Origin of the sequence: Microvirga brassicacearum, assembly GCF_008757455.1 — a bacterium.
In the GTDB taxonomy this organism is placed as follows: Bacteria; Pseudomonadota; Alphaproteobacteria; order Rhizobiales; family Beijerinckiaceae; genus Microvirga; species Microvirga brassicacearum.
On record NZ_VCMV01000014.1, the window covers coordinates 57,489 to 257,275 of the forward strand.

Genomic DNA, 199,787 nt, shown 5'->3' on the forward strand with positions numbered 1-199,787 from the left:
GGCAGCGCCCCATCGACGAGCGGCTGCTCGCCTATTTCGAGCGGTCCGACCTGTTCGGGCCCGCCAAGGTGGTCGAGCGCCTCGATGAGGGCCGGACCCTAGTGATCGATGTTCCGGTCAAGCGCACCTATTTTCTGTTCGGCACCGACGCCAACGGACGCGACCTGCTCACACGCACCATGAAGGCCGGCCAGATCTCGCTCGCCATCGGCTTGCTCGCCACCTTCGTGTCGATCCTCATCGGCGTCGTCTACGGCGCCACCTCCGGCTATCTCGGCGGTCGGGTGGATCTGATCATGATGCGCATCGTCGACGTGCTCTATTCGCTGCCGTTCATCTTCTTCGTCATCATGCTGGTGGTGTTCTTCGGACGCAATTTCATCCTGATGTTCATCGCCGTCGGCGCGGTCGAGTGGCTCGACATGGCCCGCATCGTGCGCGGCCAGACCCTGTCGATCAAACGACAGGAATACGTGCAGGCAGCAGAAGCCCTCGGCGTCGAGACGCGCGGCATCATCCGCCGCCACGTGATTCCCAACACGCTCGGCCCGGTCGTCGTCTACATGACGCTGCTGGTGCCGAAGGTGATCCTGCTGGAGAGCTTCCTGTCGTTCCTCGGCCTCGGCGTGCAGGAGCCCGCCACCAGTCTCGGCGTCCTGATCTCGGAGGGCGCCAAGAATATCCAGGGCGCGACCTGGATGCTGCTCTATCCCTCCCTGACACTCGTCACCATCCTGTTTTGCCTGAACTTCATCGGCGACGGGCTGCGGGACGCTCTCGATCCGAAGGATCGCTGACATGGCCGAGTCGGTTCTCACAATCCGCAACCTCAACGTCCGCTTCCGCACCGGCGATGGCATTCTTCATGCGGTGAAAGGCATCGATCTCGACGTCGCGGCCGGCGAAACCGTCGCCATCGTGGGTGAATCCGGTTCCGGCAAGAGCCAGACCATGATGTCGGTAATGGGCCTGCTCGCCACGAACGGTTGGGCCGATGGTTCGGTGAAATATCGCGGCGAGGAACTCATCGGACTTTCGCCCGACAAACTCAACGATTATCGCGGCTCCAAGCTCACGATGATCTTCCAGGAACCGATGACCTCGCTCGATCCGCTCTACCGGATCGGCGACCAGATCGCATTGCCGCTCACGACCCATGGCCGCATGAGCAAGGCGAAAGCCCGGGCGCGGGCCATCGAACTGCTCGAACTCGTGCGGATCCCCGAGCCGACGCGGCGGATCGATTCATACCCCCACGAGATGTCGGGCGGCCAGCGCCAGCGCGTGATGATCGCGATGGCGCTCGCCAACAATCCCGACGTGCTGATCGCCGACGAGCCGACGACGGCGCTCGATGTGACGGTCCAGGCGCAGATCCTCGAACTCCTCGCCGACCTGCAGAAACGTCTCGGGATGTCCATCGTCTTCATCACCCACGATCTCGGCATCGTCCGCAGGTTCGCGGACCGTACCTACGTGATGAAGCGCGGCGAAGTGGTGGAGAGCGGCGTCACCAACGAAATTTTTACCGCACCGAAACACGCCTATACGCGCATGCTCATCGACGCTGAACCCACCGGCCGCAAGGAGCCGGTCGCCGCCGGATCGCCGATGGTGATCGAAGCGAGGGACATGAAGGTCACGTTCGGCCTGAAGAAGGGCTTCTTCGGCAAAGCCGGCCATGTGCTCCACGCGGTCGATGGGGTCAGCCTGTCGGTGCGGGCTGGCGAAACGGTGGGCGTCGTCGGCGAATCCGGTTCAGGCAAATCGACGTTGGGCCGCGCGATCCTGCGGCTGTTGCCGGCGGGCGGGCTAGTTCGGTTCGAGGATCGCGACCTGATGCCGCTCGATCGCGCCGGCATGCGGCCCTTACGGCGGCACCTGCAACTCGTGTTCCAGGACCCGTTCGGGTCGCTCTCGCCGCGCATGACGGCGGGCGAAATCGTCACGGAGGGCCTGCTGGTTCACGAGCCTCGCATCACCCGCAAGGAGCGCGACAGGCGCGCGGCGCAGGCCTTCGAGGAAGTGAGCCTCGATCCCGCCTGGCGCAATCGGTTTCCGCATGAATTCTCCGGCGGTCAGCGCCAGCGCATCGCCATCGCGCGCGCGATGATCCTGCATCCGAAACTGGTCGTGCTCGACGAACCCACATCGGCGCTCGACCGTTCGGTGCAGAAGGAAATCGTCGAGCTGTTGCGCGAATTGCAGAACGCGCACGGCCTCGCCTACGTGTTCATCAGTCACGATCTCGCGGTGGTGCGTGCGCTCTCGGACGAGATCATGGTGATGAAGAGCGGCAAGGTGGTCGAGCGGGGCACCGCCGAGGCGATCTTCGAGAAGCCGAAGCAGACCTACACGCAGGATCTCATTGCGGCCGCGTTCCTGCGCGGCCTCGAGGACGTCAAGACCGCAGCGCCGCTCGCGTCATGAGAACTGAAAACGCGACCGCGGTGCCGGCGAGCATCGGCGGACATGGACCAGTCCTCGCATGAGCCCGATCATTCGCCTTGCGCAAATCCAGGATCGGCGCGCGGTCGAGGCGATCGTCGAGGCCGCCTATACGCCTTACATCCGGCGCATCGGGCAAAAGCCTGGGCCGATGTCCGACGATTATGACGCTCTCATCCGAGAGGGGCGGGCCCACGTTCTCGTCGATGAGGGCATGATCCAGGGCATCCTCGTGCTGATCCCCGAAGAGGGATCGATGCTCCTCGACAACATCGCCGTCAGCCCCGCCGCCCAGGGGCGGGGCCATGGGCGGACGCTGCTGCAATTCGCGGAGAAAACCGCGCGTGCTGCGCATCATGCGTCGATCAGGCTCTATACCAACGAGGCGATGACCGAGAACATCGCGCTATATTCCCGGATCGGCTTCATCGAGACGCACAGAGCCGAAGAAAAGGGCTTGCGCCGCGTTTACATGACCAAGCGACTCGATCCCTGACGGCGCCCCCCGCCGTTCCCTAGACGAACGGCGCTTCGATCCCTTCCACCCGCAAGGTTTCCTGCACGGCCGGACGCGCCAGAACCCGTTCGGCGAGCGCGCCGAGATTGGGGATCGTGCGCGGCGGGCGCGGCATTCCGCGGCCCCATCGAATCAGCATGAGCAGCATCAAATCGGCTGCGGAGAACTGGTCTCCAAGCAGCCATTGCTGCCCGCCCAATTGCTGCGAGATCACATCGAACATGTGGTTCAGCCGCTTCTCGGCAGCGTTCTTGACGCTTGAGACCGCCTCATCGTCCATGACATGCTCGCGCGGATAGAACCAGGAGCGGAACTCTGCCTGCGGCGTGTTGGTCAGGTGAACCATCCACTTGTAGAATTCGCCACGCTCCGGCGTGCCGTAGGCCGGCGCCAGTTTGGCCTCGGGAAATTTGTCGGCGAGATGCATCGCGATCGCCGCCGTCTCAAACAGCACGTGGTCGCCATCCAGCAAAACCGGGATGCGTCCGTTCGGATTAAGCTTGAGGTATTCGGTGCTCTTCTGCGCATTCTGCGTGCGATCGACGAGACGGAGTTCGAACGGCACGCCGATTTCCCGCAACATCATGTGCGGCAGGAGGCTGGCATTGCCAGGATAGTAGTAGAGAGCAATCATCCGGTGCGCCTTTTCCAATCCCGATTTACACATCCTTGCTAGAATGAACGTGGATCGCCGTAAAGGTGTCGCCTCTTGTTCCATTTGCCGCCGCCTGCCCTATCGTTGATAAGAACCAGACAGGGGGGCTGCCATGACCGACCAGACGAAGGAGCTCATCGACAAGCTGCAGGTAAAGCCGGGCGTCAAGGTCAAGTTGAAGGACGGCGATGCTCGCGGCGAACGTCTCTTCAGAGACGAACCGGAAACGAGGGCAGAAACGGCAGCTCTGGCGGAGGAGATCAACGCGTTGCAGGACCGCCTCTATGCCGAGCGGCAACGCGCACTTCTGGTCATTCTGCAGGGCATGGATACGTCGGGGAAGGATGGCACGGTCCGCGATGTCTTCAACGCCACCGGCTCCATCGGGGTCTTCGTCCACGCGTTCGGCCGCCCGTCCGAAATGGAGCTGGCGCATGACTACCTGTGGCGCGTTCATGCGGTCTGCCCGCGGCGCGGCACGATCGGCATCTTCAACCGCTCGCATTACGAAGACGTGCTTGTGCCGAAGGTCCACAAGCTGCTGTCGAAATCCGATATCGGGAAGCGCTACGACCAAATCAATGATTTCGAGCGGATGCTGACCGAGAACGGCACCGTCGTGCTCAAGTTCATGCTGCATATCTCGCGGGCCGAACAGGCCCAGCGCCTGCAGGAACGGCTCGATGATCCCAGGAAGCGCTGGAAGTTCAACCCGGGCGACCTTGAAGATCGAAAGCTCTGGGACGAGTTCGAGGATGCGTACGAGACGATGCTGGAGAAATGCTCCACCACGGTCGCGCCCTGGTACGTGATCCCGGCGGACCGGAAATGGGTTCGGAACGGGGCGATCGCCCGCATCGTCAAGGCGACCCTTGAAGAGATGGATCCGCAATATCCGAAGCCGGCCTGGAAACCGACGGATTTCAGCGTGGTCTAGCCCGCGGCCAGCCGGGTACGGTCCACCAAGGGACTTGCGAACAACACCCATGAGCGCGACAATACTCTTATGAAAAGCATCCTCGTTCCGATTGAAGATCACGGCGTCATCGAGTCCGTCCTTGAGACGGCCCTGCTCCTCGGCCAGAGCTTCGACGCCTACATCGAGGGGCTCGCCATCACGCCGGATTACCCGGTGGTACTCCCGGTCGACATCGCGATCGGCGTGCCCTCCCCGATCACCCCCGAGAACCGCCAGGAGATGGCAAAAGCCTGTCACGAGCGGTTCGAGGCCTTCATGTCGCGCAAAGGGGTTTCCCGCTCCACCGCCAGCCTGTCCGGCCTGAGTTACGGCTGGCGGCAGGACGGCCTGAGCGAAGACGCCTTCATGGGCGCCTATGGCCGGGTCTTCGACGTAACGGTGCTCGGTCGACCCGACGGGGGGAACGGCCATACGCGCCTGTCCACAGTTGAATCGGCGCTGTTTGAAACCGGACGTCCGGTGCTGATCGCGCCGCCGGTCGCGCCCAAGACGCTGGGCAACACAATCGTGATCGCCTGGAATCGCAGCACCGAGACGGCGCGCGCGGTCCAGGGGTCGATGCCCCTGCTCGCGAAGGCCCGGCGGGTTGTCGTTCTGGAACTGGAAAACTGGGGCGTTCCCGGCCCGTCGGCCTCCGAGCTGGTCCGATCGCTGGCCATGCACGGCGTGCCCGCCGAGGCGCTAATGAGCAGTGATCCGTCCAACAAGCCCGGCGAAGCCATTCTGGGCGAGGCCGCATCGCTCGGATGCGACCTGCTCGTCAAGGGCGCTTATACGCAGAGCCGCCTGAGGCAGATGTTCTTTGGCGGCGCGACCAGCCACATCCTCGGCAATACGACCGTTCCGGTACTGCTGGCTCACTGACGCAGCGGCAGCCGTTCGGCCGCAGGGGACAACGGGTTACCACCCCATGGACGGATGACGGCCGGGGCGATACGCGCAGAGACGTCACCGTTCTTTCGATCGAGTCGTTTCATGTTATCCGCCGCCAATCCCGGCCGAGGGGCCACTCGCCTGCTTGAGGTTGCGTGCCGCTCCGGCGGCGTGCGATGAGCGCGCCCCGGCCCTCACGCCACCAGAAAGTCCGATCCGGCGCCTTCTTCGGCATCGGCCTCATGCTGCTCGGCATCTTCCTGTTCGCGGTCAACGACGTCATGGGGAAGTGGCTCGTGGCGACCTACTCGGTCGGTCAGGTCCTGCTGTTGCGCAGCGCCGCAGCGCTCGCCGTGCTCATTCCCATCATGCGCCGCCAGAAGGTGGCTTTCGCGATCCCGCCGCAGCCGGGGCTCCACGCCATCCGGATCGGCCTCTCGACGCTCGAAGTGGCGTCGTTCTACTGGGCCGTCACCTATCTGCCGCTCGCGGACGTAATGACCTACTACCTCGCGGCTCCCATCTATGTGGCGGCCTTCGCGGTTTTTCTGCTGGGTGAAAAGCTCGACGGGCCGCGCATCCTCGCCATCGCCGTCGGGTTTGCTGGGGTCCTCGTCGCGCTCCGGCCCTCGCCCGCAACCCTCAGCCTGCCCGCGCTGATCGCGCTGGCCGGCAGCCTCTTCTACGCGCTCCTCATGATCACGACCCGCAAACTGCGCGACACGCCGGATGCGACGCTGGTTCTGGGGCAAATCGGCGGCGCGCTTGTCTTCGGCGCGATCGCCGCGCCGTTCTCCTGGGTGCACCCGTCGCCACTGGAACTGGCCGGCCTTTTCCTCCTCGGCATCGTGTCCATGGCGGGCCATGTCTGCGTCAACCGCTCGCTCAAACTCGCGCCGGCTTCGGTGGTCGCGCCGTATCAATATACGCTCATCGTCTGGGCCATCGTGCTCGGCTATCTGGCGTTCGGCGACATCGTCGAGTTCTGGACACTGGTCGGCGCCGGCATCATCTGTGGCGCCGGCCTGATCCTGCTAGTCCTGGAACGTGGCGCCGCCCGGCGCGGCCGGGTTGCGCGCGACATCGAAAAGCCGATCCTGCCCGAGGCCTGAACCGGCCTTTCTCAGTTGATGGTCGTGCTTGACACGGACCCCGGCGCACGCCCCAATAACCTCACAAAAAACGAGGGAACGCATGCGCCGCACATTGACATTTGCTGCCGCAACGGCAGCCATTCTCATGGCATCGACCGCCATGGCCCAGGACATCAAGATCGCGCTGATCGCCGGCAAGACCGGTCCGCTGGAGGCTTACGCCAAGCAGACCGAAGCCGGCTTCATGATGGGCCTCGAATATCTCACCAAGGGGTCGATGAGCTGGAAGGGGCGCAAGATCAGCGTCATCGTCAAGGACGATCAGCTGAAAGCCGATCTGGCAAAGACCCTGCTCGAACAGGCCTATAACGACGACAAGGTCGATCTCGCGATCGGCACCACGTCATCGGCCGCAGCACTCGCGATGCTTCCGGTCGCGGAAGAGAACGGCAAGGTGCTGATCGTCGAACCGGCCGTGGCCGACGCGATCACGGGCGAAAAGTGGAACCGCTTCATCTTCCGCACCTCGCGCAATTCCACGCAGGACGCCTACGCCGCCGCCGCCGCCATCCCGGCGACCGGCGAAGTCAGCGTCGCGACGCTGGCGCAGGATTACGCCTTCGGTCGCGACGGCGTCGCGGCGGTCAAGACCGCGTTGAAGGAAATCCGCCCCAACGCCAATGTGGTGTTCGAGGAATACACGCCGCAGAACGCCACGGATTTCACCGCCTCCGCCCAGCGCCTGTTCGACGCCTTGAAGGATAAGCCCGGCAAGAAGATCATCACGATCATCTGGGCCGGCCAGCATCCGCTGCCGAAGATCGCCGACCTCAAGCCGGAGCGCTACGGCATCGAGATCGCGCCCGGTGGAAACATCTTGCCGGCGATGCAGATCTACAAGAACTATCCGGGCATGGAAGGCGCGATCTATTATTATTACGCGTTCCCCAAAAACCCCATGAACGACTGGCTCGTGGCCGAGCATCAGAAGCGCTTCAACGCCCCGCCGGACTTCTTCACCGCCGGCGGTTTTGCTGCCGCCTCGGCAGCGCTCACCGCCATCGACAAGGCCGGCGGCACCGACACCGAAAAGCTCATTGCCGCCATGGAGGGCATGACCTTTGAGACGCCCAAAGGACCGATGACATTCCGCAAGGAGGATCATCAGGCGCTGCAGGTCATGTATCACTTCAAGGTCAAGGGTGACGGCAAGGACGCCAACGACCTGCTGGAACTGGTCAACACGATTCCGGCCGACAAGATGCCGATTCCGGTGCGCAACAAGCGCTGACCAGCGGTGACTCAATCCCAGACAATGGAGCCCGCGCTGGAGACACGCGGGCTCACCATTCGTTTCGGCGGCCATGTGGCGGTCAATGATGTCTCGTGCGGTTTTGCCCCGGGCACGCTTACCGCCATCGTGGGCCCGAACGGCGCTGGCAAGACCACCTATTTCAACCTGATCTCCGGGCAATTACGCGCCAGCGCTGGACAGGTTCTCGTCGGCGGACAGGACATCACGACACTGCCCGCATCGGCGCGGACGCGGCAAGGATTGGGGCGCGCTTTTCAGCTCACGAACCTGTTTCCGCAACTCTCCGCACTGGAGAATGTCCGCCTTGCCGTGCAAAGCCGCGCGGAGGCGGGCTGGTCGCTCTTCCGTGTCTGGAACGATCGCCGCGACCTGATCGAGAAAGCCGAAGCGGTTCTCGAGCGCGTGCGCCTTGCGGACAAACGGAACGTGGCACCGGCGGCTTTGTCGCACGGCGATCAGCGCAAGCTCGAGGTGGCGCTTCTCATCGCCATGGAGCCGAAGGTTTTCATGTTCGACGAACCGACAGCCGGCATGAGCGTCGATGAAGTGCCGACGGTCCTCGAATTGATAAACGACATCAAGCAACGGGGCGACGCCACCGTGCTGCTGGTCGAACACAAGATGGATGTGGTCCGCTCGCTCGCCGACCGCATCGTCGTGCTGCACAATGGCGTGCTGGTGGCAGACGGCGACCCGGCCGCGGTGATTGCATCACCCATCGTGCAGGAAGCATATCTGGGCATCGAGGCGACCCGATGAGCGAGGTACTGCTGCAACTGGAAGGCGTGCACACGCATATCGGGCCTTACCATATCCTGCACGGGGTCGATTGCGCGATTCCCGCCGGCGGTCTGACGGTTTTGCTCGGCCGCAATGGCGCCGGCAAGACGACGACGTTGCGCACGATTATGGGGCTCTGGCAGGCCTCGTCCGGCCGCATCCGTTTCGACGGGCTGGACATCTCCAAGGCCCCCACGCCTGACATCGCGCGCGCCGGGATCGCCTACGTGCCGGAATCGATGGCAATCTTCACCGATCTCACCGTGCGCGAGAACATCGTGCTGGCGGCGCGCAGCGGACCGGTGGATTCGGGCCGTCTCGATTGGATGCTCGGATTGTTTCCGGCGCTCAAGCGGTTCTGGAATTTGCCCGCGGGCAATCTGTCCGGCGGGCAGAAGCAGATGCTGGCCATCGCCCGCGCCATCGCCGAACCGCGGCGGCTCTTGCTGGTGGACGAGCCGACCAAGGGCCTCGCGCCCGTGATGGTGCGCAGCATGATCGAGGCTTTTCGCGCACTGAAGGCAGCCGGGGAGACGATCCTGCTCGTCGAGCAGAATTTTTATGCTGCATCGGCGCTCGGCGACCATGTGCTGGTGATGGATGACGGGCGCATCGCGCATTCCGGCGCCATGAGCGATCTCGTGGCCGATCCTGTCTTGCAACAGCGCCTGCTCGGCCTCAGCCTGGATGCTCATCAATGACCGACATCGCCACCAATGCCGCTGACACAGCTGAATTGCCGCGCGCCAGGACCGATTGGCTGCCGCTGCTTCTCGTGCCGGCGCTCGCGCTGCTGGCCCTTCCCTTCATCGGCAATCCATCATCCTGGGTCACCCTCACGGTGGCGGGTCTCGCCATGGGGATGATGATTTTTCTCATGGCGTCTGGTCTCACCCTCGTCTTCGGCCTGATGGACATCATCAATTTCGGCCATGGCGTCTTCATCTCGCTCGGCGCCTACGCCACGCTGATCGTGCTCGGTCCGCTTGCCGCCTGGGGCCAGGCGGATTCGCTCGGCCTGAATCTCGCGCTGATGGGGCTGTGCATCCTCGTCGCGATGGCGCTGACGGCAGCAGTCGGCGCGGTGTTCGAGCGGGTGATCGTGCGTCCGGTTTATGGCAGCCACCTGAAGCAGATTCTCGTGACGATGGGCGGCCTCATCGTCACCGAGCAGGCGATCCACGCCATATGGGGCGCCTCGCCGATCCCAATCGCGCTGCCGGCGAGCCTGCGCGGCGCCTATGTGCTCGGCGATATCGTGATGGAGCGCTACCGCGTCTTCGCGGTCGTGATCGGATTGGTCGTCTTCGCCGGGATGGAGCTTTTGCTGAACCGCACCCGCATCGGCCTCCTGATCCGCGCCGGCGTCGAAAATCCCGAAATGGTCGAGGCACTCGGCTATCGCATTCGCCGCCTTTTCGTCAGCGTGTTCGTGGCCGGCTCCGCGCTTGCCGGGCTTGGCGGCGTCATGTGGGCCTTCTACCGCCAGACGCTGACGGCCGGCATGGGCATGGAGGTGATGGTGCTGGTGTTCATTGTCATCATCATCGGCGGCCTCGGCTCTGTCGGGGGCTGCTTCGTCGGTTCGCTGCTCGTCGCGCTGGTGGCAAATTATGTCGGCTTTCTTGCCCCGAAGCTGGCGCTGATCTCCAATATCCTGGTGATGGCTTTGGTGCTGGTCTGGCGTCCGCAGGGCCTATTTCCGGTGGCGCGCCGATGACCGCCCGTTCAGCACTCTCCGCCGCGGCCACGCAACCGCGTCCGACAGGCATGATGTCGCGTCTCCTGTCGTCCGATATGCCGCGTTCGCGCGCGCTGTCGGCGATCCTGATCGTCATTGTCGCCGGCCTCGCCGCGACGCCGTTTTTGTTTTCCGGCAGTCAGCCGTTGAGCACCGCCGCGAAGATCTGCGTGTTCATCGCGCTGGTCGCAAGTTACGATCTGCTGCTCGGCTATACGGGCATCGTCTCCTTCGCCCATACGATGTTCTTCGGCATCGGCGGCTACGGGGTCGCAATCGCGCTCGAACGACTTGGCCCTACCTGGATATCCGTTGCAATCGGCCTGGCGGTGGCGCTGGTTCTGTCGGCCGTCCTTGCGGTCGCGATCGGCCTGTTGTCGTTGCGCGTGCGGGCGATTTTTTTCTCGATGATCACGCTGGCGGTCGCGTCCGCCGCCGCCGTGCTGGCGTCGCAGATGTCGACTGTCACGGGCGGCGAGGACGGCCTGTCGTTCCAGCTTCCACCGCAACTTCGCCCCGCATTCCGGCTGCTCTTGGAACCCATCTTTGGCGTCACCATCAACGGGCGGGTTCTGGCCTATTATCTGGTCTTCTTCGCCGCGCTCGCCATTTTTCTCGCCCTGCTGCGCATCGTGAACTCGCCCTTCGGGCGCGTATTGCAGGCGATCCGCGAGAACGAATTTCGCGCAGAGGCGCTGGGCTACCGCGTGGTTGCCTACCGAACCGCCGCGTCGGTGATCTCGGCGCTCGCCGCCACGGTCGCGGGTGCCATGCTGGCGCTCTGGTTGCGCTACAACGGCCCCGACACCACCCTCTCCTTCTCGATCATGATCGACATTCTGCTGATGGTCGTGATCGGCGGCATGGGCACCCTGTATGGCGCGGTGATCGGCGCTACCCTCTTTGTGCTGGCGCAGAGCTATCTGCAGGTGCTCATGGGCGCCGCCAGCAGCGGCTTGTCGGGGATTCCATTCCTGCCGGATCTCGTCCATCCGGATCGCTGGCTGCTGTGGCTTGGCGCCCTCTTCATCATCAGCGTCTACGCGTTCCCCGGCGGCATTGTGGGATATTTGCGAAAGCGCCAATCAGCCTGAAGACCGACGAACAAAAGCCGCGCTTCAATCGTTGTCTGTGTGGGGATGAAGGAGTGCGCCATGAGTAGGGCTTTCGTTCGTGAAGCCGAAGGTGGGGAAGGCTTTGAGGAGCTGCCGGATCGTCAGATCAGCCCCCATTCGAATCTGGTCACGCTGGCCGGCCTCGCACATATGGACGAGGAGATCGGCACATTGCGCGCGCGTCTTGCGGAAGCGCAGGAGCGCGATGATCGCAGCGACATTTCACGGGTGTCGAGGGATTTGCGCTACTGGACGCACCGGCGCGCGACCGCCGAAGTGGTTCCCGACCCCATCGACCACCGGCACGTGCGGTTTGGCTCCACCGTGACGTTCAAACGAGAGGACGGGCGCGAGCAATCCTATCGGATCGTCGGGGAGGATGAGGCCGATCCGGCAGTCGGCACGATCTCCTACGTGTCACCGCTTGCCCAGGCGCTGATGGGAAAGGAAGTTGGAGAGGTCGCGCTGCTCGGACACGGTGAAGCGGAAATTATTTCCATCCGGTGAACGCAGCAATTCTTAGGCTTTGGCCTTTTCGGGCGGCTCCTCTTCCAAGGGAGCGCCGTCGTTGCGCTCGGGTGAAGCGACCGAAGACGCGGGCGCTGGCGTTTCCGGCACAATGACGGCGTCGCGCAGCATGAGGTCGATCTCCTGCTGGATCCGGAGAAACTCCTCCCACTTCGAGGTCATGATCAGGGCGCGGATTTCGGCTTTCGGTTTTTCTTCCTGTCCCTCGCGCAGGCGAACCTCCAGCGTCCCGGGTTCGATCATCGGATGTCGACTCACAAGCGCCGTCAACGTCTCGACCTCCTGACGAATGCCGATGCTGTCGACGGAGCGCAGTCCGACTGTGCGATTGTAGGGCATCCGGTCGCGGTTCGTGAGGTTGATGATGTTCAGGTTCACGAATGTGGCGTTCGGAATGGTGATCAACGAGCGGTCGAGCCCTCGGATCCGGGTCGAGCGGATGCCGATTTCCTGCACCCGCCCCTCAAGCGTGCCGAAACGGCACAAATCCCCCACGCGCACGGGCCGGTCAGCGTAGAGAATGAGGCCGCCGATGAAGTTCTCGAGCGTCGGCTTTGCCGCCAGAGCGACCGCAAGCCCGCCGACGCCGAGACCGGCCAGCAGGCCCGCCAGCGGCAGACCGAGATAGGCCGCGCCATAGATCAACAGCGCGATGGCGAAACCGATCCCCGCAATGCGCACCGCGGCTCGCGCCAGATGCGCATCGATGCTCTCGCTTCGGGTGAATGTCAGGCGGCTCGCGAGCGCGCTCGAGAATCTTAAGATGCCCCACACCGCCCCGAGATATGCGATGCCCTCGGCAATTTGCTCGACGACGTCGTTAAGGCGGCCCGTCACATTGATCTGATGGTCGGACATGTAGGAGACGAACAACGACGCCACGATGACCGCGGCGGGAAGGACTGCGCTCCCCGCAACCGATTTCGACCATTCGGGCGACCGAGCGCGCACGCGTATCATCCGTCGGACACCCGCAACCCCGGCAACCGCGATCCCGATGGTCAGAAGAAGACCGATCCATTGCCAGACCGCCTGGCCTTGTATTTCGAACCGGAAGGATGCCGGCAGGGCCTCGATGAGAGAAAACCATTTTGGCGGGAGCAGATTGCCGGGCGATTGGCTGAAGAAATCGTAGAAATCCTCAGCCGTCGCGCTCGTATTCGGATCGTTGCGGACGAGTTGATAGAAGTCGCGAACGAGATTGACGGTCTCACTGGAGAAAAGGTATTCGCCGCCGCGCGGTCCGTCGGGCATGCGCACGATCCGGATTTCTGTTCCGGGTACATTCCAGCTCTGCGGTTTTTCGTTGTCGCCGGGAATTTCACTCTGGGGCGGCAGCGGCACCCGGTCGAGAATCTCCTTCAACAGCAATGTCGATTCGAGCCGGCGATGTTCGAGTTCGACCGGCGCGATCTGGCTGAGGTCCAGCGTGCGAGCGGCGCGTGCAAGCAAGGACTCCGCCTCCTTGACCTTCTCCTCGACCTCTCGACTCCAGGACAATCCGGGTTCGGCCTTGTTCTCGCGATAGGCATCGAGCAGCAGTTGGGATGCCTTGGCCGAATAGGCGCGGAACCCTTCGAGTGTTGCACGCGGACTGGAGGTCTCGGCCGGCGCCAGCGACCGGAGATTGCCGAGCGCCGTCGGTGCGCCAATGAACTGGAGAGCGGCAAACAGGCCGACCAGAAACAGGCAGAGCAGCGGGATCGCCGCTTCCTTCATGAGGTTGCGTGCAGAAGTTCTCATTGCTGCTTCCCGTGCCGCCAAGCGCGGCCCGCCTTCATGGTCCTAAACCTCATAGCCAGCCGCGTGGCGGGGCGCAAGGAATCGGCTCTCAGCGGCGCGGGAGACAACAATCCAGCGCATCGAAGTGTAGGAACGATTATCCAAAGCAACCGCCAGCTTCCACATCTTGGGAATACAGTCTTTGTAAAGAGAAGGATCGATGTCTCTTCCGATCACATTTCTGTCTGTTGCCTCGCAAACATCTGTTCAGGCTGCGATTGCGCGCGTTATCATGCGCTCCCCTTGTCCAACAGAGTAACTGATCCGCTTTTCTTCCGCCTCATTCCTATCCTCAGGAGAGATCCATGACTGAAAAGGAAGTCGATGTCGTTGCGGAGGAACTGGCCCGGCTTGGTGGGAGTTCATGGTACCCTGGACGGAGTGAAGACCCGGTCCTGCGCGTTGTGACGGAACGATTCAGGGAGCGGGCGCGGGCTGCCATTGCCGCTCTCGACCGTTATCGCGCGGGAGTTGCTGCCGGATCGGTTGCGATTTCGAGCGGCACGTGTCCGGGTGAACGACTGCGCGTGGGAGCAACGGTGGTCTATCGCCCGCCCGGAGATCGACGAGCCTATTCGTGCATCGTCGACCAGATCGGAGAGGGTCGCATTCACGTCATTCCGCAAATGCCGGGCGAGGACGGATGGATCGCGGAGACCGATATCGTGACCGACGACGTCGTCAAGAACCTTGAGGAACAGGGCCTAATTGCAGTCCCTTCCAGACGTTTCCCCGAAACGGACCAGCCGGGACAGCCTCGCTGACGCTGCAGGAAGCCGCGTATCCACGAACAGCAGAGCGACGGCGTTTCACGTCCTGGGCGACGCCGCGCCGTCAAGACTTGATGCGCGCAGGATTCTATGCGGCTCTGTTCGTGGCAACGCCGGAGGCAGGCTCACATGATCTGGAACATCGACCCTCTGATCGCGGCTGGCGTCATGGCGGCGACCGCCGCGACCGATGCGGCCTACGTCTTCTTCAACGCCGCGGTTGCGTCGCGCCAGCGTTGGCGCGCCGCACATTGGAGTTCGATCTGGTATCTGCTCTCTGCCTTCGCGGTCATCAGCTACACCGAGCAGGCCCTCTACGTGGTCTTCGCGGCACTCGGCTCATGGCTCGGCGCCTTCGCGTCCGTCAGCTGGCTGATCAGGCCATTGCGCCCCGGCGCTTAAGCGGCGCTAGACCTTCTTGAGAAAGCAGGTCTTGAGCACCAGGTTTTTGACCTTCTCGACCCGCCCCTCGATTTCCTCGTCGTTGGACGTCAGCTGAATATTCTTGACCACCGTCCCGCGCTTGAGGGTCACCGAGGTACCTTTGACCTTCAGATCCTTGATGAGTTGGACCGAGTCTCCGTCCTTCAGAAGCGCCCCGTTGCTGTCTTTTACGTCCATCACTCGACCTCCAATTTTGGTTATGCTGTTTCGCGAAACGGTCCTTAATAGTCAAGGTTGGAAGCGCGGCGCCACGGCGCGTCATAGGAGGTCGGAACGGATCTGAGGGGCGCCCTTCCCTTCTTCCACCTCTTCCGGTCCGGGTCTTACTCTCGTCACGGTGACGTGCGAGATTGAGGCAATCGACGATTCCCGCACGGCTCCTGCCGATGTTACACACGAGGAGCCGATGCCGTCGCAGCCGCCAGAAAGTCGCTACAGGAATTTCGACGCCGCAGAAGTTCGCGTGGATGCCATCGTGCATGTGGCCGGCGTCGGTTTCGCCCTCGCAGGCGCCGTCACTCTCCTCGTATCGGCGTTTCACCTGTCGTGGGGCGAATATGCCGCGGTCTGGATCTATGCGACCGGGCTCGTCGTCGTTCTTGGAGTGTCGGCGACCTACAATATGTGGCCGGTCTCACGCGTGAAATGGATCCTGCGCCGGTTCGATCACTCGGCCATCTATCTTCTGATCGCCGGCACATACACGCCGTTTCTCACGCGCATCAATGGTGGCGTCGTGTCGCCGGGGCTTCTTGCCGGGATTTGGACGACGGCGGGAATCGGCATGCTGCTGAAGCTCCTCATGCCGGGCCGGTTCGACCGCCTCTCGATCCTGCTTTATCTCGGACTCGGCTGGAGCGGCTTCGTGTTCTACGATGCGGTCTTCGCCGTGTTGCCCGCATCCACCATGTGGTGGCTTGCCGCCGGTGGCCTGCTCTACACGATCGGCGTGGTCTTCCACATCTGGGAGCGCCTTCGATTCCAGAACGCGATCTGGCACGCCTTCGTGCTGATCGCGGCGGCGTGCCATTATGGGGCCGTCTTGGACTACATGGTGCTGGTGCGCGTGTAGCGGCAATACGCTGCCGGCCTTCGGTCGCCGGTCGGCCCGTTCAAGGACGCCCCTACCAGAAGAACGTCACGCTATAGGCGACGAACAGGGCGACGACGACCAATGCGGCCGTTCGCCAGTGCTTCTCAATGTGCTCGTGCAGCGTCATTCCAGTGTTCTCTTTCTCGGTTTGGCGCCTGCCCTGTCGGCGGCACCGCGTGTGTGGTCACCCGTCATTCTCGGATGTGAGTTGCTCCGGCCGCAGACCTTCATCCGTATGAGAGGATTTTACCCGCACACCCGGGCCGCCCCGCTGGCTCGCCTCGTTCTCGAAGAAAAAGACGATCCCGGCGCGCTGAAGCGCATCCTGCAGCTTGTCGCCGGTGTCGGAACGCCCGCCGAGCGCGCCGTCCCCGGCCTCGAGCCGTTTGATGGTCGGCTCAGACACCCCGGATGAGCGAGCAAGATCCGCCTGCGACCATCCGAGCAGCGCGCGAGCCGCTTTGAGTTGTCTGACGGATACCTTCTGGTTCAACACGGCGCGGTCACCATCCCTGACACTTTTGGTATCAAAAAAACTGACCGGAGCCAACATGCGAGAGGCGGGTTGCTGCCTATTCGTCAACGGATCGGCGGGGCATATTGAATACCGCCCATGTTCCACATCTGGTTGACGCCGCGGGGGATATCGAGCTTGGAACTGGCGCCGACATTGCGGTCGTAGACTTCGCCGTAATTGCCGACGGCGCGGACGATTTTGGCGGCCCAATCTGCCGTCAGCCCGAGGTCGGTGCCGAAATCGCCATCGCTACCCACAAGCCGCTTCACGTCCGGCTTCTCCGACCGCAGAGCCTCGTCGATGGTCTTTGAGCTGACCCCGAGCTCCTCGGCGTTCAGCATCGCGAAATTCACCCACTTGACGATGCCAAACCACTGCATATCGTCCTGCCGGACAACCGGCCCCAGCGGCTCCTTGGAGATGATGTCGGGGAGCACGAGACTGTCGCCGGGCTTCGTCAGCTTCAGGCGTTCCGCGTGCAATTGCGATACATCGCTCGAAATGCCCGTGCAGCGCCCTTCCTGATAGGCATTCAGCGCTTCGGCGGGAGACGAGACGACCACCGCTTCAAGCTTCATGCCGTTCGCGGCGAAGAAGTCCGCCACGTTGGCCTCGCTCGTCGTGCCGGCCTGCACGCAGATCTTCGCGCCGTCGAGTTCCAGCGCCGAGGTCACGTTCTGTGCCTTGGGAACGAGGAAACCCTGCCCGTCGTAATAGGTCACGCCGGCGAAGACGACATCGAATTCAAGTTCGCGCCCCATGGCCCAAGTGGAATTGCGCGACAACACATCGATCTTTCCCGCTTTCAGCGCCGGGAAACGATCGGCTGCCGACAAGGGCACGAACTGGACCTTGCTTGGATCGTTGAAGATTGCCGCTGCGATGGCGCGGCAATAATCCACGTCGAAACCGATCCACGCGCCTTTGTCGTCAAGGGCTGAGAATCCCGTCAACCCTTGGCTGACGCCGCAGACAAGCGTGCCACGATCCTTGACGGTCTTCAGTGTCTGCGCGTCCGCGTCTCCGGCGCTGACCCCCAGCATGGCACTCACGCCGATCAACGCTGAGCACAGGCGATGGTTTGCTCGAAACAACATGGACGACCTCGACATCAGGTTGAAGCTCACAGCTTCGCTGCGTGTTTGACGATGACTTTCGTGCCCACCGGCACCCGTCCGTACAGATCGGCGACGTCATCGTTCACGAGACGAAAACACCCGGACGAGATCGCGTAACCGATCGTCTGTGGCTGATTGGTGCCGTGGATGCGATAGACGGTTTCGCCGAGATAGAGGGCGCGAGCACCCATCGGATTTCCCGGTCCGCCTGCCATGAAACGCGGAAGGTAGGGCTGGCGCTTGATCATTTCCGGCGGCGGCCGCCAGTCCGGCCATTCCTGCTTGCGCGTCACCTTGACAAGACCGGACCATTGAAAGCCGTCGCGGCCGACGCCGATGCCATAGCGGAGGGCGCGGTTATTGCCTTGGACGAGGTAAAGGAAGCGCTCCGACGTGTGGACGATGATCGAGCCCGGCGGCTCGGTGGTGCGGAAGAAAACATATTGGCGCTCGAAGCCATCGGGGAGTTGTTCGGCTTCCTTCGGCGGCACGTAGCCGGGTTGCTCGTCGATCTCCAGTTCGGGAGCCGAAGGTTGAAACGGAAGCGGCGCCGCCAGCGTCGGCAAGGCGGCAAAAGCGAGCGCACTCGCCATCACGATTGGACCAAGGAACCGCATTCTCATTCGAACCTCGTTGCACTTCATTGTCGGCGCACAGAGACAACCATCGTCAGCCGGTTGCGCCCGTGGCTTTTGGTTTGCTCGGCGTGCCGCTCGCTTGGTCGCACTTCACGTAGACCATGGTGCCGTAGCGCGCCGTGACATCGGGATCGAGATACTGGATCGTCATCACCTTCCCGTCATAGGCGGACAGTTCCATGTCGGTGATTTCGCCCGGAGGGCCGGCGCGGCCGATGAACGTCCGCCCATCCGCGCTGGACTTGATGTGAAGCTCGCTCGGCTCCGCCTCGTCGGCGAGGTTCATGACGACGCCGCCGTTCGTGCCGGCCTTGATGACATAGGGATTGTTGCATTGGGAGCGCGCCTCTTTCAGCGTCCGCTCCCGGTCCGTGTCGCGATGGTAGGAGGCAAGCCCCCAGCGGCCAACAACCGACTCGGCGGGAATGCTGGGAGCCGCCGCAATGGGCGCCGACACGAATGTTTCGGTTGTCGAACAGGCCCCGAGCAACATTGCGGCGACACCACAAACGGCGATCACTTCGCTGGCGCCCCGAAGAGCGGATAATGCGACCGGAGGGGACGCGAGGTCGTGGTTCCTGGCCGTCATGCGCATGTGCTTTCCCTAACGGCAGAGAGAATGGCCGCAAAGCTTGGCGGAAAGCAATAGGAGATTGGCGGCTAGGAGGCGGCTTGCAACGCCGCCATCTGGCAAGGGTCCCAGCGTGGCTCGCCGCCGAACCGTTCGACCAGGAGATCGATCAGCACCCGCACTTTGCCGGGCACGTGTGCCCCCGGCGGCCGCACCACGTAGATGCCATATTCGGGCATCGGATATTCGCTGAGAATGGGCACCAGCGTGCCGGCCTCGATCGCATCCGCCGCCAGAAAAGTCGGCAGGGCGGCGACGCCGAGGCCGTTGACGGCCGCTCGCAGGATGGCATCGCCGTTATCGGCGAGTAAGCGCCCCTCCGGACGGACGGATGTCCAGCGCTTGCCGACCTGGAAGCGCCAGTCGCGGTCGGCGCTGCCTGTGTAGATCAGGCATTCGTGATGCGCGAGATCGGCGGGTGTTTGCGGCCGTCCGTGACGGGCCAGATAGGCCGGACTGGCAACGATCGCAGCGCCGCCTTGGGCAATGCGCCGGGCCACGAGACTCGAATCCTTCAGATCGCCGATGCGGATGGCGGCGTCGAGCCTTTCGCCGACCAGGTCGACAAAGCGATCGCTGAAGGCTGCCTCGATTTCGAGCAACGGGTGGCGTGCCGTCAGCTCGGCGAGCAGCGGCGCGACGTGGCGCAACCCGAATGAGACCGGCAATGATATGCGCAACCGCCCGACAGCCTCGCCTGCCTGATGGGCCACGGCATCCCGCGCCTCATCGAGATCGACGAGGATCCGTTCGGCCCGCGTCTTGAATTCCAGCCCTGTCTCCGTGGGGCTGATCCCGCGGGTCGTCCGGCTCAGTAGCCGCGCCCCGAGGCCCGCCTCAAGCCGGGCGATACGTCGGCTGACGATCGACTTCGAGAGGCCGAGCCGCTTCGCCGCACGCCCGAAGCCGCCCGCTTCCACCACCTCCACAAATGCCCGGATATCGTCGAGCTCGGACATGTAGACGTTCCTCTCAGGTCAACAGTGTTGTGTCCATTATGGGCATTCTGTTGCGGTTTTGGAACCACTAGTTTCCGGTGACACAAAATCCGCACCATTGGAGCTTGACCATGTCCACCGTCCTTGTCCTGAACAGCAGCCTGTCCGGCGAAGCATCCGTCTCGAGGCAGCTCGTGCAGGAGGCTTTGTCGAACCTGCGCGCGCAGGATGCCTCGCTCGAGGTGATCACCCGGGATGTCGGCAGCGACCCGCTTCCGCATCTCACCGGCAACGCGTTGCAAGGGCTCGCCAACGACAAGCCCGATGCGACGCAATCGCAAATCCGCGCTCTGGCCGATGAGCTCATCGCCGAGATCCAGGCGGCACAGACGATCATCATCGGCGCGCCGATGTACAATTTCGGCATCCCCTCGACCCTGAAGGCCTGGTTCGACTATGTCCTCCGGGCCGGCACCACCTTTCGCTATACGGAAAATGGGCCCGAGGGGCTGTTGACCGGCAAGCGTGCCATTGTGGTGGAAAGCCGCGGCGGTTTTTACAGTGACGGGCCTGCGAAAGCGTTGGACGGCCAAGAGCCGCATCTTCGCGCGCTGCTCGGCTTCGTCGGCATTGCCGATGTGACCTTCGTTCGCGCGGAGCGTCTCGCCATGGGGCCGGAGATCCGTGAGCAGGCCATTCAGGACGCCAGCTCGGAGGTCCGTCGCGTGACAGACGACGCCCTGCTTCGCGCCGCCTGACGAGACTGCCCAAGCTCGAGCCGTTCTGCGTCATCAACCTGACGCAGTGCCCGGTCTATCCGAGAGCTGTACGGAGCACCGGAGGTCGGTTTGATGTTCGAGCGGCAATCCTCGAAATTCCTCTCTCGACACGCCTATAATGCGTTCCGCAACAGGGAATGGCCCGCTCTCATCTGTGCCGTTCCACAGGACCGGCCGGTCCCCGATTTCATCACGGCCGAAGGCTGGTTCGTCCAGCCTCCGGCGGCCGACGATCAGGCTGGGCTCAAGTTCCGGGAACATCTCGCGCAGGAGAGCGCGCAACTGAACGGATTTTATCTGTATTTCGAGCCGGGGCTGTCGCATTGCGGGCTGCCGGATCAAACCGCCATCCCCAATGGAGAATGTTCAACGAGGCGCTAGACACCGAATACACCGGTGCTAGATGGTCGGCGCCGGGGGAATTTTTATGAAGCGCTGCATCGTCGGTTTGTCATTGCTGCTGTTGGCATGGACTCCACTTCGTGCACAGGAGGCGCCAGTGGGGCCTCCCGTCAACACGCTCCAAGAAATGGGGAGCGCATTGTGGTCCTGCTGGTTTCCTCCGGCAGGCACGCAAAACTTCCAGGTCACCATAAGGTTCAGCTTCAAGCGCAACGGCGAGGTGCTCGGAAAGCCTCGCATCACTTTTTCGACTTTCAATGGCGACAGGGCAGAGCAGATGCGGATCATGGGTTTGATTCTCACATCTCTCGAAGCATGCACACCGGTGAACGTCACGCCGGCGCTCGGTGCGGCGATTGCCGGACGGGCCTTCACGATGACGTTTACGTCGCCCTCCACGGAGGGATAAGCCGGCGCGATACGGCTTGCATTCAGTCATCGACAAGCTTTGCGGAGGTCACCGCGCTGCGGCGTAACTGAACGGAACCCGGTCCTGCGATGTAGGGTTTATCCCGTCGAACTCCAACCCTGTGGAGGTTACGATGCGTATGACTTTGCTAACGACGGCCGCAGTGGCCGCACTCTCCTTGAGCTTTGCAGCTGTGGCTCAAACCAGCGGCACCCCGGGCACTTCGGGCGGTACGACCGTCAATCCGGGCGCAGGCGCCAGCCCATCGGGCCCCGCGGGTGGGCCTGCTTCCGGTCAGATGAACCGTCCACCCAGTGACGGGTCCGGAGCATCGGCTCCTCCGCGTGCAACCGGCAGCGGCGCGCCTGGCACGGCTTCGGGCGGCGCTCAAGGAGCACCGGGCGCTGCTCCGACCACGACCGGTAGCACCACGGGCAGCCCTTCCACCGCTGTCAGCGTTTCGTCCGAGCAACGGACCGAGATTACCCGAGCCTTCAGCGGCGTGAACGTGCAACCGCTCACCAATGTGGAATTCAACGTCAGCGTGGGCGCTTCCGTGCCAGCGTCGGTCACGACGTTGTATGATTGCCCAAACACGGTCGAGCGGATCCTGACCGGTCTTCCGGAATGCAAATATGTGGTGATCCGCGACCAGATCGTCATCGTGGAACCAAGCACTCGCCGGATCGTGACGGTCATCGAGCGGCGAGGCTAAAAGGGCCGCTATCGGATACGGCTAAGTTGATGGACGCGGGACGCCTATCGGACTTCGTGGGCGTCCTGCCACCGCGCGACGCGGCTCCCGACCGATAATTCGAGCTAGATGCGAAGACGATTGCTGCGTTCGTAGTGTTCCGGGAATGGAATTCCCAAACTCCACCTGAACCTTTGAAAAGGTTGGTGGGTGCACAAGGGCTCGAACCTTGGACCCGCTGATTAAGAGTCAGCTGCTCTACCAACTGAGCTATGCACCCTCGCCGAAGCGAATTCAGCCGGGCGAGGCCCGCTGAAGAGGCCGTGCAAGTAACAAACCATGGGGCGGCTGTCTACCCCAATTTCCAACGATTTATGGTTTTCGAGGGGAGATTTGCGCCCTGGTGCCGACGAGTTGTCGGCGCGAAGTTCCCGCCCGACGGGCGAGAACTTCGGCGACATAGTGTTACTCCGCTGCGTGTTGGGCGTGCAGCCGGGCGCCATAGCTCATGAGCTTGTTCAGGGCACCCAGGTAAGCCTGCGCCGAAGCCACAAGCGTGTCCGGATCGGCCGCTCGCGAGGTAACGCTGCGATCATTGGCGGAGAGGCGAACCGAGACCTCGGCCTGCGCATCAGTGCCTTCGGTGACCGCGTGGACCTGATACAGTTCCAGCACCGCCTCGTGAGGCACCAGCGCCTTGATGGCGTTGAAGGTGGCATCCACCGGGCCGTTGCCCTCCTGCTCCTCGGTCACGACCTTGTCGTCGATCTGGAGTTTCATGGTGGCGCGCTGTGGGCCCCGCGTGCCGGCGACGATGGAGAGCGACACGAGCTTGATGCGGTCATGGGCCATGGCGATGTTCTGGTCGACCAGGGCCTCGATATCCTCGTCGTAGACGTGCTTCTTGCGGTCGGCCAATTCCTTGAAGCGGACGAACGCGTCCTCAAGCTGGTTGTCGGACAGGTCGTAGCCCATTTCGCCCAGGCGCGTGCGGAAGGCGTTGCGGCCCGAATGCTTGCCCATGACCAGCGAGGTCTTCGAAACGCCGACGCTTTCCGGCGTCATGATCTCGTAGGTCTGCGCGTTCTTGATCATGCCATCCTGGTGAATGCCGCTCTCATGCGCGAAGGCATTCCGGCCGACGATGGCCTTGTTGTATTGCACCGGGAATGACGTCGCGGCGGCAGCCAGTTTCGACGCTCGGGTCAACATGGCGGCGTTGATGCCGGTCTCGTAGGGCAGCACGTCGCTGCGGGTGCGGATCGCCATCACGATTTCTTCCAGCGCCGCATTGCCGGCCCGTTCGCCGATGCCGTTGATCGTGCATTCCACCTGCCGCGCGCCGCCATCGATCGCAGCCAGCGAATTGGCGACCGCGAGGCCGAGATCGTCATGCGTATGAGCCGAGAAAATCGCCTTGTCGGAATTCGGCACGCGCTCACGCACGGAGCGGAACATGTGACGGTACTCGTCCGGCGTCGCATAGCCGACGGTGTCGGGCAGGTTGATGGTGGTCGCGCCGGTCTTGATCGCCGCTTCGACGCAACGGCACAGATAATCGATCGAGGTTCGCGTCGCGTCCATGGCGGACCACTCCACGTCCTCCACCAGATTGCGCGCCTGCGCCACGGTCGCGGTGATGATCTCGATCACCTCGTCCTCAGTCTTGCGCATCTGATGCGCGAGATGGATCGGCGACGTCGACACGAAGGTGTGAATGCGGGGGCGTACGGCGTGCCGGACGGCCTCGCCCGCGCGTGCGATATCACCGGAAATTGCGCGCGCGAGGCCAGCGACCGTCGCATTCTTCACGCGGCTGGCGATGAGGCTGACAGCCTCGAAATCGCCATTCGACGCAATGGGGAATCCAGCCTCGATGATGTCGACGCCCATGGCGTCCAGCAAATCGGCAATTTCGAGCTTTTCCTCGAGGGTCATCGTGGCGCCGGGGCATTGCTCGCCGTCGCGCAGGGTGGTGTCGAAGATCAAAACGCGGTCACGGGGAGAGCCGGCTTTAGTGGAAATGGTCATCGTCTGGTCCTTCTCGGAGGGCGCGATCAAAGGCGCTCAAGGTTGGTTCCTGCTTTCGAACCCCTGAGTGCCCAGGCGCCAGCGCCCAGTCGACCCTCAGGGGCGACTAAGGAGAAGGAGGCCGAGGAGGCGCGCGCGATCTGCCGCGGAAGCGGGGCAGATCGTCAAAGCGCTGTGGGAGACGACGGACATCGTGACCCAATCCTCCAAAAATCGCGGGACCACCGCGACCGACAGGTCGTTTCTAGCGGGGGTTGCCCGTAATGGCAAGGCGGGAGCTTCGGATCAAGATCGGCGAGGCGGATGCCGTGCGCGCCATCCGCGTCGGCAAGGACCTCTACGGCTGGGCGAATTCCCACTGGAAGAAGGATTGCAGGAAGCGCGGCATGGTCTTTGGATCGATATCGCCCGGACCGCGCACGATCCTGAGATCCTGAAGTTCCGGCTCCCTCTGCCGTGCGATCAGGGCTCTGATCCGCTCCGCGCCCTCCACGGCCGGAACCCTCATGGTGACCGTGCGCATCATGGCCACGGTCGGCCAATGCTGCACCACGATCCACGCGTCCGCGACGTCGTAATCGCTCTCATGCAGTCCGGTTTCCTCGACCAGTTCGCGCGTCAGGCTGCCTGCGAGATCGACGCTGCCATCGGCCCGCTTGTCGGACCGGTCGGGCGTTCCCGCGGCGAAATAGACCCGGCCGGCATTGACCGTGTGATCGGCCATCACGCCGCAGATGAACGCCCCATCCGACCCGCGCAAGGCGCCCATGGCGAAGCCGTTGGTGACGCTCGGATCCGGATTGCCCATGTCGATCCAGGTCACGAAATCCGAGTAGTCGGTTTCGAAATAGGTGCTTCGGCAGAGCTCCGGCGTGACCGAAATTTCGCCGAGGAGCAGCACGCGGCCGTTGAACATCTTTGGTTTCGCGGCGATTCTTCGCTGCCAGTTGGTGGCGATAACCTGACGATTTTCCTCGGCCCAAGGCCAGCGGCGCGCCTCGCACCGCGCATCGACATCGGCCACGCGCGTAATGACGACCTCGCGGCTCATCAAAGCAATTCGCCCCGGCTGATCATGACGGCGTTCCCGCCGATTGCGGCGGATATTAGCGCCCCGTCCTTGATCACCATCTGGAGGTTGATCACGCTCGGCCGCCCCATTTCGACGCCTTGATCGATCACGAGGTCATGCTCGCCGTCCCCAAGGGGTTCGCATTGCATGAGCGCGCCCGCAAAGGCGGCGGCAGCCGAGCCCGTTGCCGGGTCCTCGGAGATCCCCATCCCGAGCCCGAACATGCGGGCGCGGAATCGAAGGCCGTCCTCGTTGCCGGCCCGGGTGTAGGCGTAAGCCGCCGGATGATCGCTGTCGCCGAAGGTCTGGTTGAAAACCTCGCCGTTGGGTTTGGCGCGCGCCAGGGCGTCCAGCGACGACACCGGCACCAGATCATAGGCGACACCCGCGGAATGCCGGCTCGGCACATGCCGGTCGAAACCGATCTCGGTCGGATCGAGACCGAGAGCCCAGGCGCAGTCGCTGCTTTCTCGACCGGTCGACCAGGTCTCCGGAAGCTTGGGCAGGCGAAAGCGCGCGCTGCCGCAGGTCGCGTTCACGATTTCGACGGCGCACGAGACAATCCCGACCTTCTCCTTGAGGCCGAACGCGGCAGCGCCCGGCTTGCCATCCTGGTCGAGCAGCGCCAGGAGGACGGCCGTCCCGACTGTCGGATGGCCGGCGAACGGCAATTCGCGTTTCGGCGTAAAAATACGGATATCGGCGCGTTGCCTTGGATCCTCCGGCGGCAGCACGAAGACCGTCTCGGAAAGATTGAACTCCCCCGCGATTGCCTGCATGGCGGCGGAATCGAGCCCGCCCGCATCGAGTACGACGGCGAGCGGATTTCCTGTCAGCGGATCGGCGGTAAAAACGTCGAGCGTCACGAAACGACGGGGCATGGCGTCAAATCTCCTCGGCGGGGAAACGGTGGGTCGGCGACACGAACTCGTCCTGTGCCGCAACCGTCAGGATTTCGCGAGAGCCTGCTTCTGCGGTGCGTTTAAGCAGCCCAAAGATCGACGCGGATGCTTCGATCAGCGCGATCTCGGCGGATTGCGAGCGGGCATAATGAACGAAAAACAAAGCCGCGATCGCATCGCCCGCTCCGTTGACGCTCAGGGACAGCTTGGGTGTGCGCACCCGCCAGTAGCGACCGCCCTCCCCGGCGATCATATCGAGCGCGTCGGAGGGCATCTCGCGTGTTTCGATGGAGGTCACGAGCACCACCCGGGGACCGAGCCGATGGACGGCCGCGATAGCTTCCTTGACCCCCGCCACGGTGTCGGTCGCAATCCCCGACAGATATTCCAGCTCGAACTGGTTCGGCGTCACGATATCGGCGGCGGGCACCGCGTGATCGCGCATGAATTCGGGAACGCCCGGACGCACGAAGACACCGCGCCCGATGTCGCCGATCACGGGGTCGCAGCAATACAGCGCGGCCGGGTTGAGGGCGCGCACCCGCGCCAGCGTTGAGAGGATCGCGTTGCCGATATCGGCCGATCCCATATAGCCCGAGAGCAGGCCGTCACAGCTCTGCAGGACGCCCCGATCCGCAATCCCGTCCACCAGTTCCTCGATGGCAGGTCCGTCGACCACGCGGCCTTTCCAGGAGCCATAGCCGGTATGGTTCGAAAACTGGACCGTATGGATCGGCCAGACCTCCACGCCGAGGCGCTGCATCGGAAAGACCGCGGAGGAATTGCCCACATGACCGTAGGCCACGTGGGATTGGATCGACAGGACGTTCATTGGTCGTGCCCCAGATTTGCAAACCGGTTAGCGCATTGGGGGCCCCGCATCAAATCGCGCTCTTTGATCCGACTCATCAGCGATGCATAAGGAACGGGTGCGACGCGACATGACAGCCTCCGCTCGAGCGCGCGCATCCCGGAGCCCTTTTCATGAACCTAGAGACCATCACGAATTCGGTTGTTGATTTCGTGCGGGCCAATCACGAATTCGCGCCCATCGTCCTGGCACTGCTGACTTTCGGCGAATCGCTTGCATTCGTCTCGCTGGTCGTCCCCGCCGCCACGATCCTGATCGGCGTCGGTTTCGTGGTGGCTGCCGCCGAGATTCCCTTCTGGCAAGCGTGGCTGGGCGCTGTCTGCGGAGGCGTTCTGGGAGGCGCGATCTCGTTTGCGATCGGACGGCGCTACAAGGCCGCGGCATATGCGGTCTGGCCGTTGTCGCGGAATGCCCGGCTGATCGAGCGCGGCGAGCGCTTCTTTCAGCGCTTCGGCCCCTGGGCGGTGTTCTTCGGCCGCTTCTTCGGCCCGACGCGGGCCGTTCTCCCCCTCATCGCCGGCATTTTTCTCATGCCCGCTGTCCTGTTCCAGTCCGCCAATATGGCGTCGGCCTTCGTTTGGGCGTTTATCGTGCTCGCGCCCGGCGCGGGACTGGCCAAATTCCTGTTCTGAGCGGCAGCAGGATACCCAAAAACCTTGGCTCTGGGCCAGAATCAATGGAATCCCCCTCCATTGCAGGAGGTGGCGGGGTGCCGTTGCGGTGCTAGCGTTTGTCGTCGCAAGCATCGGAGGCAACGCAATGACCCGGAGCCGTCAGGAGACCTACGACTGGTATGAGAATGCCACCGCCGCGAAGGCACCGCGCGCAAGGGCGGAAGCACTCCCGGCCACGACAGATTCGCGGCTGCAATTCGGCTGGTGGATCGCGGGCGTCGCATTCTCCAGCCTCTGGATGCTCGAAAGCTGGACGCACTCGTTTCCGTCGCCCAATCGGGTCGGCGGGCTCGCCGGAAGCCTTTGGGCCCTGCTGCTCTCGCTGAGCATCTGCTACGGCATCTACAAGTTCAGCAAGGTCCAGTCCAAGGCCATCGCGACGCTGCTTTGCGTCATCAGCGCCATCGTGCTGCTGCTCCATCACGCGACCAGAGTTTGAGCGAACGGACACGTTCGCTCGCAAATCGGCTCGGCGATCGGCTACCGGGGCCGAGAAAGCTGCCCCCGATGCGCAGCCTCATTGCTGAGGAAGGCCGAAGGCCTGTCCCGAAGCACGGGGCGTCTCCAGAGACCGCTGGAGGATCCTTCGAGACGCCGCTTTCGCGGCTCCTCAGGATAAGGCGGAGAGACACCTTAAAGTCGCCCCGAGGGAAACTTTCCACCAGACTCTGAGGATCGTTGCGGCATCTTCAGGAAAATGGGCCGGAGTCCACTCGATGCAAAAAAGGAGCGGCCTGAGCCGCCCCTTCTGGAGATTGTCCAGTCCCTGTGAGGACCGGCAGCGTCGTTCGAAAGCCTAGTTCCGGCTCTTGTCCACGAGCGCCTTTTCCTTGATCCACGGCATCATGTCGCGCAGGCGGCCGCCGACGTCTTCGATCGGGTGAGCAGCGTTGCGGGCGCGGGTGGCCTTGAACGAAGTCTGGTGGACCTTGTTCTCCAGCATCCAGTCGCGGGTGAATTTGCCCGACTGAATGTCGGTGAGAACGCGCTTCATTTCCGCCTTGGTGTCGGAGGTGATGATGCGCGGGCCGGTGACGTATTCGCCGTATTCGGCGGTGTTCGAGATCGAGTAGTTCATGTTGGCGATGCCGCCCTCATAGATCAGGTCGACGATCAACTTGACCTCGTGGAGGCACTCGAAATAGGCCATCTCGGGAGCGTAGCCCGCCTCGACCAGGGTCTCGAAGCCCGCGCGGATCAACTCGACGAGGCCGCCGCAGAGGACGACCTGCTCGCCGAAGAGATCGGTCTCGCATTCTTCCTTGAAGGTGGTCTCGATGATGCCGGCGCGGCCGCCGCCATTGGCCGACGCATAGGAGAGGCCGAGATCATGGGCGTTGCCGGTCGCATCCTGATGGATCGCGATGAGGGTCGGAACGCCGCCACCGCGCTGGTATTCGGAGCGCACGGTGTGGCCGGGGCCCTTGGGCGCAACCATCAGCACGTCGAGATCTTTGCGCGGATCGATGAGGTTGAAATGCACGTTGAGGCCGTGCGCGAACAGCAACGCTGCGCCCTGCTTCATGTTGGGGGCAAGGTCGGCCTGATAGATATCGGCCTGCAACTCGTCCGGCGTCAGCATCATGACGACGTCAGCCCACTTGGCGGCCGCGGCCACTTCCATGACCTTGAGGCCTTCCTTCTCAGCCTTGGCGGCCGAGGGCGAGCCCTTGCGAAGCGCCACGACAATGTCCTTCACGCCGGAATCGCGCAGGTTCAGGGTGTGGGCATGGCCCTGGCTGCCGTAGCCGACAATGGCGACCTTCTTGCCCTTGATCAGATTGATGTCGGCATCCCGATCGTAATAGACACGCATGGTTCTTGAGTCCTCTTCAAGGGGATCTGCCCCCGATCTACGTTTGCGCCGCGCTCTCAACCTAGCAAGATGCGCAACATTCGAGTTTTCCAGCGCCGTTTTAGCGAACAAAGCTGCGCTGGCAAGCTATCGTTTGTCCGAAAATGGCCGGGGACCCGTGCTTGCCATGCAGGGCTCCGGCTGTCCCGGACGGGCGAACGGGGTGTCGAGCGTGCAATCTCGCCTTCGACACTCTAGATGAATGAGCAATCCCCCTCCGATCCGTCAGCCGAGGAATGTCGATGCACCACCTGGCCACTCCCGATGAAGTCGTCGCCTTCTGGCGCGATGCCGGTCCGTCGAAATGGTTTTCGAAAGACGATGCCTTCGACCAGACCTGCCGCGACCGATTTCTTCCCACCTACGAGGCTGCCGCGCGAGGCGACCTCAATGAGTGGGAACTCGCGCCTGAGAGCGCCCTCGCCGTGGTTCTCCTCCTCGACCAGTTTCCCCGCAACATGTTCCGGGGCGACCGCGCGACCTACAAGACCGACCCCGTAGCGCTCCTCGTCGCCGATCGCGCCATCGAGCGCGGCTACGACAAGAAAGTCGGGCCGCAATTGCGGGCCTTCTTCTACCTGCCCTTCATGCATTCCGAGAATCTCCGGGACCAGGAGCGTTCGGTCGCGCTCAACGAGGCGCTCGGCGCGCCGGAATCCGTTAAATTCGCCCATCATCACCACGATATCATCGCTCGCTTTGGTCGCTTCCCTCACCGCAATGCCATCCTGCGGAGAGAATCCACACCGGAGGAAATCGAGTTCCTCACGCAGGACGATTTCCGCGGTTAAACCTCACATTCCTTCCGCACCGCGCGCCATCGCGGCGACGCCCGTGCGTGAAACCTCGGCCAGGCCGACGGCCGTCATCAGTTTGATGAACCGCTCGATTTCCTCGGTCGTGCCGGTCAGTTCGTACACGAACGAGGTCAGCGTCGCGTCCATCGTGCGCGCGCCGAATGCCGCCGCGAGACGCATCGCCTCGACCCGGTGATCGCCTTTGCCGACAACTTTCACGAGGCAAAGCTCACGCTCCACCGCGTCGCCCGTGAGCGTGAGATCGACGACCCGGTGAACCGGCACCAGTTTCTCCAGGTGGCTCTTGATCTGCTCGATGATGCTGTCCGTCCCCGCCGTGATGATGGTGACCCGGGAGATATGGGCCTCATGCTCGGTTTCGGTGACCGTCAGGCTCTCGATGTTGTAGCCGCGCCCGGAGAACAGGCCGGCGATGCGCGCGAGCACGCCGGGTTCATTGTCGACGACCACCGCCAATGTGTGACGGCTGATGGGTTCGACGAGGGTGGCGGCGGGGTAATGTGTGCTCATCTGAGTCATTGCTCTTGAAGTTTCGGGCTCTTGAAAAGGTCTCAAGCGACGTTTCGAAAAGTTTCGATCGGTTCTTCGTCGACTTCGTCATGGTCCACGACCCATGCTTCCCGTAAGGCCGCCTCCCGCCACTCGCGAAATGCCGGCAAGGACAGCACGGCATCCACGTAGGCTCGCGTGTTCGCATCGAGCGCGATCGAGTAAGTGTCGAGGCGCGTGGCCAGAGGCGCGAACATGGCGTCGGCTGCCGAGAATGCGCCGAACAGAAACGGACCCGCGGCCCCGAACCGCTCACGTGCTTGGCGCACGATCTCGCTGAAGCGCGCCACATCCGCGGCCACACCCGTGCCGCGATCGCGCGTGGAGTATTTCTTGCCGAGATTCATCGGGCAAGCGGAGCGCAGATGCTGGAAACCGGAATGCATTTCGGCCGCGACCGAACGCGCCATCGCGCGCGCTTTGCGATCCTGCGGCCAGACAGCTGCGCCGAACGCATCGGCCACGTGTTCCATGATCGCGATGCTCTCCCATGCGGTCACGTCACCGTCGATCAGGACGGGCATCTTGCCGGCGGGAGAGTATTCGAGAATGCGCGCCTTCGTATCGGGCAGGTCGAGCGGAATCACGACCTCGTCGAAGGGCACGCCGAGCTGCTTCATCAGCAGCCACGGACGCAGCGACCACGACGAGTAGACCTTGTTGGCGATCACAAGCTTCGGCATCGAAATCACACCAGCATCTTGCCCTTCTCGTCGATCACGGAGCCGATATCGGTGCCCGCCTCGCCGAGATAGTCGTTGAGCAGCATCTCGTTATGCGCCTTGCCCGAGGGGATCATCGGGAAGCAGTTCTCGGTCTTGTCCACCACGCAATCGAAGATCACCGGCCGGTCGACATTGATCATCTCCAGGATCGCCGCATCGAGATCACCCGGCTTGTCGCAGCGGATTCCGACACCGCCATAAGCTTCGGCGAGCTTCACGAAATCGGGCAGCGATTGCGAATAGCTCTCGGAGTAGCGCCCGCCATGCAGCAATTCCTGCCACTGGCGCACCATTCCCATATACTCGTTGTTGAGAATGAAGACTTTGACCGGCAGCCGATATTGCACGGCGGTCGACATCTCCTGCATGTTCATCAGGATCGACGCTTCGCCCGCAATATCGACGACCAGCGCTTTTGGATGCGCCAGTTGCGTACCGATGGCGGCAGGCAGGCCATAGCCCATCGTGCCGAGGCCGCCGGATGTCATCCAGTGGTTCGGTTCCTCGAAGCGGAAATATTGGGCCGCCCACATCTGGTGCTGGCCGACTTCCGTCGTCACGAAAGTCTCACGATCTTTCGTCAATTCATACAGGCGCTGAACGGCGTATTGCGGCTTGATGGTCTGATCCGACGGACGGTAGGCGAGACAGTTGCGTCCTCGCCAGCCGTCGATCTTGCTCCACCATTCCTTCAGCGCGACCTTGTCGACCTGCGGAGCCGTCTGACGCCACAGGCGCACCATGTCTTCGAGCACATGGGCGCAATCGCCGATGATCGGGATATCGACCTTGACGTTCTTGTTGATCGACGAGGGGTCGATATCCACGTGGATGCGCTTGGAGAAAGGCGAGAACGCATCGAGCCGGCCGGTGATGCGATCGTCGAACCGCGCCCCGATATTGATCATCACGTCGCATTCGTGCATCGCGAGATTGGACTCGTAGGTCCCATGCATGCCGAGCATGCCGAGGAATTGCGGGTCAGCCGCCGGATACGCGCCCAGGCCCATCAGCGTCGAGGTCACGGGGAAACCGGTGAGACGCGCGAGTTCCCGCAGCAGCGCGGACGCATGGGGTCCTGAATTGATCACGCCGCCGCCCGTATAGAACACCGGCCGCTTGGCGTTCGCCATCAGTTCGATGGCGGCGCGGATCTTGTCCATGTCGCCTTTCACGGTCGGGCGATAGGTCTTGTGCTGATTATTGGTCGGGCGCGTATAGGGGCCCGTCTTGAACTGGATGTCCTTCGGCAGATCGACAACCACGGGCCCGGGCCGGCCTGTGGACGCCACATAGAACGCCTCATGCAGGATGCGCGGCAGGTCGTCGATCGATTTGACGAGATAATTGTGCTTGGTGCAGTGGCGCGTGATGCCGACCGTGTCGCATTCCTGGAACGCATCGGAACCGATCAGGTGGGTCGGCACCTGTCCGGTGATGCAGACGATCGGGATCGAGTCCATCAGGGCGTCCGTCAGGCCCGTCACCGCGTTGGTGGCGCCGGGGCCCGAGGTGACCAGCACGACGCCGACCTTGCCGGATGAGCGCGCATAGCCCTCGGCCGCGTGAACCGCGCCCTGCTCGTGCCGCACGAGGATATGCTTCACCTGATCCTGATGGAAAAGGGCGTCGTAGATCGGAAGGACAGCGCCGCCCGGATATCCGAAAAGATGCTCGACTCCCTGATCCTGCAGGGTGCGGATCACCATTTCGGCTCCCGTCATCGTCTCGCTCATGTCACTCGCTCCGTCGGTCTCTGTTTTTCATATGCTGGAGGAAATCAGGCAATAAAAAAGGCCCCTCGTGGGGGGCCTGTGCGCCATCGCCGGAACTGCAGGATCAATCCTGCTCCGTCGATGGCGTTCGTACTACGAGAATAACCTTGCGCACAGATGCGGCTCTCTATTCAAAAGTTGCGCAGACGCTAGCCGATGCTTTTCATCCGGTCAAGCGATCTCGCATTTGGCGAATAACAGCCGAGCTTTTATGATGCGGCCCCTCGATCTGGCAGGCTGACGATGTCCGAAATCTTCCCCTCTAATGGATCGCCCGCGCGTGGGCCGCGGGTGACCGCGCGCGCCTTGCTGCTGGGCGACCGCATCGACGTGGCAGGTCTCGAGCGCAGCGATCTTCTCTCGACGGCGCCGCTCGCATTCAAGGCCGGGCAGGATGGGTTCGTGGCCCTGTTCCGCTTCGGCGTCGCGGTCCTGGTCGGCCTGACGCCGCTGGAAGAGGACGAGGTGATCCGGGGGTTGCGCCAGCGCGTCGTCGGCGAGTTCGCGCGCCACGAGGAAGAGACGGCGATCATCGAGTTGCTGCCCGAGAAGGAGGATCAAATCCCTCCCGGCGGCCCGATCTTCGTCAAGGATCTCTCGCCCGCCCGGCTGGTGGTGGTCGCCGATGCCCTGTCCAAGAGTGTCGTCCTCGCCCGCGACGAGAAGGCCGCGGCCGCGGTTTTCGAACAGGTCGAGCCTTTCGCGCGCTTCCTCGCCGAAAGAGGTCGTCGCCCGGCCGGCCGGCGCGAAATCCTCAAGCACATCGGCAATGCGCTGCTCGTCCGGCAGCGGGTTTCCGGCAGCGTGGCGGTCGAGGAAAAGCCCGACGTTTTGTGGGATCGTCCCGACCTCGAACGTCTCTACGCCCGGCTCGAAGACGAATACGAGCTGAAGGAGCGGGCCACATCGCTGCACCGCAAGCTCGACGTGATCGGCGACACCGCTCAGGCCCTGACGGACCTGATCGACACCGAACGAGGCTTGCGGTTGGAGCTGATCATCGTGCTGCTGATCGTTTTCGAGATCATCATCACGTTCTACCAGATGTGGACCGGCCAGGGGGGACATTGAGCGCCCTCATCACGCTCGCATAAGCGGCTTCCGGCGCGACCCATTCCCAATCCGCAAGCTGGTGCCGGAACCACGTGAATTGCCGCTTGGAATACCGGCGCGTGTCGCCCTGCCCCTGGGCAATGGCCTCGTCGAGGCTGATTTCCCCGCGCAGGTGAGCAAGCAGCCCCGGCACGCCGTGGGCGCGCATGGCCGGGAGCATCGGGTCGAGACGGCGCGCGCCGAGCGCCCGGACTTCCTCGATGGCGCCCGTTTCCATCATGGTGACGAAACGTTCGTCGATGCGCTTTCGCAGCTCATCCCGTTCGGGCGACAGAAAAAGCTTGACCGCTCGCCGATCAGCAAGCGGACCCGGTCGGCGCGCACCATGGAACGACGCCAGCGAGCGGCCTGTCGCCGCGACCACCTCCAGGGCACGCTGGATGCGAAGCCGGTCGGAGGGCCGCAGGCGCGACGCCGTTTGCGGATCGCGCTCGGAGAGGAGCCGGTGCAAATCTGGCGTTTCCAACCCTTCGCTCTCGCGTCGGATATGCTCGCGAACCTCATCGGGAACCGTCGGCATATCCGACAGGCCTTCGGTGAGCGCCTTGAAATAGAGCCCTGTCCCCCCGACGAAAATGGGAATTCGCGCGGTTCCACATTCCTCGAGCATCGACACTGCATCGGTCACATACCGGCCGACCGAGAAGTTGACGCTCGCATCCACCTGCCCGAACAGCCTATGTGGGACCTCGGCTTCGTCCTCAGGCGTGGGGCGCGCCGTGATGATGCGCAGATCGCCATAGACCTGCATCGAATCCGCATTGATGACGACGCCACCAAGCGCTTTCGCAAGCCTGATTGCCAATGCGGACTTGCCTGAAGCGGTCGGCCCTGCAATGAGAATCGCCCCGATCTCAAGGTCACTCACGAAACGGTCCCCACGATGGCATCTCCTCAGGATCTCATGGTCGCGACGCTCATTGCCAACCCGACCCGGCGGGCCTTGACGGACGCGCTCATCGCAAGGGCCGCAAAGGCGCTCGGACAAGAAACGCAACATGCCACGCTGGCAAGTGGAATTGCCGCCGACCTTTTCCCGCACGCCGGTATCGAGCCCGCCATTATCGAGGCGAGCCTGCGGGACGTGATCGGGGATGAGCCCATCGACCTCGTGCTCCAGCCTTTGGCGCAGCGCCGCAAGAAGCTTTTCCTCGCCGATATGGATTCCACCATGATCGGGCAGGAATGCATCGACGAACTGGCCGATTTCGTCGGCCTGAAGACGGAGGTCTCGGCCATCACCGAGCGCGCCATGAACGGCGAGATCGCGTTCGAGCCGGCCCTGCGGGAACGGGTCGCCCTGCTGAAGAACCTGCCGGTGGGCGTCGCCGATGAGATCATGGCAAGCCGCATCACCCTGACCCCCGGCGGCCGCGAGCTCGTTCAGACCATGCGGGCGAAGGGCGGCTATACGTGCCTGGTTTCCGGCGGTTTCACGCTTTTCACCGGCCCGGTCGCGGCCAAAATCGGCTTCCACGAGCACCGTTCGAACCGCCTGCTCATTGCGGGCGAAAAACTTGACGGCAGCGTGGAGGAACCGATCCTCGGCCGCGAGGCCAAGCTCGCGACCTTGATCGAACTTCGCGATCGTCTCGGGCTTTCCCACCACGAAACCATGGCTGTCGGTGACGGCGCCAACGACCTCGCTATGCTCGGCGAAGCGGGTCTCGGAGTGGCCTTCCATGCCAAGCCGGCGGTTGCCGCAGCGGCACATGCCAGGCTCGACCACGGGGACCTGACGGCGCTGCTTTATGCGCAAGGGTATGTTGCGAGCGAGATCATCGCAGGGTGACGTGGACGCCAACAAAAAAGGCGGCCCAGAAGCCGCCTTTTTCATTCATTGACGACGGTTCCTATTCCACCGAAAGCGCCACGAACCTCACCTCGCCTTGCGGATTGGCGACCAGAAGCAGCGCCGATTTCCGGCCCTGGCTCTTGAGCGATTCGATCCGCTTGGTGACGTCGGCCGGGGTCGAAACCGGCTCCTGGCTTACTTCGACGATGACCTCGCCGGCCTGGATCCGCTTGTCGGCAGCGGCCGAATTCGGATCGACGCGGGTGATGACCACACCCTTCAGATCGTCTTTCAGGTTGTAGCGGCGGCGAAGCTCATCGTTGATGCCGGACAGGTTGAGGCCGAGTGCCTGACGGGTCACCGTTGGGGTCTCCGTCGACGGCGCCTGCAGCGTCGCCTGCTTCTCGCCATCCTCCAGACGTCCGAGGGTAACCTGCTTGGTCAATTGCTGGCTCTTGCGGACTATCACCACGTCGACCGCCTTGCCGACAGGGCTGGACGCCACGATGCGCGGCAGGTCGCGGGATTCCTTGACCTCCCGGCCATCGAACTTGACGATCACGTCACCCACTTCGAGGCCGGCCGGTTTCGCCGGTCCTTTTTCGTCGATGCCGGCGATCAGGGCGCCGCGGGCGGAGCCGAGATTGAGGGCTTCGGCGGTTGCGTCGTCAACGTTCTGGATCCGAACCCCGAGCCAGCCGCGGCGAGTTTCACCGAACTCGCGAAGCTGCTCGATGATCGGAACGGCGGTGGAGGCCGGAACCGCAAACCCTATGCCGACGGAGCCGCCAGTCGGGGACAGGATCGCGGTGTTGATGCCGATGACCTCCCCCTCCATGTTGAACAGCGGGCCGCCGGAATTGCCTTTGTTGATGGCCGTGTCGGTCTGGATGTAGTTGTCGTAGGGACCCGACTCGATATTGCGGCCGCGGGCCGAGATGATACCGGCCGTGACGGAGCCGCCGAGGCCGAACGGATTACCGATCGCCATCACCCAATCGCCGGGGCGCAACAGGTCGGAATTGCCGAATTTCACCGCTTTGAGCGGCTTGTCGCTCTTCACCTTGAGCACGGCCAGATCGACCTTCGAATCCTTGCCGATGATCTCGGCCTTGAGGCGCGTGCCGTCAGGGAAGATAACGCTGATGTCGTTGGCGTCGCCGATCACATGGTTGTTGGTGACGACGATGCCCGAGGAATCGATGACGAAGCCGGATCCGAGCGAATTCGAGCGCCGCTGGCGCTGCGGGGCGCTGTCGCTCCCCCCATTACCCTGACCGCCGCGACGGTTGAAGAACTCCTCGAACAGATCTTCGAAGGGCGTGCCGGGTGGAAGTTGCGGCAGGGTGCGGTTGCGCGCTTCCACGGTCGTCGACGCGGAGATATTGACCACCGCCCCGGTTACCTCCTCCGCCAGATCGGCGAAGGATTCGGGTGCCGAGCGCGCCTGCGCCACCATCGGCACCGACGTGGCCAGCAGGGTTACGACGGCCAAGCAGGAAGCTGCCGCCCGGAACCGTGAAGGGCGGCGAGATTGGGCCCGGGAAGACGCCGGCACATCCATCGTGTGGTCCATCGATGATCCTCTCCTGGAGAACATGAAATCTAGATTGTCGCTCTGCACCGTCATTCAAGCGCGGATTACGGCGGAAGCGGGGCTAAATCCTAGCCCAATTGGCGGATGCCCCACACGATCGCGACACCAACGACGGCCGAGATGATGCCGACGATCCGCATGCGGTCGCTCGGGCTGTGCGCCGCCTCATACATCGCCCGCCGCATCCCGTCCGGGAATGCCGCGAACAATATGCCCTCGACCGCGAGAGCGAGGCCGAGGGCTGATATGAGGTCCAGCATATGCTGCTATTGCGCCGGCGCAGGCCGAGCCGGAGGCGTGGCATTCGCTGCCCCGTTCCGGACACCGGATGCGTCCTTGAAGAACCGGAAGAAGTCGGAATCGGGGCTCAGGACGAGCCGCGTGGCATTCGACTTCAGGCCGTTCTCATAGGCCTGCATGGAGCGATAGAATGCGAAGAACTCCGGATCCTGGCCGAAAGCCTCCGCCAGGATGCGGTTCTTGTCCGCGTCGCCCTGACCGCGCAATTCTTCCGCCTGACGATTGGCCTCGGCGCGGATGACGATCGCCTCGCGCTCGGCGCGCGCACGGATCATCTGCGCTTGCTGCTGCCCGTTCGCCCGCAGATCCGCAGCCTCACGCTCACGCTCGGTGCGCATCCGCTGGTAGACGGCCTGGCTGTTGGCGGCAGGAAGATCGACGCGCGTCAGCCGGACATCCACCATTTCGATGCCAAGGCTTGCCGCTTGCTTGTTCACATCCTCCTGGATGCGGTTCATCAACGCGCCGCGTTCCGTTCTGACAATGGCATCGCGCGACGCGCTGGCCAGAATGTTACGCATGGCTGAGTTCGTGAAGCTCGTCAGGCGCTGGTTGGCGAGGGGGATGCCGCCGACGGCCTGATAGAACTTCAGCGGATCGACGATGCGGTAACGCGTGAACGCGTCGACCTCGAGGTTCTGCCGGTCGGCGGAAAGCAGGGTCTGGACCGGGAGGTCGAGATCGAGCACCCGCTTGTCGAAATACGTCACAGTGTCGATCAGCGGCATTTTGAAATGCAGCCCGGGATCGTCCTTGATTTCCGCCTGCACGGCGCCGAAGCGAAGAACAAGCGCGTTCTGGGTCTGCTGCACGAAGAAGACCGAACTGTAGAGAACGATCACGATGACCCCCAGGAGAACCAGGAGACCGGTGCGAAGAGCGGAGTTGTTCATCGCGTGGCTCCCGGCTGGGTCGCAGCGGCGCCGGGCTGGAGCGCCGGTCGTTGCAATTCGTTGAGGGGAAGGAACGGCACCACGTTCTGACCGTTCTGGCCGTTCTGATCGATGATGATCTTGTCGATACCGCCGTAAACGCGCTCCATCGTTTCAAGGAAGATCCGCTCGCGGCTGATCGCCGGTGCCTTACGGTACTCCGCATAAACCTGCTGGAACCGGCTGGCCTGACCTGACGCGTCGGCAACCGATTGCTCGCGATAGCCTTCCGCCTGCTGGACCGTCTGCGAGGCCTCGCCTCTTGCCTTCGGAACGACCTGGCTCGCGAAAGTCTCCGCCTCGTTCTGCACGCGGACAGCATCCTGCTGGGCGGCGTTGACGTCGAAGAAGGCCTGCTTCACGTCAGCCGGCGGCTGGACCGCCTGCATCTGCACGACATTGATCAGGACACCGGCGCCGTAGGCGTCGAGGGCCTCCTGCATGATCTGGCGAACCTCCTGGGCGACGCTCGCCTGTTCGGTCGTCAGCACCGCCTGGATATTCCGGCGCCCGATCACCTCGCGCATGGCGCTCTCGGCCACCGCCTTGATGGTGCCTTCGGGGTTCTGGAGGTTGAAGACGAAGTCCTGGGCCCGCGCGGCGTTGACCTGCCAAACTGCATCGAAATCGATATCGACGATGTTTTCATCGCCGGTCAGCATGAGGCTCTCCTCGATCACGTCGCGCGAACGCTGCTGCGCATTGGCCGAGGAGCGGTAGCCCACTTCAATCCGCTGCTGCTCGGTCACGTTCGGCTTGAGCACGCGCCCGATCGGATAGGGCAGGTTGTAGCGAAGCCCCTCCCCGGTCGTGCCGGTGTATTTGCCGAAGATCATGTTGATGCCGACCTCGCTCGGCCGGACGGTATAGAACCCGGTCAGGAGCCAAATGACGATGGCGCCGAGGAGAAGCGCGATCAGCCCCTTGCCGCCCATGGAGCCGCCGGGGATGAAATTCTTCAGGCGATCCTGGCTGCGGCGCAGGATATCTTCGAGATCGGGTGGGGCTCCGTTGCCCTGCGGGCCGCCAGAACCCCAAGGGCTCTTGCCGCCGCCCGATCCGCCGCGTTGCCCCCAGGGGCCGCCGCCGCCGCTTTGGTTACTCCAAGGCATAGGTCGCTTTTCCTCACTCTGAAAAGACCGGCCATCGTCAAGCCGATAGGATTAAGGCGGTTGTCGGTGTTTCGTCTCACGCCTGTCAAGGCTGCGAGTTGGGGATTGCGGCGGCTTTCTTCAACGGGGACAGCCGTCAACGCCGCCGTTCGAGGTCAATAAAGGTAAACGGGTGCTCATCATCCGGGCCTTTCGGGTGATCCTGACGTCCAAATTCCCTAAAAACGGATGGGTCGAGGGCCGGGAACACGGCGTCGCCCTCGGGCGCGGCGTGAACCTTTGTGAGGAAAATTTTCTGCACATGCGGCAAGGCAAGCGCATAAATTTCCGCCCCGCCCACGATGGCGACCTCGTTGGCGCCCATGGATTGCGCCAGGGCATTGGTCTGCGCCACCGCATCGTCCCATGTCCGCGCCGCGTGGGTGCCCGCTGCCTCGAACGCCGGATCGCGGGTAAGCACAACCGTTTCCCGCCCCGGCAGCGGCTTGCCGATGGATTGGAAGGTCTTGCGCCCCATGATCATGGGCTTGCCCCATGTCAGGGCGCGAAAACGCTTGAGATCGGTCTTCAGGCGCCACAGGAGGTGATTGTCCCGGCCGATGACGCCGTTATCCGCAGCGGCGACGACAAGAATGAGGGTGGGGGTCATGGCTGTATCGGCATGAGATGGTGTTCTATCCATTGGGCGAGTTCGTCTTCACCAACCTCACCGGCTGCGAGTTTCAAGAACGTGATGACAGATTCCTCATCGCTTGCCGTCGCCATTAGACCGTTTTTGGCGAGGAAAAGCTCCATCGCCACGTACGCGGTTCTTTTGTTGCCGTCCAGAAATGGATGATTCTTCGCGATTCCAAAGGCATAAGCGGCCGCGAGCAGCGGCAAATGCGTTGAGCCATATTGCGCCTTGAGTTCCGGTCTGGCGAGCGCCGAGTCGAGCAGTCCCTCGTCCCGAATCCCGTTGATGCCACCATGCTCCGCGAGTTGGGCGGCATGGATGCTGAGAATGAGGCGCTTGGAGATCCAGCGGATCGCCGTCATTTAGCGAGTTCGCGCAGGACAGCCCTTCGCTTTTGCATGATCTCGCGCGCAAGCTCCATGTCGGCTTCAAATTCGGGATCATATGGCGAAAGCTCAATCCCGTTTGGAGTCTCCGAAACAAATAGCTGATCTCCGGGCATAACTCGAAGTTTCAACGCTACATCTCTCGGTAGAACAACTCCCACCGAGTTGCCGATTTTTCGAACTTTGAGACCGGGCACAATATTTCTCCTGTGACAACAAAAGTTATCACAGCCGTCCCGGTCGAGCAATGTGAATCAGTTCAACTCCCCGCCAGCCGTTCCAGCGCCTCTCCGGTCACCCGCTGCACCGTCCATTCGTCCATCGGCAGCGCCCCGATCGATCGATAGAAGCGCAAAGCCGGCTCGTTCCAGTCCAAAACCCACCATTCGAGACGTGGAAGACCTTCGGTGACGCACCGGCGGGCAAGGGTTTGCAGGAGCGCCTTGCCGACGCCCTTGGATCGGAACTCGGGTCTGACGAAAAGGTCCTCGAGATAAATTCCGTGGCGGCCGCGAAAGGTCGAAAAATTGTAGAACCACAGGGCGAAGCCCGCTGGTTTACCGTCCCATTCGGCAATATCGGCAAATGCGCGAGGCTGCGGACCGAACAGCGCAGCCTCGATATCGGATCGCGTGGCGACGACCTCATGCGCCAGTTTCTCGAACGCTGCCAATTCCCGGATGAACTCGAGAATCAGGCCGGCGTCGCCTTGTTGCGCATTTCGAACGTGGAGGGTCATCCGGACAAACTCTCGGCGGCAGGACACCACCGCCTATCATCAAATCTCCGGCTCATCACCATCGACCCGGCGCGGTGAGCCCCAATCCGACAGCACGGCATTGATTTCGTCGAGAACGAAGAAACGCGCGCTTTCAGGATCGTAGCCGTCATCGAGAAGAACATCGTAATCGGTCAGGCGATGACGGATGAATGCGACCAGCGACAGCCAGGCGGCTGCCTCGGGCGAGGCTGTGCGCAGGCCCCGGCTGACCAGCGCATGATCCGTGACGGATTCGAATTCGTGCCGCGAGATGCGCGGCGCCAGAATGCGAATCGCGCTCTCAATAGCTTCCCGCCGATTCATGGTGAGACCCGCACACAACTCCAGACTGGCCATGTCGCATCCGTGATGTTCTGCCGGAACAGGTTGGACCAATCGGAAAACGGTGCCAAGCGCTTGCGCGTGGGCCTCCACGGCAATTTTCGCCGCGAGGTCGCTTCTCATTCAGATGCCGCGGTTAGCTACCATAGGTGATGGTGACGCAATCCGCGGCTTGCCGCGCGGCTTCGCGTGCCCCCTCGGTCGTATCCGACAATGCCACAGCGACGCCCATGCGACGGTAAGGCCGCGTGATGGGCTTGCCGAAGATGCGAACATCGATGTCCGTCTGCTCGGAGCCCAAACCCAACGCCTCGTCGAGGCCGCCGATGCTGAATGATTCGGCGTCGCGATCGGCGAGGATGACTGCGGACGCGGAAGGTCCATGCAGCTTGATGCCGGGGATCGGCAGACCAAGAATCGCACGGGCGTGAAGATCGAATTGCGACAGGTTCTGCGAGATCAGCGTGACCATGCCAGTATCGTGGGGGCGGGGCGACAGCTCGGAGAAAATCACCTCGTCGTCGGCCACGAAAAACTCGACACCGAAGATCCCGTAGCCGCCGAGGTTGTCGACGACCTTTTCGGCCATCCGTCTCGCCTCGCCCAGCGCCTTGTCCGACATCTGGACCGGCTGCCACGATTCCTGATAGTCACCGCGCTCCTGCCGGTGGCCGATGGGCTCGCAGAACTTCACGCCGTCGCGCGTTCGCACGGTCAGCAGGGTGATCTCGTAATCGAACGGGATGAATTCTTCGACGATCACCTTGCGGCGATCGCCGCGCATGTTCGCGACCGCGTAGTCCCAAGCCTCTTCGAGATCATTCGCCAAGCGCACCGTGCTCTGGCCTTTGCCCGAAGACGACATGACGGGTTTGATGACGCACGGGAGGCCCGTATGTTGCGCCCCGGCGATCACCTCGTCGAGGCTTTCGGCATATCGGTATTTCGATGTCCGCAAACCCAATTCGGCGGCCGCCACATCGCGAATGCGATCGCGGTTCATGGTCATGTAGGTGGCACGCGCTGAGGGTACGACCGCAAAACCCTTGGCCTCGAATTCCTGCAGAACCTCGGTTCTGATCGCTTCCACCTCGGGGACGATGTAATCCGGCCGATGCTTCTCGATCACCGCTCTCAGCGCCTCGGCGTCGAGCATGGAGAGCACCTCGGCCTCATCAGCCATCTGCATCGCCGGAGCGGCCGCATACGAATCGCAGGCGACCACATAGCAACCGTAGCGCTTGGCGGAAATCGTGAATTCCTTACCCAGTTCCCCCGAACCGAGAAGCAGGATTTTGGCAGTAAAGACCATGATGATATCCACCTGAGCGTCTGCGACGCCCGAGGCATATCAAGAAAGCGGCGCCGCGCGAAGACGCCCGCAATGGTATGGCCGCATCCTTGCGGCCGGCCGGCTAAACCGCAACCTGGCCCTTGATGTACTGATGCGACTGATAGTCCAGGATCTCGAAATCCTCGAACCGGTAGCCGTCGATCGATGACGGCCGACGCTTGAGATGCAGGCGCGGCAGTGGGTAGGGCTCGCGCGATAATTGGAGATGAACCTGATCGAGATGATTGGAATAGATGTGGGTGTCCCCGCCGGTCCAGACGAAGTCGCCGACATCGAGACCGCACTGATCCGCGACCATGTGAACCAGCAGCGCATAGCTCGCAATGTTGAACGGGACGCCAAGAAAGACGTCCGCGGAGCGCTGGTAGAGTTGGCACGACAGCTTCCCGTCGGCCACGTAGAACTGAAACAGGCAATGGCAGGGGGCGAGCGCCATCTTGTCGATCTCGCCGGGGTTCCAGGCCGAGACGATGAGGCGGCGCGAATCGGGATTGCGTTTGATTTCCTCGATGACCCATTGAATCTGATCGACGGTGGACCCGTCGGCCTTCGGCCAGGAACGCCATTGCCGGCCGTAGACGGGCCCAAGATCGCCGTTCTCGTCGGCCCATTCGTCCCAGATCGTGACGCCATTTTCCTGCAGATAGCGAACGTTGGTATCGCCTTTCAGGAACCACAGCAATTCATGGATGATCGAACGCAGGTGCAGCTTCTTGGTCGTCACCAGCGGAAAGCCGCGGCTCAGATCGAATCGCATCTGGTGGCCGAAGATGGACAGCGTTCCGGTCCCGGTCCGGTCGTCCTTATGGACGCCTTCGGCGAGAATACGGCGCAACAGGTCGTGATAGGCTTGCATTTCAGGCTCCTGAGCCGATTATAGCCCGGCTTCCGGCGCTGATCCGAGGGTACAATTCGTCCCGGCGGGCTTTTCCCCCGGTCTTTCAAATTGGCGATGCTCTTCCTATAATCAGACGTCCGAACCCTAGATCTATCGTGGCGGCGAGGCTATCGGTCAATTCCATCGGAACCGGTCGAGACCGGAACTGTTTCTGTTATCTTTCAAGGGCTGCCGCATGTCGAATAAAGACCTTATCCGGTACGATCTTCTGGTACAGGACGCACTCAAGGGCGTCGTGCGCCGCGTACTGATCGATGCGGGCAAGGACGGGTTGCCCGGCGAACACCATTTTTACATCTCCTTCCGAACCGATTTCCCAGGGGTCCGCATCTCCAATCGCCTGCGCGAGAAATATCCGCAGGAAATGACGATCGTGATGCAGCACCAGTTCTGGGACCTGATCATCACGGATCACACCTTCGAAGTCGGCCTGTCCTTTTCGGGCGTCCCCGAGCGGCTGCTGATCCCGTTCGACGCCCTGACGGGGTTTTTCGACCCGTCCGTGCAGTTCGGGCTGAAGTTTGATTCGCAGGAAGGCGACGAGGACGAAGAAGGCACCCAGGCGCCCGTCCCACCCGAAGCCCGTAACGGCTCGGATCCGGTGGCGTTGAAGACGCCGCGCAAGGCTGCGGGCGCCGACAAGAAAGCGGACCCGAAGAAACCGCCTCGCACCGCTCCCGAGCCTGCTGCCGCAAGCGATGACGATCAATCGGCCAAGGAACCACCCGCTGGTGAGGCCGACGCGGCTGGCAGCGCGCAGGTCGTCAGTCTGGACTCGTTCCGCAAGAAGAATTGAAAACCGGGTTTCCGGGGCTGCGACGCTACAGCTTCGCAAGCGATGCCCGGTGGCTGAGCGACATCCGCAAACCGTGACGCGGTCGCAGCGTAATGCGATGCAGGGGCTCGACCACGTGCCCTTCCGCCAAATCGAGCCGGACTGACCGCACGATGCTCGCCAACACGACCATCGCCTCCTGCAGCGCGAAGCTCGCGCCAATGCAGACGCGCGGTCCTGCGCCAAACGGCAGATAGGCGAACCGGTCGATGGTCGCGCGCGCCTCGGGCAGGAATCGCTCGGGCCGAAATACGTCCGGCTCTGTCCACAGCGTCTCATGGCGGTGCAACACATAGGGAGCGATCGTCACCAGCGTGCCGGCGGCAATGTCGACATCACCCGCCTTGTCGTTCGCGATCGCCGCGCGGCTCAGGAACGGCACGGGTGGATAAAGCCGCATCGCCTCCTCCAGCACGGCGCGCGTATAAACGAGCCTGTCCAGATGCACCGGCTCAATCGCGTCAGCGCCGAGCACGTCGTCGACCTCCGCTTCAATCCGCGCACGAGCGTGTCCGTCCTGAGAAATCAGGTAGATTGACCATGACAGGGCATTGGCGGTGGTCTCATGGCCTGCTCCGATGAAGGTCACGATATTGGCGTTCACGTCGAGGTCGCTCAGTCCTTTGCCGGTCTCGGGATCGGAGGCTTCGAGCAGAAGCGTGAGGAGATCGCGCGGTGCCGGCTGCCCGCTCCCCAGCAAGGTTTTGCGCGCGGCGATCAGGTTTTGAACCATCTCCTCGAAATAGCGGATTGCCGGCCGCGCCCGCAGATGCCCGATACGCGGCACCCAGGCCGGAAGGCCGAAGATGTCGACCGGATCGATGCGCCCGAGCCCTTCGAAGTAGCGCGTGATGGCACGCCCGAGAGCGTCCGGATTGTGCGATATGCCGGTCGTGAAGACGGTTCGTTCGAGGACATCGAGCGTCACCCGCGTCATTTCGAGCGAGACATCGACGATGCGCCCGTCAGGTCGCCGCTGCCAGCGCCGAACCAGCCGCTCCGCGGATTCCCGCATCGCGGGGAAGAACCCCTGGACGGTTCGGGGAGTGAACAGGGGTGCGATCGTCCGGCGCTGCAGCCGCCATTCCTCGCCGTCCGCGGTCAGGAGCCCCCGCCCAAGACCGGGAGCCAGAACCCTGAGTTGAAGATCGTCTTTTCGGTAATTTGCCGCGTTGTCGACAAGGACATGGCGGATAATGGCCGGGTCGTTCACCACCATGACCCGGCCAAGAATGCCCTCGCCCGAAGTGACCTTCTCGCGGAAATGACGCTCGGTCCATGTGGTGAGGGGATTTCGTCGGAGGGCGAGGAGAAAGGCCAGGAGCCCCGGCGCCTCCGCCCGCGGCCTGGGCGCTGGCGGACGAAAGGCGGGCCGTTCAGGCGTGGCAATCATCGGCTTTTGCTGCCCCCGCATGTCTCTTGGGTGTTGCGACGCGTCAAACTTGAGATAAGAACAGCCCAAACGTATCGAAAGAGGTCAGGATGTCGCCGTCAACCCGCACTGAAACAGATACCTTCGGCCCCATCGAAGTTCCCGCCGACAGGCTCTGGGGCGCGCAGACGCAGCGCTCGATCCAGAACTTCCGCATCGGCGGCGAACGGATGCCGATTCCGCTGGTGCATGCGCTGGCCATCGTCAAACAGGCCGCCGCCCTCGTGAATCAGGATCTTGGCAAGCTCGAGCCGCGTCTCGCCGAAGCGATCTCGACCGCCGCGGCCGATGTGGTGCAGGGCAAATTCGACGACGAGTTTCCGCTCGTGGTCTGGCAGACCGGCTCCGGCACCCAATCCAACATGAACATGAACGAGGTCCTGTCCAACCTCGCCAACGAGCGTCTCGGCGAGAAGCGCGGCAGCAAGAAACCCGTCCATCCGAACGACCACGTCAATCAAGGTCAATCCTCGAACGACGTCTTTCCCTCCGCCATGCACATCGCGGCGGCCCGCGAGATCGAAAACCGCCTTCTTCCCGCCCTCCGGCACCTGCACACAGCCCTGAAGGCGAAGGCCGAAGCGTTCAAGCACATCGTCAAGATCGGCCGCACCCATCTGCAGGACGCGACACCGGTGACGCTGGGTCAGGAATTCTCCGGCTATGCGATGCAGATCGAACTCGCGATCGGGCGCATCCAGGCAACCCTGCCCGGCCTTTACGCCCTGGCTCAAGGCGGCACCGCCGTTGGCACCGGTCTGAACGCGCATCCGGAATTTGCCGAGCGCTTTGCCCAAAAGGTCACCGAGTTGACCTCTCTGCCCTTCACCTCCGCCGAGAACAAGTTCGAGGCGCTGGCATCGAACGATGGCCTCGTCTTCACGCATGGCGCCCTGTCGAGCCTTGCTGCGGGCATGTTCAAGATCGCCAACGACATCCGCTTGATGGGTTCGGGTCCGCGCTCGGGCCTTGGCGAGATCTCCCTGCCGGAAAATGAGCCTGGTTCGTCGATCATGCCCGGCAAGGTCAACCCGACGCAGGCCGAAGCCATCACCATGCTGTGCGCCCAGGTCGCGGGCAACCAGACCACCGTCACCTTCGCCGGCAGCCAAGGGCATTTTGAACTCAACGTGTTCAAGCCCGTCATCATCACCGCCGTCCTGCAATCCATCCGGCTGCTCGCGGAAGGCGCGGTCAGCTTCACCGATCATTGCGTCGTCGGCATCAAGCCGAACCTTGAACGCATCGGCGATCTCATGCAGCGCTCGTTGATGCTGGTGACGGCGTTGGCGCCGAAGATCGGCTATGATCAGGCGGCAGCGATTGCAAAATCCGCGCACAAGAACGGCACGACGCTGAAAGAAGAAGCGCTCAAGTCCGGCAGCGTCACCGCTGAGGAATTCGACGCCATCGTGCGCCCGGAAACTATGCTGGCGCCGCAATGACAGGCGCCGCGATGATCAATGGCTGAGATCGTCAACCTGCGCCTTGTGCGCAAGAGAAAGGCGCGGGCCGACAAAGAGGCCCGCGCCGCGCAGAACCGCGTCGCCTTCGGCCGCACCAAGATCGAGCGCGACGTGAGCAAAGCCGAGAACAATCTGACTGAACGCCGTCTCGACCTGCACAGGCGAGATGAAGAGACCGAATGAATGGGCAGCGGCATCCTCAAGCGTTCCGTCGCGATCGCCGGCCATCGCACCAGCATCTCGCTGGAGGAGCCGTTCTGGGAATTGTTGCGCCAGATGGCCGAGCGCGAAGCGGTTTCCATGCAGGGGCTGATCGGGCGCATCGATGCGGAGCGCGGCGATCAGAATCTGTCTTCGGCGATCCGCGTTTTCATCGTCAATCGCTTGCGGATGGAAATCAGCCGCCTGGCCGCACCTGAATCTCCGGCGGAGGCATAAGCTCAATCGTCGGCGTCAGCGACGGCATTTCCAACGGCACCGAACTCTGCGGCTCCGGGGTTGGCTGCTTCTGCTGTTCCGATTGCAGGCGCTCGGCTTCCCGACGAGCCCGCTCGGCCTCTTCCTTCATGCGGGTCTGTCGCGCCGCCTCGTCGGCCGCCGCCTTGGCTTTCAGCCGGTCCGCTTCCTGTTTCGCCTGCAATTGCCGCTGGCGCTCGGCGGCCGCCTTTTCGAAAGCCTCGATCTTTTCGAGCTCGCGTTTCAGCACGATCGCCGCAAGGCCATTGCGGAAGGGGCCGACGTCGATCTCGCGCGACGGCACGCCGGCGACGCTCTTCCACGCGAGGCCGATCGCCGGCGGAGCGCCTGTCCATTCGGGCGGAACGGCGCGCGCCGTCATCGAACCTCTGGCATCCAACGAGAGAGACTTGAGATCGAAGGTCACCGTTCCGCGCCAAGTCGATGCGGCGGCCTCGACAATGAAGGGCGACAATCGCAAGCCGCCGCCGATCAGAGCCGCCGAGGTGCTGATGTTTGTCGCCGTGAGCGGCGCGCGGTTGAGTTCCGCGCTGATGACAGCTTCGGCCCGGCCGGCAACGAGAGGCTCGCTCTCGGCAAGAAGTTGCTTGCCCGCCCTGTCGAGCGCCGCGGGATCGGTTTCCGGGATGCGCAAATTCGCCACTGTCCACTCGCCCGAACCTCCGAGATTCGAGATCAGGGAAGCGATCGTCTCGCCGGCGCTTCCGAATTTCAGCGACCCCGTCAGCCGCGCCTCGAATGGTGCTGCCGTCAGCGCCGAGAGCGGCACATCCCGCAAGGCTCCCTCGCCGACGATGGACGCGAGGGAACCTTGGCGCGTGATGGTTGCGGAGCCCGTCAGCTTGCCTGTGCCGAGCACCGTGTCCAGATCGCGGATGCCGATGCCTTCGGTCGTCGCATCGAGAATGAAACTGGCGCGCGAAACCCGCAGGCCGCGACCGAGATCGAGAGCGGCAGCACGGATCGTCACCTGACCACCGCGAACAAGCCGCGCGCTTTGACCAAACCGGGCGGTGGACCACAAAGCGGTCGCGTCAGGCACGCCGGGGGCGCTCAGCGCAAGCGTCGTCACGAGCCACGGCAACGACAATTTGTCGAGGGAGATCTCGCCGCTGATATCCGCCCGCGACCGCGCGGCGAGCCGCGCCTGCACCTTGCTGTCGGCCACCTGGCCGCGAATTTCGAGGAGCGTGGCATCCCGCTCGCGTCCCAATGTGACTTGAGCCTTAACGGGAACCGGTGGAGCGACGCCCGCGCCGTCGCCCAACAAGAGAAGAAACGGCGTGATGTCGGCGGTGTCGATCTCCGCGGCACCGCTATCGACCACATCGTCGTCGGCGCTGAGCGTGAATGGTCGGCCTGTAGTGACCTTCACGCCGCCCACATCGCCTTCCAGCGTGACGTTGAATTGTCCCGATCCGAGCCGAATGCCACGGAGCACCACCTTCGACGGGCGGTTGAGCGATCGTACGTCAGGGCGTTGAACCCAGCGCCCGGTATTGTCGGTTGCGAGCGTGACGTCCAGTTTCTCGGTCCGCCCATCGAGAGAATCGACCTGACCCTCGAAGGCTCCGCCCGCCGCCGTGCCGCGCGCCGTCGTCCGCAGCCGCATTTCCGAAGTTCCAGGCGGTCTTGCGACCCGCTCCGTGATCACGTCGAGGTCGAGTTCGCCATCCCGCAGGAAGGGTGGGACGAGTTTCGACAATCCGCCGATCCAGACACTTCCCATCAGGTCCACGAGGGGAGCAGCGCGTTCCGCCGTGACCTTGCCTTCGATGCGTCCCGAGCCGTCCGGCGCGATGCGCCCGCTCACTTTCGCGTTCGCGCCCGCGAGGTTGACGATGTCGAGGGATTCGACCAGCAGCGTGGGACCATCCGACAGAATGCGCGCGCCGATGCGGCCATCGCCGGGACGGTTGCCGGTTGTCACCCCGCGGGCATCGAGAATGAAACCCACATCCATGTTCTGGGTCGCCTCGAACACGCTCGACACGCGCGGCAATTGATCAAGATTGAGATTCTGGATCGCGACCTGCGCTTCGAGCTTTGCCCGCGCTGAGCCCTCCGGCGCCGTGTAGCGAACGTTACCCGTCAGCACTGCGTCGCCCGTCTTCACACGCAGGTGATTGAACGAGACGACCGGCGACACGAACGCAACGTCGGAGGACGCCTCGAACGGCCTGCCGTCGAGCACTCGCAAGAAAGGCGAGCGCAGGTTGAGACGGTCGAGATAGCGGGCGAAGCGGTCCGAGGTCTTGGATTGCAGCGCAATCTTGCCGACGGTGCCTCCGCGCGCGCCGAGGCCCGCCTTGCCCTCCAGAGCGATCCGCGTTTCGCCGGGCGCGGTGAATTCGAACAGGTCGACCGTTGCTTGTCCGCGATCCAGCGAAAGCCGGGCGATGGCGTTGGACAGGTCCTCCTGACCCAATCCGATGCTGTCGATCTTCAGGTCCAGATCGACCGGCACGGCGAATTTCGGCACCGACCATTCCCGGAACCGGCTTTTGAAATCCTGCCCGCTTGCCGAAAGAATGAAGCTATCGGCGTCAAGACGGCGACCTTCGAGCCTCAGTGACACCCGAGGCTCGCCGATCTGAATGGTCCCCTGCCCGGACATCCGGAGACTTGCCCCCCCCTCCCCGGCTTCGAGCGAAACCGGATCGAGCAGGATCAAACCGTTGCTCGCCTTGAATTCGGCGTCGAGCGTAATGGGGATCGGAATGCCGGCGGCGGCGACCTGGGCGGGCGGACCGAAGAGGAGCTTTGCCTTGCCGGCCACGTTCAACGCGCCATCGTCGCCCGCCGTAAACGACACCTTCGCGTCGATATCGAAGCGTGGGTGATTGTCGCCTCCACCCGCGAGCTTGACCTGCACGCTCTTGTCAGGAGCCAGTTCGCCCGTAACGAGCCGGAACGGCACACCGCCGGTGCTTCCCTCGACACGCCACGGGCCAATCAGTCTCTGGCCCTCGATGAAAACGTTCTCGGCGTAAAGCTGGTCTGTCCGGCCAGTACTCGGCATCTGCGTGGTGACCAGGAACTGGCCGATTTTCAGGCTCTCGATCGCCCACTCGCGACCGCGCGCGCTGCCCGTCAGGAGATCGGGCGGCAGGCGCCAGCTTCCGTCCTGAGAGACCGATACGTTGATGTCGGCACGTCCGACCCGTGTCTCCAGAAAGCGCACCTCACCGCGCAGGAGCGGCGTCAGTGCCAGTTCAGCCCAGACGAGATCGGCGGTCAGCGTCGGCGAATCCGCCGTTTTTCCGCCCAGTCGCAGCCGATCGAGGCGGATGCGCGGGGTCGGCAGGAGCCTGATGCCGATATCGCCCTCGGTCCTGGCTTCCGTTCCCGAGGCGCGCGAAATCAACCGATCGACGGTCTCGCGATGATCCTGCCAGTCGATGAGCGGGGGAGCCGCCACGGCCACCGCCAGGATCACGATCACGATTGAGGCGATAATCGTCAGGATGTCGCGCAAGAGGCGGCCTTTTCTCCGGTTCGGTGCGGGTTCTTTATCCTATAAGCCAGTAGAGCGGGAGCGCCTGACGGCCTCGGTCCACCGTCAAAGCGCAACGATCTTACCCGGATTCATGATGTTGTGCGGATCTATCGCCCGTTTCAAGGTGCGCATCAGATCGAGAGCCGCCCGACCATGCTCGATCTCGAGATATTTCATCTTCTTCTGACCGACCCCGTGTTCGCCCGTGCAGGTGCCTTCCATGGCGAGCGCCCGGCGCACGAGCCGGTCGACAAACGCTTCACAGGCCTCGACCTCCGCCGGGTCGTCCATGTTCACGAGGGGTTGGACATGGAAATTGCCGTCGCCCACGTGGCCGACGATGGGCGCGATCAGGCCGCACGCCTCGATATCGCGCTTGGTCTCATCGACGCATTCGGCCAGCCGGGAAATCGGGACGCAAACGTCGGTCGCAACAGACTGCGCGCCGGGGCGCAGTCCCCGCGCTGCCCAATAAGCATCGTGCCGAGCCTGCCATAGCTTCGATCGGTCCTCCGGCTTGGTCGCCCAATCGAAGGGGCCGCCGGCGAATTCCGCCGCGATCTCCCCAAAGCGCTCAGCCTGTTCCTGAACGCCTGCGGTCGAGCCGTGGAATTCGAGCAGCAGCAGCGGACTTTCCGGAAGGGTCAGCTTGGAGTGGAGATTGACGGCCCGGACCTGCACTTCGTCGAGCAATTCGATGCGCGCGATGGGAATGCCAGTCTGGATCGTCATGATGACGGCGTCACAGGCAGCCTTAACGCTCGGGAAAGGGCAGATGCCCGCCGAGATGGCCTCCGGGATCCCGTGGAGCTTCACGGTGATTTCGGTGATGATGCCGAGGGTTCCCTCCGATCCGACGAACAGACGGGTGAGGTCGTAACCAGCTGAACTCTTCTTCGCGCGGCTCGCCGTCTTGACGACCTCGCCGTCGGCGGTGACGACGGTAAGGCCGAGCACCGCGTCCTTCATGGTGCCGTAGCGAACCGCATTGGTGCCGGAGGCCCGGGTCGCCGCCATGCCGCCGATCGAGGCATCCGCCCCCGGATCGATGGGAAAGAACAAGCCCTTGTCACGCAGATGCTCGTTCAGCTCCTTGCGCGTGACCCCGGCCTCCACGACGCAGTCGAGGTCCTCCTCGTGGACCGCCAAGATGTTCTTCATCAGGCTCACATCGACCGAAACGCCGCCGCAAGGCGCGTTGACATGGCCCTCGAGGGACGTCCCCGTGCCGAAGGGAATGATCGGCACATCACGCGCCGCGCACAGCTTGACGATTTCGGAGACCTCCGCCGTCGTGCGGGGATAGACCACCAGGTCCGGCGGCTGGTTCTTGACCCACGTGAGCGTATGCCCGTGCTGCTCGCGCACCGCCGCGGACGCGACGACACGGTCGCCCAGGTGTTCGGCAAGCTTGCTCGACAGGCCCGCAAGGGCAGCTTCGGATGGTTTCGGGCGGGTTTGCAGATGTGGCTCGTTCATTTGTGCTTCAGGTGCGAGTGCGGATCTTCGTTATCCATACCTACCAAAACCGTTGCAAAGGCAACACTCTGCGCAAAAATCGCGAACCATCGATGGATCTCAGTGCGTTTTGTGCTAGTATTTCGTTTCGAGCTTGGACAGAGAGGATCCCGTGATCGGATTTGGAAGAGAGCGCTGGTCATGAAAGAGCGGGGTCCCGTCTTCTTTTTCGCGCCGTTCGTGTCATCCACGATGGAGGTCTCTCCGGCCTGGATCGACTATAACGGCCATATGAACATGGCTTATTTCCACGTGTTCTTCGATCGTGCGCTCGAAGAGGCGTTCGGGTTGCTCGGCCTCGGCCAGGAATATCTCGAGGAACGCCAGGGCTCCTTCTTCGTCGCCGAGACCCATACTCTCTACCGACGCGAATTGCGCGCCTACGATCCGGTGCGGGTAACGCTCCAACTCCTCGATATGGATGAGAAGCGGCTCCACCTCTACATGGAACTCCGCCATGCCCGCGAAGGCTGGATCTCGGCCACCAATGAGAGCCTCGGCCTCCACATGGACATGAACCTGCGCAAGGTGGCTCCCTTCCCGGATGACATCCAGACCAACATCGCAGTGATGAAGACGTCTCATGCGCGCTTGGCGAAGCCACAGAGCCTCGGCAAGATCATCGGAATTCCCTCACCCCGGAATGCGGATCGCACCCTTCGCGAGCCTCTGGTGGCTGCGGGAACGCGTCACTAGGGCTGCGTTCAGCTTCTTCAAAAACCCATCCAGCCCGATCTTATGCTGGCGCATGGTCTTCACTGCGCGGATCAGGCTGTGACGAACTGGCGAGTACCGTGGGCTCATCGATGCCTAACGGTTGAGCGCCCCAATAAAGGCCAGCATCGCCGCGCAGCCGAGCGCCGTCCGCACAGCGTGCAGGCGCCCCCATTTCAGCATGAGGTCCCGAGTGTCAGGCCCAGCTAGGGCCGGTTCGGTGTCCATGAGTTTCTTGTTGGTCGGGAGAATGCGCATCAGGGTGTAGGGCCAATTGGCGATCATCAGGATCGCGCCGATCAGGAATGCCAATCCGCCCGTTTGAGCCCAAGCAGTGACGCCCAGCAGAAATCCAAGGACGGCCAGCGACGATTGCATGATCAACCCGCGCCGATACGCAGGCTTCCATTGTGCCAGCATGGGCCCGTCGTCGAGCTTCAGCCTTGCGGGCTGCTCCACCACATTGATGTAGAACGCCGCGCCGGCAAAAACCGCGGAAACCAAAAGAGCCAGAGAACCAGCGAGCATCCCACTTCTCCAGACGCAATACTGGAACAGTTTCGCTGGGAATTAGGCTCGTGTCCAGCGTCTCAGCAGCCGATCGAGCCGGCCGGGCAGGTACCGATCCGGGCCGGCGGCGACGGGTTCGACAGGTTCTGCCGCCTGTCCAGACGTTGCCGCAATTGGTTGTTGTCGATCTGGTATTGCTGCTCGCGCTGCAAGATCCGCTGCTCCTGCTGGATCGAGCGGTTGAGTTCCTTCACCTGCCGTTCGGCCGGGGTGGTGCGGGGCAAGCGCGTTTGTGCCGCAGCCGGCACGGCCAAGGTTGCGAGAATGGCAGCTGCCACCATCAAACGGCGCATCGGAGATCCCTTTCCGTTCATCCATCACCATATGGGTGGGGAAAGCTCTTCTGTCCAACGGGGTTTCGGCTGCGACAGGCCGTCTTTGCGGTGAGCGCTCGCGACTGCGCCCTCGACGCCGTTCGCGTTTTGATCCATGGTCGCGCCAAATGAATCAGCCTGATCCAAGACCAGATCTTTCCGAGGATCTCACCCACATACCGGGTTCTCAATCGCTCAGCGCCCGGGCGCGCGCTGCGGTTACGCCGCAGACCCCGTACCTGTCGGGTCTGAACCCGGAGCAGCGCGCCGCCGTGGAGGCGACCGAGGGGCCGGTGCTCGTTCTGGCTGGCGCCGGCACGGGCAAGACCCGGGTTCTCACCACCCGCATCGCCCACCTGATCGCCACCGGCAAGGCGCGACCCTTCGACATTCTGTCGGTGACCTTCACCAACAAGGCGGCCCGCGAAATGCGCGAACGGGTCGCGTCCCTCATCGGTCCGGTGGCCGAGGGCATGCAATGGCTCGGAACCTTCCACTCGATCGGCACCAAGATCCTGCGGCGGCACGCCGAACTGGTCGATCTGCGTTCCGACTTCACCATTCTCGGCACCGACGACCAGCTCAGATTGATGAAACAGGTTATCGCGGCTGAAAACATCGACGAGAAACGCTGGCCTGCGCGCCAACTCGCTTCCATGATCGATGGCTGGAAGAACCGCGGCCTCGGCCCGGCTCAGGTTCCGGCGGGCGAAGCCGGCGCATTTGCCAACGGCAAGGGCGGGCGGCTCTACACCGCCTATCAGGACCGCCTGAAAACGCTCAACGCCGCTGATTTCGGCGACCTGCTGCTCGAATGCCTGCGCCTTTGGCGCGAGCATCCCGACATCCTCGCGCAATATCAAAAGCGCTTTCGCTATATGCTGGTTGACGAGTACCAGGACACCAACGTTGCGCAATATCTCTGGCTTCGGCTATTGGCGCAGGCGCACAAGAACCTGTGCTGCGTCGGCGACGACGACCAGTCGATTTATGGCTGGCGCGGCGCCGAGGTCGACAACATCCTGCGCTTCGAGCACGATTTTCCAGGCGCCACCGTGATCCGGCTGGAGCGCAACTATCGTTCCACCGCGCATATCCTGTCGGCTGCCTCGGGGCTGATCGCCAAGAACCAGAGCCGCCTCGGCAAGACGTTGCGGACGGAGGACGAGCCCGGGGAGAAAGTCTCGATCACCGGCGCATGGGATTCGGAGGAAGAGGCGCGTCTGATCGGCGAAGAGATCGAGGCCCTGCACACGAAGCAGCATTCGCTGGCCGAGATGGCGATCCTCGTGCGCACCACGGCGCAGATGCGCGCGCTTGAAGATCGGCTTGTCGAGATTGGCGTACCCTATCGCATCATCGGTGGACAACGCTTCTACGAGCGTGCGGAGATCCGCGATGCCCTCGCCTATTTGCGCTGCGTCAACCAGCCGGCGGACGACCTCGCATTCGAGCGGATCATCAACGTGCCCAAACGCGGGCTTGGCGACGCGACGATCCAGCTCCTGCACGGCCACGCGCGGGCCGCCCGCGTGTCGATGATGGAAGCGGCGCGCTTCCTCGTCGAAACCGACGAGCTGAAACCGAAGCCGCGCGCGACCTTGCGCGATTTGCTGATCTCTTTCGGGCGCTGGTCGCAGCTCTCGCAGACCATGACCCAATCCGACGTCGCACAAACGGTGCTGGAGGAATCCGGCTACACCGATATGTGGCAGAAGGACAAATCGGCCGACGCTGCAGGACGTCTGGAGAACCTCAAGGAACTCGTGCGCTCGATGGAGGAGTTCCCGGATCTCCAGAGCTTCCTCGAACATGTCTCGCTCGTGATGGAAGCAAACGATTCCGACACGACCGAGCGCGTCAGCCTGATGACCATGCATGCCGCCAAGGGGCTCGAATTCGACACGGTCTTCCTGCCCGGTTGGGAGGAAGGCCTGCTGCCGAACCAGCGCGCGCTCGACGAGAGCGGCCGCGCCGGACTGGAAGAAGAGCGGCGGCTGGCCCATGTGGGGATCACCCGCGCAAAGCGGCGCGCGAAGATCTATTTCGCCTCCAACCGCCGCATCCACGGTCTGTGGAATTCGACGATTCCCAGCCGCTTCGTGGACGATCTTCCCGAAGCCAACGTGGAGATCGTCGAGGCGCCGGCGAATTTCTCCCACGGCAGCGGATATGGCGGCGGTTCGCGCTTCGATCGGATGCCGGCATTCAGCGGTTCGTCCTATCAGACGCCGGGCTGGCAGCGTGCACAGGCCCGCAACGCCGGCAAGGACGATGGTTACTCGGCGGGCCGCTCCGGCGACAGGCGCGGGCCTATGGTGATTGACGGCGAACTGGTCGCCAAATCCACCGGCACCGCCTCGGCCTTCAGCAAAGGGGGCCGGGTTTTCCACACCAAGTTCGGGCCCGGCACCGTTGAGGCGATCGACGGGAACAAGCTCACGGTGGAGTTCGACAAGGCGGGACGGAAGATGGTGCTCGACAGCTTCGTGGAGGCGTTGGGGTAGGTCCTTCACCCCCTAGCCACGCCCTATCAACTGTGGAACGATCCGGCCTCCCGAATGCGCTTCCTGAGAGGGCTCGATGTTCCCGCTTTCCCACCTGCTGAAATCCTTCGTGCGCACCGGGACACTGAAGGTGGTCGATGCAGACGGCAAGGTGCACGTGTTTTCGGGTGCGCCGGGACCGAAAGTGACCATGCGGCTGACCGACCGGTCGCTCTATCACAAGCTCTTCCTAAACCCTGAGCTCCACGCCGGCGAAGCCTATATGGATGGCCGCTTGAGTTTCGAGGAGGGCTCGACCCTGCGCGATTTCCTGACGTTGTTCTCCATGAACCGGATCGCACTCGGGACCTATCCGTTGCAGAAGATGCTGCGCAGCGTATCGCGCGGGCTGAAGCGGTTCCAGCAGGCTAACCCCGTCGGCAAGGCGCAGCAAAACGTCGCCCACCATTATGATCTAGGCAACGACTTCTACAAACTCTTCCTTGACGAAGGAATGCAGTATTCGTGCGCCTATTTCATCAATGACGATGACACGCTCGAGCAGGCGCAACGGAACAAGCTTCGCCTGATCGCGTCGAAATTGCAGCTCAAACCTGGACTGAAGGTGCTCGATATCGGCAGCGGCTGGGGCGATCTGGCGCTCTATCTCGCAGCCATGGAAGACGTGGATGTCACGGGCGTCACGCTGTCAAAAGAGCAACATGCGCTCTCCAACGAAAAAGCGCGGCGCGCAGGGTTGTCGCATCGCGTCCGTTTCGAGCTCCTCGATTATCGAAAACTGGATCAGCACTTCGACCGCATCGTCTCCGTGGGCATGTTCGAGCATGTGGGCGTGCATCATTACGGCGAGTTCTTCGCCAAGATCAACGCGCTGCTGAGCGATGACGGGCTGATGGTCCTGCATTCGATCGGACACATGAGTCCTCCCGGCACCGCAAGCCCATGGCTGCGGAAATACATCTTCCCCGGCGCCTATTCGCCCGCGCTCTCGGAGGTGTTTCCGATCGTCGAGAATGCCAGCCTGTGGGTCACCGACTTGGAGTTCCTGCGTGTTCATTACGCGAAAACCCTTGCCCATTGGCACCAGCGTTTTGAAGCCAACCGAGCCGCGATCGCGGCCCTGTATGACGAGCGCTTCTGCCGCATGTGGGAATTCTATCTTGTCAGTGCCGAGATGATGTTCAGAACCGGCAGCCAGCTGGTTTTCCACATGCAACTCGCCCGCAAGCGCGATGCGGCGCCCATCGTGCGTGACTACATCACCGATCTGCAGCGGCATTATCGCGCGCAGGAGGGAGAGCGCCTTGCGGTCCTGACCCAGCCGCCCGCGGCCACCGTCGTAGAGGGGTGACCGGGCGCGCTCGTGATGCTAAGCGGTCGCTCATGCTCGAAGGTTTGCACCCCAACCGCCCGACCCATGTCTTCCGGCTCACCACGGATGAGCGCTCGGCGCGAGTCATGACGGAATTGATCGGCGAGATTTTCGATCCTGCCGAAACCGCCGTGGCATCGTTCGAGACCGAGGATGGCGGGCCGTGGCTTCTGGAAGCGTATTTCGCGCGCGAGCCTGACGAGAAAGCGATCCGCGACCTCGTGCGCCCCCTCGTCGGGGCGGAGGCCGACAAGGGAGTGTTCCTGCCGCTAACGCAGCAGGATTGGATCAAGACTTCGCTGGAAGGCCTGAAGCCGGTTCGCGCCGGGCGCGTGCTGGTGCATGGCTCGCATGATCGCGAGCAGCGACGGCCCAACGACCTGACGATCGAGATCGAAGCCGCGCTCGCGTTCGGCACGGGCCATCATGGCACGACGAAGGGCTGCCTGCTCGCCTTCGTGGACGAACTCAAGCAGCGCAAGCCGCGGCATGTGCTCGACGTGGGCACGGGCACCGGCATCCTTGCCTTCGCGGCAGCCAAAATGCTGAAGACCCGCGTGGTGGCGGGGGATATCGACCCGGAAGCCGTGCGTGTCGCGCGCGAGAACGCTCGTCTCAACGGCATCGACAGATGGCTGACGCTTTATGTGGCTCCGGGGGTTCGCCACCACGAGGCGGATCGACCCGGCCATTTCGACCTGGTCTTCGCCAACATCCTGGCAAAGCCCCTGCGCGTCCTGGCGCCATCCTTGGCGCGGGTCGCGAGTGCGGACGGAACCTTGATCCTGTCAGGATTGCTGGCGCGGGATGTTCCCGGAGTGCTCTCCGCCTATGAGCCGCAGGGTTGGCATCTCCAGCGCCGCTATGACCTCGAAGGCTGGGCCGCTCTGGTGATGAAGCGGGGCGGCGCGCATCCGCGGCCCCGCCGCTAACCGGTTCTATTCCATCCGGATGTGCGGATAGCGCAAAGCAAGGACCCGGCGAAGCTCAACGGCGTCGGCAACGATCTCGCGGATGGTCCGGAGGATGGTGATGATCAACATGGTGGCTATCCTCAGTTAGAGTTTGAACGGCAGAAAATCGGCGGCGTCGAGCGCCATCGGCTTTTGTCCGAGGCGACGCAATTCTCGGTCAACGGTCGCCATGCGAACGGTCACGAGGTGGTTGACGAAGCGCTTCGCCAAAAGGATCGGGCTGAAGCCCGCGCGGCCGCCGGAAGCGGCGGATAGGGTTGTGGCGGTAATCATGGGTGCATCTCCAACTGGCTGCTGTGATGACCCTTCTGCGTTCCTCGGTCGTGTTATAGGGTAAAGGTAAGCAGCCATGACCTTTATGTGCAGGGGTCTGAGCAGCATGGAAGCCATGCTCATGTTGCAATGCACAATCCAATTTGCTGATCAGACTCGCATTGGGCGCATAGCAAACGAACAATCTGCCCGTCCTATAACCTGAGAGGGCGGTTGCGGCGTTCTGCACGGCAGCCTAGCGTGGCGCCGTTCAATTCCTGCCCACGGTTATTCAGCTCATGTCCCGCTTCCAAACCTTCGACGAATCAACCTCCCCTGCCCACGGCCCCGAGCGTATCGGGCGAATGCGGGCGGAACTCACACGCCGAGGATTCGATGGCTTCATCGTGCCTCGCGCCGACGAGCATCAGGGCGAATATGTGCCGAAGAGCGCCGAGCGCCTGGCCTGGCTGACCGGGTTTACCGGATCAGCCGGCACCGCTGTGATCCTGGCGGACAAGGCAGCCCTCATCGTCGACGGGCGCTACACCGTTCAGGCCGTCGAGCAGATCGACACGTCGGTCATCACGCCAGTGCAGATGGCCGAGACATCCGCGGAAGATTGGGTGGCGGCGAACCTGCCCCAGGGCGCCGTGCTGGCCTATGATCCCTGGCTTCACACCAGCGAGAATGTGCGGCGCTTCGAAAAGGCCGCTGCGCGCGCGGGCGGCAAACTTGTCGCCAGCGACATGAATCTCGTCGACGTGATCTGGATCGACCGACCGGACTCGCCGCAGGAGCCGGTGCGTCCGCATCCCATCGAATTTGCCGGCGAGACCGCAGCCTCGAAACTGGAGCGCATCCGGACGAAAATGGCCGCCGACAAGGTCGAGGCGCTGGTCGTGTCGGATCCGCACAACCTTGCTTGGGCGTTCAACCTGCGCGGCGGCGATGTGGCTTGCACCCCACTTCCCCTCGGCTACGCCGTCATCCCCCGTGAGGGCCGTGCTCAGTTGTTCTTCGACCCCGTGAAAGTGACGAATGAAGCCGGCGATGCGGTGGGTGACCTCGCCGAATTCACCGCGATCAGCGCCTTTCAAACGGCCCTCGACGAACTTGGACGCTCGGGAAAGAAAGTTCGTGTCGATGCTGCGACCGGTGCCATCGCGATCACGCGACGGATCGAGGCTTCAGGTGGGACGCCGGATGTAGGGGAAGATCCGATCGCGCTGATGAAAGCCGTCAAGAACGAGGCCGAAATCGCCGGCTCGCGTGCGGCACATCTTCGCGACGGCGCCGCTGTGGCACGCTATCTCGCATGGCTGGATCGGGAAGCGCCCGGCGGCCGGATATCGGAAATCGACGCGGTCGAAAAGTTGGAAGCGTTCAGGATCGACACAGGCGCGATCAAGAACATCTCGTTTCCGACGATCTCAGGTGCGGGACCGAACGCCGCCCTGCCGCATTATCGCGTGACGAGTGCGAGCAACCGCAAGCTCGAGAGGGATCAGATCTTCCTGGTCGATTCCGGCGCGCAATACGAGGACGGCACGACGGACGTTACGCGCACCATCATCGTCGGTGAGCCCACACCTGAGATGAAGGACCGTTTCACGCGCGTGTTGAAGGGCCATATCGCCATTGCCACCATCGTGTTTCCGAAAGGCACGAACGGCGCACAGATCGATTCGTTCGCGCGCAAATCGCTGTGGGACGCGGGTCTCGATTTCGACCATGGCACCGGACACGGCATTGGCAGCTATCTGTCGGTGCATGAAGGGCCGCAGCGCATCGCCAAGACGGGCATCACGCCTCTCAAGATCGGGATGATGCTGTCCAACGAGCCCGGCTTTTACAAACAGGGCGAATACGGCATCCGCATCGAGAACCTCATCCTCGTCGAACCTCGAAAAATCGCCGGCGGGGACCGGGAGATGATGGGCTTCGAGACTCTGACCTTCGCTCCCATCGACCTTCGGCTGGTGGATATTTCCATCATGACAGCGGCGGAAATTGCCTGGCTCGACGCCTATCACGCAGCCGTTCGGGAAAAGCTCTCGGCCCTCGTCGATGACGAGACCCGCGCATGGCTCGATCGGGCCACGCGGCCGCTCGGCTAGAGTCGGACGCTCCGACTCTACTTCCTGATTTGCCGCTAAAGCACGGCTCGCAACAGCACGACCGACACGACGCCGACAAGGATCGTTGCGAGCAGCGGCAAACGCGTCGCAACCAAAGCCGTGATGAGGGTGGCAATCGCTTCCGCCCACCCCGTCGTCAGCGCCGTGGGCGCGATGACCGCGACGAGGACTGCGGGCGGAATGGCGTTGAAGGCCGCCTGGGCGCGGCCGGATAGAACCAGCCGGTCGGCGACGAACAAGCCCGCGATGCGCGTCACGTAGGTGGCGACCGCCATCGCGAGGATCGCCAGAAGCGTTGTCGGATCGACATTCATGACTGAGATTTCTCGCGTGACTGAGATTTTTCGCCGGCAGCCAAATACGCCGCGGCGATGCCCGCAAGAGCGCCGGACGCCACATGCCAGGGCGCGCCGATATAGCGATAGACGAGCGCCGCGACCGCTGCACTCACGGCAACCGCGACGAGCATGACGCGACCGCGGCCGAAGCCCGCAATCAACCCGATGAAGAGCGCCGTGAAGGCGAAATCCGCCCCGAGGCGCGCCGGATCCCCAAGGAACGAGCCAAGCACCGCACCGAGGAACGTCGTGATCGTCCAATTGAAGAACAGTACGACGCCCATGACGCCCCAGTAAGCACCGGTGACCGGCCGATCGAGCGCCCGCCGCTCCGACAGCGCCCATGTCTCGTCGGTCAAGAAAAAGAGCGCGACGAACTCCTGTGATCGCGACAACGCGAGCTTGGGCGACAACGATGCGCCCATCAGAATGTGACGCGCGTTGATGAGGAAGGTCGCAAATGCCAGCGTCAGGATAGGAGCCGGGTGGATCCAGGTTTCAATGGCGGCGAATTGTGCGCCGCCCGCAAACACCAGCAGCGACATCAGGCCGACCTCGGCCGGCGACATTCCCTTTGCGACCGCGACAGCGCCGAACAACAGCCCGATGGGAATCGCCGCAATGGCCGCGGGCGCGATATCTCGCAGGCCCGCACGCGCTTCGCTCCAATATGTTCGCGGCGAATGTCTCATCTGATCCACGTTCAGTTTCTCCCGACCAGCACGAACCAGCCGTCCTCGTCCATCACCTGAACGTCGAATTCCTTGGCCTTGTTGAGCTTTGACCCGGCGCCCGGCCCCGCAACGACAATATCGGTTTTCTTCGACACCGAGCCTGCCACCTTCGCGCCGAGGCGTTCCGCCATGGCCTTGGCTTCTTCACGGGTCATCTGTTCGAGCGCGCCGGTAAAGACCACGGTCTTGCCTGCAACGGGCGAGTCAGAGACCGTCGCCTCGACAGGTTCCACGTGGACCTGCGCGAGGAGCGCGTCGAGCATCTCCTCGTTGTGCTGTTCCTTGAAGAACTCGACGATGGCATCCGCCACGACGGAGCCGATGCCGCCGATCGAGGTCAACTCGGCATGTGCATCCGATTCAGGATCGGCCGCAGCTTTCGCGGCTTCCTGGATTGCCTCGAACGTACCGAAATGGCGCGCCAGAAGCTTCGCCGACGTATCGCCGACATGCGGGATTCCGAGCGCGTAGACAAAGCGATTGAGCGCAATGTTGCGGCGCGCTTCGATGGCGGCGAACAGGTTCTTGACGCTGGTGGCGCCCCACCCTTCCCGGTTCTCCAACCGTTGCAGTTTGCCGGCGTTGCGTGCCTCCAAGGTGAAGATGTCCTGTGGGCGCCGGATCGTGCCGTCCGCATAGAGCTCTTCGATTCTCTGCTCGCCCAAACCTTCGATGTCGAAGGCATTGCGCGAGACGAAATGCTTCAGGCGCTCTCGCGCCTGCGCTGGACAGATGAGGCCGCCGGTGCAGCGACGCACCGAATCCTCCTTGCCGGTGCGCGGATTCTGCTCACGCACCGCATGGCTGCCGCAAGCCGGGCAGTTGCTCGGAAAGAGGTAGGGCTTTGCATCAGCGGGGCGCTTTTCGAGCACAACGTCGAGAACCTTGGGAATCACGTCGCCCGCGCGCTGAATGATCACCGTATCGCCGACGCGGATATCGACGCCGTTGCGGATCTTCTCGCCGTTGCCGCCAATGCCGCGGATATAATCCTCGTTGTGCAGCGTGGCGTTCGACACCACCACGCCACCCACCGTAATGGGCCTCAAGCGCGCGAGGGGATTGAGCGATCCGGTCCGGCCGACATTGATCTCGATCGCGTCGAGTATGGTCGTCGCCTGTTGGGCAGGAAACTTGTGCGCGAGCGCCCAGCGCGGCGAGCGCGAGACAAAGCCGAGGCGGGATTGCAGGTTCAGATCGTCGACCTTGTAGACGACGCCGTCGATGTCGTAGCCGAGATTGGCGCGGTTCGTCTCGATGGTCCGGTAATGCTCGAGCAATTCGGCGACCGTCGAACAGCGTCGCGTCAGGGGATTGATGATGAACCCGAAGCGCCGAAACGCGTCGATCATCCCCGATTGCGTATCCGCCGGCATCTCGCTGATCTCGCCCCATCCATAGGCGAAAAAGTGCAGCGGCCGCGACGCGGTGATCGCCGGATCGAGCTGGCGCAGGCTGCCTGCGGCGGCATTGCGCGGGTTGGCGAAAAGCTGTTTGCCGGCGGCAGCCTGCCGTTCGTTGATGGCCGCGAAATCCGCATGCGACAGATAAACCTCGCCGCGCACTTCAAGGATTTCGGGAAAATCTTTGCCGGTCAGCTTTTGCGGAATATCTCCGACGGTTCTGGCATTGGCCGTGACGTCCTCGCCGACCGAACCGTCGCCACGGGTCGCCGCGCTCACGAGCCGCCCATGCTCGTACCGCAAGCTCAAGGACAGGCCGTCGATCTTGGGCTCAGCCGTGAAAATCACCGGCGCGTCAGCCTTGATCTGCAGGAAGCGCCGGATTCGCTCGACGAATTCCTCGACCTCCTCATCGGCGAAGGCATTGGCCAGCGACAGCATCGGGGCCCGATGCCGGATCTTGCTGAATTTTTCAGACGGCTTCGAGCCGACCTTCCGGGTCAGGCTCTCAGTCGATTTCAGCTCCGGGAACTGAGCCTCCAGCGCCTCGTAGCGCAGGCGCAGGGCATCGTATTCCGCATCCGACACCGAGGGAGCATCGTCCTCGTAATAGCGTCGGTCATGCTGCGCGATCTCCCGCGCCAGCGCCTCGTGCTCCAGGCGCGCGGCGGCCGGCGTCAGTTGATCGACAGGCTTCGGCGGAGTCGGTTTGTTTTCGGGCATGTTCGAATCGGCAAATGGAACCGTGAGAACCATAGCGTCCTGAATGGGACAGGCCAGTGCGGATCGTCAGTTCGTCGCGGCTTCCAACAAGCGCGAGGCGGCCGCCCGCGCCTCCTCGGTAATGGTCGCGCCCGCCAGCATCCGGGCGATCTCCTCCCGCCGCGGCGAGGCCTCCAGCGGCACCACGCGGGTTGCAACCCGGTCGGAGCCGCGCACGCCCTCCTTGGCGATGAGGAAATGGCTCATGGCGCGGGCAGCCACCTGAGGTGCGTGGGTCACGGCCATGACCTGGACCCGTCCGGCCAGCCGGGCCAGCCGGTGGCCGATCGCATCCGCCACAGCGCCGCCGACACCGGTATCGATCTCGTCGAACACAAGGGTGGGAGCCGAGCCTTTGTCGGCCAGCACCACCTTGAGCGCCAGCATGAACCGGGACAACTCGCCACCCGACGCGACTTTCATCAACGGGCCGGCCTTGGTGCCCGGATTGGTCTGGGCCCAGAATTCGACGCGATCGAAGCCGCTGGCGTCGCGGCTTGCCTCGTCGGTCTGAATTTCGGTGATAAAGCGCGCCCGCTCCAGTTTCAGCGGTGGAAGCTCGGCCTGAACCGCCAGATCGAGGGCTTCGGCGGCCTTCCTTCGCCCTGCGGAGAGCTTTTTTGCCGCCGTCACATAGGCCCTGTCGGCCTCCGCCGCGTCCTTCTCGAGCGCGCCGAGTTTTTCCTCGCCGGCATCGATGGAAGCAAGGTCCTCGACGAACCGCTGACGCAAAGCCGCAAGCCCATCGGCCGGCACATCATATTTCCGGGCCGCCGCGCGCAAGGCGAAGAGGCGTTCTTCCGTTTGCTCCAGTTCGCGCGGGTCGAACTCAGCGGCGCGAAGGGCGTCCTGAAGGGCCGTGCGAGCCTCGTCAATGGCAAGCAGCGCGGCGTCCAGCGCCTTGACGCTCGGGTCGACGAGGGTGGGCGCCTGGGCGCTCCGGCGTTCGAGCTTGCGCACGGCCGCAGACAAGACCGGAACCGGTGACGCAGAGCCCGCGACCGCCTCGAACGCGTCGGTCAGGTCCTGCGCAACCTTTTCCGATTGCATCATCACGACGCGACGCTCCGCGAGGGCTTCCTCCTCGCCGCTCTTGGGCGCAAGCTTGCTCAGTTCCTCCACCGCATGGCGAAGAAAATCGGTCTCCTTGCGGGCCTTCTCGATGCGGCCCCGGTGATCCTGCAAGGCCTGCCGCGCATCACGCACTTGGCGCGCGGCCGCGTGCACCGCCTGCACCTCCGGCATCAATCCACCGAAGGCATCGAGAATCGCGCGATGCGAAACGGAATCGACGAGCGCGCGATCGTCGTGCTGCCCGTGGATTTCCACAAGTGTCGAGCCGATCGCCTTGAGCACCTGCACACTGACCGGCTGATCATTGACGAAGGCGCGTGTCCGACCATCGGAGACCTGGACGCGACGAAGGATCAGATCGCCGTCGATATCGATATCGGCCTCGGTCGCGATGAGACGCGCCGGATGATTGTGGGGACAATCGAACACGGCCGTGATCTGGCCCTGCGCTTCCCCATGCCGAACGAGACTTCCATCGCCCCGTCCGCCAAGAGCCAGCGCGAAGGCGTCGAGCAAGATCGACTTGCCCGCTCCGGTTTCGCCGGTGAGGACGGAGAGGCCCTCATGGAAATGCAGCTCGAGCTTGTCGATGAGGACGATGTCGCGAATCGCAAGCTGGATCAGCATGGAGGGTAAGGCTTAGCCTGTCTTCTGACCGACCTGGGGCACACCGCGGAACGCCTTGCTGATCCAGGAACCGGAATCCTCGCGCGGCTCGACGCCGCCCTTGGTCAGGAGAGCATGGGCGTCCTTGTACCAAGGACTGTCAGGGAAATTGTGACCGAGAACCGCAGCGGCGGTTTGCGCCTCGTTGACGATGCCCATGGCCATGTAGGCTTCAGTGAGACGTTCCAGTGCCTCTTCCACATGGCGGGTTGTCTGATAACGCGACACGACCGAGCGGAACCGGTTGATGGCGCCTGAATAATTGCGCTTCTGCAAGTAGAAGCGGCCGACCTCGAGCTCCTTGCCCGCAAGTTGGTCGCTCGCGACTTGGATCTTCTTCTTGGCATCGGCGACGTATTCGGAATTCGGATAGCGCTGGACGAGTTCCTGCAACGCCAGGATTGCCCGCTCAGACTTCTCCTGATCGCGGGTGATGTCCGGGATCTGATCGTAATAGGACGACGCCATCAGGTATTGGGCATAGGCGGCATCGGGCGTGCTCGGATGCTGCTGAAGATAGCGCTTCGCCGCCGTGATCGATTCCTCATAAAGCCCGCCCTCGTAATTGGCGTAAGCCTCCATGATCAGCGCCTTGCGCGACCATTCGGAATAAGGGTTTTGCTTCTCGAGCGTGCTGAACTTCTTGGCGGCGCCCTCGTAATCCTTCTTCTGGATCCGGGCCAGGCCATCGTTATAGAGCGTCTCGCCGGGAAGGTCCGAGACGATCTCCGGCTTATAGGTCTCGCTCTTGTCGAACGGATTGAGCGACGACAGGGTATCGCACCCGGCCAGGGTTACCCCGCAGGTCGCGATAACCAGCGCGCGAACTCCCGCGCTTCTCAAGCCCAAATAAGCCTTCGCGAACGACATGCCTCGCGGCCCTCCGAAAAACGCGCACAATTGTAACGGTGCTCTGAGGCTCTTTACCCTATGCTTACGGAAAGAGCCAACCCCATCGCGCTGCCTTTACCCATCCGTGTGACCGGAATAGGGCAAAAGTCGCCACCTCCGGATGTTCGGGGGCGTGAAAGCGGCCGGCGAATGGTGAGATGAAATACTAGAGAACTTCCGGCGCATAGGCAGGCACGGCGATGTTGTTGCCGATCTCTGCGTAACCGGTCTCGCGGCGCGCGCCGGCATCGACGATGGTGTAATTCGCGCGGTTGGAGAACAGCGCTTCGAGAACCGCGAAATTCATGCGATGGCCGCCGCAGAACGACCGATAAGTCCCGAGAAGCGGCAGTCCCGCGAGGGACAGGTCCCCGACGGCGTCGAGGATCTTGTGTCGGACGAATTCGTCCGCATAACGCAAACCCTCGGGGTTCATCACCCCGTCCTCGCCGATCGCCACCGTGTTGTCGAGCGAGGCGCCGAGCGCAAAGCCGGCATTCCAAAGCTTCTCGACGTCGCACATGAAGCCGAAGGTGCGGGCCCGTGAGATGTCACGACGGAAGGTCGTGGGTGAAAGATCGATCGCCTTGCTTTGACGGCCGATGACCGAGGTCGGGAAGTCGATCTCGACCTCGAGACGGAAGGCCCGATCGTTCGGGGTCAATTCGGCGAAAGCCTTGCCCTGGGCGACGCGGACCGGCTTGAGAACCTTGAGGTAGCGGCGCGACGATCCCTGAAGCGCCAAGCCGACCTCGTCGATAGCCTCGATAAACGGCGCCGAGCTGCCGTCGAGGATCGGTACTTCCGGGCCGTCGATTTCGACCAGGACGTTATCGACCCCGAGGCCGGTAAGGGCCGCCATCAGGTGTTCGATGGTCGCAACCGCACCCGTCTGGCGATCTCCGATGACGGTGCACAGCTCGGTCGCGGTAACGGTCAGGTGCCGCGCGTCGATGAGACGGTCACGACCGCCGGGAAGACCGGTGCGGAGAAAAACAACGCCATGATTCGCTTCAGCAGGGTGAAGGACAATCCTCACCTCGTCTCCGGAATGGACGCCGACACCGGTGAGGTTGACGGCTGCGCGGAGAGTTGTTTGCTGGCTTTGCTTCATCATTTGCGACCTCGAACACAAATGCCGCGATTCGGCTGCTTGCGTCCGCTGTTTCTCTTTGTTTACGGCGGTTTCCGGGGCGAATCCGCTCTCTTAGACTTGAGGGCAACATAGGGCCCGGTAAGAGCGAGGCCAAATCACGCTTGGTTACGATCTGTAACAAACTGAACGTTTCGTAAACTGTTGACATTCTTAACAATTACGAAAACGCCCCCAGCCGGGTCAGGGCTGAGGGCGAGGGTGTCGTTGCGTCGTCGGGCGATCAGTTCGCCTGGCGGCGCAGGAAGGCCGGGATCTCGAGCTGATCGTCTTCCATGTTGCGTGGAGCCGGAGCCATTCTTCCCTGCGGGTCGAGATGGCCTTGAGCAGGGCGGTATCCCTGCGGCGGGACCGGGCGCTTGGCGTATTCTGCATGAACCGGGGACATCTGCTGACGCGGAGCCTCCGGCTGGCGCTGCGGAGCAGGCTCCGGATGCACCTCGTCCTTGCGGCCGAACCCAACGGTGGCAAGCCTCTGCAGGAGCGACATCGGCTTGGGATCGTGCGCCGTCTCCCCGCGGCTGGCGCGGATCTGGTTCTGGGCAGGAACCGGCAACTCGTCGATCCGCGGCATGCGGGCCGGCCGCATGGCCCGTTCGGCCTGAGGCGGAATGAAGGCGCCCTGAGCCATCTGCTCGTCGTGGTACTGCGGCTCCGGCATCGCCGGGGTTTCATACACCATCGCCTGCTTCGGCTGCGCCGGCGTCAGAACCACGTCGTCCCGGATGACCGGCTGCGGCGCAGGTTCCATGACGTCCGGCATCGGCGCGTAGGCAGCAACCGGCATCGGCGCCGGGGCGGTTTCGATCGCTTTCACGGGCTCTGCCTGGGTGGCAGCGCGAAAGGTCGGAACGGCCTGGGTCTGGGCGACGCGGGCGCGGGCTTCGGCGCGAAGACGCTCGGCGACCTCGGAGATCCGCTGCTCCGTCGAGGACAGGTCCACGCCTTCAGCGATCAACGCCTGGTCGATTCCCGTCGCCACAACCGACACGCGGATGATGCCTTCGAGGCTCTCGTCGAACGTGGCGCCGAGAATGATGTTGGCGTCCTGATCGACTTCCTCGCGGATCCGTGTTGCGGCCTCGTCGAGCTCGTAGAGAGTGAGGTCGTTGCCGCCCGTGATGGAGATCAGCAGGCCGCGCGCGCCCTTCATCGAGACATCGTCGAGAAGCGGATTGGCGATGGCAGCTTCGGCCGCGCGGATGGCGCGGTTTTCGCCGGAGGCCTCGCCGGTTCCCATCATCGCCTTGCCCATGCCGCGCATGACGGAGCGGACGTCGGCGAAGTCGAGGTTGATGAGACCTTCCTTGACCATTAGATCGGTGATGCAGGCAACGCCCGAATAGAGCACCTGGTCGGCCATCGCGAAGGCGTCGGCGAAGGTGGTTTTCTCAGTCGCGACGCGGAACAGGTTCTGGTTCGGGATCACGATCAGCGTATCGACCGATTGCTGCAATTCGTTGATGCCGGATTCAGCAAGACGCATGCGGCGCACGCCTTCGAACTGGAAGGGCTTGGTGACCACGCCGACGGTGAGGATGCCAAGTTCCCGAGCCGCTCGGGCGATGACCGGAGCAGCACCGGTGCCGGTGCCGCCGCCCATGCCGGCGGTGATGAACACCATGTGCGAACCGGAGAGCTGATCGCGGATCTCGTCCATCACCTCCTCGGCGGCTGCGCGGCCGACCTCCGGCTGGGAGCCGGCGCCGAGACCTTCGGTCACCTGCAGGCCCATCTGGATGATGCGTTCCGCCTTTGACGACGTCAAAGCCTGCGCGTCGGTATTCGCGACCACGAACTCGACGCCCAACAGACCGGATTCGATCATGTTGTTGACGGCGTTACCGCCGGCGCCACCGACGCCGAACACGGTGATGTGGGGCTTGAGTTCCCGGATGTCTGGAGCTTGCAGATTGATTGCCATGACCTGTTGCCTCTTTTGGCCTTTGTACCGTTAGCGTTTGGCCGACGCTTACCCTTGGTGACTTCAACTCTGAGACGGTGGCCGCCGCACCACCGCCCTACTCTCTTAAAAACTCTCGCGAATCCAGCGGCCCACCCGAGAGATGTAGCCGTCGGTTCCGGTACCCTGAAACAAGCCGCTGGAACGCGGCTCGAAATACTCGATGTGCGCCACCTGCGGATAAACGAGGAGGCCGACTACCGCCGAGAAGGCGGGGCCCTTCGCCGCTTCGGGCAAACCCTTGATGCCGAGCGGACGCCCGACACGAACCTGCCCTTGCAAGATGCGCCGCGCCGTTTCCGGCAGCCCGACGAGCTGGCTTGCGCCGCCCGTCAAAACGACCCGTCGTCCGGCCTGCGCCGCAAACCCGGCATTCTTCAACCGGTCGCGAACAAGTTCGAGAACTTCCTCGACTCGCGGCCTGATGATCCGCACCAGATGCGACTTCGGCAGATGGTTCGGAACATCACGTTCATCCTCATCGACCTGCGGCACGGCGATCATGTCGCGATCGTCGGCGCTCGAGGCGATGGCGGACCCGTAGAGCGTCTTGAGCCGTTCGGCGGCCGAAACTCTGGTGGTGAGACCGCGGGCGATATCCATCGTCACGTGATGACCGCCGACGGCGATCGCGTCCGTGTGAACCAGATGACCATTGGCAAAGATGCCGACGCTCGTGGTGCCGCCGCCCATGTCGACAACCGCGCAACCCATGTCGGCTTCATCATCCACGAGGGCGGAAAGACCCGCCGCATATGGCGTCGCAATCACCGCCTCGATGCCAAGGTGGCAGCGCTCGACCGCCAGCATCAGATTGCGTGCGGCAGCGGCTTCCGACGACACCACGTGCAGATCCACGCCGAGCCGTTCGCCGATCATGCCGTCAGGATCGACGATGTGGTTTTGTGCATCGAGGGAAAAGCCGGTCGGAAGAGCATGCAACACGGCCCTGCCTTGCCGCAGATCCTGGCTGCTTGCCGTATCGAGCACGCGGTGGACGTCGCCCGGGCCAACCGCGCCGCGGACGTTCACATGCGCGTCGAAATGCTCGGAACTGAGACGGCCTCCCGTGAGGTTCACGATAACCGATTGAATCTCGACTTTCGCCATCCGCTCGGCCGCATGAACGGCTTGCCGGATTGCGCCTTCGGCCGCTTCGAGATCGACGATTACGCCGCCTTTCAAGCCCGCCGAACGCTGATGACCGATGCCGAGGATACGCGCCACATGGGTGCGACCGCGCAGCGACTCGATCTCGTCGACCGGCTTCAACTCTGCGACGACGCACACCACCTTGCTGGTTCCAATATCGAGAACCGACAGAATCGCGCTCTTGCGCGCGGAGAGCGGCTTCAGGCGCGGTGTCAAACCTTGACCTGAGAGACTCATGTATCGACCCCCTTGCCGCGCATTTTTTTCTGTTTGAGCGCATCGGCACGAGCCGAGGCAGCTTCTTCCGTAAGGCGAACGACAACCCGGTCCGGCATGCGCAGATCGACTGCCAGCACGTCCTTCTCCAGAATTTTCTGTTCACGTTCGAGTTTGACGAGGCGCGATACCGCATCAGCAGCGCCCCGCTCCGGCAGGCGCACGTCCATGCCGTTGTCCATTTTGAGGTTCCAGCGCCGCCCGGAGACGAGCGTGCCTGCGCGGATGCGGCTCTTGAGAGGGCCTGCGGCCTCAAGCAGGTTAAGGTAATCGTTGTTGCGCAGATTGGCTCTATCGCCGACAACCAATGGCAGGCCGATGAAACGCCCGTCCTGCATCAGATCGATGACGGTGCCGTCCGACGCGATGATGAAGAGTTCGCCGTTGAGCTGCCAGAGTGCATGCGGCGCGCGCTCCGTGAGGCCGATCACCAGTTCGTTCGGGTAAAGCTTGCGCACCGATGCACTGCTGACCAGCGGCACCCGCTCGAGACGTTCACGAACCTCGTTCACGTCGAGAAAGGGAAGCGACACGCGCCAATCGAGACCAGCGGCCGCCAAAACCTCGTTCTCGCGCATTTGCGCGATCCCCGAGATCGTGACTTGTTCCAAGCCGAGTCCGGCCAGCCGCGCCGCCGCATGATGCGGTTCCCCGTGCGAGCGAATGAAGTCATCGAGGTGACCGCCCTGCCAGAGCCCGACGGTCACGACAGCCGCAAGGAAGCCGAGAGTCAGCCCCGATCCGAGGTGGCGCGGGATGCGGCGGGCAAGCGGCAGGCTGTCCGAACGCCGGCGCACACTGCGGGATGAACTGAAGATCTTAACGAATGGCAGTCTGGTGGATTGACGTTTTGCTGGTTCGTAGGTGTTGACGCGCGCAACCGTGCCGCCGGCCCGGGAGGCCGTCATCGGTTGCAGGTAGCGTCCTCCACCATCCATCGTACAAGCTCACCAAACGAATAGCCCGCATGGGCTGCCAATTCTGGCACCAAGCTCGTCTCGGTCATGCCGGGTTGCGTGTTGACTTCGAGGACCACGAGTTCCCCGGTTCCCCCGGGGGTGTCGTCGTATCTCAGGTCAGCGCGACTGATTCCGCGGCAGCCGAGCGCTTGATGCGCCGTTAACGCTAACTCTTGGACCTTTTGGTAAATATTCGGTTTAATTTCTGCCGGGAGCACGTGAATGGAGCCGCCCTTGGCGTACTTTGCGTCATAATCGTAGAAGACACCCGTGGCGGGCCTGATATCGATCACGCCGAGGGCCCGGTCGCCCATCACCGCACAGGTCAGTTCGCGACCCGCAACATATGATTCGACAAGGACTTTTTCGCCGAAGGCCCAATCCTCGCGGAGCAATTCCTGCGGCGGATGCGAGCGGTCCTCGCGCACGATGATGACCCCCAGGGAGGAGCCCTCATCGACCGGTTTGACCACATAAGGAGCCGGCAGGACGTGGCTCTTCGCCGCGTCGAAACGGTTAACGACGATCCCTTTCGGCACCGGCACCCCGGCCGCCGCCATGACCAGCTTCGCCTTGTCCTTCTGCACCGCCAGCGCCGACGAGAGGACACCCGAATGCGTGTAGGGAATCCGCAAAATCTCGAGCAGACCCTGCATCGTGCCGTCCTCGCCGCCCCGCCCATGCAGCGCGTTGAACACGACATCCGGCGCTGTCGCCTGGACGACGGTTGCGATATCGGGCTGCACATCGATGGGGGTCACCCGATAGCCCTGTTCTTCCAAGGCCTTGCAGCAGGCGCGACCGGATGCGAGGCTGACCTCGCGCTCCGCCGACCAACCACCCAGAAGAACGGCGACGTGCTTGCTCATGATAGACTCCCAACGTCCCGTCGATCGGTCGCGATCGCGGGCTGATTCTGATTCGGATCAGGCAAGAGCCTGACCGACGCGTTTGATTTCCCAATCGAGTTCCACGCCCGACGTCTCGCGCACGCGGCGTCGAACGTCTTCACCGAGATTTTCGATGTCGGTCGCCGTCGCCGCACCGTGGTTGATGAGAAAATTGCAATGCATCTCCGAGACCTGTGCGTCCCCGATGCGCAAACCGCGACACCCCGCCTTGTCGACGAGTTCCCAGGCCTTGAGGCCGGGGGGATTTTTGAAGGTCGAGCCACCCGTGCGGGTATTCACGGGCTGCGTCGAAGACCGCGCCTCCGTGATCGCGTTCATTTCGCCGAGAATCGTCTCCGGATCCCCCGGCTTTCCCTGAAAGAGCGCTTCGGTAAAAATGACATCGTCCGGCACACCGGTGTGGCGGTAAGAGAAACCCATTTGCTGGTTGCTGAAGGACACCCTTTCGCCGCGGCGCGTTAAACCCACCGCCTCGACCAGAACATCCTTCGTTTCGCCCCCGTAGGCGCCACCGTTCATGCGCAGGGCGCCGCCAATCGTGCCAGGAATTCCCCGCAGGAACGACAAGCCGGAGATCCCCGCATCGGCGGCCACGCGCGCCACTTTCACATCGGGCGCACCGGCGCCCGCGCGGATGCGATAACCCGGCAGGCTTGTAATTTCCGAGAAGGCTTTGCCCAAACGGATCATGACACCTGCCCAGCCGCCGTCGCGAATCAGGAGGTTGGACCCCAGCCCGACCACAAGCACCGGCATCGCAGGATCAAGCCGCGACAAAAAATACCCCAGGTCCTCAGCGTCGGCCGGTGAGAAAAGCACCTGCGCCGGGCCGCCGGTGCGAAACCACGACAGTGGCGCCGTCGGCGCGTTCGCCTCCAGCTTGCCGCGCAAATTCGGCATCGACGATTTGAGGGCTCCGGTTATGTCCGGAAACATCAAGCAGCCTTCTCGGACAGGGCGTCGAGTTCTCCGGGCAGCGCGTAGGCCCATTGGGTGATGTTCCCCGCACCGAGGCAGACCACGTAGTCGCCCGGCTTGGCGAGACCCTTGACGAGGCCTGCGAGATCCTCCGATTTTTCGAGCGCCATCGCGTTGCGATGTCCCCGGGCCTTGAGACCGGCCACGAGATCATCGCGATCGGCGCCCGGAATCGGCTGCTCGCCGGCCGCATAGACCGGCGCCACGATCACCGCATCGGCATCGTTGAAACAGGTGCAGAACTGGTCGAAGAGCGACGACAAGCGCGTGTACCGATGCGGCTGAACCACCGCGATCACCTGCCCGCCCGTGGAGGCGCGTGCTGCCTTCAGGGTGGCGGCGATCTCGATCGGATGGTGACCGTAATCGTCGAAGATCGTGGCACCGTTCCAGGCGCCCGTACGGGTGAAGCGCCGCTTCACGCCGCCGAAACTGGCAAGCGCCTTGCGGATCGCATCCGGCGAGACGCCAAGTTCGTGTGCGACGGCAATTGCCGCTGTCGCATTGAGCGCATTGTGCGCGCCGGGCATCGGCATGACGAGATCTTCAAGTTCGATCCTCAGCCCGGGGCGCCGGTCGCGGATCATGACGCGGAACCGGCTTTGTCCGTCACGCGTGTCGATATCCATCAGGCGCACGTCAGCCTGAGGGTTCTCGCCGTAGGTGATGATGCGGCGGTCCTCGATATGCCCGACGAGATCCTGGACGGTCGGATGATCGATGCACATGACGGCGAAGCCATAGAACGGGATCGAATCGATAAACCGCCGGAAGGCTTCCTTGATGGCATCGAAAGTCCCGAAATGATCGAGATGCTCGGCGTCGATATTGGTCACGATGGCAACGTCGGCCGGAAGCTTGAGGAACGTGCCGTCGGATTCGTCCGCCTCGACCACCATCCACTGCCCTTCGCCCATGCGAGCGTTGGTGCCATAGGCGTTGATGATGCCGCCGTTGATGACCGTCGGATCGAGCCCGCCCGCATCCAGCAGGGTTGCGACAAGCGACGTGGTCGTGGTCTTGCCGTGCGTTCCGGCAACTGCGACGCAGGATTTGAAACGCATCAGTTCCGCGAGCATTTCCGCGCGCCGCACCACCGGAAGGCGCTTCTCGCGCGCCATCGCCAGCTCGGGATTGTCCCGCTTGATCGCGGTGGAGACCACGACGATCTCCGCGTCCTCCACGTTGTCGGCCTTGTGTCCGATGAACGTCTTGATACCCTTATCGGCCAGCCGCTTGACATTATAGTTGTCGGCCGCATCCGAGCCCTGCACCGTATAGCCAAGGTTGTGCATGACCTCAGCGATACCCGACATGCCGATGCCGCCGATACCGATGAAGTGAATGGGTCCAAGCTTCGGCGGCAATTTCATGTGTTTCTTCCGTTTTCGTGAGAGGAGGCCAGTTCGAGAACTGCCTGCGCGAGGCGCTCAGCCGCATCGGTGATGCTGGCGCTATGCGCGGCACGGGCGGCCTTGGTCAAGTCTTCCGGCCCTTCGAGCGCCTTACGGAGCTCGGCAGCCAGCCGGTCGGGCGTAAACGCCACTTGTGGAAGAACGATGGCCGCGCCGATACTGCCGAGAGCGTTTGCGTTGGCAGCCTGGTCCTGGTCGATCGCACCCGGCAGGGGCACGAGGATCGAGGGTCTGCCGATCGCCGCGAGTTCGGCCACGGTCGAGGCGCCGGAACGCGAGATCACGAGGTGTGCCTCGGCGATGCGCCGCGGCAGATCCTTGAAAAACGGCTCGACTTCCGAGGCAATCCCGAGGCGTTTGTAATGATCGCGCACCCGATCGAGGTCCTCGCTCCTTGCCTGCTGGACGATCACGATCCGGGCTCGCAAATCCGGCGCCAGGCCTTCGATGGCGGAGGGAATCACATCGCTCATCACGCGCGCGCCCTGACTGCCGCCGGTCACGAGCAGATTGAAGCGCTCACCCGGACCTGGCGCCCGATATGGCGTCTGGGCTGCCTCACGCACGGCGGGGCGGATCGGGTTTCCGGTTTGCAGCACGCGCCCGGGGATGTTGTTCGGGATGCCCCTCGTGTCTGGAAAGCCCGTCGCGATCAGCGACGCGCGGCGGGCCAGAAAGCGATTCGCGCGCCCCATCACGCCATTTGCCTCATGGATGACGCTTGGAATACGCAGGATTGACGCGGCGATCACCGGAGGCACGGTCGGATATCCACCGAAGCCGACCACCATTGCGGGCTTCAGTCGGCGAAGCGCCGGGATTGCCATGAGCGTCCCGCGGCCCAATTGAAAGGCCGCCCTCATCATCTGCGGAACCGAGCGACCCGACGGTGTGGCGGACGGAATTTCGATGATCTCATCGGCCGGAAAGGACGCCGAATAGGCGTTGGCGCGTTTATCCGTTGCGAGCACGATCCGCGCGCCGGCCTGTTTCAACGCGTTCGCCAGCGCCTCCGCTGGAAAAAGATGTCCGCCCGTCCCCCCGGCCGTAACAACGATCAGGGGTGCTGTCATCGACGCGACCAATCCTGATTGAAGCTGTCCATCATCTCGGCGCGCGGACGACGACGAGTGAGCGCGATCAGGAAGCCCATGGCGAGCGCTAGCGAAAGCAGCGACGAGCCACCGTAGGAAATAAACGGCAACGTCATGCCTTTCGCCGGCATGAGGTGAACGTTCACCATCATGTTGATGCAGGCCTGGAGCCCGAACATGAACACGATGCCCGTCGCAGCGAGCCGACAGAAGGTATCCTCGCTGCGCCGCGCAAGCGACAATCCGCGCAGGACGATGAAGGCGAAGAGCAGCAGCAGGATCATGCAGACGACGATGCCGAACTCCTCCGCGGTCACCGCAAAAATGAAGTCTGTATGCGCGTCGGGAAGGATGCGCTTGACCGTTCCCTCACCCGGACCGCGCCCGAGCCAGCCGCCTCGTGAAAACGACTCCATGGCAGTGTCGACCTGGAACGTGTCGCCGGAGGATTTGTCCATGAAACGCTCGAAGCGCGCACGGACGTGCGGCAGGAACTCATAGGCCGCCACGATGCCCACGAGGCCGGCGCCGCCAAGCCCCATCACCCAGAACCAATGCAGGCCGGCGATGAAGAAAAGACCGCACCACACCACGGTGACAAGCATGGTCTGGCCGAAATCCGGCTGAAGAATGAGCGGAATGATCGTGGCCGGCAGGATCAGGAACCCCAGCAGCGCTCCCGGCATATCCTTGCGGCGGCCGCCTTCGGAGAAAGCCCAGGCGGCGAGCACGACGAACGCCGGTTTGACGAATTCCGATGGCTGAATACCAAGCGGACCGATCACTATCCAGCGATGTGCGCCCTTGATTTCCGGACCGTACTGGAAGGCCAGAAGGATCAGCACCATGCCGATGAAATAGACCGCCAGCGCGAGGCGTCTCAAATGGCGAAGCGACAGAAAAGACACCGACAGCAGGATGGCGACCGCCGGCATGAGAAACAGGACCTGGCGGTTCACGAAATGGAACGTGGAGAGCCCCAGTCGCTCCGCAACAGGCGGGCCCCCCGCCATGAGGAACACCAGTCCCGCGAGAGCAAGGATCGCCAATGCGGCCAGAAGCGAACGGTCGACCGTCCACCACCAGTCGCCGAAGGCTGAGCGTTCCGCGCGTGACACCATGACGTCAGGCTCCCATCGCCGGCTCAACGCCGGGCAAGGTTTTGACGAGTTCCCGGAAGTGGTTTCCGCGAACTTCGAAGTTCGGATATTGATCGAAGGATGCACTCGCCGGCGACAGCAGAACCACCGCCCGGCTCATTTCAGCCGTATCCTGTGCCGCCTGTTGGACGGCGCGATCGAGCGTACTGCAGAAGACGTGCGGAACGGCGCTGCCGAGCGTCGCTGCGTATTCGTCGGACGCCGCACCGATCAGATAGGCCTTGCGGACCTTCGCGAAGTACGGCGCCAGCGCCGTGATGCCGCCTTCCTTCGCCTTGCCGCCCAAAATCCAATAGATGTCGTCAAAGGATTTCAGCGCCTTCTCGGTTGAATCGGCATTGGTTGCCTTCGAATCGTTGATGAAGAGCACGTGGCCACGACGCGCGATTTCTTCCATGCGGTGAGCAAGACCAGGAAAGCTGCGTAAAGCGCGCGCGATCGTGACGGTATCGATTCCGGAAAACAGCGCGATGGCAACGGCAGCCGCAGCATTCTGCGCGTTATGATCGCCGCGCAAGGAGGCGATCCCCGCAAGATCGGCTATCGGAACGGTGCAGCCGTCCCGGTTGGCAAAGATCCGATGCGATTCGGCATAGATGCTGCCACGCTCATGATCGGAAAGTCCGACCCGCAGAACCTCGCCCTGGATATGCCCGACGGCAGAGCGAGTCAGGGCATCGTCAACCCCTATCACCACCTTGTCGGCTTTTGCGATCAGCCTTTCCTTGATGGCGGCATAGTTCTGTAGGGTGCCATGCCGGTCGAGATGGTCGGGTGAGATGTTGAGCAGCACGCCGATGGTGGGTGCAAGGGACGGTGTGAGATCGATCTGGAATGACGAGCACTCGATGACGTGAACACGCTCGTCCGAGGGAGGGGCGAGCGACAGAATGGCGGTTCCGATATTGCCGCCCATCTGCACGTCCTGACCGGCCTCGCGCAGGATGTGAGCAACGAGGGCCGTCGTGGTCGATTTGCCGTTTGTGCCGGTGATCGCAATGAAAGGCGCTTTGGGTGCGATCTTCGCCCGCTCACGGCAGAACAATTCGATATCGCCGATGATCTCGACGCCGGCGGCACGCGCGAGCGGCACCGACCAATGGGGCTGCGGATGGGTGAGCGGGACTCCCGGGGAAAGGATGAAGCTCGAGAAACGCGACCAATCCGCTTTGCGCAGATCGGCGATTTCGATGCCGTTTGCTTCCGCCTCGGCATTCTTTGCCGGGTTGTCGTCGCACGCCACCACCTGGGCGCCGCCCGCCTGCAATGCAAGCGCGGTCGCGAGGCCGGACCCTCCGAGCCCGAAAAGAGCGACCGTCTTGCCGGCGAAGATGGTGATTGGCGTCATCGGCTCACCGCAGCTTGAGGGTTGCAAGGCCGATGAGGGCGAGCACGACGGAAACGATCCAGAACCGGATGACCACCTGCGGCTCGGTCCAACCGAGTTGCTCGAAATGGTGATGGATCGGCGCCATCTTGAAGACGCGCTTGCCGGTTAGCTTGAAGGACGTGACCTGGATGATGACCGAGAAGATCTCCAGTACGAACAGCCCGCCGACGATGGCAAGAACGATCTCGTGCTTCGCCGCAACCGCGATGGTACCGAGGAGTCCCCCAAGCGCGAGCGAACCCGTGTCGCCCATGAAAATCTGGGCGGGCGGCGCGTTGAACCAGAGAAAGCCTAGGCCTGCTCCCATCAATGCGCCGCAGATAACCGCAAGTTCGCCGGTGCCGGGCACGAAATGGATCTGCAGGTAATTCGCGAAGACTGCATTGCCCGCCAGGTATGCGATGAAGCCGAAGGTCCCAGCAGCGATCATCACCGGAACGATGGCCAATCCGTCGAGGCCGTCGGTGATGTTGACGGCATTGCCCGCGCCTACGACCACGAACGCACCGAAGACGACATAGAACCAGCCAAGATTGAAAATGAGGTCCTTCGAGAATGGCAGCGCGAGTTTGTTCGCCAGCCCCGGCGTCCCCATGTAGGAAATCGCCATGCAGGCCAAGGCTGCGATCAACGCTTCGAGCGCGAGCCGCGAGCGGCCGGAGAATCCTTTGTGGGATTGCTTCGTCACCTTGAGAAAGTCGTCGTAGAAACCGATGGCACCGAAGCCGACGGTGACGAAAAGCACGACCCAGACGTAATGATTGGCAAGATTGGCCCAGAGCAGGGTCGAGACCAGCACCCCGGCGAGGATCATCAGGCCGCCCATGGTTGGTGTGCCGCGCTTCGTCAGCAGATGCGATGCGGGGCCGTCCTCGCGGATCGGTTGCCCCTTGCCTTGCTTCAGGCGCAGCATCGAGATGGTCCAGGGTCCGAACAGAAACACGAACAAAAGCCCGGTCGCAGTGGCGCCGCCGGTCCGAAACGTGATGTACCGGAAGATGTTGAGAGGGCTGAAATAGGGGCTGAGCTCAGCCAACCAGGTTAACATTCTCTATCCTTTCAGCGCTGTGGCCGAGTGGCTTGCGCCGTATTTTTCTTTGAGAGCTTTGACGACAAGGGCCATCTTCATGCTGAGCGACCCCTTCACCATCACGGCGTCGCCGGGGCGAATGGCAGCGCAAACCGCATCGACCAACTCGGCGGAAGAATCGACATGAACGGCCACTTTCGCCTTCGGCAGGCGCGCGACAAGATTTTCCATGAGCGGGCCGGCAGCGAAAAGAACATCGATCTGGTTCGTTTCGATCTCCGCCGCGAGTGCCTCATGCAGCGCAGGCCCCTCTTTGCCGAGTTCCTTCATGTCGCCCAGCACAGCGATGCGACGTCCTTTGCGATCGAGCTCGACCGCGCCGAGATTTGACAACGCGGCGCGCACCGAAGCCGGGTTGGCGTTGTAGCTCTCGTCGATCAACAGCGCATCAGCGTCACCAATGGACAGGATCGTGCGTTCTCCACGCCCGACGGGCGGCTTGAGATCACCGAAAGCAAGCGCGGCCAACGCAATGTCGATCCCCAGCGCGTGCGCCGCCGCCAGCACACTGAGCGAATTCAACGCGATATGACGCCCGGCAGTCCCGATGCGATAGACGAGCGGCTGACCAAAGATCCGCGCCTCGACCACAGAGGTATCCGGCTTGACGATAATCCGCTCGGCCCGGATATCGGCCGTCTCGTGCTCGCCGAAGGCGATAACGCGTCCTGCATTCGATGCGAGTGCGTGGGCGCGCAAGCGCTCGAAGTAGGCGTTATCGCGATTAAGCACGGCGACGCCGCCCGGTTCTATACCGGAGAAAATCTCGCCCTTGGCGTCGGCGATGCCCCACAGGGATGGAAAAAACTCGATATGCACCGGTTCAATAGTGGTGATGACGGCCACATGCGGGCGCACCATCGCGGTCAGGGGCAGAATCTCGTGGGCATGGTTCATGCCGATTTCGAAAATCCCGAACTCGGCTTCGCGCGGCATGCGCGACAGCGTCAGCGGCACGCCCCAATGGTTATTGTAGGACGCAACGGACGCGTGCGTTTTGCCCTGGCGCGAGAGCGCGATGCGCATCGCTTCCTTGGTGCCGGTCTTGCCGACAGAGCCGGTGATTGCGACGATCTTCGCCTTGCTGCGCGCCCGTGCGGCGATGCCGAGACGACGCATCGCTTCCAGAACGTCGGGCACGACGATCAGCCGGTCGGAGCTATTGAACAATGCAGCTTTGTCCGACGACACAATGGCGCCGGCCGCTCCTTTGTCGAGCGCACCTGCCACGAAGTCGTGCCCGTCATGCACGTCGCCGTTGATGGCGAAGTAAAGATCACCCGGCGCCAGGGTGCGCGTGTCGATGGAGGCTCCCGACGCCGTCACGACGCCGTTGCCGACGCGCCCACCGGTCGCCGCCTCGATTTCGGATCGCGTCCACAAAGGCCCGCTCATCCCGTTATCTCCGCGATGGCAGCCCGGACCTCGTCGTGATCCGAGAACGGAAGGGTGCGGTCGCCGATGATCTGGCCGGTTTCATGTCCCTTGCCGGCCACGACGAGAATGTCGCCAGGTTTCAAGTCGCGCACGGCATTCCGAATGGCGCGCGCGCGATCACCGATCTCGATCGCGCCCGGTGCAGCCTTCATGATGTCCGCACGGATGGCGGCCGGGTCCTCCGAGCGGGGGTTGTCATCGGTCACGATCACCACATCGGCTTTCTCGACGGCGATACGGCCCATCAGCGAACGCTTGCCCCTGTCCCGGTCGCCGCCGCAACCGAAGACGCAGACGAGGCGTCCGCTGGTGAAGGGGCGCAGCGCGTCCAGCACGTGCGCAAGCGCGTCCGGCTTATGCGCGTAGTCGACGATGCAGATGGCGCCGTTGACCTCGCCGACATTCTCGAGGCGGCCGACAACGCCTTTGAGACGGGACAACCCCTCCAGCACCTTCTGCGCCTGCCCCTCACCTTCAACCGCCAGAACAAGGCCGGCGGCGAGCAGCGCGTTCTCGACCTGAAATGCGCCCAGGAGCGGAATGGTCGTCTCATAGACGCGTCCGAACGCCTCGACCTTCAGTTTCTGACCGAATCCTTCGGGCTGCGTCTCCAGAAGCCTCAGCATGTCGCCCGCGCTACCGGTTGTCAGCAGCGTCAATCCACGGCGGCGAATTCCGGCGCGAAAGACGTCCGCATAGGGTCCGTCGGCGTTGACGATAGCCGGGGCGTCGGCCGGCAGCAGCGTGTCGAAGAGGCGCATCTTGGCAGCCGCATAGGATTCGGTGTTGCCATGGTAATCGAGGTGATCGCGCCCAAGATTGGTCACGCCGGCGGTTTTAAGTCGTACCGCATCGAGACGGCGCTGATCGATCCCGTGGGAGGATGCCTCCATGGCCAGATGGGTGACGCCATCTCGTGCCAGGCGATCAAGCGTCGCGTGGAGCGAAACGGGATCGGGGGTCGTGAGCGAACCGTAAGCGGTGCCGTCCGACGTGATGACTCCAAGCGTGCCCAAGCTTGCCGATTTGTGGCCCAGAAGAGCAAAAAGCTGCCTTACAAAATCGGCGACCGAACTTTTTCCGCTCGTCCCGGTCACCGCCACGATGGTGGCGGGCTGCTGCGGATGGAACTGCGACGCCGCGAAGGCCAGGGCACGACGGACGTCGGGTACGCGGACGTAAGGCAGGTCCGATGGGGCCTCGGCCTCGCCGACGATTGCGACAGCGCCGGCAGCGACCGCTTGTGAGGCGAAGGCCATGCCGTCGGCTTTCGTGCCCGGCACGGCAAAGAACACCGAACCGGGCGAAACCCTTCGGCTGTCGGATGTTATTCCTGAAACCGCCGCCGCCGCATGCGAGGACTGGCATGCCTCGCGGACCAGATCGCAAAGCGTGATCGTCTCGCCGGCCATCAGCGGGTCCCCCATGCGCCGAGACGCGACATGAGCGGGAAAGGCTGCGCTGGTGGCTCGAAGCGCGGCGGCACGCCGAGCAGCGGAGCCACACGCTCGATCACGTCGCCTGTGACGGGACCCGCATTCCAGCCCGCTGTGGAGAACCCGTATGTTCCGGGGACGGCCTGCGGCTCGTCCATGATCGTCAGGAACACATATTTGGGCTTGTCGGCAGGCAGGATTGCCGTGAAGGTCGTGAGATTCTTGTTTTTCGAGTAGCGGCCATTGATGACTTTCTCGGCCGTTCCGGTTTTGCCGCCGACGTAAAACCCCGCAATCGCCGCCGTCGAGGCAGAGCCCGCCGGGTTGGAGGCGTTGAGGCGCATGACATAGCGCATCGCCTCGCTGGTCTCAGGTTTGATCACCTGCAACGCACCTTCGCGCGCCGCCGCAGCATCACGCTTGAGGAATGTCGGGGTGATCAGCATGCCGCCATTCGACAGCGCACCCACCGCCATAAGGGCCTGAAGGGGTGCGACCGCGAGGCCGTGGCCGAAGGCGATCGTCATGGTGTTGAGTTCGCCCCAGCGTCCCGGCACGATCGGCTCGGCATTTTCCGGCAACTCTGTCTTGAGGCGCGTCAACTGACCCATCTTGCGCAGGAACGCCTTGTGCCCCTCGACGCCGACACCGAGCGCCATGCGGGCCGTACCGATGTTGGACGAGTGGATGAAGACCTCCGGGACGGTCAGAACGCGACGGGTCGGATGGTAATCGCCGATCGTAAAGCGGCCATAACGCAGGCCCGATCGCGCATCGAGCGACGAGTTGATGTTGAACTTACCTGAGTCCAGCGCCATCGCGGTGGTGAGCGCCTTAAAGGTGGAGCCCATTTCGAACACGCCGACATTGATGCGGTTGATGCGATCATCCTCCAGCGCATCGACGGGATTGTTGGGATCGTAATCCGGCAGCGAGACGAGCGCGATCATCTCGCCCGTGTTCACATCCATGATGGCGCCCGCGACCGCCTTGGCCTTGAATTTCGCCATGCCTTTTTGCAGCTCATCGCGCAATGCATGCTGAACACGCAGATCGATCGAGAGCTGCACCGGCTTCAGGTCCGCCGACGTGATGTTGAATCCTGCGCCGTTGAGATCTTGCAAACCTTGGCTGTCGATATATTTCTCGATCCCGGCGATGCCGATGTTGTCGACATTGGCAAATCCGAGAACGTGTGAGGCCGCTTCGGCGTTTGGGTAAATGCGCTTGTTCTCGGGCAGGAAGCCAACGCCGGGGATTCCAAGGTGATGGACCTCAGATTGCTGGCGCGGCGTGATTTCGCGCTTGACCCAGACGAAGCCCTTCTTGGTGCCGAGCTTGTTGCGCAGATCCGTCGCATCGAGATCCGGAAGTACCGCGGTGAGAAGTTCGACCGCCTCATCCTTGTCGATGATGTTGCGGGGTTCTGCGAAAACAGACACCATCTTGACGTCTGTCGCCAGAAGATCGCCGTTCCGATCGACAATGTCCGGACGGGCGGCAGAAATCTCCGAGGAGGTCACGCGCCGCATCTCGCTCGACGCGTCGCTCGTCATCGCAAGATAGACCAACCGTCCGCCAATGACGCAAAACAGCCCCGTGAAACAAATCGCCGCGAGACCGACGCGCGCCGTGCTCTTGTCGACGCGCATGCGAAACAGCTCGCGCACGTGGCCCAGGATGCCGCGTCGCGGAGCGGCCTTATTCCCGGTCAGATCGATTTCGGGCTGTGGGGTCAAGGACATTACCGTTTCGGAGTTTGCGTCGTCGGGGTACGGGCGTCGCTGGTCTTGTCTTTCGGCGTTGCGGTCGGCTCCAGCAAACCGAGCGCTTCGAGCTTGCGGCCGATTTCGTCTTCGCGGCTCGGCCGATTGGGCAGGTCCGAAAGCCGCGCGAGTTGCTGGGTTTTCATCGGCTGCAGATCGAGATGCTGATCGGCGGCCTCCTGCAACCTGTCAGGTCGGTCGAGATACTGCCACTCGGCCTGCAGGACGGCGATCGCGTCACGCTCGCGCTGAACCTTCGATTTCAGTTTCGCCACCTGCTCGACATAGAAGAGCGTCTCGTACTTGATCGAGTAAGCGTAGCCGGCCGACGCGATGAGTGCCGTGATGGCGATGAAATGCAGCAACCGTTTCATCGGCGCCCTCCCCGTTTCTCTGCCGTTTGCGGAAGTTCCGCCAGCATCATGATCGCGCTCAGCGGCTCCTGGGCCTCGGCCTCCGTGCGAGCGCCGGCCCGAAGCTTCGCAGAACGCGCGCGCGGATTGCGGGAGATCTCGAGATCGCCCGCAACGATCGGCCCGCGGGTGATCGCCTCGAACGTGGCCTCGGGCACAAATGTGGTCGGCATGTGGCGAGACCCGCCGGCTGCCCGCCCGGTGCGGGCGGCGAAGAACTGCTTGACGATCCGGTCTTCGAGCGAATGGAACGTCACAACGACGAGCCGTCCACCGGGATTGAGCGCCCGCTCGGCGGCGTGCAGGGCGCGCGCCAACTCGCCCAGTTCGTCGTTGACGGCGATCCTAAGGCCCTGAAATACCCGGGTCGCCGGGTGGATGCCGCCTGGCTCCTGCCAAATCAGCGATGCGACGAGTTCCGCCAACTGCTTCGTCGTCTCGAACGGCTGCCGGCGGCGGGCTTCGATCACAGCCCGAGCGACGGCGCGGGCACGACGTTCCTCGCCGTAATGATAGAAGATGTCGGCAAGTTCCGCTTCCGTCGACTCGTTGATGAGGTCGGCAGCGCTCGGCCCCACCCGCTCCATGCGCATGTCGAGCGGGCCGTCGTTGCGAAACGAGAAGCCCCGTTCGGCCTCGTCAAGCTGCATCGACGACACACCGATGTCGAGCACGACACCATCGACGCGCTCGAATCCCTCAGACATCGCAATGGTGTCGAGATCGCCGAACCGACCGGCCACAAGGGTGAGACGACGCTTTGCCTTTGCCACCAAGGCTGCACCGCCCGCGATCGCGTCGGGATCGCGATCGATGGCGATTACCGCGTTGCGGGGATTGCTGTCCAGGATGGCGCGCGTGTAACCGCCGGCGCCAAATGTGCCATCGATGAAAGTGCCGCCACGCTTGGCATCAAGCGTTTCGCAGACCTCTTCCAGGAGGACGGGGACATGACGGTTCGGTCCGCCAGCGGCTCCGGCTCCTGGGCCGTCGCCGCGTCCCATCATCGCTCCCGACCTCCTGGTGAGATTTCCTGCAATGTTCGTGGTTCCAACATTCGGGCTCCTAAAACCTTTTTTAGATCTCGCACCTTCGTGCGCGCCTCCTCCAAGTGCGCACGGAAGCGCGCGGGCTCCCAAATTTGAAACTTGTGTCCGAGCCCGACGAATGTCACGGCATCGTCGATTTCGGCGTGAACTTTTACTGACTCCGTCAGGATGACCCGCCCCTCCGGATCGACCTTCAGGATCTCGCTCGTGCCGAATAGAGCGGTCGATAGCTGATCCCGTTCGTCCGAATAGGGTGAGAGCGTCGACAAGAACGCGTCGATCTCGTTCAGGAGCACATTGCCACCCGCGTCCAACGCCGAAGAATCGAGCGCCGGATGCACGTAGAGGCCCTCGAATCCATCGCGTGCCAACACGGCACGAAAAGATGCGGGGATTGAGACCCGGCCCTTCGAATCCAACTTGTTGGTGAAATTGGACACGAAGCGATTCATGGGCCGCGGCTCGCGCACTCCTGGTTGTCAGCCCCACGGCGAACGCAACAGGTTCGCCGTGCCCTGCGGCTGGCGTGGACGCATCTTCTTGAAGGAACTGAACGGCGACGCTTGAGCGGCTGCCGCACCCTTCAGAGAACACCGTCCGCAGGATGGTTTGGGATAACATGGGATATTATGGGCGTCAACGGAGCTGGGCGGTTCGGGGCGCTTCTCGACAAGCAACCCGCATCAGAATCCTTTAGGGTTAATGAACCGTAAGCAGGACAATGGTTTACCTCGCCTTTTCGACGAAATTCCGCCTGTGGACAACGTGTTGATGAAAGAGAATGTCAGCCGGCCTGTAAGCCGGGTTTTGTAGGGCCCAGGCTTTCGACACCTGGGCGTGGCGACCATTCCTCTGGGACGGCCATTGCTGACCGCCTCGAGCAACCAACCCGAACGACGAGCCTGGAAGCGGGGCTTGGCGCGAACGCCTGTCGTTCCTATTCGGTCTTGCTCCCGGTGGGGTTTACCCTGCCGTGCGCATTGCTGCGTCCGCGGTGCGCTCTTACCGCACCCTTTCACCCTTACCCCCGAATCCGAGGACCCTGGGGCGGTTTGCTTTCTGTGGCACTTTCCCTGAGGTTTCCCTCGCCGGACGTTATCCGGCACCGTGCTTCCAAGGAGCCCGGACTTTCCTCCCCGGGTAAACCCGGAGCGGCCGCCCGGCCGGCTGACGGAGAGGATGTGGTGCCAAAGGTATGCCTACGTCAACCCAGGGCTAGTCAGCCTCGGCGAGAATTGTCTTCACCTTCGAGCAATAGATCCGTGAGGCATTGGTCATGGTCTGGGCCCGGTGGCCGGCCTGGTAGCGGAGGATGGCGCCACAAAGGTTTCCACCCGCAAGCTTGTAGGCCTGAGCCAGGTATTTGAGGCCATAGCGCAGGTTGGTTTCCGCATCGAAGAGCCCTGCGGCGTTTCCCGTGTAGCCGAGCGATTGCGCCGTGCGAAAATTCACCTGTGTCAGCCCGAGATTGGGCCCATTGCGGGCAGCCGCATTATAGCGGCTCTCGATCCTGACGACGGCGTCGGCCAGCTCATACGGCACATCGTGCTGAAGCGCATAACGGGCGATGAGCGGCCTGAGAGCGCTTGCGCGCAACACGTCCGAAGTCCGCGATTTGAAGGAGAGATTTGCGACCGCCGCTTTCGCCGGTCCGGCCGCCGTGGATGCGGTTTCTTCCGGCTCTGCGACTGTGGCTTGCGTTACCGCCGCAACGGCCTCCGGCGGGATTACGCTCGCTCCCTCACCACCTTCAGCCTTCGCCACGCTAATAAGCCCAAGTGCAGCGACACCAAAACCGGCGACAACCATCGTTCTCACAAAATGTTGCAAAGTCATGCTGGTTCCCCACGAGCCATTTCAGCCATCTCATGCTGGGTGGTGGCGAAATCCGGCGAAGATGTGGCGAAATAAAACGCAACGATATTAGAGAACGACGCTAGCTTAACAATAAAACCCTTGGAAATGCGGCAAAAACAGGCGGCTATAGCCTTCCGGTACCTCGCCAAAATTGTGCACGGCCGAGCCATCCTACGCGGAACCGTTTTGACGCAGAAGAGTTGGCGTCAGCGTAAGGTCAAGCTAAGTAGGGTTGGGCGTCTTCAGCCCTCTTAAAGATACAGGGAAGCTTCCATGAAAAAGATCATCACAGCGATTGCCGCTGGCGCGCTGACCCTCTCGATGGCTGCCTGCAATACGCCTGGCGAGCGAGCAGTCGGCGGTGCCGCGATTGGCGGTCTTGCGGGTGCCGCGATCGGTGGTGCAGCGACAGGCCGCGCGGGCGGTGCTCTGGCGGGTGCGGCCATAGGCGCTGCCGGTGGCGCGATCGTGGGTGCTGGAACGGCGCCTTCACGTCCTGCATGCCCCTACGGCACGTATCAGGATGTCTACGGCAACATCTACTGCCGCTAAACGCAACAACCCACGGGTTTTTAGGGTCGGGATCGTTCCCGGCCCTTTTCTTTTGCCTGGGGGCTGGCATACGTCTGAATCACAATGATTCAATCAATCTGGGGTAAGTTGGGCGGGGCCGGTATCGGGCTCGCGCTCGGAGGGCCGATCGGCGGCCTCCTCGGCGGCTTTGCTGGCCATATGCTGGTCGATCGCGAAGGTGCGATCTTTGGCCGGGTGCCTCGAGACGTCATGTTCACCATGGGCCTTGTCGCGCTTGCGGCCAAGATGGCGAAGGCGGACGGCGTGGTTGTCGAAACCGAGATCGCCGCCTTCGAACAAATCGTGGACGTCCCTGACGAGGAAAAAGATCGCGTCCGGCGCTTGTTCGACCTCGCCATGAAAACGTCGGATGGTTTCGAAGCCTACGCCCAACAGATCGGCGAAGCGTTCGCGGACGAGCCGGCGCTTCTCGAGGACGTGCTGGACGGCCTGTTCCACATCGCGAAAGCGGACGAGGCCATCCACGAGGCCGAATACGTATATCTGCGGGATGTCGCCACCATCTTCGGGTTCGACCAGTCCGCCTTTGAGCGCATCGCCGCGCGGCACGTGCAAAAGGCAGACGATCCCTACCTGATCCTCGCCGCGGAACGTTCCATGAGCAACGAAGAACTGAAGCGCCGTTACCGGCAAATGGCAGCCGATAATCACCCGGACCGGGAACTCGCTCGCGGCCTGCCGCCGGAAGCGGTCAAGATCGCCACCGAGCGCCTCTCGGCAATCAACGCCGCGTGGGATCGCATCGCCGCCGAACGCAACATCCTGTGATCGGCGTGAGTAAGGTCCTGCAGCCAGAAAGCCCGGTCGCCACGAAGGTTTTTCCGTCGGCCAACCATGGGGAGCGGAAAGACGGCAAGCAGCCCACTCTTCTCATCCTGCATTACACCGGTATGGCGGATTCCGGCGAAGCACTGCAATGGCTGGCCAATCCGATCTCTCAGGTGTCGGCGCATTATTTCGTGTTCGAGGACGGGCGGGTTCTCCAGATGGTGCCGGAAGCGCGCCGCGCCTGGCATGCCGGCTTGTCGTTCTGGAACGGTGAAACCGACATCAATTCATTGTCCATCGGCATTGAAATCGCCAATCCGGGACATCCAGGCGGGCTGCCGGCTTTCCCGGACGATCAGATCCGAAGCGTAGCGGCGCTGGCGAAGGATATCGCCACGCGCTGGCGCATTGCGCCGGACCGGGTGCTCGGACATTCCGATGTCGCGCCCGGACGCAAGCTCGATCCGGGGGAAGCATTCCCATGGCAACGCCTGTACGAGGAAGGCGTGGGCCATTGGGTTGTGCCCTCCCCCGTCCGCGACGGCCGGTTTTTTGCGCGAGGCGACCGGGGAATGCCGGTCGAGGCGCTCCAGGCCATGTTGGCGATGTACGGCTATTCGGCCCGCATCACCGGGCTGTTCGATGAGGACACGGAGAAGACGGTCGCAGCGTTCCAGCGCCATTTCAGACCCGAGCGGGTCGATGGAGTCGCCGACGCCTCGACAATCACGACGCTGCGAGACCTGATCGCCCGCCGCCCGGAAACCCCATCATGACCAAGAGTTAACTCGAACTCGGCGGCGTTTTCAGCCACAATCCTGTTGCATGAACATCATGCATCGAGGGATCGATAGCTTGCGCAAAACGTGGCTGTGGCTGATTGGCGTTCTGGCAGTTTGCGGAACAGCGGCCTTCATTTTCTGGACTTCCGCCGGCGGCAGGGCATCGGACCCGGCCTTTCGGTTGGCTGCCATCGATCGCGGCGATCTGACTGCAAGCGTCCGCGCCACCGGGACGCTGAACCCCCTGACGACCGTCCTCGTCGGTTCGCAGCTCTCCGGCCAGGTGGTGGAAATTCTCGCGGACTACAACACACCAGTCAAACAGGGTCAGATCGTCGCCAGATTGTTCTCCGAGCAGATCAGGTCTCGCCGCGATGCCGCGCTTGCAGACCTTGCGCAGGCGAGAGCCGAACGCGACACCAAGAGCGCGCAGATCGACAAAGCGAGGTCTGCGCTGCAACGTGCCGAGGCGATTGCCGACGACCTGATGGCACAGAAGGATCGCGCCCAGGCGCAACTCGAAGAAGCGCAAAGAAATTTCGATCGTCAGACAGAGCTGCTGGCGCGAGCCGTCGGTGCTCAGAACACGCTCGACCAAACAAGAACTCAGCTCGACATCCATAAGGCAGTGCTGGTTTCTGCAAAGGCGCAGATCGCATCCAACCGGGCCGAAGCGTCGGGCTTGAGAGCTGATATCGCGCTTGCGGAGGCAGCGGTGAAATCAGCCGAGGCGCTCATTCTGCAGCGCGAGGCGAAATTGCGAGATGTGGAAATTGATCTTGCGCGCACGGACATTCGCTCGCCGGTCGATGGCGTGGTGGTCAAGCGCGACATCGATCTTGGTCAGACGGTGGCGGCTTCCTTGTCGGCCCCTACCCTCTTCACGATCGCGCAGGACCTGCGGGAGATCGATATCTACGCGAATATCGACGAAGCGGATGTGGGGCGGATCAAACCCGACCAGCCGGTCAGTTTCACCGTCAACGCTTATCCGAACCGCAATTTCAGCGGCACCGTACGGCTCGTCCGCCTCAGCGCGCAAACCGTGCAGAACGTCGTGACCTATACGGCCGTGATCGGCGTCAAGAACCAGGACCTTGCGCTGCTGCCGGGCATGACCGCCAACCTTCAGATCATCACCGACGAGCGCACGGACGTGCTTCGGATTCCCAACGCGGCCTTGCGCTTTCGACCGCTCGTTGCGCGGAGTTCAGGGCGCGCGGAGCCAACGAACAAGGAGAGCAGATCCCTGACGGACGAGGGCAGCGGTACGGAAGCGCGCGTCTACCGGATCGGCCCGGACGGAGAACCTACGCCGGTGCACATTCGCCTTGGTGTCACGGATGGAAGTTTCACTGAACTTCTGAGTGGGGATTTGCGCGAAGGCGCTGCGATCATCGCCGGCCGCGCACCGCAGGATGGATCGTCCCCCGATGCCGACAACCCGCGAGCGGGCTCCCGCCCGCGCGCTCCTCGCCTGTTTTGAGGCCGCGCACAATGGCACTGATCGAAACGCGCGGATTGAGACGGGTTTACAATCTGGACGCCGGTCGCGTCGTCGCCCTCGACCATGTCGATCTTGACGTCGAAAATGGCGATTTCCTCGCCGTCATGGGACCTTCCGGATCCGGAAAGTCCACCTTCATGAATCTCGTCGGTTGCCTCGATCGGCCCACCAGCGGCCACTACAGCCTTGGCGGCACGACGGTCGAGCGTCTCGATGCGAACGGACTTGCGCATCTGCGCAACCGCGAGATCGGCTTCGTCTTTCAGCAATTCAATCTCTTGCCGCGCCTTGACGCGCTCGCGAATGTTGAACTGCCAATGATCTATGCCGGCATCGACCGCAAGCATCGCCGTGAACGCGCGATCCACGCGCTTGAACGGGTCGGCCTCACAGACCGCGCGCGCCATCGGCCCATGCAATTGTCGGGCGGGCAACAACAACGGGTCGCGATTGCTCGGGCGCTCGTGAACAATCCCAGCCTCCTTCTCGCCGATGAACCTACGGGCGCGCTGGACAGCAAGACGGCCGAGGAAATTCTGGGATTGTTTCAGGAACTGAATCGCGAAGGCACGACGGTCGTTCTGGTGACGCACGACGCGGATGTCGGTCGCCATGCCGGTCGTCTCGTGCGCTTCAAGGACGGGCGCGTGACGGAGGATTCTCGCCAGACGCCTGTCCTCGTGCCACTTGCCGAGGCGGCGGAATGAGGTTCATCGAGGCGATCAGGTCCGCGCTTGGGGCCATCATGACGAATACACTGCGAAGCTTGCTCACCATGCTCGGCATCGTCATTGGAGTTGCGGCCGTGATCGCCATGGTGGCGATCGGTGCCGGCGCCCGCAATCTGGTTGACAGCCAAATCCGGTCGCTGGGGGCGAACCTCGCCATCGTCACTCCCGGCAATGTGACCCAAGGAGGGGCGCGGCTCGGTGCGGGCGCCGCCTCCTCGCTTACCGATGACGACGCACAGGCCATGCGGCGCGAGGTCGATGGTGTCGTCGCGGCGGCCCCTTTCGTCCAAGGCCTCACACAGGTCGTCTCGGGTGGCAGCAACTGGGCCACCCGCATCTATGGCATCGATCTCGACTGGTTCGATGCACGCGAGTGGGATGTCGCGAGCGGCCGGGGGTTCGATGCTGAAGAAATTCGGCGCGGTGACATCGTCGTGATCCTCGGAGAGACCGTCGCCCGCAACCTCTTCGGCGAGGAAGATCCGATCGACCGCACCGTGCGCGTCCGGAACGTGCCGTTCCGGGTCATCGGCGTGATGGCCCCAAAGGGGCAGTCCGCGTTCGGGCAAGATCAGGATGATGTGATCTTCGTTCCCCTCGACGCGGGCAGACGTCGCGTGATCGGGCGCAACTATGCGCGAGATGGGTCCGTTGGCTCCATCTTCGTCAAATTCGCCAACGAGGAGGATATCGAGCCCGGCATCGCCCTTATGACCGACCTGTTGCGGCAACGGCATCGCATCACCGGCGATCAGGAGAACGATTTTTCGATCCGCAACCTGACGGAAATCGCCAATACCGCCACGGCCTCCGCCAACACCTTGTCGTTGCTTCTCGCCGCGGTTGCCGCTGTTTCCCTGCTGGTCGGCGGCATCGGCATCATGAACATCATGCTTGTGTCGGTGACCGAGCGGACGCGCGAGATCGGGTTGCGCCTCGCCGTAGGTGCGCGCCCGCGCGACATCCTCAGCCAATTCCTCATCGAAGCCACGACCCTGTCGACGATCGGTGGCATGATCGGCGTGGGGTTGGGCGTAGGCGCGGCCTATTTCGTCGCCAGTCTTGCGGGATGGCCGTCGCTCGTTTCGATGAACGCGGTTCTCGTCGCAGTCGGATTTTCCGCGATGGTCGGCATTTTCTTCGGTTTCTACCCCGCCCAGCGCGCGGCGCGCCTCGATCCCATCGAGGCGCTGCGGCGCGATTAGATTATTCGGCAGCGATGATGTTGTACGAAGCCGGATCATAATTGAGGATAGGCGCGAGCCAACGCTCCGCTTCGGCGATGCTCATGCCCTTGCGCCGGGCATAATCCTCGGCCTGATCGCGTTCCACTTTCGCAACGCCGAAATAGTAGGAATCCGGGTGCGACAGGTAGAGGCCTGACACCGAGGAACCGGGCCACATGGCAAATGATTCCGTCAGCGTCACGCCGATGCTCTTCTCCGCGCCGAGAAGCTGGAACAAAGTTCCTTTTTCCGTATGGTCGGGTTGCGCCGGATAGCCGGGCGCCGGCCGGATGCCGTCATATTCCTCGCGGACGAGGTCCTCGTTGGTCAGCGTTTCATTGGGTGCGTAGCCCCAGAATTCCTGGCGCACGCGCTGGTGCATCCGCTCGGCAAATGCCTCCGCAATACGATCGGCCAGCGCCTTCACGAGAATCGAACGGTAATCATCATTGGCGCGTTCGAACTTCTCGGCGATACGAACCTCTTCGATGCCGGAGGTCACGACGAAGCCGCCGATATAGTCGGCTTTCCCACTCTCCAACGGTGCCACGAAATCCGACAGGCACAGGCTCGGCTTGCCATCGCGCTTCAGGAGTTGCTGCCGCAAGCCGTGGAAGGCCGCGAGCTGCTGCTGCCGGCTCTCGCCCGTATAGAGGTGAATGTCGTCGCCGACCGAGTTTGCGGGCCAGAAGCCGATCACGGCTTTCGGGTTGAACCAGCGTTCCTCGACGAGTTGCCTCAACATGCCTTGCGCGTCTTCGAAGAGTTGCCGCGCGACCTCACCCTGTTCAGGATCGTTGAGAATTGCCGGGTAGCGCCCTCGCAGTTCCCATGTCTGGAAGAACGGTGTCCAATCAATATATGGTACCAGTTCACCGACATCGTAGCTGCGGAAGACGCGCGCTCCCGTGAAGGTCGGTTTCGGTGGCTGATAAGACGCCCAGTCAATCTTGAACTTGTTGGCGCGCGCCTTTTCAAGCGGCATGCGCTGCTTGTCCAGTTCTGAACGAGCATGAGCATCCGCAACCTTGCGATATTCCGCCTGGATGGTGCTGACATACTCGTCCTTCATGTCATTCGACAGAAGGGACGAGACGACACCGACGGCCCGGCTCGCATCATTCACGTAGACGGCCTGGCCCTTGCGATAATTGGGATGGATCTTCACGGCTGTGTGCACGCGGCTCGTCGTGGCGCCACCGATCAGCAAGGGAATGTCGAACCCCTCGCGTTCCATCTCGCTGGCAACATTCGCCATCTCCTCCAGAGATGGCGTAATGAGACCGGAGAGGCCGATGATGTCGACGTTTTCGCGGCGCGCGGTTTCAAGAATTTTCTGCGCCGACACCATGACTCCGAGGTCGATGACCTCGTAGTTATTGCAGGCGAGAACCACGCCGACGATGTTCTTGCCGATATCGTGCACGTCTCCCTTGACGGTAGCCATCAGAATCTTGCCGGCAGTGGAGCGGCTGGTATCGCCGAGGCGCGCCTTCTCCTCTTCCATGTAGGGCATCAGATAGGCAACGGCCTGTTTCATCACGCGCGCGGATTTAACGACCTGTGGCAGGAACATCTTTCCCGCGCCGAAAAGGTCGCCGACCACGTTCATGCCCGCCATCAGCGGACCCTCGATCACGTGGAGGGGGCGCTCTGCCGCTGCGCGCGCCTCTTCGGTATCCCGTTCGATGAACTCGGTGATGCCATTGACGAGAGCATGCTCAAGCCGCTTTGCGACCGGCCAGCTCCGCCATTCCAGGTCAGCCATCTTGACGGGACCGCTCCCGTCGCCCTTGAAACGCGCAGCCGCCTCGAGCAGGCGCTCGGTCGCATCGTCGCGGCGGTTGAGGACGACATCCTCGCAGAGTTCGCGCAACTCCGGATCGATCTGCTCGTAAACCGCGAGTTGTCCCGCGTTGACGATGCCCATATCCATACCGGCCTTGATGGCGTGGTACAGGAAGACCGAATGCATCGCCTCGCGCACGGGTTCGTTGCCGCGAAACGAGAACGACAGGTTCGAGACGCCGCCCGAGATGTGAACATGCGGGAGTGTTTCGCAAATGATGCGGGCGCCCTCGATAAAGGCGACGCCGTAGCCGTTATGCTCCTCGATGCCGGTTGCCACCGCGAAGACATTCGGATCGAAGATGATGTCCTCGGGCGGAAAGCCAATTTCTTCGGTCAGGAGTTTGTAGGCCTTCGTGCAGATCTCGACCTTGCGTTCGAGAGTGTCGGCCTGACCGAGTTCATCGAACGCCATCACGACGATGGCAGCGCCATAGGCACGACAGATTCTCGCCTGTTCGAGAAACGCTTCCTCGCCCTCTTTCATCGAGATCGAGTTGACGACCGGCTTGCCTTGAATGCATTTCAGGCCCTCCTCGATGATGTGGAACTTGGATGAATCCACCATGATCGGGACGCGGGCGATATCCGGCTCCGTGGCAACCAGATTCAGGAACTCGACCATCGCTTTCTGCGAGTCGAGAAGTCCCTCGTCCATGTTGATGTCGATGATCTGCGCGCCGTTCGCCACCTGATCGCGCGCCACGTCGAGCGCTGCCTGGAAATCACCGTTGGTGATGAGCTTGCGGAATTTCGCGGAGCCCGTGACGTTGGTCCGTTCGCCCACGTTCACGAAGGTGATTTCGGGCGTGAGCGTGAAGGGCTCAAGTCCCGACAGGCGCATCAAGGGCTTGACGGTGGGCACGCGACGCGGCGCCTTGCCCGCAACCGCATCGGCGATGGCGCGGATGTGATCCGGTGTCGTACCGCAGCATCCCCCCACGACATTGACGAGCCCCGCATCGGCAAACTCTGCGAGCATGGTGGCGGTCGCCTCCGGGCGCTCGTCATAGAGGCCAAACTCGTTCGGGAGGCCGGCATTCGGATAGGCGCAGACGAGGGTATCCGCAGCCTTGGCGATTTCCTGAATATGCGCCCGCATCTCTCTTGCACCGAGGGCACAATTGAGCCCGACCGAGAACGGGTCGGCGTGGCGCACGGAATGCCAGAAAGCGGTTGGCGTTTGTCCCGACAAGGTGCGGCCGGACAAATCGGTGATCGTACCGGAGATCATGATCGGCAGCTTCACGCCCCGGTCGGCGAAGACCTGCTGAATCGCAACGATTGCCGCCTTGGCGTTCAGCGTGTCGAAGATCGTCTCGATGAGGATGATTTCCGACCCGCCGTCAACGAGGCCCCGCACCTGTTCGGCATAAGAATCGCGGACCTGGTCGAAGGTCACGGCGCGAAAGCCTGGATTGTTGACGTCGGGCGATATCGAAAGCGTTCGGTTGGTGGGTCCAATGGCGCCGGCGACGAAGCGACGGCGGCCGTCCTGCTTCTGCGCGATCAAGGCAGCCTCGCGCGCAAGACGTGCGCCGTCGCGGTTCAGTTCGTAGACGAGTTCTTCCATGCCATAATCGGCCTGCGCGATCGATGTGCCCGAGAACGTATTGGTCTCGACGATATCGGCACCGGCCAGGAAGTAGCTCAGATGAACGTCGCGTACGGCGTCCGGCTGCGTGAGAATGAGCAGATCATTGTTGCCCTTGACGTCCTGTCCCCAGTCCCTGAAGCGCTCACCGCGGAAATCCTCTTCGGAGAAGCGGGATCGCTGCAACTCGGTTCCCATCGCGCCATCCAGAACGAGGATGCGTTTTGCGGCGATCTCGCGGAGCGCCCGCACGACTTCGGGACCATTGGCCGGGGAAGGAATTGACGTCGTCATCTCTTTTTTCTTTCGTCGTGACCGGGACCGAGCCAGCCACTTCAGGTCTTCGTGCGCTTGCGAGCCGAGCGCTCTAGGCAGCAACCTTGTCGGCCTGTCCGCGTAGACCCAGCAGGCGGCAGATCGCATAGACGAGATCGGCGCGGTTCATGGTGTAGAAGTGGAATTCGTTCACCCCTCTGTCGACGAGGTCGATGACCTGCTCGGCAGCAACAGCCGCGGCGATCAGTTTTCGTGTTTCCACATCCCCATCCAGGCCGTCAAATCGTGCAGCCAGCCACGCGGGAATGCTCGCTCCGGTTTTGGCGGCAAAATTCGCCGTCTGCTTGAAATTCTGGACCGGCACGATGCCCGGAACGATCGGGATGTTGATGCCGCGCGCGCGGACGCGGTCAAGATAGCGGAAATAATGCTCGTTATCGAAGAAGAACTGGGTGATCGCGCGGTCAGCGCCGCAATCGACCTTCGCCTGCAACTCGTCGATATCGGCCTCCAATGAGGCCGCCTCCGGATGCTTTTCCGGATAGGCAGAAACCGAAACCTCGAAATCCCCCACCGCCTTGATGCCGCGGACGAGATCGCAGGTCCTGCGATAACCTTGTGGGTGCGGCGCATAAGCCGTCCCTAGCCCACCGACAGGATCGCCACGCAGCGCTACCACGTGCCGGACTCCGGCCTCCCAATAGGCACTGATTACCCCGTCGACTTCTTCCTTGGTCGCATCAACGCAGGTCAGATGCGCGGCGGGGTTCAGATGCGTCTCGCGAACAAGGCGTGAGACGGTTGCGTGGGTCCGCTCGCGCGTCGAACCGCCGGCCCCATAGGTGACCGACACGAATTGCGGCTGCAAAGGCGCCAGGCGCTCGATCGACGACCACAGAGTGGCTTCCATCTCAGGTGTCTTCGGCGGGAAGAACTCGAACGAAACCTTGATCGGGCAGGAAGCCTGGCGGCTCGGGCGGAGTGTCAGCGGCGACATCAGGCAACCTCTCTGTCGGCTTCGATCGCGGGCCAATCCGTGACGACACGGCGGTCCTGGCCGAGCCAGAGTGAAACAATCAATTGGCCTTCGCCTTTTTCGGGCGGGGCGATCTGGCGATTGGCGACGCAATCCAGCCCGGCATCCTCAAGCCAGCCTGCGATCTGTTCCGAGGCGAAACCGAGGCGGCGGTGCGCCTGTGCTTCCCTGAGGAATTCGAGGCCATGAGGCGCGAAATCCACCACAAGGATGCGTCCGCCGGGGGCAACAAGACGGGCCGCTTCGCGAATGGCACGGGCAGGATCATCAAGGTAGTGCAGGACCTGATGGATGATGACGAGATCGAATGTGTTGCGCGGGAAAGGGGGAGCGTAAATGTCGCCTTGGCGCAACTCGATCCGCGATAGGCCGGCGTTTTCGAGATTTGCTCGCGCCACCGACAACATCGCGTGGCTCGCATCCAGCCCTACGGTTCGGGACGCGCGTGGTGCCAGCAATTGCAGCATCCGGCCAGTGCCGGTGCCGAGGTCCAGCAGGTTCACGATCGGCTTGTCGCCCAACGCCTCCAACACCGAGTCTTCCACCACGTGCTCGGGAGCATGGAGGGACCGCAACCGATCCCATTCGGGCGCGAGGCGTGAGAAGAAAGCTTGCGCAGCGTGGGAACGTTGTGCACGCACGGCTTCGAGACGGGTGCGATCATCGAGAAGGAGGGGATCCGAGCGGTTGAGACCGTCCAGCATCGGGCGCAATGTACGGGCGGCCGCACCGCGATCGGTCAGCCGGAAGAAGGCCCACGCGCCCTCGCGATGACGCTCCACCAGGCCGGCTTCCGCCAAGAGTTTGAGGTGACGCGAAATGCGAGGTTGGGATTGCCCCAGGATATCGGTCAGATCGGAAACGGAGAGCTCTCCATCCGCCAGCAAGGCCAGAATGCGCAGGCGCGTCTCCTCCGCGGCAGCCCGCAGGATGCTCAACGTCAGATCCAGAGATGGTGCGGCGCTGCTGGGCACGGCGAAATTCACTCTCACATATAAAGATATATTTATATCTCCTTTTGCCGGATCCGCAAGCCTTTAACATTCGGCCGCGCCTACGGCTGCCCGCCTCCTAACCCCTACAGGGACAAGACCCGCTGCGGCGGCCAGCCAAGCTTCCCCAATCGCTCGCGCTCAAGCCCGGGATCGAACATGAGGTGGATGAGTTGCAGGAATTGGACCTGGCCCGCCCGGCGATGCCCTGCAATCCGGCATTCCAGGCAAAAAGCCCAGATATCGGCTCACCGGCTGGTTTAGCGGAAGGGAGGTTCGTCGAAGCTCCGGAGCTTGCGCGAATGAAGCGAGGAACGCTGTCCCCGCAGAATATCCACGGCCACCAGCCCGATCATCAGGTGCTCGCTGACCGCGCGCTCATAAAAGGCATTGGCGGCGCCGGGAAGCTTGATTTCCCCGTGCAATGGTTTGTCCGACACGCAGAGCAGCGTTCCATACGGCACCCGCAGACGATAGCCTTGGGCCGCGATGGTGCCGCTTTCCATATCCACGGCGATCGCCCGCGACAGGTTGATCTGGCGGCGCTCCTGCGTCCAGCGCAGCTCCCAATTTCGGTCGTCATAAGTCACGACCGTTCCGGTGCGCAACCGGCGTTTGAGCGCGTCGCCCCGCTGCCCGGTGACCTGAGCGGCCGCCTCCTGCAGCGCGACCTGCACTTCCGCAAGGGCCGGAATGGGAATCTCAGGCGGGACGGCGTCGTCGAGAATATGGTCGCGCCGCAGGTAGCCATGGGCGAGCACGTAATCGCCGATGGTCTGCGATTGCCGCAGACCGCCGCAATGACCCACCATGAGCCAGCAATGCGGACGGACGACCGCCAGGTGGTCAGTCACGTTCTTCGCGTTCGACGGCCCGACGCCGATATTGACCAGCGTCACCCCGTGCCCATCACGATGGATAAGGTGGTAGGCGGGCATCTGGAAACGGTGCCAGGGCGATGAGCCGACCAGTTCGGCAACCGCCTCCTCCTTCAACCCCCGTTCGATCATCACTCCGCTTGGCAGCACGAGCTTGATGAAAGGGCTGTTCTCGCTGGCCAGCTCCGAGATCGCCCAGCGCACGAACTGATCGACATAGCGGTGATAGTTGGTCAGCAGGATCCAGGGCTGGACCGATCGCCAGTCGGAGCCGGTGTAATGCACCAGCCGCCGCAGGGAATAATCCGTCCGGGCGGCATCGAACAGCGAGAGCGGGCGTGGCTCGCCTTCGCGAAACTCCCAGGTGCCATCGGCGATTTCGTCGCCGACCTTGGCCAGGAGCGGTGTCGGGAAGAACTGCGCCAGCTCTGCCGCCGAATGCGCGCCGCGGCCGAGTTCGTCTCCGCGCTCGAAGACATACGGATAGGGAATTTCCTGGTCGCTGACGCCGACCTGGATGGTCGCGCCGTAATCGCTGACAAGGTAGTTGAGCTGCTCGAGCAGATAGTTCCTGAAGAAGGCCGGCTGGGTGATCGTCGTCGCGTAGACGCCGGGCCCTTGGAACTTCGCATAGGCACGCTGCTTGATCGGCGGAACGGAGGTCGCCCGGTAGATAACCCGGAGTTCGGGATAGCGGAACTTTGCCCGTTCCTCCGCGGTCGGCGCGACTTGGGTCGCAAAAAAGCGTTCAAGCGCATGCCGTTGCGCGTCAATGGCGGCATCATAGAGGACGATCAGCCGGGCAACGGCTTCCTCGGGGGACGGGGCTGTCTCGAATGTGGAGATTTCATCGGCTGGCACGGGACAACTTTCTCAAGGCCTGGTGCCTCAAGGGTCATACACTGTTTCAGTCTCGAACCCAACAGGCATTGCTGAGGCAAGTAGCCTAGGCCAACAAAGAGCGGAGCGATGGGTTTCACCGCAATCCGCCCTCGGGTGCCGCGCAGCCTTGAATTTACCGCGTGAACTTCTTGTACTTGATGCGGTGAGGAATCGTTGAATCCTGGCCAAGTCGGCGCTTTTTGTCCTCTTCGTAATCCGCGAAGTTACCCTCGAACCATTCGACGTGGCTGTCGCCCTCGAAAGCCAGAATATGGGTCGCGATGCGGTCCAGGAACCAGCGGTCGTGGCTGATGATCACCGCGCAACCGGCATAATCCTCCAGCGCCTCCTCGAGCGCGCGGAGCGTGTCGACATCGAGATCGTTGGTCGGCTCGTCGAGGAGGAGAACATTGGCGCCCGACTTGAGAATTTTTGCCAGATGGACGCGGTTGCGTTCACCGCCCGAGAGGACGCCGACCTTCTTTTGCTGATCGGGGCCCTTGAAGTTGAACGCGCCGCAATAGGCACGCGCATTGATCTCGCGCTTCCCCAAATACAGGATCTCGTTGCCGCCGGAGATTTCCTCATACAACGTCTTGTTGGGGTCGAGGGAATCTCGGCTCTGGTCGACGTAACCCAGCTTGACACTCTCGCCGATGACGATCTTTCCTTCGTCCGGCTGGTCCTGTCCGGTGATCATGCGGAACAACGTGGTCTTGCCGGCGCCGTTCGGACCGATGATGCCCACGATGCCGCCAGGCGGCAGCTTGAACGAAAGCCCATCCACCAGCAGCTTGTCGCCGAAGGCCTTCTTCAGGTTATCGAATTCGATGACGTTATTGCCGAGACGCTCGGCAATCGGGATGACGATCTGCGCCGTCGTCGCGCTTCTCTCGTCCGCCCGGGCCACAAGATCCTCGTAGCGCTGGATACGCGCTTTCGACTTGGCCTGGCGTGCTTTCGGCGTCGCCGAGACCCATTCGCGCTCGCGTTCGATCGTCCGCTTATGCGCCTCGTCCTCGCGGCCCTCCTGCTCCAGCCGCTTCTGCTTCTGCTCGAGCCAGGAGGAATAATTGCCCTGATAGGGAATGCCCCGACCACGGTCAAGCTCAAGGATCCAGCCGGTGACGTTGTCGAGGAAGTAACGATCGTGCGTGACGATGAGAATCGCGCCGGGATAGGAGCGCAGATGCCCCTCAAGCCATCCGGTGGTTTCGGCGTCGAGATGGTTCGTCGGTTCGTCGAGGAGAAGGAGTTCCGGTTGCTCCAGCAAAAGCTTGCAGAGCGCCACGCGGCGGCGCTCGCCGCCCGACAGCTTGTCGACGGACCAATCGTCCGGCGGGCAGCCGAGCGCATCCATCGCCTGCTCGACCTTTGAATCGAGATTCCAGAGATCCTTGGCCTCGATCTCGTCCTGCAGACGGGTCATTTCGTCCGCCGTCTCCTCCGAGTAGTTCATCGCGAGTTCGTTGTAGCGCTCGAGGAGCGCCCGTTGGGGCGCCACGCCTTCCATCACGTTCTCGCGGACGTTCTTGGCCTCGTTGAGCTTGGGTTCCTGCGGCAGGTAGCCGACTCGCGCGCCCTCGGCGACCCAACCTTCGCCGTTCCAGTCGGTGTCGATACCCGCCATGATGCGGAGCAGGGTCGACTTACCGGCACCGTTGATGCCGAGCACGCCGATCTTGGCATCCGGGTAGAAGGACAGATGGACGTCGTCCAGGACCTTCTTGCCGCTGGAATAGGCCTTGGTGAGGCCCCGCATATGGTAGATGAACTGACGAGCCACGGAAAACCCTGCTGAAATCTGATCGCGGTGAATGGAGTTCCGTGTCAGTTAGCAGGGGGGAACGGCAGGAGCAAGGCGAACAGCCTCACGGCTGCCATGCGACGCGCAAAGCAGGTTAGAAAGACTTGCTCAGGTTAAACGACTGGGCCGCCCTAAAGTCCCCGAACGAGCCCACCGTCCACGAGAAGGTTCTGGCCCGTCACATAACCCGCGTCATCAGAGAGCAGAAACGCCACGGTTTTGGCCACTTCCGCCACAGTGCCATATCGACCCATGGGAATGCGGGTCTTGCGGTCGGCCTTTTCCGGCAGACTGTCGATGAAGCCCGGCAGCACGTTGTTCATGCGAATGCCCGCCTTGGCGTAGCGGTCGGCATAAAGCTTGGTGAACGCCGCCAAGGCGGTGCGCAGGCTCGCCGAGACCGGAAAATCAGGGTCAGGCTCGAAGGCCGCGAACGTCGAGATATTGACGATCGCGCCCTTCCCGCCCCTTTCCATGATCGGCGTCACCAATCGCGCCATGCGAACCACGTTCATGAGCACCACATCGAGCCCGAGGTGCCAGTCGGCATCCGAAATCGCCAGAAGATCACCCTTGGGCGGATGACCCGTGTGGTTCACGACCGCGTCGATCTTGCCGTAGCGATCCAAGGCGATCTGCACGAGCCGTTCAAGATCCGCCGGATCGGTGACCGAACCCTGAACTGCCACGGCGCCAAGTTCCTCAGCGAGTTCGGCGATCCGCTCGGATCGGGCCAAGAGAGCGAGATGGTAGCCGCGCGCGTGAAGTTCGCGAGCGATGGCCTCACCCATGCCCTTGCTGGAGGCTGTGACGAGAGCGACGGGCTTCATGCGACTTGCTCCGACATGATGGCGGCGAAGGCTGCTTCGGCCGCGAGAACTGTGGTCATCTGTATCGTATGGGCGAAGCGGAAGGCCTCGCCATAAATTGTTTCATCTGGAAACTCGGTGATCAACGTCAGCGGCGAAGGATGGCGCTCCTCGGCTGTCAGCAGGCAGGGCACGTCGTTGATGACTTCATACGGCGTACCGCCGGAATGGATCGAACAGACCTCGATCTGCCGTCGATTGAACGCGGCCAGCCCCGGAACCAGCGTCAGGCCTTTTGTGACGGCTTGGATGAGGATCCGCGCCTGATCGGTCCATGTCGGGTGGTGCCGCAGGATCAGAAAAAAGCCCTTTGGAATAGTCCATAGTTCGAATCCGCGTGGCAGATAGCCGGTGAACGGACGGGTCCATTCGTGTGCCGGGTAGCCATGCAGGTTCACGTGAAGTTGCGCACCGGAGAGCTCGAGTGCCTGGATGCGCGCGCCCTTCTCGTAAGTCGGGTTGCCTTTGTCATACTCCACATCGCTGCCAAGCGAGGTATAGCGCGCGGCATGATGCATGTGACGAGGGTTGTGCTCACACAGGCGGCCGTGCAGCGCGTAGCCGTCGGGGTTTTCAACCGGAATGAACGCCACGTTTGAATCGGGGTTTGCAAGAAGCCGCCGCATCGCGCGTAACGCGCCGACCGGAGCGGAGGTCTCGTTGGCATGCTGGCCGGCGCTGACGAGAACAGCCGGACGCGTTCCCGCCCGATAGAGACCACGAACCGGTCGCCCCTCGCGCGAGACACCCTCGAAAACCTGACCCGGCAGCGCGGCAAGCTCACGATGAATTTGCGCCAGATCCGGCGCCGCGTCGGCGTGCTCGAGATCCTGCTGGGGACGCGTCGGATCCTGCGGCGTCGCGAACCCACTGAGCGTGACCCGCACAAGCGCATCGCCATGCCCTTCGCGAATATCGGGCACGATCTGACCGGGCTGCAGGCTGCGATCATCAATCGGCCTGCCGGATTTCAGCTTGAAAAATTCGAGAAGCGAGAAATAGAAATCCTCGTGCAGAGCCTCGCGTGTGCTCAGTACCTCGTCGCCGTAAGGAAGCGCGCGCTCGATCCCCGGGATCGTGACATCGATGCCGATTTTTTCGGCATATGGTTCCTCGGCGGGCCATTCATGCGCCGCGATGGCGTCCATCACTTTCTGAAAAACGATCTCGTTCTCGGTCTCAATGGCTTGATCGATGTCTAAGATATCATTCGATTGTCGCGAAACCCGAAGCCAGCCAGTGGGAGTCAGATCGACCTCGTCGAGATGGTTGGATCGCAAGCGGTTCGGTGCGAAGACATCGACTTCGACCACTCGCCCGTCGCGATACTCCGCAATCACGCGGTAGGTCAGATCGGCTTCGCCGGGCTCGAAAACCGTCTCCACCAGATCCAGTAGCGCCGCGAGCGGATAGGCCTCGGACAGAAACCGCAGGGGCAATGCTTCAGAATGGACGGGATAGCGAACGGTGACGCGTTTCAGGTCCGCCAGGTCGACGTCTTCAAGAAATGCGTGCACGAGCGGTTTGTAGGCGGAGCGGATGCGGGCGATCACGCCGATTTCCGCGAGCCGAGTCTCCGCCTGCTTTCTCGCAGGCGCGTCCTCGAAGACCCATGCGTCCAATTGCACGCCACGATTGGCCTCGGTCGACCAATCGCGAACGATGATGTCGAGCGTGCGCGGAATCCGCTCGTCGAGAAGAACTGTCATTTCGAGGTCTGTCCTGTGGGATCGAGATAATCGCGGAGCCAATCCCCAAGCAGATTAAGACCGAGAACGGTAAACATGATGGCAAGACCAGGGAAGACGCTGACCCACCAGGCTGATTGCAAGTAGGTGCGCCCGTCCGCCAGCATGCCGCCCCAACTTGGGATGAGCGGATCGACGCCAAGGCCAAGGAACGTCAGGCTGCTTTCGAGCAAGATGTTGTTGGCGACGTTCAGCGTCATCAAGATGACGATGGGGCCCAGAACATTCGGCAGAATGTGCTGGAAGATGATGCGAAGATTGCCAACGCCGATCGCGCGGGCCGACAGAATGAATTCACGATCGCGCAAGGCCAGCACGGAACCGCGCACCAGACGCGCATACTGCACCCATTGCGCGACAATCATGAAGAAGATCACCTTGTCGATGCCGGTACCGAGGATTGCAAGGAACATGATGGCGATCAGGATGAACGGCAGGGCAAGCTGAATGTCCGCAAATCGCATCAGCAGGATCTCTGCCACTCCGCGGTAATACCCGGCGACCAGACCCACGAGCGTCCCGAGGATAACTGCGCCGATCACGGACAGGACCCCGACCATGAGCGAGATTTTTCCACCGACGATCACGCGAGCGAGCACGTCTCGCCCCAGCGGATCGGTGCCGAGAATATGCGCCGGGCTTTCGAATGGCGGGATGAGGCGCGCCATCAGGTCCATGCTCTCGCCGCCATCGGGGAAGAGGACTGATGAGAACAGGACCGCCAGCGTCATGCCGCCGGTGAGAAGGACGCCGACGATGAGTTCGAATGATCTGAAGCGCCACCGCGTCGAGCGTGCAGCCTGGACCGTCGCCATGACGTCACTCCGTCCGAATGCGAGGGTCGATCAGCCCGTAGGCAATGTCGACCAGAAGATTGATGAGCACGATGAAGAGCGCCAGCACCGTGATGGAACCCTGCAGCACGGGATAGTCGCGCGCCGAGATGGCATCGAAGGCGAGCGTTCCCATGCCGGGCCAGTTGAACACCCGCTCGACAATGACAATGCCGCCGATCAGGCCGCCGAATTGCAGGCCGATATAAGTGACGAGCGGAATCGCGGAATTGCGCAGCGCATGCTTGTAGAGAACGACGCGATCCTTGAGGCCCTTTGAGCGCGCAACCATGATATATTGCTGCGACAGAGTTTCCAGCATCGATGTGCGCACCAGCCTGACATTGGTCGCCGTCAGGATGATCGCCATGGTAAGCGCCGGCATGATGAAGCTCTCCGGCCCCTCCATTCCGCTCGGCGGCAGCAGGCCGAGGGTGATGGAGAAGAACAGCACCATCATGATGGCGAGCCAGAAATTCGGAAACGAAAGGCCCACAAGCGAGATGACGCGCACAAGCTGGTCGGGCCAGCGCCCACGGTTCACGGCGGCGTAGATGCCGAGCGGCACCGAAAGGACGATCGACGTCAGGAGAGACGTGAAGGCGAGCAGCAGCGTCGCCGGCAAAGCCTTTGAAATGAGCAGCGAAACAGGCGTTCCGCCCATGAAGCTGCGTCCGAAATCGCCGACGAAAATTCCTTTGAGAAAGCCGAGATACTGCACGGCGAATGGGCGATCGAGGCCGAGTGCCTTGCGGATATTCTGCAGATCCTGCTCGGTGACGCTGCCCGCCCCCGTGAGCATGATCGCCGGATCGCCCGACAGCCTGATGGCGAACGAGACGATCAGCGTGACCGCGAGAACCACGAAAATGGCTTGCAGCAACCGCTTGAGGATGAAGCCGGCCATTTTTCGTGATCCTTGTTCTTGTTGTTGGTCCGCGAACGATCAGTTCACGGTGACGTCGGTGAATCGGAAGCGGCGATCCGCCGGCGGATCAAAGTTCTGCAGCCGTTTGTTGACGCCGTAGATCGTGTTCTGGTTGTAGAGCGGGATTTCGAGAGCTTGGTCGGCGACATAGCGTCCAATCTCGTGAAGGATCTTCTCCCGCTCCTTCACATCATAGATGCTGCGTTGCTTCTCGAGCAGGGTGTTGAGCTTGGGATCGTTGTCGTAAGGATTCCACTTCTCGCCCGAGTGATACATCAGGTAGGCGGTGTTGTCGTAGTCGAACGTCCAACCGCCCCAAGCATTGTGCCAGGCTTCGCCCGTCTTGCCGTTCGGAATGATGTCGTTGAGCAGGACCGGCGTCTCGTAAGGCTGAAGCGAAGGCTTGAGGCCAAGGGCCTGCAGATAGCCCGCCGCAGCCTGCGCGACCTCACGGAACGTGGCATCGTTGCCGCGGAAGTCGATTTTCACGGGGGCACCAGCCGGCACGCCCGCATCTTTAAGTATCTGCTTGGCTTTGGCGAGGTCGAAAGGCACCGGCTTCAGGTTCGGATCGTAGCCGAAGGACAGATCGGCCTGGAAGCTCGCTATCGGCTTGGCGTGTCCCAGGAGCACCGCCTTGATGATCGCATCGCGATCGATGCCCATGATCATCGCCTTGCGGACGTTCACATCTTTGGTGATGCCGTTCTTGGTGTTGAGCCGCAGGGCAACGGTGGTGGGGCCGGTGATGCTGACCAGGTTGAGATTGGAGCTTTTCTCGACCGTCGGCGCAAGTCCGAAGGGGATCAGTGTCGCGATATCGATCCGACCCGCTTGCAGCTCCGCGATCTGCGTGTTCGCCTCGGCGATCATGCGGAAGACAAGCTTATCGATTTTGGGAGCCCCGCCCCAATGTTCGGGGAACGCTTCCAACGACAAGCTGATCTTCGGGTTGTATTCGACGAACTTGAACGGGCCGGTGCCCACCGGATGGGTATTGAAGTACTCGTCACCCTTTTCTTGAATATATTTCGGCGGGACGATCATGCCGCCATAGCCGGCGAGTTTCGTCAGCAGCACGGGATCCGGCTGTTTCATGATGAAGTCGACGGTGTTGTCGTCAACCACCTCAACGCGTTCGATGGCGTTGTAGTTGGATTGCTGCGGTCCCTTCTTGCCTTCTTCGCCAAGAAGCCGGTCAAAGGTGAACTTCACGGCCGCCGCGTTGAACGGTTCGCCGTTGTGGAACTTCACGTTTTCGCGCAGCTTGAACCGGATGCGGCTGTTGTTGTCGAGAAACTCCCAGCTGGTTGCCAAGCCGGGCTTCAGCTTCATGTCCGGACCCCGCGAGGTCAGTCCGTCGAAAATGTTGGTGGCAGCAGAAGCCCAATCGACAATGAAGGTGTCGATCGGATCCCAGCTGCCCGGATCGAGCGCGACGGCAACCGTTACGGTGCCGGCGGCTTGAGCGCCCGTTGCCGCGAGAGGCGCAAGTGCAGCGGCGGCGGCAAAGCCGAACGCTTTCAGGTTTCGTGAAAATCTCATGGATATCTCCCGTTAATGTTTATGCAGCCCCGCGGAGCAGGTCGGCTTCTATGGCGACCCAATGGCCCGGTTCGACTTCGCGCATGCGGTGAATGAGCGGTTCCTGACCGACTGGTCGAACTGCACTGGGGATTTCTCCCTCGATGAGCCTCTTGGCGCGCTCACGAGCAGGGTCTGCAATCGGCACTGCCGCCAACAGCTTGCGCGTGTAGGAATGCTGAGGGTTCTCGAACACCGCCTGTCGGGTGCCGATCTCGACAATCTGGCCGAGATACATCACCGCGACGCGATGGCTGATTTTTTCCACCACCGCCATGTCGTGCGTGATGAACAGATACGACAAGTCCTTCTGCTGCTGTAGCTCCATCAGCAAATTCACGATCTGCGCTTGGATCGACACGTCCAGTGCAGAGACGGATTCGTCGGCGATGATCAGCTTCGGGTTGCTGGCAAGCGCCCGTGCGATGCAGACGCGCTGGCGTTGCCCCCCGGAGAATTCATGCGGATAACGCTTGGCGTGCTGCGGCAGCAGGCCGACCTGATCGAGCAACTCCTGGACCCGACGATCGATCGCCTTCCGGTCCTGTAGCAGATTGTGGACGACGATGGGTTCGGCGACACTGAAGCCGATGGTGTGGCGCGGATCGAGCGAGGCGAAAGGATCCTGGAAGATATACTGGATTTCCTGCTTCAGGCGACGGCGCTCGGCTGAGCTCATCGAACCCATGTCGTGTCCGTCGAAGCGCACCGTTCCGCCAGTGGGTTCGATGAGCTGCTGCAACGTGCGTCCGATCGTCGACTTGCCGCTGCCGGATTCGCCCACGAGCGCGAGTGTCTCGCCCGGGTAGATGTCGAAGCTGACTTCTTCGACGGCGTGGACCCGATGCGTGACCCGGCCGAAGAATGTTTTGCCCACGTCAAAGCGCGTGGTCATCTTGTCGACCTGCAGGATCGGTTTGGCGTAATCCGCTGTGTCCTGCACATGCGTCTCGCCCACTTCCTTGGGCGCACCGTCCTCGATCACAATAACGGGCGTGCGCTTCGGCAAAGGCTGGCCCGTCATGCTGCCGAGCCGCGGCACCGCGGACAGCAGCGCGCGGGTATAGGGATGTTTCGGTGCCGCGAAAATCTCGCGCACAGGAGCTTCCTCGACCTTCTCGCCCTTCCACATCACCACCACGTCATCGGCCATTTCAGCCACAACGCCCATGTCATGGGTGATAAAGATGACGGCGGTTCCCATCTCCTGCTGCAGGTCACGGATGATATTCAGGATCTGAGCCTGGATCGTCACGTCGAGCGCGGTGGTCGGCTCGTCCGCGATCAGAAGTTTCGGGTTGCAGGCGAGCGCCATCGCGATCATGACGCGCTGGCGCATTCCCCCCGACAGTTGATGCGGGTAGCGATCGAGCAGCTTCTTCGCGTCCGGCAGGCGAACCTTTTCCAACAAAGCTTCGGCACGCGCCAATGCCTCGCGTGCGCTCAAGCCTTCGTGAAGCACCAATGTCTCGGCAATCTGGTTTCCCACCGTGAACACCGGATTGAGAGAGGTCATCGGCTCCTGAAAGATCATCGCAATCTCGTTGCCGCGGATCGACCTGAGGCTCGTGTCGGCAGCGTGGACGAGATCGAGCGCTTGGCCCTTCGAAGGCCGGAAGAGGACCTCGCCGCTGCTGATCCGGCCGCCGGTGTAATCCGTCAGGCGCATGATGGCGAGCGACGTCACCGACTTGCCGGACCCGGATTCGCCCACGACGGCGAGGGTTTTTCCCGGCTGCACGTCGAAGCTCACGTTCTTCACCGCTCGGAAAGCACCCTCGGCGCTTCCGAATTCGACCGACAACGAGCGAACCGACAGCAAAGGTTCGCCGACTGGTACGTGTTTCACTGTTTCTCCCGACATGACCCACCGCTCAAGTGACGAGGATGCCCAAACGATGCGTCGGGGCCGTACCTGTTCAATACCTGTGCGCATCCGGCATGACAACTTTCGAATGTCAGGCCGCCTGGGCGTCATTGCAACTTAGTTTCGACGACGTTATTGAGTTACCCACTCACCTCTGCGCATGAGGGGTTCCGCCTCGCCTTCCGCCGTCACGCCGTCTACGTCGACCTCGCTTGAGCCTATCATCCAGTCGATATGGATCAGGCTCGTATTGGCGCCTTTCGCGGCAAGCTCCTGCTCACTCATCGAACCGCCATTCCTGATGCATTTGCTATAGGCCTGGCCAAGAGCGATGTGGCTTGACGCGTTCTCATCGAAAAGCGTGTTGAGGAAAAGAAGTCCGCTTTGCGAAATCGGCGATGAATTCGGCACCAGCGCAACTTCGCCAAGGCGCCGGGATCCTTCATCGGTCTCCAGAACCTTGTTCAGCACGGCTTCGCCGGTGCGTGCCCTGCTCTCGACGATCCGGCCATTCTCGAACTTGACCTCGATGTCCTGGATCAGGGTGCCCTGATACGAGAGTGGTTTCGTGCTGCGCACGAAGCCGTCAACCCGATCCTTGTGCGGTGTCGTGAAAACCTCCTCGGTCGGGATATTCGCATTGCAAACGACGCCGTTCTTGGCCCGGCTCGATCCGCCGTTCCACTCGTGATCGTCCGCAAGCCCCACCCGCAGATCCGTGCCCGGACCGCGGAAGTGGAGTGTCGCGTAGCTTTTGGCGTTCAACAACTTCGTGCGAGCATGCAGGTTGGCATTGTGGGTGTTCCATGCCCCGATCGGGTCATCGAGGTCGGCTCGCGAGGCGGCAAAAATGGCGTCCCACAACTTCGCGACCGCCACTGCCTCCGAAACCTCCGGGAAGACCGCCTTGGCCCAGGCGGGCGTCGCGGCGGAGACAATGGTCCAGTTGATGTCGAAGCCGACGATGAGATCGAGCGCAGGCCGGTAAGCCTTCGAGCGGGCGCGATTGGCGCGGGACACCTTGTCGGTATCCTGTTTGGCGAGAAGCGAAGGGTCGTCGCCCACGATAGCAAGGCGTGCCGCGCCGCTCTTGTAGGCCGCCGCCATGCCGTCATAGAGCCAGCCCGTGGCGTTGTCGAAGGTATCGTCTTTCGCATGCTGGAAGCGCAAAAGCGTCGATTCCTCGTCGGAGAACAAAGTCGTGACGAGCGATGAGCCGGCTTTATAGGCATGCTCGGTGATGCGCCTGACCAGCGGGAGAGCCTCGATAGGGGCCGTGATGACGACCTCCTGACCAGCTTTAAGGCCAAGCCCCACCCGCACGGCGATCTCCGCCAGACGATCCAAGCGCGCCGCGTGTAGGGTATCGGCGGCCGGGCTCCGGAACTGATCGTTCATGATGGTCTCTCTTGGATAATGAATGATGATGACTGGAAGCTACACGCCCGGTCCCGCGGCGCAACCCTTATGACGGCGCGCAGGACCGACATCACGGCGACGAGGCGGGCGGGACAGCTGCGGCATCGCCTTCGAACGCGACCCCCTTGATGATGGCGTGGACGGCAAGACCGGGTCGAAGCCCCAGGTCGTGCACAGACTTGCGGGTGAGCCTCGCGACAACGAGATCGCCTGCGCAATCAATGGTCACATCGACGCTGGCCCCGGATGTCTCGAGTGCCACGATATGTCCCGGCAGCACATTCAGCGCACTCAAGGCTTGCGGCTTCTCAAGCGACACCATGACGTCGCGAGCCCGGAGCCGAAGACGCAGCGAGGCGCCGATCGTACGGGCGAGGCGCGGGACGGTGAGCGTGCCGGATTTTGCCTGGAGAACGGTCAGGCTGAATTCATCGTCTTGTGCCAGCACATGCGCGTCGATGACCGCCCCCGCCTCTGCCGGACCGAATTGTGAAAACAGGCTTGAGTTGCGCAGGATGTCGGCAGCCGGGCCCGACGCGGTCACCTGGCCGTCCGTCAGGACGACGATCGAGGTCGCGAGCCGCGCGATCTCCGCGACCGAATGCGTGACGAACACGATCGGCACATGACCGTCATCGCGGAGGCGCTCGATATAGGGATAGATCTCCGCCTTGCGCTCGTCGTCCAGTGAAGCGAGGGGTTCGTCCATCAAAAGCAATTCCGGGTCGGCCAGCAGCGCGCGACCGATAGCCACGCGCTGTTTCTCGCCACCCGATAAAGTGACCGGTCGCCTGCCGAGCAACTGCTCGATGCCCAACAACGAAACCACATCGTCGAGGCGAGTGACCCGTCGGGCGATTGGAGTGAACCAGCGACCGAAAAGGAGATTTTGGCGAACATTCAGATGAGGGAACAGGCGGCCTTCCTGAAAAACGCAACCGATGCGCCGCCGATGTCGTGGAATCGAGATCCTCTGCGTCGAATCGAAGAGTATCCTTCCGTTGACGACGATGCGACCGCGCACCGGATGGATGAGACCGCCGATCACGTTGATGAGCGTCGACTTGCCTGCTCCCGACCGCCCGAACAGGGCCGTGAGGCGTCCGTCCGACTGGAACTTTGCTTGAAGCGTAAAGCCGCCCTGCTGGTGGCGCACGTCCACATCGAGGCTCATCGCGTCGACAGCCTTCGCCGCACACGCCGCGCCATCCATTCGGACGCCGACAGCGCGCCGATCGAGATGAGGATCGAGACGATGGTCAGCCGCATCGCCCCACCCTCGCCGCCCGGAATCTGGATGAACGTGTAGATCGCCGTTGGCAGCGTTTGTGTTTCGCCCGGAATATTGGAGACGAATGTAATTGTCGCGCCGAACTCGCCCATTGCTTTGGCAAACGACAACACCATGCCGGCGAGGATGCCCGGCACGATCAGCGGCAAGGTAACGACGAGAAACACCCAGGCGGGATTTGCGCCAAGCGTTCCTGCGGCGTCTTCGAGTTTCCGATCCACTGACGCAAGCGAGAGTCGGATGGCGCGCACCAGCAACGGAAACCCCATAATGGCGCAGGCAAGCGCCGCGCCTGTCCAGCGAAACGAAAAGACGACGCCAAGGTTCTCGGCGAGGAACGATCCGATGGGACCTTTCTTGCCAAAGCCCAGCAACAAGAGATAGCCGACGACCACCGGCGGAAGAACCAGCGGCAGATGGACCAGCACGTCGAGCGCGGCCCGCCCCCAGAACCGCCCCCGCTCAAGTGCGACCGCGATCGCAATGCCTGGCAAGAGGCTCGCAGCCATGGCCGTGAACGCCACCTTGAGACTGATGCCGACAGCCGTCCATTCTTCGGGAGAAAGCCAGGTGTTCACGAACGGGCAGCCGGCTGGTTCAGGACAATGAATCCCCGCGCCTCAAACAACGGTTTCGCCCTTGGCGATCGCAAGAAAGCAAGAAACGCCGCCGCGTCCGGATGTTTTGAATCGGCCGTGAGCGCGACGGGATAGACAATGGGCGGGTGGCTATCGGGCGGGAATGCCGCAACGACCGTCACGCTGGGATCGGACGCCGCATCGCTCCGATAGACAATACCCAGCGGCGCCTCTCCGCGCGACACCAGCAGCAACGCCGCGCGCACGCTTTCGGCCTGCACGATGCGGCCCTTCACCGCGTCCCATTCGCCCAGATGTTCAAGCGCCGCCCTGCCGTATTTTCCGGCCGGAACAGCATCGACGTTGCCCATGGCGAGGTGACCGGATCCAAGCATCGTGGCGATAGAATGGGTTGTCGTCTCGACCCTGGTGTCTTTTGGCGCGATCAACACAAGGCTGTTTCCCAGCAGGTCGACACGGCTCTCCGCGCGAATGAGCTTTTTGGCGACGGCGTAGATCATCCAGTCCAGATCCGCGGACACGAAGAGATCGGCCGGCGCTCCCGCGTCGATCTGCTTCGCCAGCAGATTGCTGGCCGCATAAACGATAGTGGCGGGCTTTCCCGTGTCGCGCTCCCACGCACGATTCACGTCGTCCAGCGCGTCCTTCAGGCTGGCCGCGGCGAACACGACGACATTCTTGGGCTGGGCACCTGCCGCGGGTGCGAGGAACGTCAGGCCAGAAACGACGCCGACGACCCACGCGCGGAGAAGTGAGGAGAGGTTCGAGCCTAGAGACCGCGCCATGCGATCCTCCGATGCCGAGAGGAGGCGCATCGTACCCAATTCACCCGTGCCATCAAGCGGCGCGACGGCGCGGCTGGGGCTTTTTGATCAGCGACCGGATCAGGCGGTATCCGAGCAGCGTCGCTACGATCGCGGCGTAGACGAGCGGCTCGGGCGGCCAGGATTTCACCACGAGAATGAAATGCAGCGCAGCGCCGATAGCGGCAAGATACACTAATCGGTGCAGCCGCGCCCAGGCATGGCCGCCCAATTTCCGGACAGAAGCGTTGTTGGAGGTGACCGCAAGCGGGATCAGGATGATGAAGGTCGCCATTCCAACGGTGATGTAGGGCCGCTTGACGATGTCCGCGACGATCGCCGCCACGTCGAGGCCCTGATCGAGCACCAGATAGGTCAGGAGGTGCAGGCACGCATAGTAGAAGGCCAGGAGGCCGAGCCCACGCCGATAGCGCAGAAGATTGATCTTGAGGAGTTGCCGCAAGGGTGTGATGGCAAGCGTTGCGATCAAAAAGCGCAAAGCCCACAAGCCAAGCGATTGTTCGAGATAGCGCATCGGATCGGCGCCGAGCCGATCGTTGATACCCTCATAGAAGAGCCAGACCGCCGGAATGAAACCGACAATGTAGATGGCGATCTTCGGCACCTGCGGAAGCGTGAACTTCACCGCCTGCGGTTGGCCCTGCGCTCGCATCAGTAGAACTTTTTCAGGTCCATGCCTGCATAGAGCGAGGCTACCTGTTCGGCGTAGCCGTTGAAGAGCACAGTCGGCCGCCTTTTCACGAACAGGCCGCCCTCGCCGATCCGGCGTTCCGTCGCCTGACTCCAGCGTGGATGATCGACGGCAGGGTTCACGTTGGCATAAAACCCATATTCGTTCGCTGCCTGCCGGTTCCAGGACGTCGGCGGTTCTTTCTCGACAAAGCTGATCCGGCTGATGGATTTGATTCCCTTGAATCCATATTTCCAAGGAACGACCAGTCGAATAGGCGCTCCGTTCTGGTTCGGCAGCGTTTCCCCATAAAGGCCGACCGCCAGAATGGCGAGCGGGTTCATTGCCTCGTCCAGGCGCAACCCTTCAACGTAGGGCCAGTCGAGCACCGGGAAAGCGGATTGCAGGCCCGGCATTTCCTTCGGCCGGTAGGCGGTCTCGAACGCCACATATTTGGCGCTGCCTTGCGGCTCAACCCTTCGGATCAGGTCCGCGAGCGGAAATCCGACCCAGGGGATCACCATCGACCAGCCCTCGACGCACCGCATGCGGTAGATCCGCTCCTCGAGGGCGGAGGATTTGATCAGGTCCTCCAGCGCGTACTCCGCCGGTTTGCCGACGAGTCCATCGACCTTGATGGTCCAGGGTACAGTCTTGAGCGTGTGGGCATATTTTGCTGGTGCCGCCTTATCGACTCCGAACTCATAGTAGTTGTTGTAGGTGGTGACATCCTCGCGGCTCGTGACCTTCTCGTCGGTCGAGAAGCGTCCCTTTACGGCCGAGAGCTGTGCTGCGTCCGCTGCTGCGGGCAGCCCGGCGCCGAGGGCCACCCCGGCAGCCGCGCCCATCAGCTGGCGGCGGTTGAGATAGACCTCGCGCGGCGTGATTTCAGACGGCACGATATCGGCAGCGGGACGGATCAGCACGGCGTAACCTCGCGATTGACGGTCTTCCCATTGGGTTACACCCGAGACAGCCGGCCGTGCCTTCACGTTTACGTTATATTCCCTTTGGGAAATCAAAGGGTCGCGATGCGCGTCCCGTGCTCGTCGAAAAGGTGCGACTGCTCCGGCACGGGTCGCAGCGCGATCGCATCGCCCGGCCGCAAGGTCACGCGTTCCCGCAGCACAACGGTGAGGCTTCCGCCCTCCGCCTTGACGATCAAGGTCGTGTCGAGCCCTGTCGGCTCGATGACCGCGACCACCGCGGGGATCGTTCCCGGCGTCCCGGCGGGTGCGAGCTGCAGATGCTCCGGCCTGATGCCGTATGTCAGCTTGCTACCATTCGCGGCGGGCGGCTGATGGTGGAGGGCGAGAACGGCGCCGCTCGGTAACGCGAGTCCAGCATCCGACAGGGTTCCGTCGATGAAATTCATCGCGGGAGAACCGATGAAACCCGCGACGAAGCGGTTCCGCGGGCGGTCATAAAGCTCCAATGGCGCGCCGACCTGTTCGACGATGCCGTCATGCATCACGACGATCTTGTCGGCCATCGTCATTGCTTCGATCTGGTCGTGCGTCACATACACGGTCGTGGTCTTCAGGCGTTGGTGGAGCTCCTTGATCTCGGCCCGCATGGCAACGCGCAGCTTTGCGTCGAGGTTCGAAAGAGGCTCGTCGAAGAGGAAAACCTGCGGGTCGCGTACGATAGCCCGCCCCATTGCCACCCGCTGCCGTTGGCCGCCCGACAATTGGCGGGGATAGCGATCAAGCAGATCCGTAAGGCCAAGCGAGGCGGCCGCATCGCCCACTCGCTTCTGCTGCTCCGCCTTGGGGGCGCCCTTCAGCTTGAGCGAGAACGCCATGTTGTCGGCCACCGTCATGTGCGGATAGAGCGCGTAGCTCTGGAACACCATGGCGATATCGCGGTTCTTCGGCGGGACGTCGTTGATGAGGCGATCTCCGATGCGGATCTCTCCCGATGTGACATCCTCCAGCCCCGCGATCATGCGCAGAAGCGTCGACTTTCCGCAGCCGGACGGGCCGACGAGAATGACGAATTCGCCGTCCGCAATGTCGACATCGACACCTTTGATGATCGAAACCGGCCCGAAGGATTTCCGGATTTCGCGGATCGACACATTCGCCATTTCGTTCTCCGTCAGGGACAGTCCGCTTCCGGGTCAGGAAGCGTCGTCGTTAGGTGCGCTCGCCCAGGGTGCCGCGGCCTCGACAAACTTCCGGGTGATCTCGCGCGGGTTGGTGATCGCCGTACCGACCACCACCGCGTGTGCGCCTCGCTTGAACGCCTCCGCGACTAGCTGAGGCGTGTCGAAGCGACCTTCGGCCACCACCGGCCCTTCGCCGATGGCGACCAAGACAGACAGAAGCTCGAGGTCAGGCCCGGCATCTCTGCTTGCTGCCGTCTCTTCCGTGTAACCGGACAGGGTCGTGGCGATGTAGGTTGCGCCGGCAGCGCGGGCCGCCCTGCCCTCCTCGAGCGTGGCGACATCCGCAAAAACCTCCCGTCCGAGCTCCTGCCGGATGCGGGCGATCAACTGATCAACCGGTTCACCATCACGGGGCCGCCTAGTCGCGTCGACGCCGATGATATCGGCACCGGCCCGCGCAATGCGCGCCGCGGCGCTGAAATTGGGCGTGATGTAGACAGGGAAGCGATCGTCCCAGACTTTGTCGATGCCGATGATTGGATGCGTGCTGATCGCCCGGATGGCCGCCACGTCCTCGGCGCCGTTCGCCCGAAAGCCCGCGGCACCGCCCGCGGTCGCGGCGCGGGCCATGGCGGACATGAAGATGGGACCGTGGAGCGGATTATCCGCCCTGGCCTGACAGGAAACGATCAGTGCGCCCTTGGGGATCAACATGCGACGTCTCCTACTTCACGGCTCCGGCTGTCATGCCCTGAATAAACTGGCGTGACAACGCGATGTAGAGAAGCGTGATGGGGGCGGCCGCAATCGTGAGACCGGCAAACAGCATGCCCCAATCGGTGGTATACTCACCCATGAAGGTCGTCAAACCCTGCGGCAGCGTCTTGTAGGCGTCTGTCTGGATGAACACGAGCGGGAAAAAGAAGTCATTCCAGATCGGCACCGCGTTCTGGATCGCCGCAATGGCCATGGGCGGCAGTGCCAGGGGCAGCATCACCGACCACATAATCCGCGGCTCGGACGCCCCGTCGATCCGCGCCGCATCCTCCAATTCGGCCGGCAGCGAGCGCAGGAACCCCGCCATGATGAACACGGCCGATGGCAACCCGATGGCCGTGTAGGTGACGATCAGGCTCCAACGGCTGTCCAGCAGGCTCAGGTCCCGCAGCAGAATGAACAGCGGGATGACCGCAAGCTTCAGCGGCAGCATCAGCCCGGCAAGAAAGAACAGCAGAATGAAAGTGTTCGTGCGCGACTCGTATCGAGCAATCGCATACCCCGCCATCGTGCCGAGCACGATAATGAGGACGATGGACGTGCCGGTGACGACGATCGAATTCATGAAATAGGTTGGCATCGAGGTCTCGCCGAGCACGCGCGCGAAGTTCTGAACCTGCGTGAAATTCGGAATCGCAAACGGATGCTCGAAGATTTCAGCCGTGCTCTTGAAGGCCGAAAAGATCATCACGACTACGGGATAGAGCATGATGAACGAGTTCGCGATCAGCACGATCTGCACCAGAAACGCGAACGAGATGGGCCGGGACGAGGCGGGAGCGGTGCTCAAAACTGAATCTCCCGACGCCGCAGCCACAAAGTGAGCATCGAGGCGAAAACGACGATGAAGAGGAAGATCAGCGTCGCAAGAGCCGACCCTTCGCCGAAATTCTGGATGCTCGCGCTCTGATTGCCGAAAGCCGTGCGGTAGAACACAAGGCCGAGCACATCGGTGTTCCCGAACGGCGATCCATCAAGCCCGGCCATTACGTAAGGAATTTCGAACCAGTTGAACGCGCCGATGAACAACAGGGTGAACAGGATCGTCGTGCTGGGAGCAACGAGCGGCCAGATGATGGACTTGAGAAGTTGCCACTCGCTCGTGCCGTCGAGGCGCGCGGCCTCGATAATCTCAGAGGGGATGCGCTGCATGCCCGCGAGGTAGACCAGCGTCGGGAACCCGATGAAATGCCACGCATTGGCGAGGATCAACGCCCCGAGCGCGGTCGACGGATCGCCAAGCCAGGGCCTGGCGAAAGCGCCGAGCCCGACCGAAAGCAGCGCCTGGTTCACGAGGCCGAAATTCGGGTTGAGAAAGAGTTTCCAGAGGAAGCCCACGATGATCGTGGAAAGAACCACCGGCACGAACACGGCAACGCGATGAAACCGGAAGCCGAACGGCTCCTTGTAGAGCAGCCAGGCCAGCAGGAACCCGCCGCCATTCTGGATGATCATCAGGGCAATAAGCGCCTGAACGTTGTTCAGAAACGCGTTCCACACCACCGGCGCCATGGTGGCGCCAAACAGCACGTCGCGGAAATTTGCCAGACCGATAAACTCGCCGCGCGCCAGCCCGCGCCATTCATAGAACGCATAAGCGAAGGCCGACAGGATCGGATACACCACGAACAGCGACATGAAGACGATCGGCGGGAGGACGAGAAAAGCCACCCAACTGCGATGCTTCAGCGTGCGGGCCTGTTTCGGCGAGACGGGCATGGGCTGAGCCTTGAAAGCGTGATCCGGCGGAGGGCACCGGTTCGACGTAGAAACGGCAAAACAATCCTTCCGAGCGGGCTTGAGTTTCGATGAAACGAACCAGCACGAAGAAAGGCGGCGAGCCCATGCCCGCCGCCTCAAGGATGTTACTTCTGGAACGGCTTGTAGTAGGTCGCGATACCCTTGTTGATCTCGGCCGCGGCCTGCTCCGGCGTCTGCTGTCCGGCGAGCATTTTCTGCACATTCGACTGCAGCAGAACCGATCCGCTCGGCTCCTGATAACGGAAGCGCACGAGCATGAGATAGGACATCGAGTTGTCGGCCAGCTTCGCCACTTCCTGGGTCAGCGGATCCTCGATCTTGATGCCCTTGATCGGCGACAGATTCTTGAGCGCGTTCGTGAAGGCAGTGCCGTATTCGGGCGTTGCAAGGAAGCGCACGAATTTGAGCGCCGCGTCCGTCTTGTCCGACTTGGCGTTGACCGCGTATCCGCCATCGTAATAGCGCGCGATCAGCCGCTCATCGCCCGGCTTTGCCACCGGCGAAGCGAAGACGCCGAGATCGAGAGCGGGGTTTTGCGCCTTGAAGTTCGCGACCTCGAAGGACCCGCCCGCAAACATCGCCGCGCGACCTGCCGCAAAGAGTTGCTGCGAAGACGCATAATCGACGCCGATGAAATTCGGCGCGAAGTACTGGCTGATGTCCTTGAGCTTCGAGAGAGCGTTGACATAACGCGGATCGGTGAAATTCGCCTTGCCCGACGCGATGTCCTCCTCGAACTGTTTGCCGAGCATCGACGAGAGCAGGGCCGCCACAATCGTCTCGTTCTGCCACGCGGTCGCGGTGCCGTTGGCAAACGGCGTGACGTTCTTCGCCTTCAGCGCCGCACTCAGCGCGATCAATTCATCCCAGGTCTGTGGCGGCTTGACGCCCGCGTCAGCGAAGATCTTCTTGTTGTAGATGACCAACATGGTTTGCGTCGCAAACGGCACCGCATAGACCTTGCCGTCGGAGCGCAAAGTCTCTGCCGCGAGCGCCGGCTCCGGGAAATTTGCAAGCTCAGGCACAGTCTGCTTGTCGAGCGCCAGCAGGTAGCCCGGCGCCGCGATCGTCTCGAGATTTCCATAGGCACGAGCCTGGATGACGTCCGGGCCACGGCCGGCAGCGAGCGCGGTGGACAGGATGGTCTGGTAGTTTTCAGGTGCGTAGGTTTCGAACTTTACCGAAATCTCCGGCTCTTTCTCCTGAAACTTCTTGATGATTTCGTTGTAGAAAGCCTTGTCTTCCTGCCGCCAACTCCAGAAGGTCAGCTCGGTCTTGGCCATCGCGGCACCGGCCGAGAGAAGATAGCCGCCCATGGCGACGCCCATCATCATTCGTCTTGTCAATTTCATCGTCAGCTCCCTCATTGTTGCAGTCTCCTCCGTCACACCGCCAGCCGGTCTTTGCCTTGCTGTCCGGAATTCAATTTACGCTTCCACTTCGAGCACCAGAACCGTGGCGTCATCGTGCGTTTTAACACGCGGAAAGTTGGCCGCCATGCTGTCCCGGCGCTCGAGATCTCGCAACTCTGCCATCAGGCTGGCTCCCCTGCCCTCCGCGAGGGCGGCATACAGGTCGGCATCCGTATAGGCGCCGAACACATCGGTGAGCCGCATGAATCCGTCGGTGGCGAGAACAACGGGCTGGCCGGGTTTGATCCTCGCCTCAAAGGTCAGTTCGCGCCCCGCCCAGGGTCGTTGGGGCTGGACCACCCAATATCCGTCCGGGCGATTGAGCTGCCGGCGATTTTCAAGAATTTGCAGCCTGACCGCCTCCGGCAGGAGCCCCGGTTCCGACCGGCCTGAGAGGTCCAGAGAGGCCAATGTGCGTTTCTCGAATGGCTTTGCCCGCTCGTCGGTCCAGCGGACGATGCCGCCTGCCGTCGGCACGAGGGCCACCACGTCGCCAAGCAAAGCCCCATGAAGAAGGAGCCCTTCGCTATCGGCCAGGAGCGCGAGCAGCCCGAGGCAGGCCGCCGGGCCTGGATCGGCGTCCGGGATCGCCGGCGCGAGGCCTTGAAAAGCGGCCGCCACCGCCGATTCGAGTGTCGCCAGGACCGCGCCGATGGAGGTTCCTGCAACCGTCAGTCGGCTGAGGCTCGCGCCGATAGTGTTGGCAAGCCATGCGGCATCGCTAGGCCCCGGGGTTGCTTTCCCGCCGGAAACCCCCGTCGCGCCATCGACGATCCACCCATACCCTGCATGCAGACCACACAGATCCTCGTTGACACGGGATCCGGGGTCCGACTGCCGGTAAAGGGACCGGAAGTGCCTATGAGGACCAGTTTCGCTCACGCTTAACTGGTCTCATATTGGTCGCACGCTGTCCATAGTGGTCTTAGGTGCTTTTCAACACCATTCAGATGCCGCTCGCGCCAAATCAGCCCAGAAAGCGCCCCTTCGCCTAGTGCTCTTTGTCGACGACTGCGGACATCCGATCGACGAAAGCAATGCCCAGAGCGGAAAGGATGAAGACGGTATGGATGACGGTCTGCAGGATGACCCCCGTTTCCGTGTAATTGGTTTTGCCCGCCATTCCGATATTTCCCGCCTCGATGAAGGTCCGGAGCAGGTGGATCGACGAGATGCCGATGATGGCCATCGCCAGCTTGATCTTCAGTACGCTGGCGTTCACGTGGCCAAGCCATTCCGGCTGATCCGGATGTCCGTGGAGCTGCAGTCGCGACACGAACGTCTCGTAGCCGCCGATGATGACCATCATGAGCAGGTTCGAGATCATCACGACGTCGATCAGGCCCAGGACCAGCAGCATGATCTGCTGCTCGGAAAAATTCGCCGCGTGCGTCACGAGGTGCCAGAGTTCCTTCAGGAACAAGAACACATAGACGCCTTGCGCCACTATAAGGCCGAGATAAAGCGGCAACTGAAGCCAGCGCGAGCTGAAGATGAGCGCAGGCAGCGGCCTCAAGGGTGACGCCATAGGGGGTTTGCGGAGTTGCGACATGTGAGGTTTTCCAGCGAGAACGGCTGAGACAGCCGGACAATAAGGACTGCCCCTACACGCCTTTTGGCCGATGGTGAAGCAACGTCGATTCAACCACCCGCTGCAACTCGCTCCGCGCCGTTATCTTTATTATCCTCCCATACGGTGCCTGAGCGCATGATCGAGGCGGCAAGCAGCCCTTTTTCTGGCGAGCCAAACATGTCATGTGCTCCCAGATTCAAACCGTGAGAAAACGAATGCCGCTGAGCCAGACCTCCGAGGGCGTCTACGCCATTGCTCCGACGCCGTTTCATGAAGACGGCCGCATCGACGACGTGTCGCTTGACCGGATGACGGATTTCTACGCCGAGGCAGGCTGCACCGGCATCACGGTGCTCGGCATCATGGGCGAAGCGCCCAAGCTCGAGGCACAGGAAGGCTTGAGCATCGCGACGCGGATGATCAGGCGGGCGAAATCGCTCCCGATCGTGGTGGGCGTTTCGGCGCCCGGTTTCGCGGCGATGCGCGCCCTCACCCATCAGGTCATGAACGAGGGGGCGGCCGGGGTGATGATCGCTCCGCCCCCGCATCTGCGCACCGACGATCAGATCGTGGGATATTTCCGGCAGGCGATCGAGGCGATCGGCGCAGACGTGCCCTGGGTCCTGCAGGATTATCCGCTGACCTTGAGTGTGGTCATGACGCCCGGCGTCATCCGCCGCATCGTGGAGGAGATTCCGTCCTGCGTGATGCTCAAGCATGAGGACTGGCCCGGACTCGAGAAAATCTCGGCCCTGCGCAAATTTCAGCGTGAAGGAACGATGCGCCCTCTCTCGATCTTGACCGGCAACGGGGCTTTGTTCCTCGATTTCGAGATGGAACGTGGGGCTGACGGCGCCATGACTGGCTATGCCTTCCCCGATATGCTGGCCGATGTGGTCAGGCTCTCGAAAGCCGGTGACCGGGATGCCGCTCACGATCTCTTCGACGCCCACCTGCCGCTGATTCGCTATGAACAACAGCAGGGCGTCGGGCTCGCGATCCGCAAGTACGTCATGAAACGGCGCGGGATCCTGGCAAGCGACGCCCAGCGGGCTCCAAATATCGGCCTCACATCGAAAGCGATCGAGGAGGTCGAATACCTCCTGTCCCGCGTCGGACGCATCGACAGGCGCGCCCTCCTCGCAGCATGACGCCTAGGAATTAGACGGCGAGGCCACACCTATGACGCCTCGTCTAAGGGGATAAGAACCTGAGCCTTGCGCATCGCGTGGCCAACCCTTATATCGCCGATATGGTTAGGATGCTACATATATGTCAGCTATAGATATGCTCCCATCAGATCTACGGACCCTCTTCTCCGACGAATTGTCGATCGTGAGCCGAAAGATCAGGACGTTGTTCGACGCACGTGTGAAGCGCATCGGGCTCACGCTCGCCCGGGCCCGGCTTCTCCGGCACGTGTCGCAGGTCGACGGCATGACTCAGACCGAACTGGCCGAGATGCTGGAGGTCGAGAGCCCGACGCTCGTGAGACTGCTCGACGGACTGGAAAAGCAGGACCTGATCAAACGCTGCCCGGTCGAGGGCGACCGCCGGGCAAAACACATCCTCCTCACCGAGAACGGCCTTGCCCAGGCGGCCGCGGTCGCGCGCATCGCGGAGGAAGTGCGCGCGGAGATCCTTGACGATGTTTCCGAAGCCGACCTGACCTCCGCCATCCGGGTGTTTCGTCACATCGGCAAAAACATCGAAGCGACCCGATAGGACGCTCCGTGTCCAACCCAGAACAACGCGACCCGGCGAGCGCCACAGTTGGAAGCGCGGTTCCCGCTCCGCAAACATCCGCGCTGCCGCCTTCCATGTCGTTGCTGCGCGTCTCCAGCTACGTCCTCGCGGCAGTGCTTCTTGCCCTGACCCAGGGCCTTGGCATGAACCTCATCTCGGCGAACCTGCCGCAGATCCAGGGGGGTCTCGGCGCGACGTCGACGGAAGCCACATGGCTCATCGCGGTCTACATGGCGCCCAATGTCAGCCTCTCTCTTATGCTGATCAAGATCCGCACCCAATTCGGCCTTCGCAACTTCGCCGAACTCAGCATTCTGGCGTTCGTTGTGGTCTCGTTGATGCATCTGTTCGTCGACGATCTGCAATCGGCCATCATCGTGCGCTTCTTCAGCGGCGTCGCGGCGGCTCCGCTTTCGTCGCTCGCCTTCCTCTATATGCTGGAACCCTTTCCGCCTGCGAAGAAGCTCAATCTCGGGCTTTGCCTCGCGCTGACCAATATCTCGCTCGGCGCGCCGATCGCCCGGCTGATCTCGCCGGCTCTTCTCGATATCGGGCAATGGCACGGCCTTTATCTCATGGAACTCGCGATCGCCCTCATGGCGTTCGCAACCGTGTACCTGCTGCCCCTGTCGCCGCAGCCACGCGCAAAAGTGATCCACTGGCTCGACATCGTGAGCTACATTTTCATCGCGGTCGGGTTCGGCCTCATTGCCATGGTGCTGGTTCTGGGCCGCGTTTATTGGTGGATCGAAGCACCCTGGCTCGGTGTCATGCTGGCGGTCGCGATCGCGTCGGTCACATGCGCCGTCATCATCGAGCTCAACCGGCAAAGCCCGCTCGTCGACATTCGTTGGCTGACAAGCCGTGAGGTTCTTCACTTCACCGGTGCGCTTCTGGTCTTCCGGGTCGTCCTGTCGGAGCAGACGAGCGGCGCCTACGCGTTCTTCCAGGTCCTGGGGTTGCAGAATGCGCAGACGGCCACCCTCTCCTGGGTGATCCTGGGAGCGACGTTGGCCGGCGGATCGATCTGCGCGGCCGTACTGAAACCAGGGCGCGAGCCCGCAATCCACATGATGGCTCTGTCGCTTTTGATCGCCGGCGCCTATCTCGACAGCCATGCGACCAACCTGACACGACCGGTTCAGATGTATGGCAGCCAGGCCATGATCGCCTGCGCGGGCGCATTGTTCCTGCCGCCCGCGATGGCGTCGGGCTTGATGTCGGCCCTGAAGAAAGGTCCGAACTACATCCTCAGCTTCATCATCGTATTCCTGACGACGCAAAGCATCGGCGGCGTTCTCGGCTCCGCTGTCGTCGGCACGTTCGTAACGTGGCGTGAGAAGGTCCATTCGCACGCTCTCGTGGAGCATATTGCGCTCACCAATCCGATTGTCGCAAAACAGATCGGCCAACTTGCCGGCGTCTTTGCCCGCGTTCACACCGACCTCGCCATGCACAACGCCGAGGGTATCGCCCTTCTCGGCCAACAGGCCACACGCGAGGCCTACGTCCTGGCCTACAACGACGCCTTTCTCCTCATCGCCGTGCTGAGCGCCTTCGCCCTGGCTGCTCTCGTCATCCATGTGTCGGTGGTCGCAATCGGGCGGCGTATGTCGGCCGTTTCTCAACCCGCGTTCTCGTAAGTTCGAAGTCAAACATCATGATCGCCAAGTTCTTCAAATCAACCACCACCCTCCTTGCCTGCCTCGTCGGCCTCGCGGGCGTTTTTCTTGTTCTCTATGCATGGCGCCTGCCACCATTCAGCAGCGCCATCGAGACGACGGACAACGCTTATGTGCGCGGGCAGGTCGTTGTCATCAGTCCGCAACTCGCAGGCTACGTGGTCGAGGTGGCGGTCCAGGATTATCAGCCGGTCAAGGCGGGGCAAATGCTGGTTCGGATCGACGATCGGATTTTTGAACAACGACACCAGCAAGCCCGAGCAACTCTCGCGGCGCAACAGGCCGCCTTGGCAAATTCCGAACAGAAGCGCCGCTCGGACGAGGCCCGCATCAAATCCAGCCAGGCGCAGGTCGACAGCGCGCAAGCGGCTTTCACGGCGGCTGAAGCCAATTGGGGGCGCATCGAACCGCTTCTCCAGCGCGGCGTGACAACGCAAAGCCAGGCGGACCAAAGCCGATCCGCGCGCGATCAGGCGGCCGCGGCGTTGAGCCAGGCACAAGCGGCGCTGGAAGTGTCGCGGCAGGATCTGGCAGCGACGATCGTCAGCCGGCAATCGTTGGAAGCTGCCGTCGAAGGCGCCGAGGCGGCTGTTCACCTTGCCGAGATCGATCTGCAGAACACCCGCATCGTTGCGCCCGAGGACGGACGGCTCGGCGAAGTCGGCGCCCGGCTGGGGCAATACGTCTCGGCCGGCACGCAACTTCTTACAGTCGTGCCGAAGCGGTTCTGGGTCGTGGCAAATTTCAAGGAAACACAGCTCGCCGGCATGAAGGTGGGTCAGCCGGCGACATTTGCGGTCGACGCCTTGCCCGATGAGTCTTTGCGTGGGCATATCGAGCGCTTCTCGCCCGCAACCGGATCGGAATTCAGTGTGCTGAAGGCCGACAACGCCACCGGCAACTTCACAAAAGTTGCGCAACGGCTTCCGGTGCGCATTGCCATTGATCCCGGTCAGGAACTGGCAAACCGCCTCGCGCCGGGAATGTCGGTGGTGGTCAGCATCGACACCACAGCCTCGGCGGAGCGCCCGGTCATGCAGTGACGGGAGTCCGTCTCTAGATCAGCATGATGTCGGCCGAAAGCCGTTGCACACTTTTCGGCATCATGCGCTAGGGTTTGACCCGCTGGAAGATGTAGTAGCCCTGCGCCTGGATCGCCTCTGCGATCTCGCGCTCTCCGAACCCCGCAGAGGCGAGCGCCCCGCGGTCCATTCTGCCTGCGAATTCCCAAACCGGCGCTTCAAGAAAAGGCGGCACCGGCCGCTCCTCGGGCACAGCGCAGCGGATATCCGGTTCATCACGACGGCAGAAGATGTTGAAGCCTTGCGAACTCTCGTCACTCATAGGCGGAGGCTCCCTGCGCGAGCCTTGCTGACGCATCGTAAAGTGGCGGGTTCAGCGATCAGGGTTTTAAAACCCCTCGTCCGCATAGGGCGGGCGCGGGATTGCCTGATGGGCGGCCCTGAGGGCGGAAGACCAGCGATCGCGAAGGTCACGGAAATAGGGCTCGTCCTCTTCGATGCGGTAGCGGATGCCGGCTCGCAGCGCATCCCGTTTGGCGACCACGATGTCGATCGGCAGCCCCACCCCCAGATTGGATTTCAACGTCGAGTCCATGGAGATAAGCCCAAGCTTTAGCGCCTCCACGATCGCGGTGTCGTGCGCAATGGCACGGTCCAGGATCGGCTTGCCGTATTTTGGCTCGCCGATCTGCAGAAACGGCGTGTCGTCGGTCGCCTCGATGGCGTTGCCGGCAGCGTAGATCTGAAACAGCCTCATGTCGCCGCCGAGGATCTGACCACCCAACAGGAGAGTCACGTCGAACGACATATTCCGCATTTCCATGTCGGCACCGTCCGCCGCATAGACTTGGCGGATCGCTCGCCCGACGAGACGGGAGGCTTTCACCATGGTGGGAACGGTGAAAAGCGTCTCCAACTCACCGGTCTGGGGATCCTCGATCCCCTCGGAAAGCAGGGACAGAACCGATTGGCTGATCGAGAGATTTCCCGCGGTAGCGAGCGTGATCATCCTCTCGCCGGGGACCTCGAACAGATGCAATTTGCGGAAAATCGCAATGTTATCGACGCCCGCATTGGTCCGTGTGTCGGCGATCATGACGAGGCCTTCCCGGACGAGAATGCCGACGCAATAAGTCATGGGTGTGGCTCCGGGAGATCGTTGGACGGGTTGCCGTTGGGGCATCATCATCACTGTGCTTGCGACTGGCCAGCGCTTTCAATCCGCAAGGAGACATCGAGCGCTTCACGGGAGACCCCGTAATAGCTGCCTCGGACCGGAGCCGCATCAAGATAATCGAGCCCGGTAGCCAGACGGACGTAATGGCCTGTCGCACAAACGCCGTTCGTCGCGTCGAAGCTGACCCAGCCCAAATCGGCCACAAAGACCTCGGCCCAGGCATGGCCCGCGTCCTGCTCGCTCTCCTCCTCCTTGTGCAGGTAGCCCGATACGTAGCGCGCCGGCATGCCGAGGCAGCGCGCGGCTGTGATGAAAATATGCGTAAAATCCTGGCAGACGCCATGCCCTGCGGCAAAAGCCTCGCCGGCTGATGTGGTCGACGTGGTCGCTTCGGTGTCGAAACGCAGCCGCTCCCGCATCGCCCCCATCAGCATGTGCGCCCGGTCGAGTGGCGCCGCGATGTGGCCAGCCGACGCCTCGGTGAAGTCCCGAATCGCCGGGTCGATCTGCGTCAACGGCGTGCCGCGGAGGTAGAATGCCTCCGGAAAGCGCTCCGGAGCGCCGCGAATGATCCCGTCAACCTCAGTCGTTTCCACCTCGCCCCTGACCTTCAGCCCGATATGCTTGATCGGCCCCGCCACATAGAGGCTGTGCATGACGTTGCCGTACCAATCCTCTCGCCGGATGAGCCGTGCGTCGCAATCGGTATCGATGCTCCAGGAGATGACCCTCTGACCCTCATGGCCGCGTGGCGTCAGGCGCAGGAGTTGCATGGCCGCATGGACGGGCTCGCTGTAGCTGTAGGTCGTGTCATGGGCGATCCGGATACGCATCGGTCAACACAGATACTGGTTTGTGATGGATTGTCCGAGCCGGTTGTTCTCGGCAAGAAACTCCTGCAGGAACTCGTGCAATCCAACCTGAAAGATGTCGTCGATCGTGCGGTTGGTGAGGCGCGCGTGGGCCGCGCGAGCAAGCCTCTGCGCGGATCCCGTCGTGCCGTAGCGGTGGGCAATATCATCCAGGTGACTGGACAGGGCAGCATAGCAAGCGGCGAGCGACCGCGGCATTTCCTGTCGCAGAATGAGCAAGTCCGCGACGAGCCATGGCCGAAGATTCTGGTGATAGACCCACTGGTAGCTGACGAGTGCCGAGACGGAGCGCAAGATCGCCGCCCAATGATAATAGTCGATGCCGCCACCTACCTCCGCATCCTGCGGGAGAAGCACGTGGTACTTGACGTCGAGCACACGCGCCGTGTTGTCGGCCCGCTCCACGTAGACCCCGAGACGGGAGAACCAGTAGGCATCGTTGCGCAACATCGTCCGCATGGCCGAGCCGTCATAGCGCAGAGAAGCTTCCTTCACGAGGTTCAGAAACCGCGGCAGATCCTGAACGCTGATTTTGCGCACGCTGAGGTGGCGCAAATCGAGCCATGCCGAATTGATCGCCTCCCACATCTCCGACGTTAGCGCACTGCGAACCGATCTCGCATTCTGGCGCGCGGTGTCGAAGCAACATTGGATGCTGGATGGGTTTGCCTCCGAGAATGCCAGGAACTCGATGACGTTTGCGGGTGTGACCTCGTCGTATACCTGCCTGAATTCTTCCAGCGCACCGGCCGTGACGAGCGCCGACTCCCACTCGTTGCTGTCGACGCCATTATAGGAAAGCGGCATCGAGGCCATGCGGTAGGCGACATCGAGCACGCGCGCCAGGTTTTCGGCACGTTCCACGTACCGCGAAAGCCAGTAGAGACTGTCCGCATCCCGACTCAGCACGACAATGCTCCCGATTGGCCGCCGCTCATTCGCTCAACACCCACGTATCCTTGGTTCCGCCGCCCTGGCTCGAATTGACCACCAGCGATCCCGATTTCAACGCGACACGGGTCAGCCCACCCGGCACGATCCGGACGCCGTCGCGACCCGTCAGCACGAACGGCCGCAGGTCCACGTGGCGCGGCGCGAGACCGCTCTCCGTGAAGATCGGACTGGTGGACAGAGCGAGCGTTGGCTGCGCCACATAGTTGTCGGGATTGGCACGGATCAGATTGCGGAATTGATCGCACATCTCCGTCGTCGAATGCGGGCCCACGAGCATCCCATAGCCGCCCGATCCGTTGACCTGCTTGACGACGAGCTCATGCAGGTTGTCCATCACGTAGGACATCGCCTCGCGTTCGCGGCAGCGCCATGTCGGAACGTTTTTCAGGATCGCTTCTTCGCCCATATAGAAGCGCACGATATCGGGCACGTAGCTGTAGATCGCCTTGTCGTCGGCGACCCCTGTGCCGGGTGCGTTGGCGATGGTGACGTTGCCTGCTCGATACGCGGCGATCAGCCCCGGCACGCCGAGGGCAGAATCCGGGCGGAAGACAAGCGGGTCGAGAAAATCGTCATCGAGCCGACTATAGATCACATCGACTCGCTTCGGCCCCTCGGTCGTGCGCATGTAGACGATCTCGTCACGCACCACGAGATCGCGCCCCTCCACCAGCTCGACCCCCATGCGGTCGGCGAGAAAGCTGTGTTCGTAATAGGCGCTGTTATAGGAACCAGGGGTCAACAAAACGACGACCGGATCGGACGAGCCGCGTTCGGGCACGACCGACTTCAGGGTGCCGAGAAGTTCGTCCACATAGTTCTCGATCGGGCGGATGCGCTGCATCGCCATGAGATCGGGAAACAACCGCAGCATGACCTCGCGGTTCTCCAGCATATAGGAGACACCGGAGGGGGTGCGAAGATTGTCCTCCAGAACATAAAAATCCTTGTCGTCGACCCGCACCACATCGATCCCGGCGACCTGTACGTAAACCCCGCCGCTGACCGAAAGCCCGTTCATCTGAGGCCGATAATGCGGGTTCTGGAAGATCAACTCGGGCGGGATGATCCCGGCGCGCAGAATCTCGCGCGGACCGTATATGTCCTTGAGGAAGAGATTGAGCGCCCGCGCCCTCTGCTCCAGCCCGCGCGACAGGTGCGCCCATTCCTGTCCCGACATGATGCGGGGGATGATGTCGAAGGGGATCAGACGCTCTTCGGCCTCGGCGTTGCCATAGACCGCGAAGGTGATGCCGACCTTGCGAAACAGAAGCTCCGCCTCGTCGCGACGGTGTTCGAGGAGTTGAGAGGGGGCCGAATTCAGCCAGCCCTCGAGCACACGATAGGCCTCGCGGGTTGGCCCGCCGTTGCCGTTCATCTCATCGAATATGGATCGCGACGTCACCGTGTGGGCGTTCTCCCCGCGCAGCCCCGACGACTGGCTGCCTTGCAGGGTAGAGGCACAAATCGCACGAGCACAAGGGAAATTCAGCGTACCGCAACGGCAGCATCTGATCAGAAATTCGCCATCTGACGTTCAAACAGGCGGCCAGCGCGCCTTAGCGCAAGCCGCGGTCGCCGCGTCCTCATTTCCACAAGCCGTAATCTTCCCACTGAGCTTCAGGGATCTCATCGCCCACGACGAAGTCCACAGAGACAGCCGAGCGTTGATCCTCGGTGAGCGTGCATTCGAATTGCAGCTGGTACCAATGGCCTTTGTGGCGGAACGCTCCGCCGGTTCCGGCCACGACGTTATTGTCGATCTCGGGCGCCTCGATCGCGTCCACAACGACGCGGTTGACCGCCTTGTACGCGCGCTCGCGCCGCAATTCCTCGCCGGCTTTGATGCCGCAGATCTCCATCATCCGCGTGACCGGCTCCAGCCGGTCGAGGGATTTCTCCATGCGATGGCTGGCGGGTTGGGCAGGGACGATCGTGAGGGCAAGGAAAAACGGGACGGCCAGCAGCCGATACGCACGAGACAAGATTTCGCTCCGTCATGAATGGTGGAAACCGTCCGGTTTATCCGCAACCGTGGCCATATCATGGCCAATCGATTTGTTTGGGCGACAGCAACACCGCCGCGGGTCAATCACCCTCCGGGATCTCGGTCGCCTCGGGTGCGATGCCGGTTGCCAGCTTGACCATCTCGAGCAGTTTCTTGCCCAGGGGCCCAGGCGGCTGGTCGATATGCCACATGGCCCCGAACGTCCAGCGTGCATCGATCCGCAGATCGCTGCAATCGAGCCGCACGACCCGCCCGCAGGCGAGGTCTTCGGCAAAAAAGGCTTCGGTGCCGAAGCTCCACCCCACGCCCGAGAGGATGAGCTCGCGCAGAATGAGGAGATCGCTCACGGTCCAGACATCGGTGCCGAAGACGCGGCTCATGCGTTCCGTATCGACGCTGGGCGAGCCGACATAATAGAGCTGCCTGTGCCGGGACAATTCCGCGAGCTTGAACGGCTCCCGCAGTTTCGCCAGCGGGTGGTGCGGAACGGCCACGAGAATAAGCTCGATCGCAGCGAGTGCCTGCCTTTCCACGTCGGCGGGGACATCACGGATGGGCGCCAGACACAGATCGAGAGCGCCGGATTTCAGGTCGTCCCAGAGGCGATTCAGCGAACTTGCGAAAATCTGCACCTGCACATGAGGATGTTCCGCCCCGAAGGCATTGAGCGCCGTGAGCAGAGGCGCAAAGGGGAACAACACGTCCATGGCGAGCCGAATGCGATTTTCCTCGCCGCGCTCCAGGGCCTTGGAATGGGCGGAAAACCGGCGGGCGCCCTCGACCGCCGCCTGCGCTTCACGAAACAGCGCCCGGCCGTTCGGTGTCAGGCTCGGCCGGGAAACGCCCCGCGTGAGCAGTTGAAGCCCGCAGGATTCTTCAAGGCGCGTCACCGAATAGCTGACCGTCGAGACAGCTCGGCCCAAGCGGCGCGCCGCCTCCGAGAAGCTTGAAGTCTCCGCAACAGCGATAAATGCCGTCAGATGGTCGATCAGATTAGGGTGCATTCGAATGTCTCGAACGAAATCTTCGATCTTTTCGCACTTTACTGAAAGAAAGCAGGCCTGTTAAGTTTTTTTACAAGAGCCCTAAGGGCCAAGCGCTTTCTGACGAATAGTCGGTGCAGTGCGACCATGGAGGAAGCTGGATGGCGGTTACCGCCCGCGAAGACACTTTCCCGAAGCTCATTGCGCTGAACGCGCAAATTCGGCCCGCGCGCACTGCCTTTCGACATAAAGATTTCGGTATCTGGCAAAGCTGGAACTGGCACGACGTCCACGAGAACGTCCGTGCCTTCGCGGCCGGTCTTCAGACCCTGGGCCTCAAGCGCGGCGACAAACTGGCGATCCTGGGTTCCAATCGCCCCCGCCTCTACTGGTCGATGGCCGCAGCCCAATGGCTCGGGGCGATTCCCATTCCGGTTTATTCAGATTCGGTCGCGGAAGAGATCGCCTATGTGCTGGCCCACGCGGAGGTGACACATGCCGTCGTGCAGGATCAGGAACAGGTCGACAAGCTGCTGTCGGTCATCGATCAATTGCCCACCCTCGTCCACATCCTTTACGACAAGGAGCGCGGATTGCGGGACTACGACCACACGCGCCTGCATGCGATCGACAGCCTGATCGAGCAAGGCCGCGAGCTTTGCCGGCAGGATGCCACGAGTTCGGCGATCGAGCACGAACTTCAATCGGGCAGCGGCGCCGACCTTGCCATCATTCTCTATACGTCGGGCACGACGGGGCGTCCGAAGGGCGTGATGCTCACGCATGACAACGTCGTCAAGGCAGCCGAGATCGGCTGCAGCTTCGACAAGCTGACCGACAACGACGAGATCCTCGCATATCTTCCCATCGCCTGGGTGGGCGATCACATCTTCTCCTATGCGCAAGGCATTCTCGCGGGCTTCTGCGTCAATTGCCCGGAAAGCCCGGAGACCGTGGTCGAAGACCGGCGCGAGATTGGCAGCACTTACGTGTTCGCGCCGCCGCGGATTTTCGAGAATCTCCTGACCCTCACGATGGTGCGGATGGAGGATGCGAGTCCTCTCAAGCGAAAGATGTTCAGGTATTTCCTCGATCTTGCAAACCGGGTCGGCGAGAAGATCCTCAATGGCGACGCCGACGTCTCGGCTCTTGATCGAATCCTCTACGGGCTCGGCAATGCGCTGGTTTATGCGCCGCTTCGCAACCGCTTCGGGTTTACCAAGATCAAGGTCGGCTACACGGCGGGCGAGGCGATCGGGCCGGAGCTTTTCCGGTTCTACCGTTCGATCGGCGTCAACCTGAAACAACTCTACGGTCAGACCGAGGCCGCCGTGTACGTCACCATGCACCCCGATGGCGAGATCCGTGCGGATACGGTCGGCCGGCCAGCGCCGCAGATCGAAATCCGCATCGATGAAAACGGCGAAGTTCTCTATCGCTCACCCGGCGTCTTCGTGGGCTACTACAAGGATGACGAAAAAACCGCCGCGACCAAGACCAGCGACGGCTTCGTGCGGTCGGGCGACGCCGGATTCTTCGAACCTGGTGGTCACCTCAAGATCATCGACCGTGCCAAGGATGTCGGGCGATTGACGGACGGCTCGCTCTTCCCGCCGAAATACATCGAGAACAAGCTGAAATTCTACGCGAACATCAAGGAGGCGGTGGCCTTCGGCGATCACCGCAACGCCGTCACCTGCTTCATCAATATCGACCTTGTTGCCGTCGGCAATTGGGCGGAGCGGCACAACATCACCTATGCGTCCTACCAGGAACTCGCAGGTCACCCGCTCGTCTACGATATGATCGCGCGGCATGTGGATGAGGTGAACCGTTCGCTCAGCATGGAGCCGGGGATGGGCGGCGCGCAGATTCAGCGATTCCTCATTCTGCACAAGGAACTCGATGCGGATGACGGCGAACTGACCCGAACCCAGAAAGTGCGGCGGGGCTTTATCGCCGAGCGTTATGCCCCGCTCATCGTCGCGCTCTACGACGGCACGCGCGAGACGGACGTTTCGACGGAAGTCACGTTCGAAGACGGCCGCAAGGGCACCATCTCGGCTCACGTTCATATCCGCGACATGAAGATCTACCCGGTGACCCCGACCCCGCTGGAGAATGCAGCGTGAGGCCCTTTGAGAATCCCGTCATCCCCCAGCGCGAGACCTTGCTCGCCGTCGAGAACGTGTCGCTGGCATTCGGGGGCGTGAAGGCACTGACGGATGTATCGTTCGACATTCGCAAGGGTGAGATCAGGGCGATTATCGGCCCGAACGGCGCGGGCAAGACGTCGATGCTGAATTGCATCAACGGGTTCTATCATCCGACGCACGGAAGCATCACCTTCAAGGGTGAGAAACGCCGCCGCATGCGCCCTTCGGCGGCCGCCCGCGGCGGTATCGCGCGGACGTTCCAGAACGTCGCATTGTTCAAGGGCATGTCGACCCTCGACAACATCATGACCGGGCGCAGCCTGAAAATGCACAAGGGCTTTTTCTGGCAGATGCTTCGCTACGGGCCGGCCCTGAAGGAGGAAGCCGGGCATCGGCGCGTGGTTGAGGACATCATCGACTTTCTCGAAATCCAGCACATCAGGCGAACGCCGGTAGGCAAGCTTCCCTACGGTTTGCAAAAGCGCGTCGAACTCGGCCGCGCGCTGGCGATGGAACCCGAACTCCTCCTTCTCGATGAGCCCATGGCGGGGATGAACCTCGAGGAGAAGGAGGACATGAGTCGGTTCATCCTCGACGTCAACCAGCATTTCGGCACGACCATCGCGCTGATCGAACACGACATGGGCGTCGTGATGGACTTGTCGGATCGCGTGGTCGTCCTCGAATACGGTCGCAAGATTGCCGACGGAACGCCGCAAGAGGTGAAGCGCGACGAGAAGGTCGTCGCGGCCTATCTCGGCGTGGCGCATTAGGGGGCGATGATGGATATGCTCTACAACGTCCTCATCGATCCTTTCGTCATGATGGGTTCGGCACCCGACCTTCTCATCCAGACCCTGTGGGAGGGGCTTGTCGCCGGCGTGCTCTACGCCCTGATCGCGCTCGGTTTCGTGCTGATCTTCAAGGCGTCCGGCGTCTTCAATTTCGCACAAGGCATCATGGTGGTGTTCGCGGCGTTGACGCTCGTCGGGCTGCATGAGATGGGCGTCCCGGCCCTGCTCGCGCTGATCCTCACCATCGGCGTGATGTTCATTCTTGCCGTGACGGTCGAGCGGGTCGTGCTTCGCCCCCTCGTCAACCAACCCGACATCATCCTCTTCATGGCAACGTTCGGCCTCACCTATTTCCTGATCGGGTTCGGCGAACTGATCTTTGGCGGCAATCCGAAGCAGATGATCGCCCAGGAACTCTACCTGCCGCAGGGGTCGACAGATCTCGACCTGTTCGGCGGCCTGGTGCGCTTCCAGCATATCGACATCGCAGCCGCGGTGATCGCCTCGCTCATCATCGCGGTGCTGGCGGTGTTCTTTTCCAAGACCCGGATCGGCCGCGCCTTGCGGGCGGTCGCCGACAGCCACAAAGCCGCGCTGTCGGTGGGCATTTCGCTCGGCCAGATCTGGGTCATCGTGTGGTTTGCAGCCGGCATCGTCGCGCTGGTCGCCGGCATCATGTGGGGCGCGCGATCGGACGTGTCTTTCGCGCTGCAGATCGTCGCGCTGAAGGCGCTGCCGGTTCTGATCCTCGGCGGATTCACGTCGATTCCCGGCGCCATCGTCGGCGGTCTGATCATCGGCGTGAGCGAGAAGCTGGGCGAATTCTACTGGGGCGGGCTCGTCGGCGGCGGCATCGAGACGTGGCTTGCCTACATCATTGCCCTGCTCTTCCTGCTTTACAGGCCGCAAGGTCTGTTCGGCGAGCGCATCATCGAGCGGATCTGACGGAGAGACCATGTTTTACCGCGAGGCCGGCCAGTTCAAGACGACTTACGCGGCCGATATGGCGATCTTCCCGCTGCGGGAGGATCGCATCGGCCTCGCGGTCATCATCGTCTGTGCCTACGCACTCGTCTTCACCGGCAACAGCTTCCTGCTCCAGGCGGTGATGATCCCGTTCCTGGTGTTCTCGCTCGCCGCCATCGGCCTTAACCTGCTCACCGGATATACGGGACTCCTGTCTCTCGGCACCGGCGCCTTCATGGGTGTCGGCGCCTATGCGTGCTACAAGCTGACGACCGCCTTTCCGGGCCTGAACATTATCATCTGCATCCTCGCATCGGGCCTGTTCTCGGCGGCGATCGGTGTGCTGTTCGGGCTTCCGTCGCTGCGCATCAAGGGCTTCTATCTCGCCGTCGCGACGCTCGCCGCGCAGTTCTTTTTGCAATGGTGCTTCATTCGCGTGCCGTGGCTGGTCAACTACAACGTCTCGGGCGCGATCGAGGCGCCGCTGCGCACTTTGTTCGGCGTCCCGATCGTCGGCGCGACGGCGACGCCGGAGACGCGTTATCTGGTGGTCCTGACGCTTGTGATCGGGCTCACCTGGGTGGCCTCCAATATCGTCCATGGCCGCATCGGCCGGGCATGGATGGCGGTTCGCGACATGGATATCGCCGCAGAACTGATCGGCATCCGCCTGCTGCGCACCAAGCTGTTGGCTTTTGCCGTCTCGTCTTATTATTGTGGCGTCGCCGGCGCGCTTCTGGTCTTTCTCTGGTATGGCGGCGCCGAATACGATGTCTTCAACATCAACCAGTCGTTCTTCATCCTGTTCATGGTGATCATCGGAGGATTGGGCAGCCTCATCGGCTCGTTCATGGGGGCGGCGCTCATCTTCATCCTGCCGATCATTCTCGGCATGGTGATGCCCGCGATCCTCAGCCCCTTCGGAATAGGCATCACCGCTGCCACGGTCGAGCATTTGCGCTTCATGATCGTCGGCGCGCTCATCATTTTCTTCCTGATCGTCGAACCGCACGGCCTGGCGCGGCTCTGGCAGATCGGAAAGCAGAAGCTTCGTGTCTGGCCGTTCCCCTATTGAGCGCCGGACGATGAAGACAACAAACCGGCACGGAGAAGCCGGACACATCACGGAGGAGACTGCCATGTCGAAGATGAAGTCGTTTGCCGTCGGGGCGATCGTCTGCGCGCCGATGTTATCGGCGCCAGCATTCGCCCAGGATTCGATCTACGTTCCGCTCCTGACCTACCGCACCGGCGCCTTCGCCGGATCCGGCATTCACATTGCGGATGGAATGCGCGACTACCTGACCATGCTCAACGAGCGCGATGGCGGAATTGGCGGCGTGAAGCTGGTGCTCGAGGAATGCGAGACCGGCTACGACACCAAGAAGGGCATCGAGTGCTACGAGGCGGTGAAATCGAAGAATCCCGTGGTCATGAATCCGTGGTCGACGGGCATCACGCTGCCACTGATCCCGCGAGCCGCGGTCGACAAGATCCCGATCCTCTCCATGGCTTACGGATTGTCGGCCTCTGCGGATGGACAGACGTTTCCATGGGTGTTCAATCCGCCCGCGACCTATTGGGACGGCCTCTCGCAGATCATCAGCTATCTCGGCACGAAAGAAGGAGGCCTGGACAAGCTGAAAGGCAAAAAGATCGGCTATATCTTCCTTGACGCCGGTTACGGGCGCGAGCCGATCCCGCTTCTCGAGCAACTGGCCAAGGATTATGGCTTCGAGGTGAAGTTCTACCCGATTGCCGCTCAGGACATGCAGAACCAGTCGTCGCAATGGCTGAATGTCCGTCGCGACAAGCCTGATTACATGGTGCTGTGGGGCTGGGGCGCCATGAACGGCGCCGCCGTCAAGGAAGCGGCGCGGACCGGTTATCCGATGGACAAGTTCTACTCCGTCTGGTGGCCCGGCGACGACGATCTGCGCGCCACGGGCGAGCCGGCGAAGGGCTTCAAGAGCCTCAACTGGCACTCGGCCGACGGCAACTACAAGGCACTGGCCGACATCAAGAAGCACGTGGTCGACAAGAAACTTAGCCAGGCCAATCCCGACAAGGTCGGCGAGGTCCTCTACAACCGCGGCGTCTACAATTCGATGTTGATCGCCGAAGGCATCCGCAATGCCCAGAAGGTCTCCGGCAAGAAGGTCGTGACCGGTGAGGACGTCCGTCGCGGGCTCGAAACGATGGACATCAACGCCGATCGCCTGAAGGAGATGGGAATGGAGGGCTTCGCCCAACCCATCAAGCTCACTTGCGCGGACCATAACGGTCACCTCGCGACCTTCATGCAGGAATGGGACGGCAAGAAGTTCGTGAAAATTTCCGAACCGATTCCGCCGATGGTCGACAAGGTGAAACCCCTTCTCGACAGCGCCGCCAAGGATTATGCCGAGAAGAATGCCGGCTGGCCCAAGCGCAGCGAGGCTTGCGACAAGGCCTCCTGAACCGCCGTCCGTCGCGCGGCGGCCGATCGCCGCGCGACACCCAAAGTTCCTGAAGTCGAGACTCGAGGCCGAGATGTCGCAAGCCATCCCCACACCCGCAGGCGTTCCCGCGCCGGACGCCGTTCTCGTGGTCAACAATATCGAGGTGATCTACGACCACGTGATCCTCGTCTTGAAGGGCGTGTCTCTGAGCGTTCCACAAGGCGGCATCGTGGCACTCCTGGGAGCGAACGGTGCCGGCAAGACGACGACCCTGAAAGCCATATCGAACCTGCTCCACGCGGAGCGCGGCGAAGTGACGAAGGGCTCCGTGGTTTTCGAGGGCCAGCGGATCGACAAGCTGTCGCCCAACCAGGTAGTGCGGCGCGGCTGCATCCAGGTTCTCGAAGGCCGGCATTGCTTTGGTCACCTGACCATCGAGGAAAACCTTCTGACCGGCGCCTTCACGCGGCGCGACGGCAATGCCGCCATCAAGGCCGATCTCGAAGCGATCTACGATTACTTCCCGCGCCTCCGGCAGCGACGACATTCCATGTCGGGCTACACCTCGGGAGGCGAACAGCAGATGTGCGCCATCGGCCGGGCGATGATGAGCCGCCCAACGATGATCCTGCTCGACGAACCCTCCATGGGACTTGCTCCGCAGGTGGTCGAAGAGATTTTCGAGATCGTGCAGAAACTGAACGTCACGCAGGGCGTCAGCTTCTTGCTCGCCGAGCAGAACACCAACATGGCGCTGAAATACGCCACCTATGGCTACATCCTCGAAACCGGACGCGTGGTGATGGATGGTCCGGCCGTGGGACTGCGCGAAAACGAGGACGTGAAGGAGTTCTACCTCGGGGTCGCCGACGGATCGCAGAAGAGCTTCCGCAATGTGAAAAGCTACAAGCGCCGTAAGCGCTGGTTGGCCTGAAGTCTCTGCAAAACCCAGGAATGTTTGAGCGATGACGCAGTACTTCGACGCCCTCGACACACGCCCACCGGGCGAGCGCGAACGCGATCTCTTTCGTCGCCTGCCGGCAGTGGTCGCCGCCGCGATGAGATCCGAGACTTACGCGGAACGCTTCGGCGCCATCGATCCATCGGCGATCGCGACGCGCGACGCTTTGAGCACGCTTCCGGTGCTGCGCAAATCCGACCTGCCGGACCTCCAGCGGAAGCGGCCGCCGTTTGGTGGGCTGTCGTCGCAACATCCGGGACGCTTTGCGCGGCTCTTCACGTCGCCTGGTCCGATCTATGAGGCGCAAGGCCTGTCCGCCGACGTCTGGGGTGTCGCCCGGCCGATGCACGCCATGGGCTTTCGCGCCGGCGAGATCATGCTCAACACCTTCAGCTATCATCTCGTCCCCGCAGGCTTCATCATGGATGCCGGCGCGCGGGAGCTCGGATGCGCCGTTATTCCGGCGGGGCCGGGCAACACGCAACAACAGCTGGATCTGATCGCCGCCTTTCGTCCCACGATCTATTGCGGGACGCCTGATTTCCTCAAGATCATCCTGGACGCGCCGACTTCCGGACGGGACGTCTCATCGATCGAGCGGGCTTTGGTCTCGGGAGCCGCTTTCCCAAAAAACCTGCAGGACGACATTGCGCGGCGGGGAATCGAGGCGTTTCAGGCCTATGCGACGGCCGATATCGGCATCATCGCCTATGAGACGCCCGCGCGGGACGGGATGATCGTGAATGAGAACATCATCGTCGAGATCGTGCGCCCCGGAACCGGGGATCCTGTCGCGGAGGGCGAGGTCGGCGAGATCGTCGTCACGACACTCGACGAAACCTATCCGCTAATCCGCTTTGCGCTTGGCGACCTGACGGCGGCCATTCCGGGGATCAGCGCCTGCGGACGCACGAACATGCGGATCAAAGGTTGGATGGGCCGGGCCGATCAGACCACCAAAGTCAAAGGCATGTTCGTGCGCCCCGAGCAGATCGACAGCATCGGCAAGCGCCATCCGGAACTGCTAAAACTTCGCCTCGTGGTGACGCGGAGCCACGATGCCGACGCGATGACGCTTGCGTGCGAAGCCGATAGGCCCGAGGAGGACCTCGCGCCGAGGATCGCCGAAACCCTGCAGATGGTCACGAAGCTGCGGGGCGCGGTTGAGATCGTTCCGCCCGGGAGCCTTCCAAACGACGGCAAGGTCATTGCCGACGAGCGCACGCTGACCTGAAGCCATCAGGGAACGCCGCTCCACGCGGCCCCGTTTTGGGGCACCTGCCTGGCCCACGTGCCGGCCTAAGACTTCTGAATTCAGCGGTTGTACAGCGAGAATACCAGTTAAACGATATAACTTAGCTTAAAAAATTGGCTGGATAGGCGGAAATTTAGCTAAGGCGAGGTATTTTAACCATACTTGGCTGGATGCTCATATTCTCAATGGAAAAAAAGCCGAACTGACTTAACCTTTGGTTAACCTCGCCCCTTAACTTGCGAGGGGCCAAGATTTTCAGCTTTTCAACACGGAGAAACAACATGTCCGCCACCATGCGTTGGGATGCACAGCAGCGCCACGACTACACGGATGTCATGGTCGGCCAGGCGGCCAACCTTGGCCAACTTGCCCGGAGCCCTGAGGGGGGCGCTGTCGGCTATCCACAGACCCGGCGTGAGTTCGATCGGGCGCCGGTCCTTCCCTCAGAACTTCGCTTTCTTGCCCCCAACTACAACGAACTTGACGTCGTGCTGAGCCCGGCCGACCGGTCCTTGTGGTGCTATATGCAGCCGAAGGGGCCCCCCAGCTTCACCAAGGGCATGCTTGGCGACCTCATCGCGCTTCGCAAATCGGTGCAGGATTTCTTTGCCAGCAACCGCGCCAATGGCGAGGCGATCCAATATTTCGTCGGTGCCTCCCGCATCCCCGGCATCTATAACCTCGGCGGCGATCTGTCGTTCTTCCTGGATTGCATCCGCGACGGCAACCGCGAAGGGCTTCGCCGTTATGCCCATGATTGCGTCAACGTCGCCTATCACATGTGGACCGGGTTCGACCTGCCGATCCAGACGATCGCGCTGGTTCAAGGCGACGCACTCGGCGGCGGATTCGAAGGCGCACTGTCCTTCAACGTCATCATCGCGGAGCGGAGCGCCAAATTCGGCCTTCCTGAAATCCTCTTCAACCTGTTTCCCGGCATGGGCGCGTCGAGCTTCCTGTCGCGCAAGCTCAACCCGGTTCAAGCTGAGAAAATGATCCTCAGCGGCGAAATCTTTAGCGCCGAGCAACTCTTCGACATGGGGCTCGTCGACGTCCTGTGCGAGGATGGTGAAGGCGAAGCTGCCGTTCGCAAGTACATTGCGGAGAATGCACGCCGCCACGCCGTACATCATGCGCTGAGCCGCATCCGCCGGCGCGTCATGCCCCTGACCCTCGAAGAACTGAAGGACGTCACCGACATCTGGGTCGAGACGGCGCTTCAGCTGAGCCCGATGGAACAGCGGCGGATGCAACGCTTGATGATTGCGCAGCATCGTCGTCTTGGCGAAGGTTGATCTTCCACAGCCGCCGAGCGCGCCAAGATTCTTATTGACGACGTGTGTGGTGCCACTCGGCAGATTTCTCCAACCTTGAAGGAGAAACCGCCGGGGCGACGCCAAGGCTCTCGCACACGCGGTCAAACTCGTCCCGGACAAGGACCAGATATTCCTCGCCATTGACGGCGAGATCGCGCGGCGACGCGTCGCGCCACGCCAGACACATCTTGAAGATTTCCAGCGCCCCGATATTGGCCGCGCTGCTGCGAAGGGCGTGAACGGAATCCTGGAAGGCTCGCGCGTCGCCATTGGCAACCGCGGAACCGATATCCTCGATCGTCTTGCCGGCGTCATCGGCGAATAACTGTGCCAGCTCCTGCACGAACTGCTTGTCGCCAAGTTGCTCAAGCCGGTCGAGCGTGCGCTGATCGACGGGCGCAAAGCGAGCATTTCTGGCCGGCATCGCCAACAATGGCTCGGTTCTGACCGCCGCGGGGACGGCGCGCGACGGAGGCGCTGGTTCGCCGGATTGATCTCCTGCGACGATGGCGGATATTGCCGTCAACAATTCCTCGGCATCGACCGGTTTGGAAATGCAAGCAACCATCCCTGCCTCGGAACATCGCCGTTGCGTGTCGGGCGAAGCATCGGCCGTCAGGGCTACAATCGGCACGGTCTTCTGCCCCAGCGCAGCGAAGCGGTAGAGCTTGGTCGCATCGATGCCGTTGAGCACCGGCATGTTGACGTCCATCAGCACGATATCGAATGAACCCTCCTCAAGCGCATCAAGGGCCGCCTCGCCGTCATCAACCAGCGCGACGGTGTGGTTCGCCAGTCCAAGGATCTTGCTCAGCACCATCTGGTTGGTGCGATTGTCGTCGGCCACCAGAACGGAGAGTGGTTTGCCGCGATCCGGAACATGATCGGAAGCGGGGGAAGGCGACGCGAAGAAGCCGCTCTCGGCAATGGCGAGCGTTCGAACCACGGCCTGCGGCTCCAGAGGGCGGCTGAGCCGACTCACGCACAGGCTCCTCAGGCTCGGATGAGGCAGATCGTCTTCATCGGTCGCGCCGATGAGGACGATTGCCAGTTTGTCGCGCCCATCCTTCTGGGCGAACCTGTTGGCGAAATCTTCGACGGCGTCGGCAGTCACCATCGCCGCATCGAGGAGGAGCACGACCGGTCGAGACGCTGCCGCACGGGGCTGCGACAGCAGAGCCATGGTCTCCTGCGGGGTCTCGGCCACCGCGAGGCTGCGCCCGCTGGCGAGTTGCCGTTGCACGACCGGGTCACGCGAGAGCAGCACATAGCTCACGTTGACAGGATCAGCAGGCGCGGCCGCTTTCTCGGACGCGCTGAAGTCGATTTCAAACCAGAACGTGCTGCCGGCTCCGGGCGCGCTCTCCACCCCGATCGTGCCGCCGGCGCGTTCGACCAGCTGCTTTGATGTCGCAAGACCAAGCCCGGTTCCGCCAAACCGGTCGACGATGGTTTCGTCGGCTTGGGTGAAGCTCTCGAAAATCCGCGTCTGCGCCTCGGGCGAGATACCGATGCCCGTATCTGAGATCTCGACCCGCAGAGTGATTTCGCCGCCCTGTCGTTCGATCGCATCCGCCGCGATGGTGACATATCCCTCTTGGGTAAACTTTACCGCGTTACCAACGAGATTGACGAGAGGTCCTTCCAGCGCGTGCAGATCACCCTTGAGAAAACGAGGCGTGCGCGGCGTAATGTGCAGGCTCAAGCGCAACTTCTTTTCGCCCACTTGAACAGCGAGCATCCGCCTCACATTTTCGAGCGACGCGTAAACGTCGAATTCCGCCATCACCGCGCGCCGGACACCGGATTCGACGCGCGAAAAATCGAGAATCGAATTGATCAACCCGAGCAGCGATTGTCCGGCGGTGGTGATCGTGCGGGCCATATTGCCCTGATCGGAATCGAGCTTCGTTTTGCCCAGCAGGTTTCCCAACCCGATGATGGCGTTCAGGGGCGTTCTCAGCTCGTGGCTAACACTGGCAATGAAGAGGCTCTTGGCACGGCTCGCCGCTTCAGCCTGGCGTTGCGCTTCCGACAATTTTGCAATGAGACGCGACACGTAGAGCGGCAGCACGACGAGGCCGGCGAGAAGCCCGGCGCTGAGGGCCAGGTGGGTACGCCAGAACTCACTGACGACGATGACGGATCCAAAGCCGATAACCGCCACGAACGAAGCGGCGAAGAGATATTTGACGCCGAACCGAAACCCATTGCCGAGGATGACCCAGAGATAGATCGGATAGAGCGCGGCAGTCGATTCGCCGCCGACCGCGACGCCGTAGGAGAACAGCCCGAGATCGAGGACGATCGCGAGGAGCCGGCGCGTGACGGAGACGCCCGGCCGATAGAGAATATGGCAGAACAGAAGAAGCGAGAGCAGATCGTAGGCCGCGAAATAAATTGCCGTCTCGCGCAGCATGACGGCAGCGTCGGCGCTCCCAAGCGCACTCGCGATACTGAGATAAGCCAGCACCACCCCGCTCAGGACGAAGCGGTTGATGGTCATCTCATGTTCGCTGTCAGGCCGCCGCCTCAGTTCAGTCCTGACGCGCTTGAAGAACCGGAGGACCCGACTCCAGCTTGCCGAATAGAGGGACGATTTGACCACCATGACAAGCCTCCGTCATCGGGACCTAAGCAAGATAGACATGCTTGCGGTCGGCTTTGACGAACGCGATGAACTCTTCGACTGGCATCGGCTTTCCGAGATGGTAACCCTGCCCCTCGTCACAACCCTCGATCCGCAGATGCGCCAGTTGCTCGGCAGTCTCGACACCTTCTCCGACGATCGTCAGATCGAGGCTGTGCCCGAGATTGACGATCGCGCGGAGAATGGCGGCATCGTTGGGATCGGTGGTGATGTTCCGGATGAAGCAGCGGTCGACCTTGATGCGATCGACCGGCAGGTGCTTGACGTATTGCAGGGAGGAATAACCGACGCCAAAGTCGTCGATGGAGATGCTGACGCCCAACTCTCGCAGCCGATGCAGGTCGCGCACCACCGCATCCGTATCCTCCAGCATGACGCTTTCGGTGATTTCGAGTTCCAGCAAGGTCGCGTCGAGGCCGGTCTCGGCGAGGATTTCGGTGACGAGGAGCGAGACGTCCTGTTTGCGGAACTGCAGCGCGGACAGGTTCACGCTCACGCGAATCCCGGGCAGTCCCTGGTGCTGCCATTCGACAGCACGCCGGCAAGCTTCCTTCAGCACCCATTCGCCAATGGGGAGAATCAGGCCGTTCTCTTCGACCCGTGGCAGGAACATTGCGGGCGCAACGATCCCGATGCCGGGCCGATGCCAGCGCAGCAATGCTTCGGCGCCAATGATGAGGCCGGTCGCAAGGTCCATGCGCGGTTGGTAATAGAGCGTGAACTGCTCTTCGGCGATTGCTTGCCGCAATTCCGTATCGAGTTCGGCAGCCTCACGGGCACGCATCGTCATATCGGCAACGTAGAAGCGGTGGAGATTTCCGCCCTCGGATTTTGCCTGGTGCATGGCAAGATTGGCGCTGCGCAACAGGTCCTCCACATTGCCGGCATTGTGCGGGTGAAGGGACGTGCCGATGCTGGCTGTCGTGGTGATCGGCTTGCCGAACAACTCATACGGCTGCGACAGGGCCTCCGCGATGCGGGCCGCAAGATCGGACGCCGCTCCCTCGTCGGTCACGCCTGTCTGCAGCACGGCGAACTCGTCGCCGCCAAGCCGCGCCGCCGTGCCGCTCTTTCCTACCACGCGCGTCAACCGTTTGGCCGTCTCGATGAGGAAGCGGTCGCCCGCCGTGTGGCCGAGCACGTCGTTGATCGGCTTGAAGCCGTCGAGATCGATGAGGTGAAGTGCGACAATCCGGCTGCCTCGCCGCGAGCGCACGATCTCCGCGCTCAGCCGCTCCTGCAGCATGATCCGGTTTGGTAGACCCGTCAGCGCGTCATGGTGAGTGATATGATGCAGATGGGCCTCGGCCCGTTTGCGCTCGCTGATGTCGATCGAGGTGGTAAGCACCGCGGTGATCGCGTCGGCGGAGGTCCGCAAAGGCGATTTGGTGGTCAGGACGGTGCGCTTTTCGCTGCGACCGTCCGAGAACTCCTCCTCGAAAGAGGAGATCGGCCGTCCGGTATCCCAGACGACGCGATCGAGCGATTTACTTCTCGCGCCCTGGACCTTGCCGAAGAGAACGGTCGCGTCCTGGCCCACGACCTTGGCTGGGTCGAGACCGAGCAATCTCGTCTGATAAGCGTTGGTGAAAAGGATCTTTCCGTCTCGGTCTGCAGCCGAAATCATCGCCGGAACGGTATCGATGACCTGGGCAAGCCGCTCGCTGGAATCCCGCAGGGCCTCCTCGCGGGAGCGTTCGCTATGCTTCAGATCGCGCTCCAGCCCGTCGGCCCGGCTTGCCAGCAGCAGCTGCTGGTGACGCATTTTGAGGAGATTGCGAGCGCGGGTTGCAAATTCGTGGTGATCGACAGGGCTTTGCAGGAAATCGGTCGCGCCGGCTTCGAGCGCCTGAAGCCGAAACTCGCGATCCTCATAGACCGTGACGATGACGACCGGCAGGTCGATGAGTGCCGGCAGCTCGCGGATCCGCCGGATGAGCTCCGCCCCGTCCATCTGGGGCATCTTGTAGTCGCTGATGATAAGATCCGGCGTGTTTTCACTGAGCCACGACAAAGCCTCCAGCGGGTCCGCAAAAGCATTGACCGAGATGTCGCTGGAAATCGATTTGGCCAACCGGGAAAACAGGTTCCGGTTGGTGGCCTGATCGTCGACGATAATGATGTTGGACATCATACGGCGCCCATCATCGCAATCAGGCCGGCTGGCATTGCTGGTTGATCCTCGGCCATATGGTCTTTCATCACATTGGTTTTGCAAATCTGGGGCATTGAGCAGTCTGAAATGCGATTGTCGCATGTTCATTCTGGCGAAGTTCTTAATTTCTCTTGCTCTTACGTCTCAAACTAGCACCCGGCCCTTGGGGCAGGCAACGAAACAAGCCGGGCGAGTCTTACGCGCCCCGCAACAACATCACGCCACTCAGTTGCGTCTCCCCTGAAGATAATCCTTCAGGCCCTCCGCTCAAGAGGGGCGGTGATTCAGGAGCCGGGGTCATAGCTGCCCCTCACGAACCGCCCTCGCAGTCTCGGGCTGGGCGTGGTAGTTAGCGCCGCCTTCGCGGCTTTTCCCTCACCTTTACCGTTCGGCCAATCGCATGCTTCAGATCGACAACCTCGTCTTCAACGGATGGGGCCGCCGCTTTTTTGACAAAGCCACCGTTACGCTGCCCACCGGAACAAAGGTCGGACTCGTGGGCCGGAACGGCGTGGGCAAGTCGACCCTGTTCAAACTGATCCTCGGTGAGTTGCAGCCGGACGGTGGCGAAATTGCGTTCCCCAAGGGAGCGCGGATCGCCTCCGTCGATCAGGAGCACCCGGCAACGCCCGTCTCGCTTCTCGATACAATCCTGGCGGCGGACGTCGAACGGGAGGCGCTGTATCTCGAACTGGAGAGCGCCGAACCTGAGCGGATGGGCGAGATCTACGGCCGATTGATCGAGATCGACGCCGATCGTGCGCCGGCGCGCGCTGGTGAGATTCTAAGCGGCCTCGGCTTTTCGACCGCTGACCTGACACGCCCGATGGCGGAATTTTCCGGCGGCTGGCGGATGCGCGTGGCGTTGGCCGCGGCGCTTTTTGCGCAACCCGACCTGCTTCTCCTCGACGAACCGACCAACTATCTCGACCTCGAGGGCGCACTCTGGCTCGAGGCGCGGCTCAAAAAGTACCCGCATACGGCTCTGATCATCAGCCACGACCGGGAACTGCTCAACAATTCGGTCGATGCCATTCTGCATGTGAGCGAGGGCAAGCTCGACCTTTATACCGGCGGATACGACGATTTCGAGCGGCGGCGCGGCGAGAAGCTTCGACTGCAGACCGCCTCGCGCAACAAGCAGGAAGCCGAGCGCGCTCACCTCCAGAGCTTCGTCGATCGGTTCCGGGCCAAGGCCAGCAAGGCGGCGCAGGCCCAATCGCGCATGAAACGGCTGGCAAAGCTCGAGCCGATCGCCGCCGTGATCGAGGAGCGCGTGGCGCCGTTCACGCTGCCCTCGCCCGAGCGTCCCCTCGCCCCGCCTTTGATGCAGCTTGAGCACGCGGATGTGGGTTATGACGGTCATGCGGTCCTGCGCGACCTGAACCTGCGGCTCGATATCGACGACCGGATCGGCCTTCTCGGCGTCAATGGAGCCGGGAAATCGACTTTCGCCAAAATGGCCGCAGGCGCACTCTCGGTTCAGTCGGGCCTCATGCGCCGCGAGGGGCGCGTGAAGGTCGGCTGGTTCCATCAGCATCAGATCGAGGCGCTGGATCCCGCCGATACACCTCTGGAGATCATCCGCCGGGCGAGACCGAACGACAGCGAATCCTCGCGCCGGTCGCGGCTTGCCCAGTTCGGTCTTGGCTTCGACAAGCAGCAAACCACCGTCGCCGACCTCTCAGGTGGCGAGCGCGCCCGCTTGCTCCTGAATCTTGTGGCCATGGACGCCCCTCACCTCTTGATCCTCGACGAACCGACCAACCACCTCGATATCGACAGCCGGCGCGCGCTGCTCGACGCGCTGAACGATTACGCGGGCGCGGTCATCCTCATCACCCACGACCGCTCGCTGATGGAGTTGGTAGCCGACCGGCTGTGGCTTGCGGCCGATGGCCACGTGAAGCCCTTCGACGGCGATATGGACGATTATGCCCGTTTCGTCCTCGATCGCGCCAAGGCAGGTTCACGGCCGTCACAGAACCGGGAACGCTCCGCGAAGCGCCGGAAAAGAGAGGCCGCGGAGGCGGCTTGATCCTGGCGAGATCGCGCGGGAGGGGCGGGAGACCGTTGCAAACGAACAGTTTCAGGCCGCCTCCGGCCAGAAATATTCTCATCGTCAGGTGGGAGATTCGCCGTAAAACCGAATATTGTCGCGCGGCCGTGAAGCAGTCTTTTCGGCGTCTCTTGTAATTCTCGCTGAATGCGACTATATCAGCGTATCGAATTTGGCCTGACGACTGCTCTGTTTCGCCTTGCACTGCTTGCCGCGCGCTCCGAACAATCTCTCCAAAACTCGAAAAATTGTGCGTGTTCACAGAAATGAGAACAGGCGCGGACGTGCATATACAAGTCAGTGAAAGGACTTACAAATGGTTACCGGCACCGTAAAATTCTACAACGATCAAAAAGGCTTCGGCTTCATCCAGCCCGATAACGGCGACAAGGATGTGTTCGTGCATGCGACCGCTCTCGAGCGCGCTGGCATCCGCGGCCTCGTTGAAGGCCAGAAGGTCTCCTTCGACACCGAAGAAGATCGTCGTAGCGGCAAGATCGCAGTCAGCACCATCCAGACTGCATAAGCCAGACCTGTCTGGTGTGAGGTAAACTCACACCAAGCATTCGAGGCCGCACTCCAAAGGTGCGGCCTCTTCTTTTTGGTCGCAAGTTCTGCGACGACCGCGAAACTATTTACTTTCGCAAGTGAGGGTTTGATGTTTAAATTCAAGAGAACGATCCATCCGAAGTCCGTCATGTTTGCCGTTGAATACGAGGACGGTCGCATCGGTTACCTCGTCGTCGAAGGACATGGCGGTCCCGGTGAAGATTATCTCGCGACATCGATTGCGAAAGAACAGCAGGCGGCCGGCTTGTTGCCGGAGGGCACCATCACACGCATCAAGCGGGTGAGATAAGGAACCGAGTTTCCATGGCTAAAGGTCAGCAGCGCGGAAATCGCGAGACGAAAAAGCCGAAACAGGACAAGGTCAAAGCCAAGGACACGCCATCGCCCTTCACGGTCGCACCGTCGAAGACGGTCGGGTCCGTGAAGCCGAACACGGGCAAGCGCTGATGGTGCTGCGGGCGGGCCTGGTGCTCCTTTCGGTCACGAGCTTCTGTGCTCCTGCCCTTGCTCAGCAACCGACCCTTGCCCAAACGCCGGGCGTTCCGTCGGTGCAAAACGCCAGCCCGCTTCCGACCACCGACGGCCGCGCAAACGAGGCCGAAACGGCGCGCCAGCGCACGGAAGCCCGAGAGCGGGAATGGGACCGCAAGATGCGGGCCTCCACCAACAGCATCTGCAAAGGCTGCTAGAACATGACCGGCGGGGCAGGTACGCGGCCGCCGGATGATCGTGCGAAGAGGCCGCTTCAGGATTCTTCGTGCCAGGCAGGGCAGTCCGAAAGGGAAATCCTATGATGAAACCGAAGTTCAAAGTCGGCCAAACCGTGCAATTGTCGACCAATGGCCTGGGTCGAACGACGCGCGGCACCAGCTATGAGATCATCAGCATCCGTCCGGCCAACGACGATGAATTCCAGTACGTGATCAAGAGCCCGACCGAGGCTTATCAGCGCTGCGTCCGCGAAGGCTTGCTCGCGACCTGAAGCGTCCCCGCCTGCCAAACTTCTCTTAAGCGACGCTGAAATGCCAAGCCGCGTGAGGATTGGTGGGCCCGCCCGGACTCGAACCGGGAACCAGACCGTTATGAGCGGCCGGCTCTAACCATTGAGCTACAGGCCCTTTTTCCAAGGGATGTCGGCTTGTAGCGGCAAAAGGGGTTGCTCCGCAACGGTGTCGGAAGCGAAGCCCTTCACCGCCACGGGGAATTTCCTCAGGGACGGAAAATCTCGACCTTCTCGTCAAAACCGTCAATCTGATGCGCGCCCAGCGGGACCGGGTTGCCCCATAGGTGCTCCACGAAAGACTTCGACATGAGAAGCGGTTCGCCAAGGGTCTTGTTGAGGTCGGCAATGCGGCTTGCGATATTCACGTCCCGCCCGATCACCGTGAAGTCGAGCCGTCGCCCCGAGCCCACATTGCCGTAGGCGGCGTCGCCGTGATGCAGGGCAATGCCGATATTGATCGGCACGGGAAAGCGGCCCTCGTTATTGGCGGCGTGAATCCGCCGAATGGCCTTCGTGGCGGCAGACAAAGCGGCCTGCGGTGCGCCGCCGGTATCGTCACCACGGTCGCGCACGATGGCGAGCAGGCCATCGCCCAGATATTTCAGGACTTCGCCGCCTTCATCCTCGATCGGCGGAACAAGGCAATCGAAGTAATTGTTCAGAAGCTCGACCGCATGTTCGGGGCTGAGGGTCGATGAGATCCGGGTGTAGTCACGCATATCGGCGAACAGGATCGCGGAGCGGATCCGCGTGACCTGCCCTCTCAGGATCGCGCCGGACAGGATCGCCTTGTGAGGCTCCTCCCCCACATAGATGCGCAGCACGTCGTCGAGCCTGCTGCTCGTGGCGCGCAGTTCGAACACCAGTGTGAAGGATGGGATGACGAGGCGGAGCACCAGCAGCGCTCGCTCATCGAAGCCTTTCGGCGAGCGCGTAGCGAACGAGATGGCGTTCTTGGCGCCGTTGCTGAAAGGCATCGGGATGGTGAGGTAGTGCCGGTATCCCGTCTCTTTCAGTTCCGGGACGATCGGGAACATATCGTCCGGTGTAGTCCCAAGATCGAGCAGCAACCATTCGCCGGTCCGGTTCACATGTGCGAAGGGGCTCGACATGTAGATCTGTCCACGTTGGTCCCCATGCGGCAGGTAGCGCACGACGGTACCCTCTTCCCGCGTCCAGAACCGGCCCACGCCCGCATATTCGGAGTGCAGCGCCTCGATGGCCGAGGCCGCGCGGTCGATGGGAATGCCGATATCCTGCAAATGCGCGATAAAGCCGTTCAGGAGGTCGTTCGGGTCGTGCATCAGGACTGCGCTCGTGACGAGCCAATCCCGCAAGGCGATGGCCCGAGAAAGCGTCTCGGGGTCGAGGTTCCGGACAGGCTCGGCCGGATCAATCAGCAGGCTAGGGGGAGCGGGGGATAGCGTCATAAGGCCAAGGTGGGTTTCACGACGTGAACCTGCAAGCGCGAAAGCGGCTGCGATCAAACATAAGGGACTTTGCGGCACGCCGCAGCTTTCGTTTTGACAGTCCCGGTTCGGCGGTCTAGAGCGGCAGCGACATCGCGGTCGACTAGTCATTCCCGCCAGTCGCCAGCCCGGGCTTCTCCCGCCAGACATCAGGACGAACCATGTCGACCCTCGATACCTTTTTCGTCACCAAAATCTATCGCGCCGAACTGAACGACGCGAAGCATGCGGATCTCAACGCCGAGTTGGAGGCCGCGAGTCTTTCGATTGCCGAGGACGACGAGGCGGGCCAGCGCTGGTGCGAGAAGAACGGCTATCCCGGCTACACCTCATACGCGTCGCTCGACGATCTGCCGTGGCGGGTGCCCGCTTTCGGTCAACTCCTGAAACTGCTGAACACCCACGTGGCAGCGTTCGCCAAGGAGCTTGAATTCGACCTCAAGGGGCGCAAACTCGTTCTCGACAGCCTGTGGATCAACATCCTGCCGCCGGGCGGCGTCCACACCTCGCACATCCATCCCCATTCCGTGGTCAGCGGCACGTACTACGTGACCATTCCCGAAGGGGCGAGCGCGCTGAAATTCGAAGACCCGCGCCTCGGGTTCATGATGGCGGCGCCGCCACGAAAGCCGAAGGCAAAGCCTGAAAACCGGCAATTCGCCTATATGGCGCCAAAGCCCGGTACGGTCCTGCTCTGGGAAAGCTGGCTCCGCCACGAGGTCCCGGTGAACGAGGCCGAAAGCGAGCGGATCAGCATCAGCTTCAATTACGCCTGGCGCTAGAGCCTGATCCGGCGAAGTGGATACGGGTTCGCCGAAAGATCATGCGGCAAAACAAAGCGATAGAGCCGGATCAGATTCGAGAAGCTGAATCCGGCTCTAGTGCACCGCCGGCCGTTCATGCGGCAGGAAGAACGTCAAAAGCCCGATCGCCGGCAGGAACGAGCAGATCTTGTAGACGGTCTCGATGCTGGTCACGTCGGCCAGGTGGCCGAGAACCGCCGCGCCCAAGCCTCCCATGCCGAACGACAGGCCGAAAAACAGGCCCGCTATGACCCCGACCCGACCCGGCACCAGTTCGGTCGCATAGACGAGGATGGCCGAGAACGCCGAGGCCAGGATCAGCCCGATGAGGACGCTCAAGACGCCGGTCCAGAACAGGTTCGCGTAAGGAAGCATCAGCGTGAAAGGCAGCACGCCGAGAATCGAGAACCAGATCACATATTTGCGGCCGAACCGGTCTCCGACCGGGCCGCCCAGCAGCGTGCCGGCGGCCACCGCGAACAGGAAGACAAACAGGTGGAACTGCGCGTCCTGCACCGAGAGCTGGAAGCGATCGATGAGATAGAAGGTGAAATAGCTCGTGATGCTGGCGGTGTAGAAGTTCTTCGAGAAGGTGAGCAGCATCAGGATGGTGATCGACACCAGGATCTTGCGCCGGGTGTGGGGGGAGCGGGTCTCGGCTGGCCGCGGTTTTGAGCGGAGCAGCACGAGGCGCTCTCGATACCAAAGTCCGACCCTGTAGAGCACGACCATCGCCAGCAGCGCCACGACGGAGAACCACGCAATGCTCGGCTGACCGAACGGCACGACGATAAACGCCGCCAGCAGCGGCCCGATCGCCGTGCCGGCATTGCCGCCGACCTGGAAGAACGATTGCGCGAAGCCATGCCGCCCGCCCGAGGCCATGCGCGCGACGCGCGAGGATTCCGGGTGAAACACCGACGATCCCATGCCGACCAGGCCCGCCGCCAGCAGAAGCAGGCCATAGGAGGATGCCTGGGACAGCGTCAGTAGCCCAATGAGCGTAAAGCCCATCCCCACCACCAGCGAAAAAGGCCGCGGCCGCTTGTCGGTGTAATAACCCACGAGAGGCTGGAGCAGCGATGCGGTGCACTGGAAGGTCAGGGTAATGATGCCGATCTGGCCGAAATCGAGGCGATAGGCTTCCTTCAGGAGCGGATAGATCGCCGGCAGGAGGGACTGGATCAGGTCGTTGAGCAGATGCGAAAAACTGATCGCTGCCAGGATCGGAAACGTTGCCTTCTCGACAGGAGACAAGACCGGGGCGGCATGCGTGACGGGCGACTTGGTGTCCATTGGCGTTACATTTTCAGGGGATTGATCGCCCCTGCCTCCTTGCCGCAGCGTTCTTCGTCTCCCCTATAGACGAGAAGCGGCTCCGTTGGCTTCAACGGATTGCGCGATGCTGGGTTGCCGGAGCCGTATTCCGCCGTTGCAGGTCTGACGCAAGTTCGAATGCGTGGCGCGATCAGGCCTTCGCCGCCCGAGTTCGTCGTGGGGCGGCGAAGGCGTTTTTCGAATGGAGCCGTTACTCGGCCGCGTCGGCGAGCAGGTCGCCCGGCGAGAGACCCAGCGCTTCCGCCACACCCAGGCCGTAAGCCTTGTCGGCGCGATAGAAATGCGTGATCTGCCGCTTGACGATGTCGAGCGGCACGCCTTGCATCGCCTCAGCGATGTTGCCGAACAGCTGTTTTTGCTGCTCCGCGTTCATCAACCGGAACAACGCGCCGGGCTGGCTGTAATCGTCGTTGCCGACGCGATGATCGTAACGATCGGCGTCGCCAGAGATCTTGAGCGGCGGTTCCGCGAAGCGATCATTCTCGACGGGACCGTTGAACGAGTTCGGCTCGTAGTAAGCGTCGCCGCGATTGGGGATATCGTTCAGCATCGCGCCGTCCGCATGATAATGCGTCACCGGGCAACGCGGGCGGTTGACCGGAAGCGCCTCGTAATGCGTGCCGACGCGGTAACGATGCGCATCCGCATAGGCGAAGATCCGGCCCTGCAGCATCTTGTCCGGCGAAAAACCGATGCCCGGGACGATGTTCGACGGCGAGAACGACGATTGCTCGACCTCGGCAAAATAATGCTGCGCGTTGCGGTTCAGCTCGAGGATGCCGACCTCGTGCAAAGGATATTCGGCGTGCGGCCAGACCTTGGTGATGTCGAACGGATTGTATGAGGTCTTGTCGGCGTCGGCCTCCGGCATGATCTGCACGCAGACACGCCAGCGCGGGAAGTCGCCGCCTTCGATCGCTTCATAAAGATCGCGCTGCGCGCTCTCGCGATCGGTGGCGATCACGGCCTCGGCCTCGCGATTGGTCCAATTCCGGATGCCCTGAAGCGACTTGAAGTGGAACTTCACCCAGTGGCGCTCGCCAGCCTCGTTGATGAACGAGTAGGTGTGCGAGCCGAAGCCATGCATGGCACGGTAGCCTTGGGGCAGACCGCGATCCGAGAACAGGATCGTGACCTGGTGCAGGCTCTCGGGCGACAGGCTCCAGAAATCCCACATCGCCGTCGGGCTGCGCATGTTGGTGGAGGGATGGCGCTTCTGGGTGCGGATGAAGTCAGGGAACTTGACCGGATCGCGCACGAAGAAGACCGGCGTGTTGTTGCCGACTACGTCCCAGTTGCCTTCCTCGGTGTAGAACTTCACCGAGAAGCCGCGCACGTCACGCTCGGCATCGGCCGCGCCCCGCTCGCCAGCGACGGTCGAGAAGCGCAGGAAAACCTCGGTCGTCTTGCCCATCTCGGCGAATAGGCGGGCTTTTGAGAACTTGCTGATGTCCTGCGTCACCGTAAACGTGCCGTAGGCGCCCGAGCCCTTCGCGTGCACGACGCGCTCCGGAATGCGCTCGCGGTTCTGGTGCGCGAGCTTTTCGATCAGCTGATAATCCTGCAGCAGCAAGGGGCCGCGCGGACCAGCCGAGACCGAATTCTGATTGTCGGGAACCGGCGCGCCGCCGGTGGTGGTGATGGTGGGCTTGGACATCGGAAAAATCCTCCTGATCGGCCTGCACCATCGTCGGGCCCTAGAGATTAGTCCAATTCGATTGTCTGACCGTCACGATCAGTTTATCTTATCGACATGGTCACCCTGCGCCAACTCCGTTACCTTACGGCAATTTCCGAGACCCGCCATTTCGGCCGGGCGGCAAAGTTGTGCCACGTGACCCAGCCGGCCCTCTCCATGCAGATCCAGGATCTTGAGCACAGTCTCGATGTTCAACTCGTGGAGCGTCGGCGCGGCTCGGTCGCGCTGACGGCGGCAGGCGCTGAAATCGCCGACAGGGCATCGACGATTTTGACCGCCGTTGCCGATCTGGAAAACTATGCCAGTCGCGACCGCCCTGCCCTGGTCGGACCGCTCCGCCTGGGCATCATCCCGTCCATCGCACCCTACCTTCTGCCCCGTGCTCTGCCCGAGTTGCATCGCCTCCACCCGGACCTCGACCTGAGAATCCGGGAGACGCAGACCTCCGCGCTGGTCGACGAGCTCGCCCATGGCGATCTCGACCTGATCCTTGCCGCGCTGCCCCTCGGCAGGCCGGACTTCGAGACGCTCGACGCCTTTCAGGATCGTTTTCTGGTGGCGCGACAGGCCGGTTCCGGACGACCCGGCGACGAGCGCATCGATCCCGCCAGCATGGCGAGCGAACATTTATTGCTGCTCGAGGAAGGGCATTGCCTGCGCGATCAGGCGTTAAGCGTCTGCAGTTCGCTCAGTCCCGGGACAATCAACGCCTTCGGCGCCTCCAGTCTCTCAACCGTCATGCATCTCGTGGCCAACGGCTACGGCATCACGCTCCTGCCCGAGATGGCAGCGGATATCGAGGTGACAGACCGGGTGGAACTGGTGCGATTCACCGAACCGGAACCCGTGCGGACCATCGGCCTTGCGTGGCGGCGGTCCTCCACCCGGCGCGCCGATGCGCAGGCGCTGGCGCACCTGTTGCGGGAGGTCCGCGCATGAATAACGACGTCCTGTACCGTCTCGCCATCGCCCTTGCCATCGGCTTGCTGATCGGTCTTGAGCGCGGTTGGCGCCAGCGCGAGGAGGCCGAAGGCGAGCGCACGGCCGGGTTTCGCACCTACACTCTCTCGGGACTGCTTGGCGGCCTCTCGGCGGCGCTCGCGGCCCATACCAGCCCCGTCTTCCTCGGGTTTTCGTTTCTGGCCTTCGCCATCGGGTTCGGCGCGTTCGCCTGGCTGGAAGCCAAGACGGAGCGCAATTTCAGCGTCACCGGCGTCATTGCGGGAATGCTGGCTTTCGCACTCGGTGCCTATGCGGTCCTGGGCGATCTGCAGGTGGCAATCGCCGCGGGGGTCACGGTGACGCTCATTCTGGCGCTCAAACAACCGCTCCATAGCTGGCTGAGGACACTGACCTGGATCGAGATCCGCGCCGCCCTGATCCTGCTCGCCATGACGTTCCTAGCGCTGCCGCTGCTGCCGGACCGTCCCATCGATCCGTGGGGCGCCATCAATCCGGCGGAAATCTGGCTGCTCGCCATCATCATCGCGGGCATCTCCTTCGTCGGCTACATCGCCATGCGCGTCCTGGGGAGCCAATCCGGCATCGCGTTGGTGGCGCTGGCAGGCGGGCTTGCGTCCTCGACTGCCACCACCATGACGCTGGCGAGGCTCGCTCGCGAACATCCTGCCGCCAGCCCGCTTGTGGCGGCAGGTATCCTGCTCTCGGGGTCGGTGATGCTCGTTCGCGTCCTCGTCGTCGCCAGCGGCCTCAACGTCAATCTGTTCGTGCCGCTGCTCTGGCCCTTGGGCGCAGCCGCCTTCGTGCTCCTGGCGGTAACGGCTGTGCTTTTTTTCGTGAACCGCGGCGGCGGGGCGACGCGCCCGGACTTGAAGATCAGCACCCCGTTCGATCTCGGCACGGCCCTGAAGCTTGCCGGATTGATCGCCGTCATCAGCCTGTTGGCCAAGTGGTTGATCGCGACGGTGGGCGAAAGTGCGCTGACGATCCTTGCGGCGCTGTCGGGCATCGCCGATGTCGATGCCATCACCCTCTCGCTCGCCCGCCTGGCGCGCGACAGCATCACGATCGTCACCGCCACCGAGAGCATCGCCATTGCGGTCGCGGTGAACACCGCCGTCAAGGCCGGGATGGCGTTCGGATTGGGGACGTCGAAGGTTGGTTGGATCGTCTCGGGCGCAAGCGCCGCCGCGATCGGCGCTGGCACCGCAGCGTTTCTGATCTTTTCGTAAAAGCCGAACCGAACCCGTCATTCCGGGCCGCGAGAGCGAACCCGGAATGACGGCAGATCGATGCGTTAATTATCGAGGAAGCTTCTGAGCTTCCGGCTTCGCGACGGATGCTTGAGCTTGCGCAAGGCCTTGGCCTCGATCTGGCGGATACGTTCGCGCGTGACCGAGAACTGCTGACCGACCTCCTCGAGGGTGTGGTCGGTGTTCATGCCGATGCCGAAGCGCATGCGCAGCACGCGCTCCTCGCGAGGCGTAAGCGAGGCCAGCACCCGGGTGGTCGTTTCGCGCAGGTTCGACTGGATCGCGGCGTCGATGGGCAGGATCGCCATCTTGTCCTCGATGAAATCGCCCAGGTGCGAATCCTCCTCGTCGCCGATCGGCGTCTCGAGAGAGATCGGCTCCTTGGCGATCTTTAGGACCTTGCGCACCTTCTCGAGCGGCATGGCGAGCTTCTCGGAGAGTTCCTCCGGAGTCGGTTCGCGGCCGATCTCGTGGAGCATCTGGCGCGATGTGCGCACGATCTTGTTGATCGTCTCGATCATGTGCACCGGAATGCGGATGGTCCGCGCCTGGTCGGCGATCGAGCGGGTGATGGCCTGCCGGATCCACCAAGTGGCATAGGTCGAGAACTTATAGCCGCGGCGATATTCGAACTTATCGACCGCCTTCATGAGGCCGATATTGCCCTCCTGGATCAAGTCCAGGAATTGCAGACCGCGGTTGGTGTATTTTTTGGCGATCGAAATCACGAGGCGAAGATTGGCCTCGATCATTTCCTTCTTGGCCTGCCGGGCCTCGCGCTCGCCCTTCTGGACCATCAGGACGATGCGGCGGAACTCCTGGATCTCGAGACCGGTCTCGGAGGCCAGATTGTGGATCTGCTCGCGCAGGTCGTGGATCTGATCCTTGCCCTTGGCGACGAAATCCTTCCAGCCACGCCCGCCGAGCTTGGAGACGCGCAAGACCCATTTCGGATCCAGCTCCCAGCCCTGCCAATGCCTGAGGAATTCGTCACGCGCGACGCCGTGGCTCTCGGCAAAGCGCATCAGGCGGCCCTCATGCGAAATGAGGCGCTTGTTGATGTCGTAGAGCTGCTCGACCAGGGCTTCGATGCGGTTGTTGTTGAGCGAGAGCGATTTCACGCTCGTGACGATATCGCTCTTCAGCGTCTTGTACTTGCGCTCCTGGGCCGGGGTGAGCTGCTTGTTCTGCATGCGCTGTTCCACATGCTCGACCTGCAGGCGGCGCAGCTTCTTGTAGTTGTCGGCGATGGAATCGAAGGTCTCGAGAACGCGCGGCTTCAGCTCGCTTTCCATGGCCGAAAGCGAGACGTTGTTCTCCATATCGTCGTCGTCGAGGTCCTCCGGCGGGGTCTCGCCCTCGGCGATCTCTCCTTCGGCGGCGGGTTCCGCCCCCGGTTCGCCGTCGATGCGCGGCGCCCCCTTGCCCTCCGGGCCCGCATAGGTGGCCTCGAGGTCGATGATGTCGCGCAGGAGAACCCGGCCCTCGACCAGTTCGTCGCGCCAGATGATGATGGCCTGGAAGGTCAGCGGGCTCTCGCAGAGGCCTGCGATCATCGCTTCGCGCCCGGCCTCGATGCGCTTGGCGATGGCGATTTCGCCTTCGCGGGACAGAAGCTCCACCGAGCCCATCTCGCGCAAGTACATGCGCACCGGATCATCGGTGCGGTCGGTCGGCTCCTTGGTGGTCGTCTCGCGAACCACGACGGCGCGCGCCTGCGAGGTCTCGACAAGGTCGCCGCCTTCGGCTTCCTCTTCCTCGGCCTCGGGCTTCTCGCCCTCTTCCGCCTCTTCGGATTCGACCACGTTGATGCCCATTTCGGACAGCTGACCGAGCACGTCCTCGATCTGCTCCGAGGAGAACTCCTCCGAAGGCAGAACTTCGTTCAACTCGTCATAGGTCACATACCCGCGCTTCTTCGCGAGTTTGATCATCCGTTTAACGGCGGCATCGCTCAGGTCGAGAAGCGGCCCGTCGGTTTGTTGTTCCGGAGCCGCTGTCTCGCCTTCGTCCCGTTCGGTTGCCTTCGTCGCCATGCTTTGCCCAACTCCAGCGCGCCAGCGGCTTCCTGATCGAAACCGTGATACGCGAATGGGCGGCGAAGCGTGTAGGCCTCACCACCCGAATATCATTTCAAACCTAAACAGTGAGTCGCTTGACTAACCGTTAACTGTCCCGCTCGACCTGCCTCGCACCGACCTCCCGCGCCGCCGACCCCGGGCCGTCAGTGATCGCGGTGGACAACGCCGTTGTCCGAGTCGGCTTCGGCACCTTCAACCGAGGACAGTTGGTTTTGGACCTCTCGCAGCCAGGCGAGATTGGCCTCGTTGTCCTCTTCGGCAAGTGCGCGTTCAGCAGCCCGAAGCTCGCTATGTAACGTGCGTGCGCGCCGATGCAAGGTGATGGCTTGCCTCAATGCGTCCTCAAGCCGCAAGGAATCCGCATGAATATCAAGCATCCAGCGGTCGCCCGGGCGAACCTGGCCGGTCAGTTTCTCGGCCGCCTGGGTCAAGCCGGCACGTTCCAGTCGGGTTTGCATCACGCTCGCGTCGACCGGTTCGCCGCTCGCCGCGCCGTCCAGCAGAAATCGCCGAAACGCCTGTGCGGCTTTTCCCTCAAGTTCAATCTCTGCAAGGACTTCAGCGTGGTTTTGCAGCAATTCCGGGTGGGCCAGAAAGACACACAGGATCACCGCTTCGCGCGGACTTTCCAGCGTCCCACCCATGAACAGGGTGCTTTGGGCCAGAAGCGGGCTGACGCTCAGGCGGGCGTTGGGCGTGGTCGGTAAAGGGCCCCGCCGGTCCCACCGCGCGCCGCCGGCCTGGCGCTGGTAACGATTCTGCCGGGAATCGGGATTCAGGGCCGAAATCCGGCTCTCGATATCCTCCCGATAGTAGCGTTTGAGCGTTTCGTCGCGAATCAGTGCAAGTGATTCGCGCAAACGCCGCTCGAGTCCGGCCCGCCGTTCCGGCGTATCGAGCGGCCCGACCTCGATCTCGCGCGCCCACAGGATGTCGACCAGCGGCCGGGCGCTCGCCAGCACCCTCTCAACCGCAGCCGGGCCGCCCTCGCGGGCGAGATCATCCGGATCCTGTCCTTCCGGGAGCAGTGCAAAGCGCAGGGACTTGCCCGCCGAGAGGTTCGGCAAAGCGGTGTCGACCGCCCGAAAGGCGGCGCGGCGCCCGGCCTTGTCGCCGTCGAAACAGAGGATCGGCTCATCGCTCAGGCGCCAGAGCAGCGCCAGTTGGTCCTCGGTCAGGGCGGTGCCGAGCGGCGCCACTGCGTTGTGAAACCCCGCAACGCTGAGCGAGATCACGTCCACATAGCCCTCGACCGCGATCACGGTGCCGCGGTCATGGGCCGGTTTGCGGGCAAGATGGTAATTGTAGAGCAGGCGTCCCTTGTTGAAGAGCGGCGTATCCGGCGAGTTGAGGTATTTTGCCGGCGCATCGGCGCTCATTGCCCGTCCGCCGAAGGCGACGATCCGCCCGCGCACATCCGAGATCGGGAACATGATGCGGTCGCGGAAACGATCATACGGGACCTTGAGGTCTTCGGCGGTGACCAGCAGGCCCGCCTCCTCCATCATCTCGGGCGGCACGCCCTTGGCCGCGAGGTAATCGCGCAAGGAATAGCGATCGGCGGGTGCGTAACCTATGCGGAAATGCGCCTGGGTGTCGGGGCTCAAGCCGCGGCTTGCGAGATAGTCCCGCGCCTTCACGCCGAAGCGGCCCTTCAGCGAGGCCTCAAAAAACTCCGTCGCCAAATCCATGACGTCATAGAGGCTGTTGCGGCGGACCTCCTGCTCCTGATCCTCCCGCGTCATCTTCGGCAGCGTCACCCCTGCCTCGGCCGCAAGGCGCTCGACGGCTTCCGGGAAGGACAAACCTTCCGTCTCCATCAGGAACGAGAAGATATCGCCATGCTTGCCCGACGAGAAGCAATGGTAGAACTGCTTCTGGTCGTTGACGTAGAACGAGGGCGTCTTCTCAGCATTGAATGGCGACAGCCCCCGCCATTCCCGCCCAGCCTTCTTCAGGCGCACGCGCTTCCCGACCACCGCCGAAGCCGGCAGGCGGGCCCGTATTTCCTCGAGGATCTGGGGCGGGTAGCGCAAAGAGCGTTTTCTCCAACCAGAAGAGCCAGACTAGCAGCAAATCCGGAGATTAATCAGATCGAGCGTGCAGCCGAGGGCGGTTTCAACCGTCCTCCATCCTCATCCTGAGGAGCAGCCAAAGGCTGCGTCTCGAAGGATCCTCCAGGTCTCGCTGGATACGCCTCGTCCTTCGAGACGCCGCTGCGCGGCCCTCAGGATGAGGCTCCGTTTGGCGTGAGGGGGCTTGAATTACAGCCCTCCTCACCCTTTCGGCAGCAGCTCCTTCACCAGCCCGCTCGCGCGGCCGAAATCCATGCGGCCGGCATATTTGCCCCGGAGCAGTCCCACGACCTTGCCCATGTCCTTCATGGAGGCGGCGCCGGCTTCAGTGATGGCGGCTTCGATGGCGGCTTTGGTCTCGGCCTCATCCATCTGCTGGGGCAGGAAGGAGGCGATCACGTCGGCCTCTTCCCTTTCCTGTTGGGCGAGTTCCGGACGGCCGCCCTGCTCGTACATGGTGATCGATTCCTGGCGCTGCTTGATCATCTTCTGCAGCAAACCGAGGATCTCCTCCTCGGAGATCGGACCCTTGCCGAGGCCCCGCGCCTCGATGTCCTTGTCCTTCAACGCCGCCTGAATCAGCCGCACCGTGCCGAGTTTGCGCTTGTCGCCGGCCTTCATGGCCGCTTTCATTTCGGTCGTGAAACGTTCGCGCATGGCGCTTCTCCTCTTGTGTCATATGGCGTTCGAGCGTTGACGCGGCGCGAGCGGCACCTTAAGTCACAGCGATAGTTCAATGGCGGCCCGTATCGGCCTGCTCAAGCGCGGCCCGTTGGCCTGGGACTTAAAGAGATCATGACGATGCTGCAAGATAAACACGCCGCCGGGTCCCTCTCGGATGGCTGGTCGGAGCCGCGCGCGACCGCCCTCCTCGTTCTCCAGGACGGCACCGTGCTTGAAGGCTTCGGGATCGGCGCTGAAGGCGAGGCGACGGGCGAGGTCTGCTTCAACACCGCCATGACGGGTTATCAGGAAATCCTGACCGACCCGTCCTATGCGGGCCAGATCATCACCTTCACGTTCCCCCATATCGGCAATGTGGGCACGAACGACGAGGACACCGAGAGCGTCAACGCGGCCTCGTCGTCGGGCGTGCGCGGCGCGATCCTCGGAGCCGCCGTCACCGAGCCGTCGAACTGGCGCGCCTCCCGCCACCTCGACGCCTGGCTCAAGGCCCGCGGCATCGTCGGCCTGACCGGCATCGACACCCGTGCCCTCACCGCGCTGATCCGCGACAAGGGCATGCCGAACGCGGTCATCGCCCACGATCCGGCTGGCAATTTCGACATCGACGCCCTGAAGGCCCGTGCCGCCGGGGCGACCTCCATGGACGGGCTCGATCTGGTGCCGCTGGTCACAAGCGCGCAGCGTTTCGACTGGCTCGAGAGCACCTGGAATCTCGGCGAGGGCTATCGCGCACCCGGCGAGTTCAAGCACCATGTGGTGGCGATCGATTATGGGGTGAAGCGCAATATCCTGCGTCTGCTCACCCGCGCCGGCTGCAAGGTCACGGTCGTTCCGGCCACAGCCTCCGCCGAAGACATCCTGGCGTTGAAGCCGGATGGCGTTTTTCTCTCCAATGGCCCTGGCGATCCGGCGGCGACCGGCGAATACGCCGTTCCGGTGATCCGCAAGGTTCTGGAGGAGAAGATCCCGACCTTCGGCATCTGCCTCGGGCACCAGATGCTGAGCCTCGCGGTCGGCGCCAAGACCACGAAGATGCATCAGGGCCACCACGGCGCGAACCATCCGGTCAAGGACCGGACCACCGGCAAGGTCGAAATCACGTCGATGAATCACGGCTTCGCGGTCGATCCCGCGACCCTCCCGACGAACGCGGTCGAGACCCACACGTCGCTCTTCGATGGCTCCAATTGCGGCATCGCGCTGACCGACCGTCCGGCTTTTTCGGTGCAGTACCACCCCGAAGCCTCGCCCGGCCCGCAGGACAGCCATTACCTTTTCGACCGCTTCGTGCGGCTGATCGAGGACGGGAAAGCCGCCAAGGCGGCCTGAGAACACGCCCGCGACAACGGGGCGATTGCGCCCGATCCCCGATCACGGTAACCGATCGTTAACCATAAAGGTCGACGATCAGAACCGTCCCCGGGGCATTTTTCCAATGACACTCAACGATGACGCTGGCCAATTCAGCAAATTTCACAGCCTCTTCACGTTTCATCTTGGAATCGCAGTCGCACTGGCGTGGGTAGCGTCGTTTTCCGCCTCGTTCTACGCTCCCTGGGTCCGCAACATTCGTCCTCTCCTCGACCCCAATTATTCCGGTCAGGTCGAGAGCACCTGGTCGTTCCTGTTCGTCTTCCCCACGGTTCTGGCGGCAGCCTGGCTGATGACCCTCTTCGGCCAGAACGCACTTCGCCAGTTCCAGATCCTGAAGAACCAGGCGATCGAGTTCGGCGTCGCGGCACTGGTTGCCTTTGTGCTGTTCTATCTCTCGATCGACCGCGCCGTCGCGGCTTTCACCCTCGGGCTCTGACGCGCGTTTGCCGTCGCCTTATGCTGCGCTAGAGTCGGATCCAGTTTCTTTGAATCTGATCCGGCTCTATCTTTTTGTTTTGGCGCATGATCTTTCGGCGAACCGGTATCCACTTACGTCAACGATGCGCGAACCACCCCGCCGTCGGAGTTGCTGACGGAAATCATGCTGCCTTTGAAAGACTGAGAGCCGTCATTCTCCCCTTCGGCACAGGACCGCGGGGGAGAAAGACCTTTCATGCTATCGCCGTCTTTGGCAGGGTGCGCACGCACGCATCTATTGACGGCGGATTTTCATGAACTGGCGCGACTACTGGAATCAGGACACCCCGATCTATTCCGGCGAGCGGCACAAGCTGCTGCATTACCGGCTGGTGGCAAACGACATCATCCGGCTGATTCCCTCACGAGAGGCGGTCGTGCTCGATTACGGCAGCGGCGAGGCGCTGTTCGCCGACCGGATCGCCGCGCAATGCGGCCATCTCTATCTCAGCGATGCGGCTCTTTTGGTGAGGGACCGCCTGCGCGAACGGCTCGCAGCCAATCCCAAGGTGACGATCCTTTCACCCGACGAGGTCGCGCCCCTCGCGGAGGCCTCGCTCGACCTCGTCGTGGTCAATTCCCTGCTGCAATATCTCGTGCTCGACGAGTTGCGCGGATTGCTGAAACTCTGGAAGAGCAAGCTCAGGAGCGACGGCCGACTGGTAATCGCGGACGTGGTGCCGCCGGGCCTCAGCCCGCTCGTGGACGCGAAGGCGCTGCTCTCGTTCGCGTGGCAAGGCGGCTTCCTGAAATCGGCCCTGCTCGGTCTCGGCCGCACCGCCTTCTCGGACTATCGCAAGATCCGCAACGAAATCGGGCTGGCGCAATACGGCGAGGCGGAGATGCTCGAGATCTTCGACGAGGCCGGGTTCCGGGCCGAGCGGTCGCAGCACAATCTGGGGCACAATCAGGCCCGGATGACATTCGTGGCAGAACCCAGTTGAACGACACGGCAACGCCGTCATTCCGGGGCGCGCGGAGGGCGAACCCGGAACCCATAAACGCCGACGGATCAAGAAAGAGCACCGACCGGTTGTGCTTCATTCGGCGGCGCCAGCGTTTATGGGTTCCGGGCTCCGCTCGCGCGGCCCCGGAATGACGGGTCTGCTAGGCCTCACGCGAACGTCCATGCTTTGTGCGCCAGAAAGCTCCACAGCATTACGATCCCGGTCGTCACCAGCTGCGCCGGCAGGTAGGGTGCTGCGAGCCATTCGGTGAAGGCGTGCATGAAGCCCCAGGTCAGCAGGAAACCGACGAGAGCCACCAGCGCGAAGCGCCAAGTCGCCTCCCGGTGCGGCCGGGCGCTCCCGTAGGTATGGCGGCGATTGAGCGCGTAGGAGACGAGCCCGCCCGCCACATAGCCGACGAGGGTGGCCGGCACCGGATGGGCAGCTGTTCCTTCCACAAGGGCGATCAGCAGGCCGTAATGGATGATCGCCGCAACAATTCCGACGCCGAAGAAGGCGGCGAATTGGCGAACGAGATGCCGAAATGGAGAGATTACCTGCACCGCCTTCCGTTAGCGACTTTCAGCGACGACGTCACGTTCTCCGTCAAGCGAGGAGGATCAGCTCCCGGCAGCACTTCGGCGCTGCTCGGCCTTGGCGACAATGTCCTCAAGGATCGAAATCGTTGCTGGGTCGGCCGATTTTAAGGTCTCTTTGCAGATAGCGAGAACCCGATCATAACGTCCCGCGTTCGAGGCAAGCGACCAGGCGGCCGCGAGACCGGTTGCAACGTTCTCCGGATCAGCGCGGCGAGACTTAAGTTTCGTCGCCTTTATGATGGTTCTGACCGGAGTGGCTCCCCCGGTCCCAAAAAATCTTCCCCAAAGGAAGTCTAGATCGCCGGGGTTGTTCACGACGGTAAGATCAGGCGAAGGAGCAGATCGTGGATCTCTCAAATCTTGCTTAAGAATGGAAAGCATTCGGTCTGACCAAACGCCTTTGATAAAGTTCGAAGCCTCCGGCTTGCGTGCGTACAAGAGCGCCTTGAGAACGATAGCCTGTTCCACCTCGTCGAGGGCGTGCCATTCACTCAGCATCGCTGAGATACGGCCTGGATTTTGCTCGAACACACCACTGAGGAAACCCAGAATAGGTGCTGGATGCGATATTCCCCCAGAACGCCTCGCCCGACCGATCGTCCTTAACAGTTCAGGAATTGCGCTCGGATCGGGAGCGACGTGATAGCCATTTGCCAAGGCTGTTCGTTGGGACGACCTGGGAACTCGACACGTTAGTGAGGCCGGCGAGCACGACGGCGGTTAGGATGATTAAAGCCACGGATCGCAAGCCGTTTCTCATGGCACCCCCCAATTTGCCGATCAGTTGTAGTTATAATATTGCGCAATGCCAAGAGAATCCGGTTTAATAAGCGCGGCCAGCTTTGAAATTGCCCAACGTCCGTGTAAGAGCCTCTCTCAACCTTCAATCTGACAACATCCCGGCTGCGCAGGAAGCGCCGCATCATGCGGCCGCGCGGCTGGACACGGGTGGCCATATGCCGAAACGGACCGACATCTCTTCCATTCTCATCATCGGCGCGGGCCCGATCATTATCGGGCAGGCTTGCGAGTTCGATTATTCGGGCACGCAGGCCGTGAAGGCGCTGAAGGAAGAGGGCTACCGAATCGTCCTGGTCAATTCGAACCCGGCAACGATCATGACGGATCCGGATCTGGCCGACGCCACCTATGTGGAGCCGATCACGCCCGAAATCGTCGCCAAGATCATCGAGAAGGAGCGTCCCGACGCCCTGCTGCCGACCATGGGCGGCCAGACGGCGCTGAACTGCGCCCTGTCGCTCAAGAAGATGGGCATTCTCGAGAAATACAACGTGGAGATGATCGGCGCGACGGCGGAGGCCATCGACAAGGCCGAGGACCGCCAGCTTTTCCGCGAGGCGATGACCAAGATCGGCCTCGATACCCCGAAATCCCGCCTCGCCAACGCTTCGGCGCTCAAGAAAGCCGACCGGGACGCCTACCTCGCCGAACTGGCGCGCCTGAATGCCCTCGATATGCATCCGGGCGACAAGAAGCGGACCATCGCCAGCTACGAGCTAAAATGGAATGCGGGCGAGAACGAACGCCGCAAGCGGTATCAGGAACATGCCATGGGCGAGGCCCTGCTGGCGCTCTCCGAAGTGGGCCTCCCGGCCATCCTGCGGCCATCCTTCACCATGGGCGGCACCGGCGGCGGCATCGCTTATAACCGCGAGGAATTTCTCGACATCGTCGAGCGGGGCCTCGATGCCTCGCCCACCAACGAGGTCCTGATCGAGGAGAGCGTGCTCGGCTGGAAGGAATACGAGATGGAGGTCGTCCGCGACAAGGCGGATAACTGCATCATCGTCTGCTCCATCGAGAACATCGACCCGATGGGCGTCCATACGGGCGATTCGATCACGGTCGCGCCGGCCCTGACGCTGACCGACAAGGAATACCAGATCATGCGCGACGCCTCGCTGGCGGTCCTGCGCGAGATCGGCGTCGAGACCGGCGGCTCCAACGTCCAGTTCGCGGTCAACCCCGAGAACGGCCGGATGATCGTCATCGAGATGAACCCGCGGGTGTCGCGCTCCTCGGCGCTGGCTTCCAAGGCGACGGGCTTTCCTATTGCCAAGGTCGCGGCGAAGCTTGCTGTCGGCTACACGATGGACGAGATCGCCAACGACATCACGGGCGGCGCGACCCCGGCGTCGTTCGAGCCCACCATCGACTACGTGGTGACCAAGATCCCACGTTTCGCCTTCGAGAAATTCCCGGGGGCCGAGCCGACGCTCACCACCGCCATGAAGTCGGTGGGCGAGGCCATGGCCATCGGCCGCACGTTGCCGGAATCGCTGCAGAAGGCCCTGCGTTCCCTCGAAACGGGTCTCCAGGGCCTCGACGAGATCGAGATCGAGGGCTTGGGCAAGGGCGACGACCGCAATGCCATCAAGGCGGCGTTGGGCACGCCCACGCCCGACCGGCTGTTGAAGGTCGCGCAGGCCCTGCGTCTCGGCGTCAGCCACGACGACGTCTATGAGAGCTGCAAGATCGACCGCTGGTTTCTGGAGCAATTGCAGGCCATCGTCGATCTGGAGGCCAAGGTGAAGGCGCACGGCCTGCCGCAAACGCCCGGCGCCTTCCGCCATCTCAAGGCCATGGGCTTCTCGGATGCGCGGCTCGCGGTTCTCACTCACACGACCGAAGTCGAGGTCCGGACCCTGCGCCGCTCGCTCGCGGTGCGTCCGGTCTTCAAGCGGATCGACACCTGCGCGGCCGAGTTCGCCTCGCCGACCGCCTACATGTACTCGACCTACACGGCGCCTTTCGCCGGGGTGCCCGCCGATGAGGCGGCGCCGTCGGATGCCAAAAAAGTCATTATCCTCGGCGGCGGGCCGAACCGGATCGGCCAAGGCATCGAGTTCGATTATTGCTGCTGCCACGCCTGCTTCGCGCTGAAGGATGCGGGCTACGAGACCATCATGGTCAATTGCAATCCCGAGACCGTCTCGACCGATTACGACACCTCCGACCGGCTCTATTTCGAGCCCCTGACGGAGGAGGACGTGCTTGAGATCATCGAGACCGAACGCTCCAAGGGGACGCTCCTTGGCGTCATCGTGCAGTTCGGTGGCCAGACTCCGCTGAAACTCGCGCGTGCGTTGGAGGAAAACAACGTCCCGATCCTCGGCACCTCGCCGGACGCCATCGATCTCGCCGAGGACCGGGACCGTTTCAAGCGTCTGCTCGACAAGCTGCATCTGAAGCAGCCCAAGAACGGCATCGCCTATTCGGTCGAGCAGAGCCGCCTGATCGCGAGCGACCTCGGCCTGCCTTTCGTGGTGCGGCCGTCCTACGTCCTCGGCGGCCGGGCGATGGCGATCATCCGCGACGAGGCCCAGTTCGAGGATTATCTGCTGGGCACCCTGCCGAGCTTGATCCCGTCGGACGTGAAATCGCGCTATCCCAACGACAAGACCGGCCAGATCAACACCGTGCTGGGCAAGAACCCCCTGCTCTTCGACCGCTACCTCTCGGACGCCATCGAGGTGGACGTGGATTGCCTCTCGGACGGCAAGGACGTTTTCGTTGCCGGCATCATGGAGCATATCGAGGAAGCGGGCATTCATTCCGGCGACTCGGCGTGTTCGCTGCCGCCGCGCTCCCTGTCCGCGGAGACCTTGGCCGAACTGGAGCGCCAGACGAAGGCGCTGGCACTGGCGCTGGACGTCGGCGGCCTCATGAACGTCCAATACGCGATCAAAAATGGCGACATCTACGTGCTTGAGGTGAACCCGCGCGCCTCGCGCACCATTCCGTTTGTCGCAAAGGTCATCGGCGAGCCGATCGCCAAGATTGCGGCCCGCATCATGGCCGGCGAAAGCCTCGCGAGTTTCGGGCTCGTGGCGAAGGAATTCGACCATATCGGCGTCAAGGAAGCGGTGTTTCCGTTTGCCCGGTTCCCCGGGGTAGACGTCCTGCTCGGCCCTGAGATGCGCTCGACTGGCGAAGTCATCGGCCTCGACCGCAGTTTCGGCGTGGCCTTCGCCAAGAGCCAGCTCGGCTCCGGGACCCACGTTCCGAAGACCGGCGCGCTGTTCGTATCCGTCCGGGACAGCGACAAGGCGCGGATCCTGCCGACCGTCCGGGCGCTGGAGGAAAGCGGCTTCCAGATCGTCGCCACCAGCGGTACCCAGAAATTTCTGGTGGAGAATGGCGTGAAGACGAGCCGCATCAACAAGGTGCTGGAGGGCCGGCCTCACGTGGTCGACGCCATCAAGAACGGCGACATCCAGCTCGTCTTCAACACCACCGAGGGGGCGGGGGCGCTGTCAGATTCCCGTTCGCTGCGCCAGGCCGCCCTCTTGCATAAGGTGCCCTACTATACCACTCTTGCAGGGTCGATCGCAGCAGCCGAGGGTATAAAAGCCTATCTCGGCGGCGATCTTGAGGTTCGGCCGCTTCAGGACTATTTCGCCTGAGGCGTCAGCCTCTCAAGGAACTGCGAAGCTTCACGGAAGTTTTCGTTGATCAGCGAGGGCGTCGGAAACGGCGGCCTCGTACCTCTTTTTGAACGAGACGAACGATGGAAAAGGTCCCTCTGACAATCAACGGTCATGCAGCGCTCGAGGAAGAACTCAAGCAGCGGCAACAGGTCGATCGACCGCGGATCATTCAGGCGATCTCGGAAGCGCGCGCGCTGGGCGATCTGTCGGAAAATGCCGAGTATCATGCCGCCAAGGAAGCGCAATCCCTCAACGAGGGGCGCGTGCTTGAGCTGGAGAGCCTGATTTCGCGCGCCGAAGTCATCGACGTGGCGAAGCTGTCCGGCGACCGAATCAAGTTCGGCGCGGTGGTGCGGCTTGTCGATGAGGACACCGAGGAAGAGAAAACCTACCAGATCGTCGGCGACCCGGAAGCGGACGTCCGCTCGGGACGGGTATCGATTTCCTCTCCCATCGCCCGCGCCCTGATGGGCAAGACTGTCGGGGATACCGTCGAGGTGACGACCCCCGGCGGCGGGAAATCCTACGAGGTCGTTGGCGTCAAGTTCGGCTAACAATATCAACAGCGAGGGGGCAGGAGATGAGGGTTCAGATCATGCCTTGCCCCTCGCGCCGCGGCTTTATCCTCGGGCTGACTGCCCTTTCTGTCGCGGCGCCCCTCCCCGCCACGGCCCAGGCCTTCCCGCAATTCTTCTCATCCCTGTCGGTGGATGTGAGCGTGCTCAAGGCGAAGGGGCTCGGGCCCTTCGCCGATCTCGTCGCGGCAGCGACGCTCGATGAACTCCGGCGCTCTTTCGGTGACCGGATCGATCCGCGCGGCCCTCGCCTCGTCGTGCGTATCACGGGGGTCGTCCTGACCGCGTTCCCCGACGGCGGTGGAGAGCGGTGGTGGGGCGGAGGCCCGGGCGGCGGCGGGACCGATTCGGTCAGCGGCGAAGCTCTGGCGATCGGGCCGCGCGGCGAAGTCATCGCCCGGCACCCGCAACTGGCGGTTCTCGATGTCCGCACCAGCGCCCTGACCCCGAACGAGCAGGGCCGCGCGGTGGCGGTCGCCCGACATTATGTCCGATGGCTTCGGCGGGACTTGATCAGCTAATCTCGGCCGCAGCTTCAATCGGAATCAGCGGCTCGTCCTTGATCATGTCGAGCGCCAGCGCCGTGCGCACGTTCCGGACGTTTGCGAGCGAGGTCAGATCGGAGACGAAACTCTGGAAGGCGCCCAGATTGGGCGCGACGCATTTCAGGATGAAGTCGATATCGCCGGAGAGCTTCCAGCATTCGCGCACCACCGTCCATCCGGTGATGTGGTCCTCGAATGCCTTGAGTTCAGTCTGCCCCTGGACCGACAATTGCACCATGGCGAAGCACACGATCTCGAAGCCGAGCGCCTTGGGATCGAGCATCGCCCGGTAGGCCTTGATGATTCCGGAACTTTCAAGCGCCCGCACCCGCCGCAGGCACGGGGGTGCCGAGAGGCCCACGCGCCGCGCCAGCTCCACATTGGTGATGCTGCCGTCGGCCTGCAGTTCCTTCAGAATGGCCCAGTCGATGGAATCGAGACGTCCGCGCACGTGATCTCCGGGAAAAGCTCGTCTGTGGTGACTAGACGGTGTAGACGGTGGACACAAGCAGCCCTCGCCCCGTCATCGCAACGAACCTCATGAACTCCACAGGCACCTTGATCGATTCTTGCGCAGACCCGTCCACATGATGTCCCTTTCTCCCCTGACAGCGTGGGTTCTGACGGATGGCAAGGCCGGGGACGAACTGCAGGCGCTGAGCGTCGCGGAGGCGCTCGGGCTCGATCCGGAGATCCGTCGCGTCCGCCCCCGGCCGCCCTTCAGCTGGTTCATGCCCTGGGGGCCCATCGATCCGCGCGAACGCCCGGGCGCTCACAATTCACCGCTGGCCCCCCCTTTCCCCGACCTTCTCATCGCATCCGGCCGACGGTCGGTGCCCTATTTGCGATTCGCGCGGCACGCCTCGGGAGGGCGGACCTTCACGGTGTTTCTGAAGGACCCTCGGACCGGCCCTTCCGCCGCCGACTTCATTTGGGCGCCGAGCTACGACCGGATCCGCGGGCCGAATGTCCTCAACACGCTCACGCCGCCCCACCGGATTTCGCCCGAGCGGCTCGCCGAGGCGCGGGCAGCGCCCGATGGGCGGCTCGCAGGCCTGCCCCATCCTCGGGTGGCGGTGCTGGTGGGCGGCGACAGCCGCCATCACCGCTTTGCCGGCGAGGACATTGCGCGCTTCGCCGACGATCTGACGGCGTTGGCCGGGACCGGTGCCGGGCTGATGATGACGGCCTCGCGCCGCACTCCCGAGGCATTGCGCCAGCGCCTGATCGCGTTGGCGAAGGCCCATGGCGGCTTCTTCTGGGACGGCGAAGGCTCAAACCCCTACGTGGCGCTGCTGGCCCTGGCGGATTTCATCGTCGTCACGGCGGATTCGTTCAACATGATCGGCGAAGCCGCGGCGACGGGCGTTCCCGTGCTGGTCTTCGAGCCGCATGGCGGCCATCCCAAGCTCGACACCTTCCTGCGGGCTTTGAAAGCCGAGGGAATTGTGCATGCTTTCAGGGGTCGTCTTGAAGGCACCCCCTACGAGCCCTTAAATTCAACCTTTGACATCGCCAACGCCATCGCCAGAGGCGTGGCTTCCCATCGCCGCGCCCTCGGTCTTGCCGATGCGTCCGATGGACCGGAGAGACCTTGATGGCCCATACCCACGCCAAGCTTATCATCATCGGCTCCGGCCCAGCCGGCTACACGGCGGCGATCTACGGTGCCCGCGCCATGCTTGAACCGTTGCTCATCTCCGGCTTCCAGCCCGGCGGGCAGTTGATGATCACCACCGATGTGGAGAATTACCCCGGCTTCGCGGATGTGATCCAGGGTCCCTGGCTCATGGAACAGATGCGGATGCAGGCCGAGCATGTGGGCACCCGGATGATCGCCGATCACGTGGTGAAGGCGGATCTCAGCCAACGCCCGTTCCGGCTGGAGGCCGATTCCGGCGCCACCTTCACGTGCGATTCGCTCGTCATCGCCACCGGCGCCCAGGCCAAATGGCTCGGCTTGCCCTCCGAGGCGAAGTTTCAGGGCTTCGGGGTCTCGGCCTGCGCCACCTGCGACGGCTTTTTCTTCCGCGGCAAGGAAGTCGTGGTGGTCGGCGGCGGCAACACGGCGGTCGAGGAGGCCCTCTACCTCGCCAATCTTGCCGCCAAGGTGGTGGTCGTCCACCGCCGCGATTCGTTCCGGGCCGAGAAGATTTTGCAGGACCGGCTCTTCAAGCACCCGAATATCGAAGTCATCTGGAATTCGGCCGTTGAGGATATCGGTGGCGATGCGGCGCCCCTCTCCGTCACCCATGTGAAATTGAAGAACGTCGTGTCGGGCCAGATTTCCGAACTGCGAACCGACGGCGTCTTCGTCGCCATCGGCCACAAGCCGTCGACCGAGCTCTTCGTCGGTCAGCTCGACATGAAGCCCGGCGGCTATCTCCAGACGAAACCCGGTTCGACCGCCACCAATATCCCGGGCGTCTTCGCGGCGGGTGACGTGGCGGACGATGTCTACCGGCAGGCGGTGACGGCAGCGGGTCTCGGCTGCATGGCGGCGCTCGAATCCGAGCGCTACCTGCAGGCAATCGAACTGACGCAGCAGGCGGCCGAATAGCCCGCCCGCGTTGGGGTTTGGAAAATATGTTAACCGTTCGGGCGGAATTCCTATTGTATCCAGCGGGCTCTCGCAGGACATAAGGCACAACCGGCCACGCGTGCGCTGGACACAAGGAACACGTCGTGGATTGGGACAAAATCCGGATTTTCTACACCGTCGCGGAGGCTGGCAGCTTCACCCGCGCCGGTGAGGATCTCGGCCTGAGCCAGTCCGCCGTGAGCCGCCAGATCAGTGCCCTCGAGCGCGAGCTGCGCGCCCCGCTTTTTCACCGCCATGCCCGCGGACTGATCCTGACCGAGCAGGGCGACCTATTGTTTCGCGCGGCCCGCGACATGCGGATGCGGCTCGAGACCACGAAGGCTCGCCTAGTCGATACCAGCGAGCGCCCGTCCGGCACCCTGAAAGTCACCACCACGGTTGGCCTCGGCTCGATCTGGCTGGCGCAGAGGATCGGTGAATTTCTCGATCTCTATCCGGATGTCCGCGTCGAACTGATTCTCAACAACGAGGAACTGGACCTCGCCATGCGCGAGGCCGACGTGGCGATCCGCCTGCGCCGTCCGGCCCAGCCGGATCTGATCCAGCGCCGTCTCTTCACGATCCATTTCCACGTTTACGCATCGACGGATTATCTCAAGCGCTTCGGCGAACCGGCCACGATCGCCGATCTGGACAAGCACAGGATCGTCTCGTTCGGCGGTCAGGAGCCATCGTATCTTTTGGCCGTGCACTGGCTGTCGACGGCGGGGCGCGACGGGATGGAGCCGCGCCAATATCACTACATGGTCAACAACATCACGGCGCTGAAGCTCGCGGTTGAAACCGGAGCCGGCATCGCCGTGCTGCCGGATTATGCGGTGGTGGGAAATCCGAACCTGACGCAGATTCTGCGCGACGTGGAAATGCCCTCGCTCGACAGCTATCTCGTCTATGCCGAAGAAATGCGCTCGGTTGCGCGCGTGCAGGCGTTTCGCGATTTCCTCATCACGAAAGCGCAGCGCTGGACATTCTAATCAGCCAAGCTTGGCAACGTGACCTTTTTGTGGCGGCTCACGATATGAGCCATGCACTCGCTGCAGCCCTTTTATGATGCATGCTGCATTGCAAAAGAGCACGATGCAGCCGATATCAGCATTGGTCGAATTCAACGCGGCATCACTTTCTTCCTCCCGGTGATACCGCGTCGGCCGTTCCCTCTGGAAGGTTTTGACTCTCTTTAGTCGGACCTCTACTTTGCCGGGCCTCGTGCCCGGCTTTTTTTTGCGTTGTCGAGATGCCGCGCACTTCTCCGCTCCGGTAACATCGCCTCAGCGGTGGCTCGCGACTTCGTCCTTGAGCGCGCGTCTCAACACTTTGCCTACGTTCGTCTTCGGCAGCGTGTCGCGAAACTCGATTCGCTTCGGCACCTTGTAGGCCGTGAGATTGTCGCGACAGAACTGCCGGAGAGCATCGACGGTGAGTGCCGGATCCTTGCGCACCACGTAAGCCGCCACGAGTTCTCCGCCCTCGCCGTCAGGCACGCCAATCACCGCCGATTCCATCACGCCCGGATGCATCGCGATCACATCCTCGACCTCGTTGGGATAGACGTTGAAGCCGGAAATCAGGATCATGTCCTTCATGCGGTCGACGATCTTCACCTGTCCGTCAGGGAGAATGACCGCTACGTCGCCAGTCCGGAAAAACCCATCGGGTGTCCTGGCCTTCGCGGTCTCTTCGGGCTTTTGCCAATAGCCCGCCATCACCTGCGGCCCCTTCACGCACAATTCGCCGCGCTCGCCGAACGGCAGGACCGCATTGTCCGGCGCGCGAACGGAAATATCGGTCGACGGCACGGGATAACCGATGGTTCCGGTAAACTCCTTGATGTCCAGGCGATTGACGCAAACCACCGGAGAGGTTTCCGAAAGGCCGTATCCCTCGATAATCGGCGAGCCGCTGACCTCCTGCCACTTCTTTGCGACCGACGCCTGCGTTGCCATACCGCCGGAAATCACAAACACGAGGTGCGAGAAATCCACGTCCTCGATGCCCGGCGCATGCGCCAATGCGTTGTAGAGCGTGTTGACGCCGCACATGAGCGTGAAAGGACGCGCTCTCAACGTCTTCACGAAGCCCGGAATGTCGCGCGGATTTGTAATCAACAACTGGCATCCGCCGATCCTCAGCATCAGCAGCGCACAGGCCGTCAATCCAAAGATGTGATAGAGCGGCAAGGCCGTGACCATCACGTGATCGGTGCGCTCCCCGAAATACGGCACCATCCACGCCTCGCATTGCATCACGTTCGCCACCACGTTGCGATGGAGCAGCATTGCGCCTTTGGCCACGCCGGTCGTGCCGCCGGTATATTGCAGGAACGCGATATCATCCGGCGAGACATCAATCGCCGTGGGCGGCTTTTGCGCACCTTTGGACATCACATCCCTGAACGGGATCGCGCCGGCGAGCGTGAACGGCTTGACGGCCTTCTTCACATAACGCGACACGAGATTGATGATCGACCCCTTCAACCCGAGCAGGTCACCAGGTTTCACGATGACGATCTGATCGAGCTTCAGATCGGCCTCCGCCGCTTCGACCGTGGCTGCGAAATTCTCGAGTACGAACAGAAGGCGCGCACCGGAATCGCGCATCTGCTGGACCAGTTCGCGCGGCGTATAGAGCGGGTTGATGTTGACGACCGTCGCACCAGCGTTGAGCACGCCGTACAGGATCGGCGGGTAGGCCATCACGTTGGGCAGCATGATGGCGACCCGGTCGCCTTTTCCGATGCCGAGGCTCTGCAGCCACGAGGTCACTTTTGCAGCCTCGCGTCCAAGCTCCGCATAGGTCATCTGCTTGCCGAAACTTTCAACCGCCGGCCGGTCCGCGTAGGCGGTGACGCCGTGCCGGAAGAAGTCCACGAGCGTGCCGATCTGTGTCTCGTCGATCGTGTGCGGAACCTTGGGAGGATAGGATTTCAGCCAGGGGCGCGACGCCGACGCGGAGGCGGAAATTGCGGTTTCGGAACCTGGCGCGGCCGCCGACCCAGTGACGTTCATATGATATTTCCTCCGCAGTGACGCGGTCGCATGACGGGAGATGATGTCTCCTCTGGGATTTAACTTGGCGCGGCGGAGGAAGTTTGTCGATGGCCGGTTGGCCGGCGGGTCGCGCCGGCCAACCTCCAGTAAGCGAGGGTGGTGCTAGTGCGCCTTCTGCGTCACGGCCTCGGCGGGCTTTCCGCTCAACTCGGCCATGTGGTCGAAGCGGGTCGAAAAGGTCCCGACCCCGGCCGTTGCCGAGCGCAGTTCGACGATCAGGTCGCCGATCTCGCCTTCGGGAATCGTCGCGCTGAGCACGTCCCAACCCGCCCATCCCGGCCTCGAATCGTAGCCGAGAATCTGACCGCGCCGGGACGTCACCAGTCCGGTCGCCCTGGAGAGCGCGTCGGTGGGAATCGTGATCTCGACCGCCAGAACTGGTTCGAGCAGCACGGGCTTTGCCTTTGGCAACGCCTCGGCGAGGGCGAGTTTCGCCGCCGCCTGGAAGGCCGCATCGGAGGAATCGACCGTGTGGTACGAGCCGTCCGTCAGCGTCACCGCCAGGTCGACGACGGGAAAGCCGAGCGGGCCGCATTTCACCGCATCCCTTGCACCGGTCTCGACCGAGGGAATGTACTGGCGCGGGACCACGCCGCCGGAAATGCGGTCGATGAACGCAAAACCTTCCCCGCGCGGCAAGGGACGAATTTCGATCATCACATCCCCGAACTGGCCGTGCCCGCCGGTCTGCTTGCGATGCCGCCCCCGGGCGGATGCCGGGGCGCGGATCGTCTCGCAATAGCCGACCCGCGGCTTCGATGTTTCAACACCGACCTGAAAACGGGATTGCAAGCGCTCGACCGCCACCCGCAGGTGCATCTCGCCCTGTCCCAGCAGCCGGATCTCTCCGAGTTCCGGCGACGTCTCGACGATAAGCGAGGGGTCCTCCTCGCTGATCTTGGCAAGCGCGCCGGAAAGACGAACATCGTCCTTGCGATCCTTGATCCGCAGCGACAATGCGTAGACGGGCTCAGGTGGGGCATTCGACAGGATGGCTTCCGGGCGGGTCTTGCCCGCAGCGAAACAATCGCCGGTTGCCAAGCCCTCAAGCCTGCCGAAGCCGACGGTCTCGCCCGCTTTCGCCTCGGGAATACGCGCCGTGCTGGCTCCAGTGAGCGCCAGCAGCGACCCGATGCGCGCTTCGGCGCCGCGCGAGCCGACGACCGTGTCGCCCTCGTGGAAACCGCCGCGCAGCACGCGGCCGACCGAGAGCTTGCCGCCCTGCCCCATATGCAGCGTCTTCATGATCTGGGCGAGCGGCGCACCATCCTCCGAAACACCGAGGCGGGCACGGGTCTCGGCAAGTGTCGGCGCTTCGTGCCGCAACGCTTTCAGCAGCCGCGTGACGCCGTTTCCCCGTTCGGCCGAACCGATGAAGACGGGCACCACATGCTGATCCTTCAGCTCCCGCGCAAGATCTTCGAAGATGCGATCGCGAGGCGGGTCGATCTCGGAAATCAGGTCCTCCATCAGCGCGTCGTCGTAATCCGCCAGCCGTTCGAGCATGGCAAACCGCGCCTCGCGCTCGCGCAGGGATTCGCCGTCCGGAATGTCGACGATCTCGCTCGCCGCATGCTCGCGGTAGATGAAGGCGCGCTCCAGCGCGAGATCGATAAAGCCGACCGCAATGCCGTCTTTCCAGATCGGGATCTGGCGCAGCAGCAGCGGTGTGCGCGAGGCGACCTGCAGAAGCGCCAGCGTCTCACGCACCCGCCGGGTCGCCGTATCGATCTTGTTGATGAAGACGAAGCGCGGAATCTCCGCCTCTTCGAGTTCGCGCAGCACCACCTCGAGGGCGGGAATCTTGCGCTCGTCCGCCTCGCACACGACGATTGCCGCATCGCAGACCGGCGCGATATTGCGCATCTCGTGAATGAATTCCATGGAGCCGGGGCAATCGACGAATGTCATGCCGTCGTCGAGAAACGACACGCTTGCCACGTTGGGCTCGATGCTCATGCCGTGGGAACGCGCTTCGGCGCTGGAATCCCCGACGCTGTCGCCATTGGTGACGCGCCCGGCTCGTCCGATGGTTCCTGTGCGTTCGAGGATGGCTTCGAGAAGTGTGGTCTTGCCGCTTTGGAACGGGCCGACGATGGCAATGCACCGCGGGCCCCCGGCTTCTCTGCCGCTGGTGGCCATGAAAGTCTCCTTCCCTGCCCCGAGAAAGCGCGTTTCTTGACCGTCGCGTTGGCGCCAATGCTCTGCCTGTCCTGTCCGGTTGGCAAGCGTGTTTGCGCAAACGGAAGCGGCCGGGCTTGTGCCCGGCCGCTCAAATCCGATGATGGCGCGCGATTATCGGCCCGGGCGCAACTCGAGATCGCCGACGCCGAGCGCGAAATTCAGGCCGGTTTGACCGCTCACCGAAAGCGGCTGCAGCGCGACCGTGCGGTTGTTGCCGCCCACGAGCACGTTCGCCCCGAGGCCGGCGCCGACGGTGGCTTCAGCGGTGGCGCCCACGTAGCTGCCGGCAAGGGAGCCCGGAGCCAAATTCCCCTCGGACAGCACCGCCCATCTGATCACCCCGCGCTGCGTGGCGCCGATATCGAGGCCGAACTTGCGAATGACCCCGGTATAGCGCTCGTTCGGACCCCGACGGGGATCGAAGACGCATGAGGTCGCCTTCTGCGAGCCCAGGATCAGTCCGACGCCGCCCGCAACGTTGCAGGTCAGCACGCCGGTACGGGTGCGGCTTTGGGCACTCGCCTCGGTGGCGCCGAGCGCGGCGACGGCAGTCAGAACGGCGATTGAGGCAACGGCGCGAAACATGGCGATCTCTCCAGCTATGATCAGCTTGGCCGTTAACGGCCAAAGCGGCGTGGCGTTCCAAAGGCTCAGGGGTGAATTTGGAAGATGCCGCCGGTCCCGCCCCTGAGGCGGAGGAGCCGGCGGTTGCCCTGTGACCCTCAGGGCCACAGGGCAACCATGAATTACCGCAAACTGCCGCAGAAGCGCTGGATGCGGTGGCAGGCATCTTCCAGGACCGCCGTGGAGGTGGCGTAGGAGATGCGCAGGTTGGGGCCGAGCCCGAAGGCGGAGCCGTGGACCGCGGCGACGCCCTCCGAATCCAGGAGCTCGGCGACGAAATCCTCATCCGTCTCGATCACCTTGCCGGACGGCGCGGTCTTGCCGATGGCCTCGGCGCAGGAAGGATAGACGTAGAAGGCGCCCTCGGGCATCGGGCATTTCAGGTATTTCGCCTGGTTCAGCATCGACACCACGAGGTCGCGGCGTTCCTCGAAGGCCTTCTTGAAGACCTTGAGGTGATCCTGCGGACCGTCAAGAGCTTCCACCGCCGCCCATTGGGCGATCGAGCACGCGCCCGACGTCTGCTGTCCCTGCACGAAGTCCATGGCCCTGATGAGTTCCTCGGGCCCCCCCGCATAGCCGATCCGCCAGCCGGTCATGGCGTAGGATTTCGACACACCGTTCATGGTCAGCGTGCGGTTATAGAGGCCGGGCTCCACTTGCGCGGGCGTGACGAACTCGAAATCGCCGAAGGTCAGATGCTCGTACATGTCGTCCGTGAGCACCCATACATGCGGATGGCGCATCAGCACGTCGGTGAGCGCCTTCATCTCCGCGCGGGTATAGGCGGCGCCCGTCGGGTTCGACGGCGAGTTGAGGATGATCCATTTGGTCTTCGGCGTGATGGCGCGTTCCAGCGGCCCCGGCTGGAGCTTGAAATTGTGTTCCATGGTGGTGTCGACGGGAACGGCGGTGCCGCCGCAGAGCCCGACCATTTCCGGGTAGGACACCCAGTACGGCGCCGGGATGATGACCTCGTCGCCGGGGTTCAGGGTCGCGAGCATCGCGTTGTAGATGACCTGCTTGCCGCCGGTTCCGACGATCACCTGCGACGGCTTGTAGTCGAGCCCGTTCTCGCGCTTGAACTTGCGGGCGATGGCTTCGCGCAACGGCACGATGCCGGGGACCGGGGTGTATTTGGTTTCACCGCGGCGGATTGCGGCCATGGCCGCTTCCTTGATGTTGTCCGGCGTGTCGAAATCCGGCTCACCGACGGAGAGGCTGATGACATCGCGGCCCTGGGCTCTGAGGTCCCGTGCTTTCTGCGTGATGACGATCGTCGCAGACGGCTTGATGCGGGAAAGGGCGTCAGACAAAAAGCCCATGGGAATCCTCCGAGGGGGGCGTTAGAAGGGAATGGAGACGGCGCGAACCCGAAAGTGCTTCTGCCTAGACGACCCACCCGGGCGATCAGAAACCGCCAAGGGATCAACAGGCTGGAACCTGTCCATGCCGGAAAAGCCGTTGAGCTTTTCGGGACCATGATCTAGTCCGCTCGCGCCGGCCAAGCAAGCAAAACAGCCCGTTCCGAATGGGTTTTTGAGGAGATGCTCGACGTCATGAAATCATCCATTACCCGCCGCCTCGCATTCGGCCTGTTTGCCGGCGCGACCCTTCTCGCGACAGCAGCCTCGGCACAAACCTTCCCTGAGCGGATCATCAGGATGGTCGTCCCGTACCCGGCAGGCGGACCGACGGACGTGATCGCCCGAATCGTGGCGGAGGAAATGGGCAAGACCCTCGGCCAGAACGTCATCGTCGAGAACCTCGCCGGCGCGTCCGGCGCGGTCGGCACACGGACCGTCGCCCGGGCGGAGCCGGATGGCTACACCATCATATTCGGCAACAACCAGACGCACGGCAACAACATGTTCCTGCTGAAGGAGCCCGGCTACGACGCGATCAAGGATTTCGCGCCGCTTGCCGGCGCCGGGGCCTTCGAGCACGTGTTCGTGGTGAGCAACGTCCTCCCGGTGAAATCCATGCAGGAACTCATCGCGCTGGCCAAGGCCGATCCGGGCAAGCTCAATTACGGATCGACGGGCGTCGGCTCGGGGTCGCACCTGGCAACCGAACTCTTCATGACCCGGACCGGCATCAAGATGACCCATGTGCCGTTCCGCGGCGCAGCGCCTCTGGTGACCGAGTTGATGGCGGGCCGGATCGATGTCTCGAACTCGACCCTGCCCAGCGTCCTCGGGCAGTTCCAGGCCGGTCAGATGCGCGCCATCGGTCTTGCCAGCCCGCAGCGCAACCCGCAGGCGCCGGATGTCCCGACCCTTCGCGAGCAGGGCATTACCAATGCGGACGCGGAATCCTGGGCCGCCTTCTTTGCTCCAGTGAACACGCCGAAACCCATTCTCGACAAGCTCTCGGCCACGATCCTCGCGATCCTGAACAAGCCGGACGTGAAGGAGCGCATCACCAAGCTGGGCTTCACCCTCAATGTGCGGGATCCGGAGACCTTTAAGCCGTACCTGGCAAAAGAAATCCAGACCTGGGCGGACGTGATCAAGGCCGCCAACATCATGCCTGAGGGGAACTGAACGGAAGTCGAGACATCCGGTCGCCGTCCCACGCGGCGGCGACTGGACCCCGGCATCGGCGATTTTCCCGGAACCTTCTCGACTCGCACGTGTTTTTCGAACCACGAGCAGTAGCGTCCCGAGGATTTCTCCAATGCCGGCATCGCGAAAAAAGACCGAATATCACGTAGCGTCGCGCGTGCAGCGATTAGACCGCCGGCAGGAATGCCGATTCATGCTGGCGCTGATCATGCTGATGGGCTTTGCCACCATCTCGGTCCTTGCGACCACCCGCGAGGCCCTCTCCGACCCGCAATCGAGCGTCCTCCTGGACCATCGCTAGTCCGTAACACGGAGGTGATCGCGGTTGACGCCGGCAACTGAGCGGTTAGCTCTCTGGCTGATGATTTGAACGGAGCGCCGCCATGACCACACTCCGCCTCGCGCTTGCCGGTGCTTTCGCCGTCGCCTTTGCGCCTCTGGCGCTTGCCCAGGACACGCAGCGCCTGAGAACCGACAAGGTTGAGGTCGTCGTCGAGACCGTGGCGCGCGATTTGCAGAATCCGTGGGGTATGGCGTTCCTTCCCGACGGGCGCATGCTCGTCACCGAGAGGCCGGGACGCCTGCGCGTCGTCAGCACCGACGGCAGGTTATCCGAACCGCTGACGGGCGTGCCGAAGGCCCATAGCCGCGGCCAGGGCGGCTTGCTGGATGTGGCGCTCTCGCCCGGCTTCGCACGAAATCGCCTCGTCTTCGTGAGCTTCGCGGAAGACCGGGGCGGCGGCCGCGCCGGGACCAGCGTCGCCCGCGGCCGACTCAACGACGCAGGGACCGCCCTTGACAACACGCAAGTGATCTTTCGTCAGGAACCCACCCATACGGGCAACAACCATTGGGGCTCGCGCCTCGTCTTCGACCGCGACGGCAACCTGTTCGTCACTCTCGGCGATCGCTTCGATCTGCGCGATCAGGCGCAGAATCCGGCCAATCACCTAGGCAAGATCGTGCGTATTACGCCCGACGGTAAGCCTGCCCCCAACAACCCGTTCCTCAACCGCGAAGGAACGCGGCCCGAGATCTGGTCGATCGGGCACCGCAACGTGCAGGCCGCCGCCCTGCATCCTTCAACTGGTCAATTGTGGACGGTAGAACATGGGGCTCGCGGTGGCGATGAGGTGAACATCCCGCAGCGGGGCAAGAATTACGGTTGGCCGGTCATCACCTACGGGGTCGATTACTCGGGGGTAAAAATCGGCCAGGGCACTGCCAAAACCGGGATGGAACAGCCGGTCTATTATTGGGACCCGTCGATCGCTCCATCCGGCATGGCATTCTATACCGGCGACAAGTTTCCCGCCTGGCGCGGCAGCATTCTGGTCGGTGCGCTTGCGTCGAAACTCGTGTCGCGGCTGGAGACGAACGGCGACAAGGTGACGGGCGAGGAGCGGATGCTGCAAAACCTCGGCGAGCGTATCCGCGACGTGCGGCAGGGCCCCGACGGCTTCGTCTATCTGCTGACCGATTCACCGCAAGGCCGAATCCTGCGGATGCGTCCGGCCGAATGAGGGCGCGCTACCGCCCCTGGAAGATGAACGCCGCCCCGGCGGCGATCAGCCCGAACCCGACCAGATGGTTCCAGCCGAGCGGCTCCTTCAGGTAGAACACGGAAAAGATCGCGAAGACCGCAAGCGTGATGATTTCCTGCATGGTCTTCAATTCGGCCGCCGAATAAACGGCGGAACCGATCCGGTTGGCGGGCACCGCCAGCCAATATTCAAAGAATGCGATGCCCCAACTGGCAAAGACCGCGATCCAGAGCGGCGACGTCTTGAATTTGAGGTGGCCGTACCACGCGAAAGTCATGAAGACGTTCGAGGCGATCAACATCGCAACCGGGGTAATGTGCGGGTTCATGGATCATCATGGGAAGGAGTTCGAGAGGGCGCATTGCGCCTATCCCTCCCAACGCGGGAGTCAAGGTGGCGAACGGCATCGTTAGCGTTTTGCCAAATGTTCAAGCACGAGCGCGCCGCCGGCAATCTGCGGGTTCGAGGGCTCGAACCCTTCGCGTTTCTCCCGCTGGGTCACGAGATTGCGGGCTTTCGCAAAGGCCGCATCGAGGCGGCGCTCGGAGCGCAGGGACTGGTTGAAAAAAGCATCGCCGAAATAGGTCCATGTGGCACCGTCGCGGCAGCCGAAGGAGGAGCGATCGGCGGCGGCGGCCGTGATGACGAGCGTGCGGGGATCGGCCAGGGCATCGGCGAACACGCCCGAATAACAGGCCGACACGATGAGAATCCGGTATCTCGCCCCCGAAGCATCGAGCAACGCGCCGACATCCCGTGGCGTCAGGACGCCTGCCTCGCGCGGCCCCACCAATCCGAGGCCCTCCGGTGCCCCATGCGACGTGAGAACGACGAGCGCCACATCCTGCCCCGGGTCGAGAACCCGGCCGACCGCCCGCGATGCGGCCATCAGCGTCGCCGCATTGGCGCCTGCCCTTCGCTTGGTATTGGAGCGGACGATGGACCGCCCATTGGACGCGAAGGTGCCCTCGAGGACGCGGGCGGCGCCACGCGCTTCGCTCTCGAACACGCTCTGCGGTCCCCACAATCCGAATGACAGAATGTAGACATCCGTCTCGCCGGGCCGCTGCGGCTCCAGCCGGAATGTCTCAGCGGCTCGCGACGGCCTTTGGGCCGCGGCCTCTTCCGACAGCCCGAACGACAGTGAAAGGCCGAGCAGGCAAAGCGCAACCAAGCGACGCATCGAGGTCCCCAAATCCGAGGGCAGGCTGCCCGAGCCTAGCCGTAACGCAACTTCATTGCCAGAATGAGCACAACCAGAACGAAAGTCACGCTGTTGGCAAAGATGATCGGCGCATTGCCGACGAGAATTCCATAGACCAGCCACAGACCGACGCCGGCCGCGAAGACGGATTGCGTGACGAGCGACAAGGACTTGGTGTCCTTTGTCCGCAAGGTCTTGAGCGCCTGTGGAAGCCAGCAGACGGTCGTCAGGATGGCGGCCACGAAGCCGAGAATTTGGATGCCGAGCATGATCGAATCGTCAGACAACAGGGTCGATGCAGCTTTATCACGCTACGCTTGCGTCGCATTACAATTCGGCGCGGGCGGCATCCGCCCGGTCTGGGAGCCCGCAGCTTCCTGGTGCACTTCACAATCAGAAGACCGCAGATCGAGCCGAACCGAAGGCGCTCTTCGGGGTTTCTTCCTTCATGACAAGGATCAAGGACTTTTCCGACGGACCATCCATCGGCATCGCAACCGACAAGGTGTGCGAGCTCATTCTCCGTGCGAAGGCCATCGACGTCAAAGAGGGCCAGACCGATCCCGATTCCGGCTCGAACCCGACGGATGACGGGGGCATCGACGCCCTGGTCGCCACGCCCGACGACGCCACCGAGGAGGAATTCCGCGAAGTGATCGAAGGCCTGAACGAGGATGAGCGCGCGGATCTGATCGCGCTGGTCTATATCGGCCGCGGAGACATGGAGCCGGCGGAATGGTCCGACGCCGTTCGGCTGGCGCGTGAGCGCGAGGCGGCCAACGTCCTGCCGACCGCCGACTGGCTTCTCGGCATCCCCAATCTCGGCGATCTCTGGGATGAGGGCCTCGCCGCCATGGGCCGGAGTTGCGCCAGCTGAGCCGCCAATGCTGGCTCATTTTATCGGAGAAGCTGCCGTAATTGCGACACCGATCGCGCCGACACTCCCGCGACTCAAGGAGTTCGGTTGATGATTCCATGCGAATTCAACAAGCCTGCGGCCGACGGCACGGGGCACATCGAGAATGCGCTCGACCAGGCGCTGCAGGAAACCTTCCCGGCAAGCGACGCCATCAATCTTCATCAGTGGAATGAAATGGAAGCGGTCGAGAAGATGCGAGCGGAACGAGAGGCGCGGCTGAGGAACGCGTCGTCGGTCGATCGCGCCGCGCGCTATTCGCGCGGCCCCACGGCGTTTTCCGCCTGAACGAGGCCCATCGAGCCCCGCCCAATCGCAGATCGGCGCACACATCAAAAAGGCCGCTTGGAAGCGGCCTTTTTCCTTTCTGGGCCGCCTTCGCCTCAGAACTTGCCGAGCTTGAAGAATTGCGTTTCGCCTGAGGACTCGTCGACACCGTCATTGTCGGTGACGAGGAAGGCATCGCCGGCCGCGTCGACGGCAAAGCCCTCGGCCTTGTCGAGCACGTAGCCCTTGGGCGCTCTCAGATCCGGCAGCAGATCGCGCAACGCGTTCTTCCGGACGAGCGGCAGATCCTTCGCCAGAGCGACCGGTTTCATGTCCGCGGCCGGGACCGCGTAGAGCTTCTTCACGTTGGCCTTGTCCGCAATCTGGTTGTCGCGCTCGATGAGGATGACGCGATCGCCTACTGCGGTGATCTCCGATAGGCCGATCCAGCCAGCCTCCGGCTTGTCGAGCGGGTAGCGCACCGCGCCCCAGCTCTTGTCGGCGGGCGTGTAGGCGAGCAGCTTCACCTGTCCTTTCGGATCGTCGGCCCATTCGCGCTGAACCGCGAGCCAGACGATTTCGTCGGCGCCCGTACCGGTCACCGCGACGCCCTCGAAACCGTAGTTTTTTGCGCCCTCCTCGATACCCGCCGGAAGCGTGATCTCCTCGATGATCGCGCCCTTCGGATCAACCCTGATGAGACGGTTGCGGAGACCCTTCTCCGGGTTGCCCTCGGAGGCGAGCCAGAAGCCGCCATCGGATGCGGCCGCGATCCCCTCGAGATCGAGTTTCTCGGCGGCAGCGCCGTTGCGCGTCACCAGAATTTCGGCGGTGATCAGGGCGGGCGTCCTGGTGGCATCGATGGTGAGAATGCGTGGCGCAGCGCCGTAGACGCTATCTGTCACCGCGTAGAGCTTTCCGGCCTGATTCCGGTCGGCCGCAAGCCCCGAGAGCGCGCCCCACGCGATGGGAAGCCCGTCGGAATTCTTCGCCGAGCGCAGCGTCGGGTAGGCGGGCGCTGCCCGCTCGGCGCGCTGGTAGATCATCACGTGGGGCGCAACACCGCCCTCCCCGTGCAGATCCGCCTCGCTGGTGGCGACGAACAGGTTGCGCGACGGAATGGCCAGAAGCCCCTCCGGGCCGATGCCGGTCGGCAGCATCTGCACCAGTTCCGGCACCGCGCCGGTGTGGCGATAGACGCCGACGATGGAACCGCGCTCCGAGCCGACGAAGATCAGCGTGTCGCGGCCGTAGCGCCCGACCTCGATGCCTTCGACCTCGGCGCCCTTCTTGTTGCGCTTGTCCGGATAATGGCCGTGGGCGACGACCTCATGCTCGAAGCTCGCGCCGGATTCGTAGGCGACGGACCCGTCCTTGTTGAAGATGGTGAAGCCGCGCGAACCGCCCTTCCAGTCGCCCTCGTTGGCGGTGACGAAGCGGTTGTTGTCGATCCAGTGCACCGCATCCGGTTCACGCGGGACGCCAGTTTGCGAATCGGTCAGCGCGATCCTGCCGTCCTTCCTGGTGTCGGTGTTTTTCAGATCGACCGAGCCGGCGGAGAAATGCGCGTCGATCTTGCCCGTGCGGCCGTCGACCACCACCAGGTGGTTGTTCTCCTGCATCGACAGAACGATCTTGCCGTCCTCGGAGATGTCCACGAATTCCGGCTCGGGATCGTCGCCGGCGACTGCCGCGAGGCCCGTCATATCGACATGCTTGAGCGACGCGCATTGGAAGTGATCGCCTTCGACCGCGCCGACCAAGAGGCCGCCGGCGGGCAATTGCGGCAGGGCGCCGTCATTGAACTTCTCGTCGCGCTCGTTCTCGATGGCGATTGCCATTACGCCCGCCCCGATGGCGATGGAATCCGGCTGCCCGGCGATCACGCATGCGGTCGCGATCTTCTTGTCGGCAAGGTCGATCACCACAAGCTTGCCGCCGGGCTTCGTGAAGCTCTCGGAGGTATTGACGGCAACGAAAGCGCGCCCGCCCACAACCTTCACCGACGTCGGCTCGCCACCCAGCGCCACCATCCCGGCCGGCTTCGGCTGCGTCGCGTCCGTAATGTCGATGAAACGGATCGCCTTGCGCGGGCTGTCCGTATAGACGAGCAACCTGCCGTCCTCGCTCGCCGAAATGATCTCGGCCACGGTCTCGCCCTTGCGGTCCTCGTCCGCGCTCAGATTGGCCGTGATCGGGAAACTCGCTATCCGATCGAAATACTCCGCCGCGGACGCCCCGAGCGACGTACCCGACAAGAGAAGGACGGCGAGCGAGCCGATGGCGAATTGGTGATGCATGAGAATCCCCGAGAACGTGTCAACGTCGTGATGCATGCTGCCTATGACGGGCCGATGACACCGGTTGACATCTCTCACGCCCTCGCATCGTCACATCCGGATCAGGCTTCCTTTCGGCGATAGCGGGGCCGGGTATCCAGCGCCTCGGCCCTGGCGTGCCAGATCTGGGCGCGGGCATGATCCCGCGTCACTCCGAGTCCTTCGCGGTAGATGCGGGCAAGTAACAGCATCGCGTCAGTACTACGCTTCGCCGCCGCTTTCTCAAGCCAGAGCCGCGCTTCGCCATAGTTAGCCGGCCCATACTCCTCACTTAGCAGGAGACGGCCAAGAATAACCATGGCCTCGTCGTTGCCGGCCTGCGCGGCGAGTAACGACCATTCTCGCGCTTCAGCATTTCGACTCGGGCCGCTCGTGGCGAATGCCGATTCTGCAAGCTCCAGCGACGATGGAGAGTGGCCCGCCCGCGCCGCCTTCATCAACCAATCGCGGGCACGATTCGGATCCGTCGGCACACCCCAGCCTTCCCGGTACAGCCGGGCCAGCGTCGCCATCGATAGGGAATGGCCTTCTGCGGCGGCTTTCTCCCACCATTCGCGCGCCGCCGTGTCGTTCCGCGGACCGCCTTGGCCGTTTCTGTCCATCCAGCCGAGGCTGTGCATGGCGGTTTGGTTTCCACCTTCAGCGGCGAGTGCGAAATATTTGCGGGCCCGCGCCTCGTCGCGAATGACGCCATAGCCATTGAGATAGAGGAAGCCGAGGTTCTGTGCCGCCGTCATGTTCCCGGTCTCAACGGCCTTGCGGTACCAGGCGACGGCTGAATCGTCGTCGCGATAGCCTCCCAATCCCTCCTTGCTGAAATAGCCGATGGCGTTCATGGCGAAATCGTCGCCGGCGATCGCAGCCTTGCGGTACCACTGGCGCGCCTCCTTGAGGTCTTGCGCGACGCCGATGCCGTGCTCGTAAAGATGAGCGAGTTGGCGCATTCCGCGCGCAAAGCCGTCATGCGCGGATTTCTCGATCCAGCGCTTGGCCGCGTCGAGATCGCGCGGGCCGCCCTCTCCATTCTCCATCATGTACCCGATCGAATACATGCCGGCGGCGCTGCCCTTCTGCGCCGCGGCCTCGTAATGCCGGCGGGCGCGCGCCAAGTCCTTGGGGCCGCCGATGGCGGAATAGTAGGCGCCGCCGAGCCGCACCATCCCCTCGGTCGATCCGCGATCGGCCGCCATGGCATACCAACGGCGCGCGGCAGAGCCGTGTTTTGCGTTGACCACATCGCTGCGATGAAGATCGCCCAGCGCGACCATCCCGCCCGTCTCACCTTTGGCGGCGGCGATCTCAAAATATTTCCGCGCAAGAGGTTGATCGACGGTGACGCCCCAACCCCATTGATACAGAAGCCCCAGACGCAATTGCGCCCTCGTAAAGCCTTTTGCAGCCGCGCGCCGATAGGCGTCCGCCGCCTTATCATAAGCGGGCGCACCACCATCGACCCCCTGCTCGTGCAGAAATCCCGCAAAGAAGGCGAAGGTGCTATCCGTCTCTGCAAGACGCTCGAACCATTCGATCGCAGCGCGATCGTCGCGCGCGACACCCTCGCCTCGCAACAGCGCGAAGGCGAATTGCTGCATAGCGGACGTCGATCCACGCTGCGCGGCTTTCTCGACCCAAATGGCCGCACGCGCGACGTCGGCCTTCTCGCCAATCCGCAACGACGAGGCGTACAGCAATGCCTCTTCGGCGCCACCATCCGCGCCTTCTGCAAGCAGATGCGCGCTTTGCTTCTCATCTTTGGGACCGCCCACGCCTTTTTTCAGCAGCAAGGCGAGAAAGGATTTCGCCGGAAGGTGGCCGGCCGCGGCGGACCGCTCGAGCCAGGTGCGCCCCGTCGCCGCGTCGGACGCCGCTCCACGCCTCGACAGCAGGACTTGAGAAAGCTTGTACATACCCGCAGGGTCGCCCGCATCGGCTGAACGCCGAAGCCATCGCAACGCCGCCGCGGGATCCCGCGTGACGCCGACGCCATCATAATGAAGCGATCCCATGATGCCCGCCGCCGACGCATCGCCCAGCGCGGCGCTGCGGCGATAATAGTCGAGCGCCGCCTTGAGATTCTGAGGAACCCCGCGCCCCTCCTGATGAACCTTTCCCAATTCCAGAAGCGCTCGCGCATTGTCGCGGGAGGCTGCGAGTTCGAACCAGGCGCGCGACAGCCACGGATCCTCGCTGGGGCGCGACGGTTTCCACGAAAGGCCGATTTCGACCATTGCGTCGGTGTCGCCCGCGCGCGCCTTGTCTTCCAATTGCTTGCTGTCGGGCTCGCTGCGCCGGGCGGCTCGCCCCGCCCAGGTTGCGATGTTCCAGCCCCAACCCTGAGACTCTGTCGGTTTCTCGAATTGGTCGTGGATGGTGAGGAAGGACAGAATGGCGCGTGCGCGTTGATCCTCGGCCGCTGACGCAGTCGTGAGGTATCCAAGCGCAGCTTCGCGGCCTTCCACGAGACCGGTTTCCTGCAGAAGCAATTCTGCAAAGGCGACCATGCCCGCAGGCAATTCGCGAGCAGGCCGGCTGAGGAACTGATCGCGGGCCTTCTTGAGATCTCGCGGGCCCCCGACCCCGTTCTTGTGCATCTGCCCGAGAAGGACACCAGCCAGCCCATCCTGCTGTGCGGCGGCCTTCTCGTACCATGTGCGCGCCGCCGCCGGGTTAGCCGGTCCGCCCTCCCCGTTCTGAAGCATCGTCGCCAATCGGCGCATGGCAATGCTATCGCCCCGGTCGGCGGCTTTGAAGAACCAGCCGCGTGCCGCCCGCACGTGTCCGATACCCGCAAGCGCGCTTGCAAAATTCCTCATGCCGGTGCGCAGGCCGGCTTTCGCGGCCTCTTCGTAGAGCGAACGCGCGCGTGCTTCGTCGGCCGGCCCGCCCTTGCCATCCTCGAGCAGGACCGCCAGATTGTTTTTTGCCGTCGCGTTGTCGATGGCAACGGCCTCCTCGTAGAATCGTCTGGCCGCAACGAAGTCTTGGTCGAGTCGTTCGGCCAATCTCCCTTGACCGACCAGCCCTTCGCTCCGTCCGAGTTCGGCGGCACGGCGGAACCACTGGCGCGCTTTCTCGAGATCCGGCCTCGAGCGGCTTTCGCCGAGCAGGTCCGCAAGTTGCAGCATCGCGAAGGCAGATCCCTTGTCCGCGGCCCGGCGATAAAGGTCCGCCGCGCCCGCGCGATCTTTCTTCACGCCTTCGCCGAATTCATGGAGCCGGCCGAGTTGATAGAGAGACTCGCGATCAAAGAGGTCGGCGGCGCGCTCGAAATGGGACCGTGCGAGATACGGATTGTTGAAATAGCCGGTCCCGCGGATGGCGAGAATTCCAAGACCTCTGATCGCCGGAGGATGACCTAATGCGGCCGCTTCTTCGAAATAACCGCGCGCCTTGCCGAGATCCCGCGTGACACCGACGCCGTTCAGGTAGACGAAACCGAGTTGCGTCGTCCCGTCCGCGTCGCCCTGCCGGGCGGCGTCTTCGAAGAATTCCCGTGCGCGGGCGAGATCCTTTTGAACGCCTTGCCCGTGCTCGTACAGCGTCCCTATTCCGATCAAAGCAGCCGATGATCCGCTTGCCGCGGCGCGACGGAAGTGCCGCATCGCCGCATCGTAGTCTCTCGGCAGGACATCACCGGCGATGCGCGCATAGCCGAGATTGACCATCGCTATCGGATCACTGAGGGCGGCCGCCTCGCGATACAGGTCGATCGCGGCTTCCCGATCCCGGTCAATGCCGATGCCGTTCGAATATCGCCACCCCATTGTCGTCAGGCTGAAGGCGTGCCCGCCTGCTGCAGCGCGTCGGAAAGAATCCGATGCCTGCTCGTTTTCCCCGAGAAGAAGCTGTGCCCGCCCGACGCGATGATGGAGTCTGGCGAGATCGGGTTGTGCCGTCAGTGCCGCTTCGCAGACTCGTTTCGCGATCTTGGAGTCGAGATTGCCGTCATAGACGGGTGTCACGCCCGGCGGGTTCGCTGGATCTCCGGGCGGGGACGCAAGCCGATCGCAGGCGGCGACCAGTGGATCGGTGCCCTCGTCGGCGAGAGCGTTCGATGGGGCGAAGGCCAACCAGGCCAAGCAGACCAGAGAGAACATTCGCATTATCGGCATCGGTGTTCCGGGGGAAACAGATCGCGGCAGGTGCCCATAATGATACTGTGTATCACACCGGTTGCAAACCCCGAACCGGGACTAACGCCTGGGTTCGGCTCTGCCGGCCCTTCCCAATTTCACCCGTTTGTACCATATTCGTTCTATGGCCAAGACACCCAAGAAGCCCAAGCTTTCCACCGGGAAGGCGTCCAAACCCGAGCTGAAGCCCCTCGATACTTACCTCTCCGATCTGCTCAGCCCCGCCGTGAATCGGGAGCGCAAGGCGGCGGAGGGTTTTGCCGAGCGGGCGCAGGAATCCTACATCCACGGCGAAGCGACGGACGTGGAGCCGGCGCTGGCGAAGAAGCTCGGCCTGAGAGGGTCGGATGACGGGCCGGATGTGGCGCCCGAATTGGGCGAGAACGCGCCGCTCGACGTCAATGGCGTGTCGGCGACGGTCGATGCGCTGACGCGGCTTTTGACCGAGGGCGATCCGCGCTTCAAGGACGGCAAGCTGTGGACGCCGCATCGCCCGGCCCGGCCCGACAAGTCGGAGGGCGGCATTCCCTTCAAGCTGGTGTCGGATTTCGAGCCCGCCGGCGACCAGCCGGTCGCCATCGCCGAATTGGTCGACGGGGTCAGGCGGCAGGAGCGCGATCAGGTGCTGCTCGGCGTCACCGGCTCGGGCAAGACCTTCACGATGGCCAAGGTGATCGAGGAGACGCAGCGCCCCGCCCTGATCCTCGCGCCCAACAAGACATTGGCGGCGCAGCTCTACGGCGAGTTCAAGTCGTTCTTCCCCGACAACGCGGTGGAGTATTTCGTCTCGTATTACGATTACTACCAGCCCGAGGCCTATGTGCCGCGCTCGGATACGTTCATCGAAAAGGAAAGCTCGATCAACGAGCAGATCGACCGCATGCGCCACTCGGCGACGCGCGCGCTGATCGAGCGCGACGACGTCATCATCGTGGCCTCCGTGTCGTGCATCTACGGTATCGGCTCGGTCGAGACCTACACCGCCATGACGTTCTCGGTGAAGGTCGGCGAGAAGATCGAGCAGCGCCAGCTCATCGCCGATCTGGTGGCGCTGCAATACAAGCGCATCCAGAACGATTTCGCCCGCGGCACTTTCCGCGTGCGCGGTGATTCCATCGAGCTCTTTCCCGCCCACCTGGAAGATCGCGCCTGGCGCATCGGCCTGTTCGGCGACGAGATCGAAAGCATCGTCGAGTTCGATCCGCTCACCGGCAAGAAGACCAACGACCTCGCCTTCGTGAAGGTTTATGCGAACTCGCACTACGTGACGCCGCGCCCGACCTTGCAGCAGGCCGTGAAGGGCATCGAGACCGAGTTGCAGGGCCGCTTGCAGGAACTCGCCCGCATGGGCCGCCTGCTGGAGGCGCAACGGCTCGAACAGCGCACGCAGTTCGATCTCGAGATGATCGAGGCGACCGGCGTCTGCAACGGCATCGAGAACTATTCGCGCTATCTCACCGGCCGCAAACCGGGCGAACCGCCGCCGACCCTGTTCGAATACCTGCCCGACAACGCGCTGGTGTTTACCGACGAGAGTCACGTCACCGTGCCGCAGATCGGCGGCATGTATCGCGGCGACTTCCGGCGCAAGGCGACGCTCGCCGAATACGGTTTCCGCCTGCCCTCCTGCATGGACAATCGCCCGCTTCGCTTCGAGGAATGGGACGCCATGCGGCCGCAATCCGTGCACGTATCGGCGACGCCGCAGAAATGGGAAATGGAGCAGACCGGCGGCATTTTCGTCGAGCAGGTCATCCGCCCCACCGGCCTCATCGACCCGCCGGTGGAAATCCGCCCGGCGCGCAACCAGGTCGACGATCTCCTGGGCGAGATCAAGGAGGTCACGGCCGCCGGCTACCGCACCCTCGTCACCACGCTCACCAAGCGCATGGCCGAAGACCTCACCGAATACCTGCACGAGAACGGCATCCGCGTGCGCTACATGCATTCGGACATCGACACGCTGGAGCGCATCGAGATCCTGCGCGACCTGCGCCTCGGCGCGTTCGATGTGCTCATCGGCATCAACCTGTTGCGCGAAGGTCTCGACATTCCCGAATGCGCGCTTGTCGGCATTCTCGACGCCGACAAGGAAGGCTTCCTGCGCTCCGAGACCTCGCTGGTGCAGACCATCGGCCGCGCCGCGCGCAACGTCGACGGCCGCGTCATCCTCTATGCGGACCACATGACCGGCTCGATGGAACGCGCCATCGCCGAAACCGACCGCCGCCGCGCCAAGCAGCTGGCGTATAACGAGGCGAACGGCATCACGCCGCAGAGCATCAAGAAGAATATCGGCGACATTCTCGAGAGCGTCTACGAGCGCGACCACGTGTCGGTGGATACGGGCCTTGCCAAAGCCGGCGGCACGGTGGGCCACAACCTCAAGACGGTCATCGCCGACATGGAAAAGCGCATGCGGGAGGCCGCCGCCAACCTCGATTTCGAGGAAGCAGCCCGCCTGCGCGACGAACTCAAGCGCCTGCAAGCAACCCAGCTCGCCATCAGCGACGACCCGCTGGCGCGGCAAGCCGATGTGGAACGCGAGGCCGGCAAATACGGCGGCTCGCGCAAATACGGCCGCAACGCCAACCTGCCACCCCGCGGCTTGCCGCCCTCACCCGAAGGCGCCAGCGCCGGAGAGGAAGCCGCCGAGGCCTGGGGGCCGTCGGCGAAGGGTCGCTCGGATGAGGGCACCCGCATCCGCAAGCCGGGGCTTGATGAGATGGGACCGGGGACGGATCGCGAGGTGCCGTTGAACTTCAAGGAGAGGCCGAAGGCGCGGAGCACGCAAGGGTTGGCGGGGCAGAAGCCGAAATATAAGGGGGGGCGGGGG

Annotated in this window: 183 protein-coding genes, 2 tRNA genes and 1 other RNA gene (1 of these 186 only partly in view); 75 read left to right on the plus strand and 111 right to left on the minus strand. The window is 62.5% G+C overall.

Annotated elements, in window-relative coordinates:
• The 3 genes in view from FEZ63_RS10975 to FEZ63_RS10985 are tightly spaced (at most 58 nt apart) and all read left to right on the plus strand, a layout consistent with a single transcriptional unit that may run on beyond the window.
• Positions 1 to 797 carry the 3' portion of an ABC transporter permease subunit gene (locus FEZ63_RS10975; RefSeq protein WP_150944285.1) on the plus strand. It extends 340 nt beyond the left edge of the window, so the window shows 797 of its 1,137 coding nt (coding positions 341–1,137); its start codon lies beyond the left edge, outside the window; it ends in the stop codon at positions 795 to 797.
• A gap of 1 nt (position 798) precedes the next feature.
• Positions 799 to 2,430 (plus strand): ABC transporter ATP-binding protein, encoded by a 1,632-nt coding sequence (locus FEZ63_RS10980; protein ID WP_150944287.1) that lies wholly within the window; start codon positions 799 to 801, stop codon positions 2,428 to 2,430.
• Between the two features lie 58 nt (positions 2,431 to 2,488).
• Positions 2,489 to 2,944: a GNAT family N-acetyltransferase gene (locus FEZ63_RS10985; protein WP_244622753.1), complete on the plus strand. Its 456-nt coding sequence runs from the start codon at positions 2,489 to 2,491 to the stop codon at positions 2,942 to 2,944.
• A 19-nt stretch (positions 2,945 to 2,963) separates the two neighbouring features.
• Here the strand turns inward: FEZ63_RS10985 and FEZ63_RS10990 are convergent, their stop codons facing one another.
• Positions 2,964 to 3,599, minus strand: a complete 636-nt coding sequence (locus tag FEZ63_RS10990; RefSeq protein WP_150944289.1) for a glutathione S-transferase family protein — start codon at positions 3,597 to 3,599, stop codon at positions 2,964 to 2,966.
• 133 nt (positions 3,600 to 3,732) lie between these two features.
• Here FEZ63_RS10990 and FEZ63_RS10995 point away from each other — a divergent pair, with 133 nt between their 5' ends.
• The 9 genes from FEZ63_RS10995 to greA (FEZ63_RS11035) all read left to right on the plus strand — a co-directional run bounded on the left by FEZ63_RS10995 (position 3,733) and on the right by greA (FEZ63_RS11035) (position 12,024).
• Positions 3,733 to 4,557, plus strand: coding sequence for a PPK2 family polyphosphate kinase (locus tag FEZ63_RS10995; protein WP_150944291.1), 825 nt, complete (start codon positions 3,733 to 3,735; stop codon positions 4,555 to 4,557).
• A gap of 69 nt (positions 4,558 to 4,626) precedes the next feature.
• Entirely contained in the window at positions 4,627 to 5,463 is an 837-nt protein-coding gene (locus FEZ63_RS11000) for a universal stress protein (protein ID WP_150944293.1), read from the plus strand.
• A 185-nt stretch (positions 5,464 to 5,648) separates the two neighbouring features.
• Complete coding sequence (locus tag FEZ63_RS11005) at positions 5,649 to 6,584, plus strand: DMT family transporter (RefSeq protein WP_150944295.1); 936 nt, start codon at positions 5,649 to 5,651, stop codon at positions 6,582 to 6,584.
• Positions 6,585 to 6,666: 82 nt separating this feature from the next.
• A complete protein-coding gene (locus FEZ63_RS11010; RefSeq protein WP_150944297.1) occupies positions 6,667 to 7,857 on the plus strand; it encodes a substrate-binding domain-containing protein in 1,191 nt (396 codons plus the stop codon).
• Positions 7,858 to 7,881: 24 nt separating this feature from the next.
• Positions 7,882 to 8,640 carry an ABC transporter ATP-binding protein gene (locus FEZ63_RS11015; RefSeq protein WP_150944299.1) on the plus strand — a complete coding sequence of 253 codons (759 nt, stop codon included), beginning with the start codon at positions 7,882 to 7,884 and terminating at the stop codon, positions 8,638 to 8,640.
• On the plus strand, positions 8,637 to 9,362 hold the full coding sequence (locus tag FEZ63_RS11020) for an ABC transporter ATP-binding protein (RefSeq protein WP_150944301.1): 726 nt from the start codon (positions 8,637 to 8,639) through the stop codon (positions 9,360 to 9,362). Before FEZ63_RS11015 ends, FEZ63_RS11020 begins: the two co-directional genes overlap by 4 nt.
• Positions 9,359 to 10,381 carry a branched-chain amino acid ABC transporter permease gene (locus FEZ63_RS11025; RefSeq protein WP_150944303.1) on the plus strand — a complete coding sequence of 341 codons (1,023 nt, stop codon included), beginning with the start codon at positions 9,359 to 9,361 and terminating at the stop codon, positions 10,379 to 10,381. The genes FEZ63_RS11020 and FEZ63_RS11025 overlap by 4 nt, the downstream gene beginning before the upstream one ends.
• Before the next feature lie 50 nt (positions 10,382 to 10,431).
• Positions 10,432 to 11,496 (plus strand): branched-chain amino acid ABC transporter permease, encoded by a 1,065-nt coding sequence (locus tag FEZ63_RS11030; protein WP_150944624.1) that lies wholly within the window; start codon positions 10,432 to 10,434, stop codon positions 11,494 to 11,496.
• Positions 11,497 to 11,556: 60 nt separating this feature from the next.
• On the plus strand, positions 11,557 to 12,024 hold the full coding sequence (gene greA / locus FEZ63_RS11035) for a transcription elongation factor GreA (RefSeq protein ID WP_150944305.1): 468 nt from the start codon (positions 11,557 to 11,559) through the stop codon (positions 12,022 to 12,024).
• Positions 12,025 to 12,036: 12 nt separating this feature from the next.
• On the opposite strand, the gene FEZ63_RS11040 is transcribed toward greA (FEZ63_RS11035), so the two are convergent.
• Positions 12,037 to 13,788, minus strand: coding sequence for a mechanosensitive ion channel domain-containing protein (locus FEZ63_RS11040; RefSeq protein ID WP_150944307.1), 1,752 nt, complete (start codon positions 13,786 to 13,788; stop codon positions 12,037 to 12,039).
• A gap of 344 nt (positions 13,789 to 14,132) precedes the next feature.
• Between FEZ63_RS11040 and FEZ63_RS11045 the strand changes: the two genes are divergently transcribed.
• A complete protein-coding gene (locus FEZ63_RS11045; RefSeq protein WP_201274145.1) occupies positions 14,133 to 14,591 on the plus strand; it encodes a hypothetical protein in 459 nt (152 codons plus the stop codon).
• 135 nt (positions 14,592 to 14,726) lie between these two features.
• Positions 14,727 to 14,999, plus strand: coding sequence for a hypothetical protein (locus FEZ63_RS11050; RefSeq protein WP_150944309.1), 273 nt, complete (start codon positions 14,727 to 14,729; stop codon positions 14,997 to 14,999).
• A gap of 6 nt (positions 15,000 to 15,005) precedes the next feature.
• Here the strand turns inward: FEZ63_RS11050 and FEZ63_RS11055 are convergent, their stop codons facing one another.
• Positions 15,006 to 15,218, minus strand: coding sequence for an alkylphosphonate utilization protein (locus FEZ63_RS11055; protein ID WP_150944311.1), 213 nt, complete (start codon positions 15,216 to 15,218; stop codon positions 15,006 to 15,008).
• A 229-nt stretch (positions 15,219 to 15,447) separates the two neighbouring features.
• On the opposite strand from FEZ63_RS11055, the gene trhA reads away from it, so the two are divergent.
• On the plus strand, positions 15,448 to 16,113 hold the full coding sequence (gene trhA, locus FEZ63_RS11060; protein ID WP_150944313.1) for a PAQR family membrane homeostasis protein TrhA: 666 nt from the start codon (positions 15,448 to 15,450) through the stop codon (positions 16,111 to 16,113).
• 205 nt (positions 16,114 to 16,318) lie between these two features.
• Here trhA and FEZ63_RS11065 read toward each other — a convergent pair whose 3' ends face one another.
• The 5 genes from FEZ63_RS11065 to FEZ63_RS11085 form a co-directional block, all read right to left on the minus strand.
• Complete coding sequence (locus FEZ63_RS11065; RefSeq protein ID WP_244622754.1) at positions 16,319 to 16,630, minus strand: helix-turn-helix transcriptional regulator; 312 nt, start codon at positions 16,628 to 16,630, stop codon at positions 16,319 to 16,321.
• Positions 16,631 to 16,713: 83 nt separating this feature from the next.
• Positions 16,714 to 17,748, minus strand: coding sequence for an amino acid ABC transporter substrate-binding protein (locus tag FEZ63_RS11070; RefSeq protein ID WP_150944317.1), 1,035 nt, complete (start codon positions 17,746 to 17,748; stop codon positions 16,714 to 16,716).
• Between the two features lie 26 nt (positions 17,749 to 17,774).
• A complete protein-coding gene (locus FEZ63_RS11075; RefSeq protein ID WP_150944319.1) occupies positions 17,775 to 18,392 on the minus strand; it encodes a L,D-transpeptidase in 618 nt (205 codons plus the stop codon).
• Between the two features lie 46 nt (positions 18,393 to 18,438).
• Positions 18,439 to 18,996 (minus strand): hypothetical protein, encoded by a 558-nt coding sequence (locus tag FEZ63_RS11080; RefSeq protein WP_150944626.1) that lies wholly within the window; start codon positions 18,994 to 18,996, stop codon positions 18,439 to 18,441.
• A 71-nt stretch (positions 18,997 to 19,067) separates the two neighbouring features.
• Positions 19,068 to 19,997, minus strand: coding sequence for a LysR family transcriptional regulator (locus FEZ63_RS11085; protein ID WP_150944321.1), 930 nt, complete (start codon positions 19,995 to 19,997; stop codon positions 19,068 to 19,070).
• A gap of 110 nt (positions 19,998 to 20,107) precedes the next feature.
• Between FEZ63_RS11085 and FEZ63_RS11090 the strand changes: the two genes are divergently transcribed.
• The 4 genes from FEZ63_RS11090 (at position 20,108) to FEZ63_RS11105 (ending at position 22,281) form a co-directional block, all read left to right on the plus strand.
• Positions 20,108 to 20,734, plus strand: coding sequence for an FMN-dependent NADH-azoreductase (locus tag FEZ63_RS11090; RefSeq protein WP_150944323.1), 627 nt, complete (start codon positions 20,108 to 20,110; stop codon positions 20,732 to 20,734).
• Between the two features lie 93 nt (positions 20,735 to 20,827).
• Positions 20,828 to 21,136, plus strand: coding sequence for a hypothetical protein (locus FEZ63_RS11095; RefSeq protein WP_201274146.1), 309 nt, complete (start codon positions 20,828 to 20,830; stop codon positions 21,134 to 21,136).
• Positions 21,137 to 21,254: 118 nt separating this feature from the next.
• Positions 21,255 to 21,566 carry a hypothetical protein gene (locus FEZ63_RS11100; RefSeq protein WP_150944326.1) on the plus strand — a complete coding sequence of 104 codons (312 nt, stop codon included), beginning with the start codon at positions 21,255 to 21,257 and terminating at the stop codon, positions 21,564 to 21,566.
• A gap of 133 nt (positions 21,567 to 21,699) precedes the next feature.
• Positions 21,700 to 22,281, plus strand: a complete 582-nt coding sequence (locus tag FEZ63_RS11105) for a DUF1236 domain-containing protein (RefSeq protein WP_150944328.1) — start codon at positions 21,700 to 21,702, stop codon at positions 22,279 to 22,281.
• A gap of 183 nt (positions 22,282 to 22,464) precedes the next feature.
• Here FEZ63_RS11105 and FEZ63_RS11110 read toward each other — a convergent pair.
• The 5 genes from FEZ63_RS11110 to pdxY form a co-directional block, all read right to left on the minus strand.
• Positions 22,465 to 22,540 (minus strand) — tRNA-Lys (locus FEZ63_RS11110).
• A gap of 185 nt (positions 22,541 to 22,725) precedes the next feature.
• On the minus strand, positions 22,726 to 24,291 hold the full coding sequence (locus FEZ63_RS11115) for a 2-isopropylmalate synthase (RefSeq protein WP_150944330.1): 1,566 nt from the start codon (positions 24,289 to 24,291) through the stop codon (positions 22,726 to 22,728).
• Between the two features lie 337 nt (positions 24,292 to 24,628).
• Complete coding sequence (locus FEZ63_RS11120; protein WP_150944332.1) at positions 24,629 to 25,342, minus strand: NUDIX hydrolase; 714 nt, start codon at positions 25,340 to 25,342, stop codon at positions 24,629 to 24,631.
• The gene (locus tag FEZ63_RS11125; RefSeq protein ID WP_150944334.1) at positions 25,342 to 26,244 is read right to left on the minus strand and encodes a PhzF family phenazine biosynthesis protein; all 903 of its coding nucleotides are present in this window, start codon (positions 26,242 to 26,244) and stop codon (positions 25,342 to 25,344) included. Before FEZ63_RS11125 ends, FEZ63_RS11120 begins: the two co-directional genes overlap by 1 nt.
• A gap of 4 nt (positions 26,245 to 26,248) precedes the next feature.
• Positions 26,249 to 27,097 (minus strand): pyridoxal kinase PdxY, encoded by an 849-nt coding sequence (gene pdxY / locus FEZ63_RS11130; RefSeq protein WP_150944336.1) that lies wholly within the window; start codon positions 27,095 to 27,097, stop codon positions 26,249 to 26,251.
• 152 nt (positions 27,098 to 27,249) lie between these two features.
• Here pdxY and FEZ63_RS11135 point away from each other — a divergent pair, with 152 nt between their 5' ends.
• Positions 27,250 to 27,768, plus strand: coding sequence for a DedA family protein (locus FEZ63_RS11135; protein ID WP_150944338.1), 519 nt, complete (start codon positions 27,250 to 27,252; stop codon positions 27,766 to 27,768).
• A gap of 127 nt (positions 27,769 to 27,895) precedes the next feature.
• A complete protein-coding gene (locus FEZ63_RS11140; RefSeq protein WP_150944340.1) occupies positions 27,896 to 28,249 on the plus strand; it encodes a hypothetical protein in 354 nt (117 codons plus the stop codon).
• 357 nt (positions 28,250 to 28,606) lie between these two features.
• On the opposite strand, the gene ilvC is transcribed toward FEZ63_RS11140, so the two are convergent.
• Positions 28,607 to 29,626 carry a ketol-acid reductoisomerase gene (gene ilvC, locus FEZ63_RS11145; RefSeq protein ID WP_150944342.1) on the minus strand — a complete coding sequence of 340 codons (1,020 nt, stop codon included), beginning with the start codon at positions 29,624 to 29,626 and terminating at the stop codon, positions 28,607 to 28,609.
• Between the two features lie 281 nt (positions 29,627 to 29,907).
• Here ilvC and FEZ63_RS11150 point away from each other — a divergent pair, with 281 nt between their 5' ends.
• A complete protein-coding gene (locus tag FEZ63_RS11150) occupies positions 29,908 to 30,456 on the plus strand; it encodes a DUF924 family protein (protein ID WP_201274147.1) in 549 nt (182 codons plus the stop codon).
• A gap of 3 nt (positions 30,457 to 30,459) precedes the next feature.
• Here the strand turns inward: FEZ63_RS11150 and ilvN are convergent, their stop codons facing one another.
• Genes ilvN through FEZ63_RS11165 form a run of 3 tightly spaced genes read right to left on the minus strand, consistent with a single transcriptional unit; the run spans position 30,460 to position 33,493 of the window.
• Positions 30,460 to 31,002 carry an acetolactate synthase small subunit gene (gene ilvN, locus FEZ63_RS11155; protein WP_150944347.1) on the minus strand — a complete coding sequence of 181 codons (543 nt, stop codon included), beginning with the start codon at positions 31,000 to 31,002 and terminating at the stop codon, positions 30,460 to 30,462.
• Between the two features lie 32 nt (positions 31,003 to 31,034).
• Positions 31,035 to 31,715: a glutathione S-transferase family protein gene (locus FEZ63_RS11160; RefSeq protein ID WP_150944349.1), complete on the minus strand. Its 681-nt coding sequence runs from the start codon at positions 31,713 to 31,715 to the stop codon at positions 31,035 to 31,037.
• A 5-nt stretch (positions 31,716 to 31,720) separates the two neighbouring features.
• Positions 31,721 to 33,493 carry an acetolactate synthase 3 large subunit gene (locus FEZ63_RS11165; RefSeq protein ID WP_150944351.1) on the minus strand — a complete coding sequence of 591 codons (1,773 nt, stop codon included), beginning with the start codon at positions 33,491 to 33,493 and terminating at the stop codon, positions 31,721 to 31,723.
• A 282-nt stretch (positions 33,494 to 33,775) separates the two neighbouring features.
• On the opposite strand from FEZ63_RS11165, the gene FEZ63_RS11170 reads away from it, so the two are divergent.
• Positions 33,776 to 34,603 (plus strand): RMD1 family protein, encoded by an 828-nt coding sequence (locus FEZ63_RS11170; protein ID WP_150944353.1) that lies wholly within the window; start codon positions 33,776 to 33,778, stop codon positions 34,601 to 34,603.
• Here FEZ63_RS11170 and miaA read toward each other — a convergent pair.
• Positions 34,563 to 35,513, minus strand: coding sequence for a tRNA (adenosine(37)-N6)-dimethylallyltransferase MiaA (gene miaA / locus FEZ63_RS11175; RefSeq protein WP_244622755.1), 951 nt, complete (start codon positions 35,511 to 35,513; stop codon positions 34,563 to 34,565). The genes FEZ63_RS11170 and miaA overlap by 41 nt on opposite strands.
• 15 nt (positions 35,514 to 35,528) lie before the next feature.
• Between miaA and serB the strand changes: the two genes are divergently transcribed.
• On the plus strand, positions 35,529 to 36,437 hold the full coding sequence (serB, locus tag FEZ63_RS11180) for a phosphoserine phosphatase SerB (protein WP_150944358.1): 909 nt from the start codon (positions 35,529 to 35,531) through the stop codon (positions 36,435 to 36,437).
• A 61-nt stretch (positions 36,438 to 36,498) separates the two neighbouring features.
• On the opposite strand, the gene FEZ63_RS11185 is transcribed toward serB, so the two are convergent.
• The 11 genes from FEZ63_RS11185 to thyA form a co-directional block, all read right to left on the minus strand.
• The gene (locus FEZ63_RS11185) at positions 36,499 to 38,016 is read right to left on the minus strand and encodes a DegQ family serine endoprotease (RefSeq protein ID WP_420846274.1); all 1,518 of its coding nucleotides are present in this window, start codon (positions 38,014 to 38,016) and stop codon (positions 36,499 to 36,501) included.
• An 89-nt stretch (positions 38,017 to 38,105) separates the two neighbouring features.
• The gene (locus FEZ63_RS11190; RefSeq protein WP_150944360.1) at positions 38,106 to 38,297 is read right to left on the minus strand and encodes a DUF2065 domain-containing protein; all 192 of its coding nucleotides are present in this window, start codon (positions 38,295 to 38,297) and stop codon (positions 38,106 to 38,108) included.
• 6 nt (positions 38,298 to 38,303) lie between these two features.
• Positions 38,304 to 39,230 carry a protease modulator HflC gene (gene hflC, locus FEZ63_RS11195; protein WP_150944362.1) on the minus strand — a complete coding sequence of 309 codons (927 nt, stop codon included), beginning with the start codon at positions 39,228 to 39,230 and terminating at the stop codon, positions 38,304 to 38,306.
• Positions 39,227 to 40,381: an FtsH protease activity modulator HflK gene (gene hflK, locus FEZ63_RS11200; RefSeq protein ID WP_150944364.1), complete on the minus strand. Its 1,155-nt coding sequence runs from the start codon at positions 40,379 to 40,381 to the stop codon at positions 39,227 to 39,229. Before hflK ends, hflC begins: the two co-directional genes overlap by 4 nt.
• Before the next feature lie 136 nt (positions 40,382 to 40,517).
• Complete coding sequence (locus tag FEZ63_RS11205; RefSeq protein ID WP_150944366.1) at positions 40,518 to 41,030, minus strand: dihydrofolate reductase; 513 nt, start codon at positions 41,028 to 41,030, stop codon at positions 40,518 to 40,520.
• Positions 41,027 to 41,419, minus strand: coding sequence for a type II toxin-antitoxin system death-on-curing family toxin (locus FEZ63_RS11210; RefSeq protein WP_150944368.1), 393 nt, complete (start codon positions 41,417 to 41,419; stop codon positions 41,027 to 41,029). The genes FEZ63_RS11205 and FEZ63_RS11210 overlap by 4 nt, the downstream gene beginning before the upstream one ends.
• A complete protein-coding gene (locus tag FEZ63_RS11215) occupies positions 41,416 to 41,640 on the minus strand; it encodes an AbrB/MazE/SpoVT family DNA-binding domain-containing protein (RefSeq protein WP_150944370.1) in 225 nt (74 codons plus the stop codon). Before FEZ63_RS11215 ends, FEZ63_RS11210 begins: the two co-directional genes overlap by 4 nt.
• Positions 41,641 to 41,702: 62 nt before the next feature.
• Positions 41,703 to 42,182, minus strand: a complete 480-nt coding sequence (locus tag FEZ63_RS11220; RefSeq protein WP_150944372.1) for a GNAT family N-acetyltransferase — start codon at positions 42,180 to 42,182, stop codon at positions 41,703 to 41,705.
• A 39-nt stretch (positions 42,183 to 42,221) separates the two neighbouring features.
• Positions 42,222 to 42,560, minus strand: coding sequence for a DUF2293 domain-containing protein (locus FEZ63_RS11225; RefSeq protein WP_244622756.1), 339 nt, complete (start codon positions 42,558 to 42,560; stop codon positions 42,222 to 42,224).
• Between the two features lie 121 nt (positions 42,561 to 42,681).
• On the minus strand, positions 42,682 to 43,857 hold the full coding sequence (gene purT / locus FEZ63_RS11230; protein ID WP_150944374.1) for a formate-dependent phosphoribosylglycinamide formyltransferase: 1,176 nt from the start codon (positions 43,855 to 43,857) through the stop codon (positions 42,682 to 42,684).
• A 103-nt stretch (positions 43,858 to 43,960) separates the two neighbouring features.
• Entirely contained in the window at positions 43,961 to 44,755 is a 795-nt protein-coding gene (gene thyA, locus FEZ63_RS11235) for a thymidylate synthase (RefSeq protein WP_150944376.1), read from the minus strand.
• 217 nt (positions 44,756 to 44,972) lie between these two features.
• Here thyA and FEZ63_RS11240 point away from each other — a divergent pair, with 217 nt between their 5' ends.
• The gene (locus FEZ63_RS11240) at positions 44,973 to 45,593 is read left to right on the plus strand and encodes an SspB family protein (protein ID WP_150944378.1); all 621 of its coding nucleotides are present in this window, start codon (positions 44,973 to 44,975) and stop codon (positions 45,591 to 45,593) included.
• A gap of 25 nt (positions 45,594 to 45,618) precedes the next feature.
• On the opposite strand, the gene FEZ63_RS11245 is transcribed toward FEZ63_RS11240, so the two are convergent.
• Positions 45,619 to 47,025 (minus strand): cytochrome P450, encoded by a 1,407-nt coding sequence (locus FEZ63_RS11245; protein ID WP_150944380.1) that lies wholly within the window; start codon positions 47,023 to 47,025, stop codon positions 45,619 to 45,621.
• An 89-nt stretch (positions 47,026 to 47,114) separates the two neighbouring features.
• Here FEZ63_RS11245 and fumC point away from each other — a divergent pair, with 89 nt between their 5' ends.
• The 3 genes from fumC to FEZ63_RS11260 are packed head-to-tail and all read left to right on the plus strand — an operon-like array spanning position 47,115 to position 48,968.
• Positions 47,115 to 48,509 carry a class II fumarate hydratase gene (gene fumC, locus FEZ63_RS11250; protein WP_150944382.1) on the plus strand — a complete coding sequence of 465 codons (1,395 nt, stop codon included), beginning with the start codon at positions 47,115 to 47,117 and terminating at the stop codon, positions 48,507 to 48,509.
• An 18-nt stretch (positions 48,510 to 48,527) separates the two neighbouring features.
• Entirely contained in the window at positions 48,528 to 48,713 is a 186-nt protein-coding gene (locus tag FEZ63_RS11255; protein WP_150944384.1) for a DUF4169 family protein, read from the plus strand.
• Positions 48,714 to 48,968 carry a ribbon-helix-helix domain-containing protein gene (locus FEZ63_RS11260; protein WP_150944386.1) on the plus strand — a complete coding sequence of 85 codons (255 nt, stop codon included), beginning with the start codon at positions 48,714 to 48,716 and terminating at the stop codon, positions 48,966 to 48,968. It abuts the gene before it with no gap.
• On the opposite strand, the gene FEZ63_RS11265 is transcribed toward FEZ63_RS11260, so the two are convergent.
• Positions 48,928 to 52,485 (minus strand): AsmA family protein, encoded by a 3,558-nt coding sequence (locus FEZ63_RS11265; protein WP_150944388.1) that lies wholly within the window; start codon positions 52,483 to 52,485, stop codon positions 48,928 to 48,930. The genes FEZ63_RS11260 and FEZ63_RS11265 overlap by 41 nt on opposite strands.
• An 84-nt stretch (positions 52,486 to 52,569) precedes the next feature.
• Positions 52,570 to 53,985: an FAD-binding oxidoreductase gene (locus FEZ63_RS11270; RefSeq protein ID WP_150944390.1), complete on the minus strand. Its 1,416-nt coding sequence runs from the start codon at positions 53,983 to 53,985 to the stop codon at positions 52,570 to 52,572.
• 180 nt (positions 53,986 to 54,165) lie between these two features.
• Here FEZ63_RS11270 and FEZ63_RS11275 point away from each other — a divergent pair, with 180 nt between their 5' ends.
• Complete coding sequence (locus tag FEZ63_RS11275; protein WP_150944392.1) at positions 54,166 to 54,720, plus strand: thioesterase family protein; 555 nt, start codon at positions 54,166 to 54,168, stop codon at positions 54,718 to 54,720.
• Positions 54,721 to 54,834: 114 nt separating this feature from the next.
• Here the strand turns inward: FEZ63_RS11275 and FEZ63_RS11280 are convergent, their stop codons facing one another.
• Both FEZ63_RS11280 and FEZ63_RS11285 read right to left on the minus strand, forming a co-directional pair.
• Positions 54,835 to 55,266 carry an anthrone oxygenase family protein gene (locus FEZ63_RS11280; RefSeq protein WP_150944394.1) on the minus strand — a complete coding sequence of 144 codons (432 nt, stop codon included), beginning with the start codon at positions 55,264 to 55,266 and terminating at the stop codon, positions 54,835 to 54,837.
• Between the two features lie 62 nt (positions 55,267 to 55,328).
• Positions 55,329 to 55,601, minus strand: a complete 273-nt coding sequence (locus FEZ63_RS11285) for an MreC domain-containing protein (protein WP_150944396.1) — start codon at positions 55,599 to 55,601, stop codon at positions 55,329 to 55,331.
• 149 nt (positions 55,602 to 55,750) lie between these two features.
• Between FEZ63_RS11285 and FEZ63_RS11290 the strand changes: the two genes are divergently transcribed.
• The 3 genes from FEZ63_RS11290 (at position 55,751) to FEZ63_RS11300 (ending at position 60,433) form a co-directional block, all read left to right on the plus strand.
• Positions 55,751 to 58,129 (plus strand): ATP-dependent helicase, encoded by a 2,379-nt coding sequence (locus FEZ63_RS11290; RefSeq protein WP_150944398.1) that lies wholly within the window; start codon positions 55,751 to 55,753, stop codon positions 58,127 to 58,129.
• A gap of 76 nt (positions 58,130 to 58,205) precedes the next feature.
• The gene (locus FEZ63_RS11295) at positions 58,206 to 59,480 is read left to right on the plus strand and encodes an SAM-dependent methyltransferase (RefSeq protein WP_150944401.1); all 1,275 of its coding nucleotides are present in this window, start codon (positions 58,206 to 58,208) and stop codon (positions 59,478 to 59,480) included.
• Between the two features lie 32 nt (positions 59,481 to 59,512).
• Positions 59,513 to 60,433, plus strand: a complete 921-nt coding sequence (locus FEZ63_RS11300) for a 50S ribosomal protein L11 methyltransferase (RefSeq protein WP_150944403.1) — start codon at positions 59,513 to 59,515, stop codon at positions 60,431 to 60,433.
• 126 nt (positions 60,434 to 60,559) lie between these two features.
• Here FEZ63_RS11300 and FEZ63_RS11305 read toward each other — a convergent pair whose 3' ends face one another.
• Positions 60,560 to 60,748: a hypothetical protein gene (locus FEZ63_RS11305; protein WP_150944405.1), complete on the minus strand. Its 189-nt coding sequence runs from the start codon at positions 60,746 to 60,748 to the stop codon at positions 60,560 to 60,562.
• Between the two features lie 278 nt (positions 60,749 to 61,026).
• Here FEZ63_RS11305 and FEZ63_RS11310 point away from each other — a divergent pair, with 278 nt between their 5' ends.
• Positions 61,027 to 62,847 carry an aminopeptidase P family protein gene (locus tag FEZ63_RS11310; RefSeq protein ID WP_150944407.1) on the plus strand — a complete coding sequence of 607 codons (1,821 nt, stop codon included), beginning with the start codon at positions 61,027 to 61,029 and terminating at the stop codon, positions 62,845 to 62,847.
• A gap of 35 nt (positions 62,848 to 62,882) precedes the next feature.
• Here FEZ63_RS11310 and FEZ63_RS11315 read toward each other — a convergent pair whose 3' ends face one another.
• The 24 genes from FEZ63_RS11315 to FEZ63_RS11430 form a co-directional block, all read right to left on the minus strand.
• Complete coding sequence (locus tag FEZ63_RS11315) at positions 62,883 to 63,182, minus strand: AzlD family protein (protein ID WP_150944409.1); 300 nt, start codon at positions 63,180 to 63,182, stop codon at positions 62,883 to 62,885.
• Positions 63,179 to 63,898, minus strand: a complete 720-nt coding sequence (locus FEZ63_RS11320; RefSeq protein WP_150944632.1) for an AzlC family ABC transporter permease — start codon at positions 63,896 to 63,898, stop codon at positions 63,179 to 63,181. Before FEZ63_RS11320 ends, FEZ63_RS11315 begins: the two co-directional genes overlap by 4 nt.
• Positions 63,899 to 63,909: 11 nt before the next feature.
• Positions 63,910 to 66,066: an NAD-dependent DNA ligase LigA gene (gene ligA / locus FEZ63_RS11325; protein ID WP_201274148.1), complete on the minus strand. Its 2,157-nt coding sequence runs from the start codon at positions 66,064 to 66,066 to the stop codon at positions 63,910 to 63,912.
• Positions 66,067 to 66,132: 66 nt separating this feature from the next.
• Positions 66,133 to 67,806, minus strand: coding sequence for a DNA repair protein RecN (recN, locus tag FEZ63_RS11330; RefSeq protein ID WP_150944412.1), 1,674 nt, complete (start codon positions 67,804 to 67,806; stop codon positions 66,133 to 66,135).
• Between the two features lie 12 nt (positions 67,807 to 67,818).
• Positions 67,819 to 68,715, minus strand: a complete 897-nt coding sequence (locus tag FEZ63_RS11335) for an outer membrane protein assembly factor BamD (protein ID WP_150944414.1) — start codon at positions 68,713 to 68,715, stop codon at positions 67,819 to 67,821.
• 187 nt (positions 68,716 to 68,902) lie between these two features.
• Positions 68,903 to 69,850, minus strand: coding sequence for a UDP-3-O-acyl-N-acetylglucosamine deacetylase (gene lpxC / locus FEZ63_RS11340; RefSeq protein WP_150944634.1), 948 nt, complete (start codon positions 69,848 to 69,850; stop codon positions 68,903 to 68,905).
• Between the two features lie 262 nt (positions 69,851 to 70,112).
• Entirely contained in the window at positions 70,113 to 71,813 is a 1,701-nt protein-coding gene (ftsZ, locus tag FEZ63_RS11345) for a cell division protein FtsZ (RefSeq protein WP_150944416.1), read from the minus strand.
• Between the two features lie 105 nt (positions 71,814 to 71,918).
• Positions 71,919 to 73,241, minus strand: coding sequence for a cell division protein FtsA (gene ftsA, locus FEZ63_RS11350; protein WP_150944418.1), 1,323 nt, complete (start codon positions 73,239 to 73,241; stop codon positions 71,919 to 71,921).
• Entirely contained in the window at positions 73,238 to 74,218 is a 981-nt protein-coding gene (locus FEZ63_RS11355; protein ID WP_150944420.1) for a cell division protein FtsQ/DivIB, read from the minus strand. The genes ftsA and FEZ63_RS11355 overlap by 4 nt, the downstream gene beginning before the upstream one ends.
• Positions 74,185 to 75,108, minus strand: a complete 924-nt coding sequence (locus FEZ63_RS11360) for a D-alanine--D-alanine ligase (protein WP_150944422.1) — start codon at positions 75,106 to 75,108, stop codon at positions 74,185 to 74,187. Before FEZ63_RS11360 ends, FEZ63_RS11355 begins: the two co-directional genes overlap by 34 nt.
• Before the next feature lie 57 nt (positions 75,109 to 75,165).
• On the minus strand, positions 75,166 to 76,089 hold the full coding sequence (murB, locus tag FEZ63_RS11365; RefSeq protein WP_244622757.1) for a UDP-N-acetylmuramate dehydrogenase: 924 nt from the start codon (positions 76,087 to 76,089) through the stop codon (positions 75,166 to 75,168).
• Positions 76,086 to 77,501, minus strand: a complete 1,416-nt coding sequence (murC, locus tag FEZ63_RS11370) for a UDP-N-acetylmuramate--L-alanine ligase (protein WP_150944427.1) — start codon at positions 77,499 to 77,501, stop codon at positions 76,086 to 76,088. Before murC ends, murB begins: the two co-directional genes overlap by 4 nt.
• Positions 77,498 to 78,616 (minus strand): undecaprenyldiphospho-muramoylpentapeptide beta-N-acetylglucosaminyltransferase, encoded by a 1,119-nt coding sequence (gene murG, locus FEZ63_RS11375; RefSeq protein ID WP_150944429.1) that lies wholly within the window; start codon positions 78,614 to 78,616, stop codon positions 77,498 to 77,500. Before murG ends, murC begins: the two co-directional genes overlap by 4 nt.
• Positions 78,613 to 79,758, minus strand: a complete 1,146-nt coding sequence (locus FEZ63_RS11380) for an FtsW/RodA/SpoVE family cell cycle protein (RefSeq protein ID WP_150944431.1) — start codon at positions 79,756 to 79,758, stop codon at positions 78,613 to 78,615. The genes murG and FEZ63_RS11380 overlap by 4 nt, the downstream gene beginning before the upstream one ends.
• A 4-nt stretch (positions 79,759 to 79,762) precedes the next feature.
• Positions 79,763 to 81,145 carry a UDP-N-acetylmuramoyl-L-alanine--D-glutamate ligase gene (gene murD / locus FEZ63_RS11385; RefSeq protein WP_150944433.1) on the minus strand — a complete coding sequence of 461 codons (1,383 nt, stop codon included), beginning with the start codon at positions 81,143 to 81,145 and terminating at the stop codon, positions 79,763 to 79,765.
• A gap of 4 nt (positions 81,146 to 81,149) precedes the next feature.
• Positions 81,150 to 82,235, minus strand: a complete 1,086-nt coding sequence (mraY, locus tag FEZ63_RS11390; RefSeq protein ID WP_150944435.1) for a phospho-N-acetylmuramoyl-pentapeptide-transferase — start codon at positions 82,233 to 82,235, stop codon at positions 81,150 to 81,152.
• Positions 82,236 to 82,238: 3 nt separating this feature from the next.
• On the minus strand, positions 82,239 to 83,672 hold the full coding sequence (locus FEZ63_RS11395; protein ID WP_150944437.1) for a UDP-N-acetylmuramoylalanyl-D-glutamyl-2,6-diaminopimelate--D-alanyl-D-alanine ligase: 1,434 nt from the start codon (positions 83,670 to 83,672) through the stop codon (positions 82,239 to 82,241).
• On the minus strand, positions 83,669 to 85,126 hold the full coding sequence (locus FEZ63_RS11400; protein ID WP_150944439.1) for a UDP-N-acetylmuramoyl-L-alanyl-D-glutamate--2,6-diaminopimelate ligase: 1,458 nt from the start codon (positions 85,124 to 85,126) through the stop codon (positions 83,669 to 83,671). Before FEZ63_RS11400 ends, FEZ63_RS11395 begins: the two co-directional genes overlap by 4 nt.
• Positions 85,126 to 86,895, minus strand: a complete 1,770-nt coding sequence (locus FEZ63_RS11405; protein ID WP_150944441.1) for a peptidoglycan D,D-transpeptidase FtsI family protein — start codon at positions 86,893 to 86,895, stop codon at positions 85,126 to 85,128. Before FEZ63_RS11405 ends, FEZ63_RS11400 begins: the two co-directional genes overlap by 1 nt.
• Entirely contained in the window at positions 86,895 to 87,290 is a 396-nt protein-coding gene (gene ftsL, locus FEZ63_RS11410) for a cell division protein FtsL (RefSeq protein ID WP_150944443.1), read from the minus strand. The genes FEZ63_RS11405 and ftsL overlap by 1 nt, the downstream gene beginning before the upstream one ends.
• Entirely contained in the window at positions 87,287 to 88,336 is a 1,050-nt protein-coding gene (gene rsmH, locus FEZ63_RS11415; RefSeq protein WP_150944445.1) for a 16S rRNA (cytosine(1402)-N(4))-methyltransferase RsmH, read from the minus strand. The genes ftsL and rsmH overlap by 4 nt, the downstream gene beginning before the upstream one ends.
• Positions 88,333 to 88,830, minus strand: coding sequence for a division/cell wall cluster transcriptional repressor MraZ (locus FEZ63_RS11420; RefSeq protein WP_150944447.1), 498 nt, complete (start codon positions 88,828 to 88,830; stop codon positions 88,333 to 88,335). The genes rsmH and FEZ63_RS11420 overlap by 4 nt, the downstream gene beginning before the upstream one ends.
• A gap of 328 nt (positions 88,831 to 89,158) precedes the next feature.
• An RNA gene (gene rnpB, locus FEZ63_RS11425) (RNase P RNA component class A) lies at positions 89,159 to 89,549 on the minus strand.
• A gap of 44 nt (positions 89,550 to 89,593) precedes the next feature.
• A complete protein-coding gene (locus FEZ63_RS11430) occupies positions 89,594 to 90,214 on the minus strand; it encodes a lytic transglycosylase domain-containing protein (protein WP_150944448.1) in 621 nt (206 codons plus the stop codon).
• Between the two features lie 294 nt (positions 90,215 to 90,508).
• On the opposite strand from FEZ63_RS11430, the gene FEZ63_RS11435 reads away from it, so the two are divergent.
• The 6 genes from FEZ63_RS11435 (at position 90,509) to FEZ63_RS11460 (ending at position 95,822) form a co-directional block, all read left to right on the plus strand.
• The gene (locus FEZ63_RS11435) at positions 90,509 to 90,787 is read left to right on the plus strand and encodes a hypothetical protein (protein WP_150944450.1); all 279 of its coding nucleotides are present in this window, start codon (positions 90,509 to 90,511) and stop codon (positions 90,785 to 90,787) included.
• 84 nt (positions 90,788 to 90,871) lie between these two features.
• Entirely contained in the window at positions 90,872 to 91,597 is a 726-nt protein-coding gene (locus tag FEZ63_RS11440; RefSeq protein ID WP_150944453.1) for a molecular chaperone DjiA, read from the plus strand.
• 5 nt (positions 91,598 to 91,602) lie between these two features.
• On the plus strand, positions 91,603 to 92,373 hold the full coding sequence (locus tag FEZ63_RS11445) for an N-acetylmuramoyl-L-alanine amidase (RefSeq protein ID WP_150944455.1): 771 nt from the start codon (positions 91,603 to 91,605) through the stop codon (positions 92,371 to 92,373).
• Between the two features lie 79 nt (positions 92,374 to 92,452).
• Entirely contained in the window at positions 92,453 to 93,865 is a 1,413-nt protein-coding gene (locus FEZ63_RS11450) for an efflux RND transporter periplasmic adaptor subunit (protein WP_162419731.1), read from the plus strand.
• A gap of 11 nt (positions 93,866 to 93,876) precedes the next feature.
• On the plus strand, positions 93,877 to 94,593 hold the full coding sequence (locus FEZ63_RS11455) for an ABC transporter ATP-binding protein (protein ID WP_150944460.1): 717 nt from the start codon (positions 93,877 to 93,879) through the stop codon (positions 94,591 to 94,593).
• On the plus strand, positions 94,590 to 95,822 hold the full coding sequence (locus FEZ63_RS11460) for an ABC transporter permease (RefSeq protein ID WP_150944462.1): 1,233 nt from the start codon (positions 94,590 to 94,592) through the stop codon (positions 95,820 to 95,822). The genes FEZ63_RS11455 and FEZ63_RS11460 overlap by 4 nt, the downstream gene beginning before the upstream one ends.
• A gap of 1 nt (position 95,823) precedes the next feature.
• Here the strand turns inward: FEZ63_RS11460 and metH are convergent, their stop codons facing one another.
• The 24 genes from metH to FEZ63_RS11580 all read right to left on the minus strand — a co-directional run bounded on the left by metH (position 95,824) and on the right by FEZ63_RS11580 (position 125,400).
• Positions 95,824 to 99,579, minus strand: coding sequence for a methionine synthase (gene metH / locus FEZ63_RS11465; protein WP_150944464.1), 3,756 nt, complete (start codon positions 99,577 to 99,579; stop codon positions 95,824 to 95,826).
• A gap of 73 nt (positions 99,580 to 99,652) precedes the next feature.
• Positions 99,653 to 100,558 carry a methylenetetrahydrofolate reductase [NAD(P)H] gene (gene metF / locus FEZ63_RS11470; protein ID WP_150944465.1) on the minus strand — a complete coding sequence of 302 codons (906 nt, stop codon included), beginning with the start codon at positions 100,556 to 100,558 and terminating at the stop codon, positions 99,653 to 99,655.
• Positions 100,558 to 101,571: an ArsR/SmtB family transcription factor gene (locus FEZ63_RS11475; RefSeq protein WP_201274149.1), complete on the minus strand. Its 1,014-nt coding sequence runs from the start codon at positions 101,569 to 101,571 to the stop codon at positions 100,558 to 100,560. Before FEZ63_RS11475 ends, metF begins: the two co-directional genes overlap by 1 nt.
• Positions 101,572 to 101,849: 278 nt before the next feature.
• The gene (locus FEZ63_RS11480) at positions 101,850 to 103,328 is read right to left on the minus strand and encodes an AMP nucleosidase (RefSeq protein WP_150944469.1); all 1,479 of its coding nucleotides are present in this window, start codon (positions 103,326 to 103,328) and stop codon (positions 101,850 to 101,852) included.
• Positions 103,329 to 103,482: 154 nt separating this feature from the next.
• A complete protein-coding gene (ettA, locus tag FEZ63_RS11485) occupies positions 103,483 to 105,135 on the minus strand; it encodes an energy-dependent translational throttle protein EttA (protein ID WP_150944471.1) in 1,653 nt (550 codons plus the stop codon).
• 152 nt (positions 105,136 to 105,287) lie between these two features.
• Positions 105,288 to 105,986 carry an SDR family oxidoreductase gene (locus FEZ63_RS11490; protein ID WP_150944472.1) on the minus strand — a complete coding sequence of 233 codons (699 nt, stop codon included), beginning with the start codon at positions 105,984 to 105,986 and terminating at the stop codon, positions 105,288 to 105,290.
• Positions 105,983 to 107,734, minus strand: a complete 1,752-nt coding sequence (locus tag FEZ63_RS11495) for a M14 family zinc carboxypeptidase (RefSeq protein WP_150944474.1) — start codon at positions 107,732 to 107,734, stop codon at positions 105,983 to 105,985. Before FEZ63_RS11495 ends, FEZ63_RS11490 begins: the two co-directional genes overlap by 4 nt.
• On the minus strand, positions 107,731 to 108,588 hold the full coding sequence (locus FEZ63_RS11500) for an ABC transporter permease (protein ID WP_150944476.1): 858 nt from the start codon (positions 108,586 to 108,588) through the stop codon (positions 107,731 to 107,733). Before FEZ63_RS11500 ends, FEZ63_RS11495 begins: the two co-directional genes overlap by 4 nt.
• A gap of 4 nt (positions 108,589 to 108,592) precedes the next feature.
• Complete coding sequence (locus tag FEZ63_RS11505; RefSeq protein WP_150944478.1) at positions 108,593 to 109,513, minus strand: ABC transporter permease; 921 nt, start codon at positions 109,511 to 109,513, stop codon at positions 108,593 to 108,595.
• A gap of 39 nt (positions 109,514 to 109,552) precedes the next feature.
• Positions 109,553 to 111,079, minus strand: a complete 1,527-nt coding sequence (locus FEZ63_RS11510) for an ABC transporter substrate-binding protein (protein ID WP_150944481.1) — start codon at positions 111,077 to 111,079, stop codon at positions 109,553 to 109,555.
• Between the two features lie 19 nt (positions 111,080 to 111,098).
• A complete protein-coding gene (locus FEZ63_RS11515) occupies positions 111,099 to 112,982 on the minus strand; it encodes an ABC transporter ATP-binding protein (RefSeq protein WP_150944483.1) in 1,884 nt (627 codons plus the stop codon).
• Between the two features lie 135 nt (positions 112,983 to 113,117).
• On the minus strand, positions 113,118 to 114,383 hold the full coding sequence (locus FEZ63_RS11520) for an aminopeptidase (protein ID WP_150944486.1): 1,266 nt from the start codon (positions 114,381 to 114,383) through the stop codon (positions 113,118 to 113,120).
• Positions 114,384 to 114,474: 91 nt separating this feature from the next.
• Positions 114,475 to 115,578 carry a molybdenum ABC transporter ATP-binding protein gene (modC, locus tag FEZ63_RS11525; RefSeq protein ID WP_150944488.1) on the minus strand — a complete coding sequence of 368 codons (1,104 nt, stop codon included), beginning with the start codon at positions 115,576 to 115,578 and terminating at the stop codon, positions 114,475 to 114,477.
• The gene (gene modB / locus FEZ63_RS11530) at positions 115,575 to 116,273 is read right to left on the minus strand and encodes a molybdate ABC transporter permease subunit (protein WP_150944490.1); all 699 of its coding nucleotides are present in this window, start codon (positions 116,271 to 116,273) and stop codon (positions 115,575 to 115,577) included. The genes modC and modB overlap by 4 nt, the downstream gene beginning before the upstream one ends.
• Positions 116,270 to 117,079, minus strand: a complete 810-nt coding sequence (modA, locus tag FEZ63_RS11535; RefSeq protein WP_150944491.1) for a molybdate ABC transporter substrate-binding protein — start codon at positions 117,077 to 117,079, stop codon at positions 116,270 to 116,272. The genes modB and modA overlap by 4 nt, the downstream gene beginning before the upstream one ends.
• A 52-nt stretch (positions 117,080 to 117,131) precedes the next feature.
• Positions 117,132 to 117,770 carry a protein-methionine-sulfoxide reductase heme-binding subunit MsrQ gene (msrQ, locus tag FEZ63_RS11540; protein WP_150944493.1) on the minus strand — a complete coding sequence of 213 codons (639 nt, stop codon included), beginning with the start codon at positions 117,768 to 117,770 and terminating at the stop codon, positions 117,132 to 117,134.
• The gene (gene msrP, locus FEZ63_RS11545; RefSeq protein WP_150944496.1) at positions 117,770 to 118,714 is read right to left on the minus strand and encodes a protein-methionine-sulfoxide reductase catalytic subunit MsrP; all 945 of its coding nucleotides are present in this window, start codon (positions 118,712 to 118,714) and stop codon (positions 117,770 to 117,772) included. The genes msrQ and msrP overlap by 1 nt, the downstream gene beginning before the upstream one ends.
• A 92-nt stretch (positions 118,715 to 118,806) precedes the next feature.
• A complete protein-coding gene (locus FEZ63_RS11550; protein WP_150944498.1) occupies positions 118,807 to 119,877 on the minus strand; it encodes an ABC transporter ATP-binding protein in 1,071 nt (356 codons plus the stop codon).
• Between the two features lie 33 nt (positions 119,878 to 119,910).
• A complete protein-coding gene (locus FEZ63_RS11555) occupies positions 119,911 to 120,612 on the minus strand; it encodes an N-acetylmannosamine-6-phosphate 2-epimerase (protein ID WP_150944499.1) in 702 nt (233 codons plus the stop codon).
• Between the two features lie 10 nt (positions 120,613 to 120,622).
• Positions 120,623 to 121,465, minus strand: a complete 843-nt coding sequence (locus FEZ63_RS11560) for a carbohydrate ABC transporter permease (RefSeq protein ID WP_244622758.1) — start codon at positions 121,463 to 121,465, stop codon at positions 120,623 to 120,625.
• On the minus strand, positions 121,462 to 122,394 hold the full coding sequence (locus FEZ63_RS11565) for a carbohydrate ABC transporter permease (RefSeq protein ID WP_150944501.1): 933 nt from the start codon (positions 122,392 to 122,394) through the stop codon (positions 121,462 to 121,464). The genes FEZ63_RS11560 and FEZ63_RS11565 overlap by 4 nt, the downstream gene beginning before the upstream one ends.
• A gap of 146 nt (positions 122,395 to 122,540) precedes the next feature.
• Positions 122,541 to 123,788: an extracellular solute-binding protein gene (locus FEZ63_RS11570; RefSeq protein WP_150944503.1), complete on the minus strand. Its 1,248-nt coding sequence runs from the start codon at positions 123,786 to 123,788 to the stop codon at positions 122,541 to 122,543.
• Between the two features lie 75 nt (positions 123,789 to 123,863).
• Entirely contained in the window at positions 123,864 to 124,730 is an 867-nt protein-coding gene (locus FEZ63_RS11575) for a hypothetical protein (protein ID WP_150944505.1), read from the minus strand.
• Positions 124,731 to 124,839: 109 nt separating this feature from the next.
• Positions 124,840 to 125,400: a TIGR00645 family protein gene (locus FEZ63_RS11580; protein ID WP_150944507.1), complete on the minus strand. Its 561-nt coding sequence runs from the start codon at positions 125,398 to 125,400 to the stop codon at positions 124,840 to 124,842.
• A 236-nt stretch (positions 125,401 to 125,636) separates the two neighbouring features.
• Here FEZ63_RS11580 and FEZ63_RS11585 point away from each other — a divergent pair, with 236 nt between their 5' ends.
• The 4 genes from FEZ63_RS11585 (at position 125,637) to FEZ63_RS11600 (ending at position 129,892) form a co-directional block, all read left to right on the plus strand.
• On the plus strand, positions 125,637 to 126,572 hold the full coding sequence (locus FEZ63_RS11585) for a dihydrodipicolinate synthase family protein (RefSeq protein WP_150944509.1): 936 nt from the start codon (positions 125,637 to 125,639) through the stop codon (positions 126,570 to 126,572).
• Positions 126,573 to 126,792: 220 nt separating this feature from the next.
• On the plus strand, positions 126,793 to 127,146 hold the full coding sequence (locus FEZ63_RS11590) for a MarR family winged helix-turn-helix transcriptional regulator (protein WP_244622759.1): 354 nt from the start codon (positions 126,793 to 126,795) through the stop codon (positions 127,144 to 127,146).
• A 95-nt stretch (positions 127,147 to 127,241) separates the two neighbouring features.
• The gene (locus FEZ63_RS11595; RefSeq protein WP_150944639.1) at positions 127,242 to 128,810 is read left to right on the plus strand and encodes an MFS transporter; all 1,569 of its coding nucleotides are present in this window, start codon (positions 127,242 to 127,244) and stop codon (positions 128,808 to 128,810) included.
• Positions 128,811 to 128,827: 17 nt separating this feature from the next.
• Positions 128,828 to 129,892: an HlyD family secretion protein gene (locus FEZ63_RS11600; RefSeq protein WP_150944512.1), complete on the plus strand. Its 1,065-nt coding sequence runs from the start codon at positions 128,828 to 128,830 to the stop codon at positions 129,890 to 129,892.
• A gap of 67 nt (positions 129,893 to 129,959) precedes the next feature.
• On the opposite strand, the gene FEZ63_RS11605 is transcribed toward FEZ63_RS11600, so the two are convergent.
• The 7 genes from FEZ63_RS11605 to FEZ63_RS11635 all read right to left on the minus strand — a co-directional run bounded on the left by FEZ63_RS11605 (position 129,960) and on the right by FEZ63_RS11635 (position 135,886).
• A complete protein-coding gene (locus tag FEZ63_RS11605; protein WP_150944514.1) occupies positions 129,960 to 130,193 on the minus strand; it encodes a hypothetical protein in 234 nt (77 codons plus the stop codon).
• 66 nt (positions 130,194 to 130,259) lie between these two features.
• Positions 130,260 to 131,009, minus strand: coding sequence for a proteasome-type protease (locus tag FEZ63_RS11610; RefSeq protein WP_150944516.1), 750 nt, complete (start codon positions 131,007 to 131,009; stop codon positions 130,260 to 130,262).
• Positions 131,010 to 131,059: 50 nt separating this feature from the next.
• Complete coding sequence (locus FEZ63_RS11615) at positions 131,060 to 131,881, minus strand: transglutaminase family protein (protein ID WP_150944518.1); 822 nt, start codon at positions 131,879 to 131,881, stop codon at positions 131,060 to 131,062.
• 3 nt (positions 131,882 to 131,884) lie between these two features.
• Positions 131,885 to 132,829, minus strand: a complete 945-nt coding sequence (locus FEZ63_RS11620; RefSeq protein ID WP_150944520.1) for an alpha-E domain-containing protein — start codon at positions 132,827 to 132,829, stop codon at positions 131,885 to 131,887.
• 25 nt (positions 132,830 to 132,854) lie between these two features.
• Positions 132,855 to 134,252 (minus strand): circularly permuted type 2 ATP-grasp protein, encoded by a 1,398-nt coding sequence (locus FEZ63_RS11625; protein WP_150944641.1) that lies wholly within the window; start codon positions 134,250 to 134,252, stop codon positions 132,855 to 132,857.
• Between the two features lie 208 nt (positions 134,253 to 134,460).
• Complete coding sequence (locus FEZ63_RS11630) at positions 134,461 to 134,859, minus strand: DUF930 domain-containing protein (RefSeq protein ID WP_201274150.1); 399 nt, start codon at positions 134,857 to 134,859, stop codon at positions 134,461 to 134,463.
• Positions 134,860 to 134,962: 103 nt separating this feature from the next.
• Complete coding sequence (locus tag FEZ63_RS11635) at positions 134,963 to 135,886, minus strand: LysR family transcriptional regulator (RefSeq protein ID WP_150944522.1); 924 nt, start codon at positions 135,884 to 135,886, stop codon at positions 134,963 to 134,965.
• A 140-nt stretch (positions 135,887 to 136,026) separates the two neighbouring features.
• Here FEZ63_RS11635 and FEZ63_RS11640 point away from each other — a divergent pair, with 140 nt between their 5' ends.
• The 8 genes from FEZ63_RS11640 to FEZ63_RS11675 all read left to right on the plus strand — a co-directional run bounded on the left by FEZ63_RS11640 (position 136,027) and on the right by FEZ63_RS11675 (position 145,733).
• A complete protein-coding gene (locus FEZ63_RS11640; protein WP_150944523.1) occupies positions 136,027 to 137,997 on the plus strand; it encodes an AMP-binding protein in 1,971 nt (656 codons plus the stop codon).
• Complete coding sequence (locus FEZ63_RS11645; protein WP_150944526.1) at positions 137,994 to 138,794, plus strand: ABC transporter ATP-binding protein; 801 nt, start codon at positions 137,994 to 137,996, stop codon at positions 138,792 to 138,794. Before FEZ63_RS11640 ends, FEZ63_RS11645 begins: the two co-directional genes overlap by 4 nt.
• Before the next feature lie 9 nt (positions 138,795 to 138,803).
• Positions 138,804 to 139,760: a branched-chain amino acid ABC transporter permease gene (locus FEZ63_RS11650; protein ID WP_201274154.1), complete on the plus strand. Its 957-nt coding sequence runs from the start codon at positions 138,804 to 138,806 to the stop codon at positions 139,758 to 139,760.
• A 10-nt stretch (positions 139,761 to 139,770) separates the two neighbouring features.
• Entirely contained in the window at positions 139,771 to 140,856 is a 1,086-nt protein-coding gene (locus FEZ63_RS11655) for a branched-chain amino acid ABC transporter permease (RefSeq protein WP_150944528.1), read from the plus strand.
• Positions 140,857 to 140,920: 64 nt separating this feature from the next.
• The gene (locus FEZ63_RS11660; RefSeq protein WP_150944530.1) at positions 140,921 to 142,240 is read left to right on the plus strand and encodes an ABC transporter substrate-binding protein; all 1,320 of its coding nucleotides are present in this window, start codon (positions 140,921 to 140,923) and stop codon (positions 142,238 to 142,240) included.
• A 73-nt stretch (positions 142,241 to 142,313) separates the two neighbouring features.
• On the plus strand, positions 142,314 to 143,156 hold the full coding sequence (locus FEZ63_RS11665) for an ABC transporter ATP-binding protein (protein ID WP_150944531.1): 843 nt from the start codon (positions 142,314 to 142,316) through the stop codon (positions 143,154 to 143,156).
• Between the two features lie 31 nt (positions 143,157 to 143,187).
• The gene (locus FEZ63_RS11670) at positions 143,188 to 144,417 is read left to right on the plus strand and encodes a phenylacetate--CoA ligase family protein (protein ID WP_150944533.1); all 1,230 of its coding nucleotides are present in this window, start codon (positions 143,188 to 143,190) and stop codon (positions 144,415 to 144,417) included.
• 302 nt (positions 144,418 to 144,719) lie between these two features.
• The gene (locus tag FEZ63_RS11675; RefSeq protein WP_150944535.1) at positions 144,720 to 145,733 is read left to right on the plus strand and encodes a crotonase/enoyl-CoA hydratase family protein; all 1,014 of its coding nucleotides are present in this window, start codon (positions 144,720 to 144,722) and stop codon (positions 145,731 to 145,733) included.
• A gap of 31 nt (positions 145,734 to 145,764) precedes the next feature.
• Here FEZ63_RS11675 and FEZ63_RS11680 read toward each other — a convergent pair whose 3' ends face one another.
• Together FEZ63_RS11680 and FEZ63_RS11685 are read right to left on the minus strand one after the other, a co-directional pair.
• Positions 145,765 to 148,365 (minus strand): response regulator, encoded by a 2,601-nt coding sequence (locus FEZ63_RS11680; RefSeq protein ID WP_150944537.1) that lies wholly within the window; start codon positions 148,363 to 148,365, stop codon positions 145,765 to 145,767.
• 22 nt (positions 148,366 to 148,387) lie between these two features.
• Positions 148,388 to 150,538, minus strand: coding sequence for a two-component system response regulator (locus FEZ63_RS11685; RefSeq protein ID WP_244622760.1), 2,151 nt, complete (start codon positions 150,536 to 150,538; stop codon positions 148,388 to 148,390).
• A 421-nt stretch (positions 150,539 to 150,959) separates the two neighbouring features.
• On the opposite strand from FEZ63_RS11685, the gene FEZ63_RS11690 reads away from it, so the two are divergent.
• From FEZ63_RS11690 to FEZ63_RS11710, 6 genes are all read left to right on the plus strand, one after another.
• Positions 150,960 to 152,597 carry an ABC-F family ATP-binding cassette domain-containing protein gene (locus tag FEZ63_RS11690; protein WP_150944539.1) on the plus strand — a complete coding sequence of 546 codons (1,638 nt, stop codon included), beginning with the start codon at positions 150,960 to 150,962 and terminating at the stop codon, positions 152,595 to 152,597.
• Positions 152,598 to 152,934: 337 nt separating this feature from the next.
• Positions 152,935 to 153,144, plus strand: a complete 210-nt coding sequence (locus FEZ63_RS11695; protein ID WP_150944542.1) for a cold-shock protein — start codon at positions 152,935 to 152,937, stop codon at positions 153,142 to 153,144.
• Positions 153,145 to 153,276: 132 nt separating this feature from the next.
• Entirely contained in the window at positions 153,277 to 153,477 is a 201-nt protein-coding gene (locus tag FEZ63_RS11700; RefSeq protein WP_150944544.1) for a hypothetical protein, read from the plus strand.
• Positions 153,478 to 153,491: 14 nt separating this feature from the next.
• Positions 153,492 to 153,635, plus strand: coding sequence for a hypothetical protein (locus tag FEZ63_RS25170; protein WP_201274151.1), 144 nt, complete (start codon positions 153,492 to 153,494; stop codon positions 153,633 to 153,635).
• The gene (locus FEZ63_RS11705) at positions 153,635 to 153,877 is read left to right on the plus strand and encodes a hypothetical protein (RefSeq protein ID WP_150944545.1); all 243 of its coding nucleotides are present in this window, start codon (positions 153,635 to 153,637) and stop codon (positions 153,875 to 153,877) included. The genes FEZ63_RS25170 and FEZ63_RS11705 overlap by 1 nt, the downstream gene beginning before the upstream one ends.
• 101 nt (positions 153,878 to 153,978) lie before the next feature.
• On the plus strand, positions 153,979 to 154,170 hold the full coding sequence (locus FEZ63_RS11710; protein ID WP_150944547.1) for a hypothetical protein: 192 nt from the start codon (positions 153,979 to 153,981) through the stop codon (positions 154,168 to 154,170).
• 60 nt (positions 154,171 to 154,230) lie between these two features.
• Here FEZ63_RS11710 and FEZ63_RS11715 read toward each other — a convergent pair.
• Together FEZ63_RS11715 and FEZ63_RS11720 are read right to left on the minus strand one after the other, a co-directional pair.
• Positions 154,231 to 154,306: transfer RNA gene (locus tag FEZ63_RS11715), tRNA-Ile, on the minus strand.
• Positions 154,307 to 154,397: 91 nt separating this feature from the next.
• Positions 154,398 to 155,621, minus strand: a complete 1,224-nt coding sequence (locus FEZ63_RS11720; RefSeq protein ID WP_150944549.1) for an adenylate/guanylate cyclase domain-containing protein — start codon at positions 155,619 to 155,621, stop codon at positions 154,398 to 154,400.
• Between the two features lie 200 nt (positions 155,622 to 155,821).
• Between FEZ63_RS11720 and FEZ63_RS11725 the strand changes: the two genes are divergently transcribed.
• Positions 155,822 to 156,442 carry a TIGR02466 family protein gene (locus FEZ63_RS11725; protein WP_150944551.1) on the plus strand — a complete coding sequence of 207 codons (621 nt, stop codon included), beginning with the start codon at positions 155,822 to 155,824 and terminating at the stop codon, positions 156,440 to 156,442.
• 96 nt (positions 156,443 to 156,538) lie between these two features.
• Here FEZ63_RS11725 and FEZ63_RS11730 read toward each other — a convergent pair whose 3' ends face one another.
• Positions 156,539 to 157,759 (minus strand): MFS transporter, encoded by a 1,221-nt coding sequence (locus FEZ63_RS11730; protein ID WP_150944553.1) that lies wholly within the window; start codon positions 157,757 to 157,759, stop codon positions 156,539 to 156,541.
• 232 nt (positions 157,760 to 157,991) lie between these two features.
• The gene (locus FEZ63_RS11735; protein WP_150944555.1) at positions 157,992 to 159,458 is read right to left on the minus strand and encodes a catalase; all 1,467 of its coding nucleotides are present in this window, start codon (positions 159,456 to 159,458) and stop codon (positions 157,992 to 157,994) included.
• A gap of 96 nt (positions 159,459 to 159,554) precedes the next feature.
• Here FEZ63_RS11735 and FEZ63_RS11740 point away from each other — a divergent pair, with 96 nt between their 5' ends.
• A complete protein-coding gene (locus FEZ63_RS11740) occupies positions 159,555 to 160,439 on the plus strand; it encodes a hydrogen peroxide-inducible genes activator (RefSeq protein ID WP_150944557.1) in 885 nt (294 codons plus the stop codon).
• The gene (locus tag FEZ63_RS11745; RefSeq protein WP_150944559.1) at positions 160,436 to 161,692 is read left to right on the plus strand and encodes an MgtC/SapB family protein; all 1,257 of its coding nucleotides are present in this window, start codon (positions 160,436 to 160,438) and stop codon (positions 161,690 to 161,692) included. The genes FEZ63_RS11740 and FEZ63_RS11745 overlap by 4 nt, the downstream gene beginning before the upstream one ends.
• A gap of 65 nt (positions 161,693 to 161,757) precedes the next feature.
• Here the strand turns inward: FEZ63_RS11745 and rpoD are convergent, their stop codons facing one another.
• The 3 genes from rpoD to FEZ63_RS11760 form a co-directional block, all read right to left on the minus strand.
• Complete coding sequence (gene rpoD / locus FEZ63_RS11750; RefSeq protein WP_150944562.1) at positions 161,758 to 163,749, minus strand: RNA polymerase sigma factor RpoD; 1,992 nt, start codon at positions 163,747 to 163,749, stop codon at positions 161,758 to 161,760.
• Between the two features lie 188 nt (positions 163,750 to 163,937).
• The gene (dnaG, locus tag FEZ63_RS11755) at positions 163,938 to 165,830 is read right to left on the minus strand and encodes a DNA primase (RefSeq protein WP_150944563.1); all 1,893 of its coding nucleotides are present in this window, start codon (positions 165,828 to 165,830) and stop codon (positions 163,938 to 163,940) included.
• 240 nt (positions 165,831 to 166,070) lie between these two features.
• Positions 166,071 to 166,526 (minus strand): GatB/YqeY domain-containing protein, encoded by a 456-nt coding sequence (locus FEZ63_RS11760; RefSeq protein ID WP_150944566.1) that lies wholly within the window; start codon positions 166,524 to 166,526, stop codon positions 166,071 to 166,073.
• A gap of 144 nt (positions 166,527 to 166,670) precedes the next feature.
• Between FEZ63_RS11760 and carA the strand changes: the two genes are divergently transcribed.
• The 3 genes from carA (at position 166,671) to FEZ63_RS11775 (ending at position 169,351) form a co-directional block, all read left to right on the plus strand.
• Positions 166,671 to 167,885: a glutamine-hydrolyzing carbamoyl-phosphate synthase small subunit gene (gene carA / locus FEZ63_RS11765; protein WP_150944567.1), complete on the plus strand. Its 1,215-nt coding sequence runs from the start codon at positions 166,671 to 166,673 to the stop codon at positions 167,883 to 167,885.
• 106 nt (positions 167,886 to 167,991) lie between these two features.
• On the plus strand, positions 167,992 to 168,366 hold the full coding sequence (locus FEZ63_RS11770; RefSeq protein ID WP_150944569.1) for a hypothetical protein: 375 nt from the start codon (positions 167,992 to 167,994) through the stop codon (positions 168,364 to 168,366).
• A 295-nt stretch (positions 168,367 to 168,661) separates the two neighbouring features.
• Positions 168,662 to 169,351, plus strand: coding sequence for a class I SAM-dependent methyltransferase (locus FEZ63_RS11775; protein ID WP_150944571.1), 690 nt, complete (start codon positions 168,662 to 168,664; stop codon positions 169,349 to 169,351).
• A gap of 170 nt (positions 169,352 to 169,521) precedes the next feature.
• Here FEZ63_RS11775 and FEZ63_RS11780 read toward each other — a convergent pair whose 3' ends face one another.
• Together FEZ63_RS11780 and FEZ63_RS11785 are read right to left on the minus strand one after the other, a co-directional pair.
• The gene (locus tag FEZ63_RS11780) at positions 169,522 to 169,917 is read right to left on the minus strand and encodes a GtrA family protein (RefSeq protein ID WP_244622761.1); all 396 of its coding nucleotides are present in this window, start codon (positions 169,915 to 169,917) and stop codon (positions 169,522 to 169,524) included.
• Between the two features lie 57 nt (positions 169,918 to 169,974).
• Positions 169,975 to 170,610, minus strand: coding sequence for a hypothetical protein (locus FEZ63_RS11785; RefSeq protein ID WP_150944573.1), 636 nt, complete (start codon positions 170,608 to 170,610; stop codon positions 169,975 to 169,977).
• Positions 170,611 to 170,909: 299 nt separating this feature from the next.
• Between FEZ63_RS11785 and carB the strand changes: the two genes are divergently transcribed.
• The 3 genes from carB (at position 170,910) to FEZ63_RS11800 (ending at position 175,500) form a co-directional block, all read left to right on the plus strand.
• Entirely contained in the window at positions 170,910 to 174,380 is a 3,471-nt protein-coding gene (gene carB / locus FEZ63_RS11790) for a carbamoyl-phosphate synthase large subunit (RefSeq protein ID WP_150944575.1), read from the plus strand.
• 104 nt (positions 174,381 to 174,484) lie between these two features.
• Entirely contained in the window at positions 174,485 to 174,958 is a 474-nt protein-coding gene (gene greA, locus FEZ63_RS11795; RefSeq protein WP_150944577.1) for a transcription elongation factor GreA, read from the plus strand.
• Positions 174,959 to 174,984: 26 nt separating this feature from the next.
• A complete protein-coding gene (locus tag FEZ63_RS11800) occupies positions 174,985 to 175,500 on the plus strand; it encodes a hypothetical protein (protein WP_150944580.1) in 516 nt (171 codons plus the stop codon).
• On the opposite strand, the gene FEZ63_RS11805 is transcribed toward FEZ63_RS11800, so the two are convergent.
• A complete protein-coding gene (locus tag FEZ63_RS11805) occupies positions 175,493 to 175,975 on the minus strand; it encodes an Lrp/AsnC family transcriptional regulator (RefSeq protein ID WP_150944582.1) in 483 nt (160 codons plus the stop codon). The genes FEZ63_RS11800 and FEZ63_RS11805 overlap by 8 nt on opposite strands.
• 136 nt (positions 175,976 to 176,111) lie before the next feature.
• Here FEZ63_RS11805 and FEZ63_RS11810 point away from each other — a divergent pair, with 136 nt between their 5' ends.
• From FEZ63_RS11810 to FEZ63_RS11820, 3 genes are all read left to right on the plus strand, one after another.
• Entirely contained in the window at positions 176,112 to 177,122 is a 1,011-nt protein-coding gene (locus FEZ63_RS11810; protein ID WP_150944584.1) for a mitochondrial fission ELM1 family protein, read from the plus strand.
• Positions 177,122 to 178,084, plus strand: coding sequence for a thioredoxin-disulfide reductase (gene trxB, locus FEZ63_RS11815; RefSeq protein ID WP_150944586.1), 963 nt, complete (start codon positions 177,122 to 177,124; stop codon positions 178,082 to 178,084). The genes FEZ63_RS11810 and trxB overlap by 1 nt, the downstream gene beginning before the upstream one ends.
• Before the next feature lie 125 nt (positions 178,085 to 178,209).
• On the plus strand, positions 178,210 to 179,100 hold the full coding sequence (locus tag FEZ63_RS11820) for a LysR family transcriptional regulator (RefSeq protein ID WP_150944588.1): 891 nt from the start codon (positions 178,210 to 178,212) through the stop codon (positions 179,098 to 179,100).
• 294 nt (positions 179,101 to 179,394) lie between these two features.
• On the opposite strand, the gene FEZ63_RS11825 is transcribed toward FEZ63_RS11820, so the two are convergent.
• The 4 genes from FEZ63_RS11825 to FEZ63_RS11840 all read right to left on the minus strand — a co-directional run bounded on the left by FEZ63_RS11825 (position 179,395) and on the right by FEZ63_RS11840 (position 185,306).
• Positions 179,395 to 181,131: an AMP-binding protein gene (locus tag FEZ63_RS11825; RefSeq protein WP_150944591.1), complete on the minus strand. Its 1,737-nt coding sequence runs from the start codon at positions 181,129 to 181,131 to the stop codon at positions 179,395 to 179,397.
• A gap of 144 nt (positions 181,132 to 181,275) precedes the next feature.
• The gene (locus tag FEZ63_RS11830; protein WP_150944593.1) at positions 181,276 to 183,315 is read right to left on the minus strand and encodes an elongation factor G; all 2,040 of its coding nucleotides are present in this window, start codon (positions 183,313 to 183,315) and stop codon (positions 181,276 to 181,278) included.
• 153 nt (positions 183,316 to 183,468) lie between these two features.
• Positions 183,469 to 183,942: a DUF992 domain-containing protein gene (locus FEZ63_RS11835; RefSeq protein WP_150944594.1), complete on the minus strand. Its 474-nt coding sequence runs from the start codon at positions 183,940 to 183,942 to the stop codon at positions 183,469 to 183,471.
• Positions 183,943 to 184,103: 161 nt separating this feature from the next.
• Positions 184,104 to 185,306 carry a pyridoxal phosphate-dependent aminotransferase gene (locus FEZ63_RS11840; RefSeq protein WP_150944597.1) on the minus strand — a complete coding sequence of 401 codons (1,203 nt, stop codon included), beginning with the start codon at positions 185,304 to 185,306 and terminating at the stop codon, positions 184,104 to 184,106.
• A gap of 234 nt (positions 185,307 to 185,540) precedes the next feature.
• Here FEZ63_RS11840 and FEZ63_RS11845 point away from each other — a divergent pair, with 234 nt between their 5' ends.
• The 3 genes from FEZ63_RS11845 (at position 185,541) to FEZ63_RS11855 (ending at position 188,071) form a co-directional block, all read left to right on the plus strand.
• A complete protein-coding gene (locus FEZ63_RS11845; protein ID WP_162419732.1) occupies positions 185,541 to 186,527 on the plus strand; it encodes a Bug family tripartite tricarboxylate transporter substrate binding protein in 987 nt (328 codons plus the stop codon).
• 133 nt (positions 186,528 to 186,660) lie between these two features.
• Complete coding sequence (locus tag FEZ63_RS11850) at positions 186,661 to 186,849, plus strand: hypothetical protein (protein ID WP_150944601.1); 189 nt, start codon at positions 186,661 to 186,663, stop codon at positions 186,847 to 186,849.
• Positions 186,850 to 186,931: 82 nt separating this feature from the next.
• Positions 186,932 to 188,071, plus strand: coding sequence for a PQQ-dependent sugar dehydrogenase (locus FEZ63_RS11855; protein ID WP_150944603.1), 1,140 nt, complete (start codon positions 186,932 to 186,934; stop codon positions 188,069 to 188,071).
• A 7-nt stretch (positions 188,072 to 188,078) separates the two neighbouring features.
• On the opposite strand, the gene FEZ63_RS11860 is transcribed toward FEZ63_RS11855, so the two are convergent.
• The 3 genes from FEZ63_RS11860 to FEZ63_RS11870 all read right to left on the minus strand — a co-directional run bounded on the left by FEZ63_RS11860 (position 188,079) and on the right by FEZ63_RS11870 (position 189,565).
• Positions 188,079 to 188,420 (minus strand): DMT family protein, encoded by a 342-nt coding sequence (locus tag FEZ63_RS11860; RefSeq protein ID WP_150944605.1) that lies wholly within the window; start codon positions 188,418 to 188,420, stop codon positions 188,079 to 188,081.
• A gap of 81 nt (positions 188,421 to 188,501) precedes the next feature.
• Positions 188,502 to 189,275 carry a C13 family peptidase gene (locus tag FEZ63_RS11865; RefSeq protein WP_150944607.1) on the minus strand — a complete coding sequence of 258 codons (774 nt, stop codon included), beginning with the start codon at positions 189,273 to 189,275 and terminating at the stop codon, positions 188,502 to 188,504.
• 35 nt (positions 189,276 to 189,310) lie between these two features.
• Positions 189,311 to 189,565: a SemiSWEET transporter gene (locus FEZ63_RS11870; protein ID WP_150944609.1), complete on the minus strand. Its 255-nt coding sequence runs from the start codon at positions 189,563 to 189,565 to the stop codon at positions 189,311 to 189,313.
• Between the two features lie 215 nt (positions 189,566 to 189,780).
• Between FEZ63_RS11870 and FEZ63_RS11875 the strand changes: the two genes are divergently transcribed.
• Entirely contained in the window at positions 189,781 to 190,173 is a 393-nt protein-coding gene (locus FEZ63_RS11875) for a DUF3775 domain-containing protein (RefSeq protein WP_150944651.1), read from the plus strand.
• A 90-nt stretch (positions 190,174 to 190,263) separates the two neighbouring features.
• The gene (locus tag FEZ63_RS11880; protein WP_150944610.1) at positions 190,264 to 190,500 is read left to right on the plus strand and encodes a hypothetical protein; all 237 of its coding nucleotides are present in this window, start codon (positions 190,264 to 190,266) and stop codon (positions 190,498 to 190,500) included.
• A gap of 95 nt (positions 190,501 to 190,595) precedes the next feature.
• Here FEZ63_RS11880 and FEZ63_RS11885 read toward each other — a convergent pair whose 3' ends face one another.
• Together FEZ63_RS11885 and FEZ63_RS11890 are read right to left on the minus strand one after the other, a co-directional pair.
• Positions 190,596 to 192,779: an esterase-like activity of phytase family protein gene (locus FEZ63_RS11885; protein WP_150944612.1), complete on the minus strand. Its 2,184-nt coding sequence runs from the start codon at positions 192,777 to 192,779 to the stop codon at positions 190,596 to 190,598.
• A 101-nt stretch (positions 192,780 to 192,880) separates the two neighbouring features.
• Positions 192,881 to 196,915 carry a tetratricopeptide repeat protein gene (locus FEZ63_RS11890; protein ID WP_162419733.1) on the minus strand — a complete coding sequence of 1,345 codons (4,035 nt, stop codon included), beginning with the start codon at positions 196,913 to 196,915 and terminating at the stop codon, positions 192,881 to 192,883.
• Positions 196,916 to 197,075: 160 nt separating this feature from the next.
• On the opposite strand from FEZ63_RS11890, the gene uvrB reads away from it, so the two are divergent.
• A partial coding sequence (uvrB, locus tag FEZ63_RS11895; RefSeq protein ID WP_150944616.1) for an excinuclease ABC subunit UvrB occupies positions 197,076 to 199,787 on the plus strand: 2,712 nt, incomplete at its 3' end.

Excerpts from the sequence above, each read along its gene's own strand:
- FEZ63_RS11515 (WP_150944483.1), bottom strand. The coding sequence starts at position 112,982 with ATGTCGGGAGAAACAGTGAAACACGTACCAGTCGGCGAACCTTTGCTG.
- FEZ63_RS11010 (WP_150944297.1), top strand. The coding sequence starts at position 6,667 with ATGCGCCGCACATTGACATTTGCTGCCGCAACGGCAGCCATTCTCATG.
- FEZ63_RS11675 (WP_150944535.1), top strand. The coding sequence starts at position 144,720 with ATGTCCGCCACCATGCGTTGGGATGCACAGCAGCGCCACGACTACACG.
- FEZ63_RS11105 (WP_150944328.1), top strand. The coding sequence starts at position 21,700 with ATGCGTATGACTTTGCTAACGACGGCCGCAGTGGCCGCACTCTCCTTG.
- FEZ63_RS11160 (WP_150944349.1), bottom strand. The coding sequence starts at position 31,715 with ATGCCGAAGCTTGTGATCGCCAACAAGGTCTACTCGTCGTGGTCGCTG.
- FEZ63_RS11080 (WP_150944626.1), bottom strand. The coding sequence starts at position 18,996 with ATGACGGCCAGGAACCACGACCTCGCGTCCCCTCCGGTCGCATTATCC.
- ftsA (WP_150944418.1), bottom strand. The coding sequence starts at position 73,241 with ATGAGTCTCTCAGGTCAAGGTTTGACACCGCGCCTGAAGCCGCTCTCC.
- FEZ63_RS11735 (WP_150944555.1), bottom strand. The coding sequence starts at position 159,458 with ATGTCCAAGCCCACCATCACCACCACCGGCGGCGCGCCGGTTCCCGAC.
- FEZ63_RS11185 (WP_420846274.1), bottom strand. The coding sequence starts at position 38,016 with ATGGACCACACGATGGATGTGCCGGCGTCTTCCCGGGCCCAATCTCGC.
- greA (WP_150944577.1), top strand. The coding sequence starts at position 174,485 with ATGGAAAAGGTCCCTCTGACAATCAACGGTCATGCAGCGCTCGAGGAA.
- FEZ63_RS11205 (WP_150944366.1), bottom strand. The coding sequence starts at position 41,030 with ATGACCCCCACCCTCATTCTTGTCGTCGCCGCTGCGGATAACGGCGTC.
- FEZ63_RS11000 (WP_150944293.1), top strand. The coding sequence starts at position 4,627 with ATGAAAAGCATCCTCGTTCCGATTGAAGATCACGGCGTCATCGAGTCC.
- FEZ63_RS11270 (WP_150944390.1), bottom strand. The coding sequence starts at position 53,985 with ATGAACGAGCCACATCTGCAAACCCGCCCGAAACCATCCGAAGCTGCC.
- FEZ63_RS11015 (WP_150944299.1), top strand. The coding sequence starts at position 7,882 with ATGGAGCCCGCGCTGGAGACACGCGGGCTCACCATTCGTTTCGGCGGC.
- FEZ63_RS11685 (WP_244622760.1), bottom strand. The coding sequence starts at position 150,538 with ATGATGTCCAACATCATTATCGTCGACGATCAGGCCACCAACCGGAAC.
- FEZ63_RS11825 (WP_150944591.1), bottom strand. The coding sequence starts at position 181,131 with ATGAACGTCACTGGGTCGGCGGCCGCGCCAGGTTCCGAAACCGCAATT.
- FEZ63_RS11140 (WP_150944340.1), top strand. The coding sequence starts at position 27,896 with ATGACCCGGAGCCGTCAGGAGACCTACGACTGGTATGAGAATGCCACC.
- FEZ63_RS11285 (WP_150944396.1), bottom strand. The coding sequence starts at position 55,601 with ATGCGCCGTTTGATGGTGGCAGCTGCCATTCTCGCAACCTTGGCCGTG.
- carA (WP_150944567.1), top strand. The coding sequence starts at position 166,671 with ATGCTGCAAGATAAACACGCCGCCGGGTCCCTCTCGGATGGCTGGTCG.
- FEZ63_RS11745 (WP_150944559.1), top strand. The coding sequence starts at position 160,436 with ATGAATAACGACGTCCTGTACCGTCTCGCCATCGCCCTTGCCATCGGC.
- carB (WP_150944575.1), top strand. The coding sequence starts at position 170,910 with ATGCCGAAACGGACCGACATCTCTTCCATTCTCATCATCGGCGCGGGC.
- FEZ63_RS11320 (WP_150944632.1), bottom strand. The coding sequence starts at position 63,898 with ATGAGACATTCGCCGCGAACATATTGGAGCGAAGCGCGTGCGGGCCTG.
- FEZ63_RS11585 (WP_150944509.1), top strand. The coding sequence starts at position 125,637 with ATGCCGCTGAGCCAGACCTCCGAGGGCGTCTACGCCATTGCTCCGACG.
- fumC (WP_150944382.1), top strand. The coding sequence starts at position 47,115 with ATGTCGCCGTCAACCCGCACTGAAACAGATACCTTCGGCCCCATCGAA.
- FEZ63_RS11495 (WP_150944474.1), bottom strand. The coding sequence starts at position 107,734 with ATGACAGTTCTTCTCGACGAGCGGATTCCGCGCACGCTCGACATCATC.
- recN (WP_150944412.1), bottom strand. The coding sequence starts at position 67,806 with ATGCTGATCCAGCTTGCGATTCGCGACATCGTCCTCATCGACAAGCTC.
- FEZ63_RS11070 (WP_150944317.1), bottom strand. The coding sequence starts at position 17,748 with ATGTTGTTTCGAGCAAACCATCGCCTGTGCTCAGCGTTGATCGGCGTG.
- msrQ (WP_150944493.1), bottom strand. The coding sequence starts at position 117,770 with ATGCGAGCGCAGGGCCAACCGCAGGCGGTGAAGTTCACGCTTCCGCAG.
- ligA (WP_201274148.1), bottom strand. The coding sequence starts at position 66,066 with ATGCCCGAAAACAAACCGACTCCGCCGAAGCCTGTCGATCAACTGACG.
- FEZ63_RS11190 (WP_150944360.1), bottom strand. The coding sequence starts at position 38,297 with ATGCTGGACCTCATATCAGCCCTCGGCCTCGCTCTCGCGGTCGAGGGC.
- FEZ63_RS10995 (WP_150944291.1), top strand. The coding sequence starts at position 3,733 with ATGACCGACCAGACGAAGGAGCTCATCGACAAGCTGCAGGTAAAGCCG.
- FEZ63_RS11165 (WP_150944351.1), bottom strand. The coding sequence starts at position 33,493 with ATGAGCGAGACGATGACGGGAGCCGAAATGGTGATCCGCACCCTGCAG.
- trxB (WP_150944586.1), top strand. The coding sequence starts at position 177,122 with ATGGCCCATACCCACGCCAAGCTTATCATCATCGGCTCCGGCCCAGCC.
- FEZ63_RS11880 (WP_150944610.1), top strand. The coding sequence starts at position 190,264 with ATGATTCCATGCGAATTCAACAAGCCTGCGGCCGACGGCACGGGGCAC.
- FEZ63_RS11840 (WP_150944597.1), bottom strand. The coding sequence starts at position 185,306 with ATGGGCTTTTTGTCTGACGCCCTTTCCCGCATCAAGCCGTCTGCGACG.
- FEZ63_RS11220 (WP_150944372.1), bottom strand. The coding sequence starts at position 42,182 with ATGACCCTCCACGTTCGAAATGCGCAACAAGGCGACGCCGGCCTGATT.
- FEZ63_RS11690 (WP_150944539.1), top strand. The coding sequence starts at position 150,960 with ATGCTTCAGATCGACAACCTCGTCTTCAACGGATGGGGCCGCCGCTTT.
- FEZ63_RS11280 (WP_150944394.1), bottom strand. The coding sequence starts at position 55,266 with ATGCTCGCTGGTTCTCTGGCTCTTTTGGTTTCCGCGGTTTTTGCCGGC.
- FEZ63_RS11710 (WP_150944547.1), top strand. The coding sequence starts at position 153,979 with ATGATGAAACCGAAGTTCAAAGTCGGCCAAACCGTGCAATTGTCGACC.
- FEZ63_RS10990 (WP_150944289.1), bottom strand. The coding sequence starts at position 3,599 with ATGATTGCTCTCTACTACTATCCTGGCAATGCCAGCCTCCTGCCGCAC.
- greA (WP_150944305.1), top strand. The coding sequence starts at position 11,557 with ATGAGTAGGGCTTTCGTTCGTGAAGCCGAAGGTGGGGAAGGCTTTGAG.
- FEZ63_RS11395 (WP_150944437.1), bottom strand. The coding sequence starts at position 83,672 with ATGAGCGGGCCTTTGTGGACGCGATCCGAAATCGAGGCGGCGACCGGT.
- FEZ63_RS11020 (WP_150944301.1), top strand. The coding sequence starts at position 8,637 with ATGAGCGAGGTACTGCTGCAACTGGAAGGCGTGCACACGCATATCGGG.
- FEZ63_RS11115 (WP_150944330.1), bottom strand. The coding sequence starts at position 24,291 with ATGACCATTTCCACTAAAGCCGGCTCTCCCCGTGACCGCGTTTTGATC.
- FEZ63_RS11570 (WP_150944503.1), bottom strand. The coding sequence starts at position 123,788 with ATGAAATTGACAAGACGAATGATGATGGGCGTCGCCATGGGCGGCTAT.
- FEZ63_RS11810 (WP_150944584.1), top strand. The coding sequence starts at position 176,112 with ATGATGTCCCTTTCTCCCCTGACAGCGTGGGTTCTGACGGATGGCAAG.
- FEZ63_RS10980 (WP_150944287.1), top strand. The coding sequence starts at position 799 with ATGGCCGAGTCGGTTCTCACAATCCGCAACCTCAACGTCCGCTTCCGC.
- FEZ63_RS11085 (WP_150944321.1), bottom strand. The coding sequence starts at position 19,997 with ATGTCCGAGCTCGACGATATCCGGGCATTTGTGGAGGTGGTGGAAGCG.
- FEZ63_RS11640 (WP_150944523.1), top strand. The coding sequence starts at position 136,027 with ATGGCGGTTACCGCCCGCGAAGACACTTTCCCGAAGCTCATTGCGCTG.
- hflK (WP_150944364.1), bottom strand. The coding sequence starts at position 40,381 with ATGCCTTGGAGTAACCAAAGCGGCGGCGGCGGCCCCTGGGGGCAACGC.
- FEZ63_RS11835 (WP_150944594.1), bottom strand. The coding sequence starts at position 183,942 with ATGTTTCGCGCCGTTGCCTCAATCGCCGTTCTGACTGCCGTCGCCGCG.
- FEZ63_RS11455 (WP_150944460.1), top strand. The coding sequence starts at position 93,877 with ATGGCACTGATCGAAACGCGCGGATTGAGACGGGTTTACAATCTGGAC.
- FEZ63_RS11440 (WP_150944453.1), top strand. The coding sequence starts at position 90,872 with ATGATTCAATCAATCTGGGGTAAGTTGGGCGGGGCCGGTATCGGGCTC.
- FEZ63_RS11360 (WP_150944422.1), bottom strand. The coding sequence starts at position 75,108 with ATGAGCAAGCACGTCGCCGTTCTTCTGGGTGGTTGGTCGGCGGAGCGC.
- FEZ63_RS11170 (WP_150944353.1), top strand. The coding sequence starts at position 33,776 with ATGTCCGAAATCTTCCCCTCTAATGGATCGCCCGCGCGTGGGCCGCGG.
- FEZ63_RS11680 (WP_150944537.1), bottom strand. The coding sequence starts at position 148,365 with ATGGTGGTCAAATCGTCCCTCTATTCGGCAAGCTGGAGTCGGGTCCTC.
- FEZ63_RS11040 (WP_150944307.1), bottom strand. The coding sequence starts at position 13,788 with ATGAGAACTTCTGCACGCAACCTCATGAAGGAAGCGGCGATCCCGCTG.
- ftsZ (WP_150944416.1), bottom strand. The coding sequence starts at position 71,813 with ATGGCAATCAATCTGCAAGCTCCAGACATCCGGGAACTCAAGCCCCAC.
- FEZ63_RS11400 (WP_150944439.1), bottom strand. The coding sequence starts at position 85,126 with ATGGCCGGCGAGACGATCACGCTTTGCGATCTGGTCCGCGAGGCATGC.
- lpxC (WP_150944634.1), bottom strand. The coding sequence starts at position 69,850 with ATGAAGCAAAGCCAGCAAACAACTCTCCGCGCAGCCGTCAACCTCACC.
- FEZ63_RS11505 (WP_150944478.1), bottom strand. The coding sequence starts at position 109,513 with ATGGCCGGCTTCATCCTCAAGCGGTTGCTGCAAGCCATTTTCGTGGTT.
- FEZ63_RS11300 (WP_150944403.1), top strand. The coding sequence starts at position 59,513 with ATGCTCGAAGGTTTGCACCCCAACCGCCCGACCCATGTCTTCCGGCTC.
- FEZ63_RS11240 (WP_150944378.1), top strand. The coding sequence starts at position 44,973 with ATGTCGAATAAAGACCTTATCCGGTACGATCTTCTGGTACAGGACGCA.
- FEZ63_RS11760 (WP_150944566.1), bottom strand. The coding sequence starts at position 166,526 with ATGCGCGAACGTTTCACGACCGAAATGAAAGCGGCCATGAAGGCCGGC.
- thyA (WP_150944376.1), bottom strand. The coding sequence starts at position 44,755 with ATGCAAGCCTATCACGACCTGTTGCGCCGTATTCTCGCCGAAGGCGTC.
- hflC (WP_150944362.1), bottom strand. The coding sequence starts at position 39,230 with ATGAACAACTCCGCTCTTCGCACCGGTCTCCTGGTTCTCCTGGGGGTC.
- FEZ63_RS11625 (WP_150944641.1), bottom strand. The coding sequence starts at position 134,252 with ATGAACGGCAACGGCGGGCCAACCCGCGAGGCCTATCGTGTGCTCGAG.
- FEZ63_RS11095 (WP_201274146.1), top strand. The coding sequence starts at position 20,828 with ATGTTCGAGCGGCAATCCTCGAAATTCCTCTCTCGACACGCCTATAAT.
- FEZ63_RS11335 (WP_150944414.1), bottom strand. The coding sequence starts at position 68,715 with ATGTCGTTCGCGAAGGCTTATTTGGGCTTGAGAAGCGCGGGAGTTCGC.
- FEZ63_RS11655 (WP_150944528.1), top strand. The coding sequence starts at position 139,771 with ATGTTTTACCGCGAGGCCGGCCAGTTCAAGACGACTTACGCGGCCGAT.
- FEZ63_RS11635 (WP_150944522.1), bottom strand. The coding sequence starts at position 135,886 with ATGCACCCTAATCTGATCGACCATCTGACGGCATTTATCGCTGTTGCG.
- purT (WP_150944374.1), bottom strand. The coding sequence starts at position 43,857 with ATGGTCTTTACTGCCAAAATCCTGCTTCTCGGTTCGGGGGAACTGGGT.
- FEZ63_RS11435 (WP_150944450.1), top strand. The coding sequence starts at position 90,509 with ATGAAAAAGATCATCACAGCGATTGCCGCTGGCGCGCTGACCCTCTCG.
- FEZ63_RS11490 (WP_150944472.1), bottom strand. The coding sequence starts at position 105,986 with ATGAAGCCCGTCGCTCTCGTCACAGCCTCCAGCAAGGGCATGGGTGAG.
- FEZ63_RS11500 (WP_150944476.1), bottom strand. The coding sequence starts at position 108,588 with ATGGCGACGGTCCAGGCTGCACGCTCGACGCGGTGGCGCTTCAGATCA.
- mraY (WP_150944435.1), bottom strand. The coding sequence starts at position 82,235 with ATGTTAACCTGGTTGGCTGAGCTCAGCCCCTATTTCAGCCCTCTCAAC.
- FEZ63_RS11225 (WP_244622756.1), bottom strand. The coding sequence starts at position 42,560 with ATGGCCAGTCTGGAGTTGTGTGCGGGTCTCACCATGAATCGGCGGGAA.
- FEZ63_RS11650 (WP_201274154.1), top strand. The coding sequence starts at position 138,804 with ATGGATATGCTCTACAACGTCCTCATCGATCCTTTCGTCATGATGGGT.
- metF (WP_150944465.1), bottom strand. The coding sequence starts at position 100,558 with ATGTCGCCGCTGACACTCCGCCCGAGCCGCCAGGCTTCCTGCCCGATC.
- FEZ63_RS11740 (WP_150944557.1), top strand. The coding sequence starts at position 159,555 with ATGGTCACCCTGCGCCAACTCCGTTACCTTACGGCAATTTCCGAGACC.
- FEZ63_RS11725 (WP_150944551.1), top strand. The coding sequence starts at position 155,822 with ATGTCGACCCTCGATACCTTTTTCGTCACCAAAATCTATCGCGCCGAA.
- FEZ63_RS10985 (WP_244622753.1), top strand. The coding sequence starts at position 2,489 with ATGAGCCCGATCATTCGCCTTGCGCAAATCCAGGATCGGCGCGCGGTC.
- ilvN (WP_150944347.1), bottom strand. The coding sequence starts at position 31,002 with ATGACTCAGATGAGCACACATTACCCCGCCGCCACCCTCGTCGAACCC.
- FEZ63_RS11605 (WP_150944514.1), bottom strand. The coding sequence starts at position 130,193 with ATGAGTGACGAGAGTTCGCAAGGCTTCAACATCTTCTGCCGTCGTGAT.
- FEZ63_RS11315 (WP_150944409.1), bottom strand. The coding sequence starts at position 63,182 with ATGAATGTCGATCCGACAACGCTTCTGGCGATCCTCGCGATGGCGGTC.
- FEZ63_RS11830 (WP_150944593.1), bottom strand. The coding sequence starts at position 183,315 with ATGGCCACCAGCGGCAGAGAAGCCGGGGGCCCGCGGTGCATTGCCATC.
- FEZ63_RS11380 (WP_150944431.1), bottom strand. The coding sequence starts at position 79,758 with ATGGTGTCACGCGCGGAACGCTCAGCCTTCGGCGACTGGTGGTGGACG.
- FEZ63_RS11420 (WP_150944447.1), bottom strand. The coding sequence starts at position 88,830 with ATGAATCGCTTCGTGTCCAATTTCACCAACAAGTTGGATTCGAAGGGC.
- murG (WP_150944429.1), bottom strand. The coding sequence starts at position 78,616 with ATGACAGCACCCCTGATCGTTGTTACGGCCGGGGGGACGGGCGGACAT.
- FEZ63_RS11855 (WP_150944603.1), top strand. The coding sequence starts at position 186,932 with ATGACCACACTCCGCCTCGCGCTTGCCGGTGCTTTCGCCGTCGCCTTT.
- FEZ63_RS11510 (WP_150944481.1), bottom strand. The coding sequence starts at position 111,079 with ATGAGATTTTCACGAAACCTGAAAGCGTTCGGCTTTGCCGCCGCCGCT.
- FEZ63_RS11210 (WP_150944368.1), bottom strand. The coding sequence starts at position 41,419 with ATGACGGCGATCCGCTGGATCTCCAAGCGCCTCATTCTCAGCATCCAT.
- FEZ63_RS11310 (WP_150944407.1), top strand. The coding sequence starts at position 61,027 with ATGTCCCGCTTCCAAACCTTCGACGAATCAACCTCCCCTGCCCACGGC.
- FEZ63_RS11025 (WP_150944303.1), top strand. The coding sequence starts at position 9,359 with ATGACCGACATCGCCACCAATGCCGCTGACACAGCTGAATTGCCGCGC.
- FEZ63_RS11800 (WP_150944580.1), top strand. The coding sequence starts at position 174,985 with ATGAGGGTTCAGATCATGCCTTGCCCCTCGCGCCGCGGCTTTATCCTC.
- FEZ63_RS11055 (WP_150944311.1), bottom strand. The coding sequence starts at position 15,218 with ATGGACGTAAAAGACAGCAACGGGGCGCTTCTGAAGGACGGAGACTCG.
- FEZ63_RS11870 (WP_150944609.1), bottom strand. The coding sequence starts at position 189,565 with ATGCTCGGCATCCAAATTCTCGGCTTCGTGGCCGCCATCCTGACGACC.
- FEZ63_RS11135 (WP_150944338.1), top strand. The coding sequence starts at position 27,250 with ATGAACCTAGAGACCATCACGAATTCGGTTGTTGATTTCGTGCGGGCC.
- FEZ63_RS11245 (WP_150944380.1), bottom strand. The coding sequence starts at position 47,025 with ATGATTGCCACGCCTGAACGGCCCGCCTTTCGTCCGCCAGCGCCCAGG.
- FEZ63_RS11610 (WP_150944516.1), bottom strand. The coding sequence starts at position 131,009 with ATGACTTATTGCGTCGGCATTCTCGTCCGGGAAGGCCTCGTCATGATC.
- FEZ63_RS25170 (WP_201274151.1), top strand. The coding sequence starts at position 153,492 with ATGGCTAAAGGTCAGCAGCGCGGAAATCGCGAGACGAAAAAGCCGAAA.
- ftsL (WP_150944443.1), bottom strand. The coding sequence starts at position 87,290 with ATGAAACGGTTGCTGCATTTCATCGCCATCACGGCACTCATCGCGTCG.
- FEZ63_RS11885 (WP_150944612.1), bottom strand. The coding sequence starts at position 192,779 with ATGCATCACCAATTCGCCATCGGCTCGCTCGCCGTCCTTCTCTTGTCG.
- FEZ63_RS11090 (WP_150944323.1), top strand. The coding sequence starts at position 20,108 with ATGTCCACCGTCCTTGTCCTGAACAGCAGCCTGTCCGGCGAAGCATCC.
- FEZ63_RS11705 (WP_150944545.1), top strand. The coding sequence starts at position 153,635 with ATGGTGCTGCGGGCGGGCCTGGTGCTCCTTTCGGTCACGAGCTTCTGT.
- FEZ63_RS11580 (WP_150944507.1), bottom strand. The coding sequence starts at position 125,400 with ATGTCGCAACTCCGCAAACCCCCTATGGCGTCACCCTTGAGGCCGCTG.
- FEZ63_RS11355 (WP_150944420.1), bottom strand. The coding sequence starts at position 74,218 with ATGGATGGTGGAGGACGCTACCTGCAACCGATGACGGCCTCCCGGGCC.
- modC (WP_150944488.1), bottom strand. The coding sequence starts at position 115,578 with ATGAGCCTCGATGTGGACGTGCGCCACCAGCAGGGCGGCTTTACGCTT.
- FEZ63_RS11150 (WP_201274147.1), top strand. The coding sequence starts at position 29,908 with ATGCACCACCTGGCCACTCCCGATGAAGTCGTCGCCTTCTGGCGCGAT.
- FEZ63_RS11695 (WP_150944542.1), top strand. The coding sequence starts at position 152,935 with ATGGTTACCGGCACCGTAAAATTCTACAACGATCAAAAAGGCTTCGGC.
- FEZ63_RS11460 (WP_150944462.1), top strand. The coding sequence starts at position 94,590 with ATGAGGTTCATCGAGGCGATCAGGTCCGCGCTTGGGGCCATCATGACG.
- FEZ63_RS11555 (WP_150944499.1), bottom strand. The coding sequence starts at position 120,612 with ATGTTGATCCCCAAGGGCGCACTGATCGTTTCCTGTCAGGCCAGGGCG.
- serB (WP_150944358.1), top strand. The coding sequence starts at position 35,529 with ATGGCATCTCCTCAGGATCTCATGGTCGCGACGCTCATTGCCAACCCG.
- ilvC (WP_150944342.1), bottom strand. The coding sequence starts at position 29,626 with ATGCGTGTCTATTACGATCGGGATGCCGACATCAATCTGATCAAGGGC.
- FEZ63_RS11125 (WP_150944334.1), bottom strand. The coding sequence starts at position 26,244 with ATGCCCCGTCGTTTCGTGACGCTCGACGTTTTTACCGCCGATCCGCTG.
- FEZ63_RS11120 (WP_150944332.1), bottom strand. The coding sequence starts at position 25,342 with ATGAGCCGCGAGGTCGTCATTACGCGCGTGGCCGATGTCGATGCGCGG.
- FEZ63_RS11260 (WP_150944386.1), top strand. The coding sequence starts at position 48,714 with ATGGGCAGCGGCATCCTCAAGCGTTCCGTCGCGATCGCCGGCCATCGC.
- FEZ63_RS11850 (WP_150944601.1), top strand. The coding sequence starts at position 186,661 with ATGCCGGCATCGCGAAAAAAGACCGAATATCACGTAGCGTCGCGCGTG.
- metH (WP_150944464.1), bottom strand. The coding sequence starts at position 99,579 with ATGACGACGTCAATTCCTTCCCCGGCCAATGGTCCCGAAGTCGTGCGG.
- modA (WP_150944491.1), bottom strand. The coding sequence starts at position 117,079 with ATGGCGCGGTCTCTAGGCTCGAACCTCTCCTCACTTCTCCGCGCGTGG.
- FEZ63_RS11600 (WP_150944512.1), top strand. The coding sequence starts at position 128,828 with ATGATCGCCAAGTTCTTCAAATCAACCACCACCCTCCTTGCCTGCCTC.
- FEZ63_RS11845 (WP_162419732.1), top strand. The coding sequence starts at position 185,541 with ATGAAATCATCCATTACCCGCCGCCTCGCATTCGGCCTGTTTGCCGGC.
- FEZ63_RS11405 (WP_150944441.1), bottom strand. The coding sequence starts at position 86,895 with ATGTCCTTGACCCCACAGCCCGAAATCGATCTGACCGGGAATAAGGCC.
- rpoD (WP_150944562.1), bottom strand. The coding sequence starts at position 163,749 with ATGGCGACGAAGGCAACCGAACGGGACGAAGGCGAGACAGCGGCTCCG.
- FEZ63_RS11770 (WP_150944569.1), top strand. The coding sequence starts at position 167,992 with ATGACACTCAACGATGACGCTGGCCAATTCAGCAAATTTCACAGCCTC.
- pdxY (WP_150944336.1), bottom strand. The coding sequence starts at position 27,097 with ATGAACGTCCTGTCGATCCAATCCCACGTGGCCTACGGTCATGTGGGC.
- FEZ63_RS11305 (WP_150944405.1), bottom strand. The coding sequence starts at position 60,748 with ATGATTACCGCCACAACCCTATCCGCCGCTTCCGGCGGCCGCGCGGGC.
- FEZ63_RS11430 (WP_150944448.1), bottom strand. The coding sequence starts at position 90,214 with ATGACTTTGCAACATTTTGTGAGAACGATGGTTGTCGCCGGTTTTGGT.
- murC (WP_150944427.1), bottom strand. The coding sequence starts at position 77,501 with ATGAAATTGCCGCCGAAGCTTGGACCCATTCACTTCATCGGTATCGGC.
- FEZ63_RS11730 (WP_150944553.1), bottom strand. The coding sequence starts at position 157,759 with ATGGACACCAAGTCGCCCGTCACGCATGCCGCCCCGGTCTTGTCTCCT.
- FEZ63_RS11700 (WP_150944544.1), top strand. The coding sequence starts at position 153,277 with ATGTTTAAATTCAAGAGAACGATCCATCCGAAGTCCGTCATGTTTGCC.
- trhA (WP_150944313.1), top strand. The coding sequence starts at position 15,448 with ATGCCGTCGCAGCCGCCAGAAAGTCGCTACAGGAATTTCGACGCCGCA.
- FEZ63_RS11550 (WP_150944498.1), bottom strand. The coding sequence starts at position 119,877 with ATGGCGAATGTGTCGATCCGCGAAATCCGGAAATCCTTCGGGCCGGTT.
- FEZ63_RS11050 (WP_150944309.1), top strand. The coding sequence starts at position 14,727 with ATGATCTGGAACATCGACCCTCTGATCGCGGCTGGCGTCATGGCGGCG.
- FEZ63_RS11865 (WP_150944607.1), bottom strand. The coding sequence starts at position 189,275 with ATGCGTCGCTTGGTTGCGCTTTGCCTGCTCGGCCTTTCACTGTCGTTC.
- FEZ63_RS11290 (WP_150944398.1), top strand. The coding sequence starts at position 55,751 with ATGAATCAGCCTGATCCAAGACCAGATCTTTCCGAGGATCTCACCCAC.
- FEZ63_RS11860 (WP_150944605.1), bottom strand. The coding sequence starts at position 188,420 with ATGAACCCGCACATTACCCCGGTTGCGATGTTGATCGCCTCGAACGTC.
- FEZ63_RS11565 (WP_150944501.1), bottom strand. The coding sequence starts at position 122,394 with ATGCCCGTCTCGCCGAAACAGGCCCGCACGCTGAAGCATCGCAGTTGG.
- FEZ63_RS11075 (WP_150944319.1), bottom strand. The coding sequence starts at position 18,392 with ATGAGAATGCGGTTCCTTGGTCCAATCGTGATGGCGAGTGCGCTCGCT.
- FEZ63_RS11615 (WP_150944518.1), bottom strand. The coding sequence starts at position 131,881 with ATGCGTATCCGGATCGCCCATGACACGACCTACAGCTACAGCGAGCCC.
- FEZ63_RS11890 (WP_162419733.1), bottom strand. The coding sequence starts at position 196,915 with ATGTTCTCTCTGGTCTGCTTGGCCTGGTTGGCCTTCGCCCCATCGAAC.
- FEZ63_RS11720 (WP_150944549.1), bottom strand. The coding sequence starts at position 155,621 with ATGACGCTATCCCCCGCTCCCCCTAGCCTGCTGATTGATCCGGCCGAG.
- FEZ63_RS11660 (WP_150944530.1), top strand. The coding sequence starts at position 140,921 with ATGTCGAAGATGAAGTCGTTTGCCGTCGGGGCGATCGTCTGCGCGCCG.
- rsmH (WP_150944445.1), bottom strand. The coding sequence starts at position 88,336 with ATGATGGGACGCGGCGACGGCCCAGGAGCCGGAGCCGCTGGCGGACCG.
- FEZ63_RS11295 (WP_150944401.1), top strand. The coding sequence starts at position 58,206 with ATGTTCCCGCTTTCCCACCTGCTGAAATCCTTCGTGCGCACCGGGACA.
- FEZ63_RS11030 (WP_150944624.1), top strand. The coding sequence starts at position 10,432 with ATGATGTCGCGTCTCCTGTCGTCCGATATGCCGCGTTCGCGCGCGCTG.
- FEZ63_RS11045 (WP_201274145.1), top strand. The coding sequence starts at position 14,133 with ATGACTGAAAAGGAAGTCGATGTCGTTGCGGAGGAACTGGCCCGGCTT.
- FEZ63_RS11595 (WP_150944639.1), top strand. The coding sequence starts at position 127,242 with ATGTCGTTGCTGCGCGTCTCCAGCTACGTCCTCGCGGCAGTGCTTCTT.
- FEZ63_RS11665 (WP_150944531.1), top strand. The coding sequence starts at position 142,314 with ATGTCGCAAGCCATCCCCACACCCGCAGGCGTTCCCGCGCCGGACGCC.
- FEZ63_RS11775 (WP_150944571.1), top strand. The coding sequence starts at position 168,662 with ATGAACTGGCGCGACTACTGGAATCAGGACACCCCGATCTATTCCGGC.
- FEZ63_RS11005 (WP_150944295.1), top strand. The coding sequence starts at position 5,649 with ATGAGCGCGCCCCGGCCCTCACGCCACCAGAAAGTCCGATCCGGCGCC.
- murD (WP_150944433.1), bottom strand. The coding sequence starts at position 81,145 with ATGACGCCAATCACCATCTTCGCCGGCAAGACGGTCGCTCTTTTCGGG.
- FEZ63_RS11520 (WP_150944486.1), bottom strand. The coding sequence starts at position 114,383 with ATGAACGATCAGTTCCGGAGCCCGGCCGCCGATACCCTACACGCGGCG.
- FEZ63_RS11275 (WP_150944392.1), top strand. The coding sequence starts at position 54,166 with ATGAAAGAGCGGGGTCCCGTCTTCTTTTTCGCGCCGTTCGTGTCATCC.
- FEZ63_RS11255 (WP_150944384.1), top strand. The coding sequence starts at position 48,528 with ATGGCTGAGATCGTCAACCTGCGCCTTGTGCGCAAGAGAAAGGCGCGG.
- FEZ63_RS11670 (WP_150944533.1), top strand. The coding sequence starts at position 143,188 with ATGACGCAGTACTTCGACGCCCTCGACACACGCCCACCGGGCGAGCGC.